Source organism: Polaromonas sp. P3_B4 (assembly GCF_056402835.1).
This window is the reverse complement of record NZ_JBFUGQ010000001.1, coordinates 3,324,537-3,545,938: the sequence shown is the minus strand read 5'-3', so window position 1 is coordinate 3,545,938 and position 221,402 is coordinate 3,324,537. Positions and strand designations below refer to the sequence as shown.

The following is a 221,402-nucleotide window of genomic DNA, read 5'->3' as shown; positions in this document are numbered from 1 at the left end:
AACATCGAAGAAGTTCGCAAGCCTGAAATTGATGCCAAGCTCATCGCTGACAGCATCACCCAGCAGCTTGAAAAACGCATCATGTTCCGCCGTGCGATGAAGCGCGCCATGCAAAATGCCATGCGTCTGGGTGCCCTGGGCATCAAGATCATGTCGTCCGGCCGCCTCAACGGCATTGAAATCGCTCGTTGCGAGTGGTACCGCGAAGGTCGCGTGCCCCTTCACACCCTGCGCGCCGACATCGACTACGGCACCTCCGAAGCCAAGACCACCTATGGTGTGATCGGCGTCAAGGTCTGGGTCTACAAGGGCGACACGCTGGGCCGCAACGATGCGCCAGGCGCCAAGATGGTGGAAACACCGGCCGACGAAGAACGCAAGCCGCGCGGCCCACGCCGTGATGCCCGTCCTGGCGATCGCCCTGGTTCCGACCGTCCTGCTCCACGCGGTGCCCGTGCACCACGCGGTGCGACCAACACCGCTCCGGTAGATGGAAGCGACAAGCCGGCTGAAGCTACTCCTGGTAGCGAAGCCCCGAAAACCACCGTTAAGCGCGTCCGTAAAGCCGCGCCAGCTGCAGCAGCTGACGGTGCCAAGACCGAGTAATCGGTCTATTAACGGAGAATCAAAATGCTGCAACCCGCTCGCAGAAAATACCGCAAAGAGCAAAAAGGCCGTAACACCGGCATCGCAACCCGGGGTTCCTCGGTTGCGTTCGGTGACTTCGGTCTTAAATGCACTGACCGTGGCCGTTTGACGGCCCGTCAAATTGAAGCCGCACGCCGTGCGATTTCCCGTCACGTCAAACGTGGCGGCCGTATCTGGATCCGTGTCTTCCCGGACAAGCCGATTTCCCAAAAGCCTGCTGAAGTGCGTATGGGTAACGGTAAAGGTAACCCAGAGTACTACGTGGCTGAAATCCAGCCCGGCAAGATCGTCTTTGAAATCGTTGGTGTGCCTGAAGAGCTGGCCCGCGAAGCGTTCCGCCTGGCATCCGCCAAGCTGCCGCTGCGCACCACCTTCGTCAGCCGCATGATCGGCCAGTAAGGGGAAATGACAATGACCAAATCTACTGAACTGCGCCAAAAAGACGTTGCCGGCCTGAAAACCGAAGTCAAAGAGCTGCAAAAAGCCCACTTTGGCCTGCGCATGCAAAAAGCCACGCAGCAACTGACCAACCTTTCCACGCTGCGTTCCACGCGTCGCAGCATCGCTCGCGCCAAGACTATCCTGGCCGAAACCATCGTCAAGCAAGGAGCCAAAAAATGACGGAAGCTAAAAAATCCCTCAAGCGCACCTTGATCGGCAAGGTGGTCAGCGACAAGCGCGCCAAGACTGTCACGGTTCTGGTTGAGCGTCGTGTGAAACATGAGCTGTACGGCAAGATCGTATCGCTGTCCAGCAAGTACCACGCCCATGACGAAAAAGGCGAGTACCACACGGGTGACGTGATCGAGATCACCGAAAGCCGCCCGATCTCCAAGACCAAGAACTGGGTTGTGACCCGTCTGGTTGAAAAGGCTGCGGTCGTTTAAGTCTTGAGTTCAACTTAGGCTGACTCCGGTCACGCTCAAAAAAACGGCTCACTTCGGTGGGCCGTTTTTGTTTGTGCTTTCTGCGATGCCGCTGGTGTGCCGCCGTCCCTCCGGGCTTTCGAAGTATGACCTTCACGTGCGCGCCGCCTTTTGCACAGTGAGCACACGCTTGCTGCCGCCGCACTACACTTCGGGGTTGATTTCCCCACTTCATTCACAACCCATCCATTCTTGAGGAGCACACCATGATCAAAGTAGGCGACACCCTTCCGGCCACCACGCTGATGGAATTTTCTGAAGTTGAAGGCAACGGCTGCAGCATTGGCCCCAATCCGGTCGACGTGGCCAAGGCCACCGCCGGCAAGACCATCGCCTTGTTCGCGCTTCCCGGTGCGTTCACGCCCACCTGTTCGGCCAAGCATGTGCCCGGCTACGTAGAGAAGTTCGCTGAACTGAAGGCCGCAGGTGTTGACGAGATCTGGTGCCTGAGCGTGAACGATGCGTTTGTCATGGGCGCCTGGGCACGCGACCAGAAGACCGGCGACAAGGTGCGCATGCTGGCCGATGGCAGTGCAGAGTTCGCCAAGGCCACGGGCCTGACGCTGGACCTGACGGCGCGCGGCATGGGCCTGCGCAGCAACCGCTACTCCATGCTGGTCAAGGATGGAAAGGTCGCCAGCCTGAATGTTGAAGGCCCAGGCAAGTTTGAAGTCAGTGATGCCGCCACGTTGCTGGCGCAAGCCAAAGGCTGATCACGCTGCCCCCCCGGCCCTTACGGGTCTGTCAAAGCCGCTGCCTCTTTGTCAGCGGCTTTTTTATTGTGCTCTGCTGGTGATGGCGGATTGACGTCGGCTAGTTAATTGCTATCAATAACATAGCTGCTTGCGCAAAGCCCCATTGGCCTGCAGCATGTTTTCCTACAAATCGACCTTGAGATAGTGCGCGCCCGGGATCGGGTTGTGATAGTAGGGCGGTATCTCGGAGAATCCCAGCTCGGCATACAGGGCGCGCGCCGATTCCATGTCGTCCAGCGTGTCCAGCAGCACCGAGGAATAGCCCGCCACGCGCGCAGCATCCAAAGTCGCCTCCGCCAGCTGCCGGCCCAGACCGAGACGGCGAAACGGCAGGCGTACATACAGCCGCTTCATTTCCCCGGCATTCGGGTAGTCGACCGAGTCCAGTGCACGCAGCGCGCAACAGCCGGCGATTTCGCCGTCGACCAGGGCCAGCAGCAGCGCACCCTCAGGGTCATCGTACTCACCGGGCAGCTCGGCCAGTTCGGCCTCAAAGTTCTGGAAGCACAGGTCAATGCCGAGCTGCTCCGCATATTCGCGAAAAATCAGCCGCGTGGCAGCCAGCTGCGCCGGCGTGTCGGGCGTGATGAACTGGATGGAGGGGCGTTGCACGGATCGGCAGGAAGAAGTCGACAACCAGTTTACCGTGATTTGCAACTGGAGAGCAGGCCCGGGACGCCCCGGCCGGAGGCATCAAAATGCAGCAGGCGCGGCCAGTGTAGACACCCAGTAAGCCACGCCACCGCAGATCGCCAGGATCAGCGCTGCAGCCAGGCGCGAGACCGTGTCGTCCCGCGATGGCGGAGCCGGCACCACCAGCTCCTTGTCACCGTGCAGCATGGCGCCGACCAGGTTGTGCTTGCGGGTCAGGTAATAAACGATGGCCGCGATGTGCAATACCACCAGGGCCAAAAGCACCCATTTGCCAATGTTCTTGTGGTAGTTGGTTGTCAGGCTGACGGTGGCGTTGGAGACGAAACGTGTCAGGGGGCCGGCAAAGGCAATTTCGTCGTCGCTCAGCAGGCCCGTGCCGACCTGGGCCACCAGAAATCCCAGCATGGCGAACACCGAACCCGCACCTATCGGGCTGTGGCCGACACCGTGTTCGGGCTTGCCCTGGCCTTTGAGGTAGTTGATGACGCTTTGGGGCGCATAGATGAACGCCCCAAAACGAGACCAGCGCCCACCCACCAGGCCCCAGACAACGCGAAACAGCAGCAGGGCGAGCACGGTATAGCCAAACCGGAAATGCCAGACCATGGCGTTGCCACCGATGGTGCCGGTAATGGCCAGCCCAAGCACACAAGCCACCAGCGCCCAGTGAAAAAACCGCGTGGGGAAATCCCAGACGCGCACCTTGTGAAGGTTTTTATTGGTGTACATGCTCACTCCTCGTTTTTGTGGTTGTTCTATGCAACGGTGCCCTTTATACGGCCTCGCTGCCACTTGGTGCTTTCCCGTAGCGCATAAGTTCCTGCGGAACTTATCTGGTCTGGCTAAACTCAGCCCTATGGCAACAGGCAAAGTGTGTTGCCATTGCCCCATCTTAAGAAAAAACCTACGAGGAAACCCATGAAAGCTTTTGCCTGTATCGCCGCAGCCGCCACATTGATGGCCATGGCTGCTCCGGCCTCCGCGCAGTTTGCCAAACCCGAAGATGCCATCAAATACCGCCAGAGCGCGTTGTTTGTCATGGGCCAGCACTTCGGGCGTGTCGGTGCCATGGCCAACGGCCGTGTTCCCTTCGACGCCAAGGTTGCAGCGGACAACGCAGAAATTGTGGCCGAGATGGCCAAGCTCCCGTGGGCCGCCTTTGGCCCCGGCACCGACAAGGGCGGCAACACCAAGGCCAAGCCTGAAATCTGGGCCGAACAAGCCAAGTTCAAGGAAGGCCATGAAAAGCTGGTCGCAGAGACCGCCAAGCTGGCCGCCGCGGCCAAGACCGGCAACCTTGATAACCTGAAGACCGCTTTCACGGCGACGGCTGGCAGTTGCAAGGCTTGCCACGACGCCTTCAGAAATCAGTAACACCCCCGTCCAGGCTCACTGCGTGTAGCCTGTTCCCCCCTCGAGGGGGCGGCGCCTGGGGCCGGCGAAGCCGGACCCTCGGCCCCCGCTTGAATGGAGACATCTCCGTCCCGGGGTTGGGCAACAAAAAAGCCGGTTCGTTTGAACCGGCTTTTCTTTTGGGGGAGCGAAACGCTTCAGGTCTCTTTGAGAAGCTTTTCAATCAGCTGGTGCAGCGCCGCAAAGTCGGGCTCGCCCACGTACTGTTTGACGATCTCGCCGCGCTTGTTGACCAGATAGGTTGTCGGCGTGAGCTGCACATCGCCCCATGCTTTGGCCACTGCGCCGGTGTTGTCGATGGCCACCTTGAAAGGTAGTTGGCGCGTCTGCGTGTAATTGACGACATAGCTGGGTGGGTCGTAGCTCATGGCCACGGCCAGCGTGTCGTAGCCTTGGGATTGGTATTTGTTGTAGGTCGAAATGACCTTCGGCATTTCTGCCACACAGGTCACGCAGCTGGTGGCCCAGAAATTGACCAGGGTGACCTTGCCTTTGAGGTCTGCGGTGGTTTTTTTGCTGCCGTCCAGCAACACAAAGGTCGACTCCGGCGCGGCCTCGGCGCCGCCACATCCCGGCAGGCAAGCAAGGGCCGCCACAGCCAAAATACCGGCCAGTGCCGTGCGGCATACTGTCAGGCGGGATGTCAATTTCATTGGAAGGACCTCATCATGCAACGTCGCAATTTTAACCAGGCCGGCGTCAGCGCGTTGGGCGCACTGATATTGGCCACCTACCACCAGGCCCACGCACTCTCGCTCGGGGACTTGTCGGGCATCAGCAATGCCGACGCCAGCGCCGGCCTGAAAACAGCCCTCGAAAAAGGTGCTGTCGCCGCCGTCGCCCTGCTGGGCAAGACAGATGGATTCCTCGGCAACCCAAAAGTTCGCATTCCCTTGCCCGGATATCTCGAAGATGCTTCGAAATTGCTAAAAAACTTCGGCCAGGGCAAGCGGATCGATGAACTGGTGACGTCCATCAACCGGGCCGCCGAAGCTGCCGTGCCCATGGGAAAGGACCTGCTGGTCAATGCGGTACGCACCATGAACGTGAATGACGCGAAAAACATCCTGACCGGCGGCGAAACCTCGGTGACCACTTTCTTCGCTGAAAAAACCCGCGCTCCGCTGGGCGTGAAGTTTCTGCCCGTGGTGACCAAGGCGACCGAAAAAGTCGGTCTGGCCAACAAGTACAACGAATTCGCCGGCAGGGCCGCCGGCTTTGGCCTGGTCAAGAAAGAAGACGCCAACATCCAGCAGTACGTGACCGGCAAATCGCTGGACGGTCTGTACCTGATCATCGGCGAGGAGGAAAAGAAGATCCGGCAAGACCCGGTAGGCACCGGCAGCGCCATCCTCAAAAAGGTCTTCGGATCCATGAAATAACGGTTCTGCTGAAATATTGCATCGGAAATTGGCTTCCAGCCCATATAGGGTGAGCGCAAGCAGCTATCAAAAAGTGAGCGTATCGAGGGCGGGGCAGCGGGGTCTGGTTCAGGACCCGAGACGGCGTTTTCATGGGTCGGGCGGCCCCGAAAAAACGCATTTGCTTACATGCGGTTGGCAAATATGACCACGCGGGAAATGCCTTAACAGCCTCGCCGATAAACGTGCTCTGATGAGGTTGCAGCGAACGGTCTGGAGCGGCTGCAGATACCGCGGATCACCGAAGGTATGTGAAGAATGCCGCTCAAGCCGCCAAGCTGGGTTATGCAGGCTTCGTCCCGTGGCTGGGGGCAACGGATGGACGCCGGCATGAAACGCCGCAACATCAGCAAATCCGGACAATTGCCGAAACATGGATTTATCATCAAGACGGACAGCCACCGCTTCCCGGTGGGTGGCAACCTTGCGGTTCACGCTTCGGGGTTGCGTCCGGTTCGGATTCGCGCTTCGTACTCCCGCACGAAACCCACGAGGTGAGCCATGAACGAGCACCCCGATCAATGCCCCAGAGGCGCCAGCCCAGACGCTTTTGCCGTCACGGCGTCGGCGGTCACGGGTGTGCGGCTGAAGCTGTTGCTGGCTGTGCTGACGTTCGCCTCCCATGCCGCCTTCGCGGCCCCCTTGCTCAATGAGCCCATCCAGCCAATCCCCCTCACACTGAAGCAGGACCCGGCCCGTGCCGAAATCGGGCGGCAGCTGTTTCACGATCCACGCCTGTCCGGAAACGGGCGCGTGTCCTGTTTCAGCTGCCATGATTTGAGCAAGGGCGGCGGTGACGGCCGTGACCGCTCCGTCGGGCTCAACGGCGGGCTGACTGGCGTCAATGCCCCAACGGTGTTCAATGCGGCGCTCAATTTCAGGCAATTCTGGAACGGCCGCGCCGAATCGCTGGAGTCCCAGGTAGACCATGTCATGCTGAACCCGATCGAGATGGGGTCGAAGTGGGAAGAAGTGGTTCGCAAGATAGCGGACGACGCGAAATACAAAAGCGCCTTTGCCGCGGCCTACAAAGACGGCGTGACCAAAGCCAATATCCAGAACGCCATCGCGACATTCGAGCGGACGCTGATCACACCCAACTCCCGCTTTGACAAATATCTGCGTGGGGACGCCAGCGCCATCACCGACGCGGAGAAGGTCGGCTACGCCAGGTTCAAGCAGTACGGGTGCGTCGCCTGCCACCAGGGCGTCAATGTAGGCGGCAACATGTTCCAGAAGTTCGGCGTCATGGGCGACTATTTCGCAAAGCGGGGCAACCCGACGGAAGCCGATCTTGGCCGGTACCTGGTCACGAAGGTGGAAAGTGACAAGCACGTCTTCAAGGTGCCGAGCCTGCGCAACATCGCGCTGACGGCGCCTTATTTTCACGATGCCTCGGCCAAGACGCTGGAAGATGCCGTCGATGTCATGTTCAGGTACCAGCTCGGACGCGTTGCCTCCAGGGAGGACAAGGAATCCATTGTCAGGTTCCTCAATACGCTCACCGGCGAACGGGACTTCAAACCGTGAAAAAAACGAATCAACTTGCCCTGGCGCCTATGGCGGCAATCACCGCCGTGCTGCTGTCCATCCTGGTGTTCCTGTATAGCAAAACCCAAAGCTTCGACGAGTCGCACTACTTTGAGGATATGGCTGTGATGCGCCACCTGAAGCAGCTGGACGCGCAATGGGAGCTGGATGTGCTGAAGTCCAGGATCGGGATCAACACGCACTACGATGCGCTGGCCGATAACCAGGGCGAGATGGCCCGGCTCATGGAACAACTCGAGTCGGGCACCCACGCCCACAAGCACGATGCATCCGGGCAGGTGGACAAGCTCGCGGCGCTGGAACGCGCCGTGCAGGACAAAGCCGCCCTGATCGAGCAATTCAAGTCGCACAACTCTGTGCTGCGAAACTCGCTGGCCTTTCTTCCCACCGCGGCGGAAGATGTCCAGCAGTCGCTCGGGCCCGGCCGCGGCGCCACAGAGCCGGCGCTCCGGCAGATTTCGTCTGGCGTCAGCAGGCTGCTGCTCGCGAGCATGCTGTACAGCCAGAGCCCGACCGACGAAAAGGGTGCCGAGATAGAAGAGGAACTGGGCCGGCTTGACGGCAAGCTGCGCCATACTCCGCCGGGCATTGCCGACAGGCTGGGGATCTTCCGCGCGCATGTCCAGACCATCCTGCGCGAACAAAAAACAGTCAATGAACTTCTCGCGGATATTTCCTCGGCACCGACCGCCAAGTTGCTCGATGCGGCCAACGATGCATCAACGATCGAGCAGCAGCGCGCGGGGGTGGAGGGCGAGCGCTACGGCCGCTACCTGCTAATTTTCTCGGCCGTGCTGGTGGTTCTGCTACTGTATGCAGCCCTTCACGTGTTTCGCAGCCATGCCGTGATCCGGCGCGTCAACACGGAACTCCAGGCGGCCAATGAGCACCTTGAACAGCGCGTGCAGGAACGGACGAAGGAGCTGCGCCAGGCGCAAAGCGAGCTGATGACCACTGCGCGCCAGGCGGGCATGGCCGAGATCGCCACCAATGTGCTGCACAACGTGGGCAACATCCTCAACAGCGTCAACGTCTCGGCCGACCTTATCGGCAGCACCTTGCACAAATCCAGGGTGCAGGGGCTTTCCCGGGGCATGCAGCTGATGAACGAGCACGCCGCAGACCTGGCCCATTTTCTGGTTCACGACGAGAAGGGCAAGATACTGCCTGGCTATTTGAATGGGATCTCCCAGACCCTGGTGCAGGAGCAGCAGGGCATGCTCAAGGAGCTGGAACTTCTCACCAGAAGCATCGACCACATCAAGGACGTCGTCGCCACGCAGCAATCGTACGCAGGCGGCGGCAGCATCGTTGAGCCGGTGCAGATCAGCGACCTGGTGGAGGACGCGCTGCGGATGAACGGTGTCTCACTGGCGCGCCACGGAGTCACTGTGGTGAAGGAGTTCGCGCAGGTGCCAGAAGCACTGCTGGACCGCTCACGGGTTCTGCAGATTCTCGTGAACCTGATCAGCAACGCCAAAAATGCCATGGCAGGCATGTCGCCCGGATCACACAAGATCACGCTGCGGGTGGAGCCTGTTGGCGACTCGACCTTGCGGGTCTCCGTCATGGATGTGGGAGAGGGAATACCGGCAGAAAACCTCACGCGGATCTTCTCGCACGGATTTACGACGCGCAAAACAGGCCACGGCTTTGGGTTGCACAGTTGCGCGCTGGCGGTCAGCCAGATGGGCGGGACACTTTCCGCTCATAGCGACGGACCGGGCCGGGGTGCCACCTTCACACTGGAGCTGCCAATGGATATCGCGCAGACCAAATCATGACGCAGCTACAGAATCAGCGCATCCTGCTGATCGACGACATGCCGTCGATCCATGGAGACTTTCGCAAAATCCTCGCGGCGAAACCGCCGGCGCGTGATCTGGACGCTGCCGAAACCGAGTTGTTTGGTGAGGCCACGCAGATTTCCTACGGTGATTTTGAACTGGACTCCGCTTATCAGGGCGCTGAAGGTGTTGCCAAGGTGGAGGAATCCATCCAGACCGGGCGGCCCTATGCCATGGCTTTTGTGGACATGCGCATGCCGCCGGGCTGGGATGGTGTGGAAACAATCGAGCGGCTTTGGCGTGTCGACCCGCATGTACAGATTGTGATCTGCACCGCGTATTCCGACCACCCTTGGGAAGATGTGCTGGCGCGGCTGGACGTGCAGGACCGTCTGCTGGTGCTGAAAAAGCCATTCGACATGATCGAAGTCAGCCAGCTCGCGAGAACACTGACCGCCAAATGGGAGCTGGCGCGGCGCGCGGCAGCACAGGTGAGCAGCCTGGAAGATACCGTGCAGGACCTCAGGGCAACCGAAGCGGCTTTGCGCCAGTCCAACAAGGAACTCGAAGCCTTCTCGTATTCGCTCGCGCATGACTTGCGCTCTCCCCTGAACTCGATTGACGGCTTCAGTCATTTGCTGCAAAAGGCCGTCAGCGGTGATGCGGCGGAACGCGCGAGGCATTACCTGAGCCGGATACGCGAGGGAGTCAGGCAAATGGGTGAGCTCACGGACGGCCTGCTCTTGTTGGCCCAGGTGTCCCGTACCAACCTGAAGGTCGAGACAGTCGACCTCTCGGCAATAGCCGAGCGCGTGCGCGGTGACTGCCAGAAACGCAATACCGCGCGGAATGTGAAAGTCCACATAACGCCCAACCTTGCCGCTGTGGGTGACTCCGCGTTGCTGTGCCAGGTAATGGAAAACCTTATTTCCAACGCATGGAAGTTCACCGCCCATGCCACTGTCCCCGAGATCTGGGTTGGGGCGCAGCACCCCGACAACGAAAGTACGGTCTATTTCGTCCGTGATAACGGTGCCGGGTTTGACATGACGTACGCAGACAAGCTGTTCGGTACCTTCCAGCGCCTGCATTCGCCGGGTGAGTTTGCAGGAATGGGAATCGGGCTGGCAAGCGCTCACCGGATCATTTCCCGTCACGGTGGTCGTATCTGGGCCGAAGGCGCGGTGGGGCAGGGCGCCACGTTCTTCTTCACCATACCATCGCCTGTGCGGCAACACTCGCCCGATGAAAGCCCGGCTGATGCGAAAAAACACAGGAGCCAGCCATGACTCAACTGCAGAACCGGCGCATTCTGCTGATCGACGACATGCCGTCCATCCACGAGGACTTCCGGAAAATTCTTGCGTCCAGGCCGGTTGCGCATGAGCTGGACGATGCCGAAGCCTTGTTGTTTGGCGACGCCGCACCGGTGTCCGATGATGGCTTTGAACTGGACTCGGCCTACCAGGGACGTGAAGGTCTGGACAAGGTCGAGGCATCCGTTCGTGCCGGGCGGCCTTATGCCATGGCCTTTGTGGACATGCGCATGCCGCCGGGCTGGGACGGTGTGGAGACCATCGAACGGCTCTGGCGTGTAGATCCACAGATACAGATCGTCATCTGCACTGCCTACTCCGACCACGCCTGGGAAGACGTGTTCGCGCGGCTGCAAGCCCGGGATCGGCTTTTGATTCTGAAAAAACCGTTTGATCCTGTTGAGGTCAGCCAGCTAGCAAGAATGCTGACCACTAAATGGGAGCTGGCGCAGCAGGCGGCAGCGCATGTGAGCGGCCTGGAGGAAGCCGTGCAGGAGCGCACCCGCGCCTTGCATGACAGCGAATCACAACTGCGCCAGATCACGGACAGTGTGCCCGCCTTGATTGCCTATATCGACGCCGAACAGCGCTTTCAGTTCCATAACCTTGCCTACGAAGAAGTTCTTGGCCTGAAGCACGGCCAGATCCACGGCAAGACCATGCGCGAACTGATGGGCGACGAGCTCCACGAAAAAGAGCGGGGCAAGATTGAAGAAGCGCTCGCCGGTTATGCGGCGCAATACGACCGCACGCAGGTCACGTCAGATGGCCAGCTGCGCGACTACGTCATGCAGTACTTTCCACGCTATGGCGAAAACGAGGACGAAGGCAAGGTCGTCGGCTTTTTCTCGCTGGGCACCGACGTGACCGAACTCAAGCGCATTGACCGCATGAAGAGTGAGTTCGTCTCTACCGTCAGTCATGAGTTGCGCACCCCGCTGACCTCCATTCGCGGCTCCCTGGGCTTGATCGCCGGCGGCGTGGCCGGGGAGCTGCCGGCCATGGCCAAAAACCTGGTCGGCATCGCCACCAACAATTGCGAACGGCTCATCAGGTTGATCAACGACATTCTTGACAGCGAAAAAATTGAATCCGGAAAAATGCGTTTTGACTTCCAGCAGATGGAACTGCAGCCTCTGCTGACGCAAGCCCTGACGGCCAACGAAGGCTTCGCAGGCCAGCACAACGTCAAGCTGGTTCTGGACGCACCGGCAGAAGCGGTAAGGGTCAGCGTCGACAGCGACAGGCTGACCCAGGTCATTACCAACCTGTTGTCCAACGCCGTGAAATTCGCGCCGGCCCAGTCCTGCGTGGAAGTCCGGCTGCTGTGCAAGAACGGCAGGGTCCGGGTGGAAGTCGCCGACAGCGGCCCCGGCATTCCCGAAGAGTTCCGAAAGCGCATCTTTCAGAAATTCTCGCAAGCCGACACATCGGACACCCGAAAAATGGGTGGTACGGGCCTGGGCCTGAACATCTCGCGCGCCATCGTGGAGCGGATGGGCGGCCAAATCGGGTTCACGACGGAAACCGGCGTCGGAACTGTTTTCTTCTTTGAGCTGCCCGAGGCGGTGCCGGCGCCGATTCAAACCAGCATCAGGTCCGGGGCAGCGACCAGGCCGCTCATCCTGGTCTGCGAAGACGATCCCGACATTGCCCGCCTGATCAACCTGATGCTTGATAAAGGCGGCTTTGACTCGGACATGGTGCACAGCGCAGGGCAGGCGCTGGAGCAAGTCATGCTGATGCCCTACGCTGCCATGACGGTCGACCTGAACCTGCCCGACCAGGACGGCATCAGCCTGATCCGGGCACTGCGCCGCGAAGAAGCAACGAAAGACCTGCCGATCGTGGTGGTCTCGGCCAACGCCGAAGAAGGCGAACTCGAATTCAACACCCAGCCGCTGGCGGTTTCAACATGGCTGGAAAAACCCATCGACGAGAACCTCCTGATCCTCAGTTTGCACCGTGCCATCGGCAACATGGCCGAAGGCCGGCCGCGCATTTTGCACGTCGAGGACGACCTCGATATCCAGCGCATTGCCGCGGCCATTGCCCAGGACTTTGCCACCTTTGAATTTGCCGCCACGCTGCGCGAAGCACGCGACCAGCTGGCGCGCCGCCGCTACGACCTGGTGCTGCTCGACCTGACGCTGAAGGACGGCTCGGGCTGGGGGCTGCTGGACACCATTGAAGCGCTGGACATCGTCCCGCCAGTGGTCGTGTTTTCCGCACACGATGTGGAGTCGAAGCAAAGCCAGCGCGCAGAAGCGGTGCTGGTCAAGGCACACACCTCCAACGAAGAACTGATTCGAACCCTGCAGCGGGTGCTTGATGAAAGCCTCTGGGGGACGGTCCATCCACCTCTAAGGATCTGATCCCCCTGTCCAAGCTCACTGCGTGTAGCTTGTTCTCCCCTCAAGGGGACGGCGCCTGGGGCCGGCGAAGCCGGACCCGCGGCCCCCGCTGGTGGAATACCCCCGTTAGTTACGCCATCGGACTCTTCAAGCCACGGGTGCCGCGGAACCGGCTTTGCCGGGCCGCAAGCACCGTCCCCTGCAAGGGGAAAAGGGCTACACGCAGTGAGCCCGATAGGGGTGTGCCAATTATTCGGCTTTGCCAGACCGCAGGCGGGCGGCCCCCGAGGGGCTGGAGCCCGCGGCTCCAAGCCTGCCTGCGCAGGCTTGGACGGGCGACAGAGGCGAAGCGTCTCGCGAGCCGCGGCCTGCAAGGCCTCGCGACCCACACGAAGTGGGGGAGCGTGGGGGCTCTACTTCTTCTGGCTGGCGCGGTAGACCTGCATCACCGTCGCGAAGTCGCGATCAAAGTTGATAGGCAGGAAGGTGTCGTTGCCGGGCAGCTGCTTTTTCAGTGTGGGCGAGAAGCTGTAGCTGAACGAGCATTTCTTCACGCGTGCCTGCAGTTCGGGCGAAACGTCCTTGCTCATGGTCCAGGTTTCCGTCATGAAGGGCGGGCTTTCCCAGATCGTGCGGATGCTCGAGCCCTTGACGTCGCCCTTGACGACCATGCGCTGGTACAAATCGCTGGCCACAGCTGCGGCCGGATAAAAGCCATGCATCACGCCCGTGACGGAGCGCTCGTGGCCGTTGGAGAACACGACTTCGTAGTCCTTGTCCGGCGTCAGGCCCAGCGCCGGGAAGAGCGCGCGCGGCGCGAGGTTGCCCGAGTTGGAGGTGGGTGTGGTGTGCGCGATTTTCTTGCCGATCAGGTCCTTCGGTTCCCTGTACGGGCTGTCGATGCGGGTGATCAGAATCAGTTTGTAGGAGTTGCGCACGCCGCTGGCCTTGTTGCCGGGAACGCCAAACGGCGCCGGCTGGCCGGCGGTGACCAACTGCGCAGCCAGGCCGGGGTTGACCTGTGCCAGCTGGACCTTGCCGGCCGAGATACCTTCAATCAGCTCTTTTTCACCGAGGATGTCGATGTTGCTGGTCTTGTCCATCGATTCGCCTTGCGCGTTTTGCAGGTCGATGTTTCCGCAGCGTGACAGGTGGCTGAAGTAGTCGCCCCACAAGGCCATGGTTTCGCTCTTGCCATAGGTCTTGGGCATGGCCACGACCATTTTTTCGCGTGGGCCGGAATATTTTTCGGGCGCGGGGGTAGCGGCCGCTGCTTTCGCCTTGCGTGCAGGCTTCGCCTCGTCGGTCTGGGCTGTTGCTGAACCCAGGGCGCAAGCGGCGCTGGCCAATATTGCGGCATGGCGCAGATAAAACTTCATGTTGATCACTCCAGTTGTCTATGAAACAGATACGTAGGAATGCTGTTTGTGTGCCCTTGGCCGCACAAACCGCGTTCCCAGCCCAATCAGTGTGCATGACGGCGCCTCAAAACGAACTTTTTGTTACATTCGAATGAATACCTTCGTGACATAAATCAGCGTATCTGCTTCAGAGGTTGTTGTTTTTTCATTGAAAAGACGGCCCTGGCAACCTCTAAGCGCCTGGGAGGCGGCGAATACCGCGCCCAAGGCGCGTGTGCTATGCGGCAGGGCGGCGGACGCCTCAAGCGGCGAGGGAGGCGTCGATTTTCCCGAGCAGCCATTGCAGCCCAGCCAGGTGCTGCTGGTCGTGGCTGCACAGGTAATGCACCAGGCTGCGCAGCGTCAGGGCACCGTAACCTTCGAATTCCGCCGTGCGGCCCAGTTGCCCGGGCGTGATGCCCGACAGCATGGCCATCGTCCGGGTGCGCGCCGCGCGAAACGCCGCGATGGCCTCTTGCGCATCAGCGGCCGCGTAGTTGCGTTCCTTTTCCAGTACATAGCCGTCCAGTGATTCCAGCACGGGGCTGGTTTCCGACAAGGTGCGCTGAAACCGCACGTGATAGCCGTCGGTCTCGATGTCCCTGATGTGGCAGACCTGCGCAATGGCCGTGAAGTGTTCGCTCGGAATGCCTTCCCACGACGGCGGCGTCCAAGCCTTGTGGCTTTCAGGAATTGCGTCGTAAAACTGCTCCAGCTGGTGCGGGAAATCCGCCATGGCTTGAAGCGTTGCGGGGTTCAGGGGCTGGGCTGGGCTCATCAGCCGGCCTTGCGCAGCGAAGGCCACAGCACCGCCTGCGCCACGATGACGTTCTCGCCATTGAAGGTCGCCGCCGGCGAGCCGTAAAGCTCGTAACCCAGCGCCAGCACCTCACTCACCCGGCGGCAAAAGCTCGCGTCGTCAGGGCCGGTAAGGAGCCTGTAGGTGGGAAGACCGTCGGGGGGCGTAGTGGCGGGTGATGTCATGGCGGCAAGCAGCTGATGAACGGAGGGCGATATTACCGTTTCCGCCCACCTGCTGCAGAACCCCGTGCTTCAGACCCGCCTTTCAGGCCTTGCTCAGGCCTTCACCATTCCCGGCAATGCCATCACACGCCCCGGCGCCGCCATCCCCGTAAACGCAAAGTCGACTTCCGGCACGCGCCCGCTCACGATGTCCGCAATCGCCGCGCCCGAGCCGCAGGCATGCGTCCAGCCCAGCGTGCCGTGGCCCGTGTTGAGGAAGACATTGGAGGCCTTGCTTTTGCCGATGTAAGGCACGTTGCTCGGCGTGGCCGGCCGCAGGCCTGTCCAGAACTGCGCGCCTTCGCCGTCCGTCATGTCGGGAAAGAGTTGTTTTACACGGCGCACGATGGCGTTGCAGCGCACCAGGTTCAGCTCGGTGTTGTAGCCATTAAGCTCGGCCGTGCCGGCAATGCGCAAGCGGTTGCCAAAGCGCGAGAACACCAGCTTGTACTCGTCATCCGTCAGGCTCACCTGGTACGACGCCGCCTCGTTGATCACGGGCAGCGTGACCGAGTAACCCTTGGCCGGATAGATACGCAGGCTTTGCCCCAGCACTTTGGCCCACTGCGCGCTGAAGGCGCCCAGGCACATCACGTACGCATCGGCTTTCAGCATCTCGACCTTGCCACCGGCCTCGCCGCTGCCCATCGCCACCTGCACGCCGTTCAGCTGCCCCTCTGCGGCATCCAGGCCCAGCACCGTGGTGTTGTACAAAAATTTCACACCGGCTTGCTCGCAGCGCGTGGCCAGCGCAGCGGTAAACGCGCGGGCGTCACCCGATTCATCGCTGGGCGTCATGCTGCCGCCCACGATGCTGCCGCGGCATTGTGCCAGCGCGGGCTCAATCGCCACACATTCGTCGGCCGTCTTCATGTCGAGTTCGCAGCCGTGCTCGCGCATGATGCGCGCGGGTTCCTGCGCCGCGTCGTACTCTGCCTGGCTGGTGTAGAAGTGCAGGATGCCTTTGGTCTGCGCGTTGTACAGCAGGCCCAGCTCGGCGCGCAGCTTTTGCAGCGCGCCGCGGCTGTACATGCCCAGGTTCACGATCTGCTTGATGTTTTGTGCCGTGCGCGCGGGCGTGCAGTTGCGCAAAAACTCCAGCCCCCACAGCCACTGGTTCACATCGGCGCGCAGCCTGAAGAGCAGCGGTGCGTCTTCACGCGCCAGCCATTGCAGCACTTTCAGCGGCGCGCCCGGGTTGGCCCAGGGCTCCGCGTGGCTCACCGATATTTGCCCGCCGTTGGCAAAGCTGGTTTCCATCGCGGCCGCGTTGCGGCGCTCCACCACCGTGACTTCATGGCCGCGTTGCGCCAAATACCAGGCCGTGGTGATCCCCGTGACACCCGCACCCAAAACCATGACTTTCATGGCGATTCCTTTTCATTCAAGCAGAACATTGCAGTAGCGCAAGCGCCGTGCCAGGGGTTGCTGTTGAATCGGAAGAATCGTGGCAACCGCCAAGCCATCACATGCTTGCGGCCGCTTCCACTGTCCTTGTTACCTGAGAGATTCAGCCGTTGCTTGGGGCTTCGGCTTTGCTCCTTCGGTGCGCTGCACCTTGCGTGCGGCGTCTCTCCAGACGGCTGTGTGTTCCGGGCAGTACGGGACCTGAGCGATTATGGAAGTTTGCGCCTTCGGTGGCTGCCTTTGGGGCAGCGCTCTCCTGCTTGAACGGGTTTGAATTTACCACCGAAGCCTGTTTTGCCAAGCGTGAATGCGGCGTTCAGTACAGGTCTAGCGGGTTGATTCAGCGGCTTAATAGTAGGAAGCAGGGAGGCTCAGCCTTCGCTGGCCGCCTGCACAAACGCGGCTTTGGCATCGGTATAGGCCTCGCGGTCACCCGGGTGCCTGGCCGCCAGTTCCGCCTTGAGCGCGGCATAGCGCGCCGCCAGCGCCGGGTCCGAACGCAGGGCGTCGCGAAAACGCAGGCGCTGCGCCCACACCTCGCCGCCGTGAACCACCAGGTGCAGATGATGCGTGCGCCGCCCTTCTGTCCAGCGCATCAGCCATTTACGGTCGGTCAGCGAGGCATTGAATTCAGCGGAGGTCGTGTAACCGTTGGCGCACAGCGGCGCCAGAAGCGCCTCGGCCGCCGCCATGGATTCCACACCGGCCAGCATGTCGATCACCGGTTTGGCCGCCAGGCCGGGCACGGCTGTGCTGCCGATGTGCTGGATGTCGATCAGGCGGGCCGGCAGCTGAGGGGAGAGCGCAAGCAGGCGGTCCCGCTCAGCCACAAACTGCTGGGGCCAGGCTGGGTTGTAGGCCTGCAAGACCACTTCCTCGTGGATAGCGGCAAGCAGCGATTCCTGGTCAGTCATGCGCGTGACGGCTGGCAGGTTGTTGTGCAGGGGCAAAAAACGCTGTGCGACACGCCAGAATCCTTTGCGGGGCTATTTTTGGGGCGGTTTTAAGCATGAAAAAGGCCATTTGCCCAATCAGTGATTGCGCGAGCAGCTATCAAAACAATAGCAACCAGAAATCCCCACGGCTGCGAATGGGGCGGTCTGCATTTCATTTACCTGAGCGCCAGCACAGCTTTGCGCGCCTGCGTCAGCCGCTCTTCCAGGTAGGCGCCATAAAAGTCGACAGACGCCAGGCCAACCAGCCGTTCCGCCAGGTCTTGCCCGGCCGGGCCCAGAAACAGCACCGTGGGGGTGAAACCGGCTTTCCATGCCGCGACTTGCGCGGCGGCTGTCGTCACCTGGCCGTCAAAGCCGGTCAGCGGTGTCGTGCGGTCGCTGATGTTGAGCTGCCAGGCGTGCAGGCTGCCGTCTCGTTGCCCTGGCAGCAGGTAGTTGCGCCGTACCAGCTCGCAGAATGGGCAGCCGGGCAGGCTGACCAGCAGCACCAGCGGCTCATTTTTAAGGGCGGCGATTCCAGCGGCAGCCGGCAAAGAGGCCGGCACAGGCAAGGCCGTGTCTTTGGCCAGCGCAAATTGGGGCACGGTCAGCCCGGCTGCCAGCACGGCAGTGAACTGGCGGCGGCCCACCGGGCTCATTCAGCGCTTTCCAGCAAAATCTTCGTCAGCGCAGCCGGTTCGCTGATCATCGGGTCATGGCCGGTCTTGATTTCCACCACGCGCGAATTCGGCAGCCATGCACCGTCCCAGAACTTTGCGTCCTTCACGCGCAGCCGGCTGGGTTCGATGGTGGCCAGGGCGGGCTGCGTGCAGCTGACAAAAGTCCGCGGCACGGCGGCTACGCGCTGCATGTCAAACTGCAGCGGTGCCTGGTAGGTGTTGCCGGGGTGCGGTGTCTGCCGGCGCTTCACCCATTCACGGTCAGCATCGTGCAGGCCGAACACCTCCGGGTCGGGCGCCGGAAAGCTGAAGCTGGGTGAAGCTTGCGCCGCCGCCATGCGCTGCTGCTGTGTGGCGCTGGCCTGCGTGCTGCTCCAGCTCTCGCCGGGCTTGGGCACCACCGCATCCACATACACCAGGTGCTTGATGCGGTCGGGCATGCGGTCAGTGACGGCCGTGCCGATCATGCCGGCATAGGAATGCACCGCGAGCGTCACCTCATGCAACTCTTCCGCCTCGATCAGGTTGATCACGTCGTTGATGTGCGTGTCGAGGTTGATCGTGGGTGAGAGCAAATGCGCGCGCTCGCCCAGGCCCGTCAGTGTCGGCGTGAAGACCTTGTGGTGGTCCAGCTGCAGCGCCTGCGCCACCCGCCGCCAGCACCAGCCGCCGTGCCACGCGCCGTGCACCAGAACAAAATTGTGTTTCATCGAGTCACCTCTTTGTGGAAGGTTGCTGCATCAAATGGTTTTGCCACTCTTCAGTTCAGATAGCTGGGCGTCTGAATAGTTCAGTACCTCGCGCAGCACTTCATCCGTATGCTGGCCCAGCAACGGCGGCGGCAAGTCGGTGCGCACCGGCGTGGCGCTCATGCGGATGGGGCTGGAGACCAGCTTCAAATCATCCTTCACCGGGTGCTTCCACTCCGTCACCATCTTGCGCGCCTCGATCTGCGGGTCAGCAAACACCTCTGCCAGGCTGTTGATGGCACCGCACGGCACTTTTGCCGCCTCCAGCGCACCCAGCCAGTCGGCTTTGCTGCGCGTTTTCATCACCGCTTCCAGAATCGGCACCAGCTGGCCCCGGTTCTGCACGCGGTTGCGGTTGGTGGCAAAAAGCGGGTTGGTCGCCAGCTCCGGAATGTTGGCCACCGCGCAGAACTTCGCATACTGCGAGTCATTGCCCACCGCGAGGATCAAGTGATCTTTGCTGCCATCCGCGGCCGGGGCCACTTCAAACACCTGGTAAGGCACGATGTTCTGGTGCGCATTGCCCGCCCGGCCCGGCGCCTTGCCGCTGACCAGATAGTTTGCGCCCAGGTTGGCCAGCATCGCCACTTGCGTATCCAGCAGCGCCATATCCACCTGCTGGCCCTCGCCGGTTTTCTCGGCATGGCGTAGTGCGGCCAGTATCGCCACCGTCGCATACATCCCCGTCATCAAATCCGCCACCGCCACACCCACTTTTTGAGGCCCACCCCCCAGATCGTCGCGCTCGCCGGTCACACTCATCAACCCGCCCATGCCCTGGATCGCATAGTCATACCCCGCACGGTCGGCATAAGGCCCGTTCTGCCCAAAGCCCGTGACCGAGCAATACACGAGGCGCGGGTTAATGGCCCTCAGCGACGCATAGTCCAGCCCATAGCGCGCCATGTCGCCTACCTTGAAGTTCTCCACAAACACATCGCAATGAGCCGCCAGCTCACGCACCAGCGCCTGGCCCGCAGGCTGCGCGATGTCGCAGGTCACCGAGCGCTTGTTGCGATTTGTGCCCAGGTAATAAGCCGCTTCGGTGTCGGCCCCCTGCGCATCTTTCAAAAACGGCGGGCCCCAGGTCCGTGTGTCATCACCCGTGCCGGGGCGTTCAATCTTGATGACATCCGCGCCCAGGTCAGCGAGCGTCTGGGTACACCAGGGGCCTGCGAGTACACGGGAGAGGTCGAGGATGCGGATGCCGGATAGGGAGTTCATGGGGGCATTTTGCCTTTAGCTTCGAGATGTCGGCTGAAAGGCTGGATCCTTGTAGTTACTAGCAAATTGATGGAAGTCCGGGTAAGCGAGTAGCCTAGCGGCATTAAAAGTCGACACACTTCTTTGATTGAGCGGTTGCGCGGCCTAAGTGACAACCTAGACTTTCCGGTAAATCAGAAAACGAGCTTGGAGCGGCACGCGCATGACGTCAACACGCGAATTCTTCAAGTCGGACTTTGCTTCGACACTATTTCCGCTTAAGACGAATTTGATCGTCATCGATACGCATGGGCAAGAAGTCTCAGACTACATCTATCAACGCGTCCTGAACGATAAAACCCCCGGAGACAATTTTCTGTCTCAACAGAAAGTTTATGCCACCAAGCCAAAAGGACATCTTCGGAGGACGGTCAAACTCGACCCCGTAGCCGAATACTTTATCTACGACATCGCGTTTCGAAATCGCGCGATATTCAGGCCTGAGGTGAGCGCAACGCGCCGGAGCTTCGGATATCGATTCAAGGATGGCGCTCACGTCCCTGTTCACGTGGCCTATAAAGAATACAAAGAGTGTCTGACTGAATGCACGAAGCAATACAAACACAATATTCAGTTTGATATCGCGTCCTATTTCAATAGCGTTTATCACCACGACATTTCGCACTGGTTTGCTTCGAAGAATGGCGTGTCCGAGGTTGACAATAATGCATTAGGAAAGTTCTTCCGAGAGATCAACTCCGGTCGCAGTGTTGATTTCCTGCCGCATGGCATCTACCCATGCAAGATGATAGGTAATGAGTTCCTGAAGTTCGTCGATCTTTCCGGATTGCTCAAGTCAGCTGTGTTCGTGCGCTTTATGGATGACTTCACTCTTTTCGACAACGACTCTTCTGTGCTTCGCCAAGACTTCGTCAGAATTCAGCAGCTTTTGGGTCAGTTCGCTCTCAATGTGAATCCCTCGAAAACCTACTACGACAACAAGGTCGGTAACGTTCAAGAAACTCTCTCCGCACTTCACACCTCGCTGATCGAAATTGTCAAGGAGAGAACGGCCGTTTATGCCGTGTCGGATGTTCAGTTCGTGGAGGTGGAGACAGAGGTTCAAGGAAACTTGGATGCGGAGCAAGTCAATGCCTTGCTGTTGTTACTGAAGGATGAGGCCATCGAAGAATCGGATGCGGACTTGATCCTCAGCTTCCTTCGACTGCACAGCGACAGCATCCTCGAGCAGTTACCGTTACTGTTGCGTAGGTTCCCCAACCTTATCAAACATATTCATTCAGCTTGTGCAACGGTCACAGACAAGAATGCACTGGCTCAGGTTCTTTTGGACTATGCGAACACTGAGACGTTCTTCGTGGAGTACCAGCTCTTTTGGCTGGCCGCAATTGTGGAAGACCACCTACTTGGGCACGGAGCTTATGGCGAGGTTTTGATGAAGCTTTATGAGCGAACGTCCGACTTCAAAATTGCTCGAGCAAAGATCCTCGAAATTCCTGAGCAGGGCTTCGGTTTGAAAGAGCTTCGCAGTGAGTATCTGAAGACTGGCCAATCTGACTGGCTATCTTGGGCGTCAGCGATGGGTACGAGAACTTTGAAGGCAGCGGAGCGAAACTACCTGCTGGACTACTTTTCAAAGGCTTCTCCTTTGAACTACCTCATGGCTTCATGCGTGAAGAAGTTATAGCAAACGTCAGGCATCTTCGAGTGATGAAGAAGACCATTCCCGCTTCAAGTCCTGACGTCTATGTCGCCGCCCTGTCGAGCTGGCAACGTGCCACGGTTGAGCAATTACGGGCCGCCGTCCTGGATAGCGCCGCACTGGACGAAGTTATCAAGTGGGGCCACCTGGTCTATTTGTCGAACGGTCCTGTCCTGCTGATCCGTGCTGAAGAAAACCGTGTGCTGTTCGGTTTCTGGCGAGGGCAGCGTCTTCGCGAGATGGATCCGCTGCTAAAACCCGGCGGCAAGTACGAAATGGCGACGAGAGAGTTTCACGAGGGTGATGAGGTTAATGTCGCCTTGTCGCGCCGCCTCGCCAAAGAGGCGGTGCGGCTCAACAAGACGCTCGGCGATCCGACGAAGCTGTAGTGATGCCTCAAACAGGGGTGGGTAAGCGAGCAGCTTGCGAGGCCAGAAAAAGCGACACACTCCTCTGATTGGGGGATGGTCTGAACCCCACGGAAGCCTAGAATTTCCGAACATGTACGGTGGAATTTGCGGGAATACGCTGAGATAGAACTGCCCATCTGTCAACGTCGGTTGTTTACGGAGGTTGGAAATGCGAACTCTTATCGTCGTATCTGTAGTTTTGTTATTGGCCGCTTGCGCTACAGCCTACCAACCGCAGGGTCTTTCTGGCGGATTCAATGAGACACAGTTAGATAAAAATGTCTTTCGCGTGTCGTTCAAGGGCAATGGATACACGAACGCTGATCGAGCTGAAGAAATGGCGCTGCTACGCAGCGCCGATTTGACACTCAAGCACGGGTTCACGCACTTTGTAATTGTTGACGGCAGGTCGCGTTCCGACTTTGGAACGTATACAACGCCGATACAGTCAACCACCACCGGAAGCGCTAGTGTCTACGGCAATACTGCTTACGGTCGCGCCACGACCACTACTACCGGGGGGCAGTCGTTTCTTATTACGAAGCCGAGCACTACTAATACGATCATGTGCTTCAACGGAAAGCCTGAAATCAATGGCCTCGTCTATGACGCGCAATTTGTCTATAACTCGTTGGCGCAGAAATATGACGTGACGCCCGGCAGCAAGTGAATGGTGCTACGACAGGCATCATCCCTCAGCGGACTTGCTAGCAGATTGCACTTTTCTAACTATTCATGCAGCCGATCAATGAGGAGAACGGGATGAGGAACCGACGGAAGCTTTTAATCAGCTTTTTTACCTTGCTCTTTTTGACGGATTCGCCCGCCCTGTCACAGACCCCTGGGCCTGACGACGCGCTGGAAGTGGTGGGTAGATTCACCGACATTTATGGCGAAGCGAAATTGCGCGAACGAGCACGTCAGGTCGCGCAGGAACATGCGGCAAGGGTTTTGAGAGGAAAACCGGATGGCAGTGGCGTCATCGTCCATGTGGACTACTACGACCTGCCTTCGCACCCCGATGCGGTGTTCAAGCCCAAGGATGTCATTGTTCATGTTGGCGGCGCAGGCACCGGCAAGACGTCTGCCATACGCGAGGACCTGAAGCCACGGGTTTATCCGGGCAGAACAGGGGAAAAAATCCAAATGGAGTCTGTTTATTTCGAAAAGAAACCAGCTGGCATCATCAAAAAGGAAATCGTGACAAAGGCGGAGGTCGATGCAGTCAGGTCGACGAAAAAGGAAACCGATACGAAGGAGCCGCCCAAGCAAAAGGAGCCGCCCAAGCAAAAGGAGCCACCCAAGGAAAAGGAGCCGCCCAAGCCCCCGCGGTGCAATCCCAAGTACGCACAGTGCGCCGAGCCCTGATTTTTCTGCCCGTCGTATTGGAGAAAGTCTGGCTGAAGTCTTCAATTCACGCGCCGATGCGAAACTTCCAGCGCCGACAGAATGACTGGCGAAGGTCAGGTCTGCCATATTGCAAACAGTAATCCGGGCTGTGAACTGGCCTCATGGGACATGACCCCTTTGGCTACTAGGTCGGTTGCTCGACGTCGGGCTGTTGGGCCAATCCGCAGCTTCAATATGTCTTGTACGGCAAGAACTTCCCCGACAACACCACATTGACCCGATCACCCTTGGGATCCGGCTGCCGCACGATGTCCATGCTGAAGTCAATCGCGCTCATGATGCCGTCGCCGAACTCTTCGTGGATCAGTTCCTTGATGGTGGTTCCGTAGACGCTGACGATTTCATACCAGCGGTAGATGAGTGGGTCGGTGGGCACGGGGGTGGGCAGTGAGCCCTTGTAGGGCACGACTTGCAGCCATTTCTGTTCTTCGGCTGTCAGGCCAAAAATCTTGCCAATCACTTTGGCTTGTTTGGCGTCAAAGGTCATCTGGCCCAGGCAGCCGGCGGTAACCCATTCCTTGCTGAGGCCTACCTTCTTGGCGACGGATTCCCAAGTGATGCCTTTGCTGACTTTGACGGTAATGATTTTTTCGGTGATGTCGTTGCGGTTCATGGTTTGCTCCTGTATGAGAGATGGGTGAAGTGAAAAGCGGGAATAGTCAATGCGCCTTGGCGCGTGTAACGAGAAAGTCGACGATGTGGTTGCGCAGCTCGTAGTAGCCGGGCAGGTGGTGCAGGCCGGCGCGGGTACGCTCGCGGGGCAGCGGGTTGATGACTTCTTCGGCGATGCGGCCCGGCGCGTAGACGCCCTCGTTGTCGGCACCGTTGCTCATCAGCAAGATCCGATCTGCCAGCAGGATGGCTTCGTCCACGTCGTGGGTGATCATGAAAACGGTTTGTTGCGTCTCGCGCACGATGGCCATGAGTTCGTCCTGGATGGTGCCGCGCGTCAGGGCATCGAGTGCGCCGAAGGGCTCGTCCAGCAGCAGCATCTTGGGCTGGATGGCAAAGGCGCGTGCGATGCCCACGCGTTGCTTCATGCCGCCTGAGAGCTGCGACGGTTTTTTGTCGATGGCGGGTGTCAGTCCCACCATGGCGACGAATTTCTCCACATGCGCATTGACTTGCGCCGAAGTCCAATCGGCCCAGCGTGACACCACCGCAAACGCGATGTTCTTGCGCACGGTGAGCCAGGGCATGAGTGCATGGCTTTGGAACACCACGCCGCGCTCCAGGCTGGGGCCGCCGATCTCGCGGTTTTCCATGAAGATGTGGCCGGCGGTGGCGATGTCCAGCCCGGCCAGCACATTGAGGATGGTGGTCTTGCCGCAGCCCGAGTGGCCGATGATGCAGACGAACTCACCCTTGCTGATGCTAAAAGACACATCGGCAAATACCGGCCGGGCGGGCGTAAAGGCCTTGCTCAGGCCTTCGATCTTGAGGAATCCCTGCTGCATGTTGTGTTCTTTCATTGGCGTGGCGACAGGGGCGCGCGCAGTAGGCTCACTCCACATAAGTGACGACCTTCTGCAGTTGAGCAAAAGCCAGGTCCAGCAGCATGCCGACGATGCCGATGACCAGGATGGCGAAGATCACGTTGGTGAGTGAGAGGTTGTTCCACTCGTTCCACACGAAGTAGCCGATTCCCGTGCCGCCCACCAGCATCTCGGCCGCCACAATCACCAGCCAGGCAATGCCCATGGAGATGCGCATGCCGGTCAGGATGGTGGGCGCCGCCGCCGGCAAAATCACCTGAAAGGCCTTGCGCAGGGGTCCGACTTCGAGCGTGCTGGCCACGTTGAGCCATTCGCGTTTGACTGAAGCCACGCCGAAAGCAGTGTTGATCAGCATGGGCCACACCGAGCAGATAAAGATCACAAAGATGCCCGAGATCGATGAGTCCTTGATGGTGTAGAGCGCCAGCGGCATCCACGCCAGCGGCGAGATGGGTTTGAGTACCTGGATGAAAGGGTCAAATGCCCGGCGCAGAAGTGGCGACATGCCGATCACAAAACCCAGCGGCACGGCGACCGCACACGCCAGCAAGAAGCCCAGGCCCACGCGCGCCAGCGAATGGCCGAGCTGGATCAGGATGCCCTTGTCGTTGGGGCCGTTGTCATACAGCGGGTTGGACACCTGCTTCCAGATGGCTGTGCCCATCTGGCCCAGCGTGGGGAAGCCGGTGGTCTTGGTACTGCCCGGGTCCTTGCCCATCATCTTCTGGTATTCGATCTGCTCGGCGCTCAGGCCCGCGGTGCTGGCCGCCGATGTACCGGCCGATGGCAGCGTGGCTACGTACCAGATGCCCAGAAAGGCGAAAAAGATAAGCAGCGAGACCAGACCTGCCTTGAGGTTCAGGGATTTCATGAAAGCTTGTTGATGCTGAAGCTTTTTACGTACTCGTCAGGCTTGGCCGGATCAAACTCCTTCCCCATCACCTTGAACTTCTTGTAAGCGCCTTCAGGCGGCTTGAATCCCGCCAGTGCCATCTGCTTTTTGGCATCCGTCAGCATGAAAACTTTCTCAGCGATCTGTTTGTAGTTAACCTCGCCCTTCACATAACCCCAGCGCTTCATCTGCGTGAGCATCCACACCGCCATGCTCTGCCACGGCACCGGGTCAAAGTTGGCGCGGTCCGGCACGTTGCGGATATTGCCCAGGCCATCGGCGAACTTGCCTGTCAACACCTGCTGCAGCACGGCCTCGGGCTGGTTGAGGTATTGCGTAGGCGCGATCACCTTGGCGATCAGGTCGCGGTCTTTCGGCTGGCTGGCCATGAAGGAGGCGCCCAGCACGGCGCGGTAGAGCGCGGCAAAGGTGTTGGGGTTCTTCTGGATGAACTCGTCGCTGACGCCAAAGGCGCAGCAAGGGTGGCCGTCCCAGATTTCCTTGGAGAGGATGTGGATGAAACCGACCTCGTCGTACACCGCGCGCTGGTTGAAAGGATCAGGGCCCAGGAAGCCGTCGATATTGCCGGCGCGCAGGTTGGCCACCATCTCGGGCGGCGGCACTACGCGCAGTTGTACATCGGTGTCGGGGTTCAGGCCGTTCTCTGCGAGGTAGTAGCGCAGCAAAAAGTTGTGCATGCTGTACTCGAACGGAATCGCGAACTTGAAGCCTTTCCAGTTCTTCGGGTCGCGGTTGTTCTTGTGCTTCACATGCAGCGTGATGGCCTGGCCATTGGTGTTCTGGATGCTGGCCACATTCATGTTGACCTGGTTGGAACCGAGGCCCATGGTCATTGCCAGCGGCATGGGTGACAGGAAGTGCGACGCGTCATGCTCTTTGTTGATCATCTTGTCGCGTATCAGCGCCCAGCCGGCGGTTTTGTTGAGCTGGACGTTCAGGCCTTCTTTTTTGTAAAAGCCCAGCGGGTCGGCCATGATGAGCGGGCTGGCGCAGGTGATGGCGATGAAGCCGATCTTCAGATCCTTCTTTTCCAGGGGCACGCGGTCTTGCGCCATGGCCTCCAGCGCGCCGAGCGGTAGCACCGAGGCAATCGCCGCGCGCGCCGTGTTGGCGCCCACCGCGCGCAGGAAGTTGCGGCGCACGCTGTCAACCGGGAACAGTGCCTTCACCAGGCTGGCTTCCATAAAGCTGTGCGAGAGCGCTTGCGGGCTGGCGGCAGACGCATCGGCGGCATGGTGATCGGCCGCGCTGTGGTCCCTGCCGCAGCTGCACTTGAGCATCAGGGGCTGGTCGGCGTCGTAGGGAGAAAAGAGGTCAGACATGGCGCGCACCTTTCTTTGGAAGATGCGGCTGTCTTGCAAGCGGCGGGCCAATTTTGGCCAATTGGGGCGAAAGCGCGGCAGTTGCCGCATTTCGCTGTGGATGCCATGACAGGGTGTAGGGCGTCCACTACAAAAACCGGCCCGCAAACAGCAACAACGGTGCCGCCATGCTGGTTTTGGCTGCGCGGGCCTGCGCGCAGGCAGATACGTCAGCTGGTTTCTTTCACCTTCAGCAGCGTTGCGCCGGGCTCACGGTGGCGCACCGGTTTTGTCACGCACCAAATTCGCGCAGGGCGCGGGCCCTGCCTCTACCTCTGCTGGCTCAGGCCGGAGACGAGATGTCGGCCAGTGACTGGCCCACATCCTCTTCGTCCTGGCCCTTGACCGCGATATCGCCGATGGAAATGATGCCGGCCAGGCGTTGCGAGCCGTCCAGCACCGGGAGACGGCGAATCTGGCGGGACGCCATGTCTGCAAGGACCGTGTCGAGGTCGTCAGTTTCACGTGCGGTATGTATGTCGGTGCTCATCACGGTAGACAGCGGCGTGCCGCCGTTCAGGCCCTCAGCGACGGCGCGCAGCACGATGTCGCGGTCGGTCACCATGCCGAGCAGCTTGTCGCCCTCGCACACAGGGATCACGCCCACATCGAGCTCGCGCATGGCTTTCGCGGCGTCGGCCACGGTATTGCCGGGGGCCATGGTTCGCACGTTGCGGGTCATCACGTCGGTGACGGTCGTCATAAAAATACTCCTTGGATGGGTGAGCGTGGGTCCGGGCTGGGCGGTATCGGAACGACATCGCCGTCTGCAGCCAGCATGCCCTGAGCGTGCGTGTTTTTTCCGGTCATGGGCACCCGAGCGGCCGTAGGACAAGGCCGTTTGACGTGTTGCGGTCAGCTGTCGGCGGGCGCCCTGCCATGGCGCTCGGCATACAGGGCCAGTTCCACGTCGTTTTTGGCGCCGGTTTTTTCCAGGATGCGCAAGCGGTAGGTGCTCACGGTGTTGGACGCAAGGCCCAGTTGCGTGCCGATCTCGCCCACGGACTTGCCGGCCGTGAGCAGGCGGAACACCTGGTGTTCACGGTGCGACAGGGCTTCGGCGCCGCTGCGTCCCCCGCTGCCGCCGACGGCGCTGGCCAGCGCTTCGGCCGTGGCGGCTGAAACGTACAGGCCACCGGCCGCCACCTTGCGCACCGCGGCAATCATGTCATCGGGATTGGCGCTTTTATTCAGGTAGCCCGCCGCCCCCAGCTTGATACAGCGCACGGCGTACTGCTTCTCAGGGTAGGTGCTGAGCATCAGCACAGGCAGGCGAGGCCAGTTTTTCTTGAGCGCCTGCAGCACATCCAGGCCATCGCGCTCGGGCAAGGCAATGTCCAGCAGCACAGCGCTCAGGCCTTTGTCTCCACCCAACGCGTCGACGCGCTGCAGTATGTCGGGGCCGGTCTCTGCTTCGGCTACCACTTCAATTTCGGGCGCGTCGGCCAGCACCTGCTTCAGGCCTTCACGCACGATGCGGTGGTCGTCGCCGATCAGGATTTTGAGGGTGCTCATAACTGGATCCGAAGGTTAAAGAGGGAGCCGTGGCCGACCTGGCTGGTGATCTCCAGGCTGCCGCCCAGGTGGCGCGCGCGCTCCCGCATGCCCATCACGCCATAAGCATTGGCCGCTTCAAAGGCGGCGGCTTCGGCGCCGCGGCCGTTGTCCTGCACGGCGATGCTGATGTCTTTGGCCGTGGCCCGTATGGTGATAGCTACACGACTGGCGGCTGCATGGCGGCCCACGTTGCTGAGCATTTCCTGGAAGATGCGAAAGATGGCAATCGCCGAGGGCTCGGGCAGGGGCGCGGCGTTTGCAACGTCCATCTGCCAGTCCAGGGCCAGCTCGGCCGACTGCACAAACTCATGCGCCTGCCAGTCGAGTGCGGCCCACAGGCCCTGGTGGTCCAGGATGCTGGGGCGCAGGTCGGTGATGATGCGGCCCACGTTGTCGACCGCGCTTTCAATCAGCCGCCCCATGTTCTGGCATTTGCTGCGCATGGTGTCACGCATGGCCTGCGCGTCGCCGGGTTCACGCTGCTGCTGTTCGCCCAGGCGTTTGTCGAGCCAGCCCACGTCCATCTTCAGCGCCACCAGCAGGCTGCCCAGCTCGTCATGTACCTCGCGCGCGATGCGCGTGCGTTCTTCCTCGCGCACAGTGTGGGTGTAGGCGGTGAGTTCGCGCAGGTGCTGCAGGGCCTCAGACAGCGCCTGGGTGCGTTCGCTGACGCGTTGCTCGAGCACCGCATGCGCCTGGCGCAGCGCGTCTTCGGCCTGGCGGCGCGCCGAGATGTCGACAAAGGTGACCACTGCGCCCTGCACCACGCCGCCTTCGACGATGGGGTGCGATGAGTATTCGACCGCAAACGCGCTGCCGTCCTTGCGCCAGAACAGCTCCGTGTCGATGCGGCAGGGCAGCGCCTTGCGAAAGGCGTTGAAGATGGGACACAGGTGCTCGGGGTAGTGCGCGCCGCCGGCATGCGAGTGGTGGGCCAGCTCGTGCATGTTGTGGCCCAGCACGTCGGCGGGGGCATAGCCCAGTTGCTCGGCGCCGGCACGGTTGATGAATGTGCAGCGGCCGTCCATGTCGATGCCGAAGATGCCCTCACCGGTGGACTCGAGCAGCTGTGACAGCTTGTCGCGCCAGACAGGCTGGTTGGCGCCGGGAAGGTGGGCGGGTGCGGGCATGGCGTAGTTCGGTTAACCGCCGTAGTCCGTAAATTCGGTAAACATCTTGTCAGGGCAACGCCCGCCTGAGGCGTTGCGCTCGTAGTAGTTCCAGCGGTAAGCCATTTCCGTGTTGTCCTGGCAAGCCACGCCCTTGTACAGCTTGCCGTAAGTGGCCCTTGCGCCTGAGGATGACCGGAAGCTGTCAAGACTTTCAACGACCAGCACACCATCTTTGGGATAAACCTTCAGCACGCCGAAAGACGCATTGCTCGGTATGTCGTAGTCCACATAGAGTTCGGTCCGCTCAGGATTCGGGCGCGCCTTCTCTACCAATATAAAAACCGCCTGTTGCTGCTCAACCAGCTCTTGCTGCGTCAGGTGGGTAAATGATTGGGACTGCATTTTTTTGCCGAATTTGAGCGCCGGGCCCAGTACCAGCAAAGGTTTTCGCTCACCCGTAGCGGCAGGGTTGAACCGGTGTTGAAGCGGCTTCTTAAACCTGTTGACGACAGCCGAGAAAATTTCATCGTCGCTAAAGTTTTGGTTCTGCAGCTCTAAAGCCCAGACAGGGCTTGCGGCACACAGCAGCAGCGCAGCCAGTAATCGGTGTGTTTTGAAATACATCGTCATGGAACGGTTGTGATGGTCGGACCGCATCATGGCATGGCAACGCCTGAATTCTTTCAATACTGGTTTTGTGTACATGCCCGCCATGAGCAAACATCGTGCCCAGCTTGGTGCATTGGCCGGGGTTGCATCAACCCAAAAATCGGTGCCGAAGCGGGCTGGCCGGAGGGGTTTGCCCCAAAACGGGTTGTTTTCTTGAATCCCTGTAAAGTCCAAGGCATGCTTACGATTTCCGGGGGCGCTGCGCGCCTCTCGCTGCGGCCGGTCGCCGCCTTTTTCCTGACAGTGCTGGTTTTGCTCGTAGCCTGTAGCCCCACGCTGAACTGGCGCGAAGTGCGGCCCGAGGGCACGCGCCTGGCGCTGCTTTTGCCCTGCAAGCCCGACAAAGCCGAAAAAGTGGTTCCACTGGGTGGCCCGGCAACTACCTTGCGCATGCTGGGTTGTGATGCCGGCGGCGCCACTTTTGCTGTGGCAGTGGCCGACCTCGGTGACGCGTCAAAAGCGGCGCCCGTGCTCGCACAGTGGCAAAGCCTCACGCTGGCCAACATGAAAGCCGGGCCTGTGCCGCAGGTGTCGCCACTCAAGTTACCCGGCGCTGCCGCCTTGCCACCGGCCTCGCTGGTCAAGGCTGAGGGGCAGGGCCCCGACGGCAAACCTGTGAGCGGGCAGGCCGCCTACTTTGTGCAAGGCTCGCAGGTGTTCCAGGTGGTGATGTATTCGCCGCGCGTTGCGCCCGAGGTGGCCGAGACATTTTTCTCCAGCCTCAAGTTTGAATAAAGTGGCTTGCCTTTCATGACCAGCGCAGAAGCTTCCTTGCCGACCTCCCCGAATACCGCTGCGCCGGCTGCCAGTTCCCACCCGGGCCGGTTGGATGCGAAAACCGGCGCCATTGTTTTCCTGGCTTTTGCCGCCGCGTATTTCTGCTCGGCGCTGGTGCGGGCCATCACCGCCACGCTGGCGCCTGTGCTCACGCAGGAGTTTTCGCTGCATGCGCGCGACCTCGGCCTGCTGGCAGGCGGTTATTTCCTGGGCTTTGCCGCCACCCAGCTGCCGCTGGGCACCTGGCTGGACCGCCATGGCCCCAAGCGCGTGATCCTGTGCTTTCTGGCGCTGTCGGTGCTGGGCTGCCTGGCCTTTTCGTTGAGCACCAGCTTTGCCTGGTTGCTGGCGTCGCGTGTGCTGGTGGGCATGGGCGTCAGCGCCTGCCTGATGGCACCGCTCACGGGTTACCGCCGCTGGTATGAGCCGGCCACGGTGCTGCGCGCCAATTCGTGGATGCTGATGACTGGTTCGCTCGGCATGCTGGCGTCTACCCTGCCGGTGCAGTGGCTGATGCCCTTGACGGGCTGGCGGCCCCTCTTCTGGATACTGGCCGCGATGATCTTGCTGTCGATGGCCGCGCTCGCCTGGGTTGTACCTACATGGCAGCTCAACAGAAAGCATGAAGGCCCAGAAGCCGCCGCACCGGCGGTGCCGGCCGAAGTCGGCTACGCGCCGATCTGGCGCAGCCGCTACTTCCGCAAGATGACGCCGCTGGCATTCTTCAATTACGGCGGACTGGTGGCGGTGCAGACCCTGTGGGCCGGCCCCTGGATGATCAGGGTCGCGGGCTATACGCCGCTGGAGGCGGCGACCGGCCTCTTCTATATCAACGCCTGCATGCTGGTGACCTTCTGGAGCTGGGGCATGGTGAACCCCTGGCTGTCGCGGCACGGCTGGGGCGCTACCCGCCTGATCACCTGGGGTGTGCCCTTCAGCCTCACGGTGCTGGCGGTCAATATCGCGGCCGGCACCTCCACCGGATGGCTGGGCTGGGCGCTGTTTTGCATGGGTTGCAGCGTCATGGGCCTGGCGCAGCCCGCGGTGGGCATGGCGTTCAAGGCCTCGCTCGCCGGCCGGGCGCTCTCGGCCTACAACCTCATGATTTTTGCCGGCGTGTTCACCGTGCAGTGGGGAATCGGCTTGCTGATCGACGTGTTTGCCGCCATGGGCCTGGCACGGGTGGCGAGCTTTCAGGCGGCGATGTCCGTGTTTTTGTGTTGTTGTATCGCCTCATATGGGTATTTCCTCAGTGTGAAAGCTGATAATTCACCGCAATGAACGGCATTTTCATCATCGCTCACGCTCCTTTGGCCTCTGCCCTGCGCCAATGCGTGTTGCATGTGTTTCCGGACAACGCAGCGGGTATTTCCGCGCTGGACGTGCAGCCCAACATGCCGCCCGAAGAAACCCTGGCCCAGGCGCGCATCATGCTGACGCAGCTCGGCACCTCGCATGCCTTGGTGCTGGTTGACGTGTTCGGCGCCACGCCCTGCAATGTGGCGCAAAAGCTGGTGGACGGCGTTCATTCCAAACTCATCACCGGCATCAACCTGCCCATGCTGCTGCGCACCGTGTCTTACCGTCACGAGTCGCTCGATGCGCTGGTAGCGCGCGCGCTGATCGGCGCCACGCAGGGCGTGATGCAGGTGGCCATCACCGCACCGCAAAATCAGGTACGCCGAAATCATGATAAAGACCAGCACGAGCATCAACAATAAGCTGGGCCTGCATGCCCGCGCCTCCGCCAAGCTCACCAAACTCGCCGGCAGCTTTGGCTGCGAGGTCTGGATGAGCAAGGGCGAGCGCCGCGTCAACGCCAAAAGCATCATGGGCGTGATGATGCTGGCCGCCGGCATGGGCAGCACCGTGGAGGTCGAGACCAACGGCAACGACGAGCAGGCCGCGATGGAGGCCATCCTCGCTTTGATCGCCGACAAGTTCGGCGAAGGGGAATGACCGATGCCCAAGCGGATTTCAAAGGCGGGCCAGGCGTTTCGCGCCAATGAACGGGGAATCCAGCTTCACGACGAAGGCGAGGATGACCGTGCCCTGGCCTGCTACCGCGAGGCCCTGAGCTTCAGGCCCGACTGGGCCACGCCCTGGTACAACATCGGCCTGCTGCACAAGTACCGGTGCGAATGGCGTGAATCCCTGGAAGCGAACCTGGAGGCCATCCGCCTGGACCCGTCCAGCCAGGGGGCCATCTGGAATGCCGGCATTGCCGCTACCGCCCTGGGCGAGTGGGCCCGTGCGCGCAGCGCCTGGAAGCAATACGGCATCGACATCGGCGACGGCGATGGGCCGGTCGATTACCCCATAGGCGCGACACCTGTTCGGGTGGCCGTCGACGGTGAGCCCGAAGTGATCTGGACCCGGCGTATCGATCCGGCCCGGGCCGTGATTGAAAGCGTACCCCTGGCGGCCTCGGGACGGCGGTACGGCGATTTGCTGCTGCATGACGGCGCACCCAACGGTTACCGAAAAATCGGCGACCTGGAGAAGGCTGTCTTTGACGAACTGCAGGTGCTCAAGGCCTCTGTCTATTCGACATTCGAAGTTGTTGTTGAAGATGCAACAAGCGCTGATCTGGATGACTTGTACGCGCGCTTTAAATCGGACAGTGTCGTCATGGAAAACTGGACGGAGACGCTCCACACCCTGTGCAAGGCCTGCTCTGAAGGCCGGCCATTTGCAGAGGGTGGTCACAATCATGATGAGCCGGCCCGCGATGACGGCTCATGGCGGCTAGGCATCGCGGCGCTGGAAGCCGGGCAGGCCCGGCGCGCGCTTGATGCGTGGCTGGTCGCGAAGCCGGGTGTGAAACTCTCGGGCTTCGAATGCGTCCTGGATGCAAGCACTGCGCAACACCATGGGAGCGCTGCATGACTTTTTCCGTCCACGGTCTCGCCGTTTCTCGCGGGATCGCGATCGGCCGCGCCGTGCTGGTGGCCTCCAGCCGCGCCGACGTGGCGCACTATTTCGTGGACGACGCCAAGACGGCAGACGAGATCACGCGGGTCAGGGTGTCGCGCAATGCGGTGATGGAAGAAATCACGCGCCTGCAGCAAGACCTGCCCAAAGACGCGCCGCACGAGCTGGCCGCGCTGCTCGACGTGCACCTGATGCTGCTGCAGGACGAGCAGCTGATCAGCGGCGTGAAGCACTGGATCGTCGACCGCCATTACAACGCCGAGTGGGCGTTGACCACGCAGTACGAAATCATTGCGCGCCAGTTCGACGACATGGAGGACGAGTACCTGCGCGAGCGCAAGGCCGACCTGGAACAGGTGGTCGAGCGCATCCTGCGCCACATGAAGGGCGTGGCCTCGCCGGTACAGCCCGCGGCCCAGGCCGGCGCCAGCCGCAAGCAGTCGCAGCAAGACCTGTTGCTGGACGACACCACCGACGTGCCGCTGGTGCTGATCGCGCATGACATTTCCCCGGCCGACATGCTGCAGTTCAAGCAGAGCCTCTTTGCCGGCTTTGCCACCGATGTGGGCGGCAAGACCTCGCACACCGCCATCGTGGCGCGCAGCATGGACATCCCGGCGGTGGTCGGGGCGCGCAGCGCCAGCCAGCTGATCAAGCAGGACGACTGGGTCATCATCGACGGCGAGGCCGGGGTGTTGATCGTCGACCCGTCGCCCATCATCCTGGCCGAATACGGCTTCAAGCAGCGCCAGGGCGAGCTGGAACGCCAGCGCCTGAACCGGCTCAAGCACACGGCGGCGCTGACCATCGACGGGCAGAAAGTCGATCTGCTGGCCAATATTGAAATGCCCGAAGACACGGTGGGCGCGGTGGCTGCCGGCGCCGTCGGCGTCGGGCTGTTTCGCAGTGAATTCCTTTTTATGGGCCGCAGCGGCAAGCTGCCTGACGAGGAAGAGCAATACCAGGCCTACCGCAAGGCGATTGAAGGCATGCACGGCCTGCCCGTCACCATCCGCACCGTGGACATCGGCTCCGACAAGCAACTGGATCGCCACAAGGCGCAGGACACCCACCTCAACCCGGCGCTGGGCCTGCGCGCGATTCGCTGGAGCCTGGCTGATCCGCCGATGTTTTTGACGCAGCTGCGCGCCATCCTGCGTGCGGCCGCCCATGGCAAGGTCAACCTGCTGGTGCCCATGCTGGCGCATGGCAGTGAAATCCGCCAGACCATGGCGCTGATCGACCGGGCGCGCGCGTTGCTCGACAACAAGGGCGTTCCGTACGGGCCGGTGCGGCTGGGCGCGATGATCGAAATCCCGGCCGCGGCGCTGACGCTCAAGCTCTTCCTGAAGTACTTCGACTTCCTGTCCATCGGTACCAACGACCTGATCCAGTACACGCTGGCCATCGACCGCGCCGACGAGGCGGTGTCTCACCTGTACAACCCCTGCCACCCGGCCGTGCTGCGCCTGATCGCCGACACCATCAACGAATGCAACGCGCAGGGCAAGGGTGTCAGCGTTTGCGGCGAGATGGCCGGCGACGTCACCATGACGCGGCTGTTGCTGGGCATGGGCCTGCGCAGCTTTTCCATGCACCCGTCGCAGATCCTGGCGGTGAAGCAGCAAATCCTGCGCGCCGATGCCGCCAAGCTGCAGCCCTGGGCCGAACAGGTGCTGGCCTGCGAAGAGCCGGCGACGATGCTGCAAGGTTGATGGCCGTCAGGCTGCTATTGCTATTAAAAACATAGCTGCTCGCGCACATCCTGATTGGGCTGGAGCCCGAAAACGTTGCTAAATCTTGCCCATCTGCCCATTCAGGGCGGCTGAAACAAAGCGAAACACGCCGCAACCGCGCTGCAAACCGCCCAGGGCCCCCCGCGGGCACCATGAGGAACCTTCACTTCTTCTTTGAGGCTCCTCATGAAACATCGCGTTAAAAAAATCCTGCTCGGCCTTTTCGGCGGGGCGCTCATCGTCGGCAGCCTGGGTGCGTGCTCGCACGGCGGCCACGGCTGGCACGGCGACGCCGGCTCCCCTGAGGCGCGCGCCCGCATGGTCGAAAAAATCGGCTCGCGCCTGGACCTGGACGCTGCGCAAAAGCAAAAACTCGCCGTGCTGGCCGACAAGCTGCAGGCACAGCGCGCGGCCCTGCGCGGCAGCAGTGAGCCACGGGAAGCCGTTCGCGGCCTCTTTGCCGGCAACAAGCTGGACCAGGCCGGCGCCAAAAAGCTGATCGAGGAAAAAACCGCCGCGATTCAGTCCGGCAGCCCGGAAGTGATCGCCGCAGCGGCGGACTTCTTTGACAACCTCAAACCTGAGCAACAGCAAAAAGTGCGCGACTTCATGGAGCGCGGCCGCCGCTGGGGTTACCGTGGCTGAGGCACTGTTCTTCCCGGCAGGCCGAACGGCGGCAACCGCTGTGCGCCGCATCGCCAAGGTGGCTGCCCCGGGCAGCGCCAACGGCGGCGTACGCCTGCTGCTGCGTGCCGAAGGGCTGGTGGTGGTGGCCGCCGCTGCGGCGGCCTACGCCCAGTTCGGCGCGGGGTGGGGCTGGTTTGCGGCGCTATTTCTGGTGCCCGACCTCTCTTTTCTGGCCTACCTGGCCGGGCCGCGTGTGGGGGCTGCTGCCTATAACGCCATGCATTCCTACCTGGGCGCCGTCGGCCTGCTGGCGGCTGGCGTTTTGGGCGCTGCACCCATGCTGGTGGCGGCTGGGTTGGTCTGGTGCGCGCATATCGGCTTTGACCGCCTGCTGGGTTACGGGCTCAAGTACGGTGCGGGGTTCGGGCACACCCATCTGGGGCGCATCGGGCCCAAAGATCCGTGGTGAATAGCGCCTTTCTCCGCTTCAAAGGAGCCCGATGTTGAAATCGCTAACTTGCAGCATGTTCGTTGCTTTGGCGTCGATCGCCGGCGTGGTGGACGCCACTGAACCTTCCGGCGGAGCCGGCTTTCGTCTGATTCAGCTTCCCGATCCTGTCACGCAGCAACCGATGCAGGCGGCGGTGTTCTATCCGGCAGCGCCCACGTCTGAAACAACCAGGATGGGGGCTGTCGCTGTGTCTGCCGTGAAGGATGCGGCGCCGATAGGTGCGCGCCATCCTATGGTGCTGCTCTCGCATGGCAATGGTGCCGGCCGGTTCAGTCACCACGATACAGCGACATTCCTCGCGCGTCATGGCTACGTGGTGGCCGCAATCGAGCATCCGGGCGACAATTTTCGCGACAGCAGCGGGGTCGGCACCGATCGGGTGCTGATTGGAAGAGCGCTGCAACTGTCCGCACTGCTGGATTTCCTGTTGCAGGCTCCGGCCTCTGCGGGCCTGATCGATTCCCGGCGGGTGGGCGTTGCGGGTTTTTCGGCAGGCGGCTATTCGGCCCTCTTGCTGATGGGCGCCAAACCGAAGTTCGAGCTGCTCAGTGCCTATTGCAAAGCCTTGCCGACAAGTGTTCTATGTGCCGGTGGCGGAAAGGTTTCCCTGTCGTCGCCCCCGTTGATCGCGAAGACTGACGACCGCATCCGCGCCGCGTTCGTCATGAGCCCGCCGGGAGCCTTCTTTGACCGCGAAAGCCTGTCGCAGGTCTCGAGGCCGGTGAATCTGTACGCGGCCGGCGCCGATTCCGTGCTCCCGGCCAGGGAGAACGCGATCAAAGTGAAGGAACTGCTCCCCTCATTGGCCCGATACACGGAGATCCCCGTGGCCGACCACTTCGTGTTTCTCGCGCCGTGCACGTCGGAGATGCGCGGCGTCGCACCCGCTCTGTGTACGGATCCACAAGGCGTCAATCGGGCTGCTGTGCATGACAATGTGAACCGCGATGCATTGATGTTTTTTCAGGAGCAACTCCAGGTCGATGCGAGTTTTCTGAAGCGAATGTAGCCAATCCTATGCCCCATATCCTGCTGATCGACGACGACGAGCACCTGGCTGCGCCGCTGGCCGCCTACTTTGCCCGCTTTGACTTTGTGCTCGAAAGCGCGCTGCGCCCCGGCGAAGGCCTGGCCATGCTGCGCGCCGGCGCGTATGACGCAGCCATCCTGGACGTCATGCTGCCCGAGATGGACGGCTTTGCGCTGTGCCGCGAGATCCGCAAGGAAAGCGACATCCCCATCGTGATGCTGACGGCCCGCGGCGACGTGATGGACCGCGTGGTCGGGCTGGAGCTGGGCGCCGACGACTACCTGCCCAAGCCTTTTGAGCCGCGCGAGCTGGTGGCGCGCCTGCAGACCATTTTGCGGCGCCAGCGCAGCGCACCGGCTGCGGCCACCCAGCGCCATGTGTTCCAGGGGCTGGTGATCGACGTTGAAACGCGCGAGGTGCTGCGCCTGGGCGAAAAGGTCGAGCTGACGGGCACCGAGTTTGAATTGCTGGCCCTGCTGGCGGCCGAGCCCGGCAAGGTGTTCAACCGCGACGACATCCTCAACCGCCTGCGCGGCCATGAGGCCGAGCTGTACACGCGCGCCGTCGACATCGTGGTGAGCCGGCTGCGCAAAAAACTGGAGCCGCTGGACTGCATCAAGACCTTGCGCAACGCGGGCTATGCCCTTGCCGCCGGCAAAGTGGGTGTGCCATGAGGCGCTGGAAAACGCGCCGGGACTGCCGGGCCCGCGAGCGCTCACGCCCCGAGCGCTGGCGCCACCGCTGGAAGCATTCGCTGCGGCTGCGGCTGATTACCGTGTTCCTGCTGCTGGCGCTGGCCATGGGCGCGGTGTTCATGAGCGGCATGCAGCGGGCGTTTTCAACGGGTTGGCGCGACGCGGCCAAGCCGCTGATCAGCGACTACATGGACCGGCTGGTGGCTGACCTGGGTTCACCACCCGATGTGGGACGTGCCCAGGCGCTGGCCGCGCGGCTGCCGATTTCCATCCGCATCGAAGGGCCGCAGGTCAACTGGCAGTCGCATCCCGACAGGCCCGACCGCAAGGTGTTTGACGCCCGCGCCAAAGACTGGCTGAGCCGGACCACGGCCGACGGCCACCGCGTGATTTTTGGCCCGGGCACCGCGCCCTGGCAGACGGCGCCACACGGGGTGTTTGGCTGGATCACGCTTGCGCTGCTGTTGGGCTTGCTCGTGGGCGCCTATGCCTATGTGCGGCGCCTGCTGCGCCCGCTGGACGACATCCGCGCAGGCGCCGAGCGCTTTGGCCGCGGCGAGTTCGCAACGCCAATTCCCCTGCGCCGCCGCGACGAACTCGGCGACCTGGCCGGGCGCATCAACACCATGGCGCACGATATTGAAGGCATGCTGAACGCCAAACGCGCCTTGCTGCTGGCGCTGAGCCATGAGCTCCGTTCCCCGCTCACACGCGCCAGGCTCAACGCCGAACTGCTACCCACCACGCCGGAAGGCACCGGAGCCGGCGAACGCGAGCGCGAGGCGCTGCTGCGCGACCTGGGCGAAATGCGCGACCTGATCAGCGACCTGCTCGAAAGCGAGCGCCTGGCCAGCCCGCACGCCGCGCTGCAGCGCGAACCGGTGGACCTGGCGGCGCTGGTGCGCGAAACAGCCACCGAGGTGCCGGGGGCATCAGAGATGGTGCTGGACCTGGCGACAGGCCTGGCACCGCTGGCGCTGGACCGCATGCGCGTGCGCCTGCTGGTGCGCAACCTGATGGACAACGCACTGCGTTACAGCAGCGGCGCCGGGAGGCCGCCGCAGGTGTCGCTGCAGCCGGCGGGCGGCGGCGTGATGCTGGAAGTACGCGACTTCGGCCCGGGCGTGGACGCCGCGCAACTGGCACATTTGACCGAGCCCTTTTACCGGACCGACGGCGCGCGCCAGCGCGCAACGGGCGGTGTGGGACTGGGCATGTATTTGTGCCGGCTGGTGGCCGAAGCACATGGCGCCGAGCTGCAGGTGCGCAATGCGGAGCCGGGCCTGGCCGTGTGCGTGCTGTGGTCTGCTATTGAATCAGGAGCTGCTCGCGCCCGTTCTTAAAGGGCTGCGGGCCTATTTGGCTCTTGTTCCCAGCAGCGCAGCGCCGATGATCATCACCGCCGCCAGGGCGATGCTCCAGCTCAGCGCGCGGCCGCTCACCCCCATCAGCAGCGCAGTCGAGCCCAGCGGCGTGAGGTAGCTGAGGATGCCGATCTGCTGCGCGTCGCCCAGCTTCAGGGCCTTGTCCCAGAGAAAGAACGCCGCGCCCAGCGGCCCTGCGCCCAGCACCGCCAGCAATAGCCAGTCTTGCACCGACAGCGTGGCGGCAGGCTCCAGCGCCCAATGGCACAGCAGCGAGAGCACGCCTGAGACCAGGCCGAAGAGGCCGATGGCTGCGGTAGGAAAGGCCGGCACCCGTTTTGTCAGCAGCGAGTAGCTGGCCCAGATAAAGGCCGAGGCGAGCGCCGGGAGATAGCCCCATGACCAGCCGCCGGAGGAAGATCCGTCGGCCCCTGTGCCCAGAATGGCGATGGCCGCGCCAGAAAAGCCCAGCAGGCCTGCGACCACATGCACGGTGCGTAACTGCACCCCAGGCAGAAACAGCGGCGCCAGCACCACCATGAAGAGTGGCCAGAGATAGTTCACCAGGTTGGCCTCTACCGCCGGCGCATACCGCAGCGCGATGAAAAGCAGGAAGTGATAGCCGAAGAGGCCATACACGCCGAGCGCCAGCGTGGCGGTGGGAATCTTCCATTGCGTGCGGTCACGCAGCACAAAAGGCAGGGCCAGCAGGCTGCCGGTCAGCAGCGCAACGCCGGTGAGCAGAAAGGGCGGAACGTGTTTGAGCGAGACCCCGAGCGAGGCAAGCAGGGTCCAGAGGGCGATGGCGCCCAGTGCGTACAGATTGGCTGGCATGGCGGCAAGCATAGGGGGCCGCACCGGGCGCGTCGTCGCAGGGCAACGCTTTGTTGTCGTGCAACGACGGTTTCAGGGATTCAGGCGTATGTCCTACGCGCAGACCAACATCCGGTAACGAGCTTCACGTGCGAGGGGCGCCGCAGACACCTTGCCCGTACGGACTTCAGTTGCAATGGCATGGCAGATTTCTCCGAAATCGCATGAAACCCAAGGAGACTCACCATGAAAAAGCTTTCCATCCTCTTGCTGGCGCTGGCCGGCATGGCCGCCCTGTCGGGTTGCGTGGCTTACCCGGTAGCCTATGACAACGGACCGCAATACCGTGTCGTGCCCGCCCCCGCGCCAGGTTATGGCCCTGGCTATGGCCGGGGTGACCGCGATGGCGACGGTGTGCGCAACCGCTACGACCGCCGGCCGAACGACCCGAGCCGCTATTGAAAATCCGTAAAGGTCAGGCGCTGCCCGGCCCGGCGCGCCGCATCGCGGCCGTCAGGGCTGAGGGCGACTGGTAGCCGCAGTGCAGCGCGGTGTCGGCCACGCTCATGCCGCGGCCGCGCAGCTGCACGGCCAGTGCCAGGCGTTGCCGGCGCAGCCACTGCATCACGCTGAGGCCGGTCTCGCGCCGGCAGCGCGCGGCAAACTGCGTCGGGCTTAAAAACACCTGCGCGGCCAGCTCCGCGACGCTCAATGGTTCGTGCAGGCGCTGCTGTGTCCAGGTGGCCAGCTGTTCCCAGTGGATGGGCCGCGCATAGCGCAAGGGCGTTGATGCGGGTGTTGTGGGTTGCCAGGCTTCCAGCAACAGCGCCGGGCCATGGTGTTGGGCAAGGCCACCGGGTTGCTGCAGTGCTTCGGCCAGGTAATGGGCCAGCGCCAACGCTTGCCCGGTTTTGGCGGGGTCCGCTGCGCAGCGGGCCCAATCAGGTTGTGCGGTGTCCAGCACCAGGCAGCGGCTGCCGTCACGTGATTCGAAGTCATGCCGGTCGCCGGGTGTGATCACGCAGCCCTGGCCGGCCGCGATGCGCCGCCCGCGGCCGCGCACCTCCAGTTCCAGCACACCGCTCAGACCCAGCAGTACCTGGAAGTGGTCATGCGCATGGCTGCCGTGCGACGCGCCGTAGTGGCGCAGCGACAGGGAGCCTTGCGGCAGGGTCATGTTGCGGGAATTAAAGAGCAGCGATGGCCGCGTCGGCCTTGTCGGCCACACCCGCGGCATGGGCCTGCTGGTCGGCGTGGTAGCTGCTGCGCACCATGGCGCCCACGGCGGCGTGGGTAAAGCCCATTTTGTAGGCTTCTTCTTCAAACATCTTGAAGGTGTCGGGGTGCACATAGCGGCGCACCGGCAGATGGCTGGTGGAGGGCGCCAGGTACTGGCCGATGGTCAGCATGTCGATGTTGTGCGCGCGCATGTCGCGCATGACCTGCAGAATTTCTTCGTCGGTCTCGCCCAGGCCCACCATGATGCCGCTCTTGGTCGGCACATCGGGGTGCAAGGCCTTGAACTTCTTGAGCAGGTTCAGGCTGAAGTTGTAGTCGCTGCCGGGGCGCGCTTCTTTATAAAGGCGCGGCGCGGTTTCGAGGTTGTGGTTCATCACGTCGGGCGGTGCGGCCTTCAGGATCTCGAGCGCGCGGTCGTCGCGGCCGCGGAAGTCGGGCACCAAAATTTCAATGGTGGTGGCGGGCGAGAGCTCGCGGATCTTCTGGATGCATTCCACAAAGTGGCCGCTACCGCCGTCGCGCAGGTCGTCGCGGTCCACGCTGGTGATCACCACGTATTTGAGCTTGAGCGCCGCGATGGTTTTCGCCAGATTCAGCGGCTCGCTCACGTCCAGTGGATCCGGTCGGCCGTGGCCGACGTCGCAAAACGGGCAGCGGCGCGTGCACTTGTCGCCCATGATCATGAAAGTGGCCGTGCCCTTGCCGAAGCATTCGCCGATGTTGGGGCAGCTGGCTTCTTCGCACACCGTGTTGAGCTTGTTCTCGCGCAGGATCTGCTTGATCTCGTAAAAGCGCGTGGTCGGGCTGCCGGCCTTGACGCGGATCCAGTCGGGCTTCTTGAGCATTTCGCCCTGCACCACCTTGACGGGGATGCGCGACAGCTTGGCCGCGGCCTTTTGCTTGGCCAGCGGGTTGTAGCCTTCCACGGTCTGGACGTCGCGGACCACGGGGTTGGCCGTGGCTTGGAGGGGGTCAGGTGTGCTCATGAATTGGTGTTTCGTGTTGGCGGCAGGTGGTTTTGCACTTCAGGGAGCTTCAAGGCGCCAGGTAGGTGACGAGCTTGCGGCCCAGCACATCCGCGGCTTCCTGCCAGCTTGCCGATACCCCGATTGTAGAAAGGTCTGTGGTTTTGAGCCCCACATACCCGCAGGGGTTGATCCGGGAGAAGGGTTCCAGGTCCATCGCCACATTGAGCGCGACCCCGTGGTAGGTGCAATTCCGGCTGACTTTGATGCCCAGGGCGGCGATCTTCCCAAGGCCGCGAAAAGGGTCCATCGGGTTCACCGGGCCGGTCAGGGCCGCGTGGGAAGCCGGGTCGTCCAGCCGCACATAAATGCCGGGCGAACCCGTTACGCGGTGCCCGGTCACGCCGAAATGCGCCAGGGTCTTGATGACGGATTCCTCAATGCGGTAAACGTATTCCTTGACGTAGTAGCCGGCACGCTTCAGGTCGATGAGCGGGTAGGCCACCACCTGGCCGGGGCCGTGGTAAGTCACCTGGCCGCCGCGGTTGGTCTGCACCACCGGGATGCTGCCGGGGTTCAAAACATGGTCGCTTTTGCCCGCCAACCCCTGGGTATAGACCGGCGGGTGCTCACAAATCCATAGCTGGTCGCGCTCGTCCTGATTGGGCTGCAGCCCGTTTTCGCTTGAAACCCCGGCGCTGCGCGCCGCCGTGAAGGCCTGCATGGCTTCGTAGGTGGACAGGTAATCAACCCGACCTAGTGTGCGTGTTTCGGCCTGCATGTGCGGCGGCTTTCCCGTTGGGTCGTGACTACAACACGACCTTGACCATCGGATGCGTCGACAGCGTGCGGTAAAGCTCGTCGAGCTGCTCGCGGCTGGTGGCTGTGACGGTGATGGTGACGCCCAGGTATTTGCCGCCCTTGCTTTCGCGCAGCTCGATGGTGGAGGCGTCGAAGGCCGGGTCGAACTGGTGCGCGATGGACGTGATGGCCGCCACCATGCCGTCGACCTTTTCACCCATCACCTTGATCGGGAACTGCGAGGGATATTCGATCAGCGATTCCTGGCGCGAGGGCTCCGTTCCGGGAACTCCGATGATTTTGGGGATGCTGGGGGAAGTCGTCATGGCAATGGGTCCTTTCAGGCCACTTTGGCACGCTGGTATTGAGCGTACAGCTTTGCATAAATGGGGCCAGGTTTGCCTTTTTCCACTCCGTGGCCGACCGCCTGGCCGTCCAGCAGGGTGATGGGCAGAACCTCCTTGGTGGCCGACGAAAGCAGCAGCTCGTCCGCTGCCAGCACTTCGGCGCGGGTGATGCGGCGCAGCTCAAAAGGAATGCCCGCCGCGCGGCACATCTCTTCGATCAGGCCAAAGCGGATGCCTTCAAGGACCAGGTTGTCCCTGGGCGGCCCCGAGACTTTGCCGTCCTTGACGATCCAGACGTTGCTGGAAGCGGCTTCGCTCAGGTAGTCGCCGCGGAACATCACGGTTTCGACCGCGCCGGCGTCGACGCTGATCTGGCGCGAAAACACCGCGCCCAGCAGGCTGGTGCTTTTGATGTGGGCCTTTTCCCAGCGGAAGTCGTCGGCGGTGACGCAGGCCACACCTTTTTCGCGTGCCTGGTCGCTGGGCAGCTTCATCGGGTTGCACATCACAAAGACGGTGGGTGTCAGGCCCGGCAGCATGGGATGGTCGCGCATGGCCACGCCGCGGGTGATCTGGATGTACACCAGTTGATTGCCTTTTTCGGCTGGGGCGCCCGTGGATTGTGCGCAAGCAGCTATCAATTTAAGAGCAATATCCAGCCACTCGGCACGAGTCAGCGGGTTGGTGATGCGCAGCTCGGTGAGGCTGCGTTCCAGCCGCGCCATGTGCTGCTCAAAACGAAACGGCTTGCCTGCATACGCCGGCACCACTTCATAAATACCGTCGCCGAAGATGAAGCCACGGTCCATCACGCTGATCTTGGCGTCTTTGAGCGGGGTGAATTCGCCGTTGAGGTAGCAGGGGGTGTCGGGAAGGGGGCTGGCGGGAAGCGTGGTCATGGGTCTGTTTGAAAAGGAAATGAAAGTGCGTCGGAATGGCTGCTGGTGGACGGCCTGTACCGGATTGTCTAACGTCTGGCCGTTTGCCGGCGGCGGCGTTTGAACCAGATGCGAACGCGCCAGCCCAGCTTGACCAGCAGATAGCCGGTAATCGAGCCCAGCACGGCAAAGATGCCCATGCCCAGGATGGCAGGCCCGCCGAAGGAGGCTGCCCACGCCACGATGCCTGCGCCTTCCGAGATGCGGATGGGCGGCGGCGCGTCCAGCAGCAGATCGCCCACCTGATAGGCCAGCCAGAGCCAGAAGCCCACGGTGAAAGGGTTGGTAATGAAGGTGATGCCGGCGGCCACCGGAATATTGGCGCGCCACCAGACGCTGTGGGCGGCGGCCGCCACGGTTTGTGCAAATGGCAGGGCAAAGGCCCAGAATATGCCGATGGCCACACCGCGCGCCACGGCCTCGTGCTGCAGTCGCCACAGCTGGGGATCCAGCAGGCGGTGGGCCACCGGTTTGAGCCACCGGTTTTGCGCCAGGACTTCACGTGTCGGCACGGATGCTTTCAGCCGGTCCGTCCAGTGCCGGTGTTGCGGCGCCTTCCTTTTAGGGGCGCTCATGGCAGGCGGTTTTCAAGATGGCCGGTTTGCTCCGGCATCAGGCAACAAAGATCACGGCGGCGATCGCCAGCGCGCCCAGCACCAGGTTGACCATGGCCAGGGTGGCGATTTGCCCGACACGGCGTCCGCCTTCAGGCCAGTCGGATGCGCTGACAGCGAGCTTCAGGCGCCGGAAAGGGCCGAAATACAGATGCCCGAACAGCGCGAACATCAAGAGGCCGACGCCGAACATCAGGTGCCAGCCCAGGGGGGCGGTTTTCATGCCCGCGGCCAGCAGCATGGCCAGGCCTGTCACCAGCAGGACGCCGATGGTGCCCCAGACCAGAGCGAAAAATCGCTGCATGACCTTTGCGATGAGCGGTAGGCGTTGGGGTGGCGCCAGCTGTTCGGCGACGGCAGGCCGCAAGGCGAACAGCATGAATACCACCCCGCCCAGCCAGGCAATGGCGGCGGCAATGTGCAGGAATTTCATCAGGGCGGGCATGGCTTCTTTCGGTGGGTGGAAGGTGATGGATGCGGGGCTTGGGCCATCGTGGAGCATCACGTGCAACTACGTAGGAGGGTCGGCGCGCCGCAGTCGCCGGACAATTGTGAACCACCCGCTGCGAGCCGCACCCAAATGATGCGAATCGCCCCTAATTCATATTCAGGCCGGGGGTTTTGTCGGATACGCAGGGGTTTCTACGTATAATCAAGGGCTTTGCTGATAACGGCCCTGTAACTTTTCCGTAATTTGTGACGACCAAAATGGCAAATTCGGCAAAGTCAGCGACAAACCCGGGAAATCCGGGTGCGACAGGGCGTAGTGTCACGGAAGAGATGGAGACTGGCGATGAGGGTTTCAAGCCCTTGACGCGTGAAGAGGCCCAAAAGCTTCGTGAAGCGGACCCCTCGGTTTCCCCTTGGGTGGTATTGGCAGGGCAAAGTGTGGTGGGTCTTGTGGTGGCGCTGGCCGCCTGGGGATTGACCGGAAGGCAAAGTGCAGGCTGGTCCGCCCTTTATGGTGCGCTGGCGGTGGTCATCCCGGGTGCGTTGTTTGCGCGCGGCCTGACCAGCAAGATGTCTTCAATGAATCCGGGCGCTGCGGTGGCTGGATTTTTTTTGTGGGAAATGGTCAAGATTGGCCTGACGGTAGCGATGTTGTTCGCTGCTCCCCGAATGGTTTCGGATTTGAGCTGGCCGGCAATGCTGGTTGGCCTTGTAGTGACAATGAAGGTGGTCTGGCTGGTGCTTTGGTTCCAGTCCCGGCCGAAAAAGTTGGCGTAATCCATTTTCAAGAGTTGAAAAGAGTTCGTAAATGGCTGAATCTTCCGGAAACGCTTTGACCGCTGGTGAGTACATTGGTCACCACCTGGTCCATCTGCAAAACCACAAACAGACTGGCATCGTCGACTTTTCCGTTGTCAATTTCGACACGATTTTCTGGGCCATCACCCTGGGTGTGATCGGTATGTTCGTGATGTGGCGTGTGGCCAAAAGCGTGCACGCCGGCGTTCCCGGCCGCCTGCAGGCGGCTGTTGAAATCCTGCTCGAAATGGTGGACAGCCAAGCCAAGGGCATCGTTAAAAACGCCGAATCGCGCAAGGCCGTCGGCCCACTGGCGCTCACCGTATTCATCTGGATTTTCCTGATGAACTCCATGGACTTCCTGCCTGTCGACCTGTTCCACACAATTTTTGCTGTGACCGGCCTCGATCACAGCATTCACAACTTCCGCGTGGTTCCCACGGCCGACCTCTCGGCCACGCTGGGCATGTCCTGCGGCGTGCTGCTGGTTTGCCTGTACTACAACGTCAAGATCAAGGGTTTTGGCGGCTGGGTGCATGAGCTGTTCTCGGCCCCGTTCGGCGACAAATGGTTTTTGTATCCCGTCAACTTCCTGATGCAGATGATCGAATTTGCCGCCAAGACCGTATCTCACGGCCTCCGGCTTTTCGGCAACATGTACGCGGGCGAACTGCTGTTCATGCTGATCGCGCTGATGGGTGCAGTGGGCTTCGGCTCTGCGACCGGTGTATTCCTCTTCATCGGCCATGTGCTCGCGGGCACGGGCTGGGCAATCTTCCACATCCTGATCGTTGCGCTGCAGGCGTTTATTTTCATGATGTTGACGCTGGTCTATGTGGGGCAGGCCCACGACCATCACTGATTCTCACGAATCAGTTTCCCCTGGTTTTCTGGTTTCCGCTTTCTTTTTTTTATTTTTGTTAGTTAGTTAAATCCATAGGAGCATTAAATGGAACACGTACTCGGTTTTGTCGCTTTGGCCGCTGGCCTGATCATTGGCCTGGGCGCTGTCGGCGCATGTATCGGCATCGGCATCATGGGTAGCAAATACCTCGAAGCCGCTGCACGCCAGCCAGAGCTGATGAACGAACTGCAGACCAAGATGTTCCTGCTGGCCGGTCTGATCGATGCCGCTTTCCTGATCGGCGTGGGTATTGCCATGCTGTTCGCATTTGCCAACCCGTTTGTGTTGAAGTAAATCGCACGCCTTTCTAGACAACCTACAGAGGTGCCGCTGTGAGTATTAACTCCACATTCTTTGCGCAGCTCGTCGTGTTTGCGATTCTGGTGCTGTTCACGATGAAATTCGTGTGGCCACCGATTGCAGCTGCGCTCGACGAACGCGCCCGGAAGATCGCCGACGGCCTTGCCGCTGCCGATAAAGCCAAGTCTGAACTTTCCGTTGCCAACAAGCGCGTGGAAGAAGAACTGGCCAAATCGCGCAACGAATCGGCAGTGCGCCTGGCGGAAGCCGAGCGCCGCGCCCAGGCCCTGATTGAAGAGGCTAAGGCCCGCGCAACCGAAGAAGGCAGCAAGATCATTGCCGCCGCCAAGGTTGAGGCCGAGCAGCAAACCGTCAAGGCCCGCGAGACCCTGCGTGAGCAGGTCGCCGCACTGGCCGTCAAGGGTGCAGAGCAGATTCTGCGCAAGGAAGTCAATGCCGGTGTGCATGCTGACTTGCTGGGTCGCCTGAAGACCGAACTTTAAGCGAGCGTAAAACATGGCCGAACTAGCCACCATTGCCCGTCCCTACGCTGAAGCGTTGTTCAAGGCCTCTGGTTCCGACCTGGGCGGTACTGCCGTCTGGCTCGATGAGCTTGCAGCCATTGCCGCCAACGTGCAGTTGCAGCAATTTGCGGGCAACCCCAGCGTGACGGTAAACCAGACGTTTGACGTAGTTTCCGGGGTGGCCAAAACGAAGCTGCCGGAAGCCGCCAAGAACTTCCTGCGGACCGTGATCGAGAACGGCCGCATCAGCGTCCTGCCGGAAATCGCCGCACAGTTTCGCGCACTGAAAAATGCGCAAAGTGGTTCTTCGGATGCCACCGTTTACAGCGCATTCCCGCTGGAAGGCGCTGCGCTGGCCGATTTGGCAACAACGCTGGAAAAGCGGTTTGGCCGCAAGCTCAACCTTTCGGTCGAGCTTGAGCCGGCGCTGATCGGTGGCGTACGTGTCGTGGTGGGTGACGAGGTGTTGGACACCTCGGTCAAAGCCCGTTTAGAGCAAATGAAAGTGGCGCTGATTTCCTGAGCTTGCGCTCAGGCGCGCCCCGGTTTTTAGCCAACAACATAGAAAGAAGGAAAGAGTCATGCAACTCAATCCCGCAGAAATTTCTGAACTGATCAAGAGCCGCATCGAAGGCCTGACAGCCAGTGCCGATGTCCGCAACCAGGGCACCGTGGTGTCCGTGACCGACGGTATCGTCCGCATCCACGGCCTGTCCGACGTGATGCAAGGCGAAATGCTGGAGTTCCCCGCAACCGCCGACGGCACGCCTACTTATGGCCTGGCGCTGAATCTGGAGCGCGACTCTGTCGGCTCCGTGATTCTGGGCGAGTACGAGCACATCGCCGAAGGCGACACCGTGAAGTGCACGGGCCGTATTCTGGAAGTGCCTGTGGGTCCTGAGCTGCTTGGCCGTGTGGTCAACGCACTGGGCCAGCCGATTGACGGCAAAGGCCCGATCAATGCCAAACTCACCGACGTGATTGAAAAGGTTGCGCCCGGCGTGATCGCCCGTAAATCCGTTGACCAGCCCCTGCAGACCGGCCTGAAGTCCATTGACTCCATGGTGCCCGTCGGCCGCGGCCAGCGCGAACTGATCATCGGTGACCGCCAGACCGGCAAGACCGCTGTGGCCATCGACGCCATCATCAACCAGAAGGGCAAGGGCGTTTCCTGCGTCTACGTCGCCATCGGCCAGAAGGCCTCGTCGATCAAGAACGTGGTGCGCTCGCTCGAGCAAGCCGGCGCGATGGAATACACCATCGTCGTGGCAGCTTCGGCTTCCGAATCCGCCGCCATGCAATATGTGAGCGCCTACTCTGGCTGCACCATGGGCGAATACTTCCGCGACCGCGGCGAAGACGCGCTGATCGTGTATGACGATTTGTCCAAGCAGGCCGTGGCTTACCGCCAGGTCTCGTTGCTGCTGCGCCGTCCACCAGGACGCGAAGCCTATCCCGGCGACGTGTTCTATCTGCACAGCCGCCTGCTCGAGCGCGCAGCACGCGTGAACGAAAAGTACGTTGAAGACTTCACCAAGGGTGCCGTCAAGGGCAAGACCGGTTCACTGACCGCGCTGCCGATCATCGAAACGCAGGCCGGCGACGTGTCCGCTTTCGTGCCAACCAACGTGATCTCGATCACCGACGGCCAGATCTTCCTGGAAACCAGCCTGTTCAATGCCGGTATTCGTCCCGCCATTAACGCCGGTATCTCGGTGTCCCGCGTCGGCGGCGCTGCCCAGACCAAGCTGATCAAGAACCTGTCCGGCGGTATCCGTACCGACCTGGCCCAGTACCGTGAACTGGCTGCCTTCGCGCAGTTTGCTTCCGATCTGGACGAAGCCACCCGCAAACAGCTGGACCGCGGTGCCCGCGTGACCGAACTGCTCAAGCAAGCCCAGTACTCGCCTTTGTCCATCTCCAACATGGCCGCCACGCTGTTCGCAGTGAACAAGGGCTTCATGGACGACATCGAAGTCAAGAAGGTCCTGGCTTTCGAACACGGCCTGCACGCCTTCCTGAAGGACAAGAACGCGGCCCTGATGGCCAAGCTCGAAGCCAACAAGGCCATGGACAAGGATGCTGAGGCTGAACTGAACGCGGCTGTGGCCGAGTTCAAGAAGTCGTTTGCCTGATCTCGCCTGACGCATCGTCAAGCAAGTAATTAAGCAACCCTCAGGAACCCCTTAGGAATCCATATGGCAGCAGGCAAGGAAATACGCGGCAAGATCAAATCGGTGGAAAACACCAAGAAGATCACCAAGGCCATGGAGATGGTGGCCGCCTCCAAGATGCGCAAGGCGCAGGAGCGGATGCGCGCTGCCCGTCCTTACAGCGACAAGATCCGCAACATCACGGCCAACCTGAGTCAGGCCAACCCCGAATACACCCATGCGTTCATGGAGTCCAACGACGCCAAGGCCACCGGGTTCATCGTGGTGACGACTGACAAGGGCTTGTGCGGCGGCATGAACACCAACGTGCTGCGCGCCGTGACCTCAAAGCTCAAGGAAGTGCAGGCCGCCGGCCATGATGCGAAGGCTGTGGCCATCGGCAACAAGGGCCTTGGTTTTCTGAACCGGGTCGGCGCCAAGGTGGTGTCGCACGCGACGCAGCTCGGCGACAAGCCTCACCTGGAAAAGCTGATCGGCCCCGTCAAGGTGCTGCTCGACGCGTACAGCGAAGGCAAGATCAACTCGGTGTACCTGTGCTACACCAAGTTCATCAATACCATGCGCCAGGAACCGGTGGTCGAGCAGCTGCTGCCTTTGACGGCAGCACACCTGCAGGCCGATAAAGACCAGCACGGCTGGGACTACATCTACGAACCCGATGCGCAGACCGTGATCGACGATTTGCTGATCCGCTATGTGGAAGCGCTGGTGTACCAGGCAGTTGCCGAGAACATGGCGTCCGAGCAGTCTGCCCGCATGGTGGCCATGAAGGCCGCCACCGACAACGCCGGCAGCGTGATCGGCGAACTCAAGCTGGTGTACAACAAAACGCGTCAAGCGGCGATCACGAAAGAACTTTCGGAAATCGTTGCCGGTGCTGCAGCGGTCTGATAGTGGTTTAGGCCGCCACACCCGATTTAAAGATTTAAAGAAACGAAAGAGGATTCAATCATGGCTCAAGCTCAAGGCAAGATTGTTCAGTGTATTGGTGCGGTGGTTGACGTGGAATTCGCGCGCGACCAGATGCCCAAGATCTATGACGCGTTGAAAATGGAAGGCTCCGCGCTGACGCTGGAAGTCCAGCAGCAGCTGGGCGACGGCATCGTGCGTACCATCGCGCTGGGCACGTCCGACGGCCTGCGCCGCGGCAACATGGTGTACAACACCGGCGCCAACATCACGGTTCCCGTGGGCAAAGCCACGCTGGGCCGCATCATGGACGTGCTGGGCGCGCCCATCGACGAGCGCGGCCCGGTCGACCAGACGCTGACCGCCCCCATCCATCGCAAGGCGCCTGCCTACGACGAACTGTCGCCATCGCAGGAACTGCTGGAAACCGGCATCAAGGTGATCGACCTGGTTTGCCCGTTCGCCAAGGGCGGCAAGGTGGGCCTGTTCGGCGGCGCCGGCGTCGGCAAGACCGTGAACATGATGGAACTCATCAACAACATCGCCAAGGCGCACTCGGGTCTGTCCGTGTTTGCCGGTGTGGGTGAACGTACCCGCGAAGGCAATGACTTCTACCACGAGATGGCCGACTCCGGCGTCGTGAACCTCGAGAACCTCGGCGAATCCAAAGTGGCCATGGTCTACGGCCAGATGAACGAGCCCCCAGGAAACCGTCTGCGCGTGGCGTTGACCGGCCTGACAATCGCCGAATCCTTCCGTGACGAAGGCCGCGACGTGCTGTTCTTCGTGGACAACATCTACCGCTACACGCTGGCCGGTACCGAAGTGTCCGCACTGCTGGGCCGTATGCCTTCTGCCGTGGGTTACCAGCCTACGCTGGCCGAAGAAATGGGCCGCCTGCAAGAGCGTATTACCTCCACCAAGGTCGGCTCCATCACATCCATCCAGGCCGTTTACGTTCCTGCCGATGACTTGACCGACCCATCGCCTGCCACGACCTTTGCCCACCTGGATTCCACCGTGGTGCTTTCGCGTGACATCGCTTCGCTGGGTATCTATCCTGCGGTTGACCCGCTCGACTCGACCAGCCGTCAGCTGGATCCGAACGTCGTGGGCGAAGACCACTACGCCACGGCCCGCGCCGTGCAGGGCACGCTGCAGCGCTACAAGGAACTGCGCGACATCATTGCAATTCTGGGCATGGACGAGCTGGCCCCTGAAGACAAGCTGGCCGTGGCCCGCGCCCGCAAGATCCAGCGTTTCCTGTCGCAGCCTTTCCACGTTGCTGAAGTGTTCACCGGCTCTCCCGGCAAGTACGTCAGCCTGGCTGAAACCATTCGCGGCTTCAAGATGATTGTGGCCGGCGAGTGCGATCACCTGCCGGAACAGGCGTTCTACATGGTCGGCACAATTGACGAAGCCTTCGAGAAGGCGAAGAAGGTTTAAGGGCTCAGGCCCTGCAACTTTTTTCCATTAAGGAGCGTTTATGTCAACCACCATTCACGTCGACGTGGTCTCCGCGGAAGAGTCCATCTTCTCCGGTGAAGCGCACTTTGTCGCTTTGCCCGGCGAGGCCGGCGAGCTGGGCATTTACCCGCGCCACACCCCGCTGATCACCCGCATCAAGCCGGGCGCCGTGCGCATCGAAAAGGCTGACGGCAGCGAAGAATTCGTGTTCGTGGCCGGCGGCTTGCTTGAAGTGCAACCGAACTGTGTCACCGTGCTGTCCGACACCGCGATTCGCGGAAAGGACCTGGATGAAGCCAAGGCGATGGAAGCCAAGGCTGCCGCTGAAGAAGCGTTGAAAAACGCAAAAAGCGATATCGATATTGCCATGGCCCAGTCCGAGCTCGCCGTCATGGCCGCCCAGATTGCCGCTTTGCGCAAATACCGCCAGAAAAAGTAAGATTCCATGCTTCAGGAAAAACCGGCCAAAAAGGGCCGGTTTTTTTCTGGGCGCTTCGATTTGGAGAAATTCGAATCAGTTTGGTCGCTCATGCAGTTGGCGAAGCGCTCACAGTCATTCCTGAAAATGACGAAGATGGTTGTTTTGTGCTCCCTCTGCGTAGCGGGCCAACTGGCCAGCCACCCGAGTCCTTCATTGAAGCCTTTACGGATGTCTACCTTGGGGCGGCCGATATCCGCACGCGTACGCCGGGCGAACGGCTGATCCGCTAGACGCCGACCATCCGTGGGTCGAGGACGGAGGGCGCGGCGGTTGTTTTATCGAGAAGGTAGTGCAATCGGCCCGCAGCGAGCAGAAGCGGACGTCGATGAAGTAGCTTCCCGCAGTCATGAGTGGCTGCGGCGCGACGTTCCCATTGCACCATGCGGAAACCGGGCGTGCTTCCGCTATTTGAGCGAAAAAAGGCCTCCAGCCCATACAGGGTGAGCGCAAGCAGCTATCAAATAGGGAGCGTTTTCCGAAAAAACGCTTGGGCTGAGCCAGCAAGGTAACAACTGGACACGCTAAATGACAGCCATGGCCCGGGCTGCTCCCTTATCGTTGTGACGGGTTCAAGCCAGCAACGAGGTGCGAAATGGACAGTCTTTTAGACAGCCTGATATGGGGAGAAGAAGCGTCGCCGGAGCGTCGGGCCAGGCGTGCGCGCAAGGCCTGGCTGACGCGGGTTGTGCTCGCGGCAGTCGCCCTTTTTGTGTTGGTCGTGGTTCTGGCGCCCTGACGCGCCGTTATCGGCGCCAGGCCTGCGATACCTGCCAACCGGCTATTGCAGCCAGGGCGCGTCGGGCAGTTCGTTGGGGTTGTTGGGTGCGTCGCCCTGCGCGCCATCGATGGCAAAGTGTGCCATCAGCAGTGCTGAGGTTTCTTCCAGTGCCTGTGTCAGTCCGTCCTCGTACCGGTTCTCCCTGAACGCCTGGGCCATGCGCGCCACCATGGCCTGCCAATGCGCCTGATCCACGTGGCGCGCCACGCCGCGGTCCGCCACGATTTCAATGGCGTGCTCGGCTAACAGCAAATAGATCAACACGCCGTTGTTGTGTTCGGTGTCCCATACCCGCAACTTGCCGAACATCGTGAGGGCGCGCTGGCGCGTCAGCCGTGCGATGGTGTTTTCCTTGTTCATCCGCCACAGATAGCTGATGGGCAACGAAGCCTCCACGCATATCCGTATTTCGCCGCTGTGCCGCCGCTCGCTGGCCGCCACCCGGCTGGCCAGCTGGTTGAGCATGTCGGGTGCAATCGCGCGCTGGGCATCGGAGGCGTCCAGCCAGAGGTGCTTGAGGATGGTCTTGAGTTTATTGGGCATGTGCCTACCAGTCGCCTGATGCGCCGCCGCCGCCGAAATCACCGCCACCGCCGCTGCTGAACCCGCCGCCACTGCTGCTGCCTCCGCCCCAGCTCCCTCCGCTGCTGCCGCCGCCAAAGCCGCCGGTGTTCCATCCACCCGAAGAGCGGCCGCCCCGGCCCAGGGCACCCAGGCTGGTCACCAGCGCGAACACCATACCCGCCACAGTCGCCAGGCCGGCCACAATCAGGCTGCTGGTGAACACCCAGGCCAGTACGCCGACGGCACCGCCGGTGGCGATGGAGCCCAGCTTGCGCCCCAAGACGCCGGCGGCCAGGCGCCCGCCAATCGGCACGGCAAAGAACAGGAACACCGCGAGGTCGGTCCACTCGAAGCCGCTGTCAGCCATGCCCGAAGCACTTTTCTGCTCAGGCGCCGGGAGGTTTTCGCCGCTGATCAGCGCCATGATCTGGTCGGCCGCGGCATTCAGCCCACCGGCAAAGTCACCCTGTTTGAAGCGCGGGGTGATGGCGGTGTCTATCACCTGGCGCGCCGCGAGGTCCGGAATGGCGCCTTCCAGCGCCTTGGTGGTCTCGATACGGACCTTGCGATCATTCTTGGCCACAACCAGCAACAGCCCATCGCCTACGCTCTTGCGCCCGATCTTCCAGGTGTCGCCCACACGCTGGGCATAAGCGGCGATGTCCTCGGGTTGGGTGCTGGGCACGATGAGCACCACCACTTGTGCCCCGCGGCTTTGTTCGAACGCAGCGAGTTTGGCTTCCAGTGCCGCGCGCTGCGTAGCGTCCAGCGTACCGGTGCTATCCATGACGTGCGCCGTGAGGGCCGGCACCGGCTGCACGCCTTGCGCCCAGGCCGCAAGGGGCAGCCACACGGCCAGCAACAAGCCCGCCATCCAGCGTAGGTTGCGGCCCGATGTCCAACCCGCTAGTTGCTGCACGGCAAGTTTCGCAAAGACTTATTTCTTGGTGAAGTCCACCACAGGAGGCGCGGAAATCTGCGCCTCGTTGGTCACGGTGAAGTTCGGCTTGACGTTGTAGCTGAAGACCATGGCCGTCAGGTTGCTCGGGAAGCTGCGTGCCAGCACGTTGTATTCCTGGACCGCCTGGATATAACGGTTGCGCGCTACGGTGATGCGGTTCTCGGTGCCTTCCAGCTGCACGCGCAGGTCGCGAAAGCCCTGGTTGGCCTTGAGGTCGGGGTAACGTTCACTGACCACCATCAGGCGGCTCAGCGCACTGCCGAGTTCGCCCTGCGCCGCCTGGAATTTCTTGAAGGCTGCCGGATCGTTCAGGGTTTCCGGTGTCACCTGGATGGAGGTGGCCTTGGCGCGTGCTTCAATCACCTTGGTCAGGGTGTCCTGTTCAAAAGCGGCTTCGCCCTTGACCGTGGCCACAATGTTGGGCACCAGGTCGGCACGGCGCTGGTACTGGTTCAGCACTTCAGACCAAGCCGATTTGGTTTGTTCGTCGAGGCGCTGAAAGTCGTTGTAGCCGCAACCCGTGAGGAGCAGGCCCAGCATGCTGACAAGGAACAGGTTTAAAAAGCGGGATTTCATGGCGATGTCTTTCGAAAATGCAAGCTGCAACACTAACATAGTCGAATGTCGATGAGGCCTCATTCCCCCGTGTCCGTACAGGCATTGCAAGCTCTGCAGGCCAACCTGCGCCCCTTGGCGGCGGCAGCCCCGAAACCGCGTCTGATGATTGCCGGCGCGACCGGCGTGCTGGGCAATGAAGTGTTGCGCCGCCTTGTCGGCAGCGGCCGTTATGCACACACCGAGGTGCTGGCTACTGAAACCATGACCACCGGGATGGCCGGCGTGGGGATTGTGCTGGCAGGTGATGCTTCAGCGATCGACGCGTGGCCCGCGCGGCCTCAGCTTGTTCATACCGGCCTGGTCATGTTTGAGCCGCCACGGCTTTTTTATGGGCGTGAGCGCACACTGTGGACGCCCGTGCCGGGACAACTACCGGTGCTGGCCCGCTGGTTGAAACGCTGTGGCGCACAGACACTGGTTGTGGTGGTGCCCCACGCTTCGGGGCGTTTACCCGATGCCCTCAAGCGCGGACTGGCCGACCTCGATGAGCAAGCCGTGGCTTCGCTGGGTTTTGAACGCGTGTTGTTGGTGCGCTCGGCGCGCAAGACCGAAGGTATTGCGGGCGCCAATTTTTTCGAGAAGACGGCGTCATGGATGCTGTCAACCCTCAAGTTCATGATTCCCGCAGCCGAGCAGCCGGTGCGTCCTGCCAAGCTGGCAGAATTTATCGACGCCGCGCTGCAGGTTTTGCCGCCGGGCACCCATGTGGCCGCTCCTGAACTGCTTTGGCAGGCTAACCAGAGCGGTGGAAACGGCCGGCGCGCCGGGCCGCAAGACAACAGCATGCAAGGTGTCGTACGCTCGTGGCTTGCTGCAAGGCTCAATCCCGAGCAGAATTCACCACCCAACGCCAAGCCGGACTGACGCCTTCCCATGCCCAAACCCAAAGTCCCGCCCGCCAGCAGCGGCAACGCCGATGACATCGAGGCGGCTTTCTATGAGGCGCTGCAAAGCGGCGACATCGAAAAGCTCATGGCCTGCTGGGGCGATGACGACGACATCGTCTGTGTGCACCCGGGTGGCGCCCGGCTGGTGGGCCCGGCGGCCATACGCGCCACTTTCGACGCCATGTTTGCCAATGGCACCATCAATGCCCAGGCCATCAAGGTGCGAAAGGTCGAGACCATGAGCGCCTGCGTGCACAGCGTGCTGGAACGCATCGAAGTGCTGACCGATGAAGGGCCGCGGCATGCTTACGTGATTGCCACCAATGTGTATCACAAGGGTGCGCAAGGCTGGCGCATGGTGGCCCACCATGCCAGTCCCGGCACGCCGCGAGAAATGCAGGAAGTGTCGGAAACACCGACCGTCCTGCACTGAAGGGCCTGCGATGAAATACGCAGCACCCTGGTGGCTGCCGGGCGGCAATTTGCAAACCATCTGGGCTGCGCTGCGGTCACGCCGCTACCTGGGCCCGCCGCCCGTGTTTCGCCGGGAGCGCTGGGATACCCCTGACAACGATTTTGTCGACGTTGACTGGATGCTCGATGGAAATGAGCCTTCGTCGGGGCTTCCGGAGATTTCTCCGGCGGGAAGCGAATCCATCGAGGTGAGACGCAAGGACGCGCGCAAGGAAGTGCCACTCCTGGTGGTATTTCATGGGCTTGAGGGGTCATCTGCCAGCCACTACGCCGAAGCGCTTGCCGATGTGGCCCGCGAGCGCGGCTGGGGCTGCGCCATTCCACACTTCCGGGGGTGTTCCGGTGAATTGAACCTGGCGCCGCGGGCCTATCACTCAGGAGATTTTGCAGAGATCGACTGGATACTGCGGCGTTTTGCGCAGGCCCATCCCGGGCCGGTCGTTGCCGTGGGCATTTCATTGGGCGGCAATGCGTTGATGCGCTGGGCCGGCGAGCTCGGCGCAGAGGCCCGCCAGGTGGTTAGCGGCATTGCGTCCGTCTGTTCGCCGCTGGACCTGACGGCCAGTGGCTGGGCCATTGGCCGAGGGTTCAACCGGCAGGTCTACACCCGCATGTTCCTGAGAACCATGGTGCCGAAGGCGCTGAAAAAACTGGAGCAGCACCCAGGCCTTTTTGACCGCGACCGATTACTGGCCGCGCGCGACTTGTACGCTTTCGACAATGTATTCACTGCGCCTGTCCATGGGTTCAAGGATGCGGATGACTACTGGCTGCGTGCATCTGCCAAGCCGCATTTGCGCAGCATTGCCGTGCCGGCGCTGGCCCTGAACGCGTTGAACGATCCCTTTGTGCCGGCCGGCAGCCTGCCGCAAGCCGCAGAGGCCGGCAGCCATGTCACGCTTTGGCAGCCGGCACAGGGCGGTCATGTTGGATTTCCTTCTCCGCCATTTCCCGGCCATGTGCGTGCCATGCCGGAAGCGGTCACCGGTTTCCTGGCTGCACATCTCTAATGCTTACCCATAACCCTGCCCGCATCGCACCTGCCGTGTGCAGCGCAAAATAGCGGCATGGATGACATCGTCAGGCAGGCCATTGCCAAATGGCCCAATGTTCCCGACTGCTACGGCTGGCTGGGACTGGACGCACGCGGTAACTGGTACATGCGTGATGAGAGGGCCCAGGCTGCCGGGCCTTTTGGCGGCGCGCCTGGCCTGGATGCCGCGCGCCATGCGGCCAGCAAGGGCTCGCTGCTCAAGCATGACAAGCTGATCGATTTCATTCAGCGGAATTATGAAAGCGATGCTGCTGGCCAGTGGTTCTTCCAGAATGGGCCGCAGCGCGTGTATGTGGAGCTCGAAGCGACGCCGCTGATCTGGCGTGTCGCCCCCGCGCCTATGTTTGAGGTCACGGCCCATTCCGGTCAAACGGCGCGGCCGCAGCGCTGCATCGTGGACGGATCCGGCAGGGTCTACCTGGAAACCGACTTGGGGTTTGGCCTCGTTCATACCCAGGACATGACGCATGCGGCTGACGCGATAGAGCAGGGCCTGTGGGTGCCCGAGGAGGTCCTGGCCAGCGATTTGTCGCGCCGGTTCGGCTATGTGCGAAGCCCGCAGTTGCTACAAAAAAAGTAGCTGCTTGCGCCCGTCATGCTTGGGCTCCAACCCATTTTCCTTTGAATTTCTCATCAAGATTCCATTAAAAAAGCCGGTCATTGACCGGCTTTTTTTGGGCTGGATTTCCTTGCTGTGTTTACTTGGACGCATTGACCATGTACTGCACCACGGCCTTGATTTCGCCATCGGGGGCAGCCGAGCCGCCCTTGGGTGGCATGGCACCCTTGCCTTTGACAACGCTGGCCGTCAGAGCCTCGACACCTGCGGAAATCCGGGGAGCCCATGCGGCCTTGTCGCCCAGCTTGGGTGCATTGGCAACGCCGGCCACGTGGCAGGCCGCACAGACCTGGCCATACAGCGCGGGTGCGGCGCCACCGGCAGCAGCCGGCGTTGCACCGGCGGCCGGCGCTGCCGTCTTGTTGGCTGCAGCGAGTGCGGCGACCACATCTGCCGACGGTGCGGCGGCGGCTGCTGCTGCGGGTGCCGTAGCGGCAGCAGCAGCCGGGGCGGCTGGCTCTGCAAACTTGCCGCCTGCGGCAGCCGTCATGTAAACCACTGCACGGCCAATTTCGACGTCTTCAAAATCACCGCCGCCTTGGGCGCCCATGGCACCCTTGCCCTTCAGGGCGGAGTGCCAGAGCGCGTCAAAACCGGTCTTGATACGGGCTGCCCAGGCACCCGTATCGCCAAACTTCGGCGCACCGGCTGCGCCAGTGCCATGGCAAGCGACGCACTGTGCTTTGTAGACTTCTTCGCCCGATTTGAGGGGGCGGTTGGCATCACGGATTTCAACCGCACCGATCTTCTGGATGCGCTGCGCAACCGCCTTGGCGCCTTCGTCCGCACCCGCAGCTGGCTTGTTGGCCGAAGCGACGTAATACACCAGGCCGATGATGGCGAAAACAGGAACGACAAAAGAGAAAAAAACCGCGGCCAGCAGTTGCTGGGGGGTCTTGATGGGGCCAGTATGGGCTTCTTCGTGGGCCGTGGTGTGGTCGTTTGCGCTCATGGCGTCCTCAAAAAACTAAGAATCGGGGGGCTATCGCGTGGTGATATGGCGCTCTTGGGCAGCGCTTGCTCAGCAACCTCACATTATAACTGGGGGCTTGCAGAGGCCGGGGAGCGCCGTGGCCGGCTGGTAGAATCGCAGGCGTTGCGCGGCATGAATCGCCCGCACAGTGCAAATTGCCCTGATTTCGCGCCCCTCGGCCGCAATCCGGCGCAAACCGTTTCCAGCGTTGCGGCTGTAGCTCAGTGGATAGAGTATTGGCCTCCGAAGCCAAGGGTCGTGGGTTCGATCCCCGCCAGCCGCACCAATCATGGTTTTTCTTGTCTGCCGTTGTCGCGCAGGCACGCCGCAGCGTTTCAAAGCCCAACTTCACTGAAATTCGTCACGGTGAAGCGACTGGCGGGTTTTACTATTCTAGGCAGCCGAAGCAAGTGATGCGATCAATTCCCTGAGCCATTGCTGCACCTGATGTGCATCGTTCCGTCGATGCCAGATGAGGTCGAAGACAACTTCTGGCAGCGCAACAGGCGGCGGAAACAAGACCAGCTTGCGCAGAGCCGGGGAATTGAGGGCCACGCGCTTCATTACCGTCGCCGTGGTATCTGTCTGGGCCACCACCGCGGGCGCGGCAAACATCTGCGGAAGCGTCAGTGCGAGGGTGCGGCGTTTTCCCAGCCTGGCCAGCGCCTCGTCAACCAGGCCGTGGCGATCACCCTCCGGTGACACGAGTACATGAGGCAGCGCAAGAAATGCCTTCAGACCCATGCTTCGCTTCACTGCCGGGTTGTCGCGGCGAACGATGGTCACGAACTCGTCTCTCAGAACAGGCCGTGTCAATATCCGGCTCTCTGCATGGGTCGGCGGGACGCCAACTGCCGCATCAATCGTTCCTGCGTCCAGCATGTCGACCGCACTATCCCGATTGTTAATCGCGTGCACGCTCAGCGATATTCCCGGCGCCGCGCGCGCCAGCTCCCTGACAAGTGCGGGCAGCAGTACGAAAGCCGGATAGTCGGACAGCCCAAGGTTGAATACCAGAGATGCCTGCTCGGGCTCGAAGCCCGGTTCTTGCACGAGAGCTGTCTTGATTTGCCGCAGTGCTTGCGACACGGGCCCCACGATTTCCCTGGCACGCGCTGTCGGCAGAAGTCCTTCTGCGCTGCGCAGGAACAGCGGGTCGCCAAACAACGTTCGCAGACGTGACAGCGCGGCACTCATGGCAGGTTGGCTCACGCCTACCCGCGCGGCTGCGCGGGTCACATTGCACTCGTCCATCAGCGCGTCAAACGCCACGAGCAGATTCAGATCAATGCCATGAAAATCCATGAATCAAATATAACTGTATATGAGTCATTTGTTGGACGGATTTTCATCGGCCGACCAGAATCGACCTTCTTCCACTTCAACCACCGAAAGCCGGACAAATGACCGACACCACACAAATGATGGCTGAGCGCCGCGCCGTCGAAACCTTGTATCGCGCATTCAACGACAAGAACCCTGACCTGCTGGACAGCGCTGTGACTGCCGACTGGGATGACATTCCGCTGGCGCCCGGGCAAGGCCCGGGACCCGAGGGTTTGAAACCGATCATCCGCAGCTTCATCGGAGCCCTGCCGGACGTTCATATTGCCATTCACGACTTGATTCAGGTACCCGGGCGTATCGGTGTACGGGCTGAGATAACGGGTACCCATCTGGGGCCACTCTTCGGCATTGCGGCAACCGGAAAAAAGGTCAGCATCCGCATCCACGAGTTCCACGAATTCCATGAGACGCGTATCCAGCGAACCTGGCACCTGGAAGACTGGTTTGGCGTTTTCCTGCAACTTGGAAGCTTCCCTCCACTCGGCGATTAACGGGGAAAGTATTTGATGAAAGCACTTCGCATCCACGCATTCGGCGGCGCCAGCCGGGCGGATATTGAACACGCCGTCCTGGGCACACCGGGTGACGGTCAGGCCCTGGTTCGCGTCGAGGCGGCGAGCGTGAACCCGCTGGATCTGAAAATCCTTGGCGGGTCCATGCAGCCTGTCTTTCCTGTCACTTTGCCCTATACGTTAGGTACTGACCTCGCCGGTGTGATTGAAGCCGCGGGTCCAAAGGTTGGCCGGTTCAAGCCTGGTGACCGCGTCGTGGGGAGGCTCGCGCCGACGGCGGGGGGTGCCTTCGCACAGTCTGCCCTGCTGTCTGCAAGCGCGTTGTGCCTGGTTCCTGCAGAGATGAGCTACGAGCAGGCCGCAGCGTTGCCGACGGCAGCAGGTACGGCCTGGCTGGCACTGTTTGGGGCTGGAAAGTTAAGGGCGGGGCAGCGCGTGCTGATTCACGCGGCAGCCGGTGGCGTGGGCAGCTTCGCCGTCCAGTTCGCAAGGCAGGCAGGTGCGCACGTCTTAGCCACGGCTTCTGCAAAGAACCACACACTGGTCAAAGAATTGGGTGCGGACGAAGTCATCGATTACCGCCGTGATGACTTTGCAGAGCGTTGGCGAGACCTGAACCTGGTCATCGACACGATTGGTGGGGAGACCCTCGAGCGGTCGTGGCGAGCGACAAGGCCGGGCGGGACGGTGGTGTCGATCGTCGATCACACGATACAGCCGCGTGGAGATATCCACGGCGTCTTCGCATTCTTCAGCGGGGATGCTGCGGCATTGACGCTGATTCTCAAGCGCTTCGACGACAAACGGCTCCAGGTGATCCTCGACACAATCCATCCGCTGGATGACGCCCGCGCGGCGCTTGAGCAGGTGGCCGGCGGTCATGCGCGCGGCAAGGTCATCATCCGCACGTCGCGCTGATCCGCGAGGCAATGGCGCCTTGGGACCTTCCGTCAAAAACGCACGCTCAGCGGCTAACCCCTTAGAGCGCACGGGGTTAGCGCCAGACCGCATTCCAGCAGTGGAGTCGAGATACGTCCACGCCGAATTTGCGTGGAACCGATGCCTACCCGGTATCAATCCAGTGGCCAACGTCCATTACGTGTCGCGCTGATCCTCGCTGCTGGATTCTTGCTCATAAGATACTTTTAAAGTATCGATGTACCAGAATCAAGATATTTTACAGGTAGCGGTTGTCTTCCTAGAATCGCCAACAACACCGTAAGTTGCAAGTTATTACAACTGATCTTTCCGGTGGATCTCCTAAAAAAGGCCGTGAAGGGAAACGCTGGATTTGTGATCCATTTGTAGTGCGTACGCCGGGAGCGCCCGGCATTCGAGCACAACGCGTCAAGCCTTTCGATGTCTGCATTTTTGACAAAGCGAGATACAGGTATGACACGTGCTCGAAACAGGTGGTTACAACTGGTGGTGGCAATGGGCTTGGCTTTCTTTGGCGCGCGTCTTTTCGCTGCAGCTGATAAAGCCGCCGGCGAACCGCCCAGGGAGCAGGTAATTGACCTGGAAGCCGCGGGCACCGCTTATCCCTTTGCGGTCTATTCCAACATTGACTTGCGCCAGCCGGACGCCGGGATCAAGCGTGCGGTCATTTTTGTACATGGCGTGCAGCGCGATGCCGACCGTTATTTTGGCGTGGGCCTGGGCTTGCTGGAAGCCGCGCGGCTGGACGCATCAAGCACGTTGCTGCTGGTGCCCCACTTCCTGACGGCATCAGACACTTCGCCTGACGGCAATATCCCGCTTTGGCGCGGTGGCAACTGGATGCAGTGCCAGCCCTCCCGGGGCAAGGAGGCTATCAATTCCTGCGGCGTGCTGGACGATATCGCCCGCTACCTGAGCGCGGGCAAGCGTTTTCCCGTACTTAAGGAAATCGTTTTCATCGGCCACTCGGCCGGTGGGCAGCTAATGCAGCGCTATGCCGTGCTCAACAACAGCGAGGAGGGGTTGCGCAAGTCGGGCATCCGCGTGCGGTATGTGGTCTCCAGCCCGTCTTCCTATTTGTACCTGGATGACAGCCGTCCGGAGGGTGGGAGCTTCAAGCCTGTGAACAGCATCCTCTGCCCCGGTTACAACAACTTCCGCTACGGCCTGGGCAACATGGTTCCCTATGGGCAGGGCTTGGACGGCGAACAGTTGTTCAAGCGCTATGCGGCGCGCGAGGTCCTCTACCTGGTGGGCGCGCAGGACAACGACCCAGCCTACGAGTCACTCGACAAATCCTGCGGGGCCGCCATGCAGGGCACGGACCGGCTGAATCGGCACAGGAATTACATGCGCTACGAACAGTTTTTAGCCCAGAAATGGCAGACACCCGTGACGCGTGCGGTCATGGTGGTGCCGGACGCGGGCCACGAAGCGGCCGAAATTTTTGAGTCCCGCGATGTTGCTGCAAAAATTTTCCATGCCGCCGGCAACTAGCGAATAGCCGGGACAAACAGAGACAAGCCGAACGAGCACAACAAGAAAAAAGAAGAAGCACAGAGACGCGCGGATACAACACCAAGACAGAAGACGAAAACCATGATGGAACCCTCACGCCTTGCCGCACCACGGCGAAAAATCCTCGCATCGCAGATCTGCGCAATGCTGGCCGCCGCACCTTTTGCCGTCCATGCACAGACGCCGCCCAGCGCCGGTACTCTTTTCGACGCGAACCGGCAACAGCTCTCGCCGACGGAAAATGCCGGCCCGCCGGCGGCAGTGCAGCGTCCTGCGCGCATCGAAAAAGAGGTGGAAGGCAGTGATGAGGGCCAGAGCCCCCCCGCCGGTGGGACGGGCATACAGGTCACGGGTTTTGTACTGAGCGGCAACCGGTCTCTGCCGGCATCCGAGCTGCAAGCCCAACTGCAGGAGTTTGTCGGCCGCGAGCTGGACTTCGCCGGACTGGGCAAAGCCGCCGCCAAAATCACGGCCTACTATCGCACCCGGGGCTACCTGGTAGCGCGCGCCTACCTCCCCGCACAGGAAATACAAGGCGGTGTGGTTGCCCTCGGCATCCGTGAAGGCGTCATCGGCCGGGTGGTGGCCGAGCCCGATGCCAACGTGCGCCTGGACCCGGACCTGATAGGCCGACATCTCGCGGGACTACAGCCGGGCGAGGTGATCCAGGAAAGCGACCTCGAAAACACGCTGCTGCGGCTCTCTGACATCGCCGGTGTGACGGTCAAGGCGGTGTTGCGGCCTTCGGCAGAACCGGGCGCCACCGACATCATCGTCAAGGTCAGCGAGATGGGGGCGATCACCTCGCGCGTGAGCATCGACAACGGTGGCAGCTATTACACCGGTGCCAATCGCCTGTCCGCCAACCTGAGCCTCAACGACGCACTGGGCATGGGCGAAAGCTTCAGCCTGAATACGCAGCAAACTTTTGAAGGCCTGCGCATTGCAGGCGTTGGTTATGTGCAGCCCCTCGGCACGACAGGGCTGTCGGTAGGCGCGAACTTTGCGGGTCTGCAATACAACATTGGCAAAAACCTCAAGGAAGTAGAGGCCAGAGGTGAAGCCCGCGTGAGCACGCTGTTTCTCAACGCGGCGTTGCTGCGCAGCCGGCGCGCCAACATGAATCTGTCGCTGGCGACGGAATACCGGCATTTCCAGGACACGACTGGCGGCACGACCGTCGAAAAGTCTGCCAACCTGATGAGTGCGGGCCTGTCTGGCGACTGGCGTGACGACTGGACAGGCGCGTCGGCGAACAACAGCTGGAACGCGCGTTTGGGTATGGGTTATCTGAAAAAAGAAACGCCCAACGACGCAGCACTGGACCGTTTCACGGCCAATGCGGCAGGCGACTACAAAAAGCTCAACCTGTCGTTCAGCCGCCTGCAGCAGCTTGGCGGCGGCTACTCTCTGCTGGGCTCGGTCACCGCGCAGTACGCCGACAAGAACCTGGACGCGTCAGAGAAAATGAGCCTGGGCGGATCCGGCGGCGTGCGCGCGTACCCTGCCGGCGAAGCCGCGGGCGACCAGGGCATGCTGGCGCGTCTGGAACTGCGCAAGACCCTGGGTGTTGTCGGCAACTCCGTCGTGGAAGGTGCGCTGTTCGCCGATGCGGGGCGCGTGACCATTAACAAGAAGCCGTGGGACAACAGCGAAAACCGCGCGAGCCGCTACGGCTATGGCGTGGGCCTGAACGTCTACAACAAGGACCTGGTGTTCAATGCCAGCATCGCGGTGTCGCCCGGCGTCAATCCAGTCAGCGAACCAAAAAGCGCGCGTCGCCTGTGGCTATCGGTGTCGGGTTCACCCCAGGCCTTCACGGGCCTGGCCTCCAGCAGCGGCAGCCGGGGCGAGGATTTCGAGGAGGCGGAAGACGGCATGCGGCTGTACGGCTCACTGGGCATCATCCCCGAATACGTGAGCCGCTCAGGCGCGACGCCTGCGGCGCCCGCCGACCAGAGCAAGCTGGCCACGCCCAATGGGCGCAACATGTCGGGCTTCTGGCGTGCGCGCGACAATGTGTCGTATGTGGGCGCGCGTGGCGGCATCCCCATTTATGAACAGTGGAAGGCGCTGTGGCAGCTGGAGCTGGGCCTGTCGCTGAGCGCGGGCGCGGCCGGAGACGACGCGACCCCGAACTGGACACACAGGCAAGAGCTGCGTAATACCGGCGTGGCTGTCGCCCATCCAGACGCTGGCACCGCGATGTACGGCAACTGGGACATGCCGCTCAAGGAAAGCACCTCTTCCTTCGACCCCTTCGGGGCGACCACCAGTGCGGCGCACTACAACATCATCGGGTCACCGGGCTTCGCCACCAGCATCACTAAAAACTCCGGCCCGGTGGGCACGGCGGCGGTGGAAAACAACGACGATGCCGCTTTCAACCGCCGCCAGGCCGGCGTGTTCGGCTACTGGACGCCCAAGATGGGCGGCTTCCAGCTCAAGCTGGCTTATTCGAACAACGGCATGAAGGCCGCGCCGGACGTTGATACAGGCTACCTCTACGGCGGCAGCCTGTCGTATGAGAACGGCAGATTCTCTGCTGTGGTTGCGGCTGAGCAGCATGTGAATTATTTCGGCATAGCCAGCCTGGGCCGCAACGCGCGCGGGGTAGGTACCAATACCCACGTCACGCAAGGCACTTCGTCCAATGACTACAGCGTGCGCTACGGCGTGGCCTACGATTTTGGCGATACCAAGGTTTCGCTGATCGCCGACGAACTGAGCTATGCCGAGTCCGGTGTCATCAACACCAGCGTCACTTCAAGCGACCTCGCCAGCTACCGCCGCCGCGCCTACATGGTCGGCGTCTCACACAAGATAGGTGCCTGGCAGTTGCGCGCCAGCCATGCCAAAGCCTTCGCAGGCGACTGCGCCATGATTTCCGGCAATGGCGTGAACTGTTCGACGGAAGGTATGGGTGCGACCTCCCAGGCCATCGGTTTCTCCTATGCCTGGAGCAAGCAGCTCAGGATTTTCGGGCAGTACGTGCTGCTGCGCAACCAACCGCTGGCCAATTACAACTACGCCGTTGCCGGCGTGTTCGGCAGTGCAGGCGCAGGCACCACGATCCGCGCGATCGGTTTCGGTATCAACTACACGTTCTGAGGGGCTCGCATGACATACCACTCTTCCCCGGTTTCCCCACGTAAAAGCCGCCCGACGCTGACACCGCTGAGTGCAGCCATGCTGTCAGCGCTTTGCGCCATTTACCCGGTACGGGGATATGCGCTGGACGCCAGCGCCTTACCTACCAATGGTCAGGTCACAGCTGGCAGCGGCAGCATCAGCCAGAGCGGCAACGTCATGAACGTGGTACAGGGCAGCGACCGGATGGTCGCTACCTGGAACACTTTCAACATCGGTAGCGCGGCCAAAGTCAATTTCGCGCAGCCCTCGGCCTCGTCGGTGGCCCTCAACCGCGTCACATCCAGCGATGCCTCGCAGATCATGGGCCAGCTCAATGCCAACGGGCAGGTCTACCTGATCAATCCCTCGGGCATCCTGTTCGGCCAGGGTTCAGCTGTCAATGTCGGCGGCCTGGTGGCCAGCTCACTGAACATCTCGGACGGCAACTTCATGGCCGGCAACAATCGGTTTGAAGCCGGCAGCGCGGGCGGCGCCGTGATCAATGAGGGCAGCATCGTGGCGGCTGACGGCGGGTACGTGGCGCTGCTGGGTGCGCAGGTGCGCAATGTGGGCAGCATCACTGCCCGTCTGGGCAGCGTGATGCTGGGCGCCGGCAAGAATATCACGTTGGACTTCAACGGTGACGGCCTGATCAATATGCAGGTGAGTGACCCTTCGCTGGGCGCCAGTGTGGTGAACCAGGGGCTGCTCAAGGCCAACGGTGGCCTGGTCGTCATGTCGGCCCGCTCCGGCGACGCGCTGATGTCCAATGTGGTCAACAACGAAGGCGTGATCGAGGCGACCAGCCTGCAGCGCCGAAACGGCACGGTCCTGCTTGACGGCGGGGAGGCAGGCATTGTCGCCTTGAGCGGCCGTGTCGACGTCTCCGGCCGCGATGCCGGTGAAACCGGCGGCAGTTTCAAGGCTTTGGGCCAGTACGTCGGTGTGTTCGACGGCGCCCGAATCGATGCTTCCGGCGATGCCGGTGGCGGCACGGTACTGGTCGGCGGCAACTACCAGGGCAGTGGTACCGAGCGCCAGGCCGTCGGAACCTATATGGGGGAGGGCGCCCGCATTCACGCTGACGCGCTCAACAGCGGCGACGGCGGCAAAGTCATCCTGTGGTCCACCGACAGCACGCAGTTTCACGGCGGCATCACGGTGCTGGGCGGCGGGCAGACCGGCAGCGGCGGCCTGGTCGAGACCTCTGGCCACCACCTGGATGCAACGGGTTCGGTGAATATCAGTGCGGCCTCCGGCAAGGGCGGCACCTGGCTGATCGACCCCTACAACATCAACATCACGAGCGCGGCAAGCTCCGGCGCGACCGGGAGCTCGCCCTTCACCTCGAGCGGTGCAGCCAATTCCACCCTGAATTCGGGCGTACTCAACGCTTCGCTGTCCGAAGGCGCCAACGTGATAGTCCAAACCTCTGCCGCCGGCGGCACCGCGGGCGACATCAATGTGCTGGACAACGTCAAGGGTGTGGGCAATGCCTCGCTGACCCTGCAGGCGCACCGCAACATCATCATCGGCAGCGGCCGCGTCATTTCCAACGGCACCGGCAAAAGCCTCAATGTCTCGCTGGTCTCCAACTACGGCGACACCGGCAACGGCTCGGTGGCATTGACCGGCAGCACCATCACCACCAACGGCGGGGCCATCACCATCAGCGGCGGCAGCAATCCGCTGACCGGCTATGCCGCCACTAACCAGAGCGGCGCCTCGGGCGTGGCACTGAATGGCGCTTCGCTGAGCACCAGCGGCGGCAACATCACGATACGCGGCGCCTCCACCTCGACAAGCGCCACCACCAGTGCGGTGAATATATCCGGCGCCTCCACGCTCAATGCCGGTGGCGGCAACATCTCCATCCTGGCCAATGTCGCCAGCGCCAGTGCGACCGGCGACGCCTTTGTGCTCACCGGCGGCAGCAACGTGCTCACCAGCGGCGCCGGTTCCATCACGGTGGAAAGCATCAACCTGGGCAGCGGCAATGGCACGCGCATCTTCAGCACCAACAACACCCTGGCCGCCAGCGGCTCGGGCAATCTGACGATCAGCGGCAATGCCAGCTCGGGCTTCGGTGTGCTGATCTGCTCGACGGCCAGCACCTCCACGCAAAAACTCAGCGTGGGCAGCGGCAACCTGACCATCCAGGCCAATGCCAACGGCTTTGCCGGTGCCGGCCGCGGCGTTTACCTCGCGGCCTCCGGCAACGGCGCCGTGGTGCTCAATGCCACGGCGGGCGGCGCCATCACGCTGGGCGGCAGCAGCACCGGCAGCTACGGCACGGTGCTCAACTCGACGGGTTCCGGCTCTTCCATCAGCATCTTCTCCGACGGCAACATCACGGTGGCCGGCAACACCTCGGGCGGCACCACGCCGGCGCTGGGCCTGCTGAGCTCGGGCAGCGGCACCAGCGCGGCCACCGCCTCGCAGGTCAACATCAACAGCACGGCCGGCGCGCTCAAGCTGCTGGCCAACAACAGCGTGGTCAACCCCACCACCGGTTCTTTCAAGGCCGTGTCGCTGGACGCCAGCGGCGCCTACGCCAGCATCAACCTGGGCACGCAGTCGGGTGCGCTGACGCTGGACGGCACCAGTTATTCGGGGCGCGGCGTAGACATCGCGCCTTCCGGCGCCAACGCGGCGATCAACATCAGCACCGGCAGCGGCGCCATTGCCGTCAACGGCAACAGCACCAGCAGCTTCGGCGGCTACGGCATCTTCCTGAACTCCACCGGCAATTCGAACGGCGTCAACGTCAGCACCGTGAGCGGCAACATCACGCTGCGCGGCGACTCCATAGGCACCTCGGACGCCATCGCCCTGGGCGGCAGCGCCACCAGCACCAACTCGGTCAACAACATCGCCTCGCAGGGCGGCAACATCACGCTGGTCGGCAACTTCCACTCGCCCAACGTCGGCGAACTCGACCACGGCATCGCCATCCAGAACGTCGCCAACCGCATCCAGACCACGGGCGCGGGCAATGTGACGCTGGTCGGCAACGCCGCCGACCAGGGCAACGGGGTCAGCATCTACGGCGGAGGAAAGGCCCTGGTCAGCGTCGAGAACGGTGCGCTCGCAATCACCGGGAGCAGCGTTTACGGTGACGGGGTAGGCGTGCTGACCGGCAACAACGTCATACGCGCCACTGGCAGCGGTTCGGTGAGCGTGGCCGGCAGTTCCACTTATGGCAGCGGCGTCGCCATTTACCCGTCGACGGCGACCAGTTCCGCCGCCATTTCCACGGTGTCGGGCAAACTCTCGATCACGGGCAACAGCAGCGCGGCGTCTGCGGCGCCGGCAGTTCTCCTGCGCACTGCGGCCTCGGGCGCCGCCAACGGCATCAGCATCACATCGGGCAGCGGCGACATCGACATCCAGGCGACGACCGCCGGCTCCGGCGAGGGCCTCTCTATCGTCGGCAGCAGCGCCAATGCCTTCAATACCGTCAGTACGGGTGGTAACGGAAATCTTCGCGTATCGGGCTCCGGCGGCAGCTATGGTGTGCGCATAGACGGCGGCACCAACAAGCTGCAGGTGGAAAACGGCGTCTTGCTCATTAGCGCCAGTGCGCCGAGTGGGCAGCCCTTCAGCCAGTCTTCGGACGCCACGACGATCACCGCCACCGGATCCGGTGTCGTGCTGCGTAATCTCGGCGGCAAGATGAGCAACAGCCTGACCAGCGCCGATTCGGCCGCCGCGACCGCCGCGCTGCAGTCGGATATGGCCGGTAGCGACTGGATGGCGCCCCTTGTCGGCGATACTGCATCCCCATCCTCCAGCGGCGGAGCGGACAGGCTCACTATTTCCGTGGTGTCGTCCAATGCCAATCTCAATGCATCCGCCGCAGGCAAAGAAGATGCAACGCCTTGAACCTGCGTCCGCCGCGGCGTTCACTGGCTCCATAATGCCGCGCCGCGCCGGGCGGCTGGTTCTGCTGTTGCTGGTATCGCTGTCCGCTGTGGCTGTCGCCGCAGACAAGAAAACCGGGCAAGCCGAGCACGACAACTTCCATTTCCTCGGCGAGATGAACAAGGCCTCAACCGTGATGGTGGTCGAGACAAAAATCGTCCCGCCTGAGCTTGGGAAAAAAATCGCGCGGGCTGTTGAACAAGTGATCAGGGAAGGCAACCAGTCGGGTGCCAAGCGCCCGGGTGACTATTTGCAGTATGAGCCGTTGATCCTGGCGTTGGCCGGCCCCGACGGTTCGCGCATGCATTCAGGCCGTAGCCGCCAGGACATCCTGTCCACCACGCGGCGCCTGATCCAGCGCGAGCGTGCGCTAGTTCTAATGGACGCGATGATCCAATCGAAAGCGCAACTACTGGCTGTGGCCGAGAAGAACCTGGACACCATCGTGCCGGCCTATACCAACGGCGTGCAGGCCCAGCCCACTACTTACGCGCACTACCTGCTGGCCTTCGCCTCGGTCTTCGGGCGCGACAGCGCGCGACTGAAGGAGGCTTATGCGCGCCTCAATATGAGCCCGCTGGGCGCGGGCGCGCTCGGTACCTCGAGTTTTCCGGTCAACCGCCAGCGCTTGGCGGAGCTGCTGGGTTTTGACGGCGTGGTGGAAAACTCCTACGACGCGGCCCAGCTCGGCGCGCTCGACCAGGGCGTGGAATTGGTGGGCCTGTGCAGCAACGCGGCGCTGATGATAGGCCTGCTGGCGCAGGATATGCACACCCAGTACCACCAGACCGCTCCCTGGATCACCATCCAGGAGGGGCGGCTCACCGGCACGAGCAGCATCATGCCGCAAAAGCGCAATCCTTATGCCCTCAACGTGCTGCGGCTGCAGGCCAGCGAGGTGGTGGGCGGCGCCTTCACCTACCAACTGGAGGCGCACAACGTCACGCCCGGCATGCCCGACTACAAGCGCGACCAGGTCGACAAAACCCTGGACCTCACGGCCAATGCCTTCGTGAAGCTGGCTGACCTGATGAACCACCTCGTCATCGATCGCAACCGCGCGCTGCAGGAAGTTGACGCCGATTACTCCACCACCACCGAGCTGGCCGACATCCTGCAGCGCGACGCCGACGTTCCCTTCCGGGTCGGCCACCATTTCGCCTCGGACCTGGTCAACTACGGCCGCGCCAACAAGCTCAAGCCCGCCGAGATTCCCTTCGACGTCGCCAGGCAGTTGTATGCAGAGGCGGTGAAGGCCTTTGATTTCCCACGGGCGGAATTTCCGCTGACGCAGGAGCGCTTCCGTACGTCGCTGACCGCGCAGAACATGCTGGCCTCCAGCAAGGGCCTGGGCGGTCCGCAGCGCACGGAGACCGTCAGGATGCTGGCGGCCGAGAAGAGCCGGTTAGAGCAGGACTCCGCCTGGCTCAAGGCGCAGCAGGACAAGCTCGCGCGTGCCCAGTACAACCTGGACCGCACCTTTTCCGGGCTGGTCCAGTGAGTTTCACGGCGGTAGCGGCGATACTGGCGCTGTCGGCCTGACGGGGCCATCGACAAGGGCACCATGGCTGACGATATTTTTTCGCTGGAGAATTTCGAATACCTGTGCTACTCCCGCCAGCAGGAGCCGGCTGCGCGAGAGCTGGTCAAGCTGCTGCTGCTCATAGACAGGAACTACGGCAACCTGGACGGCAACTTCGCGCTCAGCCTGTCGGCCGCCATAGGTGCGCAGGAGCGTGACGCGCACGGCCTGACCCGCCTCACCAGCGCCATCTCGGCCCTGTTTTCCGACCCGACCTTCCATGTCTCGCCCGGCGGCTTCGGCCAGCTCATCAACTTCCAGCGCTGGTTGTCGGCGCTGTTTGCCGCCAGCGCCTTTGTCCATTGCGACCATATCCTGAGGTCGCTCAATTTCCTGGGCTCCGGCGCACCGGAGTTCCACGTGAGCGAACGGGATCTCGTGAAGTTCTGCATCCTGTATTCCCCCGAATCGGAAATCCCGCTGGACGTGGAATTGCTGTGGCGGCAGAACAAAAAGCTGGCCGCCGCGCTGTTCACGGCCCTGCTGTCGCCGCGCTTTCTCGGCTCGCCAGCTGCGCATTCCAAGCGCGAGGCGCTGCTCGCCTGGCTCCCCGCCCACCTCGAGGAAATCGAAAGCCTGGACATCCTGCCGGTAGGCATCCTGCACGACGTGTACATGCACTGCAGCTACGCCGACCTGCCCGACCGCCACGAGATCAAGCGCCCCATCAACCGGCTGGTTCGCAAGAAGCTCGAGGCGCTGGGCCTGGGGCGCGTTGCGCCCGCGCTCGCCGCGCAAAGTGCGGACAAGCCCATCATGCTGGTACTGCTCGAGTGGTTCTCCGGTGGGCATTCGATTTACCGCACGCATTCCAGGACTTTGGAGGCCGCTCGCCGGCATTTTCGCCTGGTGGCCATTGCTTACCCCGGCAACATCGACGAACTGGGCCGGGCGGTGTTTGATGAGGTGATTGATTTCGCCGCGCCCAATGACATGATCGCCTGCCTGCGCCAGCTGCACGCGCTGGCCGGCTCCCTCAGGCCCGCCGTGTTTTACATGCCCAGCGTCGGCATGTTTCCCATCACCATGTTCGCGGCCAATCAGCGCCTGGCACCCGTGCAGGTGGCAGCGCTGGGCCATCCCGCCACCACGCATTCCGACCGTATCGATTACATCAGCGTGGAAGACGATTTTGTCGGCGATCCCGCCTGCTTCAGCGAAACCCTGCTGCGTCTGCCGAAAGACGGGCAGCCCTACCGCCCGTCCGCCATCGAAGTCTCGCTGGCACGGCCGCAGCGGCAGGACTCGGCGGTCGTCAACATCGCCGTGGCCGCGACCACCATGAAGATCAATCCGAAATTCCTGGTGACCTGCCAGAAAATACGCGCGGGCTCACGCAAGCAGATACGGTTTCATTTCCTGATTGGACAGGCAACCGGCCTGATCTATCCGCAAGTGCGAAGGGTGATACGCCGCTATCTGCCGGACGCGGAAATCTACGCGCACCAGCCCTACCCGGACTACCTGGCTATCTTCAGCCGCTGCGACATGTTCCTGAGCCCCTTTCCCTTCGGCAACACCAATGGCATTACCGATGCCGTGACGGTCGGTTTGCCCGGCGTGTGCAAGACAGGGCCGGAAGTGTTTGAACACATCGACGAAGGGCTGTTCCGCCGGCTGGGCCTGCCGGACTGGGCCATCGCCGACAGCGTGGAGGGCTACATTGCCGCCGCCGTTCGCATGGCTGACAACTACCCGGAACGGGCTGCACTGTACCGGCAGCTGGAGCGGCCCGAGTGCCTGAATACCTTGTTCGAAGGCCGTGCGGAATGCCTGGGCGAACGCCTGTATCAGATCTGGTCGGCGACGGCGGACGAGGAGGAGGCCTTGCCCGACAGGGCCTGATGCATCGCTTGGCGGTCCAGGGCTTTTTCCCAGGCGCACACGACGACGCAGGCCACGCAGTTGCCGAGCATGTTGGTGAGGGAGCGGCATTTCATCAACCGCTCTATGCTCAGCAACAGGACAATGCCCGCGATCGGTATGAGGTTCTGGCTGGCCAACGTCGCGGTCAGGGCCACAAAGGCCGAACCGGCGACGCTGGCGGCGCTCTTGGATGTCAGCATCGCGATGCCCAGCAGTGACAGCAGTGACCAGAAACCCAGCTCGACATGCGCCACCTGCGCCAGGAAGATCGCCGCCATGGCGATATAGATGTTGCTGCCGTTCAGGTTGAAACTAAAACCGGTCGGCAGCATCAAGCGCGCCACCGGTTTGGCGCAGCCCATTTTTTCCATTTTTCCGACCAGACTCGGCAAGGCGGCTATTGACGAAGTGGTGAAGAAGACCAGCAGCAGCTCTTCTTTGACATAGGCGACCAGGCGGAAGATGTTGCAACCGGCGGCGCGCGCGAGAAGGCCCATCACCACGAAGACAAACAGGATGCTGACGAGATAAATCGCGGCGAGAAAATGCAGCAGTGGCAACACCGAGGACATCCCGTAACGGCCAATCATGAAGGCGACTGCACCGAATGCAGCCAGTGGGGCCAGCTTCAGGACCATGCCGACCATGCCGAGCCATACTTGCTGCACCGCTTCGATGAGCTCCAGCAGCTTGTGCCCGCGTTCACCCGCGCGCGCCAGTGCAATGCCCGACAGCAGCGCCAGCAGCAGGATCTGCAGGTTGTTGTTGCCGGTGAAGGCGCTGGCAAATGTCGGGGGGATGATGTTGAGCAAAAAGTCGGTTGTGCTTTCCGCGGCCTTTGCAGGCGCAGCGCGCTGTGCGACGTCAGCCGCAAAATCTGGCGCGAAACCCTTGCCGGGCGTCAGCAACAAGGCGCCCAACATGCCCGCCAGCAGCGAGATCAAGGTCATGGCCTCGAAGTAGATGATGGCCTTGACACCCACCTTTGTGGCCTGCAGCCGGTTGCGCATGCTGGCGATACCGGACACCACCAGGCAAAAGATCAGCACGCCGATCAGCATGCTGATCAGGCGCAGAAAGCCGTCGCTGAGGGGTTTCATCATCGCGCCGACTGAGGGAAAAAAATTCCCCAGCAGGATGCCGGCGGCAAAGGCGAGAGCCATTTGCGCAATGGGATGGCAAAGCGTTCTTCTGATTTTGATCATCGATCACCCAGTCTACGGGCGGCTTGGCCGCCACGGCGCGGGGGCCGCGCCATACGGTTGTTTTTTGCGGATGGACGGCGAGTATCAAGACGCGAAGGTGTCACGCATCGTCGCGGGCATATACATAAAATCCGAAAATACGATCCCCGATACCTAAAAAAGATGGGCTGACACCATGGAGCTGAGACATCTGCGCTACTTCCTGATGGTTGCCGAGGAGCAGCATTTCACGCGCGCCGCCGAGCGGTTGAATATGCAGCAGCCGCCCTTGAGCCACCAGATCCGGCTGCTGGAAGAGGAGCTGGGCTTCGAATTGTTCCGCCGCCACCCCAAAGGCGCGGCGCTGACGGCCGGTGGCGCGGTGTTTTTGCAGGAAGCCCAGGCCATCCTGCGCGGCGTCGAGCAGGGCGCGGCACGCGCCGCGCGCGCCGCACAGGGCTTTGAAGGCACGCTGGCCATAGGCTTTACCAGCTCTGCCGCGGCTCATCCTTTGATTCCGGGGATCATCCGGGCCTATCGCGGCGCCTATCCCGATGTGCACCTGGACCTCAGGGAAGCCAATGCGGCGGAATTAACCGAGGGCATAGACAGGGGCAAGGTCAATATCGCGATTCTGCGTACGCCCGTCAGCCATCCGCGCGGTGTGAGTTTTTTTTCCTTGCTCGAAGAAGAGATGCTGCTGATTCTGCCGGTGGGCCATGCGCTGGTGGCGGGCGCCGCCAAGGGCAAGATGCCGGTCATTGATCTGAAATCCCTGGCTGATGAGCAGTTCATTCTGGTGCGCAGACACGGCGCACCAGGCATGTATTCGGATCTGATCGAAGCCTGTGAACAGGCGGGCTTCACGCTCAGGATCGCCTCGGAGGTGGAGCGCATGCTGACCAATATCAGCCTGGTCGCGGCGGGCGCGGGCGTTTCCGTGGTTCCCGCATCCATGAAGGATTTTCACCGTGAGAGCGTGGTGTACTGCCGTATCACCAATGCCAGGCCCGCGCTGGTGGCGCCTATCACGCTGGTGAGCCGGGAAGACAGCAACTCGCCGGCCGAAAAGAATTTCCTGGATCTGGCCAAAATATTTGCGCGGCAGCACAAAGCCTGAGTGCGTGCGGGTACATGGACACCAAACATCTCGGCCCCCAGGCGGGCTCAGTACAAAATGAGTCGGCGAGTTTGCTTGGGGCCTAGTCCAATCCGTTGAATCCCGGCTTCGAGCCGTTGCCCTGCACCATGGGTACCAGAAACAATGACAGCGGCAGTCCGGGCGTCCTCAGTGGGTGCGGCATGATGCAACAATCCGTGATTCGGCCCGCGTAGTGACGATCAGTTGGGCACAACTTTAAAGCAGAGGCCACGGTGCCACACACGGGGAACATTCTGGCCGGGATGGAGTCCCAAGTCTTGTGATCAATTCAATTTCAGGCAGGAGTAACCGTGAGGGTATTTAAATTTGTTTCCGGTCTTGTTGTCGCGGCGCTGTGTGCCGCCGGCTGCGCGTTGACAGCGATAAAGCCCGGCATGACCCGTGAGAACGTCATCGCGCTTCGCGGAACGCCGTCCCGGGTGGTGCCGCTGGATGCGGGAACCCGGCTGCAGTATTCGGGCCAGCCGCTTGGTCAGTTCGCCACGATGGTAGATCTGGATGCCGCCGGCAGGGTCATCGGCGTCCGCGAGGTTCTGACGCCAGCAGAGTTCTCAAGAGTCCAGCCGGGCAAGTGGACGCGCTCGGATATGGAACGCGAATTTGGCCGGCCGGCAAAGATTGACCGTGTAGCGTCATGGTCCGGCGACATCATGACTTACCGCTGGCGAGACAGCGATCAACCCATGTTTTTCTGGGCTTACCTGGACGGCAACAACGTGGTGCAGCGCATCGGGCAAGGCATGGAATTTCCCATGCGAGTCAATGATCGCTGATGGGCGTATTGCACGCTAGTCGGGTGTTGCGGAGCGGCCGATATCCGGCCACCGGTGATGCAGATACACCCAGGCAACCAACCCGATGCACATCATCCCGAGCGAGACTGCCGCCAATGCCCGGGTGGAGTGCATTGCGAGCGGGGCGATGACACCGGCAACAATGCCGTTGGCGGTTGAGCCCACGAAGGCCTGAAGGGAAGAAGCCATGCCGCGCCGTTCAGGATAAAGGTCCAGCACCAGCAGCGTGACGACCGGCACCATCAGCGCCCAGCCGAATGCAAACACTGCGATCGGAAAGAGGGACCACGAAGCATGCGGGGCGAACAGCATGTTGGCAATCAGGTTAAGCACCGAGGTGACCAGCATGATGACAAAGCCGTGCCGTATTTGCTGCTTGGGGGCAATCTTTCCTGCCAGGCGGCCGCTCAGCCACGCGCCGGACATGATGCCGGAGATTGTCAGGATGAAAAACCAGAAAAATTCGGTAGGCTGCAGTGCCAGGTGTTCCCCCAAAAAAGCGGGCGCTGACAGTACATACAAAAACATGCCGTTGAATGGCACGCCGCTGGCCAGCGCCAGCAATAAAAAGCGGGGACTGGAACCCAACTGCCAGTAGCCCCGCATCAGGTGCCTGACTTCAAACGGCTGGCGTTCCAGCGGCGGAAGTGTCTCGGGCAAGAACCGGAAGTTGGTAGCCCACAGGATCACACCCACTCCCGTCAGAAACCAGAAGATGCTGTGCCAGCCCAGATGCACAAAAAGCCAGCCGCCGACAATGGGCGCCAGGGCTGGGGCCACTCCGAAATAGATGGTGACCTGGCTCATGACCTGTTGGGCCTGAGCCGGCGGGTACATGTCGCGTATGACGGCGCGCGACACCACAATGCCCGCACCTGTCGACAAGCCCTGCATGGCCCGGAAAAAAACCAGTTGCCCGATGCTTTGCGACAGCGCGCAACCGGCCGACGCCAGAGTGAATAGCGCGATTCCCCACAACACCACCGGCCTGCGGCCAAAACTGTCGGCCAGCGCGCCGTGAAACAGGTTCATGAAAGCAAAACCGAACAGGTAGGCCGACAGCGTCTGCTGCATTTCTACCGGTGATGCTCCCAGCGACTGCGCCATGCCGGAAAAGGCGGGAATGTAGGTGTCGATGGAAAACGGCCCGAGCATCCCGAGCACAGCCAACAAGGCGGCAAGCGTCCAGCGTGGGGCGCGCCAGAGTTCGTCGGCGTTGGGGTTCATTCTTTTTTCAGCTTGAGTGCGGTGTCATAGAGCTCGTTGCGCCCCACGCCGGTGATTTCTGCCGCGACTTTTACAGCAGTCTTGAGCGGCAACTCCGCCAGCAACAACTGCAACACCCGTGTGCCATCTTCAGGGTTATCCGCAGCGGCGCAAGGATGCAGCACCAGTGCAAATTCACCGCGCGTACGCTGGGCGCCAGCAGCCAGCCAGCCGGAAAAATCCTGCGCCGGCACGGTCGCAATTTCCTCGAATTGCTTGGTCAGCTCACGGCCAACGGTGACCAGGCGGGCTTGCAGCACCGCCAGTGCTTTCGCAAGCGCCTCGATGCGGTGCGGCGCTTCCAGAATCACGATGGCCCGGGTATCGGTTTGCAGCTGCTGGATGGCCTGGTCGCGTTCACCGGCCTTGCTCGGCAGAAAACCGGCGAATACGAACCCGGTGTCACCGCCCGGGCTGCTCAGCCCGGCCACGCTGAGCACCGCGGTGACGCTGCTGGCACCCGGCAGGGGCATGATGGCCAGGCCAGCGGCACGAACGGCGGCGACCAGGCGGGCGCCGGGATCGCTCACGGCCGGCGTGCCGGCGTCGCTGATATAGGCCACGCGCTCACCCCGCTGCAGGCGTTCGATCACCAGGCCTGCGGCCTCTGCTTCATTGTGTTCGTGCACCGCCAGCAGGGGCTTGTCGATGCCGTACTGCCGTAGCAGGGGCTGCGAATGCCGTTTGTCTTCGCAGGCTATGGCGTCTACCAGTTGCAGTACTTGCAGGGCGCGCAGGCTGATATCGGCCAGGTTCCCGATCGGGGTCGCCACCACATAGAGCGCGCTTTCCGGATAATGCTGCATGCCTGCTGCGGCGCGTGCCGCATTCAGTGCCAGGTCGAAGGAAGCGTTCAATGTGGTTTTCCAGAAAACAGGTTGCCGGGACGGCGTCAAAAGCGACGGCCCTTCAGGCCCCAGCCTCGCCTGGGCAGGTTACCACCAAGTCGAGGGGTGATGCTGCGGAAGCTGCCGCGCGCGCCTACCTTGCCAAGGCCGGACTGGTATTGGTCGACACCAATTATCGGACGCCGGGCCGCGGTGGCGGCGAGATCGACCTGGTCATGCGCGCACCCGACGGTACCTTGGTGTTTGTGGAAGTGCGCCAGCGCACCGGCGTCTCGCACGGCGGCGCCGGCGCCAGCATCAGCCCCGCCAAGCAGCAGCGAATCATCTTTGCCGCGAGGCACTATCTCATGCGTTTCGGCAGCCCACCGCCTTGTCGATTCGACGTGGTCCTGGTCAACGGGCCGCAGGATGACGGGGCGGCTCCTGACATTGAATGGCTGCCCGGAGCTTTCGACGCGTCCTGAGCGCCGGGAATGGATGGCGGAATTTGTAACCATCCATTGCCAGCCTGCGCAAACCCCTCCGGGGCCGGCGGCGCAGTCCGACCCGCTATCATTGACCCCATGCTTGAACAACGTATCGAACAGCAGTTCATTGACAGCGCCGACCTGAAATACCAGGCGGCACAGGTCCTGTCCAAACCGATTGCGGCCGCAGTGCAGGCCATCCTGGCCAGCGTCACCAGTGGCGGCAAAGTCCTGGCCTGCGGCAATGGTGGCTCGGCAGCGGATGCCCAGCACTTCGCTGCGGAGTTTGTGGGGCGCTATGAGCGTGAGCGGCCCGAGTTGGGTGCGATTGCGCTGACGACCGACAGCTCCATCCTCACCGCCATTGCCAACGACTACGACTTCACGGTCATCTTCTCGAAGCAGGTGCGTGCCCTGGGCGGCGCCGGCGACGTATTGCTGGCCATCAGCACCAGCGGCAATTCGGCCAATGTGCTGGCCGCCATCGAAGCCGCCCATGAGCGCGAGATGACCGTGGTGGCGCTGACGGGGCGCGGGGGCGGCAAGATGACCCATGCCCTGCGCGAAACCGATGTGCATATCTGCGTGCCGCATGAGCGGACCGCGCGTATCCAGGAAGTGCACCTTCTTGTCCTCCATTGCATTTGCGATGGTGTGGACACCCAGTTACTTGGCGATCAGGAGACCTCTGTATGACATATGCCCCGTTGAAACGACTCGCTCTGGCCATTGGTACGTCGGTATTGCTTGGCAGCGCCCTGACAGCCTGCTTTCCTTTGGTGGTGGGCGGCATGGCCGGCGGTGCGCTTGTTGCCACCGATCGCCGTACGTCGGGTGCGCAGCTGGAAGACGAAGGCATTGAATTGCGCGCGCTGAGCCGGATTCGCAGCAATGTGGGTGATCGTGTTCACGTCAACCTGACCAGCTACAACCGGCAGGTCTTGCTGACGGGGGAAGTCCCCAATGCCCAGGACAAGCAACTCGTCGAACAGATCGTTTCGCGTGTGGAGAATGTGAACTCGGTGGTCAATGAGCTTGCCATCATGGGCAGTTCCACTCTGACGCAGCGCTCGTCCGACACCCTCGTCACTGGCCGTGTCAAGGCGATGCTGATTGACGCACGTGACCTGTCGTTGAACGCCTTCAAGGTGGTGACCGAACGTGGTACGACCTACCTGATGGGGCGCGTTACACAGCGAGAAGCGGATCGTGCCACAGACGTGGTTCGTTCCACTCCGGGTGTGCAAAAAGTCATCCGCATGTTTGAAATCATCAGCGAGGAAGAGCTGGCACGCATGCTGCCGTCAAAACCCGTAGAGCCGCCCGCCGGCGCCAAACCCGCCGGGAGTTGAAGTTAGGGGCTGGCAGTGCTGGCCTCGCCAGCACTGTCGTTCTGCTTTTCGTCCGCTTTTGTCGGGTTCGGCCCAGTCTTTATTTCAGGCGCTTGATCAGGCTCGATGTGTCCCAGCGCTGGCCGCCCATGGCCTGCACGTCGGCATAAAACTGGTCGACCAGGGCCGTCACGGGCAGGCGCGCACCATTGCGCTTGGCTTCGTCCAGTACCAGGCCCAGATCCTTGCGCATCCAGTCCACGGCAAACCCGAAGTCAAACTTGTCGGCCACCATGGTTTTGCCGCGGTTGTCGAGCTGCCAGCTTTGCGCTGCGCCTTTGCCAATCACGTCCAGGACCTGGTTCACATCCAGACCGGCCTTCTGGCCAAACGCCACCGCTTCGCTCAGGCCCTGTACCAGGCCGGCAATGCAAATCTGGTTGACCATCTTGGTAAGTTGCCCCGCGCCGCTTGGGCCCATCAGCGTGAAGGCTTTTGAAAAAGCCATGCCCACTGGTTTCGCGGCATCAAATGCTGCGGTGTCTCCGCCGCACATCACTGTAAGCGCGCCATTTTGCGCACCTGCCTGGCCACCCGAGACGGGCGCATCTATGAAGTGCAAGCCGATCTTGGAGGCCGCCGCGGAGAGTTCACGCGCCACATCGGCCGAGGCCGTGGTGTGGTCCACGAAGATGGCGCCCGGTTTCATGCCGGCCAGCGCTCCATCGTTACCCAGTACCACGCTGCGCAGGTCGGCATCGTTGCCCACGCAACAGAAAATGACGTCTGCACCTGCAGCCGCCTCGCGCGGCGTGGCGGCTGCACGGCCCTTGAACTCGCTCGTCCAGGAGGCAGCCTTGGCGGCGCTGCGGTTGTAGACCGTGACGTCATGGCCCGCCAGCGCCAGGTGCCCGGCCATCGGGAAGCCCATGACACCGAGGCCCAGGAAGGCGACAGTACGTGAATCGGAAGTTTCGTAGGTTTTGGGGTGAATTGATGACACAGTTAAATCTCTTGAGGCCCGTCGGGCAAGGGGGTTTGGGTAGCAATGATTATGGCTTGATTGCGCGCTTTGCCCCGTGAACCTCCCTGTTTTCCCATGAAGGAGCAGCTTCACATTCATGACGCATCTCAGCGCGTTGGGGGGTATGCAAAACAGACTGTCCTGCCCCATTTATTAACTGAATTGCATCATGCCGTTTCCAAAAGACCAGTTCTCACGCGACGTCTCAACCAGATTGATGATGACGTCGGCCGCACTAAAGCTGCAATTCGACGAGATTTGTTTTCCGATTTCCCAGAAGAGCGCCTTCTTCATGTCCGGCGATCGACCGGGGGCACAAAATATTTGAATAAAAACCACGTGGGCGGAGTGCGTGACCCCAAGGAATTCTTCGGAGCAAATGAGTTGGCGCGGTGTATGACGCGTGAGCGTCTGGAAGCGATCCGGCTCCGGCACATTGAACGTGTCTACCAGGGCTTGGTGCACAAGGCTCGACACGGCCGAAAGCTCTTCGTCCGGCGTGGTGTCAGGAAGGTCAATTCGTACGAGAGGCATGAAGTTTCCTTTTGGATTAATCGGTTGGTGCGCTGTGCGGGCGACGGAGGTGAATGTGGGCAGTGGTCAGTTCCCGCGCTTGCCTAGCCTGCGGCAGCTCCAATGGCCATTCCCAGGTCGGCGTTGGTATAGGCTTTGCCGGCAATTCCCCAGGCACCCTCCACCGCATAGGTCACGTTGACAAAGGTGCGCTCTCTCGGGTGTTTTCCCGCCTTGAGTTCGTCAATGATGTCTGTTGCCGCCTTGACGAAGTTGTCTTTCACCGACTGATCGGGGAAGGTGACAGAAGGGACCTTAACCTCTATGACCGCAAGCGACTGGGGTTTGCCGCCGGCATAGCTGTGCTCTTCAGGGTAAATGTCGACATGCCCGATGACTGCGGGAGTCATGAAGGTGTTTCCGCTGAGGCCGTGTACCTGCAGCAAGGCGTCTGCAACTCTGGAGAAAACCTCGCGCTCGCCGGCCGGCGTTAAAAGTCCCTGCGATAGCTGGATGGAGATGGGCATAAAAATCCTTTGAAGAGCGACGGCACAACATGTCCGCGCGAAGTGAACTGTGCCCATGACGGCGCCCGCTGGAAATCCCCCCGAATGCATAATGCTTGTGTCAAATCTGCACAAGCATGAAAAACCTCAGCCTTGACGACTTCTCGCTGTTTGCGCAGCTTGCATCTGCCCAGTCGCTCTCGACAGTAGCGAGGGAACGCAACGTTGCGGCCAGCCATATGTCGCGGTCGCTCGCGCGCATGGAGGCTCAATGCGGCCTGCGGCTGATGCACCGGACCACTCACAGCCTCTCTCTCACTGACGAAGGTGAGGTCTTCCTTGAATACGCCCAGCGCATCCTTGCCGAACACAGGCAATTGCAAAACAGCTTCGCCAGCCGAAGCCGCTCAGTGGTGGGAACGGTCCGTTTGAGCATCAGCCAGATTCTTGCTGAATATGTACTGATTCCCCGGCTGGGCAAGCTGCGGGCCTTGCACCCGGAATTGAAGCTGGACCTGCATCTGGATGATCGCCTTGTCAGCATGGCCGATGAGGCGATGGATATCGTCGTGAGGGCGGGTGTTGCACCTGCGCAGACTGCCATTGCCCGTAATCTTGGAAGCCATGGGCGTGCTTTGTACGCCTCACCTGTGTATCTCAAGAAGCATGGCGTTCCGCGTGCGCCGGCAGATCTTCAATTGCACAGCCTGATATCAAATACCACTTCGATTACCCACAATCAATGGACCTTCGAAGAAAACGCGGTCGTCACCCCACTCACGGTGCAGGGGCAGTTGCGCGTCAATAGCAGCGCTGCGGTGGTTTCACTTGCCTTGGCGGGAGCCGGCATTGCCCGGATCAACGACGTTATCGGCCGCGAGCTGGTGGCGCAAGGCCGGTTAAAGCCGGTGCTGGCCCGGCACACGGTGAGCGATGTCTATTCTATTGATGCGGTGATTCTGGCCGAACGCCATCGGGCTCCCAAAATCCGGGCCACTATCGATTACCTTCAGGTCTGCTTCGCGGCCTTTAGCCCTTCGAACTCAGCCCTTGGCCGGAACGACGCCGGCAGTTCAGCGGCTTAGACGATAGCGAAGTTTTCCGTGCCTGCAGCCAGGTCGACGGACTTGGCACGCTGCGAGTTGAGCTTGATCTGCAGGCGCAGGTCGTTCACCGAGTCGGCGTTGCGCAAGGCGTCTTCGTAGGTGATGAAGTGGCTCTCGAAGGCGTCGTACAGCGCCTGGTCGAAAGTCTGCATGCCCAGGTTGCGGCTCTTTTTCATGATCTCCTTGATTTCGGAGACTTCGCCCTTGAAGATCAGATCGGAGATCAGCGGCGAGTTGAGCATGACCTCCACCGCCGCAAAACGGCCCTTGCCGTCCTGCTTGGGCACCAGCCGCTGTGAAATCATGGCCTTCAGGTTGAGTGAGAGGTCCATCAGCAACTGGGTGCGGCGCTCTTCGGGGAAAAAGTTGATCACGCGGTCCAGCGCCTGGTTGGCGCTGTTGGCATGCAGGGTGGCCAGGCACAGGTGGCCGGTTTCCGCGAACGCGATGGCGTGTTCCATGGTTTCGCGATCGCGGATCTCGCCCATCAGGATCACGTCGGGCGCCTGGCGCAGCGTGTTTTTCAGGGCCGCTTCCCAGCTGTCGGTGTCCAGGCCCACTTCACGTTGCGTGATCACGCAGTTCTTGTGCGCATGGACAAATTCCACCGGGTCTTCAATCGTGATGATGTGGCCGAACGACTGTTCGTTGCGCCAGTCGACCATGGCCGCCAGCGTGGTGGATTTACCCGAACCGGTAGAGCCCACCAAAATGGTCAGGCCGCGCTTGCTCATCACCACTTCCTTGAGCACCTGGGGCACACCCAGCCCGTCGATGGTGGGCAGCACGGCGGGAATCGTCCGCATTACCATGCCGACCTTGCCCTGCTGGATGAAAGCATTGACGCGAAAGCGCCCCACGCCGGGCGGCGAGATGGCGAAATTGCATTCCTTGGTGCGTTCGAATTCGGCGGCCTGCTTGTCGTTCATGATGGAACGGGCAAGGGCGAGCGTGTGGCCGGCGTTCAGCGGCTGCGGCGACACCTTGGTCACCTTGCCGTCGACTTTCATGGCCGGTGGGAAGTCGCCTGTGATGAACAGGTCACTGCCATTACGGCTGACCATGAGTTTCAGCAGATCATTGATGAATTTACTGGCCTGGTCGCGTTCCATTTGCGACTCCTTTCAAACAAACTCTGTCGTTGCCGGAAACTCGGCAGGATCGGTGACGGTGGTTCTCTCTTCAATCAAGCAGGGGCCGCGGAACCGGCTTTGCCGGGCCGCAGGCGCAGCGGCCCCATACGTAAGGAAAGGGGCAGCGCGCCGTAGGCTCGAAGTGACAAGCGTGGGGGCCATAGCTTCTAGCCGGGGAAGTTTTCCGGGATTTTTGCCTTGCCGCGGGCTTCGGCAGCAGAAATCACATTGCGCTTCACCAGTTCGGTCAGGTTCTGGTCGAGCGTCTGCATGCCCACACTGTTGCCGGTCTGGATGGATGAATACATCTGGGCGACCTTGGCCTCGCGGATCAAATTGCGGATGGCGCTGGTGCCCAGCATGATTTCGTGTGCAGCCACGCGGCCCGCACCGTCTTTGGTTTTGCACAACGTTTGCGAGATCACGGCCTGCAATGACTCGGACAGCATGGAGCGGATCATTTCCTTTTCCTCGGCCGGAAACACGTCGATGATCCGGTCAATGGTTTTCGCGGCGCTGGAAGTATGCAGCGTGCCGAAGACCAGGTGGCCCGTTTCGGCGGCCGACATAGCCAGCCGGATGGTTTCCAGGTCACGCATTTCACCCACCAGGATGGCGTCCGGATCTTCCCGCAGGGCCGACTTCAGCGCGGCGTTAAAGCTCAGGGTGTGTGGGCCAACCTCACGCTGGTTGATCAGGCATTTTTTGGATTCGTGCACGAATTCGATCGGGTCTTCCACCGTCAGGATGTGGCCGTACTCGTTTTCGTTCAGGTAGTTGACCATGGCGGCCAGTGTGGTCGATTTGCCCGAGCCGGTGGGGCCGGTGACCAGCACCATGCCCCGCGGTTTCATGGCCAGGTCGCCAAAAATCTTGGGGGCGTTGAGCTGTTCCAGTGTCAGGATTTTGGATGGAATGGTCCGCAGCACCGCACCGGCGCCGCGATTCTGGTTGAAGGCATTGACGCGAAAGCGCGCCAGTCCGTCGATTTCGAACGAGAAGTCGACCTCCAGGAACTCTTCGTAGGTTTTGCGCTGGGTGTCGTTCATGATGTCATACACCATGGAATGCACCTGCTTGTGGTCCAGCGGATCGATGTTGATGCGCCGCACGTCGCCGTGAACCCGGATCATGGGCGGCAAGCCTGCCGACAAATGCAAGTCAGACGCCTTGTTCTTGACGCTAAAAGCCAGCAACTGCGTGATATCCATCCCGGGACCCTTTGAAAATGGTTTTCAAACTAAGTTTACAGTTCGATTATGACCACGATTGTGCGCAATCTCCAGCTTGTCCGTGACCGGATAACCACGGCCTGCGTAGCTGCCGGGCGCAATCCGGCGAGCGTACGGCTGCTGGCGGTCTCCAAAACCTTCGGTGCGGACGCCGTGATCGACGCAGCGTCGGACGGGCAGCGCGCCTTCGGCGAGAACTACATCACCGAGGGCGTGGAGAAAATTGTCGCCCTCCGCGCCTGGCAAGGCGCTCAGGCACAGGGCACTCCGATTGCGCTGGAGTGGCATTGCATCGGCCCGGTTCAGAGCAACAAGACCCGTCTCGTGGCTGAGCATTTTGACTGGGTGCAGTCGGTCGATCGCCTAAAAATCGCCCAGCGGCTGAGCGAGCAGCGGCCGCCCGGTTTGCCGCCGCTCCAGATCTGCCTGCAGGTCAACGTGGATGACGGCGCCAACAAGTCGGGCGTGGCGCCTGAGGATGTCCTGGCGCTGGCGCAGGCGGTTGTGCAGCTGCCGAACCTCACCTTGCGCGGCTTGATGGCAATACCGGAGCCTGCTATCGATTTTGTAGCTGCTTGCGCTGTCCACGCGCGGACAAAAGCCATTTTTGACGAAATCAATGCTTCAGGTGCGTTGCCTGCACCCATGGATACGCTGTCAATGGGCATGACCGCCGACCTGGAGGCGGCGATCCATTCGGGCAGCACCATGGTGCGCGTAGGCACTGCGATCTTCGGCAAGAGATAGGCCCCCACGGTCGCTCACTTCGTGTAGCTCCCTGCCCCCCGAGGGGGCCGCTGCGCCTGAGGCCCGGCAAAGCCGGTTCCTCGGCCCCTGCTGGTGAAGAGATCTCCCTCGGTTATTTCTTCGGTGGAGTGATCGGCTTGATCGTGCCGCAATCAGCCGACAGCCATTTGCCTGCAGCATCCATGGTCATCTTCTCGGGCTTGCCTTTGACGGTGGTCGTGGTGTTCATCTTCATGGTGTAGGCGGTGTCGCCGTTGAAGGTCATCACACCTTCGCCGCTGGAGGGCGGTTGGGTGCACACATAAGAAATCTTGATGGTGTTGCCGCTGCGCGGCGACTGGGTGGTTTTGCAGTCGCCTTGCTGCTGCTGGGGCATTTCGTTGCGCTCGGCCATTTCCTTGGTGATGCACATCTTCATGCTCATGCCACCGCCGGCGCCGGGCCCCATGGACATGCCCTGTTTGCCCATCATGTCCTGCATCTGCTTGCGCTGCTCGGGCGACATGCTGGCCAGCTGCTTTTCCATGTTGGCCATGGCTTTTTCCATCTCGCCGGAGCTTGATTGCATCTTGCTCGTCATTTCCCACAGGCCTGGTTTGGTGGTCTGCGCAGAAACCCCGGCGGACAGGGCCAGCGTGACAACAGCAAGGGCGGCTGGAAAGGGGGTAGAAAGCTTCATGGGTGTTCCTGGTGAATGGCAAACAGGGGATGAGCCCGCATTATTGCCAGCATGGGCCGTTTTGCAAGCTCGGGTGCCGTCAGCGCATGAATTTTCCGCCGCGCCCGATGATGGTGAGGTCGGTGAAGCGGGAGCCCTCGTGATTTTGGGGGCCGTAATTCACGGTGAAGCCACCCATGTTGTAGTCCCGCATGGACTCCAGCGCCGTCACCAGGCTCTCACGGGTCAGGTTCTTGCCGGCGGCCCGGCGCAAGCCCTCGGTAAAAACCTTGGCCACCAGAAAGCCTTCCATGCTGGAGAAGTCAAAGTCCTTGTGGCCACCCTCTGCCATGCGTTGCTGGTATTCACGCACGATGGCCGATGAGGGTGTGTAAGGGAAGGGCATCACCTGCGAAATCGTCACGCCCGCCCCGGTGTCGCCCAACTCTTCAGCGAGCGCCTTCGAGCCGACAAAACTCACGTTGAAAAACTGGCCGCCGTAGGCCTTGGCCCGTGCCTGCCGGATCAGCGCGGCGCAGGACCTATAGGCGCTGATCTGGATCACGGCCTCGGGCGTGACCTTGAGTATTTCTGCCAGCGGTGCGGCAACATCCACGCTGTTGCGCTCAACCGTGACGCTGGCAGCCGGCTTGAGGTTGCGCCGGGTCAGCGCCCGCATCACGCCTTCCAGCCCGGCCTTGCCGTAAGAGTCGTTCTGGTAGAAGACCGCGATTTTGGTGATGCCGACGGTGCTCAGGTGCTGCACGATGCGCTCGGTCTCGTCAAAGTAACTGGCGCGCACGTGGAACAGGTTCCGGTTGAAAGGCTCGCGCAGGCCCTGCGCGCCGGTGAACGGCCCCACCAGCGGGATGCCTGCCGCATTGATGGCCGGCACCGCAGCCAGGGTGGTGGGTGTGCCGACCGAACCGATCAGCGCGAACACCTTGTCTTCTTCGATCAGGGCCTTGACCGCGGCAGCGGCCTTTTCAGGTTCATAACCGTCGTCCCGCGAAACCAGTTTGAGGGTGCGGCCGTTGATGCCGCCGGCGGCGTTGACGGCATTGAAGTGCGCCAATATGCCCAGTTGCATGCGCTTGCCCAGCTCGGCGGCGGGGCCGGTCTGGGCGGCGAATTGCCCGACGCGTATTTCGGTATCCGTCACGCCGATTTCCGCCGACTGCGCCGCTGCGGCGACAAGCACCCCCACCAACACGCCCAAACGCCACCATGGCTTGTTTTTCATCAGGGTCCTCCGTTTTTTTCGTGGTGATGGTTTTTTCACCATCTGCATATGCAACTTCTTGCATATGTGCACTGCAAGGTAGTCCAATGCGCACGGCTTGGCAACGCGGTTAGTCCGGGTGCGGCTGGATTTGAGCGGGAATCCGTGAGAAAAGTGCCGCTAACGCGGCCTTTTCAGGCGGGCAGCAGATGCCCGGCCTAGACCCCCAGCGCCAGCCGGGTGGTATTTTTCACCTCTTCCATCACCGCGTAAGTGCGGGTTTCGCGCACACCCGGCAGCTGCCACAGCACGGTGCCGGCAAAAGAGCGGTAGGCCACCATGTCGGCCATGCGGGTTTTGAGCAGGTAGTCAAAGCCGCCGGCCACCATGTGGCATTCGGAAATTTCAGGGTGAACCTGCACCGCCGCCTTGAAGGCTTCAAACACATTGGGCGTGGTGCGGTCCAGCAGCACTTCGACAAACACCATCATGCCGGCGCCCAGCTTGAGGGGGTTGAGCAGGGCTTCGTAACCCAGGATGTAGCCGTCCCGGCTCAAACGCTGCACGCGGGCCAGCACGGCCGTGGGCGACAGAGCCACGCTCTCGGCGAGCTTGAGGTTGGAAATCCGGCCGTCCTGCTGCAGGACATTCAGGATTTTCAGGTCAATGCGGTCAATTTCGGGTGAGGCTTCAAACATGCGTAGTGAATTATTCGGTGAAATTCGTAAATTTAGCGGGAAATTCAGCAACATTCAACAGAACATCATCGTATTGACTGAATAACCGCCATTTACCGTGAAAACCTCCATGAATCACTTGAAACCTGCATCTCCGCGCCTGCCCTTCCCGTACCGCCCCGAAGCCGACATCGTGGCCGCGCACCTGCAGCGCCTGGCCGGGGCGCTCGACTGGGCGGCGGCGGCGCACTCCGCCCAGCCCTGGGTGCAAGCCGTGCGTGACAACCCGCCGCCGTTCTGGGCCATGGAAAGCCTGCTCAAGGAATACCCGATCTCCAGCGCGGAGGGCTTGGCCCTGATGCGGCTGGCCGAAGCTTTGCTGCGTGTGCCGGACGCCGAAACCGCGATTGCCCTGACGGCTGACCAGCTCGGCCGCGCTGATTTCGACAGCGCTGGCGATGGAGTGATGGCACGGCTGTCGGCCTCGGCCATCGCCATGTCCAAGAAATTCCTGCCGGAAGGCGGCCAACCCCACATCATGAGCAAGCTGGGCGCGCGCACGGTGGTGGCGGCGACCTTGCGTGCCGTGCAACTGCTCGGCCGGCAGTTTGTGCTCGGGCAAACCATTGCCGATGCGATGGCCGAGGCCGATGACAGCCGCAAAAAAATTCCCAACCTGCGTTTCAGCTACGACATGCTGGGCGAGGGTGCGCGTACCGATGCCGACGCGTTGCGCTATCTCGCCAGTTACACGGGCGCTATCAAATCAATAGCTGCTGGCGCTCGTCCGGTGGGCGCTACCGAGCAAAACGACGGTATATCCATCAAGCTCAGCGCGCTGCACCCGCGCTACGAAGATGCCCAGCGCGAACGCGTGATGGCCGAGCTGGTGCCGCGCGTCTGGGGGCTGTGCGAGCTGTCAGCCCGGGCCAATATCAACCTCACCATCGACGCCGAAGAGGTCGACAGGCTGGAGCTGTCGCTGGATGTGTTTGAGGCTTTGGCCGCGCTGGTGGCCCAGCACCACCCTCAGTGGCAGGGCTTTGGCCTGGCCATGCAGGCCTACCAGACCCGCGCTCTGGAGCTGATCGAGCACATCGCTGCCATTGCCCGCAAATACCGGCTGCGCCTGATGTGCCGGCTGGTTAAAGGAGCCTACTGGGATTCGGAAATCAAGCGCGCACAGGAGATGGGCCTGCCGCACTACCCGGTGTTCACGCACAAGCACCACACCGATGTGTCGTACCTCGCCTGCGCGCAGGCCCTGCTGGCCGCGCCGGATGCGATCTACCCGCAGTTTGCCGGCCACAACGCGGCGACTATCGCGGCGATTTTGCAGATGGCATCCCGCAACGCAGTTCCCTTCGAGCTGCAGCGTCTGCACGGCATGGGTGAGGGCGTGTTCCGCGAGGTGCTGAAGAACCCGCTGATCAGCTGCCGCGTGTACGCGCCCGTGGGCGCCCACCGCGACCTGCTGGCTTACCTGGTGCGCCGCCTGCTGGAGAACGGCGCCAACTCGTCCTTTGTGCACCAGCTGGCCGACGAGTCGGTCGGCATGGGCGAGCTGCTGACCTCACCGATGCGGCTGGAGCCCGAATCGTCGCTGTCGCTGCCACCCGCGCTGTACGGCCGGGGCCGACCCAACAGCCTGGGGCTGGACCTCACGGTCGAGAGCATGCGCGCACCGCTGCTGGCCGCGTTGGCCACCACGCCGGTGCCCGTCGTGCCAGAGTTTGATGTCAAATCGGCCACCAGGGCAATAGTGACGGGCGCAAGCAGCTATCAAAAATGGAGCAAAGTGCCCGTTGCCGAGCGTGCCGCCATCCTGCGCCGTGCCGCCGCCGCGATGGAGCAGCAGATGCCGAAGTTCTGCGCATTGCTGGTGAAAGAGGCTTTCAAGACCTGGGGCGATGCGGTGTCTGAAGTGCGCGAGGCGGTGGACTTCCTGCGCTACTACGCCAATGAGGCCGAGCGCATCATGCAGCCAGTCGCGCTGCCTGGCCCCACCGGTGAAACCAACGAGCTGCGCCTGTCGGCACGAGGCGTCTGGGTCTGCATCAGCCCCTGGAATTTCCCCCTGGCCATCTTCACCGGCCAGGTCGCGGCAGCGCTGGCCACCGGCAACGCCGTGATGGCCAAACCCGCCGAGCAAACGCCCGGCGTGGCCTGGGAGGCGGTGAAGTTGCTGCACCAGGCCGGCGTGCCCGAAGGGGCGCTGCAACTGGCGCACGGCGCCGGCGAAACCGTGGGCGCAGCGCTGGTGGCGGCACCGCAGGTGGCCGGCGTGGTGTTCACCGGCTCCACCCAGGTTGCCAAGATCATCAACCGTGCGCTGGCTGCCAAAGACGGCCCCATCGTCCCGCTGATCGCCGAGACCGGCGGCATCAACGCCATGCTGGTGGACAGCACGGCCCTGCCCGAGCAGGTGGCCGACGCGGTGGTGCAGAGCGCGTTCCGCTCTGCCGGCCAGCGTTGCTCGGCGCTGCGCCTGCTGTGCGTGCATGAAGGCATCGCCGACCACGTGATCGAGATGATCAAGGGCGCCGCGCAGGAGCTTGTCGTGGGCGAGACGGCTGACCTGGCAACGGACGTCGGTCCGGTGATTGACCGCGAAGCCTTTGACAACATCCAGAAGCATCTTCAGCGCCTGGGTTCAACGTCAAAAGTGCTTGTAAGCCATAAGAGACGGGCGCAAGCAGCTCCTGATTCGATAGCAAATGTCATTCCCCCCGCAGCCTTTGAGGTGCGCAGCCTGGCCGAAGTGAAAGACGAAATCTTCGGCCCCGTACTGCAGATCGTGCGCTGGGGCAGTGGCGAGCTGGCCACGCCGGAGGCCGTGATCGAGCAGATCAACGCGCTGGGCTACGGTCTCACACTCGGTATCCAGACCCGCATCGACTCGCGCGCACAGGCACTCGCGGCCAGCGCCCACGTCGGCAATATTTATGTGAACCGCAACATGATCGGTGCGGTGGTCGGGGTGCAACCCTTTGGTGGTGAAGGTCTGTCCGGCACGGGTCCCAAAGCGGGTGGACCGCATTACCTGTATCGCTTTTGTGCTGAGCAGGCTGTGACGGTGAATACGACGGCGGCGGGAGGGAATGCGGCGCTCCTGGCTGGAGGGGCTTGACGGCGGGTCGCTGTTTGTTCCGACGGGGGAGGTTCTTTGCTGAGGGTGGTTGGCCGGGGTCGCCCGGCAGGCGACTCACTTTTCTTTGCTTCGCCAAAGAAAAGTAAGCAAAAGAAAGGCGACCCTGGTTCCTGCGTCCCTTCGCTTCGCTGCGGGCAACCTGCGGTGCTCGGTCCAGCCGGGGTCAAAAACAACTCGCTTCGCTCAAACAAGTTTTTGCCCTGATCCGTCTGGACCTCCGCTCCTCGGCGCATACACAAGGGGGTGGGAGAGGAATACCGAACACCTGAAGAAACAAGGACACGCCATGGCGTGTCCTTGTTGGTATTGGAGTTGGTATTTGTCTTCAGTCCCCGCTCCCGATTGCCCCTTCTGTCTGCGCCGAGGAGCGCAGGGTCAGGCGGATCAGGGATCGCGATTGTCTGAGCGAAGTGCAACGTAGCGAGTTCGAGCGAGACCCCGCCTGAACCGAGCACCGCAGGTTGCCCCGGAGCGCAGCGCAGGGGACGCAGACAGCAGGGTCGCCTTTTCTTTGGTGACTTTCTTTTGGCGAAGCAAAAGAAAGTTACTTGCATGCCGGGCAACCCCCGGCCAGCAACACTCAGCAAAGGGCTCGGCCACAACATCACCAACGCTCGATCAGGCGAGGGGCCGCCCCGCACAAACCTCCCGAACACAACCCCGCAGCCACCGATGCCCCGGATCCGCATCCAGCCGCGGATGCCAGAGCAACGACACCGTGATCTCCGGCGTGGAGACCGGCAGCGCAAAACTGTGCATTCCGGCGCGCAGGTTTCCGGTGTGCCGTTCAGGAACCGTGGCGATCAGGTCGGAAGCCCGGGCCAGTGCCAGTGCCGCCGCAAAACCACCGACGATGGTAGCGATTTCCCTTTCGAGCCCGAACGGGTGCAAGGCTTCATCCACCGGCCCCTTGCCCTGGCCCCGCCGCGAGACGTCGATATGCCTGCCGGCGGCGTAGCGGGCGGGCGTGACCTCGCCCTCGCCCAGCGGGTGTCCCATTCGTACGACGCCGATGAACCGGTCCCGGAACAAGGCCTGCACGCGCAGCTCCGGTGCCGCCGTCTTTCCCACAACGCCTGTTTCCAGGTCGACGGTCCCGTCGCGAAGCGGCGTGCTGTCCTTGTCGAGCTTCTGTACGAAGCACAGCCGCACGCCGGGTGCTTCATCCGCAACGCGTGCAATAAGCTCCGGCCCGAAGTTCTCCACAAAACCTTCGCGAGTGCGCAGCGTGAACGTGCGGACCAGCTGTTTGAGCTTGAGTTTTTTGGCGGGGCGCAGCACCGCTTCTGCGTCTTGCACAAGCTGGCTGACGCGCTCACGGAGTTCGACGGCCCGCGGCGTGGGAACAAGACCGCGCCCAGCCCTGACCAGCAGCGGGTCGCCGGTCGTTTCGCGCAATCGGGCCAGCGCCCGGCTCATCGCTGACGGGCTCAGCCGCAGGCGCCGGGCTGCGCCCGCCACGCTGCCTTCCGCGAGCAGCACATCCAGGGTGACAAGAAGGTTGAAATCGGGCGCAGCCATGCATCGACCATAGCGCAATTTGGCCATGACATGGCGTTAAACGCACTCATAAAGTGCAAATGGTGCGTCTTCCGCCATGCCAGGTAAAAAACTACGCTCCCGGAGAGCTCCATTTCGGGGAGCCACAACCCCTTTACCGCTTGCCCACTGGACTACCTTGACCACTCCCCTTGCACCCACCCGCCCATCAACAAACGCCAACGCGGAACCGGCGCCGTCTGTCCGATGGGTACTGGCCAGTCTTTCGCTGTCCATGCTGCTGTCCTCGCTCGGCACCAGCATCGCCAACGTGGGTTTGCCGGCGCTGGCTCAGGCGTTCAACGCCTCTTTTCAGGAAGTGCAATGGGTGGTCCTAGCTTACCTGCTGTCCATCACCGCCCTGATCGTCAGTGCCGGACGGCTGGGGGACCTGATGGGCCGAAGGCGCTTGCTGCTGGCCGGCATCTTCCTGTTCTCGCTGGCCTCGGTCCTGTGCGGTGTCGCGCCCACGCTCTGGCTGCTGGTTGCCGCCCGGGCGGTGCAAGGCCTGGGGGCGGCAGTGATGATGGCGCTCACCATGGCGTTTGTCGGCGAGGCGGTTCCGAAGGCCAGAACCGGCAGTGCCATGGGGTTGCTCGGCACCATGTCCGCGGTCGGCACCGCGCTGGGTCCATCGCTGGGCGGTGTCCTGATTGCTGTATCGGGCTGGCAGGCCCTATTCTTCATCAACGTACCGTTGGGCATCCTGACTTTTTTCCTGGCGCGTCGCTACTTGCCTGCTGACCGCAAGGAAGGGAAGAAGGAGCGCCCCCATTTTGATCACCTGGGCACACTGCTGCTGGCCCTGACGCTCGCAGCCTACGCCTTGGCCATGACAACGGGGCGCGGTCATTTCGGTCCGCTCAACATGGCGCTGCTGCTGGCGGCTGTTATCGGCGTCGGCTTTTTCGTGCTCGTCGAGTCGGAAGCGAAATCCCCTCTGGTCCGGCTCACGACGTTCCGCGCTCCAGGCTTGAGTGCAAGCCTCGGCATGAACGCGCTCGTTGCGACCGTGATGATGGCGACGCTTGTCATTGGCCCGTTTTACCTGTCCCGTGCCCTCGGCCTCAACGCCGCGCTGGTCGGCATCGTCATGTCGATAGGCCCCGTCATTTCCGCATTGAGCGGCGTTCCGGCTGGCCGCATGGTGGACCGCCTGGGGGCGCCGTTCATGGCCATCATCGGACTCATCGCCGTGGCTACCGGCGCAGCGGCGCTGGCCGCGCTTCCGGCGATGTTCGGTGTCGCGGGCTACGTGGCCGCCATCTTCATCCTGACCCCGGGATATCAGCTGTTCCAGGCCGCCAACAACACAGCGGTCATGACGGACATTCCTGCGGACCAGCGGGGTGTCATTTCCGGCATGCTCAACCTGTCGCGCAATCTGGGCCTCATGACCGGTGCCTCCGCGATGGGGACCGTGTTCGCGTTTGCCTCGGCGGCGGACATCACCACCGCGGGTGCCGGGGCTGTTGCCACCGGAATGCAGGTCACGTTCGCGGTTGCAACGGTGCTGGTTGTCATCGCAATCGCCATCGCTGTCGGGGGCCGCTCGCGCGTAAAACCCAGGCTCAGCCGGTAACTTTCTCTTCCTTCGTCACCAGCCAGATTCCATAACAAACCAGCAACAAGGCCAGGCCGTTTTTCCACTCCAGGAAGCGCTCATCCAGAAACACCGCCGACAGCAGTGTCCCAAAAATCGGTATCATGAAATTGAACACGGTGATCATGCTGACCCGGTTGTACTTCAGCAAAATCGTCCACAGCGAAAACGCGGCCGACGACAGCACCACCAGATACACCATCAGGAAAGTGGACTTGAGCGTGAAGCCCGACAGCGTTCCGCCGGTGGCAACACCGATCAGCAGCAGGGCCAGGCCGCCTATGGCCAGTTGCCAGCCCGTCAGCACCACCGAATCCACGCGCTGCGACACCTTCTTGCCGTAAATGCTGGCGGCCGACAGCACAAAGGCGGCGATCACCACAAAGCCTTCACCGAGCAGCGTGAAATCGAAGGCCAGCAGGCCTTCGCTGAAGTTCACCACCATCACGCCGGCGAAGCCCACCACACAACCCAGCACCTTGTTGAAGCTGAGACGGTCATTCTTGTAGATGTAATGCGCCAGCAGCACGCTGAAGAAGGTGCCCGTTGCATTCATGATCGAGCTCTTCACGCCGGTGGCGTACGCCAGGCCGATGTAGAAGAACACATATTGCAGGCTGGTCTGCGTGAGTCCCACCACCGTCACCTGGCCGAAGGTGCGGCGGCCCAGCTGAAACACCGGCTTTTTGCTGAGGGCCGCGAACACCAGCAGCACCAGGCCGGCAAAAATAAAGCGCCAGCCCGCAAACACCAGCTTGGAGGGAATGTCGTTGGCCGCAATATGAAACAGCGCATAGCCGTTCTTGATGGCCGGGTAGGCGCTGCCCCAGAGCAGGCAGCACAGTGAGGCCAGGAGAAAAACCACTTTGCGCCGGGTGAAAAAGGTGGAGCTGTTCAAACCGGGATCCCGTGAAAAGAAGGCCGCGTCCGGGCGCGGCAGGCACCCGGACGTGGCAGGGAAACTCAGAGCAGGCGCGCCAGGTACCGTCCGGTATGGCTGGCCGCATTGGCAGCGATGTCCTCCGGTGTGCCGACACCCACCACCGTGCCGCCGCCGGCACCACCCTCCGGTCCCATGTCGATCAGCCAGTCGGCCGTCTTGATGACGTCCAGGTTGTGTTCGATCACCACAATCGTGTTGCCCGCATCGCGCAGCTGGTGCAGCACCTTGAGCAGCAGGTCGATGTCGGCAAAGTGCAGGCCGGTCGTCGGTTCATCGAGGATGTACAGCGTGCGGCCGGTGTCGCGTTTGCTCAATTCCAGCGCGAGCTTCACGCGCTGCGCCTCGCCGCCTGAGAGCGTGGTCGCGGCCTGGCCCAGCTTGATGTAGGAAAGGCCCACGTCGAGCAGGGTGTGCAGTTTGCGCGCAATGGTGGGCACGGCCTTGAAGAACTCGGCGGCCACCTCGACGGTCAGGTCCAGGATCTGTGCGATGTTCTTGCCCTTGTACTGCACTTCCAGTGTTTCGCGGTTGTAGCGCATGCCTTTGCAGACATCGCAGGGCACATACACGTCGGGCAGGAAGTGCATTTCGACCTTCACCACGCCGTCACCCTGGCAAGCTTCGCAGCGGCCGCCGGCCACGTTGAAGCTGAACCTTCCGGCGCCGTAGCCGCGTTCGCGCGCCGTGTTCATCTCGGCCATCAGCTCGCGGATCGGCGTGAAAAGGCCGGTGTAGGTGGCCGGGTTGCTGCGCGGCGTGCGGCCAATGGGCGACTGGTCAACGTTGATGACCTTGTCGAAATGCTCGATGCCTTCAATGGCTTCGTGCGGCGCAGGCTCTTCATGGGCTCGGTACAGCGTGCGCGCCACGGCGGCATACAGCGTGTCGTTGACCAGCGTCGATTTGCCCGACCCCGATACGCCGGTCACGCAGGTGAGCAGGCCCACCGGGAATTCGACGCTCACGCCTTTGAGGTTGTGGCCGGTGGCGTTGATGACGCGCAAGGCCTGCATGTCGCCCAGCGTGGCCTGGTGCACGGCCTCGCGCGCTGCGCGGCGTTCGGCGGCCGGACTTTGCGGAAAGCGCGAGGCTTTCTTTTTCTCTGCAGCTTCTACAGCTTTGACCGTCGGCAGCCAGGGTGTGCGGCGTTTGGGCACCGCGATCTTCAGCGTTTGCGCCAGGTACTGGCCCGTGAGCGAGTCGGGGTTATTCTTGACTTCGTCAAATGTGCCTTGCGCCATCACGCGCCCGCCGTGGATGCCGGCGCCCGGTCCCATGTCGATCACATGGTCGGCCGCGCGGATCATGTCTTCGTCGTGCTCGACCACCAGCACGCTGTTGCCGATGTCGCGCAAATGCTTGAGCGTGCCGATCAGGCGGTCGTTGTCGCGCTGGTGCAGGCCGATGCTGGGTTCGTCGAGCACATACATCACGCCGGTCAGGCCCGAACCGATCTGCGAGGCCAGGCGTATGCGCTGGGACTCGCCACCCGACAGTGTCTCGGCGCTGCGGTCCAGGCTGAGGTAATTGAGCCCCACGTCGTTGAGGAACTTCAGGCGCAGGCCGATCTCGCGCACTACCTTGGCCGCAATTTCGGCCTTGGCACCCTGCATCTTCAGCGCGTTGAAATACTCGAAACTCTCGCGCAACGTTGAGTGGCTGATTTCATAGATCGCCTTGCGCCCAGGCTTGCTGCCATCGGGCACCGATGCGTCAACGCCGTCTTCAGGCGCGCTCACCAGGTACACGTGGCGCGCCTCGGTACGCAGGCGCGTGCCTTCGCAGTCAGGGCAGGGCTGCACGCTGCGATAGCGGGACAGTTCTTCGCGCACGGCGGCGGAATCGGTTTCGCGGTAACGACGCTCGAAGTTGGTGATGACGCCTTCGAAGGGATGCTTCTTGGCGATCTTCTTGCCGGCAAAGTTGCCCGAATCCATCACATAGCTGAACTTGATTTCTTCCTCGCCCGAGCCATACAGGACAACCTGCCGCACGGTGTCGGGCAGGTTCTCAAAGGCAGCGTCGATGTCGAATTTGTAGTGCTTTGCCAGGCTTTCCAGCATCGAGAAGTAGTAGCCATTGCGCCGGTCCCAGCCCTTGACGGCGCCGCTGGCCAGGCTCAGCGACGGGAAGGCCACCACGCGTGCCGGGTCGAAAAATTCCATATGACCCAGGCCGTCACAGGTGGGGCAGGCGCCGACGGGCGAGTTGAAAGAGAAGAGCCGCGGCTCCATTTCGCTCAGTGAATAGTCGCAGACAGGGCAGGAAAACTTCGCGCTGAAGAGGTGCTCTTTGCCGGTGTCCATTTCCATGGCAATCGCTTTGCCGTCGGCCAGGCGCAGTGCGGCCTCAAAGCTTTCGGCCAGGCGTTGCTGCAGGTCTGCGCGCACCTTGATGCGGTCAATCACCACATCGATGTTGTGTTTTTCGGTTTTCTTGAGCTTGGGCAGGTCGTCAAGCTCATAGGCCGTGCCGTCGACGCGAAAGCGCACATAGCCTTGCGACTGCATCTCGGCAAATACGTCCACAAATTCGCCCTTGCGGTCGCGCGCCACCGGCGCCAGGATCATCAGCTTGGTGTCTTCGGGCAGCGCCAGCACCGTGTCGACCATTTCGCTGACGCTTTGGGCCTGCAGCGGCAGGTCATGGTTAGGGCAATAGGGCGTGCCGGCCCGCGCAAACAGCAGGCGCAGGTAATCGTGAATTTCAGTCACCGTACCCACGGTGGAGCGCGGGTTGTGCGAGGTGGCTTTCTGCTCGATGGAGATCGCGGGCGACAGGCCTTCGATCATGTCTACGTCGGGCTTGTCCATGAGCTGCAGGAACTGCCGCGCATAGGTGGAGAGGCTCTCAACGTAGCGGCGCTGGCCTTCGGCGTACAGCGTGTCAAAGGCGAGAGACGACTTGCCCGAACCGCTCAAGCCGGTAATCACCACCAGCTGGTTGCGCGGAATGTCGAGATCGATATTTTTAAGGTTGTGCGTGCGCGCGCCGCGGATGCTGATCCGCTGGGCCGCGAGCACTTTGGCAAGGTATTTGCTGTCGTCAGGAGAGTTCAAGATGTGGCAGCCGCAAAACTCTCCATCATAGACCGAAGCACCGTTTCAAGCACAATAGCCGGTTGGGCAAGCCACGGGCTGCCGTGGGCTTGCCGCTCCCAGTCGGTCAATCCCGGGTTATTGCCCCGTTTTGGAGCTTTTCTAGCTATTTTTTGGCCGCTTTTGCCCTTTTAATCCCCTTGACTGCGCCTACAGCCCCCATGTCGTTTCCCATGACCGCTACCGAGCGGCGCGCCAGCGTTTCGCTGGCTTCGATCTTTGCGCTTCGCATGCTCGGCCTCTTTTTGGTGCTGCCGGTGTTTGCGCTGGAGGCGGCCAAATACCCGGGGGGCGATGACCCGGCCCGGATTGGCCTGGCCATGGGTATTTACGGCCTGACGCAGGGCATCCTGCAAATTCCTTTTGGGATCGCTTCGGACTGGTGGGGGCGCAAGCGTGTCATCGTTTCCGGCCTGGTCATTTTTGCGCTGGGCAGCCTGATCGCCGCCTGGGCGCCCGACCTGAACTGGCTGATCGCCGGCCGGTCGTTGCAGGGGGCGGGTGCCATTTCGGCTGCCGTTACGGCGCTGCTGGCCGATTCCACCCGCGACGAAGTGCGTACCAAGGCCATGGCGCTGGTGGGCGGCAGCATTGCCCTGATGTTTGCGCTTTCGCTGTTGGCCGCGCCTCTGCTCGCCGGCGCTATCGGCCTGCACGGGCTGTTTGCCCTGACTGGCGCACTGGCACTGGGCGGCATTGCCGTGGTCGTCTGGTGGGTGCCACCCGAACCGGTGGAGCACGTCAATCGGCCGCGCGGCAGCGTGGTGGAGGTGCTAAAGGACACCGCGCTGCTGCGGCTGAATTTCGGCGTGTTCGTGCTGCATGCCGTGCAGCTGGCCATGTGGGTGGCGATTCCGGCTTTGCTGGTGAATGCCGGGCTCGACAAGGCCGCGCATTGGCAGGTCTACCTGCCGGCGGTGCTGGCCTCTTTTGGGGTGATGGGGGCTACGCTGTTTCCGCTGGAAAAACGGGGCTACCTGCGCGCCGTGTTCCTGGGGGCTGTCGGCCTGGTCCTGCTGGTTCAGCTGGGCTTGCTCTGGGTGGCGTCGTCTACCTCGGCGCCGGCCAGCCTGGGCATTCTGGCCGTGCTGCTGTTCCTGTTTTTTTGCGGCTTCAACGTCCTGGAAGCCACCCAGCCCAGCCTGGCCTCCCGGGTGGCGCCAGCCCATGCCCGCGGCGCGGCGCTGGGGGTGTACAACACCTTGCAGTCGCTCGGTTTTTTTGCCGGCGGCGCGGTGGGCGGCTGGATCACCAAGGTGCACGGTGCCCAGGGGCTTTTTCTGTTGTGCGGCGGCCTGATGCTGGCCTGGCTGCTGGTGGCCTGGCCCATGCGGGCGCCCGGCCGGCACGGGGCCGCGGCTGTTACAGACGGCCATGGCACCGCATCGGGCCAGCCAGTTAAACTCTAAGTTAGATCAGGAGAACACCCCATGGCATCCGTCAATAAAGTTATCGTCGTCGGCAATCTGGGCCGGGACCCCGAAATGCGCAGCTTCCCCAGCGGTGACCAGGTCGCCAACGTCACCATTGCCACCACTGACAAGTGGAAGGACAAGCAGACGGGTGAAATGAAGGAGGCCACCGAATGGCACCGCGTGGTGTTCAACGGCCGTCTTGCTGAAATCGTCGGCCAGTACCTGCGCAAAGGCTCGCAGGTCTATGTCGAAGGCAGCCTGCGCACGCGCAAGTGGACCGACAAGGACGGCCAGGAAAAGTACACCACCGAAATCCGTGCCGACCAGATGCAGATGCTCGGCAGCCGTCAGGGCATGGGCGGCCCCGGCGGTGATGACGGTGGCGGTTATGAAGCGCCGCGCCAGTCCGCACCTGCTGCACGCCCGCCGGCCGCCGCACCGCGGCCAGCTCCGGCAGCCAAGGCCGCCAGCGGCTTTGACGACATGGACGACGATATCCCGTTCTAAATACAAACAGTCTTTGTCGATGGAGGCCCACTGTTCGAGAGGAGAGTGGGCTTTTTGTTTGCAGGTGCCCGGATGATCAGCTCATCGCCTGACGGACAAGCAGCGTGTCTGTGAATTGCTCAAAGGCCACGACCTTCCCGCCCCGCAGGTGCCAGACATGGGCCACACGGGCCTGCATGTCCTTTCCCGTGGCGCGGTAAGTGCCGTGGTAGCTTCCCACCCCGAGGATGTGGTCACCACCGTCGACGAGGCTTTGCAGTTCGAAGCGATAACCGATCCAATCCCTGCCCAGCACGGCAAAGACGTTGTCGACAACCGCTTGCGGCCCGACCCAGGTGCCCGCGCAAGGAAAGCCCGCCATCTCGGTCCAGCGTACCTGGGGCGAGACATGGGCCATCATCTCGCCGATGTTTCCCTGGGCCGAGGCCGCGTAGTGGGCACGGACGATGTCGATGTTCGACATCATGACTTCAACCCCACTTCATCTCGCCCTTGGCGACTTTGGCACCGATTTGCAGCGCCACGCCCATGCCGGCGTTCGGGTAGCGCCGGGTCATGGCCGCGATGAGGGCGCCGCTGTCGGCTGACTTGGCCAGCACTTCCTCGAAAGCCACGAGGTAGTCGCGGGTGTATTGGATCGCGCTTGCGTCCACCGCCGCCGTGACCGCCATGTGGCCGGGGACCACCACGGCGGGTTTGCGCGCAGCCATGGCATCAAGCGTCTTCACCCAAGCCGCACGGGCCTCGGCGCCCTGCGTGTCGGCGGTCCACACGTGAACACCGGAGAACAGCAGCACGCCGCCGAAGATGGCGTTCAGCGAAGGCACCCAGATGTAGCGGCGGTTGGCCAAGCCATCCGCATCGACGATTTCAATGGCATGGCCTTCCAGGGTGAGGCTGCGGCCGTCGAAGGCCTGGGGCATCACGATGTCCGCCAGCGCCTGTGGGCCGTTTTCCTTGAGTTGGGGGCCCCAGGTTGCCAGTTTCTTTTCCACGTTGCCCTTGATGGCCGCGATCGTGGCCGGTGCCGCGATCACCTTGGCGTCGGGAAACGCCGCCTTGATAGGCGCCAGGCTGAAGTAGTAGTCGGGATCGCTCTGGCTGATGTAGATGGTCGTGAGCTTTTTGCCGGTGGCCTTGATGGCCTCGGCCAATGCCTTGCCGTCTGGAAGCGTAAAGCCCCCGTCGATGAGGACAGCCTCGCGTTCGCCGGAGATCAGCACCGGGGCGCGGAAGAATCCGTGTTCGCCGGCGGGGAAATGTTTCCAGGTCAGTTGGGTATTTGCAGCCATAGCGCTTTTCACTCCTAAGATGGCCGTCGCGACAGCCGCGCCGGCTACAGTTTTGATTGCTTCTCTTCGTGTTGTCATGGTTTTTCCTTCTTCTTGAACAGTTAACTGAAATGGGTTGCGGGGGTGGAGGCGGTGCCGGGCTCAAGCAGCCTCGAGCTCGCCTGCCAGCGCGCGCGGGTTGGAATAAAAATCGGCGTTATTCAAGACCCAGCGCTGCGCGCCGGATTCAGCAACCAGGGTGGGCACGCCCTGCGCGCCGAACTCCCGCATCAAGGCCTGTGCGCGGTCCATGCGGGCCCGGTTGGCGACGAGAAGATCCTCTTCGGGTTGCTCCACCATTGCGGCGGCCTGCTCGAGGCCGAGCCCGCGCAGAACGCCGGCCAGCGTTTCCAGTGAGGTCGTGTCCTTGCCATCCACGTAGCGCGCATTCTGGATCGCCTTGAGGGCTTCCAGTTCCCGGCTCGGCGCCGTCAATGACACGGCGGTCAGTGCCACCGTGGCGGGGCCGCTGTCAAACAAGCGCTGGCGATCACCGAGAACCTGCTCGCGGTACTGCCCGGTGAAGCGCTGCCCCGTCAGGCGCTCGATGCGCTGGTCGTTGGACCAGGCATAGGCGGCGAAGTCACTGTTCATGGGCCGTGCGCCCTCGCCGGCGAACAGCCCGGTCGGCAGCAGTTCGATGCGGACAGCGGGAGTTTCAGCCAATGCCGAGAGCGCCGGCATGGCGCCGTAGCACCAGCCACATAGCGGGTCGAACAGGTAATAAAGGGTTTTGGTCATGGTTTCTTTGGAGTTCTTTGCTCACTGGTTGTGATCGTAGGCACGATCCATTGACTGTTAAAGACATCTCTGATAAACACAATGTATGTTTAAAGCAAACAATCAAGATGAAGGTGGCCTCGGCGGGCTGGGAAACCTGAGGCGCCTGGCCTACTTCGCGGCTGTGGTGGAAACCGGCTCCTTCACCGCGGCTGCGGATCGCCTGGGGATCACCAAGGCGGTGGTCAGCCAGCAGGTTGCGCGGCTGGAGCGCGAATTCCGCACGTCGCTCCTTGTGCGCACCACACGCAAGGTGCAGCCCACCGAACTGGGGCAAGCCTTCTACCTGCGTTGCGCGCTGATCCTGCGCGAGGCCGGGGATGCCTTCGACGACCTGGCCGAAACCTCAGCGGAGCCGTCCGGCATGCTGCGGCTGACCGCCCCCTTCGACTATGGTGTCGGCGTGGTGGTGCCGGCTATCGCCGCCTTTACCCGGCGCTACCCTGCGTGCAAGGTCGATGCCGTCCTCACCGACCAGACGCTGGACCTCATGTCGGGCAACATCGAACTGGCGATACGTGTCGGTTGGCTTGCTGAAACCAGCCTGCAGGCGCGAAAAATCGGTTCTTTCCGGCAACTGCTCGTGGCGTCGCCGGCCATGACGCTGCAAGTGGCGCGGCTTACCGCCCCGCAAGACATCGCCGGCCTGCCTTTCATCGCCAACACCGCTCTTCGCGACCACCTGACATGGAATTTCTCGCTCAACGAGGGTGAGCGCCAGACCGTTAGCGTGCAGGCCTCGATTTTTCTCGACGCCACGCTTGCCGTGCGCGAAGCCGTGTTCCAGGGCGCGGGGCTTTCGGTGCTGCCGGACTATGCGGTAGCGGGTGATCTTGCGGCCGGCCGTCTCATCCAGGTCCTGCCGCAGTGGCATCTGCCTTCCGGCGGTATCCATGCCGTGTTTCCGGCCGCGCGCTTTCGTCCCGCGAAGGTCCGTGCCTTTGTCGAATTGCTGGCAGACAGAGAACAACAACGGCAGGCCGTCAGCGCGTCAAATGGAAGCTGACGCCCAGCCTGGCGCTTGGTCGACATGGCGACGATATTCCGCTCCGAGGACTGCTATTATTTTGATAGCTACTCGCGCACACTTGTTGTGCCCTGCAGCTATGTTTCGTTTAAGCCTGCGCTGAAGGCGCGTCGCGGACGACCAGGACGGGCACCGGCGCCAGCCTCAGGATCTGCTCGGCGCCACTGCCCAGCAGCACCCGTCCCAGGCCGCGCCGGCCGTGGGAGCCGACCACGATGAGATCGGCATTCCAGAGCTTGGCCGCCTCGGCCACCGACTCTCCCAGGCGTTTGCCCGGTTCATCGCAAAGCAACTGGCTTGCAGTGACTCCGGCCGACCCGGCGATGGCCGTCGCATCCGTCAGGACTTTGGCGCCGCTTTCGCGCATCATGCCGACCAGATCGGCCGACCAGGTGCCATAGGGGTCGACTCCACCCAGGTAAGCCGCCTCATTGAAGGCGTGCAGCAGCCGTACGCTGGCGCTGGTTTCCCGCGCCATCGCCAGGCCGGCGACAAGGGCCTTGTTGGAGGTGTCGCTGCCGTCCACGGGAATCAGGATTCGCTTGAACATGGTGAATGCCTCATGTGAGTTGAAACGTTATCCATGGTGGCGATTTTGGGGAGCAGCATGTTGATGCGGATCAAATGTGGACAGATTCGCGACGGTCGGAAGGGCTTCCGGGCGCAGGTCAATCGATTTGCTGCGTTTCACGCATTGGCCGTAATAACCGGGTCTTGGCCCGTGGTGTCCCCGTGGGGGCTGACCTCTGTACCGGCACGGCCCGCCAGCATCTCCTCGATCTGGGCCAGCGAGCCTATCAAAGCCTTCTTGCCGGTCTTGAGCACAAAGCCGGTGGCAGCCTGTACCTTAGGGCCCATGGAGCCTGCGGGGAAGCTATGGCCCAGCAATTCCTGTGGCCTGATCTTGCCGATGGCGTGCTGTGCGGGCGTTCCCCAGCCCAGGTAGACGGCATCCACGTCGGTGGCGATCACCAGGCAGTCGGCCCCCAGTTCCCGCGCGAGCAGGGCGCCCGTCAGGTCCTTATCGATCACGGCATCGATGCCTTGAAGAGAATGCCCGCCGGCGGTGCGCACCACCGGGATGCCGCCACCCCCCGCGGCGATCACCACTGCCTCATGCTGCAGCAGCCAGCTGATCGGGTCCATGCCCAGCACACGCGTAGGGAGAGGCGAAGCCACGACGCGCCTGAAGCCTGCACCGTCCGGCGCGACATGCCAGTGCATGGCTTGCGCAAGCCGTTCGGCTTCCTCCTTCGTGTAAACAGGTCCTATAGGTTTGGTGGGCTTCCCGAAAGCCGGATCGGCGGGGTCGACTTCCACACGCGTAAGCAGGGTGACCACGGGGCGGCCGGGTGGAAGGTGGTTGGCAAGTTCCTGCTCCAGCAGGTAACCGATCATGCCTTCGGTTTGCGCACCCAATACGTCAAGCGGATAGGGCGCCACTGCCGCGTAGGCCGAGTTCTGCAGCGCCAGCAGGCCTATCTGGGGCCCGTTGCCGTGAGTCACCACCAACTCATGACGAAGCGCGACGCGGGCCAGTTGGGCCGCCACGCTCCGGATGTTTTCCAGCAGGTTCTGCGCGCTGAGCGACTGGCCCCGGCGCAGCAAGGCATTGCCGCCCAGCGCAATCACCAGCTTCATGCGAGCGTGGCCACAAGCACGGCCTTGATGGTGTGCATGCGGTTTTCCGCCTGCGTGAACACGATGGATGCATCGGACTCGAAGACCTCGTCGGTCACCTCTATTTCGCTGAGGCCGTAGCGTTCGTGGATCTGGCGCCCTACCTCGGTGTCCAGGTTGTGGAAAGCCGGCAGGCAATGCATGAAGCGGGTTCGCGGCTTGCCGGTAGCCTTCATCAAGGCGCTGTTGACCTGGAAGGGCAGCAACTGCTCAATCCTGAGCTTCCAGGTGTCGTCGGGCTCACCCATGGACACCCAGACGTCGGTGTAGAGAAAGTCAGCGTCCTTGACAGCCTCGGCCGGATCGTTGCTGAGGGTGATGCGCGCGCCTGTTGTCCTGGCCAGCTCGCGCATTTCGCTCACCAGCCCGGGCGGTGGCATCAGCGCGGCGGGTGCGGCGATGCGCACGTCCATGCCCATCTGCGTGCCGCCCACCAGCAGCGAGCAGCCCATGTTGAAGCGGGCGTCGCCCAGGTAGCAAAAAGACAGTTCATGCAGCGGCTTTTCGCCGAACTCCTGCATGGTCAGCAGGTCGGCCAGCACCTGGGTCGGGTGCGACTCATCTGTGAGCCCGTTCCAGACTGGGACGTGCGAGAAGCGCGCGATTTCTTCCACCACCGTCTGGTGAAAGCCGCGGTACTCGATGCCGTCGTACAGCCGCCCCAGCACCCGCGCCGTGTCCTTGAGAGACTCCTTGTGCCCCAGCTGTGAGCTGACCGGGTCGATGTAGGTCACGTGGCCGCCCTGGTCGTGCACCGCGACTTCGAAGGCGCAACGCGTTCGGGTGGAAGCTTTCTCGAAAATCAGCGCGATGTTTTTGCCCTTGAGGCGCGCGAGCTCATTGCCCGCGTATTTCGAGCGCTTGAGCTCGGCGGCCAGGTCCAGCAGGAAGCGGATGTCCCGCGGGGAAAAATCCTTGAGGTCCAGAAGACTGCGGTTGTGAAGGTTGAAGCTCATGGGTAGCCGTCTTTCGTGGATGCCTCAATGGCGGGTCAGGCAGCGTCACGCTCAATCGGACAGGACATGCAGTGGCTGCCGCCGCGGCCCCGGCCCAGCTCCCCGCTGGGGATTGTGATGACCTCGACACCGGCCTTGCGCAGAAGGGTGTTGGTGTGGGTGTTGCGGTTGTAGGCCATGACAACGCCGGGCGACAGTGCCAGCACGTTGTTGCCGTCGTCCCACTGTTCGCGCTCGGCTTCATAGGCATTGCCGCCGGTGGCGACAACGCGCAGCTTTGCAATACCCAGCGCCTGGGCGAGCACGTCAAGAAAGGGGCCGGTTTCTGCCCTGACATCCAGCGCGCCGGCTTCGTTGCCGGGTCTGAGGCTGAACACGCGTATGGCCTGCACGATCTCGGGAAACACCGTCACCAGGTCGCGGTCGCAAAAAGTCAGCACCGTGTCCAGGTGCATGGCCCCGCGCGACTTGGGCAGCTGGGCGGCCAGCACCCGGGTCGCGGCGCCGCGGGCAAACAGGCTGCGCGCCAGCTGGCTCACGGCCTGCGGCGAGGTCCGCTCGCCCATGCCGATCAGCACCAGGCCCTGGCCCAGAGGCATGATATCGCCGCCTTCGAGCGAGGCCTGCGCGTGCGGCTGGCCCGGATCACCCCACCACTCGGCGACCTTGCCGGCAAACGCAGGGTGAAAACGGTAGACGGCCGCCATGAGCAGGGTTTCCTGCCGGCGTGCGGGCCAGTACATGGCGCCCAGCACCACACCGTCGCCTATCCAGCAACTGCTGTCGCGCGTGAAGAGGGTATTGGGAAGGGCGGGCAATAACAGGTCGGAGGCGCTCGCGCACGCGGCCGTAAGACCCGGCAACTTGAAGGGCAGGTCCACCGGCGTCAGCCCGCCAATCAGGAACTCGGCCAGGCGGGCCGGCGGCAGTTCTTGCAGCCAGGGTCGCAGCACGGCGGCGGCTTCCAGGTCGATGCCGGTCAGCTTGCGGTCCAGCAGCCAGTCGCGCACCGCTGGGTCGCTGACTGTGACTGCGAGAAGGTCGTGCAATTCCAGCACTTCCACGCCTTGCTCCGTCATGGCGCTGGTGAACGCGTAATGGTCGTTTTTTGCCTGCGCGACCCACATCACATCGTCGAACAGCATGCTTTGGCAGTTCGCGGGCGTCAGGCGCATATGCGCCAGGCCCGGCCTGCAGACCAGTACCTTGCGCAGCCGGCCCGTCTCTGAATGAACGCCGGCCATCACAGGCTCAACTGACCGGTGGCGAGCATCCAGCCGGCCACCGCTGCGAGCGCGAGCACGGCTGCGAGCATGGCTTTCTCGCCAGCGGTAAAGGGCTGTTTGTTGCCCTGCCGTTTGGCGATGAAATACAGGGCCGCGCCGGGGGCGTAGAGCAGAGCGCTCAGCAGGAGGTATTTGGCGCCGGCGGCATACAGCAGCCACAGGCAGTACACCGACGCGAGCGCGGCCACCGGCAGGTCCAGCGACCCGCCGGCGGTGCCTTCCCTCGTTGGGCCCTCACCGCGCAGCAGCACCTTCAGGCCGTAAAGCGCGCTGAACAGGTAGGGCAGCAAAATCATCGCGGTCGACAGCGAGATCAGGGCCAGGTAGGAAGCCTTGGAGACCAGCGTGACGATGAGGAAGATCTGAACCATGGCGCTGCTCAGCCACAGGGCATTGGCCGGCACGCCCTTGCCGCTTTGGCGGCCCAGCCATTCGGGCATCACGCCGCTGTTGGCCGGTGTGAAGAGCGACTCCGCAGCGAGCAATGTCCAGGCCAGGAAGCCACCGCCGACGGAAACGATGAGGCCGACATAAATCAGCACAGCGCCCCAGGTGCCCACGGCTTTCTCAAGCACGCTGGCCATGGAGGGATTCTTCAATCCGGCAAGTTCGGGCTGCGTGAAGATGCCCAGGGACAGCAACGAGACGGCCATCAACAGTGCCAGGCAGATCAGAAAACCAATCACCGTGGCCTTGCCGACGTCCTTGCGCTGCCGCGCGCGCGCCGAATAGACACTGGCGCCTTCGATGCCGATGAACACCCACACCGTCACCAGCATGGTGCTCTTGACCTGGTCAAGTACGGAGCCGAGTTTGGCGCTGCCCCAGAAGTCCAGGCTGAAGGTGGGCGCCTGGAAAGCGGCGGCGGCCAGCACAATGAACAGCAGCAACGGAATGACTTTGGCGACTGTGACAATCGCATTGACCCAGGCAGCGGTGTTGATGCCGCGCAGCACCAGCGCGTGCACGATCCACAGGACTATCGACGCTCCGGCCACGGCCGCGGGCGTGTTGCCTTCGCCGAAAGCTGGAAAGAAATAACCGAGCGCACCGAAGGCGGCCACCAGGTAGCCGACGTTGCCGATCCAGGCGCTGATCCAGTACCCCCAGGCGGAGTTAAAGCCGATGTACTCGCCTGACAGCGCGCGGGCATAGGCATAGACGCCGTTGTCCAGTTCGGGCTTGCGCAGGGCCAGCATCTGGTAGACGCGCGCCAGCACCAGCATGCCCACGCCCGTGACCAGCCAGCCGATCAGGATGGCACCCGCGCCGGCGCCCGCCGCCATGTTTTGCGGCAGGCCGAAAATGCCGCTGCCGATGATGGAGCCCGTCACCAGCGCGACCAGCAGCCCCAGGCCCAAACCGCCCTGCGCCTGGCGTGTGGTGGGAATAGCCCGCGGCGGCGACACGGGGGAGCGGGTATTTGACAGTGTGTTCATGGCAGGCCTTCCGTAAAAGATGATCGGCTACTTGACCAGCAGCACCGGCACGTCAACGTCCGCCACTACCCGCTGGGCAACGCTGCCGAGCAGGGCGCGGCCCAGCAAACCATGGCCATGGGTGCCCATGACCAGCATGTGTACCTTTTCACGTTTCACCGCCTGCGCGATTTGTGTGGCCGGTGTGCCGGCGACCCAGGAGGCCCGGAAAGTGATGTCATGGCGTTTGAGAAAGCGTTCTATAGGCTCCAGCACTTTCTGGGCTTCGTCGCGGTGGTAGGCATGTACCGTGGCGGCGCCCACCATGGACTTGACGCGTGGAGGAACAGCGATCTGTACATTGAGCACGATCAACTCCGCGTCGGGCCCCATCAGGGTTTCGTGCGTGACCAGAAAGGCGAGGGCTTTTTTTGTGAACTTGCTGCCGTCAACGGCCAGAAGGACTTTCATGGTTGTCTCCGGAAAATGGAAAAAAATGAGACGGCGCGCGCTCAGCGCAGGACAAGGACGGGGATGCTGCTGTGCGTGAGCACCTGCTGGGTCTCGCTTCCGAGCAGGATGCGAGAGAGGCCCTTGCGGCCGTGCGAGGCCATGACGATGAGGTCGCACTTGTTCTTTTTGGCTGCGGCCAGGATGGCGGTGGCTACGAGGTCGGACTTGGCGATCACGGATTTGGCCTGGACGCCCGCAGCCTCGGCGGCCTTTTGCGCCGCGTCGGCAATGGCCTGACCCTTGCCGGTCCATTCCTTTTCAATGCGCCCGACTTCCTGCGGCGAAATTGTGGCGCCGCCCTCAAAGTAGCTCATGGGATAGCGCGGCACGACGTTGAGCGCCACGAGTCCGGCATCCAAAGACACGGCAAGGGCGATGGCGTCCTTGACCGCTTTTCTGGAAAGCGTCGAACCGTCGGTGGCAACAAGAATGCGCTTGTACATGGTGGGTTCTCCTGTGTTGATTCGTTTGCAGTCTAGGAGCGCCGCGGCGGCCCGGTCTTGATTCATGTCAAGGGCGCGGCAGATGACGTCGGCCCTCCACTGTGGCGCTTCCGGTGAGATCTTTCGATGTGCGCAAAACCGCATCGGCCGGGAAGCTATCCGAAGCAGCTTCAGGGCGCGGCGGAAATCCTCTGCGGCGGCCCGGGCAAGACGAGTCCGACGGGAGCGGTGCGCGGATACCGGTAAATCGTGTCATTCAGGTAGCCTGCCACTTCCACGATATCCGCCTCGTCCCATTGCAGCCCGGTGTTGCCTTGCCAGAGGCGAACCTGCACTTTCAGGCTCTCCCAGTCATGGGCGCGCCGGTTGTTGCGCCAGTGCATCTCCGAGGTGTGGCAAGCAATGCAGTGCGTCGTGTACAACAACTCCCCGCGGGTTTGTACGGGCATCGTCTGGCCATGCGCCGACAGGCCGGCGAACCCGATGGCGGCCAGCACAAGATACCGGCCGGGAAATGCTTTGGTGGAGGGTGATGGCATGGGGTGACTGTGCGCGCAGTATCGGGTGCCGTCTGTTCGCCAGCAGACTTAGACCACGGCCCCAAACAGCGCGCCCACACCCGCGGTAATGCCCATGGCCAGCGCACCCCAGAAAGTCACGCGCCATGCGCCGGGCAGGATCCCCGCGCCGCCCGCGTGGGCGGCCATCGCGCCCAGAAAGGCCAAAAATGCCAGGGAGGTTCCCGACACCCACCAGATCAGTGTGGCGCCGGGCGCCATCGCGGTAACGACCAACGGCAAAAGGGCGCCACATGCAAAGCTGGCCGCCGACGCGAGCGCGGCCTGTATGGGCCGGGCGGCCATGCTGTCGTGAATTCCCAACTCGTCGCGCGCGTGTGAACCCAGGGCGTCATGAGCCATGAGCTGCTCCGCAACCTGCCGCGCAAGCGCATCGTCCAGCCCGCGCGCGATGTAGATGGCGGTCAGTTCGCGGTGTTCGGCCACGGGGTCTTTTTCAAGTTCGGCCCGCTCCCGGGCCAGGTCGGCCTTCTCGGTATCGGACTGCGAGTGCACCGACACGTATTCGCCCGCGGCCATCGACATCGCGCCGGCCACCAGGGCTGCCACGCCCGTCATCAGCACATTGCCGTGTGTGGCGCTGGCGGCGGCCACTCCCACTATCAGGCTGGCGGTCGATACGATGCCGTCATTGGCACCCAGAACGGCAGCGCGAAGCCATCCGATGCGTGAAGTCCTGTGCCATTCAATATGTCTCATGCACTCATCCTTCGTTTAGGGGGTAGTTTGAATCAGCGGCGGCCGGGAAGCATGCGAGCCAGCGTGTTGTCACGCAGCCGGTAGTGGTGATACAAGGCCGCCAATGCATGCAAGCCCACCAGGAAATACCCCGCTGTCGCTCCCGCTTCGTGGACTTCCTTGATCCAGCCCGCCGCATCTTTGCTCTCGGCCATCAGCGCGGGCAGTTGCAGCCCAAAAAAAGGAATGGGCTGACCACGGGCGCTGAGTATCAGCCATCCCGCCAGGGGCATCCCTATCATGAGCAGATAAAGCCCCGCCTGCACCAGCCAGGCCAGGCGGCTTTGCCACAGCGGCGGTGCCGGGGCTACGGGTGGGGCGCGATGCCGGAGATTGACCGCCAGGCGAAGCCAGGCCAGCACAAAGACGGACAGGCCCAGCATGTAGTGCCAGGCCCTCAGCCCGTTGCGCATGTCGCTGCCCTTGGGAAAGGCGTCACTGAGCTCCATGCAGAGGTAGACCGCCGCCAGCAAGACAAGCATGAACCAGTGCAAGCCGATGGAGAGCGCACCGTAGCGGTTTTCCGGGTGGGGTTTTGACATCATGGTGTTTCTCCGGCGTCGTCAGGGTGAAGTCTTCACTGCGGGCCGCCGGCCGCGGCGGTTCGCGTTTGCGCATGTCTGCGCCATGCCCGGCTGGCCAGTTTGCGCAATTCGGCGTGCCACAGGACCGTGCTGGCCATGGCGGCGCACAGCAGCCATTGTTCAAACGTAAGGGGCACCGTGCCGAAAGCGTAGTTCAGAAACTCCAGGTTGACCACCGCGATCTGCAGGCCCAACGACAAGCCCAGCGCGGCCCATAGCCATGGGTTGGAGAAAAGGCCGCGAAACGCGGAGGCGGATTCCGAGCGCGCGTTGAAGGCATTGAACAGGTGCGCCAGCACCAGCACGGTGAAGCCGGCGGTGCGGGCGACGGCCAGGTCCTGGTTGCCCTCGATCAGCCCGCCAGGCAACAACATGTCCATGGTCAGGAGCGTCACCACCGCGATGACGGCGCCGGTCTGCAATATCCCCGACCACATGCGGCCATCGATCACGCGCTCATCGCGGGTGCGGGGCTTTCGCGCCATGACGTCGCCGACCGCGGGGTCTATGCCCATGGCCAGCGCCGGCCAGGAGTCGGTGATGAGGTTGAGCCAGAGGATCTGTGTGGCCAGCAGGGGCAGTACCACCGCAACGCCGGGGGCTTGAAGCCCGATGACGCCGGCACCCACCACACCCAGGAACACCGTCAACACCTCCCCCATGTTGGAGGACAGCAGGTAGCGCAGGAATTTCCGGATGTTGTCAAAAATGCCGCGCCCTTCGCGCACCGCCTCCACGATGGTGGCGAAGTTGTCGTCGGCCAGGATCATCCGGGCGGCCTGCCGTGTCACTTCGGTGCCGGTCAGGCCCATCGCGATGCCGATGTCCGCGGACTTCAATGCGGGGGCATCGTTCACGCCGTCGCCTGTCATGGCCACCACCTGGCCGTCGGCCTGCAGCGCATCCACGATGCGCTGCTTGTGCGCCGGCGCGACACGCGCATACACCGACGTCTGGCGAACCGCGGCGGCAAATTCCGCATCCTCCAGACTGTCCATCTCAATGCCGGTCAGCGCGGGCGATTGCGCGCCGCGGATTCCGAGGTCCGCGGCAATGCGCAGCGCCGTGCGCGGGTGGTCGCCCGTGATCATGATGACGCGGATGCCGGCACGCTGGGCCTGGCGTATCGCCACGGCCGCTTCCTCGCGCGGCGGATCCATCAGGCCGGCCGTGCCGACGTAGACCAAGTCTTCTTCCAGTGATGTGGATGCCGGGTCTTCACCGGCGTGCAGTGGACGGAAGGCAACGGCCAGTGTGCGCAAGGCCGCGTCCGAGAGGGTGTCGACGTTGCGGAGCAGGGCGGCCTTGCGGGCGGCATCCATCATCACGGTTGCCGCGCCCACCTTCACATGGGTGCAGCGCTCGATCAGCACGTCCGGCGCGCCTTTGCTGATGAGCATGGCGGCGCCACCTTGGTCATGGTCACGCTCAATCACCGACATCATTTTCCGGTCCGACGTGAACGGAATCTCCCTGATGCGGTCATAGCGGCCGGCGCGTGCCTGGAGTGAAGGGTCGAGCTTGCGCGCGGCGACCAGGAAAGCCGCCTCCGTGGCATCGCCCTGAATCCGCCAGATGCCGGCGGAGTCCTGCCGCAGGCCGGCATTGCCCGCCAGGCTGCCGCCCAGCAGCGCAAACGCCACCTCTTCCCGCAGCGGCCCGGCGGCGAGTTCGCCGCCGGCCTGCTCGACGCGGCCCTCAGGTACATAGCCCACGCCCGTCACCTCCACCATGCCGGATGCCGTTGCAATGCGCGTCAGGGTCATTTCCGCGCGCGTCAGTGTGCCTGTCTTGTCCGTGCAAATGACGGAGGCGCAGCCCAGTGTTTCCACGGACGACAGGTTTTTGATGATCGCCTTGTGCCTGGCCATGCGCTGCACCCCCATGGCCAGCACCACCGACAGGATGGCGGGCAGGCCTTCCGGAACCGCCGCCACCGCCAGCGCCACGCCGAGAAGCAGCACAGCGATGACGTCGCCGGCCGTGCGCAGTTCTGACAGCATCAGGATGGTGGCCACCACCACGGTGGCAATAATGAGCACCGCGATGCCGAGCATCCGGCCCAGCCGGCTTACTTCCCGCGTCAAAGGGGTAGGCGCTTGCGACGTCGCCTCGAGCATGGCGGCAATGGCGCCCATTTCGGTGTTCATGCCGGTAGCCGTGACTACCGCGCGGCCCGTGCCCTGGGTGATGGCCGTGCCCCTGAAGACCATGTTCACGCGGTCGCCCAGCGCGGCCGGGGCCCGCAACGAAGCGGTGCTTTTCAGCACGGCGAAGCTTTCCCCGGTCAGCGAGGCCTCGTGGACACGCAGGGCGGTGGCGGCCGCCAGCCGCGCGTCGGCGCCCACCACGTCCCCCTCATTCAGGACCAGCAGGTCGCCCCGCACCAGCGACGCCAGCGCCACTTTTTGCACGCGGCCGTCCCTCATCAGCGAAGAACTCGCCTGCGTGAGTTTGGCCAGGGCCACCACCGCGCCGCGCGCCTTGGCCTGCTGAACGTAGCCCAGCGCGGCATTGAGCAGGACGACGACGGCAATCACCAGCGCGTCAATCGGCCAGCCTTGCCGCCCGTCCATGGCCCATGCGAGCAGCGAAATGGCAATGGCCGCTAGCAGTAAATAGATCAGGGGGTCCTGGAACTGCGAGAGAATGCGCCGCCACGCACTCACGGGCGGCGCGGCGTTGAGGGTATTGGGCCCTTGCGCGCCAAGCCGCCGTGACGCCTCGCCGGAAGAAAGGCCGCGCAGCAGGTCCGCGCCCGTGCTCGCGGCGACGTCCTCGATCTCGCGCACCGACGGGTCGCAGGGTGTTTCGGGCTGCGGGCTTTCTTCAGCGGCGCGGGGAATTTTCATCGTTGTCTTTTTTTATCCGGTTTTGCCCAGGCGGCGGCAAACGGCAAGCCAGCCTGGAGGCTGCACTCGGCAGGTGCCAGTCTGGCGGCTGCGGAAGGTCCGCCGCTTGTCCTGGATCAAGGCGATGCCACTTCGGCAAACCCTGCATTGCTGTTATCGCAAACATCCGCCTATCGGACTGTTCGATAACGTACAGAGAGGCGCCGCACCCGCCCAGGCTTGATCCATATCAAGGGCGCGGCATGCCGTGCCGGCTACCCTTGCGTCATGCAAACCGCCATCGCCCCGGCTTCCGCCGGTCTCTTGCCGCCCGCCGCCGCATGGGCCGTGCTCGACGAGTCGGCCGAATGGGAGGGCTTTAGCCGGCCGGTCGCGGGGCGCGAGGGCTGGTGGGAGTCGTACCTGGCGCTGGAGGGCATGCACTGCGCGGCCTGTGCGCTCACGGTCGAGGAGGTTTTGCGCAAGCTGCCCGGCGTGGATACGGTCCAGGTCAACGGCGTGACTGCCACGGCGCGGCTTCAGTGGCATCCGCAGACCACGCAGCCTTCTTATTGGATTGCGGCATTGCACCAGGCCGGTTACGGCGCCTTGCCGGCAGGCGACCTGCTGCTGGCCGGCCGCAGGGTGCAGGCTCAGCGGGTGATGTTGTGGCGCTGGCTGGTGGCGGGTTTTTGCATGATGCAGGTCATGATGTACGCGGCACCGGCCTATCTGGCGCCGGCGGGCGAGATCACGCCCGACATCCAGGCGCTGCTGGGCTGGGCCTCCTGGGTGCTGACCCTGCCGGTGCTGCTGTTTTCCTGCTGGCCGTTTTTTGCGGCGGCGCTGCGCGATGTGCGCAACCTGCGCATCGGCATGGACGTGCCGGTGGCGCTGGGCGTGCTGATCGCCTTCGGTGCCAGCACGGCCGCGACCTTTGACCCGGCGGGCCCCTGGGGTGACCATGCCTCGTACGACTCGGTGCCCATGTTCGTTTTTTTTCTGCTGTCGGGCCGACTGCTGGAGCAGCGCCTGCGCGACCGCACCGCCGGTGCGCTGGAGGCGCTGATGCGGCGCCTTCCGGACAGCGTGGAGCGGCGGGAAGCCGATGGCAGTTTCCGCGCGGTGGCCGTGCGCCGCCTTGTCGCCGGCGACTTGATTCGGGTGCTGCCTGGTCAGGCTTTCCCCGCTGATGGGGCCGTTGAGGGCGGTGAGAGCCGGGTCGACCAGTCGCTGCTCACCGGCGAATCCAAACCCCTGCTGCGGCGGGTGGGCGATGGTGTCATTGCCGGCAGCCACAACCTCACGGGTGTGCTGCAGGTGCGCGTGCTGCGCGTCGGGCCGGAAACCCGGTACGCCGAAATCGTGGCCCTGATGGAGCAGGCCTCAGTCGAAAAGCCAGGCCTGGTGCAACTGGTGGACCGCGTCGCCAGTCCCTTCCTGGTGGCCGTGCTGCTGGCGAGCGCCGCCGCAGCCGTGTGGTGGTGGCCTTTTGGTCAGGCGCATGCGCTGGCGGTCGCGGTCGCGGTGCTCATCGTGACCTGCCCTTGCGCCTTGTCGCTGGCCACGCCGGCGGCCATGCTGGCCGGCGCGGGCGCACTGGCCCGGCGCGGCGTGCTGGTGCGCAAATTGCAGGCGCTGGAAAGCTGCGCTGCCATCGACACCGTGATCTTCGACAAGACCGGCACGTTGACAGAAGACCGCATGCAAGTCGTGATGGCCCATACGCCTGCCGGTGTGAACCGCGACGAGGCGTGTGACTGGGCGGGGGCGCTGGCCAGGCACTCGCTGCATCCGGTCTCGCGCGCCATCGCCGCCCGCTTTCCCGCAGCGGACTGGGTGGCCAGCGAAGTGGAGGAGGTTACCGGACGGGGCCTGCGCGGCAAGGTGGCCCGGTTGGACGGCAGTGAGCCGCATTACCTCAACCTGGGGGCGGCCTTTTTTTGCGGCGTGCCTGTGCCGGGCCGCGATGTGCCGGTGTTGCAGGCCCATCTGTCCGATGGCGAGCACTACCTCGCGGGTTTCGAGCTTGACGAAGCGATGCGGCCAGACGCGGCCCAGGCCGTGGACGCGTTGCTCAAGCTCGGTGTCCGCGTGCAGCTGCTTTCGGGCGATACGGGCCAGGCTGTCGCCCACCTGGCGCGCCGGGCAGGCATTGAGTGGTGCTTTGGCGAATGTACGCCTGAGGTCAAACTGGAACATGTGCGCCGCCTTCAGCGCGAGGGCCATCGCGTCATGATGGTGGGTGACGGCATGAACGACGGGCCGGTACTGGCCGTGGCTGATGCGTCCATGGCCATGGGTCAGGCCGTGCCGGTGGCTCAGGCAAGGTCGGATTTCATCATGACCGGCAACCGGCTGCTCACGGTGCCAGCCCTTGTCGCGCAGGCGCGGCGCACCCGGGCGGTCGTGCGCCAGAACCTGTTGTGGGCAGCGGTTTACAACGCGACCTGCGTACCGCTGGCGGTTTTTGGCTATATGCCCACATGGCTGGCCGGCTTCGGCATGGCGGCCAGCTCGCTGCTGGTGGTGGCCAACTCGGCCAGGCTGGCGCGCACCCCGCCGGAGAACTAGATGGATATCCTGTTCCTCTTGATCCCACTCTCAGTCGTGCTGGCCTTGCTGATCATCGGCGCACTGGGCTGGGCGGTATGGCGAGGTCAGTTCGAGGCGCTTGAGCAGGAAGCCGAGCGCATTCTGCACACTGATTGACCTGCATCAAATGGCGCGACCCGTGCCGCATCGACACTTTGAAGCATCAAGACAAAAGGTGCTTCATGAACGAAGAAACGACACGAGGGATCGCCTATCACGACAAGGTGGTTCGCCAGTTTTCACTGGCAGCTGTGCTCTGGGGTGTGGTCGGCATGGCTGTGGGCCTTTTCATCGCCGCGCAGCTGGCATGGCCTGAACTGAACTTCGGCATTCCCTGGCTGAGCTACGGCCGGCTCAGGCCGCTGCACACCAATGCGGTCATCTTCGCCTTCGGCGGCTGCGCATTGATCGGCAGCAGCTACTACGTGGTCCAGCGCACCAGCAGCGTGCCGCTGTTTGCACCGCGGCTGGCAGCCTTTACCTTCTGGGGCTGGCAACTGGTCATCCTGGGCGCCGCGATCAGCCTGCCGCTGGGTTACACCACCGGCAAGGAGTACGCCGAACTCGAATGGCCCATCGACATCCTGATCACCCTGGTCTGGGTGTCCTATGCCATCGTCTTTTTCGGCACGCTGGGAATCCGCAAGGTCCGGCACATCTACGTGGCCAACTGGTTCTACGGCGCCTTCATTCTTGCGGTGGCGGTGCTGCATGTGGTCAACAGCGCGGAGATTCCGGCCGGCTGGATGAAATCCTATTCCGCTTATGCGGGTGTGCAGGACGCGATGGTGCAGTGGTGGTACGGCCACAACGCCGTGGGTTTCTTCCTCACCGCGGGCTTCCTGGGCATGATGTATTACTTCATCCCCAAGCAGGCGGAGCGGCCGGTCTACAGCTACCGCCTGTCCATCGTCCACTTCTGGGCGCTGATCTTCACCTATATGTGGGCGGGTCCGCACCACCTGCACTACACGGCCTTGCCCGACTGGACGCAGTCAGTGGGTATGGTGTTTTCGCTGATCCTGCTGGCGCCCAGTTGGGGCGGGATGATCAACGGCGTGATGACCCTGTCGGGCGCCTGGCACAAGCTGCGCGAAGACCCCATCCTGCGCTTTTTGATCGTGTCGTTGTCGTTCTATGGCATGAGCACCTTCGAGGGCCCGCTGATGTCCATCAAGACCGTCAATGCGCTGTCGCACTACACGGATTGGACCGTGGGCCACGTGCATTCGGGTGCCCTGGGCTGGGTGGGCCTGATTTCCATGGGCACGCTGTATTACATGATTCCCCGCCTGTTCGGGCAAAAGCAGATGTATTCGGTGCGCGCCATCGAGGTGCATTTCTGGACGGCCACCGTGGGCATCGTGCTCTACATCGCCGCCATGTGGATCGCCGGCGTGATGCAGGGTCTGATGTGGCGCGCCATCAACGCCGACGGAACCCTGACCTACACCTTCGTCGAATCGGTGAAGGCCACCTATCCCTTCTACGTGGTGCGTTTCTTTGGCGGGCTTTTGTACCTTGGCGGCATGGTACTGATGGCCTGGAACGTCTGCATGACGGTGGCCAAGGGCCGCCCCGTCCGGGTGCCGGTGCCGGCGCTGGCTCACGCATAACAAGAGAAGAAAGCACATCCCATGAAAGACGAAACCCCCTCTGCGGCCGGCTTCTCGCACGAGAAGATCGAAACCAACAACTTCCTGATGATCATCCTGATCCTGCTGGTGATCGCCGTGGGCGGCCTGGTGGAAATCGTGCCGCTGTTCTTCCAGAAGTCGACCACCGCACCGCTTGAAGGCGTGAAGCCTTATGGTGCGTTGCAGCTGGCCGGCCGCGACATCTACCTGCGCGAGGGTTGCTACAACTGCCACTCGCAGATGATCCGACCGTTTCGCGCGGAGACGTTGCGCTACGGGCACTACTCGGTGGCCGGCGAATTTGTCTACGACCATCCCTTCCAGTGGGGCAGCAAGCGCACGGGTCCCGACCTGCACCGCGTAGGTGGCAAATACACCGACGAATGGCACCGTATCCACCTGAACAATCCGCGCGACCTGGTCCCTGAATCCAACATGCCGGCCTATAGCTGGCTGGAGAAGAAGCCCGTCGACCCCGCCGACATGGCGCCCCGCATGACAGCACTGCGCAGGGTGGGGGTGCCTTACACCGACGCCGAAATCGCCGAGGCCGCTGGTGTGGTGAAGGGCAAGACGGAAATGGATGCCCTGGTGGCCTATCTGCAAGTTATGGGCAAGGCCCTGAAGTAAAGGAGAGCGACATGGACGTCAACACGCTGCGCATCATCGCTACCCTGCTGTGTTTTGCCACCTTCGTCGGTCTGCTGGTGTGGGCCTATTCCAGCCGTAACCGCACGCGGTTTGAAGAGGACGCAAAGATCCCCTTCCTGCAGGACTAGGGGGTAGCGCCATGCAAGACCTCTTCACCGGTTTTTTATTCACTGCACAACACATCGGGTGTGAGCCATGAGCGATTTCACAGACAACTTCTGGTCCTGGTATGTGGCCGCGCTGACCTTGATCGGCATCCTCGGTGCCCTGGTCCTGCTGTGGGCGACGGCCCGCAAAAAAATACCCCAGAACAGCGACAACACGACGGGCCACGTCTGGGATGAAGACCTGCGCGAGTCCAACAACCCGATGCCGCGCTGGTGGATGTGGCTGTTCGTGATCAGCGTGATCTATTCCTTGCTCTACCTGGTCGCTTACCCGGGCCTTGGTGCTTACCCGGGCGAAATGGGCTGGAGCACGCGTGGCGAATACAACACCGCGATGGACAACGCAGACAAGGAGCTTGCACCGCTGTACGCCGGCTTCACCGCCAAAAGCGCGGACGAGCTCGCCGGCGACGCCAATGTCATGGCGGTGGGCGAGCGCCTCTTCATGAACAACTGCGCCCAGTGCCACGGCTCGGACGCGCGCGGCAGCAAGGGCTTTCCCAACCTCGCCGACACCGACTGGCTGCACGGCGGCTCAACCGAAAAAATCAGGGAGACCCTGACCGTGGGCCGCAAGGGCCAGATGCCGCCCATGGCAGCCGCTGTCGGTACAGCGGATGATGTCAAGAACGTGGCGAATTACGTCCTTAGCCTGTCCGGTGGTCCCCACGATTCACTGCGCGCGCAGCTCGGCAAATCCAAATTCACCGCCTGCGCGGCCTGCCACGGCATGGACGGCAAGGGCAATACCGCGATAGGCGCGCCCAACCTGGCCGACGACATCTGGCTGCACGGCTGGGGAGAGCAGGCCATCGTCGACATTGTGAACAAAGGCAAAACCAACGAAATGCCTGCGCAGGCCGGCAAGCTCACGGAAGCGCAGATCCATGTGTTGACAGCTTACATCTGGGGGCTCTCCAACAAAGCCGCTGCGGCAAAACTTTGAGGCGACAGTGACCCAGCTGCCTTTGCGAAAAATCATTCCCATCGTGCCAGCGGCAGAGCCGGCAGGGGAGTCGCTGTACGAGGCGCAAAAGAAAATCTACCCGCGTTCCGTGAGCGGGCTGTTTGCGCGCTGGCGCTGGGCATTCGTCATCTTGACGCAGCTGTTTTTCTACGGCTTGCCGTGGCTGCAGTGGGGGCAGCGCCAGGCGGTGCTGTTCGACCTGGAGGCGCGGCGCTTTTATCTCTTCGGTTATGTGCTGTACCCGCAGGACTTCATCTACCTGACCGGCCTGCTGGTCGCCAGCGCTTTGTCGCTGTTCCTGTTCACGGCGGTTGCGGGCCGGCTTTGGTGCGGCTTTGCCTGCCCGCAGACGGTGTACACCGAAATCTTCCTCTGGATAGAGCGCAAGGTGGAGGGCGACCGCACGGCCAGGTTGCGGCTGGACGGCGCCCCGTTCTCGCTGGAAAAACTGGTCAAGAAGTGGTTCAAGCACATCCTCTGGATAGGTGTGGCGATGTGGACCGGCTTTACCTTTGTCGCTTATTTCGTGCCGGCCCGCGAGCTGATCCTGCAGTTCTTGCAGACCAAAATGGGCGGCTGGGAAATCTTCTGGGTCTTGTTCTACGGTTTCGCCACTTACGGCAATGCCGGCTTCCTGCGTGAGCAGGTGTGCAAATACATGTGCCCCTATGCGCGCTTCCAGAGCGCGATGTTTGACAAAGACACGTTGATTGTGAGTTACGACCCCGCGCGGGGTGAACCGCGCGGCGCCAGGTCGCGCCATGCCGACGCCGCGGCATTGTCCCTGGGCGCCTGTGTCGATTGCACCCTGTGCGTGCAGGTTTGCCCGACAGGCATAGACATCCGCGAGGGCCTGCAGTATGAGTGCATAGGCTGCGCGGCATGCGTGGATGTGTGTGATGGTGTGATGGACAAAATGGGTTATACGCGGGGTCTGATCCGCTTCACCACCCAGAACGCGCTCGCCGGAAAATGGGGTGCTTCACGCATGCTGCGGCAGGTGCTGCGCCCGCGCGTGCTGGTCTATACGGCGCTGCTCGGCGTACTGTGCCTGACACTTCTCTGGAGCCTGGTGGCGCGCATGCCGTTGAAGGTCGACGTCGTGCGGGACCGTGCCGCGCTTTCGCGCATCGTGGCGGGCGGGCGGCTGGAAAATGTTTACCGGCTGCAGATCATGAACGCCACCGAGCAGCCGCAGCGCTACACGATTGCGGCCGCCGGACTGGAGAGCCTGACGGTCGCCTCTGAGGCTGAAGTCAGCGTGGGCCCCACCGAATCCCGCTGGGTCGCGGTGCGGCTGCAGATTCCCTACGGCTCGGCGTCGGCCGGCTCGCACGCCATCGTGTTCCGTGTCGGCGATGAAAGCGGGCGTGCCCACGTCGAAGAAAAATCCGTGTTCCTTGTTCCGCGATGAATCGCGATGAAAGGCCCCTCATGAATTCCATTCCCACCCAAGCCACTCCATGGTGGAAGCACGGCCATGTCTGGCTGGTGATTTCCGGGCCCGCCGCAGTGGTCGTGGCAGGCGTGGTGACAGCCTTCCTGGCCGTCAAGTATCCGGATGCCGTGATAGGCGGACAGGAGCCGGCGCGGGCCTCGCGCACCAATGCGCTGCATCAACCCAGGGCACTGGCGCCGGCCCTGGAGGGGCGCAATCACGCGGCCACACCCGACAAAACGGCTCGTCCCTGATCGCCTGCAACGCAAAGAGGAGACCCCATGATTTCAGCCAACAAGATACTGGGCATCGCCTGGCCGGCCTTTCTGTCGGCCTGCCTGCTGGAACTGCTGCTCTTCGGACTGTTCGACCCTGAGGAAATGCTGCGTTACGGGCAACCCGCGGGGCTGTCCCGGCTGGCACTGCAGACCGCCGCCTTTTTTGTGTTCTGGCTTGCCTGCGCGGCCTCCAGCGCCTTGACGGTGCTGCTGATGGGGCCTGTGCCGGCTTCCGCAGAAAGGGCCGGGCGGTAAGATCGGGTTCCACTCCCGAAGCTGCCCCATGTCCCTGTTCCCCCACGTCGGTGACGCGGTGCCCAAGCGCCGGCGCTCCATGGCCATCGCACTGGCCGTGATGGCAACCCTGACGCTGCTGGCCGCCGTCCATCTGGCGTCCAGCCCACAATCGCTGCCGGGCCTGCCGCTGGTTGCAGCGCTGGCCGCCGCCACATGCGGCATTGCCTGGCTGCTGGCCGGGCGTGACGCGGCGCGAGACCGTATCGGCAAGCAAGCGCTGGAGGGCGCGGACGCGAGGCTGGCCGGTCTGCTGGATTCGGCCATGGACGCCATCATCACTGTGGACAGCAAGCAGAACGTGCTCTTGTACAACAAGGCGGCCGAGAAGATATTCGGCTGGCCCACGCGCGAGATGCTGGGCCAGCCGCTCACACGGTTGATTCCACAGCGGCACCAGGGGGCACACGGCGAGCAGGTTCGGCGTTTCGGTCAGACCGGCACAACCTCCAGGCGCATGGGAGATGGCACGGTGCTGTATGGGCGGAGGTCCAGCGGCGAGGAGTTTCCGCTGGAAGCTTCCATCTCGCAGCTCGATACCGCGCATGGCAAGCTTTACACCGTGATCCTGCGCGACGTGACTGAGCGGGTCCGCGCGAGCGAGGAACTGAGCGCCTTCGCCTCGGCGGCCCACGCCATCCGTGAAAGCGAAAAAACACGGATCGCGCGCGAGCTGCACGACGAACTCGCGCAGTCATTGACGGCGATCAAGATGGACGCCACCTGGATTCGGGAAGCCTTGCCCCCGGATGCAGGTGCCGTGCGGGCCAAACTGGACGACATGCTCGGCTTGCTGGACACCACGGTGGCCGCCACGCGCCGCATCGCGTCAGATTTGCGGCCGTTGCTGCTGGACGACCTGGGCCTGGTGCCGGCCATCCAGTGGCTCACCCATAATTTCACCCAGCGTCACGGCGTGGTGTGCAAGCTGTCGCTGGACGAGGAGGTTGAGCTGGCCGAACCGTATGCCACGGCGGTGTTCCGCATTGTGCAAGAGTCGCTCGTGAACGTGGCAAAGCACGCGAGTGCGTCGCAAGTCGATGTACGCATAGCGAGGACTGATGCGGCCGTGGTCCTCGACGTGAGCGATGACGGTGCCGGGTTCGCGCCGGACGCCCCGCGCAAGCCCGGCTCGCTGGGCCTGATGGGTCTGCGCGAGCGGGCCCGCCTGCTGCAGGGGACGGTGGACATAGACACCGCGCCTGGCCAGGGAACTCGTATACGGGTCAGCATCCCGGTGCCCGAAACAGGAGACATCACGTGATCAGGATTGTGATTGCCGACGACCATTCCATCGTGCGGGAGGGGCTCAAGCGTATCGTGTCCTCCATCGAGGACATGGAGGTCGCCGGCGAGGCCGGCAACGGGACGGAAGTCATGCAGCGCGTGCGCGAGCTGGCCTTCGACGTGCTGGTGCTGGACCTCTCCATGCCGGGGCGCAGCGGCATGGAGCTCATCAAGCTGATTCGCGGCGAAAAGCCGCAGCTGCGCATCCTGGTCCTGAGCATGCACCAGGAGCTGCAGTACGCCGTGCGCGCCATCAAGAACGGCGCCAGCGGCTACCTGACCAAAGAGAGCGCGCCGGACCAGCTGGAGCAGGCCATACGCAAGGTGGCTTCAGGCGGCGCCTTCATCAGCGCCGAAGTGGCCGAGCAACTCGCGCTGGGTGCGATGCCCGGCAGCCAGGCAGTGCCGCATGAAAGCCTTTCGAATCGCGAGTTTGAAGTGTTGCAATTGCTGGTGGCCGGCGTTTCCCTGACGGACATCGGGACGAAGCTGAACCTGTCGGTCAAGACCGTCAGCACCCACAAGACCAACCTCATGCAGAAAATGGGCTTGCAAAACCAGAGCGAGTTGATCCGTTATGCGCTCAAGCATGGACTGACCGAGCCACTGGACCCCTGAGGCCCACCGGTCTGCTGCGGAAAGCGGCCTTGTGTTGACAACGATCAACACAGCCTCGGGCGCCTCTCCCTACAGTCAGGGTATCCAAACTCTGCACCGGAGGTGTTCCATGAGCAATGAACTCAAACAACTGCTGGTCCATGCCGACGCCTCGCCGCAATTCGCGCAACGCCTTGAATTTTCCTGCCGGCTTGCCGCGCAGTACGGCGCCGGCATCACGGCGCTTTATGCCTCGCCTTCGGCCTCCGAGGCGCTTCCCGTTGCCTCCGGCATGGGGACCGGCCTGGCCGTGAGGCGGGAGAACGTACAGGACACCGAACTGGCGCGGGCGCGCTCGGTGTTCGAACAGATCCGGCCTGCGGGGCTGCCGGCCGCATGGGCTGAAGTCCATGAATTTCCGCTGCTATCGGCCTTTGCCGGGCAGGCGCTCTATGCCGACCTGCTGGTGCTGGGCCAGCACGGCCCGGGCGAGGGTTGGTCCACGCTGATGCCGGCGGATTTTCCGGAGGCTGTGATTGCCCTGAGCGGGCGGCCGGCACTGGTGCTGCCCTACACGTCGGCAAAACCGGGTTTGCCGGGCAATGTGGTGATCGCCTGGAAGCCCACCCGCGGAGCCGCACGCGCGGTGACCGCGGCCCTCCCCATCCTGCGCAACGCAAACTCGGTGCATATCCTGAGCTGGGGCGTTGATGCCGTGGCGGCTACGGGCGCAGGTCCGAATATCGTCTCTTACCTGAAGGCCCACGGTGTCCAGGCCAGCTGGCACCGGGAAAATGTGGAAGGCGCGGAACCCGGGAACCTGGGCGACCTGCTGCTGTCGCGCGCATTCGATCTGCAGGCGGACTTGCTGGTGATGGGCTGCTATGGCCGCGCCCGCGCCTATGAATGGGTATTGGGCGGCGCATCCCGGACCGTGCTTAAAAGCATGACGCTACCCGTGTTGATGGCGCATTAAGCGGGCGCGCTGGTCGGTACAGGCTCGGAAATTTCCGAGTCTGGATCGGAGCGCCGGTGCCGGCGAACCAGCCTTATCCGAGCCGGCCTTTCAGCAAAAGACGATGTCCCTGCCGCGCCGCCTGCGCGACAGTAAGGGCATGCAACACACCGCTTCACCCACCCGGGTCTTTCTGGCCGACGACTCCGCGCTGAGCCGCCGCAGCGTTGCCGAAATGCTTACCGCCCGGGGCGTGGTGGTCGCGGGCCAGGCCGATACGCCGGAGTCTGCGGTCTCGGGCATCCTGGCGACGCAGCCCGATGTGGTGGTGCTTGACGTGCAATTCGAGAAGGGCACGGGCATGCAGGTGCTGCAGTCCATCCTCAAAACCACGCAAGACATTCCTTTCATCATCCTCAGCAACCATGCCGAGGCCGCCTACCGTGCGCGCTACCTGGCTGCGGGCGCTGCCTGTTTTCTCGATAAACACGCCGAGTTTTACCAACTCGGGGACACCGTGGCAATGCTTGCGCAGCCGCGGCGTGTGGATCAGTCCGTTTCTTCCTCCCAATCCAAGGAGTCATCATGCCCATAGCCTGTTCATCCGCCAGCGGCACTTCATCCGTCAGCGGCATTTCATCCGCCGCTATCCTGCCACTGAAGACTCACTGCTCGAACTGCAACCTGCGCGACCTCTGCCTGCCCTGCGGCATGAAGCCCGCCGATGTGGATGGACTGGACGATCTCCACTTCAGCCGGACGAAGGTCAAGGCGGGGCAGACGCTCTACCACGAGGGCCAAGCTTTCCGCAACATTTATGCGGTGCGTATCGGCACCTTCAAATCCAGCCTGACGCTGGCAGATGGCCGTGAGCAGGTCAGCGGCTTCCAGATGGCCGGTGAACTGATGGGCCTGGACGGTATTGCCAACGGCGCGTATGCCAGCAACTCCACTGCACTCGAAGACACTGAAGTCTGCACCATTCCCTACGACCAGATCAGCGGCCTGGCTGCGACCAGTGCCGACATGCAGCAGGCCGTCAGCCGGCTGATGAGCCGGGAAATCGTCAAGGAGCACAGCCTGATGATGCTGTTGGGCAGCATGAATGCCGAAGAGCGGCTGGCTGCCTTCCTGCTCAACCTGTCACAGCGGCTCAAGTTGCGTGGCTACTCAGCCAGCGAATTCCACTTGCGCATGTCGCGCGCCGAAATCGGCAGCTACCTGGGCATGAAGCTGGAGACCGTGAGCCGCACCTTTTCCGCCTTCCTGCAGCAGGGCATCCTGGAAGTCGACAAACGCCACATCCGCATCCTCGACCACGCGGCCCTCAAACACGTCTTCGATACCCGGGTTCACTGAACGACCATCGACTGGGTGGCCGGGGTACCGGAAAAATCCGTCCATTGCCGCCGCTCGAAGTCATAAAGCTTGCAGCGGCGCGCCGTATCGAAGTACCAGTGCCAGGAAAAAGGCTGTACGACGATGTGGCCAGGCAGCCTGGCCTCCAGCATGGCCTGCGCCTGTTTCAGGCGGTACAGCGGCACGCCCATGTCTACGTGATGGGCCGTGTGCTCCATGATGTGGTGCAGCGCCGCGCCGAAAAACGAGTTGAAGGTCAGGTGCACGGTGGTGGAGACAAAGGGGTTGGCGTCCGACCAGCTTTTTTTGTTGTCATACCAGGCGATCTGGGTGTGCGTGTGGTGCACGTAGACCACAAAACCTATCAGGCCGTTCCACACTAACAGCGGCAGGAAAAAGCCAGCGGCCAAAAGCCAGAGCGCCGACTGACCGGTAGACCCTGCCGCGATCACAAGGCCTGCGATCCAGGCTGCGGCAGCGGCAGTGACCAGCAAGCTGTCCGCGACAAAAATGCCGCGCCGCGTAGGCATCACGGCTTTGGACGGGAAGTAAAGCCGCTTCCACCAGATTTCCACGAGGTAGTAGAGCCAGGGCGCCCAGCCGCTGCGGTAGGCGCGCTCCAGCCACTGTTTCCAGACGGGCATGCTTTCATAGGCCTCAAGGGTCGCGGGCTGCCATACGAAATCAAAGCCGCTGAGGTTGGTGTAGCCGTGGTGCACGATGTTGTGCCCGACATCCCACAGGCTGTAGGGCGTGAGCGAGGGCAAAAAAAGCAGGCGGCCCAGCCAGCGGTTGAGTTTGCGGTGTGGGGTGAAGCTCTGGTGGCACGCGTCGTGGCCGAGGATAAACAGCCTCGCGATCATGAAGCCGGCCAAGAGGGCCATGAGCACCTGGAGGGCAGGGTGGCCCGCGAGCACTGCCCCGGCCATGCATGCAGCGAACAGGGCAAAGTCCATCAGGGCCAGCGCCAACGCGAGGCCGGTGTTTTTGGTCGAGACAGGAAGAAGCCAGGAACGCAGGACTTTTCGGTGCGGAAGGACGGTGGCTTGGTTTTCTTGGATTGCTTGTGAGAGGGACATGAGATGAAGGGTTGGCAGCCGGGGCCGTTGACCCAAGGCAATGGGGAAGCCGCCAGCTTACGGCGCGCCCTTCGCGGCGATTTGACGCAGGTCAAGGACGGGGCAAACGCGTCCGGCGGCCGCACCTTGCGCCCTCGTTGATCCACATCAACGCAGCCGGGGCGGAGAGGCGGCACAGTGGAGGCCTCACATTCCTGAACCATCCCATGCCCGCTGTTCTACCCCAGGCCCTTCGCCAGTTCGACATCTCCGGCCCGCGCTACACGTCCTTTCCGACGGCGGACCGTTTTGTCGAGGCCTTTACCGCCGTCGATCACGGCCGCGCGCTGGACGACAGGCGCGCGCGGGCCGAGACCTCGGCGGCACCGCTATCGCTGTATGTGCACATCCCCTTTTGCGAATCGCTGTGCTACTACTGCGCCTGCAACAAGATCATCACCAAGCAGCACAGCCGTGCCACCGCCTACCTGGGCTATCTTGAGCGCGAAGTGGCCCTGTACACGGCGCGCCTGGGGCAGGGACAGCCTGTCAGCCAGCTGCACCTGGGTGGGGGCACGCCGACTTTTTTGTCCGACGCGGAACTCGCACAGCTCATGGACATGCTCAGACGCAACTTCGACATCGCGGCCGGTGCGGAAATGGCCATCGAGGTAGACCCACGCACCGTGGACAACACGCGCCTGGCCGCGCTGGCGGCCCTGGGCTTTAACCGCCTGAGTTTCGGCGTGCAGGATTTCGATGCCGACGTGCAAAAAGCCGTGCACCGCGTCCAGCCCGCCGAACAGGTGTTCGCGCTGGTTGCGCAGGCGCGCGTGCTCGGGTTTGAATCCATCAATGTGGACCTGATCTACGGCCTGCCGCGGCAGACGCAGACGTCTTTCGCGCGCACCATACGCCAGGTCGAGGAACTCAGGCCGGACCGCATTGCCCTCTATGCCTATGCCCATTTGCCGGAGCGCTTCAAGCCGCAGCGGCACATCCCGCCGGCGCTGCTGCCCGCGGCCGAGGACAAGGCCGCCATGCTGGCCGAAGCGATGCAGCGTTTGCAGGGCGCGGGTTACCGCTACATCGGCATGGACCACTTCGCGCTTGAGAACGATGCGCTGGCCGTGGCCAGCCGCGAGGGCCGGCTGCACCGCAACTTCCAGGGCTACAGCACCCAGCCCGACCGCGACCTGGTGGGCCTGGGCGTATCGGCCATTGGCGCGGTCGGCGCCACCTACAGCCAGAATGCCAAAACCCTGGAGGAATACTGCGACTTGCTTGACCAGGGGCGCTTCCCGGTCACGCGCGGCCTGGCACTGAGCCGGGACGACCTGGCGCGCCGCGCGGTGATCATGGCCATCATGTGCCAGGGCCAGGTGTGGTTCGAATCGATAGAGCTCGCCTGGATGCTGGATTTCAAGACCTACTTTGCGGCGGAACTGGAGCGCTTGCGCGAACTGGAGGATGCCGGGCTTGTGCTGCTTTCCAGCACCGGCATCGAGGTGACGGCCGAAGGCCGGTTCGTGTTGCGCGCGGTCGCCATGGTGTTTGACCGCTACCTGCAGTCCGACCTCAACCGCAGTCGTTTCTCGCGCATTATTTGATCGCAGCGCTGCCCATGTCTTACGCCCTCGCCACGACGGCCCTGCTGATGGGCCTTGCCGGAGGACCTCATTGCGCTGTGATGTGCGGCGCGGCCTGTGGCGGCCTGCGGCGCGTGGGCCCGCAGCGGCAGGCGCATTCACCGCTGGTCTTTCAGGCCGGGCGGCTTGTCGGCTATTCAAGTGCGGGCGCGGCGGCAGCGATGGCAGTGCAAAGTTTTGCGTGGATGACAGAACAGGCCGCCGTGGTCAAGCCGCTCTGGGTGCTGTTCCATCTGGCCGTGCTGGGTTGGGGAATGATGCTGATGGTGAAGGCCAGCCAGCCGGCCTGGGCCGACCGCGCAGGCCGCTCCGCGTGGTCCAGGGTGGGTGCCGTGGCCGCATCACGGGGCGGGATGTTCTCGGTGGGCGCGTTATGGGCCTTTATGCCCTGCAGCCTGCTTTATTCGGCGCTGCTGGTGGCGTCCCTGAGTGGCGGGCCGTTGCAAGGCGCGCTGGCCATGGCGGCTTTTGCCGTGGGCAGTGGCGTCTCCCTGCTGCTGGCGCCGCAACTACTGGCCGGGCTGCGGCGCGCCGGCAACGGCCTGGGCGGTCAACTGGGTGTGCGTCTGGCCGGGGGGGTGCTGATGCTGGCCGCGGTGTTCGGCTTGTGGAGCGACATGACGCATCGCATCGCGCAGTGGTGCGGCCTGGCCTGAGGCTGTCCTTGCCGCTGGCTTGTGAATTGCATCAGGTGAGAGAGACCGACTCCAGGTAACAGGGCAGGTGGCATGGCCAGTGCAGTTCGCGTTCGATGCGCTGGCGCATGGCATCGGCTGCGGCCGGCTCGCCGTGGGTGATGAAAGTCTGCTTCGGTACCGACTTGAAGCCGCGCAGCCAACCCATGATTTCGGCGGCATCCGAATGGGCCGACAGGTCGTCCAGCATCGCCACTTCGGCGCGCACCGGCACGTCCTGGCCGTGGATACGCACGGTAGGCGCGCCGCCGGAGATGAGTGCGCCGCGCGTGCCGCCGGGCTGGAAGCCGGCAAACACGATGGTGTTGCGCTTGTCGGGCGCGAAGGCTTTGAGATGGTGGACCACACGTCCGCCGGTAGCCATGCCGCTGGCGGCAATGATGACCATGGGGCCGTGCCTGGCATTGAGCAGGCGCGACTCCTCCGGCGACTCGACGATGTGGGCGGTATGCGCCATGGCCTCGCACTCCGCGGGTGTTAGCCGCAGCTCGGCCTTGTGTTTCAGGTACACCTGCGTGGCATTGGCCGCCATGGGACTGTTGAGGTAGATCGGCAGGTTGCGTTGTATGACACCTTGCGCCTTGAGCACCTGAACGCAGTGCAGCAGGCTTTGCGCGCGCCCCACCGCAAAAGCCGGGATCACCACCACCCCGCCGCGCGCGGCTGTGCGGTTGATTACCTGGCCCAGCGCCGATAGGGGGTCAGAGTCCTTGTGCAGGCGGTCGCCGTAGGTGGACTCCACCACCAGATAATCGGCGCCGTCCATCCGTGTAGGCGGCTTGAGCACCAGGTCGTTGGGGCGGCCTATGTCCCCGGAAAACAGGATGGAGCGCGAGCCGTTGTCCAGTTGCACGAACGACGAGCCCACCATGTGGCCGGAAGGAGTCAGGCTGGCGTTCAGGCTCGGTGCCGGGTGCCAGTTTTTTCCGCTGGGTACCGGGTGCAGCAGCTTGATGCAGCGTAGCGCATCCTCGCGTGTGTACAGCGGCAGCGCCGGTGCGTGCTTCGAAAAGCCGTGGCGATTGGCGTATTCGGCTTCTTCTTCCTGCAGGTGGCCAGCGTCGGGCAGCAGGATGCGGCACAGGTCGGCCGTGGCCGGGGTGCAGAACACCTTGCCCTTGAAGCCCTGGCGCGCCAGCAGTGGCAGGTAGCCGCTATGGTCAATGTGGGCGTGCGTCAGGATCACGGCGTCAATGGAGGCCGGGGCCACAGGTAGCGCGGACCAGTTGCGCAGGCGCAATTGCTTGTAGCCCTGGAACAGCCCGCAGTCGACCAGCACCGTGGACTCCCCGTACCGGATCAGGTATTTGGAACCTGTCACGGTATCTGTGGCACCGAGGAATTGAATCTTCATGCCAGCAGCTTAGATAAAAATGGTGTGCGGGTGTTTGATGTAGCGCAATAGCCTGCACGCTGCAATGCATCGGGAAACCCGGGTCGATGCCGGCTGATGCGAACTCATTTGCTATGGATTTAATAGCTGCTTGCGCTCATCCAGTAATGATTTGAGGCTGTTTTTCTTCCAGAAGGGACGGCCTGACTCCTGCGCCCCGCTGCCTTCGAGTGTGACGAATACAGCACGGCGGTCGCAGGTCTCGCCCTGGCCGCGCGCGCGTCTTGCGCTCGCCGCGGCGCTGAGCGCCAGCGCCGCGAAGCCGCGGGCGGCCACAAAGGCCAGGAAGGCCGTGCCGCCAAGAGGCCGGGCGAGCAAGGCGCTGATGAGGCCCGGGCGGCAGGGCTCCCAGTGCAGCGTCACGCCCTGCGCGGTTCCTGCGGGCTCAATCACCGCGTTCTCATCGGCGCCTAGGCGCACGCGCTGGCCGGCCTCAATGAAATGATCGCCGGAATCATTGTGGCGCGTCAGCCAGAGCCGGCCCCGCAGCACTGTCAATTCACCGCCGCGCCGGGGCAGGCGCAGCGCTTGTCCCGGCGCCAGGCGCCGGGTTCCACCGTGAAATACGGCGCCGTTGGATGTCGCATTCATCATCGACCTCTTGAGGTGTTGCCGCGCCGTCGCCGGGTTCAGAGCCCGGCAAGGGCGTGCAGCGCGGGGTTGTCGATCTGGCCGGCAAGCAGCTTCGCCGCCGCCGCGCTCGCGCCGTCGCCGAGCGCCGCGCGGTGCAGGCAGGCGTGCACCGTCAGTTCGCGCATGCCGCTACGCGCAGCGAGGTCCTGCATTTCGTTGATCCAGGCCGAGGCCTGGGGCATGGCTTGTGCCACAGCGACATCACACAGCGCGTCGAGGGCATATGCCTTGGCCCACAGGTAGGCGTCAGGAAGGCGTACGCAGCGCGTCAGTGCGTCAGCAAGTATTTCAACGGCGCGCTGCGGTTCCCCGCGCGCCATCGCCACACGCCCCAGGCCCCGGCCGGCAATGCCTTCCCAGCACGGGTCACCGAGCTGGCAACCGAGGGCGAAGGCATGCTCGAATCGGCTCGCGGCGGCATCCACGTCGCCGCGCAGCAGGTCGATTTCGGCCCGCAGCGATTGCGGCCACGGCACAAAGGCGGTCCAGCCTTGCCGGGCCAGTGCCACCGAGCGGTCCAGGGCGTCGGCGGCCGCCTCGGGTTCGTCGTGCAGCAGTAGCGCGCGGCCCAGCATGGACAGCGCGTAGGCAAGTTGCCGGCTGTCGCCGACGGCCGCAGCCAGCGCCTCAGCTTCGCGCAGCTGGCTGATGGCGGCCGTGTAATGCGCAGTGTCGCTGAGCGCAGCGCCGTACACGGTGGCGATGCGCGCCTGCTCCGCGTGGTCGCCGGCTGCCAGCGGCGTCGCGCGTTGCAGCCAGGCGAGCGTGCGTTCATAGCGGCCGCGCAGGAATTCGACGTAGCCGAGTTCGCGGCACGCGGCGGCGGCGAGTGCCGGCGAAGCCTCGTGGCCGACCTCCAGTGCTTCGTGAAGCGCAGTGGCGCCTTCTTCGTCGCGTCCGCGGGCGGCATGCACCAGCGCACCGCCCAGGGCCACGCGGGCGCGCGCACGCAGTGCCGCGTCGCCGGTGGCATCGGCTTCCACGATCGCGCGGCGCAGGCATTGCAGGCCGGCATCGAGCGCGCCGGCGCTGATCGCCGCCTCCCCGGCTTCCAGCTGGGCCAGCGCCGCGGCGCGCCCGGTGGCGGGCCGCGCGGTGGGCGCTGCGGTGAGCGTGCGCAGGGCCGCGTCCAGCGTGGCGCCGGGTTGCACGCCGAGTTCGCGCTGGAACAATTCGCGGCAGGCTGCGGCCTGGCGCGCCGCACCCACGCCGTCGCCCGCGGCCGCGAGGCTGCGCACCAGCAAAGCCTGGTAGTTCTCGTCAAGCGGGTTGTGCCGTACCAGCCGGCCGGCCAGTGTGGCTGCTTCTGTCATGGCGCCCGCGGCCATGCGAGCCAGTGCGGCTTCGCGCAGCACGGCTTCGGCGGCGGCCTGCAGATGGCGCCGCTCCGTGGCGAGCCAGACCTCGAAGGCCGGGCTGCCTGAAAAATTCATGCCTTCCAGCAACTCGTGATCCAGGCCGGGCACGCACAGGGCTTGCGCCCAGCTGCCCGACAGCACGGCGCTGAGGTCGACGTAGGTGGCAGGCTCCAGCAAAAGTGCCAGCAGATCGCCGCGCAACTCTGCGGTGCCGAGCAGGCGCCGCAGCTCACTGAGGTTCCAGCGCAGGGCGGCCAGCGGGTCTTCTGCGTCTTCGAACAGCAAGCCCGCCAGATGTTTGCGGCTGACCGGTGCATCACTGCGGACCAGGTAGGCAAGCAGGCCCCAGACCTTGTGCCCGCGCGGCGCCGGCACAGGGCTGCCGCCTCGCTCTATGCGCGGCGGACCAAGCAGGTAGATGGCAAGCCCCGGAGACGGCGGATTGTCGGGGGCTTGCGGATTCACCGGCAGACCTCAGGCTTCAGCGGTGGTGGGGTCGATGACCGTGGTGATCTGCGCGACGGAGTTCGCCGGGAAACCGCCGCGGCGCGCATGTTCCCTCACGAGCTCCTCATTGGCCGCGCGGTAGATGCAGTACATCTTGCCGCCTGTCACATAGCTTTGCACCCACTGCACATCAGGCCCCAGTTCCTGCAGCACACCGCAGGATTTCTGGGAGATGGATTGCAGCTCGGCGGGCTTCAGGGCCCCGAGTCCGGGGATGACACGTTCGATCACGAATTTGGGCATAACAGGCTCCGTTAAGTTGGTGGAGACCCGAAGATAGGCAGTGTACGTGTGAGCCAGCGTGTGAGGAAATCGCCGGGAAAGGATGTCGGCCTAGTCCATATGTGCCTGTTTGCTTACAAGTTGGGCGGCTCAGGCGGTGCCATTCGTGGATAGCATCGGAGTGTCCGCCGCGCTCTTGGCTTCTGTCCGGCTGCGGCGGCCCGTTCAGGTAGCTTCACACAAAAAACCAATGATGAACCACTCGTCCTCGCCACGCAGCCTCTTTCTGGCGTCTACCCTTTTTTTGGGCGGCCTGTGCGCCATGTCGCCGGCCCTGGCGGGCGGCAACACCGAACCACTGACCGACATCCTTTCTTCGCCCGGCAGCGCGGGCCTGGGCCTGGTGACGCGCATTGAACGTTCGCCCTACAAGGATGCAGGCACACGTTACGACCTGCTGCCGCTTTACCTGTATGAGGGCGAGCGGCTTTTCCTGCATGCCAACCGGGGCGGCATCAAGCTGCTCAACGGCACCGAGCGGCGGCTGGACCTTTTTGTGGAGCAGCGCCTGGAGGGCTTCCCGACCGAGCGCCTGCCCGCCAGCCTGGCCGGCATGTCGCCGCGCGACTCGGGCCTGGACCTGGGCCTGGCCTACCGCTGGCGCCAGCCCTGGGGAACGCTGCAGGCCGAGCTGGTGCATGACATCAGCAACACCTACAAGGGCAATGAGTTCCGCCTGGGCTACACCTACGACTGGCGCTCGGGCCCCTGGATGCTGCGGCCCAGCCTGACCGTGGGGGTGCGCGACGCCAGGCTCAACAACTATTACTACGGCGTGCAGGCCAGTGAGGCAACGGCCGGGCGGCCTGCTTATGCGCCGGGCTCGGGCGTGCAGACCTCGATTGGCCTCTACGGCTCTTATGACCTCACCGAGCGCTGGCGCCTGCTGGCCGGTGTGTCGGCCACCTTGCTGGACAACAAGACAAAGAACAGCCCCATTGTGCAAAAGAGCGTGCTGCCTGCCGTGTATATCGGCGCGGCCTATGACTTTGGCGGCCACAAGCGTGAGTGGGCAGAAGACGGCTCGCCCACCTACTTCAAGCTGCTGTACGGCAAGTCAACCGAAGATGGCTGCCATCTGGCCAAGATCATCACGGCGCAGTGCCTGTCGACGGCGAAGGTCAATTCGACCAGCATTACCGGCATCCAGGTCGGCAAGCCCTTCCTGAACAACGTGAACGGCTGGCCGCTCGACTTCATCGGCTATGTGGGCCTCACGCACCACAACGAGCGGGGCCTGCAGGCCAATGGCGTGCAACTGGACCTGTTCATGAAGGCCGTCTACTCGGGCTTCCCATGGAGCGACCGGGTCAAGACGCGGCTCGGTCTGGGCGTGGGCGTGTCCATGGCACAGCGGGCTCCCTACATTGAGTCCTCCAGCCTGGCGGCCAACGGCAAGTCGGCTTCCCGCATGCTCAATTACCTGGATCCGACCATCGACGTGAGCCTGGGCGACCTGATCGGCTACCGGCCGCTCAAGGACACCTTTATAGGCTTTGGTGTGTCGCACCGCTCCGGCATTTTTGGCTCGTCGCGCCTGCTGGGCAATGTCAACGGCGGCTCCAACTACATCTACACCTACGTTGAAACCGCGCTTTGAGTCGTATTTGCTATTGATTTAATAGCTGCTTGCGCAAGTCCATAAAGGCTTGCGGCCTGATTTGAATGAAAATCAGGCGTAGGCTGCCCGGACCGGCACAGCCGGCTGGTTCTGCACATTGCTGGCAGCAATCACGCCGCCACCCAGGCAGACATCGCCCTGGTAGAGCACAGCCGACTGGCCCGGCGTCACCGCCCACTGGGCATCGGCAAACACCAGTTCGCAGGCCGCGCCGGTAGCGCTGCGCAGTTTGCAGGGTGCGTCGGCCTGCCGGTAGCGTGTCTTGGCCGCCATGACACCGGGCGTCGGTGCATGTCCCGCCACCCAGCTGCAGTCCTGTGCCTGGAGCACCGTGGATTGCAGCCAGTGGTGATCATGGCCCTGAACCACCCATAGCGTGTTCGTTTCAAGGTCCTTGCGTGCCACAAACCAGGGTTCGTGCTCGCCCACGCCGCGCAACCCGCGTGCCTGCACGGCCTTGAGCTCGGCTCCCTTGGCCTTCACGCCGCCTATGCCCAGGCCCTGACGCTGTCCCAATGTATAGAAGGACAGGCCCACATGCTCGCCGAGCACGCGGCCCTTGTCGTTCTTGATGGGGCCTGGCTCTTTGGCGATGTAGCGATTCAAGAATTCGCGGAAAGGCCTCTCGCCGATAAAACAGATGCCAGTGGAGTCTTTTTTCTTCGCGTTGGGCAGGCCGATCTCGTCGGCAATGCGCCGGACTTCGGTCTTGCGCAACTCACCCACCGGGAACAGCGTTTTGGAGAGCTGTGCCTGGTTGAGCCGGTGCAAAAAATAGCTTTGGTCTTTGGCTGGATCAAGGCCCTTGAGCAGTTCGTGCAGGCCGGTGGCTTCGTTGTGGCGAACCCTGGCGTAATGCCCGGTCGCGATTTTTTCGGCGCCCAGGCGCATGGCATGGTCCAGAAATGCCTTGAACTTGATTTCGGCGTTGCACAGGATGTCGGGGTTGGGCGTGCGGCCGGCCTGGTATTCGCGCAGGAACTCGGCGAAGACGCGGTCCTTGTAGTCGGCTGCGAAGTTGACGTGCTCGATCTCGATGCCGATCACGTCGGCCACGGCGGCGGCGTCGACAAAATCAATGTTGGACGAGCAGAACTCGCTGTCGTCGTCATCTTCCCAGTTCTTCATGAAGATGCCGATAACCTCGTGGCCCTGCTGTTTGAGCAGGTGCGCCGTCACCGCGGAGTCCACGCCTCCGCTCAGGCCGACGACGATCCGTTTCCGCTTGCCGTCGTGGCTGTATGTGTTGATTTGCGGGTTGCCCATGGCTCTATTGTAAAAAGATGAAAGCGTTTGCGCCTGTCTGGGCTTTTCGGCCCTGTTGGCCGTGCGGCCGGCGGCACAATGGAATGCCCTTTCTTGCAGGAGCTGCCACTTTGCAACGACGTCAATTTCTTTCCCGCACCGGGCAGGCCGTCACGGCCGCCGGCATCGCCACCGGGCTGCCATGGCTTTCGTCACTGGCCCAGGCCGCGGGCCTCAAACCCGTGGGCAAGGCCCAAGCCTTCGACTACGCGATGCTCAAGGGCCAGGCGCGCGACCTGGCCGCCAAACCTTACCGGCCCCGGTCGACGACGTTGCCGTCCGGCATTTCGGACTTGAACTGGGACCAGCACCAGGCCATACGCTTTCGGGACGACCATGCCTTGTGGGGCGATGACAAGCTGCGCTTCGTGGCGAAGTTTTTCCACCTCGGCCTGTACTTCAAGACGCCGGTGCGCATGCACGAAGTGAGCAATGGCCAGGCGCAGGAGCTGGCCTATGACCCGGCCATGTTTGATTATGGGAAAAGCGGCGTGCGGGGCGACAAGCTTCCCGCCGATCTCGGTTTTGCCGGCTTCCGGCTGAATTTCCACACCGATCCGGTGCGTGACGTGGCGGCCTTCCTTGGCGCAAGCTACTTTCGCGCGGTGGGCGGCGAATGGCAGTACGGCCAGTCGGCGCGGGGCCTGGCCATCGACACGGCGCAAACTTTCCCGGAAGAGTTTCCGGATTTCATCGGTTACTGGCTCGAAAAGCCGGACCCGAAAGCGGCCTCGCTGACCGTCTACGCCCTGCTGGACTCGCCGAGCGTCAGCGGCGCCTACCGCTTTGTGATCACGCCGGGCGACACGCAGGTCATGGACCTGGACGTGGCGCTGTATCCGCGCAAAACCATTGACCGCATGGGCATCGCGCCGTGCACCAGCATGTTCCAGACCGGCGAAAACGACAAACGCATGGGCTGGGACTGGCGCGGCGAAATCCACGACACCGACGGCCTGGCCATGCACAGCGGCACGGGCGAATGGCTGTGGCGTCCACTGACCAATCCGGCGCAATTGCAGTTCAACGCCTTTCAGGACGACAACCCGCGCGGTTTTGGCCTGATGCAGCGCGATCGCAACTTTGACCACTACCAGGACGACGGCGTGTTCTATGAAAAACGCCCGAGCCTGTGGGTTGAGCCCAAGGCGGGCTGGGGTGCGGGCGCGATACAGCTGGTGGAAATTCCGACCGCGGACGAAACCTTTGACAACATCGTGGCCTTCTGGAACCCCAGGGACAAGCCGCAGGCAGGGCAGGAGTTGCTGTTTTCCTACCGGCTGCACTGGGGGGGCGAACCGCCCGCCGCGCAAGGGCCGCTGGCGCGCTGTGTGGCCACACGTACCGGCCTCGGCGGCGTGGTCGGGCAAAAGCGCACCGCCTACACGCGGCGTTTTGCCGTCGATTTTGCGGGCGGCGACTTTGCCTTGCTGAACCGCGGGGCCCAGGTCAAAGCCGTGATCACCGCTTCGCGCGGCACGATTGAATTGACGTCGGCCCGGCCGCTGGACGCCATCAAGGGGTGGCGTGCCATGTTCGACCTGCGCCCCGATGGCGACAGCACGGCACCCATCAACCTGCGCATGCATTTGCAGGTCGACGGCCAGTCATTGACGGAGACCTGGTTGTACCAGTGGACGCCGCCGCCGGTGGCGCAACGAATTCTTTATTGAGGATTGCGCTGGCTGTCAGCGGGAAAGCGTTCCCGTTGGCGCCGCCAAATCGTGCATGGCTCGCGGCGCTTCCTACTTCTGGCTCAGCGGTGCATGCACGCTGGCATCCGTGGTCACCAGATCAAGCGGGAAGCGCCTGCCTGCCAGGTAATCTTCCATGCAGGTCAACAAGAGGGGGCTTCGGTGCATGTGAGCGCTCGCTCTTATTTCGTCGGCCGTCAGCCAGACCGTGCGCACAATGCCTTCATCCAGCGCTTGGCCTGCCACGTGCTCGCCCAGTTCGCCGCAGAACGCAAAGCGCAGGTAGGTGATGTCTTCGGATTCTTCCTGCCCGATGAGGGCCCGCTCAAAGCGGGAGAGATAGACCCCCACAATGGCAGTGGGCGTGAAATGGAAGGCGGTTTCTTCCAGTGTTTCGCGCACACAACCCTCAAAGGGACTTTCACCGGGATCCAGGTGGCCGGCGGGGTTGTTGAGCTTCAGGCCGTCCCGCGTTTCCTCTTCGACCAGCAGGAACCTGGAGACACCGTCGATCTTTTTTTCAATCACCGCAGCGACCGTGACGCTGGGTTTCCATCGTTTAATCATGCGCCGGATTATCCGTGGCCTTGATGACCGGGATCCTGACCGGCCGGCCAGGTGTGTTTGCTAGCCGAAAATCCGGCAGCGAAACTCTCGCGCAAATGTGCCACAAGGCATTGCACCGCCTTGGGCACTTGCTGCGACCAGGGCCTGAGGGCGTAAATGCGCTCGCCGAAAAATCCCTGCACCTGCCACTCAGGCAGCACCTGCACGAGCGGCGATGGCGCCGCGCTGCCACCCGCGGGTGCACTGAAATCCGGCAGCAGGCCGATGCCCAGGCCCGCCACCAGCGCTTCGCGCAGCACTTCGCTGTTGTTGGCCTTCAGTGTGCCCGTGATGTTCACGCCAACCTGCTCGCGGGATTTGCGCTTGCCGCTGCGCACGAAGGTCCAGCTGGCGGTGTTGTGGTTGCCCAGGTAAAGCAGGCAATCGTGCGCGGCCAGGTCTGACGGCTGCGCAGGCACGCCGCGGCGCGCCAGGTAGTCGGGGCTGGCCAGCAGGATGGAGCGCGTTTCGCACAACACCCAGGCCACATGGGTGTCGGGCGGCGCATTCGTGTGTCGTATCGCCAGGTCGAAGCCTTCATTGGCAAGGTTGACAAAGCGGTCGGTGAGTTCCAGTTCGATATGGATCTCGGGATAGCGCTTGAGGAAGGCCGCAACGCAGGGCGCCAGGTGTTGACGCCCCAGAGCGACCGGCGCTGTCACACGGATCAGCCCGCGCGGGGTTTCGACCAGGTCCTTGACGGCGGAATAGCTTTCGCTGATGCGGTTAAACGCCGGCTGCATGTCGTTCACCAATTGCTGGCCGGCCTCCGTCAGGCCTACGGAGCGCGTGGTGCGCCGCACCAGCGTCACGCCGGCGGCGCGCTCCAGCTCACTGATGCGCATGCTGGCCGAGGCCTTGGACATCCCGAGGCGGCGCGCCGCTTCGGTAAAGCTGCGTGTAGCCGCCAGGATGGTCAGCAGGTGAAGATCGGCGACAAGGGGCGATAGCTGGTCGGAAGACATGGAGGTCGAGAGGCCTATTGTTCAAAAATATGAACAATGTAATCACAAAACGGGGCATTATCAATTCGGCTGCGCAGCCCTAGACTGCGGTGAACCCCCAACGGCCAGTCCGGTGCCGCCACCTTTCAAGGATTGCAAAATGTCTTTATCCCCTGCTGCCTCCGCTTCACAAGCCACTATCGGCCACTACTTGAATGGCCGTGTGGCCGCGCCGTCTTCCGGGCGTAGCCAGGAAGTCTTCAACCCTGCAACGGGCGCGGTGTCGGGTTATGTCGCGCTTGCCAGCGGAACGGAGGTCGATGCGGCCGTGGCGTCAGCCCAGGCCGCCTTTCCCGCCTGGGCCGACACGCCGCCACTGCGCCGCGCGCGCGTGCTGTTCAAGTTCCTGGAACTGCTCAACCTGAACAAGGACAAGCTGGCCCACATGATCACCGCCGAGCACGGCAAGGTGTTCACCGACGCCCAAGGCGAGGTCTCGCGCGGCATCGACATTGTTGAATTCGCCTGCGGCATTCCGCAGCTGCTCAAGGGCGACTTCACCGACCAGGTTTCCACCGGCATCGACAACTGGACGCTGCGCCAGCCGCTGGGTGTGGTGGCCGGCATCACGCCCTTCAATTTTCCGGTGATGGTGCCGATGTGGATGTTCCCGGTGGCGATTGCCGCCGGCAACTGCTTTGTGCTCAAGCCCAGTCCCATCGACCCCAGCCCCAGCCTTTTCATGGCCGACCTGCTCAAGCAAGCCGGCTTGCCCGACGGCGTCTTCAACGTGGTGCAGGGCGATAAAGAGGCGGTCGACGCCCTGCTGGTGCACCCGGACGTGAAGGCCGTGTCCTTTGTTGGCTCCACACCGATCGCGAACTACATCTACGAAACCGGCGCACGCCACGGCAAGCGCGTGCAGGCACTGGGCGGCGCGAAGAACCACATGGTGGTCATGCCCGACGCCGACCTGGAGCAGGCGGTGGACGCATTGATCGGCGCGGGCTACGGCTCGGCCGGCGAACGCTGCATGGCGATCTCTGTGGCTGTGCTGGTGGGCAATGTGGCCGAAAAACTCATTCCCATGCTGGAAGCGCGCGCCAAAACACTGGTGATCAAAAACGGTGTGGAGCTTGACGCTGAAATGGGCCCCATCGTCACATCGGCCGCGCACCAGCGCATTACCGGCTACATCGAGACGGGCGTGAAAGAAGGCGCCAAGCTGCTGGTGGACGGCCGCACCTTCACGGGCGCCAAGGCCGGCCCGGGCTGCGGCAAGGGCTTCTGGATGGGTGGCACGCTGTTTGACCATGTCACGCCCGACATGCGCATCTATAAAGAAGAGATTTTTGGCCCGGTGCTGGGCTGCGTGCGCGTGAAGGACTTCGCCGAAGCGGTGAACCTGATCAATGCCCATGAATTCGGCAACGGCGTGAGCTGCTTCACCCGGGACGGCCACGTGGCCCGCGAATTCAGCCGCCGCATCCAGGTCGGCATGGTCGGCATCAACGTGCCGATCCCGGTGCCCATGGCCTGGCATGGCTTTGGTGGCTGGAAAAAAAGCCTCTTCGGCGACATGCACGCCTATGGCGAAGAGGGCGTACGTTTCTATACCAAACAAAAGTCCATCATGCAGCGCTGGCCAGAGAGCATCGGCAAGGGCGCCGAATTCGTGATGCCGACAGCCAAATAGAAATAGCACGCCAGCCATCAAGGCAAACCGGCCCCAACCGCCATGTATTGGCAGGCGGGGCTTTTTTTATTGCGTGGCTTGACTCGGGTCAAAAACTGTAGACTGCCCTGACAAAAAATTGCAGAAATCTCATGTAAGCTTCATGACAGGTACAAAAAAGCGGATACGCAGACAAAGACACCGAGACAGATCGCGCGCAAGCTCGCCTGCGGGCTGACGTCAATCAAACCAACACCAACGTACTGAGGAGAGACCCATGCTCATTGGGGTACCCGCCGAAATCACGGCCGGAGAAACACGCGTCGCCATCACGCCCGAAACGGCCAAAAAGCTCAAGGCACAAGGGCACACCGTCCGTGTGCAGTCCGGCGCCGGGGTGGCCGCCAGCGTTCCCGATGAGGCCTACACGGCGGTCGGCGCGGAGATCACCGACGCGGCGGGCGCTTACGGCGCTGATATCGTGCTCAAGGTCCGCTGCCCGCTGGACAGCGAAATGCCGCTGGCCAAAGCCGGTGGTGTGCTGGTCGGCATGCTCAACCCCTTTGATGCCGCCGGCCTGCAGCGCCTGGCTACTGCCAAGCTGACGTCCTTCGCGCTGGAGGCCGCGCCGCGCACCAGCCGCGCGCAAAGCATGGACGTGCTCTCGTCGCAAGCCAACATCGCCGGCTACAAGGCCGTGATGATGGCCGCGGCCGAATACCAGCGCTTCTTCCCCATGTTGATGACGGCGGCCGGCACGGTCAAGGCCGCCCGCGTGGTGATTCTGGGCGTCGGCGTAGCCGGCCTTCAGGCCATTGCCACCGCCAAGCGCCTGGGCGCGGTGATTGAAGCCAGCGACGTGCGTCCCAGTGTCAAAGAGCAGGTCGAATCCCTGGGCGGCAAGTTCATCGATGTGCCTTATGAAACCGACGAAGAGCGCGAAGCTGCTGTCGGTGTGGGTGGCTACGCCAAGCCCATGCCGCCAAGCTGGCTCGAACGCCAAAAGGCCGAAGTCGCCAAGCGCGTCGCGCAAGCCGACGTGGTCATCACCACCGCGCTGATCCCGGGCCGCCCTGCGCCCGTGCTGGTCACCGAAGACATGGTCAAGGCCATGAAACCCGGCAGCGTGATCGTCGACCTGGCCGCACCGCAAGGCGGCAACTGCCCGCTGACCGAGCCCGGCAAAACGGTCGTCAAGCACGGCGTGACGCTGATCGGCCAGACCAATGTGCCGGCCCTCGTCGCCGCCGACGCCAGCGCACTCTACGCACGCAACCTGCTCGACTTCCTCAAGCTCATCATCACCAAGGAAGGCACGCTCAATGTCGACCTGGAAGATGACATCGTCGCCGCCTGCCTGATGACGCAGGGCGGCGAGGTCAAGAAGAAGTAACCCATTCGGGACCCATCGGATCAATTGGATTTAATCGGCCAGCCGGGTTCAAGCCGGCGCGGCCCTCACGGAGAAGACCATGGATGCAGTGTCACCCACCATCATCAACCTGATTATTTTTGTACTGGCCATCTACGTGGGTTACCACGTGGTGTGGACTGTCACGCCGGCCCTGCACACGCCGCTGATGGCGGTGACCAATGCGATTTCGGCCATCGTGATCGTGGGCGCCATGCTCGCGGCCGCGCTGACCGAAACGCCGCTGGGCAAAACCATGGGCGTGCTGGCCGTGGCGCTGGCGGCCGTCAACATCTTCGGCGGCTTTCTGGTGACGCGCCGGATGCTGGAGATGTTCCGCAAGAAAGAAAAGAAAGTAGCCGCGCCCGCTGAAGGAGCCGCCAAATGAGCATGAATCTCGTCACGCTGCTGTACCTGGTGGCCTCCGTCTGCTTTATTCAGGCGCTCAAGGGCCTGTCACACCCCACCAGCTCGATCCGCGGCAATCTGTTCGGCATGGTCGGCATGGCCATTGCCATGCTGACGACAGCTGCGCTCATCGTTGAAATTTCAGGCGGCAAAGCCCTGGGCATGGGTTACGTTCTGTTGGGTCTGGTGGTCGGCGGGGGCTATGGTGCCTGGCGCGCCAAGACGGTCGAAATGACCAAGATGCCCGAGCTGGTGGCCTTCTTCCACAGCATGATCGGTTTGGCTGCGGTCTTTATCGCCGTGGCCGCCGTGGCCGAGCCCTACGCTTTCGGCATCGCGCCCAAAGGCAGCCCCATCCCCACCGGCAACCGGCTGGAGCTGTTCCTCGGTGCGGCCATTGGCGCCATCACCTTCAGCGGCTCGGTGATCGCCTTCGGCAAGTTGTCGGGCACCTACAAGTTCCGCCTGTTCCAGGGCGCACCGGTGCAGTTTGCCGGCCAGCACAAGCTGAACCTGGTGCTGGGCCTCATTACCATCGGCCTGGGGCTGGTATTCATGTTCACGGGCAGCTGGCCAGCGTTTTTCGCGATGCTGGCGCTGAGCTTCGTTATGGGCGTGCTGATCATCATCCCTATCGGCGGCGCCGACATGCCGGTCGTGGTGTCCATGCTCAATAGCTACTCGGGCTGGGCGGCGGCCGGTATCGGTTTTTCGCTCAACAACTCCATGCTGATCATTGCCGGCTCGCTGGTCGGCTCGTCGGGCGCCATCCTTTCGTACATCATGTGCAAGGCGATGAACCGCTCCTTCTTCAACGTGATTTTGGGCGGCTTCGGCGGTGAGGCCGGCACGGCCGCCACCGGCGCCAAAGAGCAGCGCCCCGTCAAGTCGGGCTCTGCCGACGACGCTGCCTTCATCCTGGGCAATGCAGAGACCGTGATCATCGTGCCGGGCTACGGCCTGGCCGTGGCGCGCGCTCAGCACTCGGTCAAAGAGCTGGCGCAAAAGCTCATCGACAGGGGCGTCAACGTCAAGTACGCGATTCACCCCGTGGCGGGCCGCATGCCCGGCCACATGAACGTCTTGCTGGCCGAGGCCGAAGTGCCTTATGACCAGGTACATGAAATGGAAGACATCAACGCCGAGTTCGGCCAGGCCGACGTCGCCATCATCCTGGGCGCCAACGACGTGGTGAACCCTGCAGCGCACGTCAAGGGCAGCGCCATCTACGGCATGCCCATCCTGGAGGCCTACAAGGCCAAGACGGTCATTGTCAACAAGCGCTCCATGGCGGCTGGCTACGCGGGCCTGGACAACGAACTCTTCTACATGGACAAGACCATGATGGTGTTCGGAGACGCCAAAAAGGTGATCGAAGATATGGGCAAGGCCATCGAGTGATCGCGGGCTGCCGGGTTTTCCCGCGGCGGCGAGCCGCGGGCGCACCCCGATTTAGAGAGGCTTCCCTCCTTATTTCCCGGGCTTCCTAGGGAAAACGCAATAGCCACGAAGAGGGCACGCCATGAGAATCCATGGCAGTAAGCAATACGTAATGGAGAAGACAAACATGAATGCAGCGACCCTTGACCGCCCATGGCTCAAAGCCTATCCGCCGGGCGTTCCTACCGATATCGACGCGTCCCAGTACCCGTCGCTGGTCGCATTGATGGAGGAAAGCTTCAAGAAACACGGCAGCCGCGTCGCCTACAGCTTCATGGGCAAGGACGTGACCTTCGGCCAGACCGACAGCCTGTCGCTCGCCTTCGGTGCCTACCTGCAAAGCCTGGGCCTGGCCAAAGGCGACCGCATTGCCATCATGATGCCCAACGTGCCGCAGTATCCGGTAGCCGTGGCGGCCATCCTGCGCGCCGGCTATGTGGTGGTCAATGTGAACCCGCTGTACACGCCGCGCGAACTGGAGCATCAGCTCAAGGACTCCGGTTCGAAGGCGATTGTCATCATCGAAAACTTCGCCAACACGCTCGAGCAGTGCATTGCCGCCACGCCCGTCAAGCACGTGGTGTTGTGCGCCATGGGCGACCAGCTGGGCATGCTCAAGGGCGCACTCGTCAACTATGTGGTGCGCAACGTCAAGAAGATGGTGCCGGCCTTCAACCTGCCCGGCGCCGTGCGTTTTAACGACGCTGTGGCGCGGGGCACGCGCCTGACGCTCAAGCGGCCCGACATCAAACCCGACGACGTGGCCGTACTGCAATACACCGGCGGCACCACCGGTGTTTCCAAAGGCGCCGTGCTGCTGCACCGCAACGTGATCGCCAATGTGCTGCAGTCCGAAGCCTGGAACAGCCCGGCCATGGCGGCCCTGCCGGCCGGCGAGCAGCTCACGTATGTCTGCGCGCTACCGCTGTACCACATCTTCGCATTCACCGTGAACATGATGCTGGGCATGCGTACCGGAAGCAAAAACATCCTGATCCCCAATCCGCGTGACCTGACGGCTGTGCTTAAAGAGCTCTCCAGGCACAAGATCAACAGCTTCCCAGCGGTCAACACGCTCTTCAACGGCCTGGCCAACCACCCGGACTTCAACACGGTTGACTGGTCGCACCTGAAGATTTCGCTGGGCGGCGGCATGGCGGTCACGGGTGCGGTCGCCAAACTGTGGCTTGAAAAAACCGGCTGCCCGGTCTGCGAAGGTTACGGCCTGTCCGAGACATCACCCTCGGCTAGCTGCAATCCGACCAACAGCAAAGCCTTCACCGGCACCATCGGCGTGCCGATTCCCGGTACTTATTTCAAACTCCTTGATGACGACGGCAACGAAGTGCCACCCGGCCAGCCCGGTGAAATCGCTATCAAGGGGCCGCAGGTCATGGCCGGCTACTGGCAACGCCCCGATGAAACCGCCAAGGTCATGACGCCCGACGGCTACTTCAAGTCCGGCGACATTGGAGTCCTTGATGAAAACGGCTTCTTCAAGATTGTCGACCGCAAGAAAGACATGATTCTGGTGAGCGGCTTCAACGTCTACCCGAACGAGATTGAAGACGTGGTCTCCAAGCTCGACGGTGTGATGGAATGCGCCTGTGTGGGCGTTGCCGACGAAAAATCCGGCGAAGCTGTGAAGCTGGTCATTGTCAAAAAGAACCCCGACCTGACAGAAGCGCAAGTGCGCGAATATTGCAAAACCAACCTGACCGGCTATAAACAGCCCAAGGTGGTGGAGTTCCGCACCGACCTGCCCAAGACGCCGGTCGGCAAGATACTGCGCCGCGAACTGCGCGACAAGAAATAAACGGCAAGTTTCAGAGCTCGCCGCGCTTGCGCGGCAGGTTTTCTAGAGGGCGGCGCAAGCTGCCCTTTTTTCTGCGTCCCCGGTGTTGAAAGCGCGGGCAAAATCAGGCCATGACTTCCGCTGACACCTTCCCCCGCGCACCCACCGCCATCCTCAGCGCCCTTGCTGAAGAGCAGTCCGGCCTGATTGACCTGCTGGAAAACGCGCGGCAGGTGAAGCGCGCTGGCCGTGAGTTCTGGCTTGGTGCCCTGCACGGCCACCCGGTCGTGCTGGTGCTCGCGCGTATCGGCAAAGTGGCGGCTACCACCACGGCGGTGGCGCTGATCGAGCACTTCAAGGCCGGCCGCATTGTTTTCACCGGTGTAGCCGGTGGGCTGGGCGAAAGCGTGAATGTGGGCGATGTGGTGGTGGCCGACAGTTTTGTGCAGCATGACATGGACGCCTCACCGCTGTTTCCCCGCTATGAGGTGCCGCTGTACGGCAAGACGGTTTTTGAAAGCAACGCGGCTTTGACGTCGTTATTGCACGCGGCGGCGCTGGCTGCCGGTACGGTGCCGGCGTATCCGTCTGCGCGCGTCCACCGCGGGCTGATGATCAGCGGCGACCGTTTTGTCTGCAGCGCGCAGGAAGCTGCCGGTATCCGTGCGGCGCTGATTGCAGCAGGCCACACGCCGCTGGCGGTCGAGATGGAGGGTGCGGCCGTGGCACAGGTCTGCCATGACTACGGCGTGGCGTTTGCGTCGGTGAGAACGATTTCCGACCGCGCCGACAACACCGCGCACGCGGACTTTCCGGCATTTGTGGCGGAAGTGGCCAGCGTCTACGCGCGCGCCATTGTTGAAAAGTTGCTGCCGACGATTTCTGCCTGAGCGATTGCTATCTATTTAATAGCTGCTCGCGCTCGTATTTATTGGGTTACAGGCCGATTTGATGCAAAATTCAGCGCCCAAAACGATCCAGAACGCGGCAGACGACCTTATTGCAGCCAACCACGCTTCCTGAAGTACCACATGGGCACCACCGCGCTGGCAATCATCAGTCCCAGTGCATATGGGTAGCCATATGCCCATTCCAGTTCGGGGAAGTAGCCCTTGAAGTTCATGCCGTACACGCTGGCGATCAGCGTGGGCGGCAGCAGGGCGACGCTGGCCACCGAGAAGATCTTGATGATCTTGTTCTGGTTGATGTTGATGAAGCCGACCGTGGCATCCATCAGGAAGTTGATCTTGTCGAAGAGGAAAGCGGTGTGTGAATCGAGCGAGTCGATGTCGCGCAAAATCTGCCGCGCTTCCTCGAACTGCTCGGCGTTGAGCATCTTGCTGCGCATCATGAAACTGACAGCGCGGCGCGTGTCCATCATGTTGCGGCGAATGCGGCCGTTCAGGTCTTCGTGGCGGGCAATGGCGCCCAGCACTTCGCCGGCCAGGGCGTCGGTCACGTCGCCCGACAACACCTGCGCGCTAACTTTTTCGAGCTCGACATAAACGCCTTCCAGCGTGTCGGCGGAATACTCGGCGTCGGCGTCAAACAGCTTGAGCAGCACCTCCTTGGCATCCTCGATCAGCCCCGGGGCGCGGCGCGCGCGCATCCGCAGCAGGCGAAACACCGGCACGTCTTCGTCGTGGATGGAAAACAGCACACCCTTGCTCTTGAGGTCGTCGTTGACCAGGTTCAGGATGAAAGCCACCCGCACGGTGCGCGGTTCTTCGTCGTCGGCAATCAGGAAGTCGGAGCGGATGTGCAGCTCGCCGTTGTCTTCCTCGTAGAAGCGCGCGGACTCTTCAATGTCCTCGTCCATCGCGTCTTCCGGAATGGACAACCCGTAGTACTGCTTGATCCAGCGTTTTTCTTCGAGGGTGGGAGACTCCAGATCCACCCAGATGGGCTGGAATTTGGAGAGTTCTTCCAGGGATTCGATTTCTTCCTGGAAAAGCCGGCCGTTGGCCAGCGTGAAAATATTGAGCATGACTGACTGCCTATCGGTTCAGGGGCCGGCACAAGGCGAACGCTCAGGCCTTGCGCGAAAGCGCGGTAAAAGGGCGGTGGGATATGGCATCGCTTTCAACCCCCCTTTTCAACGTGAGCCTTTGCAAGCCTGGCGTCAGTCTGCGGTGTTGAAAGCTAGCAACTAGGACTGCTTTCCAAGGATTTCTCCGTAATGAATAAGCGGCGATTATGGCATTTCACACCTGGTTTATCCACCGCTTGCGCTACATAAAAAACTCGATGAGCTCGCTCTTTCGCGCGTAAGCGTCCTGTTCGCCCAGCGCCATCAGCGCCTTGACAAACCCCGGTTCGAAAAGCAGGTAGCTGGCCAGTGCGGCGCCTCCCGGACTGCCTTTGGCGCCCAGCGCACCCAGGCCAGCCAGCGCGTTGTAGGTTCCCCGCGGTAATTCGCCGGCGTGGGCTTGTGCCAGTGCGTCGAGCGACTGTGACGGTGCAATCGCCAACACGTCGACGGGCCGGTAGGGCATGACAGCCGCGATTTCGCGCGGCATCTGCCGCACGGTTTTGCTCACGCGCTGAGCCTGCTCCACGTCGGCCTGCAGCGTGTCCTGAAACACACTGGCCATGGCATGGCCGGCAATGGCGCCCAGCGTGGGCCGGCCGCTCACGTTCGGCCCGTTGCTGCCGACGAAACCGGCGCGCTCGGGTTGCCCCACGCCGATCACCAGCACCTTGCTGGCCCCAAGGTGCAAGGCGGGTGAGAGCGGGGAGCTCTGGCGCATGGAACCATCGCCAAAGAACTCGCGGTGGCCGTCCACCCAGAGCGGCGTGGAGGGGAACAGGAAGGGAATGGCGCTGGAAGCCATCAGGTGTTCGATGGTGACGGGCTGGAACTCTGCACGCCGCCCTGGCCGGCTCCAGAGATCGGCGTGGCGGCCGGCAGCCATCTGGCAGAACGTCCAGTGCACGCCGCTGCTGTAGCTGGAGGCCGTGATGGCCAGCGCGTGAAGGGTTTTATCCTGCAGCGCCTGCTCGATATGGCCCAGCGAAATGGCATGGTGCAAGGTGTCGACCAGCGGTGTGTTGTCCAGCAGGGATTGTTGCGCCCGCACCTGCTGCGACAAAAACAGCGCCGCCGCAATGCGGCTTGAGCGGATCCACGCGGGAACCTTGAGCTGGTAAACCTGCGATGAGCGCAATGTGGTCCAGAAATTGGCCAATCGGCCGAACGCCTGCAAGCCTTCACCCGCATGGCTTGCCAGGAAGGCCGCGTTCAACGCACCGGCTGACGTGCCCACCAGGATTTTGAACGGGAATTTCGGGTCAGCCGCACCGCCCTGCACGCTGAGCATGGTTGACAGGGCGTGAAGCACTCCCGCCTGGTAGGCCGTGCGTGCGCCGCCGCCCATGAGGACAAGGGCATTTTGCGCCTCGTCAGGGCGGGTTAACGCAGAAGAAATGATGGTCTCAAGCGACATGGCCGGGCCGGGTATGCGGCGGACGTGGTGAAAGCAGGCGGGGCATGAGCTTGATCGGCTGGTGTTATGGTTTTTTCGCCATGGGGCGCTGTTTCAGTCTTTGCCATTGCCTCATTGATGGGGCCGGGCCGGCTGCGGGCAATTGTGTCAGCATGATGCCGCCGCGAAAGACTTCCTGCAAGTCCGCTGGCTTGACCGCTACACGGTTTGACTTGGTAAAAATCCAGAAGAATCAAAGGCCTTCAGGCGCTGTCAGGGCGGCACGCCAGCACGCAGCGCATGCAGTGAAATGGGGTCAAGGAGTTTTTCATAAGGTTTCATTATTTATTGCGGCGCAAGGTTGCAATTGCGGGGTATCGGGCGCATAGTGAATCCAAGAGAGTGTCCCCGTCCGCTGCCTCGCCTTCATGGGCCCGGCAGTGTTTTCAACCCAGCTCCAACCTTGGAAAAAGGAGTCTCTTTATGAACTTGACGATCAGCGGCCACCATCTTGAAGTTACCCCCGCGCTACGCGGTTATGTGACAAGCAAGCTGGATCGGATTACCCGGCATTTCGACCAGGTAGTAGACGTAAAAGTCCTGTTGACAGTGGACAACATGAAAGAAAAGGAAAGACGCCAGCGGGCCGAATGCAATGTGCATGTCAAGGGCCGCGACCTGTTTGCCGAGAGCTCCCACGCTGATCTTTACGCCGCAGTTGATGAATTGACAGACAAGCTGGACCGTCAGGTTGGGCGTTACAAAACCAGAACCCAGGATCACCACCACGTTGCTGCCAAGCGCCAGGCCTGAAGGTCTTTTCGGGCTGTCCCTTTTTCAGGGTGTGCGGCTTCTCCCGAAGGGCCGCATGTCACCGATGGCGTGCAGGCGGAAAACCTGCATCGCACGTTTTCTGTCGCGGCGAATCTGCAGGGCATCTGCAGGCGCGCCAAACCAGACGCCGAAGCCGCTTGTGGCGCCAAGCGGCTTTTTAATGCCTTTTTTGCGGTCAACCCGCTGCAAAGTGCATAATTCGGCGACTAAAAGATTGTTATGAACCGTCTTTCGCAAATTTTGCCCCCCTCCCAGGTTCTGGTCAGCGTTGAAGCAACCAGCAAGAAACGCGCTTTCGAGGAAGCCGGTCTGCTGTTTGAAAACCAACATGGCCTGAACCGCGCATTGATCACGGACAGCCTGTTCGCCCGCGAACGCCTGGGCTCCACCGGGCTCGGCCATGGCGTGGCGATTCCGCATGGCCGGATCAAGGGCCTCAAGGCCCCCATGGCGGCCGTTTTCCTGTTGCAGGCGCCTATTGGCTTCGATGCGCCGGACGAACAGGCCGTGGCACTGCTGATTTTTCTGCTGGTTCCCGAGGCAGCCACTCAAAAGCACCTCGAAATTCTTTCGGAAATTGCCGAATTGCTCAGCGACAGCTCCTTGCGCGAGCAACTCAAGACCAGCACCGATGCCGCTGCGCTGCACAACCTGATTGCTTCCTGGCACTCCGTCCACGAAGTCAGTTCTTAGATGTGGTGTTGCACGGTTGCACGCTGTCCGGCCCGGCAGGGTCTTGAACAGGAAAAGTACAAGGCCGCATGAAGCCCACCGTTGTCAGCGCTGACGTTTTATTTGAAGACCACCGCGCCGCCCTGAAATGGGAATGGGTTGCCGGCCTCGGGGCCTCCGAGCGGCGTTTTGACGAAGTGGCCGTGCGGGCTGCACGCTCCGGTGCTGACCTGGTCGGTTACCTCAACTACATTCATCCCTACCGCGTGCAGATCCTGGGCGAACGCGAGGTTGCTTACCTCACGAATGCCAGCCCCGAAGACTGCGCCCGGCGCATTTCCCGCATCATCACGCTGGAGCCGCCGGTGCTGATCGTCGCCGACGGCCAGACTGCGCCGGACACGCTGCTGTCCATGTGCGAACGCGCCCAGTTGCCGATGTTCGCTACGCCCGAGTCGGCTGCTTTCGTGATTGACGTGCTCAGGGCCTACCTGTCCAAGCATTTTGCCGACCGCACTTCCATGCATGGCGTGTTCATGGACATCCTGGGCCTGGGCGTCATGATCACCGGTGAATCCGGACTGGGTAAAAGCGAACTGGGGCTGGAACTGATTTCGCGCGGACACGGCCTGGTGGCCGACGATGCGGTAGACCTGTACCGGATCAACCAGACCACGATTGAAGGACGCTGCCCGGAACTGCTGCAAAACCTGCTGGAAGTACGCGGCATCGGCCTGCTCGACATCAAGGCCATTTTTGGCGAGACGGCGGTGCGCCGCAAGATGCGCCTGAAAATGATCGTGCACCTGGTGCGCCGCGAGACGCTGGAGCGCGATTACGAACGCATTCCGTATGAGCCGCTGACGCAGGACGTGCTGGGCATCCCGGTGCGCAAGGTCATCATCCAGGTGGAAGCCGGCCGTAATATCGCCGTGCTGGTCGAGGCCGCCGTGCGCAATGCGATCCTGCAGCTGCGCGGCATCAATACCTACCAGGATTTCGTGGAGCGGCACCGCCGCGCCATGGAACAGGATGACTAGGGCCCCCACGGTCGCTCACTGCGTGTAGCTCCCTGCCCCCCGAGGGGGCCGCTGCGCCTGCGGCCCGGCAAAGCCGGTTCCGCGGCCCCTGCTGGAACAGAATCCTCGCGACCTCGGACCGCTCGCTACGGTTTCTTCACACCTTCTACGCGGTGGATTTCTAGATTGCTATCAAATTAGTAGCTGCTTGCGCAAGTGAGCAAAGGGTTTCAGGCCCTTTTTTCTCAAAACTCAGGCGTGATGATGCCGTACCGGCGCGCCGTTGCGGTTGGGGCACTTGTCCTTGGTGCAGTTGGCGTAGATCGACAGCGAATGGTCGGCGATGGTGAAGCCTTTGGCTTTGGCGACGGCATTCTGGCGTTTTTCAATCTCGGCGTCGTAAAACTCCTCGACTTTGCCGCAATCGAGGCAGACCAGGTGGTCATGGTGCTGGCCTTCGTTGATCTCATAGACCGCTTTGCCTGATTCGAAATTGCTGCGGTTCAGCAGTCCGGCCTGCTCGAACTGGGTCAGCACCCGGTAGACCGTGGCCAGGCCGATGTCCGAGCGGTCTTCCAGCAGCACCCGGAACACATCTTCGGCTGTCATGTGGCGCTGTTTGCCCGCCTGGAAGATCTCCAGGATTTTCAGGCGTGGCAGGGTTGCCTTGAGGCCGGTGTTTTTCAGTTCGTCGATGTTGCTCATGGGAAAACTCTCTGGGTGAAACCGCTGTGTAAAGCGGTGGTGCGACCCTTCTGGGCAGGTGCCGGCCGGGGGCCCCCAGCCGCTACAATGAACGATCATATCGCTACACCCCCTCACTATGTCAGCCATGCCTGCAAATCATCGTTACAGCGCCAAAACCGCTTTCCTGCTCCTGGCCTGCACGGTGCTGGCGTCCTGCAGCAGCCTGAGCAACATGAGCAGCAGTTCGATCAACCCGGTCAACTGGGTCACGCCCTACAAGGTGGACGTCATTCAGGGCAATTTTGTCTCCAGGGAGCAGGTTGAGCTGCTTCGCCCCGGCATGACGCGTGAACAGGTCAAGGCCATCATGGGAACGCCCCTGATGGCCAGCCTGTTTCATGGCGACCGCTGGGACTACGTCTTTACGCTGAAGCGCCAGGGCGTGGAGCCCCAGTCGTACAAATACACCGTGTTTTTCAAGGGTGACCAGCTGGAGCGCTTTGAAGGCGACGCCATGCCGAGCGAAACTGAATTCATTGCCAAACTGGGCAACCGACGCAAACTGGGCGATGTGCCCGTGCTGGAAGCCACCGAAGAGCAGCTCACCAAGGCTTCCACAAAGGTCAAAGCCAATCCGGCGGCAGCCACTTCGGCGCCCACCAGTACGCCGGCGGGCTCTCCGTCTGCCTCCTATCCGCCGCTCGAAAGCCCGAAACAGTGAGCGGGGCCGGCTCAATCCAGGCGACCCAGGCCAGACGGCACCGGGTCGCGGTGGCGGGCGCCAGCGGCCGCATGGGCCAGATGCTGATTGAGGCCGTCGGCGCCAGTGCCGACTGCCAGCTGACCGGTGCGCTTGATGTGGCTTCCAGTCCCGCCATCGGCAGCGATGCCGCCGCCTTTTCGGGACGCATGAGCGGCGTCCTGATCAATGCCGATCTTCGGCAGGGCCTGAAAGATTCCGGCGTGCTGATTGATTTCACGCGTCCCGAAGGCACGCTGGCCCATCTGGCGGCTTGCCGCGAGCTGGGTGTCAAGCTGGTGATCGGCACCACCGGTTTTTCCGATGCGCAGAAAACCGAAATAGCCGCGGCGGCCAAAGACATCGCCATCGTCATGGCTCCGAACATGAGCGTAGGCGTCAACGTCACGCTCAAGCTGCTCGAGATGGCGGCTCAGGCCCTGTCTACCGGCTATGACATCGAAATCGTCGAGGCGCACCACCGCCACAAGGTGGATGCCCCATCCGGCACCGCACTCAAGATGGGTGAAGTGATTGCCGGTGCGCTGGGTCGCGACCTCAAGGATTGCGCCGTCTATGCCCGCGAAGGCGTGACGGGCGAGCGCGACCCGTCGACCATCGGTTTTGCGGCCGTGCGTGGCGGCGACGTGGTGGGTGACCACACCGTGATGTTTTTGGGCACCGGCGAGCGTATCGAAATTTCCCACAAGTCATCCAGCAGGGCCAACTATGCCCAGGGCAGCTTGCGTGCCGCGCGCTTCCTCGATTCGCACGCCACCGGCCTTTTTGACATGTTTGACGTACTGGGCCTGAAAAAATGAATGCGGTGCCGGCCACGGCAGTTTCGGAGGTTTTAACCTGATGGACTTCTTCAGCCTGATGACCCAGGGCGGCATCGTCAGCCAGCTGGTGGCGGCCTTGTTGCTGGCCATGTCGGTCGCGAGTTGGGTCGTGATCCTGTGGAAGGCCTGGCTGCTTCAGCGTGCCGCCAAAGACGTGGCACGCAGTACCGCTGCTTTCTGGCAGTCGACCTCTGTAGAACAAGCCCGGGAGAAAGTTGCCGCCTTCGACCGCGAGGCGCTGGTGTTGCCTCTCATTGTTGCCACGGACATCCAGGCCGGCGGTACGCTGGCGTCGGCGGGCGACAAGTCCCAGCAACTCACCCGCGTGTTGCGCGACGCCCTTCATGACATCCTGGACAAGCTGCAGTTCGGTCAGGTGCTGCTGGCTACCGTCGGTTCTACGGCTCCCTTTGTGGGGCTGCTGGGTACGGTCTGGGGCATCTACCACGCACTTGTCGGCATCGCTTCAGCCGGCCAGATCACCATCGACAAAGTCTCCGGCCCCGTCGGCGAAGCGCTCATCATGACGGCGGCAGGCCTGGCGGTAGCGATTCCAGCCGTGCTGGCGTACAACATTTTCGGCCGTCGCGTCGGCCGTATCGAGGCCGACCTCGAAGGCTTTGCACGCGATTTGCGCGAACTGTTTTTATCAACAGCGTCATCAAAATGAAAAGCACATTTTTTCGACGGGCCGCCCCTGGAAAAAATGGCCCCAAAATTTGGGGAAAGGGGCAGCGTACCGCCGCAGGCCCACGAAGTGAAAAGCGTGGGGGCTCATGAGTTTCGGCCGCCTCGAACGTACCCAGGGCCCGCAGCCCATGAGTGACATCAACGTCACGCCGCTGGTCGACGTGATGCTGGTGCTGGTGGTCATTTTCATCATTACAGCTCCGCTGCTGGCCAGCACCATCCGGCTCGACCTGCCAAAAACCGAGGCGGCCAAGCCGGCAGATGCGCCGAAATTCGTCACGCTGGTGGTCGACAGGGCCGGCCAGGCTTTCCTGAATGACAAGCCCTTGGGCCTGGATGAACTTGCCCGCCGGTTGGCGGAAACTGCCGGCCAGAATCCCGACACCGAAGTGCAGTTGCGCGCGGACGAAGCCGTGCCTTACGGGAAAGTCGTGGAAGTCATGGGCGTGGCGCAAAAAGCCGGGCTCAACCGCATCGGCTTTGTGGCAGATCCTGTTCCGTCCGCGGCTGCCGGCCCTGCGGCGGCCCGGTAACCTGCGCAGAGCCGCCCAGCATCTAAAATCGGGGATCGCCCTTTGGCCGCGTGGCCCCGTATGGCGGGGCCGGAGCCTTTCACGGCCTCCATTTTGTTATCCCGTTTTCGCCTTTCCGGTTCTCCATGCAAGACAAATACAACCACCTCGACGTTGAGCGCGACGCTCAAGCCCACTGGACCGCAGCCGACGCCTACCGCGTGACGGAAGACGCCAGCCGCAAGAAGTACTACGCCTGCTCCATGCTGCCCTACCCCAGCGGCAAGCTGCACATGGGCCACGTGCGCAACTACACCATCAACGACATGCTCACGCGCCACCTGCGCATGAAGGGCTACAACGTCTTGATGCCCATGGGCTGGGACGCCTTCGGCCTGCCGGCCGAAAACGCCGCCATGAAGAACGGCGTGCCGCCGGCGCAGTGGACCTACGACAACATCGCCTACATGAAAAAGCAGATGCAGGCGATGGGGCTGGCCATCGACTGGAGCCGCGAAGTTGCCACCTGCGACGCGAGCTACTACAAGTGGAACCAGTGGCTCTTTCTGAAGATGTTGGAAAAAGGCATTGCCTACCGCAAGACCCAGGTCGTGAACTGGGACCCGGTCGACCAGACTGTGCTGGCCAATGAGCAGGTGATCGACGGCAAGGGCTGGCGCACCGGCGCCGTGGTGGAAAAGCGCGAGATCCCGGGCTACTACCTCAAGATCACCCAGTACGCCGACGAACTGCTCGACAGCGTCAGCAACAAATTGCCCGGCTGGCCCGAGCGCGTCAAGCTGATGCAGGAAAACTGGATCGGCAAGAGCGAAGGCGTGCGCTTTGCGTTCACGCACGACATCCAGGACGCCTTCGGCAAGCTGATCGGCGAGGGGAAGATGTATGTCTTCACCACGCGCGCCGACACCATCATGGGCGTGACCTTCTGCGCCGTGGCGCCGGAGCACCCGCTGGCGCAGCACGCCGCCGTGTCCAATCCAAAAATCGCCGCCTTCATTGAAGAATGCAAGGCCGGCGGCACGACCGAAGCCGAGCTGGCCACGCAAGAGAAAAAAGGCGCGCCCACCGGCCTCTTCGTCACGCATCCGCTCACTGGCGACAAGGTGGAAGTCTGGGTCGGCAACTACGTGCTCATGAGCTACGGCGACGGCGCCGTGATGGGCGTGCCCGCACATGACGAGCGCGATTTCGAGTTCGCCAAAAAATACAAACTGCCGATCAAGCAGGTGGTCGACGTCAAGGGCCAGGCCTACAGCCTGGACGCCTGGGCCGACTGGTATGGCGACAAGCAGCTGGGCGTGACCATCAATTCCGGCAAATACGACGGACTCCATTTCAAAGCTGCGGTAGACGCCGTGGCCGCCGACCTGGCGGCCAAAGGCCTGGGCGAGAAGAAAACCACCTGGCGCCTGCGCGACTGGGGCGTGAGCCGCCAGCGCTATTGGGGCACGCCCATTCCCATCATCCACTGCGAAGAGCACGGCGCCGTGCCGGTGCCTGAAAAAGACCTGCCCGTGGTCTTGCCGCAAGACTGCGTGCCCGACGGCTCGGGCAACCCACTGCACAAGCACGCGGGCTTTCATGCCGGCGTGGTCTGCCCCGTCTGCGGCAAGCCCGGCCGCCGCGAGACCGACACCATGGACACCTTTGTCGACTCGTCCTGGTACTTCATGCGCTACTGCGACCCGAAGAACGGCGACAAGATGGTGGCCGAAGGCGCCAACTACTGGATGCCGATGGACCAGTACATCGGCGGTATCGAGCACGCCATCCTGCATTTGCTTTACGCCCGTTTCTGGACCAAGGTGATGCGTGACCTGGGCCTGGTGAAGGTCGACGAGCCTTTCACCAAGCTGCTCACGCAGGGCATGGTGCTCAACGAGGCCTTCTCGCGCGTGACCACCGGCAAGCAGTATTTCTGGGCGCACGAGCTCGATATCGTGCGCGACGAGCACGCCAAGGTGATCTCCGCCACTTCCAGGGCCGACGGCTTGCCGGTGCCTTACGAGGGCTGGACCACGATGTCCAAGTCCAAGAACAACGGCGTCGACCCGCAGGACCTGATCGAAAAGTACGGCGCGGACACCGCCCGGCTCTACACCATGTTCACCGCGCCGCCCGACACCACGCTGGAGTGGAACGATGCGGCGCTCGAAGGCTCCTACCGCTTCCTGCGCCGTGTCTGGAACTTCGGCGTCAAGCTCCATGCTATGAATTCAGGAGCTGAGGGCGCAGAGCCATCGGGTGCTACAGCCTCTTTTGACAAGGAAACCAAAGCGCTGCGCCTGGAAATTCACACAGTGCTCAAACAGATTGACTACGACTACCAGCGCATGCAGTACAACACGGTGGTGTCGGGCAACATGAAGTTGCTGAACGCGATGGAGGACTTTAAAGGTGCCTCGTCTGCAGGTGCAAACGCTGCGCTGCGCGAAGGCTTCAGCATCCTGCTGCGCTGCCTCTACCCGGCCACGCCGCATCTGGCGCATGCGCTCTGGTCACAGCTCGGCTACGCGGCGCGGCACGGTGAACTGCTCGACGCCCCCTGGCCCGAAGTTGACGCAGCCGCTCTTCAGCAGGACGAGATCGAGCTGGTGTTGCAGATCAACGGCAAGCTGCGCGGTTCCGTCACCGTTCCCGCCGGTGCCGACAAGGCTGCGATTGAAGCGGCTGCGCTGGCATCCGAGGCATTCGTCAAACAGGCCGCAGGTGCGCCCGCCAAGAAGGTGATCGTGGTGCCAGGCCGGCTGGTCAACATCGTCATCTGAGTCATTTGAGACCGCATCAACCCAAAGAAGGCAGCCCATGCAGCGTCGCACATTCTTTTTCCTGTCGGCTTCTGTTGCCGCCCTGAGCCTGAGCGGATGCGGCTTCGCGCTGCGCAAGGCCCCCACCTTTGCCTTCACCACACTCTATTCGGGCCTGGCTGAAACCTCACCGCTGGGCGTGGAACTCAGGCGTTCGCTGCAGGCGACCCGCAAAGTGGAGGTGATCACGGATGGCCGCAGGATCAATGAGGCACAAGTCGTCCTCGATGCACTGGGCGATCAGCGCGAAAAAGTTATCCTGAGCCGCAATGCTTCGGGCCAGGTACGCGAGTTTCAGCTGCGCCTGCGTTTTCGCTTCAAGCTGCGTACCCTGGCCGGCAAGGAACTCATCCCCGACACTGAAATCATGCAGCAGCGCGACATCAGCTTCAATGAGTCCGCGGTATTGGCAAAGGAGGCCGAAGAAGCCCTGCTGTACCGCGATATGCAAAGCGATGTCGTCCAGCAGATCATGCGCCGCCTGGCGGCGGTGACGGAACTCTAAAGCCCCTAACCCATCAGGCCCGCATCAGCGTACTTTTGCCAAATAAACTCTCGATGAGATCCACAGCCACTTCGGCCGTGCCGTTGCGCACATCCAGCGCCGGGTTGAGCTCCATCACGTCGAGTGAGCCGAGCAGGCCTGTGTCGGCAATCATTTCCATGCAGAGCTGCGCCTCCCGGTAGGTGGGGCCGCCTTTGATGGCGGTGTCCACACCTGGTGCGATCGACGGGTCGAGGAAGTCCACGTCAAAGCTCACATGCAGGTGGGTATGGGCGTCCATGCCCGAGAGCGCTTTTTCCATGGTGTGGCGCATGCCCATCTCGTCGATGTAGCGCATGTCGAACACCTCCAGGCCCTCTTGCCGCACAAAGCGCTTTTCGCCCTCGTCCACACTGCGGATGCCGATTTGCCGTATCGCCTTGGCGCTCATGGCAGGCACCGAGCCGCCGATGCTGGTGAGCGCTGCCGGGCCGTGGCCGCACAGCACCGCCACCGGCATGCCGTGCACATTGCCGGTGGGCGTGAGCGCGTTGGTGTTGAAGTCGGTGTGTGCGTCCAGCCAGAGCACGCGCAAGGTCTTGCCGGTATCGCGGCAGTGGCGCGCCACCGCGCTGATCGAGCCAATCCCCAGGCAGTGGTCGCCGCCCAGCAGGATGGGCAGGTGGCCGTCCGCCAGGCTTTGGTACATCGCTTCGTGCACCGCCTTGTTCCAGGCGACCACCTCGTCCAGGTGCCGGTAGCCCTCCTCGGGCGGCAGCCATGGGTTGGTGGGGCCGGCCAGGTTGCCGGTGTCGAACACTTCGAGCCCGCGCCCGTGCAGCGCTTCGCGGATGCCCGCCACGCGCAAGGCTTCGGGGCCCATGGAGGCGCCGCGGCTGCCCGCGCCGATGTCGGTGGGAGCGCCAATCAGGTCAACAGACTTGGTCATCAACGTGCCATTTCAGGGATGGGGGAAATGCGGGGCGCCTTGACGGTCGGCGCTGTGGCAGATGCCAGCAGGCCGAACAGGTTTTTGGGGTCGTCAAGATGAGGCACCAGGTCGATCTGGCGGCGGTTGGCGGCGTCGGCCAGTTGCAGCTTGTGCAGATAGCGCAGGGCGGAATAGTCCTCCAGCGCAAAACCGACCGAATCAAAAATGGTGACTTCTTCCGGCGACGCGCGGCCTTGGGCAGTGCCCTTGAGCACATCGGCAAATTCCGCCACCTTGAAGTCTTCCGGCATTTGCTGGATCTCACCCTCAATGCGCGACTGAGGTTCAAACTCGACCACCACACGCGCATCTTTGCGCAGCAGGATGTCGGCGTGCAGCTCGGTCTTGCCCGGGCAGTCACCGCCCACGGCGTTCAGGTGCATGCCGGGCCGGATCATCTCCGGCGTCAGGATGACGGCGTTGCGTTTGTCGGCAGTGATGGTGGTCACGATGTCGGCTCCTTGCACGGCTTGGTCGGCGGACTGGCAAATCGTCACGCTCAGGCCCTGCAGCCCCATCGCATGCAGGTTACGGGCCAGTTTATCGCTGGCGGCCGCGTCAATGTCAAACAGGCGCATCTCGCGTATACCCAGCATGTGGTGAAAGGCGATCGCCTGGAAGTCGCTTTGCGCGCCGTTGCCGATGATCGCCATCACGCGGCTCCCGGGCCGGGCCATCCACTTGGCGGCCAGTGCCGACATGGCTGCCGTGCGCAATGCGGTGGTGATGGTGAGCTCTGACAGCAGCAAGGGGTAGCCGGTGTCCACATCAGCCAGTACGCCGAAGGCGGTCACAGTCAGCAAACCCAGTTCGGTGTTTTTGGGATGGCCGTTGACGTATTTGAAGGAGTACTGGTGCCCGTCGCTGGTGGGCATGAGCTCAATCACACCGTCGGGGGAGTGGATGGCGTGGCGCGCCGACTTGTCAAAGTCGTTCCAGCGCCGGTAGTCGTGCTCTATTTCGCCGGCCAGGCCTTCAATAAAGGCGGCGGCGCCGCGCTGGCGCACGATTTTCTGAATGCTTTCAATGCCAATGTAGTCAACCATCATGGGGCTCCCGGTCTTGTGTTGTTTTCCATTGTCCGCAGGGGCTGTGCCAAATAAAAGTCAGTAAGTTGATCAAATTAATGGCTTAGTTGAGCAAATCAACAGACTAAATTGGCGATTCGACAATAAAATGACGCCATGGACGACACCGACCGCCAACTCCTTTCCCTGTTGCGGGACGACGCCCGAGCCTCGGTCGCCTCCATCGCCAAGGTTTTGCGCGTCTCGCGCGGCACGGTGCAAAACCGGCTGGCCAAATTGGAGGCCGACGGCACCATCACCGGCTACACCGTCCGCCTCAAACCCCAGGCCGAGGGCCACCGCATCCGCGCCTTCATGACCGTGGCCGTCGAAGGCAACCGCACGGACGCGGTGCTGGCCGCCCTGCGCGGCGATCCGGCCGTGAGCGCCCTGCACACCACCAACGGCCGCTGGGACATGGTGGCCGAGTTGCAGGCCGACACCCTGGAGGCCTTTGACCGAGTGCTGAGCCGTATCCGCCTGCTCGAAGGCATTGCCAACACCGAGACCAGCCTGCTACTGTCGACCACCAAGCTTTAAACTCCCCTCATGAATCTGGCCCCCGCCCAACTCCAGGAACACCTCAAGCGCGGCTTGAAAAGCCTGTACACCCTGCACGGCGACGAGCCCCTCCTGGTGCAGGAGTTCGCCGACGCGCTGCGCGCTTCGGCACGCGAGCAGGGCTACACCGAGCGCACGGTGCACACCGTGGCCGGTGCGCATTTCGACTGGAGCGAGGTGCTGGCCAGCGGCGGTTCGCTCAGCCTTTTTGCCGACAAGCAGATCGTCGAGATCCGCATCCCCAGCGGCAAACCCGGCAAAGATGGCTCCGTCGCGCTGCAGCAGATCGCCGAACGCGCGCAGGGCGACGACTCCACGCTCACCTTGGTCATGCTGCCGCGGCTGGACAGCATGACGGCCAAGGGCGCTTGGTTCGGCGCGCTCGAAAGCTTCGGCGTCACCGTCAAATTCGACCCGATAGACCGCCGCAGCCTGCCGCAGTGGATCGCCCAGCGCCTGCAGCAACAAGGCCAGCGCGTGGCCGCCGGCGAAGAAGGCCAGCGCACGCTGCAGTTTTTTGCCGACCGGGTGGAAGGCAACCTGCTGGCCGCGCACCAGGAGATCCAGAAGCTGGGACTGCTGTACCCGGCCCAACCCGACAGCGCCCTGAGCTTTGAGCAGGTGGAAAACGCCGTGCTCAATGTGGCGCGCTACGACGTGTTCAAGCTCTCCGAGGCCGTGCTGGGCGGCCAGTCCGTGCGTGTGGCGCGCATGCTCGACGGCCTGCAGTCCGAGGGGGAGTCCGAAGTGCTGGTGCACTGGGCGCTCAGCGAAGACATTCGCAGCATGAAGCGCGTGAAAGACGCTATCCAAGCAGGGCGCCCCATGCCGATGGCGCTGCGCGAAAACCGCGTCTGGGGCGTCAAGGAAAAGTTGTTTGAACGCGTGCTGCCGCAAATCGGCGACACCACGTTGTCAAATCTGCTGCACGCTGCACACAAGGTTGACGGCATTGTCAAAGGCCTAAAGCAACCCGACTGGCCTGCAGATGGCTGGCAGGCGTTGCACCGGCTGGCCGGTATGGTGTGTGAGCAATGCGCCATGCAGGGGCAGGGCCGCCCCAGGCAGGCATAGTCCCCGCGCACCCAGGCGCGCGTTGAGAAGCCTAAAATGGTGCGATGAACGCGCCTGACTCCCACAAAGCCCTTTCTTCTTCCAGCGACCTCGCCGGCGATGTCCCTGGTCTGATGGAAGCGCTCGGATCCAAGGCAAAAGTGGCTTCAGCCCAGGTAGCACGCGCGCAAGCAGCTATAAAAAACAGAGCACTCCTGAATCTGGCCGCCCTGCTGCGTCAGAACCTGGCGGCGCTGGAAGCCGCCAACCAGCGCGATATCGAGCGCGCCACGGCCTCTGGCCTGGCCGGGCCCATGCTGGACCGCCTCAAGCTCACCCCCAAAATCATCGAGACCGTGGCGGTTGGCTGCGAGCAATTGGCTGTGATGCCCGACGTGATTGGCGACATCATCGGCATGAAGGAGCAGCCCAGCGGGATTCGCGTGGGGCAGATGCGCGTACCGATTGGCGTGTTCGGCATGATTTACGAGAGCCGTCCCAATGTGACGATTGAAGCCGCGTCACTGGCGATCAAGAGCGGCAACGCCTGTATTTTGCGCGGCGGCTCCGAAGCGATTGAATCGAACAAGGCGCTGGCTGCGCTGGTGCAGCAGGCGCTGGTGGCCGCCGGCCTGCCCGCCGATGCCGTGCAGCTGGTGCCCACCACTGACCGCGAAGCCGTGGGCCATTTGATCGCCATGCCGCAGTATGTGGACGTGATCATCCCGCGCGGCGGCAAAGGTTTGATCGAGCGCATCAGCCGCGATGCCAAGGTGCCGGTCATCAAGCATCTGGACGGCAACTGCCATGTGTATGTCGACGACCCTTGCGACATCGAGATGGCGGTGAAAGTGGCCGACAACGCCAAAACCCAAAAATACAGCCCCTGCAATGCCAGCGAAGGTTTGCTGGTCGCGCGCGGCGTGGCGGCGCAGTTTCTGCCCAAAATCGGCGCCATCTACGCCGCCAAGGGCGTTGAAATGCGCTGCGATGCCGAATCGCAGGCCATTCTGGCTAGCATTAAAGGCGCCAACCTCAAAGCTGCCACTGAGCAGGACTGGTACGAGGAGTACCTCGCGCCCATCATCAGCATCAAGGTGGTGGCGGGCATTGATGAAGCAATCGCCCACATCAACCAGTACTCCAGCCACCACACCGACGCTATTCTCACGCGCGACCACATCAATGCCCAGCGCTTTTTGCGCGAGGTGGATTCGGCCAGCGTCATGGTGAATGCGAGCACCCGCTTCGCCGATGGATTCGAGTTTGGGCTGGGTGCCGAAATTGGCATCAGCACCGACAAATTCCATGCGCGCGGGCCGGTCGGGATTGAGGGGCTCACTTCCCTTAAGTACGTGGTACTGGGGCAGGGCGAAGTCAGGACCTGATTCGTTAACCTGACAAATAGGAATCTGTATTCATGATACTTACGCGCCGCCCATTGCCGTTTGTACTGGCAGCGTCTCACCACGGGATGATGATCGTCAATCGCAATGATTACCAGGATACCCCTGAAGGCAGGTACGGTGTCGGCCACCAGGTGCTTGAATATGCCTCCTTTGATCCTGCTGAAGTTGATGACGTGCTTCAGTTGCTGGACATGCGACACGAATTCTTCGGGGATGGTCTCGTAGCGATCGATGGGGGAGCCAATATTGGCGTGCACACCCTCGAATGGGCCCGGCACATGCAGGGATGGGGCAAAGTAGTTGCATTCGAAGCGCAGGAGCGGGTGTTTTATGCACTCGCCGGAAATATCGCCCTGAACAACTGCTTTAACGCCAACGCCCATTACGCGGCTTTAGGATCGCAGGAAGGCAGCATCACTGTGCCTATGCTGGATTACAGCCAGCCTTCCAGTTTTGGGTCACTTGAACTTCGCAAGAAGAGCCAGAACGAGTTCATCGGCCAGGACATAGATTATTCCGAAGCTGCTGGCAAAAAAGTACGGATGATGACTATTGACGGCCTTGACTTGCCACGCCTTGACTTCATCAAGCTTGACATTGAAGGCATGGAGATCGAAGCGTTGACGGGGGCACTGCAGGCCTTGCAAAAGCACAAACCCATGATGGTGATCGAAGTCATCAAGACCAATCGCTCGGACTTGACGCAACTTCTGGAGCGTTATGGCTACACGACCCGCCCCATGGGCGTCAACATCATCGCGCTCCATTTGACAGATCCCGCCTTGGCCCGTCTGGATTCGACCTCCTGACCTGGGTGGATTTTTCTGTTTTGAAGGTTCCAGTCACGCCTTGTAACCCGCCGGCCCGTCCCAATATCCCTAGAATCCGGTCAGATATAACCGAACACGGGCCTGCCGGGTTCAGGTCTTAAAAGCGAAAATCGACCCTTGGCGAGGACAATTTTTGACGATTTTGCAGGCCCATCTCTGCACATGGGTCAAGAAAGCGGCGAAAAAAATACCGCTGCAGCTGATTTGCAGACGACGACTTTTGAGCCCCGGCAGACTATTGACAACAACATCCCGCAGCAGAAAGTGGCCGCATGGTTCCGCACCTCATCACCGCCCTGAACGGCCCTATCAACGAACTCGAACAACGGGTCCTGGACTCCACGCCGGCGATTGAGCGCTGGTTCCGGCTGGAGTGGATGGAGCACACGCCGCCGTTTTACAGCTCGGTCGACATCCGCAACGCCGGCTTCAAGCTCGCCCCGGTTGACACCAACCTCTACCCCGGCGGCTGGAACAACCTGACGCCCGAAATGCTGCCGCTGGCGGTGCAGGCCGCCATGGCCGCGATCGAAAAAATCTGCCCCGAGGCGCGCAACCTGCTGGTCGTGCCCGAGAACCACACGCGCAACAGCTTTTACCTGTCCAACGTGCTGCAGCTCAAGCGCATTTTTCACCAGGCCGGCCTCAATGTGCGTTTCGGCTCGCTGAGCTCCGACATCAAGGAGCCCACCACGCTGAACCTGCCGACCGGAGAGACCATCACGATCGAGCCGCTGATCCGGACCGACCGCCGCTTGGGCCTGAAAGACTTCGACCCCTGCACCATTTTGCTGAACAATGACCTGTCGGCCGGCATCCCCGGCATCCTGGAAGACCTCAACGAGCAGTACCTGTTGCCGCCGCTGCATGCCGGCTGGTCGGTGCGCCGCAAGTCGCGGCACTTCAAGGCCTACGAAGAAGTTTCCAAGCGTTTCGGCAAGCTGCTGGGCATAGACCCCTGGCTTATCAACCCCATGTACGCCCAGTGCGGTGAAGTCAACTTTGCCGAAGAAACCGGCATGGACTGCCTGACCACCAACGTCGATGCGCTGCTCACCAAAATCAAGCGCAAGTACAAGGAATACGGCATCAACGAAAAGCCTTTTGTCGTCGTCAAGGCGGACAACGGCACCTACGGCATGGGCATCATGACGGTGCGCGACGTGAAAGACCTGGACGCGCTGAACCGCAAGACGAAAAACAAGATGAGCACGACAAAAGACGGCCAGCCGCTGTCCGAAGTGATCATCCAGGAAGGCGTGCTGACCAACGAGCGCGTCAACGACGCCGTGGCCGAGCCCGTGGTCTACATGATGGACCGCTACGTGGTGGGCGGCTTTTACCGCGTGCATGCGGAGCGCGGTGTGGACGAAAACCTCAATGCGCCCGGCGCCAGCTTTGTGCCGCTGGCCTTTGCCGACAGCGGCCGCCTGCCGCAGCCCGGCGAGAAGCCCGGCTCCAGCAGCCCCAACCGCTTCTATATGTATGGCGTGATCGCCCGACTGGCGATGCTTGCTGCGAGTTATGAACTCGAAGCCACCGACCCGGACGCCGAGGTTTACGACTAACACCCCTATCGTTCTCACTTCGCTACGCTTTGTGTAGTGCCGTTTCCCCTTGCAGGGGACGCCGCAAGGCATCCGGCAAAGCCGGCCTGCCCGCGGCCGCTTTCGAAAGTCAGGGAGCTTATGTGTCCGCGGCGGCTCGAATTAGGAGTCTTTTAGGCGTCTGGCCCAAGCAGGCCGTGCGCAAGCAGCTATTAAAAAAGTAGCGCCCAGAATTCACCTGCCTGCGCTGGCTTCCCCGGCATCGGCGGGGCCGGTTTGTTACAAGTTGTTGCGGTGCAACAAAATCGGGATTAGTTGGATTTAGGGGTGTTCGCCGACTTGCAAGCAGGGCACCCGGGCGCAAAATAGCGTTCCCAAAGGTAACCATTCCCGCCGCTTTGGACCCGCTTGAACGGGCCGAGTGCAAAGACGGGAAGTTTTTGTGTCCAGTAAAAAATCATCACTCGCGGCGCTCACCCTGGGCGCCATTGGTGTCGTCTACGGCGACATCGGAACCAGCGTCCTGTATGCCGTCAAGGAAGTTTTCGGTTCCGGGCATGTTCCCTTTACCCCAGACAACGTCTACGGCATCCTGTCCATCTTCTTCTGGACGCTGACCGTCATTGTCTCGATCAAGTATGTGGCGCTGGTGCTGCGCGCCGACAACAACGGCGAAGGCGGCCTGATCGCCATGCTGGCGCTGGCCTCCACCGCGGTGAAAGACAAGCCCCAGCTGCGCAAGACCTTGCTGATCGTTGGCATCTTCGGCACTTCCCTGTTTTATGGCGATGGCGTCATCACGCCGGCGATTTCGGTGCTGTCGGCCGTCGAAGGCCTGGAAGTCGTCTCGCCTGCCTTCAAGCAGGGCGTGATCCCTATCACCCTGGTCATTTTGTTTGCCCTTTTTGCGGTGCAAAAGCACGGCACGGCGGGCATAGGCAAATTTTTCGGCCCCATCACGCTGATCTGGTTTGCCGTGCTGGCGTTGCTGGGCATTTCGCAGATCGTGACCCATCCCGAAATCCTGGTGGCAGTCAGCCCGCACTACGCGGTGATGTTCATGTGGGCCAACCCCGGTACCACCTTCATCATTCTGGGCGCCGTCGTGCTGTGCGTAACCGGCGCCGAGGCGCTTTACGCCGACCTTGGCCACTTCGGCAAAAAACCGATTCGCCTGGCGTGGTTTTCCGTGGTCATGCCTTCGCTGGTGCTCAATTACTTCGGCCAGGGCGCGCTGCTCATCGGCAACCCTGCCGCAGTGAAGAACCCGTTTTTCCTGATGGCGCCCGAGTGGGCGCTGCTGCCGCTGGTGGGCCTGGCCACCATGGCTACCGTGATCGCCTCGCAGGCGCTGATCACCGGCGCCTTCAGCGTGACCAAGCAGGCCATCCAGATGGGCTACCTGCCGCGCCTCAATATCCAGCACACCAGCGTGCGCGACACCGGCCAGATCTACATGCCCTTCGTCAACTGGGGCCTCTTCATCACCATCGTGCTCGCGGTGGTGATGTTTCGCTCGTCCAGCAACCTGGCGGCCGCGTACGGCATTGCGGTATGCACCGACATGCTGATCACCACCATCCTGACTTTCTACGTGATCCGCTACGGCTGGAAGTACCCACTGAGTTTGTGCATTGCGGCGACCGGTGTCTTCTTTGTCGTCGACTTCGCGTTCTTCGCCTCCAACCTCATGAAACTGTTCGCCGGCGGCTGGTTCCCGCTGGTGATTGGGGGTGCGGTCTTCACGCTGATGATTACCTGGAAGGAAGGCCGCCACCTGCTCAATGAAAAGCTGCGAGCCGATGCGATCGATTTACCGAGCTTCCTGGACGCCGTCTTCGTCAGCCCGCCGGCCCGTGTCGAAGGCACCGCCGTATTCCTGACAGCCGAGCCTGGCAGTGTGCCCAACGCGCTGCTGCACAACCTCAAGCACAACAAGGTGCTGCATGAGCAGAATCTGTTCGTGACGGTGCGCAACCATGAGATCCCCTGGATCGGCATGAACAAGCGCCTGGAGATCGAATCACTGGGTCACGACTGCTGGCAGGTCAACGTGCACTACGGCTTCAAGAACGACCTGGACCTGCCCAAGGCCCTGCAGCAGATCAAGGGCCGGGGCTGCGAGCTGGAGTCGATGACGACCAGCTATTTCCTCTCGCGCGACACGGTGATCCCGACCATCGGCAGCGGCATGGCACCCTGGCGCGAGAAACTGTTTGCTCAGATGCACCACAACGCCAGCGGTGCGGCAGACTTCCTGAACCTGCCAAACAACTCGGTGGTGGAACTGGGCAGCAAGATCGAGATCTGAGGGTTTCTGGCCGCTCCGGCTTTGCCAGAGGACTCGTTTTAAATATCTGGCACGCGTATTCCTGCCTGCGTTGAATTGTTGATGCCAATCCATAGCTGCTCGCGCCTGGCCGTATGGGCAAGCCGCATAAAGCATGCTGGTGAAATTGTTAGAGCTTCATGCGCGGAGCTACGTGCCCTTGCCGCGCATGATGGCAGCGGATACATCCGGGGTTGTTTCGGCATAGCGCCTGAACTCCATGGTGTAGGTAGCCCGGCCCTGCGTGAGTGAGCGCAAGGTGGTCGAGTAGCCGAACATTTCCGACAGCGGCACCTCGGCGCGCACCAGCTTGCCGCCGCCGCCCGCAATGTCTTCCATGCCCTGCACCATGCCGCGCCGCGATGAGAGGTCGCCCATCACATTGCCCATGAAGTCTTCGGGCATTTCAACCTCGACCGCCATCACGGGCTCCAGCAGCACCGGCTTGGCACGGCGCATGGCTTCCTTGAAGGCGAGCGAACCGGCCATGCGAAACGCGTTCTCGTTCGAATCGACATCATGGTAGGAGCCAAACACCAGCGTGGCCTTCACATCGACCACCGGGTAGCCCGCAAGCACGCCGGCCTTGAGTGTTTCCACAATGCCCTTGTTGACCGCCGGAATGTATTCACGTGGAATTACGCCGCCCTTGATGGCATCGACGAACTCAAAGCCCTTGCCAGAAGGCTGCGGCTCCAGGTTGAGTACCGCGTGTCCGTACTGCCCGCGACCGCCCGACTGCTTGATGAACTTGCCTTCAACATCGTTCACCGCCTGCCGGATCGTTTCACGGTAGGCCACCTGCGGTTTGCCCACATTGGCCTCTACGCTGAACTCGCGCTTCATGCGGTCGACCAATATCTCCAGGTGCAATTCCCCCATGCCCGAGATGATGGTCTGGCCCGACTCTTCGTCGGTGTGTACACGAAACGAAGGGTCCTCCTGCGCCAAGCGGTGCAGCGCAATACCCATTTTTTCCTGGTCCGCCTGGGTCTTGGGTTCAACGGCCTGTGAAATCACAGGCTCGGGGAAGACCATCTTTTCCAGGATGATGACGTGGGCCGGGTCGCACAGCGTGTCGCCGGTGGTTGCTTCTTTCAGGCCCACGGCGGCGGCGATGTCGCCGGCGTACACCTCCTTGACCTCGTTGCGCTCATTGGCATGCATCTGCAAAATGCGGCCCAGGCGCTCGCGCTTGCCCTTGACGGGGTTGTAGACCGTGTCTCCGGCTTTGACCACACCGGAGTACACACGAAAGAAAATCAGCTGCCCGACATAGGGGTCGGTCATGATTTTGAAAGCCAGCGCCGAGAAGGGTTCATCGTCTTTCGGGTGGCGTTCCGCTTCCCCGTCGTCTTCGGTGTGACCCAGGATGGCCGGCACGTCCACCGGCGAAGGCAGGTAGTCGATCACCGCGTCCAGCATCGCCTGCACGCCCTTGTTCTTGAAGGCGCTACCGCAGAGCATGGGCACGATCTCGTTGGCCACTGTGCGCTGGCGCAGCCCCTGTTTGATCTCGTCTTCGCTCAACGGCTCGCCCGCGAGGTACTTGTTGAGCAACTCGTCATTGGCTTCAGCGGCCGCCTCAATCATCTTGGTGCGCCACTCGTTGGCGGTCTCCACCAGGTCTGCCGGAATGTCGCCATACTCGAAATGCAGGCCCTGGCTGGTGTCGTCCCAGATGATGGCCTTCATCTTGACGAGGTCTACCACGCCTTGAAAATGGTCTTCCGCGCCCACCGGAATCTGCACCGGCACAGCCACGCCTTTGAGACGCTCGCTGATCTGGCGTTGCACGCGAAAAAAATCGGCACCGACCCGGTCCATCTTGTTGACGAATGCCAGGCGCGGCACCTTGTATTTGTTGGCCTGGCGCCAGACGGTTTCTGACTGCGGCTGCACGCCGCCCACGGCGTCATATACCATCACCGCGCCGTCGAGCACACGCATGGAGCGCTCCACCTCGATGGTGAAGTCCACGTGGCCGGGCGTGTCGATGATGTTGATGCGGTGCTCGGGGTAGTTGCCGGCCATGCCTTTCCAGAAGGCGGTGGTCGCTGCCGAGGTGATGGTGATGCCGCGCTCCTGCTCCTGCTCCATCCAGTCCATGGTGGCCGTACCTTCATGGACTTCGCCGATCTTGTAGTTCACACCTGTGTAGAACAGGATGCGTTCGGTCGTGGTGGTCTTGCCGGCATCGATGTGCGCGCTGATGCCAATGTTGCGATAACGCTCGATAGGGGTGTGGCGGGGCATGGCGAACTCCTTTTTTGCCGGTCCGCGCTTGTTGGATTTGTTTGCACGGCCAGTTCACCAGTTTGCGCCAAAGCGCCGGTCTTTGCTCGGTTTTCCCCGAGCACCCACGTCGGGTGTGGGCCCTGGCGTCAGGCCGCTTGCAGCATTTCGGCCATGAAGGCAGGCAGAGGCCTGCCGTCCGACAACAGGTATTTCGCCATGGGGATCACCGCGCTCTGCACCGAAGGCCGCGCACTCATCCTGTCGCGCCATGCCAGCAGCAACGGCGTAGCCGGTGTAAGGGGCGCGCCCAGGCGTTCGCCAAACAGCATCGCCATGTACAGCGCGATATCGGCAAACGAGAAGCTCTCCATCACGAACTCCCGCCCTTGCAGGAGATTTTCAAGCCGCGTGTAGAAGGCCCGCGCACCATCAATTGCGGCTACCGCTTGCGGATCGTCCAGGCTGTGCTGCAGGCCCATGAGCCGGATGATGTGAGGAAAGTAAACCTCGTCCGACATGTGCTCCATCTGGCGGGCGCGGGCGCGGGCGGCGATGCCGGCCGGCCACAGCGCGGGCTGGGGCTGCAGGTCTTCAAGGTATTCCAGGATCTGCGTCGAGTCAAACAGCTCCAGGTCGCCGTTGATCAGTACGGGCACCTGTTTTTTCGGGTTGATTCGCACGACCTCCGGATGCTTGGGTGAGTAGCCCTCGGTCTGCGAGAAGGGCACCATGACGATATTGAGCGGTATGCCTTTTTCAAACGCGGCGATCTGCACCTTGGCGCCGAACATGCTGAGGCGGGCTGAATAGAGACGAATTGCGGGCGTTTTGTCTGTAAAGGTGTGCGGCATGGGTGGGTGAGTTTCGTGGTGATGGGCGTTTGTTCAATGACTATGACGTGGAGGGCGGCGGCTCACGGTCAAACAAGCCGGGCGCGCCGCCGATTTCCGCGCCTTCAATCAGCAGCATGCGCAACTTGGTCGAGACGCCACCCGGCGCTGAGAAGCCGCCCGACTGCGCGCCTGCGGCCAGCACGCGGTGGCAAGGCACGATGATGGGAAACGGGTTATGCCCCAACGCCTGACCCACGGCACGCGCCGAGCCGGGTTCGCCAAGCTCGGTGGCGATATCGCCGTATGTGCATGTTTTGCCCGGAAGGACTTCCTGTGCAATCGCATAAACCCGGCGGTGAAACGGGGGAATGCGGCGCAGATCCAGTATGCAGAACCGCAAATCGCGGGCGTCACCTGCCAGCAGGGCTGTCATGGCGTCTATGGCCAGCTGCATGTCCTGTGGTGGCGTGGCGGGCGCGAGCGGCGCAAACTCTCCCCGCAGACGGGACAACATGCGGCGCTCCGATGTTTCGGGCAAGCGCACGGCTGCAATGCCGTGTGCGTTCCATACCAGCGCGCACTGCCCAACAGCAGTGTCAAAAAGCGCGAATGTGTGGAGTTCATTGTCAGCGGCCATGGTGCCCGACATGCTACACGCGACCGGTATCCGAGGTTTGAGGCATTTCGACATTGGAAGATCGGCGCTGCCACTGCGTCAAAAAAATCCATCGCATGTACCGAAACGAAGTGAGCGAATCTCCAGCGCCAATTGGATGGAGTTTTCCTCATGTGTTGCTGGCCGGACGTAGGCGCACGTAAGGTCTGTTGTTCTTGCCGCATCGTCAATGCAAACTGGTGAATGTAAGAATTAATTTCGTTACCTATCTTGCACACCACTGAAGCTTTTAATTTTCTGCAGACGTACCATGCGTTCTTTTTGAAGGAACTCACAATGGCAACACCGTTCTTTGGCAAGCGAGAAAACGAGACACCAACGGGCTTGCGTCATGGCCCGGGAAATGGTTATGGGACCACGGGCACGTCCAGTGCTTCCGGCGCGCTGCAGTCGGGTGCATCGTCCTCAAATGTGAACCAGCAAAACACCGCCAAGGCGGTCAATGAAGCGCCTGCGAGCACGGGAAAAGAAGGCGGCAGCAAGTTGACGGTCGGCCCCAATATCAAACTGAAGGGCGTGGAGATCACGGACTGCGATACGCTGGTGGTCGAAGGCCTGGTGGAAGCCACCATGGATTCGCGAGTGATCCAGATTGCCGAGCAGGGTGCGTTCAAGGGCTCCGCAGAAATCGACGTGGCGGAAATCCGTGGGGAATTCAACGGCAACCTTACAGTGCGGCAGAAACTGGTGATTTACTCGACCGGGAAAGTCACGGGCATCATCCGCTACGGCAAGCTGGTGATTGAAGAAGGCGGCCAGCTCTCAGGCGAGATCCTGTTCGGTGCGCTGGCTGCGGCCAAGCCGGCGAGTGCGGTCAAACCAGGTTTGCAGGCGGTGTAGGAGACTTAAAGCAAAAACAGGGCGCGTTTCTAACGCGCCACCGAAACCTCCACATCACTTTCCTGCTGCTCGCGGCAGGAAAGTGATGCGGGGTTTTCGTGTTCGCCGTTCTGGCTACTGCCACCGGAACGCCAGCGGTACCAGCGCGGACGCCAGAACCACCTGCAGGCCCAGCGCCAACCCGGCGGAGCGCCCGCGTCGGCATTGACCTGCAAGGCCCGCGCGGCGCCCAGCCCGTGAGATGCCGTGCCCAGCGCAAAACCACGCGGCCCAGCCTGCAGCGTCAACGGGAATTCGCAAGGCGTCAAACAGGTATTTGCCGCTGAGCGCACCCACGAGGCCAGTAACCACGGCAAACACAGCCGCCAGCGCAGGGATTCCGCCGATCTTTTCCGCAATACCCATGGCGACTGGTGCGGTGACAGATTTGGGCGCAAGCGACAGGGTAACTTCGACGGGCAAGCCTGCGGCCCATCCCTGCAACAATGCCGATCCGCTGGCCGCAGCACCACCGGCTACGGCCGCAAGCAGCAGCCGACCCCGGCGCAGTTCTTCGCGCCGCAACCATAGTGGCCATGCCAGTGCCACCACCGCAGGGCCGAGCAGGAAATGGATGAACTGGGCGCCCGCAAAAAAATAGGTGGGGTAAGGCACGCCGGTGGCCAGCAGGGCACCGGCCAGGCAGACGACCGTCCAGGTGCAGCATCAGCACGGTCACGAGCAAACCCGCCGAAGTGGACGCCACCACGACCAGCAGCATGCGTGCGCCGTACTGGCTGACCAGTGACGGACGGGTCATCATCCCGACGTCGACGGGTACAAAGAGTAACGAAAGGTGCGAGAGCAAGAAGTCTGCGCACACTGCCACAGGGCTGCGCACCGTGTCTGACTGGAGGCCCGGCAGAAGCAAAACCACGCCAATCACAGGGCCCGAAAACGGCAGGGAAAACCGCGGGAAAGAAGTTCCCCTGCGGACTGAAAAACGAGTAACCAGGCCAAATTCCGCGATGCTGTCATGACATGATTTCCACGGCAGGTGGGTGCACTCTCGATGCGAGGGCAACGCCGGGAATTGCTGGGATGGTCATGGCAATACCCATCTGGAAAGTTTAAGGGCTGGAAAAAAGATCTCCTTGCGGCCACTCCCGCACCGCATTCGCCGCGCCCCACAGTGCCTGGTCGATGTCTTTGAAGAATGCGCGGCGCCCGGATGGGTCCGGCCTGGAATTGAAGGCTACCACCCATGCATAGCCTTGCCGGGTCCGAAGTGCCAGGGTCTGCAGGCCCGGCTGGCTGCCCGTGTGCCACCAGTTATCACCTTTGTCACTCCTGACGACGTGGATGCCTGCCGCATAAAAGCTGCGCGGATTGCCATCTTTTTCCAGCATCGGCTCGCTGCGCATGGTTTGCAACGATTCCTCATTCAGAAGCCGTTTCCCCCGTGCGCCGTCGATCGCCAGGAAAAACTTCAGCACATCTGTTGGCGTTGCAATCCAGGCGCCCAGCGCGTCCATGTTTTCGACGGAGTAGGAGCCCGTAAGGGCTGGGCACATTCGCGTTCGTAACACCCGGTGCGCCGCGCTGCAGCGGCTCTCCGGGATACGCGTAGTACTTCGTCTCGCCCTGCCGGCTCTCGGTGCTGCTTGCGGCCTGAAAGCCTTTGCCGGTGGACGGCATCAGAAACTCCCGGCTGCTGAAGGTACGGTAGGACTCGCCGGTGACGACTTCCACAACCCTTCCGAGCATGCAGTAGCCGGTATTGGAATAGGCGAAGCGCTCGCCGGGCGCGAAATCCAGCTTGTCCTGAACGGAATCCCGGATGATCGCATCGCAGCTGACGGGTGCCACGCCTTGCCGGCGGGCAACGGCTCCGAGCCGGGGCTGAAAAAACGGATCACCAGAGCGCTCCCGATCGAATCCGCCTGAATGCTGAAGCAGGTGCCGGATGCTGATGTCCTTGACGCGCGGGTCGGCGGGGGAGGAGGGTGCTATTCCGGCTTTTTCGAAAAGGGGCAGCACCGGGTCGTCCAGCTTCAGCTTTCCGTCCTCCGCCAGCTTGAGCACCATGACTGCTGTCAAGGTCTTGTTGATGCTTCCCATGCGGAACAGGGTTTGCGGCGTCATGGCTTCCTGCTTGTCCCTGTCGGCATAGCCGTAACCTTTGGCAAGGAGCAGCTTGCCGTCCTTGGCCACGACCAGGCTGGCGCCCGGGACATCGTATTTCTTCATGACTTCCAGCATGGCCTTGTCGAAGGGCTCGAGGTGGGGCAGTGACTGCCCCACCTCGAGGCACCAGCCCCACGGCGAAACGAACGCCAGCAAGGCGCCTGCCAGGCCACGGGAGACCTGGCGGCGCATGGTGGAAAAACCGATGGACAGCGTCGTATGCATTTTTTGGGCCGTGGGTTGCCCGCGCAGTCTATGAGGTTTTCATGCCGCTGCGTCTTTCGCCTAAAAGCGCGGCAAATCGGGGTGCTTGATCTGCCCGCCCCGTACCAGCATTTTTCCGTATTCGGCGCAGCGGTTCAGCGTCGGGATCACCTTGCCCGGGTTGAGCAGGCCTTTGCTGTCGAACGCGCGTTTGACACCGAACATCTGCTCGTTTTCCTCGGCGGAGAACTGCACGCACATGGAGTTGAGCTTTTCCACGCCCACGCCGTGTTCGCCCGTCACGGTACCGCCCATCGCGACACTGGTTTCCAGGATGTCTGCGCCGAAGAGTTCACAGCGGTGCAATTGGTCGGGATCATTGGCATCAAACAAAATCAGCGGGTGCAGATTCCCGTCGCCCGCGTGGAACACATTGGCGCAGCGCAACTGGTATTTCTTTTCCATCTCTGCGATAGCCAGCAGGATGTCGGCCAGGCGCTTACGCGGGATGGTGGAGTCCATGCACATGTAGTCGGGGCTGATGCGTCCCGATGCGGGGAAGGCGTTTTTGCGGCCACTCCAGAAGCGCAGGCGTTCAGCCTCGTCCTGGCTCACCGCAATGGCCGTGGCGCCACAGCGGCGCAGCACGTCGGTCATGCGGCCGATTTCTTCTTCAACTTCCTCCGGCGTGCCGTCGCTTTCGCACAGCAAGATGGCTTCGGCGGTGAGGTCGTAGCCGGCGTGCACAAAGTCTTCCACTGCGGCCGTCATCGGCTTGTCCATCATCTCAAGGCCGGCGGGAATGATGCCCGCCGCAATTACGGCGGCTACGGCATCGCCGGCTTTGCGCAGGTCGTCAAAGCTGGCCATGATGCAACGCGCCAGCTGAGGCCTGGGTATCAGTTTCACCGTCACCTCTGTGGTCACGGCCAGCATGCCTTCGCTTCCGATGATGACGCTCAGCAGGTCATAGCCTGCTCCATCGAGTGCATCACTGCCGAATTCAACTTCCTCTCCTTCAATGGTGAAGCCTCTGACCTTGAGCACGTTGTGTACCGTCAGCCCGTACTTGAGGCAATGCACGCCACCCGAGTTCTCGGCCACGTTGCCGCCTATGGTGCAGGCTATTTGGCTGGAAGGGTCGGGCGCGTAATAAAGGCCCAGCGGCGCGGCCGCTTCGGAAATGGCGAGGTTGCGCACGCCGCCCTGCACCACGGCCGTGCGGCTGATGGCGTCGAGTTTGAGAATCTTGTTGAACTTGGCCAGCGATAGCGTGACGCCCAGCTTGTGCGGCATGGCGCCGCCGGAAAGCCCGGTGCCGGCGCCGCGCGCGACCACCGGCACTTCCAGCGCATGGCAGCTCTTGAGCACGGCCTGCACCTGGTCATAGGTCTCGGGCAAAGCCACAACCAGCGGCCGCTGGCGGTAGGCGGTCAGGCCGTCGCACTCGTAAGGTGTGGTGTCTTCGTTGTTCCACAGCAGGGCATGAGCCGGCAACACCGCCCGCAGCGCTCGCACGACCTGCGACTGCCGTTCCGAGCGTTCAAGCTGGCTTTGCTGTTTGAGCGAGGCGGGGGCGTTCATGGTCTGTCTGGCTCCGGGGTTGAAACCAGACTGTAGGGCAAGCGGCGGCGGCCGGGTTGAAGAAATTTAATGCCGGGTGTGAAATGCCGGCCGCCAGAATCCGCTCAAAACGGGAAGAGCTTCAAGACTTCGTTCCCGGAGCCTTGCCGGCGCCGGGCGTGTCGTAAAACTTGACCTTGCCGGTCTTCACGTCGTACATGGCCCCCACGATCAGGATTTCTCCCTTTTGCTCCATCTCGCGCAGGATGGGGCTCTTCTCGCGAATCGTTTCCACTGTGAGATGCACATTGCTCTCCGCCACCATCTCGACAAAGGCATAGTTCTTGGACGTGCGATCCTTGATGTCGGCGGACACCAGGTTCGCGGCTGGCTTGATCTTGCCGATGAGTCCCGTCAGGTTGCCCAATTGGGCGTCGTCGCAAGCACCCTTGATGGCACCGCAGCTGGTGTGACCCATCACCACCAGCAGTTTGGCGCCCATGACTTTGTGTGCGAATTCCAGGCTACCCAGGATGTCTTCGTTGACGATGTTGCCTGCCACGCGTGCGTTGAAAAGGTCACCTATGCCCTGGTCAAACACAATCTCGGCCGGTGCGCGCGAATCAATGCACGACACTATGCTGGCCAGTGGGAACTGGCCGTCCGCGGTGGCCTTCACTTCCTTGAGGTAGTTTTGGTGGCGCGGCTTGCCGGAAACGAAACGCGTATTGCCGGCCTTGAAGCGCGACAGGATTTGCACGGGCGTCACAGCGGCCTGGCACTCCTTGGCGTCCTGGATGGGACAGAAGGTGCCGGGCTTGACGGCCTTGGCCGCGGCCGCCTTACCCTCGGCATGAACCGCAGGCGACAGGGCGAGCATGGAGAGCAGGACGCCGGCCACGCCGACGGCCAATTGATTTTTCCTCATAAGATTTTCCCTCGTTGAACGGGTTGGTTTTTTTGGCTATGTGCAGCCGGCCGGGCCCTCCCCCGGTGTCACGGCCAGCCCATCATAAGCATGAGCCGGTACGGACGCAAAACCACTTATCGGACGGCGTCAGGACCTGTTAGTGCTATTTGTTTACGCAGGATGCGCTGCATGTCAAAGGCCTTGAGCAAGGCACAAAACTCAGGGGCCCCGTCAAGGCTTTGCAACGCCGAGCGGCGGCCTTCTCATTAACAGGCCTTGGGGCCCTAACCCAGGCTTTTGCGCAGCCAGTCGGCAAAAGCCGCGCATTCCCAGCGGTCCATGGTGCCGGTGCGCCAGCACAGGTAATGTGCGTGCGGGCTGGGAATATTACCGGCGAACACTTCGTTGCTGCCCAGCCGCACCAGCGAGCCGTTTTCCAGCCAGGGCGCGCCCAGCTTGAGACGTATCAACGCGATGCCCATGCCGGCCGCGGCGGCATCGCACATCAGGCCGATGTCGTTGAACTGGGAGCCGTCGGTGGGTTCGGGCCAATCAAGTTTGTGGGCGGCAAACCACGTGCGCCATGGCTCCAGCGGCGAGCGCAACAGGCTTTCGCCTTCGAGATCTTCAGCCGCCTCAAAGGGGCCGTGTTCGCGCACAAAAGCCGGTGAGGCGAGCGGCGCGACTTCGTCCTTGCTGAGGCAGACGTGCTCCAGGTCCGCATAGCGGCCGGTGCCGAAGCGCACGATGAGGTCGGCATCCTCGGCCACCACGTCCAGCAGGGGGATGGACACCTGCAGCGTCAGGTCGATTTCAGGATAGGCATCGGTGAACTGGCGCAGGCGTGGAATCAGGATGGAGCGTGCGAACGTGGGCGTGACCGCCAGCCGTAACTTGCGCTTGCCGGGGGCGGCGCTTTGCCCGGCAGCGCCGGGAAATTTCTGCAGTGTGGCCAGGCCTTCGCGCACATGCGCCAGGTATTCGCTGCCTTCGGTGGTCAATGAAAAATCGGCACGGCCAAACAGCTTGGTGCCGATGATCTGCTCCAGCTGCTTGACGCGGTGGCTGACCGCACTGGGCGTGACGCAGAGTTCTTCGGCCGCCTGGGTCACGCTACGCAGCCGCGCCAGCGCTTCAAAGGTCAGCAGGCACTGAATGGGTGGGATTCGGGCAGGAGTAGCCATGTCTACTAGTGAACGCTACGCGTCGTTTGCGACGCTTCTTTGCAAGCAGGAGCCGCGGAACCGGCTTTGCCGGGCCGCAGGCGCAGCGGCCCCCGAGGGGGGCAGGAAGCTACACGCAGTGAGCGACCGTGGGGGCTCATGGCTATTTAAAGATGACAGTCTTGTGGCCGTTCAAAAGCACACGATGTTCACTGTGCCACTTGACGGCGCGTGCAAGTACCCGGCTTTCGGTGTCCTTGCCGCGGGCGGTCAGGTGTTCGACGGTGTCCTTGTGATCAACCCGGGTCACATCCTGTTCGATGATCGGGCCTTCATCAAGGTCTGCCGTAACGTAATGCGCCGTCGCGCCTATCACCTTCACACCGCGTTCATGTGCCTGGTAATACGGTCTGGCGCCCTTGAAGCTCGGAAGCATGCTGTGGTGGATATTGATGGCACGCCCCGAGAGTGATCCGCACATCTCGTTGCTGAGTACCTGCATGTAGCGCGCCAGCACGACCAGTTCGGCACCCTCTGCCTCGATGATTTCAAGTTGCTTTGCTTCGACCTGCGCCTTGGTGGCCGCCGTCACCGGGATGTGGTGGAAAGGAACGTTGTAGCTTGCCGCCAGCTGGTAAAAATCGCGGTGGTTGCTGATGATGGCGCGCACATCCAGCGGCACCATGCCGGACTTCCAGCGAAACAGCAGGTCGTTGAGGCAATGGCCGTCGCGGCTGACCATGATCACGGTACGCATGGCAGCTTCTGTCGAGTGAAGTTTCCACTTCATGCTGAAAGGTGAGGCGAATGCTTCGAGCTGCACCTTCAGTTCTTCCTGGGTCAGCTGGTCGCAGGCAAACTGAACCCGCATGAAGAAGAGTCCGGTGTCGTGGTCGTTGTACTGCGCAGCTTCCTCAATATTGCCGCCGTTCTGCAACAGGAAGCCAGAGACCGCGTGAACAATGCCCATACGGTCCGGGCAGGACAGGGTAAGGATATAAGCGTGATTCATAGGGGGTGAATTGTCGCAGGTGAAGACTGTGTCTGCCCGGCCGGCGGGCAATTGACGGTGCAGGGCGGCGGCAAGAGTGCCAGAATGCAAGATCAAGCGCTGCTATCCCAGCTTCACTCCTTTCGACGCAGGAAAGAAATCACCATGGCCTACCAGAATTTCAACATGGAGCACCAGTGGCTCCCGTTCACGCCCAACCGCAGCTTCAAAAAAGACCCGCGCGTGTTTGTGGCCGCAGACGGCATGCATTTCACGACGCACGACGGGCGCCAGGTGATCGACGGTATTTCCAGCCTGTGGTGCGTGGGCGCCGGCCACAATCGCAAGCCCATCAACGACGCCATAAAGAAGCAGCTCGATACGCTGGACTACGCGACCGCTTTCCAGGCCAGCAACGACCAGGCCTTCAAGGCCGCCGAGATCATCGCAGGCATGGCGCCCGGCGACCTCAACAAGGTGCTGTTTTGCAATTCGGGCTCAGAAGCCGCGGACACGTCGTTGAAGGTCGCGCTGGCTTACCACCGTGCGCGGGGCGAAGGCCACCGTAATGTATTCATCGGCCGTGAAAAGGGCTACCACGGCGTTGGTTTCGGCGGCATGAGCGTGGGCGGCATTCCGGCCAATCGCAAGGTATATGGCGCCGCGTTGCTGCCTCGCGTGGACCACATGCGTTTCATCCATGACCCGGTCAACCACGCCTACATCAACGGTACTGAGCCCGTATGGCAGGAAGACCTGCTGCTGGAGCTGGAAAATCGCATCCTGCCGCTGCACGACCCGAGCAACGTGGCTGCCGTCATCGTCGAGCCGGTATCAGGAAGCGCCGGATGGTACCTGCCGCCCAAGGGCTACCTGAAACGCCTGCGCGAAATTTGCGACAAGCACGGCATCCTGCTGATTTTTGATGAAGTTATCACGGGTTTCGGCCGCCTGGGCACCGGTTTCGGGGCGGACTATTACGGTGTGGTGCCCGACATGCTCAATTTCGCCAAATGCGTGACCAACGGTGTCATCCCGCTGGGCGGTGTGATCTGCTCCGACCGCATCTATGACGGCATGATGAATGCCAATGCCGGTGCGCCCGAGCATGCCGTGGAGTTCTTTCACGGCTATACCTACTCCGGCCACCCGGTCGCTTGCGCGGCCGCAATCGCGACGCTGGAGCTGTTCAAGGAAGAACAGTTGTATGAACGTGCCGGCCAGATGGGCAAGGTATTGGGCGACGCGATGCACAGCGGCCTGAAGGGCCTGCCCAATGTGATCGGTATTCGCAGCCTGGGGCTGGCCGGCGCGGTCGAGCTGGCGCCGGTGGCGGGTGTGCCGGGCAAGCGCGCCTATGACATCTTCATGGACTGCTTCCACAACGGTGTGCTGGTGAGGCCGGCGGCTGACAACGTCGTGGTCTGCCCACCCTACATCGTCGAAAAAGAACATATCGACCGCATCGTCAATGTGGTTGCCGACGCCATCCGCAAAAACGCTTGATTCACCGATGGAGGAGCCTCAAAAGGCTCTTCAGGGTTTGGGTACCAGCTGCTTCTGCAGGCCCGCGCAATAGTCGGTCTCCGGGAGCGGGGCCGTTGCCCACACCGCATCGAAAGCGTCTGCCCTCTCGGCATTCGCAGGGTTCCCGGCAAGCAGGCGCACTACTTTGGCTTTTATGTCCGTCGGCAGATGCAGCGGTACGCCCAATTGCCGGTTCGCATGGCCGCTTCCGGCCAGCAGCAGCACTGTCTTGCCGGGCAGCACGGCCTGCCCCAGGGTGTTGGCCATGGTGATGTCCTTGGCAATCTGGATACGTGTCATGGGCGTGATCTGGCTCTCGGGCAACAGGTTGCAGTGGCCGAGACGGATCAACTGCTGTTGGGCTTTGAGGGCGGGGCCTGGCAAGCGGGCGTCAAGCCGGCTGTCAGCCATGCTGTCTGGCATCTGCACCCGGGGCAGATTGGCGCCCATCACGGGGACACCGGCGCGCACCGCGGTCATCACGGCAGGACCGTAGGCTGTCCAGGGCCAGCCCTTGTCGTTCCAGTTGAGCGCATTGCGGGCCTGCTGCTCGGTGGCACTGGGCCTGAGCGCGGAAGTGCTTGCACCCGTGTCGGCCATCTCAAGGGCTACGGCAGCCAGCACCCCTTTGGCCGCCAGGGCGGCGACCACCTGTTGTTCGATTGTCTGGTGCTCAACGGCATCGTGCTGCTCCCCGAGGATCAGGACGTCGGCAGGGAGCAGCGCCTCCAGCCGGGTGGATGTTTGTGCGGCTTCGCTGCCCTGCGCCTGCAGAATGGGTGCTTCAGGCCGGCCCGCGCAACCGCCCGCCAAAGCCATCGTGGCAGTGCAGACAAGGCATGCCAAAGCACGAGGGGTGAAGAAATGGCGCATCGGTGGATACTACCGCTTCCAGCGGCTTCTGTTCCGCGCCGTTACGCTCTGCCATGCCTTCCTTGCCCCACCGCGCCGCCCAGTCCCCGCCCGTGCGTGTCGTCCTGACCTTGTTGCTGGCCTGGGGTGCCGCTTCTTTGTGTATTGCGCTGCGCACGCCTTTGCCCTGGATGATCGGCCCCTTGCTGGCGACGGCGGTGGTCTCCATGCTGGGCGGACCCACGGCCAGCTGGACGCCGCTGCGCAACGTCGGGCAATGGATCATCGGTTGTGCATTGGGGTTGTACTTCACGCCGCAGGTGGTGGCGTTGCTGGGGGGCCTGTGGTGGGCGATTGCGCTGAACATTGTGTGGGCACTGGCACTGGGCCTTGTTTTTGGGGCATGGCTCTACCGTGTGCATCACGGCCCGGGTCGCCTGCATGTTGCTGGCCTGTCACGCATCACCACCTATTTCGCGGCGCCTATCGGTGCCGCATCGGAAATGACGCTGATGGCAGAGCGCCACGGTGCGCAAACCGATCTGGTGGCGTCGGCGCACAGCCTGCGGGTGTTGCTGGTCACATTGGTCATTCCTTTCGGATTTCAATGGGCGGGGCTGCATGGGTTGGACGCTACTTTGCCGGGTGCGCGCGTGGTTCAACTGCCGGGCCTTGTCCTGCTGGCCTTGTTGACGGGTGCCGGTTGTTGGGTCATGCTGAAACTCGATCGCACCAACCCCTGGTTTATCGGTGCGCTACTGGTGTCGCTGCTGCTCACGGCCTGCGGCGTCACGCTGTCGGCCTTGCCGCAAGGCATGACCAATGCAGCGCAGCTGGTCATCGGCATCAGCCTGGGCGTGCGGTTCACCCGCAGGTTTGTGCACGTGGCGCCGCGCTGGCTGGGTTCGGTGGCGCTGGCGACGGTGGGAATGATTGGGTTGTGCGCCGCTTTTGCATGGGGGCTGGCTCAGTTTGCCGATCTTCACTGGGCCACCTTGCTGTTGGGCACCTCACCCGGCGGTATCGCCGAGATGGCCATTACGGCCAAAGTGCTGCAACTGGGTGTGCCAGTGGTCACGGCATTTCATGTCACCAGGCTGGCCGCCGTGCTGGTGCTGGCCGAGCCTATGTACCGTTGGTTTTACCAAGCCGAGTCATAAGCTCGCCCCGTCCAGGCTCACTGCGTGTAGCCCGTTCCCCCTTCCAGGGGCGGCGCCTGCGGTCTGGCAAAGCCAGTCCCGCAGCACCCACTGGTCGTTCTTGCAGAATTCTTTAAGCCAGAAGTGAGCGACTGCGGGGCTTAATGAAGTGAAATTGGGGTGTTGGCCAGCCCGCTGTAGCCTTCCAGCGTGTCTTCGATTTCTTCTTGCGTGGGGGTGTTTTGCGCCCAGGCGCTCAAGCGCTGCTGGAACATTTCAGCCCAGGATCCATCCAGATAGACCTCTTTGCCCGAACGTTTGTCGACGATTTCGAAGCCATGCCGGGCCAGTTGCGGAACGGCCGGGACAGGCGCGGATTCTTCCGGCGCATTGGCGTGAATCTGCATGACAGCAAAAGATTCCGAGTCGTAAAGCATTTGCATGGTGTAGGTCCTTTAGCTTCAGATAGCAACGATGAGGCCAAGTTCAAGGGCTCGGGGGGTTAAGTGCGAAAGCATGCGGTAAAGGCGCGTAGTGCGTGTAAAACCGCACATAAAACGGGCACCTCCGTGCGGCATAACAACGCCGGTTGGTTGAACTCAGCTCTTGGTGATCGCGCTGAGCTGCTGGTCAATGAAATCCCCGTTCTGCTGGGTGATCCTGCTGCGAACGGGAAGATACCCCAGTGACGGGGCATACCATAGTTCCACTTTCTGATCGAACTCACGCCGGGGCTGACGAGTGAGTTTGAGCGTATTCAGCTCGCCATAGGGAAGTGCCATTTTCTCTTCGCCTTCCACCCGGAAAGTCCAGGTGTCTGCATCCCGCGGTCCCACGGTGTAAATCGAAATGGTGGAGCCCGCCGGAAAGCCGGTGGGGTTGCCCGCGAGCATGGCAGCCAGCTGGATGAAGACGCTGACCCGGTCCTGCGCACCCTTGATCCAGGGGGCCGCCGGCGTATTGGCGCTGAAGATGATCTGCCCCTTGTCTGCTTCAAAATGCGCGGCCACTTCGCTTCTTGATTTGTCCGAAAAACGGGTCGGCGCCAGGCCTTCCGGACCCACCTGCCCGGTGCTTGCCATGCTGCGTGAGCCCAGAAACAGTGCGCTGACGCGCATGGAGGCGCTGTAGTTGTTGCCTGAATAGCGCCATCCCAGTTCTGCGTCTGCGTGGTAGTTCAGGCCTTTTGCGCTGCCGGTCATTTTGTATTCCAGTCGCGCGCTTTCCGGCAAGACCACCGCCGTCACCGCCGACTGGCCTGGTTCGGCTATCGCGGGGGCGCTGGCAGCCGCAATTGTGGGCGTCGCCTGCGCGGGCAGGCTTTCCGGATTTTTTGCCTCGGGTGCGCTGGATGTCATCACCTCGGAAGAGGGCGTTGCTATTAAATCAGTAGCAGGTTGCGCTGGATTTTCCTGGGCTTCAACGGGTTTCTTCCTAAAAATCCTGGGTTTTGGAGGCGGCGTGGAGGGCGCGGGTGCCAGCGCTGTCGGTGCAGGAGACGGTGCGATGCTGCGCGTTGCGAAGGCCGGGCTGCGAGGGGAGGTGGCAGTTTGCTCGGGGCCGAATCGTACCGGCGACGACTTCAGCATCAGCGTGTGGACAGCCAGCACCCCTGCAGCCAGCGCTGCAAGCACACGCCAGCGAGGCGCCGAAGGATAGCGGTCGGTGGACGTGGTCACGCCTGTGTGAATCCAAGATCACCGGAAAGTTGCCGGGCGGCGGCGGCCAGCGGCCGTGCCACCGCGCCGTCCCAGTCCGGATCAAACGTTGCAAGCGAACCCAGCGCCACAATGCCGAGCGCGAGGTGGCCGTCGGCATCGAACACCGGCGCACAGAAGCCGGCTACGCCGGGCAGCAGGGTATTGACTGCCCGCGCCATGCCGCGGCGGCGGATATCTTCCAGCAAGGCATTCAGCTCGGCCATGGTGGCGGGAACATCTTTTCGCGCCAGCTTCTGGTTGCGTGTCAGTTCAGCCCTGACCAGCAGCGCCAGCCGCCCCTGTGGTTTGGCTTTAGCCTTGGGCCGGCTGGAAGACAAAAATGCGGCAAAGCACAAGCCCGTGGCGGACGACAGCAGCGGCATGACATCGCCCAGCCGCAGATTAACCGTCACAGACTGCGGCGATTCTTCCCAGTGGACGAGGGTCGGTCCCTGGTTGCCCCAGACCGCCAGTGCCAGGGTCTGGCCGGTTTGCACCATCAGGCGCGGCATGAGCTGGCGGGCCAGCTTCACGCTGTCCAATCTCGAAAGGGCAGCGAGTCCTAACTTGAGCGCAGCCGGGCCGAGGTCGTATCGGGCGGTTGCCTCGTCCTGGACGACCAGTGCCAGCCGCTGAAAACTGACGAGATAACGGTGCGCCTTGGCCGCGCTCATGCCCGCTGCGGCTGCCAGGTCGCGAAGCATCAGCGGGCCGGGTGAGGTAGAGAGTGCCTCCAGTAAGCTGAAGCCAACCTCGACCGACTGGATACCCGCGCGTTGCGGCGGCAGGCTGCTGCGTGCTGTGGCGGGTGTGCCTGGGCTTGCTTTCATGGCTTGTCTAGAATTTCGGGTTAGCCGTCGGTCAATGAATGCAGGGATCGTAACGCGAGGGGGCGCAATGTCGGCCGGTCGCCAGCCACGGCACAATTGACCCTTCGGTAACACCGACAGCCACCAATCAGGATATTGATGAAACTTGCCACTTACAAAGACTCTTCACGCGACGGCCAGCTGGTCGTGGTGTCGCGCGATCTTTCAACAGCCCATTATGCGACGGGCATCGCGGGCAAATTGCAGCAGGTGCTGGACGACTGGAACTTCATGTCGCCGCAGTTGCAGGACTTGTACGAAGCATTGAACCAAGGCAAGGCACGGCACGCTTTCCCGTTTGAGCCGTCGCGCTGCATGGCGCCATTACCGCGCGCCTACCAGTGGGCAGACGGCTCGGCCTACATCAACCATGTGGAACTGGTGCGCAAGGCGCGCAACGCCGAAGTGCCGGAAAGTTTTTACACCAACCCGCTGATGTACCAGGGCGGCAGCGACGATTTCATTGGGCCCTGCGACGATGTGGTGGTGGCGAGCGAGGAGTTCGGCATTGACTTCGAGGCCGAGATCGCCGTGATCACCGGCGATGTGCCCATGCGCGCCACCCCCGAGCAGGCGCTGGAAGGCGTGCGCCTGCTGATGCTGGCCAACGACGTGTCCTTGCGCAACCTGATTCCCGATGAGCTGGCCAAGGGCTTCGGTTTCTTCCAGAGCAAACCGGCAACCGCTTTCAGCCCGGTTGCCGTTACGCTGGACGAAGTCGGCGACGCCTGGGACAAGGGCCGCCTGCACATGACGCTGCAAAGCACCTGGAACGGCCGCAAGGTCGGTATGTGCGAAGCCGGCCCCGAGATGACATTCAGTTTCGGCCAGCTGATTGCCCATATCTGCAAGACCCGCAACGTCCGTGCCGGCAGCATCATCGGTTCAGGCACCGTCAGCAACAAGGACTGGAGCCACGGCTACAGCTGCATCGCCGAAAAGCGCGCGATCGAAACCATCGAGGATGGCAAGCCCAAAACCGAGTTCATGAAATTCGGCGACACCATTCGCATTGAAGCCAAAGGCAAAGACGGGCAATCGGTGTTTGGCGCGATTGACCAGAAGGTTGTAGCCTTGGTCTGAGCTGCGCAAAGGGGCCTTCCCTGCCAGCATGAGCCGCGGAACCGGCTTTGCCGGGCCGCAGGCGGGCGGCCCCCTCGGGGAGCGTGGGGGCTCTATTTTTTTATCTGGAATACGCTTTTCTTGAGCCGTCTTCAAAGACGGCATCGTCGCGCAGCAGCTTGCCGTCATCGTCCCAGGCCTTTTCGCGCGTGATGCGGCCGCGCTCGTCGTAGCTCGATTCGGCTACCAGCCTGCCGGCTTCGTTAAAACGCTGATGCGTACCCTGGGGCAGTTGCCGGTAGCGGTTGGAGGCTGTGTAGCGGCCGGTGGCGGCGATTTTTCCGCTGTCGAAGAAGTCGGTAGTCTGCAGCCAGGCGGTGTCGCCTTCACCACCGTACTCGGTTTTGCTGCGCGGCTGGCCGTTCAGGTAGTAAGTCTGGTCGCTGACCGGCTTGCCGGCCGACCAGCGCCTGTCGCGCGTCAGCGCGCCGCTGTCGGCGAACTCCTGCTCGCGTTCCTTGAACGAGGTTTTTGACGGGTTGGCTTCCAGCAGCCACTGGACTTCGCGGCGTTTCACGCCGGCATTGTTGAAATAGCGTTCAGTGCGAATGTTGCCCGATACTTCATCCAGGTAATCTGGTTTTCCACCGTCACCCAGCGTTTCATGGCGAATTCGTTTACCGGCCAGGTAACTGCTGCTGCCGTTCAATATCCCCTTGCCGCTGAACAGTTCGACCTTCGAGGTACCCCCCGAAAAACCGCACCAGCGGGCATCGTCTGCCGCCGGCGCGAGCAATGGCTTGTCGCCGCAACGCAAAGCCTGCAACTGGCCGCGGTCATTAAATTCGGCATACGCCTGCTCTACGCTACCGCCTGCGCGTGGCCCGTAAAACACGATGCGCCGCAATTGTCCATTGGTGTGAAAGCTGCGCGCCAGGCCGGCCTCGGTGCCGTTTTCGTAGACGGAGTCGCGCAGCACCTGGCCGTCCGGTGCGAATTCGCGCGCGCGGCCATGGCGGTTGCCACGCTCGTTTTCGCTGTATTCCCGCTGCAGTTTGCCGTTCTGGTAGTAGCGCATCAAGCCCATGAACTTGCCGCCCTGCAGCTCCTGCTCGCGCACCAGCTGTCCGGAGTCGCGGTCCTTGCAGCGCATGATGCCGGTCTTGCCGGCGGTGGTGCCGCCGTGGTTTGGGTTGACGCTTTCGCCGCTGACTTCACAATCCTGCACGGCATGCACCGAGGCTGAGGCCAGCGCGCAGGCACAAAGAAGGGCCAGGCGCTGCGCGGCGTTCTTCATGACGTGGCTCCGGTCTGGGTGATGAACAGCCGTATACCGCGCAGGAACATTTCAACTGAAATGGCCACAAGGATCAGGCCCATCAGGCGCTCGAAAGCCATCATGACGCGGTCGCCCGCCACCCGCTGGATCCGCTCGGACAGCACCAGCACCACGGCGCACACCGCCATGGTCACGCACAGCGCCGCGATCCATTCGAGCCGCCGTGCCGGCGCCTGGGACACCAGCAGCATGACCGTGGCCAGCGCCGAAGGGCCGGCCAGTGCGGGAATCGCCAGCGGCACAATCAGCGGCTCGCCCTGCAGCGGCGCGGCCTCGGGCTGGTCCGACGGGAAAATCATGCGCAGCGCGATCAGGAACATGACCACCGCGCCGGCAATCTGCAGCGACAAATCGCTGAGGTTCATCAGGCGCAGGAAGCCGTCGCCGACAAACATGAAGGCCAGCAGCAGCAAAAACGCGATCAGCACCTCACGCAGGATGACGCGCATGCGCCGCTCCGGCGCCACACCCTTCAGGGCATTGACAAAAATCGGAATGTTGCCGAACGGATCGGTGATCAGCAGCAGCAGCACCGTGGCGGAAGCAAAGGTATAGGCCATATATATCTCAGGCCGGGTTGGCCGAGTAAAGGGCTTCAAGTGATTGGAAACCCTTGATTTCGATGGGGTTGCCGAAGGGGTCGCAGAAAAACATGGTCCATTGCTCGCCGGCTTCGCCGGCAAAGCGCACTTGCGGCTCCAGCACAAACTTCATGCGGGCCGCCTGCAGGCGCTGCGCCAGGGCCTGCCAGTCGGCCAGGGCAAGCACCAGGCCGAAATGCGGCATGGGAACGAGCTTGTCGCCGACATGGCCGGTGCGCTCCGTCTTGAACGGTTCGCCCAGGTGGAGCGACAGCTGGTGGCCGAAAAAGTCGTAGTCGACCCAGGTAGGGGCCGAGCGGCCTTCCGCGCATCCCAGGATCCCGCCATAAAACTGGCGGGCCACGTTGAGGTCTCTGACATTGAAGGCAAAGTGAAAGAGGCTTTTCATGGTGCAAGCTTATCAGGGCATTGTCCGAAAGAGACGCTTTTGCAGCCTGGCCGGCAACAGGCATGGCGCCAGGCCTGCCGATGAATGCTATGAAATAGATAGCTGCTTGCGCTTGTCAATAAAGGTCTGTGGGTGTTTTTTGCTTGAATCCGTATCGAGACCGGTTCGACCCTGGTGTTTGCCTGGTGAAAACACAAAAAGCGGTTGACGCGCTGCTGCGGCGTTGCACAATGAAGGCGTGCGCTGGATCATCCAGCCGCCCGATGCAAATCGTGCACAACCTGCCAGGAGACATTCATGAGTGACGCGGACAACCCTTCTTTCCCCGGTTTCGGCAAGCTGGTGCCCGGTTTTGACTTTTTGCAGAACCTGGCCAAACAGGCGGCAGGCAGCGCCACACAAAGCATTCCGCAGTTGCCCAACCTCGGCAACTGGGTAGCGCCCACGCTGAATGTTGAAGAGCTCGACAAGCGCATCGATGAACTCAAGGCCGTCCAGTTCTGGCTCGACCAGAACGCCACAGCGCTCAAGGCGACCATCCAGGCGCTGGAGGTGCAGAAAATGACGCTGGCTACCCTCAAAGGCATGAACTTCAACATGGGCGACGTGGCCAATGCCTTCAAGCTCAAGGTGGCCGACAGCGTGGCCGGTGGCGTGCAGCGTGTGGCCGACAAGGCCCGCACGTTTTCGGGGCTGGAGGTTCCGCCAACGAGCTTTGGCGCAGACAAGCCGGCCGCAAAATCCAAGCCACCCGCCGCGGCCAAGGCCGGCGCGCAGCCGGCCGGCGTGGTGGACCCGATGCAGTGGTGGGGCGCGCTGACCCAGCAGTTCCAGACGATTGCGGCAGATGCCATGAAGGACGCCGCCAAAAAAACGGCCATGGACACCACCAAAAGCCTGGCGACCGGCCTTGCCAAGGACGCGATGAAGACCGCCACCGGCATGGCAACGGGCATGGCCCGCAACATGGCGGAGTCCGCCGGTAAAACCGTGGCGGGCGGCGCACGCGCGGCCATGAACACGGCCCTGCGCAGCAGCCAGGCCTGGCCTACACCGGCCGCCGGCAAAACTGCCGCCAAAACGAAACCCAAGGCCAAGGCGCCAGCGCGCAAGGCTGCAACTAAAACCGCACGCAAAACTACGCGTTGATACAGGCTGACTTTTCACTGAATTTCACCAGGACCCCATGAAGCTTTTCCCCTACGGCCACGCCACCCATCCGCAATGGCAGATGGCGGCAGGCCTTGTGCTGGCGCAACTGCGCGCCTACCTCGCATTGCCCGGCTACGCCAAATCGCCCACGCTGGCGCTGCTCTACATCACCGATCACTATGCGGCACATGCGCAGGACATTCTTGACCACCTGAGCGCCGAATTGCCCGACATCACCGACTGGAGCGGCACGGTGGGTGTGGGTATCGCCTCCAACAACGTCGAGTACTTTGACGAGCCGGCGCTCACCGTCATGCTCTGCGAGCTTCCGCACGACCAGTACCGTGTGTTCTCCGGGGTGTCGCCCTTGCCCCCGGCCAGCCAGGGAAGGTTCAAGGCGCATACGGCGCTGGTGCATGCGGACGCCGGAACGCCCGACGTTGCCGAACTGATCGACGAAATGGCACAGCGCACCGGCAGCGGCTATGTGTTTGGCGGCCTGGCCTCCAGCCGCTCCAGTACGGTGCAGTTTGCCCTTAGCGGGCATGGCAATGTCAAGGGGCAGGGCGCGGCCGGCGGTGTCTTCACCGGGGGGCTCAGCGGTGTGGCTTTTGGCCAGGGCGCGGCACTGATGTCGCGCATTACCCAAGGGTGCCGGCCCGTGTCTGCGCATCATGAAATCACGGCCTGCGAGTCCAATGTGGTGACGGAGCTCGATGGCCAGCCGGCACTGGAGGTGATGCTGGCGGACCTGGACGTGTCGCTTGATGAGCCGCGGGAGGCCCTGGCCAAAGTGCGGACCACGCTGGTCGGCCTGAGCCGCCCGGCAGACGTTCCCCATGACGGCGCCGGCCGGCACGGCCAGTTTGGCGCAGAGGTACTGGTACGCCACCTGATCGGGCTGGATCCGGCGCGCAAGGGTATTGCCATTGCGGAGGTGCCCGTCGTGGGCATGAAGCTGGCTTTCTGCGAACGCAACATGGAAGCCGCGCGCGCCGACCTGGTGCGTGTGTGCGCCGAGATTCGTGAAGAGCTGGAACCGGAAGAAGTTACGCTGGAAGTTGCGAGCGCCTTGAGCGCGTCAGAGGCCGAATCCGCGCCGCACGCGGCCCGGCGCATAGCCGGCGCGGTGTATGTCAGTTGCTCCGGCCGTGGAGGCCCGCACTTCGGTGCGCCCAGTGCCGAACTGCAGATCGTGCGGCGGGCCCTGGGCGATGTGCCGCTGGTTGGCTTTTTCGCCGGCGGTGAGATCGCCCGGCACCACCTTTACGGCTACACCGGTGTGCTGACGGTGTTTACGTCGCCTGGATAGGCTTACCCCTATCGGACGCTCACTGCGTGTAGCGCCTTTTCCCCTTCCAGGGGACGGGCTCCTTGCGGCCGGCAAAGCCGGACCGCGGCCCCCGCTTGCTCGACGGTAAGGGACTTACGAAACCTGGGCTTCAAGCAGCTCCACCGGATCGCCGTAACGCGCCGCCAGTGCCACCACTGACGGGTCGCGCAGCGCGCACAAAAAACCGTCCTTGATCAGGGTCTGATTACCTGCAGTCACGGTGCCGTCCAGCGTGATGAGGTCCATGTGCACCGGCGGCTCTTCCCAGTCAGGCATGACGCGGCGTATGTAGTCGCTGGGTTGTGCCAGGTCGATGCCGAAGTGCAGCGCGCCGGGCGCGTTCGAGCCGGCTGGGTACACCGTGTGGCGCGGTGCCTTGGGGTTGAAACCGCAGCCGCCGCCTTCGATCATTCGGCCGCCGACCAGCATCTCGCGCAGGATCACCGCTTCTTCTGAAATTCCATCGACCGAGGAAATCGTGTCGCCTTCAAAATGCACGGCGATTTTTTCCTCAAACGGTTTGGCAAAACCGACCGCCCATTGCGGGTAAAGCACGCCCGCCATGGGCACCACGGCCTTGAAATCATTTTTGACCGAGTTGTGATCCCACAGATTGGGGCCGTGTGTCGGCAGGTAGTGCACATAACAGCCGTCTTCCTCGGCTGTCATCTGGCCGCGCCAGCGGTTGGTGGCCAGCTGGCTGGCGCGCATCGCCTGCGTGAAGCTGATGCGGAAGTCGCTGCCGCGAGAGTCGGTGAAGCGCAAGTCGAAATCGCCTTCGGTCGGGTAACGGCTGGCCGTTTGGCGGATGATCTCGCCGATGAGGTCGACCGGAAAGCGCGCCTGCGGCGTGTGCAGCAGGTCCAGGTTGCGAAAGTAGGTGATCTTGACCCAGCGCTGGCCGGCGCGGCGCAGGTTGATGCACAAAGGGTCGAGGATGGAGCAGAACCAGGTAGACACCACAAAAGTGGCCTTCTTCAGCATGGCGTGCACTTCTTCAGGTACGGCGGTCACTTGCGTGTTCGGCTCCATATAAACGCGCGCCTCGGCGCCGCGCGATTTGGCAATACCGATCACGGCGTCGATCACACGCGGGTCCAGCAGAGGGTCGGCCAGCATCAGGACCCGGTCCCCGGGGCGTATCGCCATCACGCGCGAGAAGTTGTCCAGCGCCTGGAAGAAGTATTTGGTGTCGGTCAGATTTGCAGCGACCGGGATGGGCAGGCCAACGTAGGTGGAGGTGGGGTTCATCGTGCTTCTGATGGAAATTGCATGCATAAATCAGTCTTGCAGGCTGCAATTCGCTGAATATTATCAGTAAACTCCGAATTTTCTTAGCCAACTAATATAATTGCGTGCAATAGGCTCGGGCGGCGACCTGAACTGAATACCAGCAGGCCCTGCGGAACCGGCTTTGCCGGGCCGCAGGGGGCCGCCCCCTTGAGGGGGGAAGGGCTACACGAAGTGAGTCCCGGACGGGGGTGTTCGTCGTAAATTAGCGAAGGCCTCGAACTCCCAGCTCCGCATGGCCAGCAGCAAGGTGAATCCTTCGCGGTCCTTGTCGCCCAGCTTCTGGTCGGTCTGGTGCTGTTGGGCAAAGTCCTGCGCCACCCGCTGCATGCGCTCAAGGAACGAAGGCGCCAGGCCGCGGCTGATGGAGCCGTGCACCAGCAACAGGCCTTCGCCGTTGCCGTCAAATCCACCGGAAAAATAGTCAAGCAGGGCGTTTTCGCGGAAGTAGTCCATGACCGGCCCGTGCGGTCGCCAGCGGAAGGTCTTGGCGAGCTTGAGCCGGTAGCGGTTCAGCGGCTTGAGCTCGATGATGCCGATACGGTCCAGTTGCGCAAGGTATTTGATGCACTCGGCTTCGGTCAGCCGGTAACTGGTGGTGATTTGCTCCAGCGTCCATTGCGACAGCACACAGATGGCGGCCAGCAACAGCTTCTTGTCGGCCACCACGGCTTTTTCCTGTGCTTCGGTCAGCTCCGCCAGCAGCGGCTGGGTGTCGGCGATGCGCCTGGCCAGGTCGGCAAAGTCCAGCTTGAGCGCGCGGCAGATCGCGTCGATACGCGAGAGGGGCATATCGCCCCTGGCCAGCATGCGCTTGACGCTTGACTCGGCCATGCCAAGTTTGACGGCCAGGTCGGCGTACGTCATGCGCGCAGCCTTGAGCTCTTTTTTGAGGACGGTGACAAGATCTGCGGTAGTGCTCATGAGTATCGATTATCGGTACTTTAAGGCTGAACGGTGAGAACTGGTTCTAATTTCGGTGCTTTTTTCGGGACATGGCCTGCACAGTGCGGCTTCATTCACACAGGAGCTGCCCCATGCCAATCAGCCTAAAAACCGCCCACCGCCGTGTTGTGCCACCGCCTTCCTGGTTCGCACAGATGAAGGTATCGGGCTGGAACGCACCGGCCTGCCGCCGCGAATCCGCGCTCGCCGGCGTGTTGCTTGCGATGCTGGCGGCGGCATTGCTGGGGCCGTCGGTGGCGCAGCCTTTGCACTATCACGACTTCGCCGACCAACGAGCCTGGGGATGGTTGCCGCATGCGATGGACGTCCTCAGCAACCTGCCGTTCGTGCTGTGGGGCATGGCGGGTGCCTGGGCCCTTGTGCGTGCCGTGAAGGCGCGGGCTGTCAGCGCCGCAGCCGCAGGTTTCGCAGGGCTGTTCTTTTCCGGCTTGGCCCTCACCTCCGTGGTTTCTGCGGCCTACCATCTGCAGCCGGGAGATGCCGGGCTGGTCTGGGATCGCGGCGGCATGGTGTTTGCCTTCGCCGGCCTGCTCGGGCTTGGCACCATGCAGGCCGTCAGCACCCGTGCCGGTATGGCGGTTGCTGCAATGGTCCTCGTTCTCGGACCGTTGTCCGTGCACCTGTGGTCGCAGACGGGCAATGTGCTGCCCTGGGCCGTTTTGCAACTCGGTGGCATGTTGCTGATTGTCGGCGTCGCCTGTTTGCGGCCCACGCTGGCAGGGCGGGTGTTGCCCATCCGCTGGATGCTGGTGGTGGCCATTTATGCGCTGGCCAAGCTGCTCGAGCTGGGTGACCACGCGGTGTTCGAATGGACGGGTCAGCTGGTTTCGGGCCACACCCTGAAGCACGTGGTGGCCAGTTGTGCTGCCTGGCCCGTCGTTGCGGCGCTTCTGGACGCCCGGAAATTCAAGGCAGAATCCACAGCAGCATTCAAAAACAGAGCAGGCAGGCCATCTCGCCACAGCTTGCCGCACAACAACTGAAAAGAGGAGTCAAGCATGCCTGTTGATATGGCCGCCGCGGTGTCGCCACCCCCCGTTCACGAGCATCCGAACCAGTTCGCGCTCCTCAAGCAGCGCCGCTTCGCCCCTTTCTTCTGGACGCAGTTTTCAGGCGCGGCCAACGACAACCTTTTCAAGTTTGCCTTCACCGTGATGGTGACCTACCAGCTCAGCGTGAGCTGGCTGCCTCCCGCGCTGGCGGGGCTGGCCATCGGAGCATTGTTCATCTTGCCGTTTTTGCTGTTCTCTGCTACCAGCGGGCAGCTCACGGACAAGTTCGAGAAGACGCGCGTGATCCGTTTTGTCAAAAACCTGGAAGTGGTGATCATGCTGATCGCTGCGGTCGGCTTCATGAGCAGCAACGCCAATGTCCAGGTGCCCGTGCTTTTGGGGTGCACGTTTTTGATGGGGCTGCATTCCACGATATTCGGCCCGGTCAAATTTGCCTATCTGCCGCAGGCGCTCAACGAGCGCGAGCTGACCGGCGGCAACGGCATGGTTGAGATGGGCACCTTTGTGGCCATTTTGTTGGGCCAGGTGGTGGGTGGGCTGATGGTGGCCGTACCCCAGGTCGGGCCGGACTATGTGGCCATTGCATGCATCGGCCTCGCACTGGTTGGCCGGCTTGTCTCGCAGTTCATTCCGCTGACGCCTGCGACTGACCCGGGCCTGAAAATCAACTGGAACCCGGTGACAGAAACCTGGCGCAACCTCAAGCTTGCCAACGGCAACCTGGTGGTGTTCCGCTCCATGCTGGGTATCAGCTGGATGTGGTTTTTTGGCGCGGTATTCCTGAGCCAGTTTCCGAGTTTTGCCAAAGAGGTGCTGCACGGCAATGAACAGGTGGCGTCTTTGCTGCTGGTCGTTTTCTCCATCGGCATCGCGACCGGATCGCTGCTCTGTGAGGTGCTCAGCAAACGCCACGTCGAGATAGGGCTGGTTCCTGTGGGAGCCATCGGCATGAGCGTGTTTGCGGTTGACCTTTACTTCGCCTCGCGCGGCTTGCCGTCAGCGCCCGTCATGACCTTGGGCGCCTTCATGTCGCAGCCTGCGCATTGGCGCGTAATGATCGACCTGGCCTTGCTCAGCCTCTTTGCCGGCCTTTACAGCGTGCCGATGTACGCGCTGATCCAGTTGCGCAGCCAGTCCACGCACCGGGCGCGCATCATCGCGGCCAACAACATTCTCAATGCGCTGTTCATGATCGTCAGCGCCATCCTGGCCGGCGCCCTGCTCAAGGCCGGGTTCAGCATTCCGCAAATATTCCTGTTCGTTGGACTGGCCAATGCAGTGGTGGCGTTCTACATTTTCATGCTGGTGCCCGAGTACCTGCTGCGTTTTATCGCACTGATTGCTTCGCGCCTGGTCTACCGCTTCAAGATCACCGGTGACGACAACATCCCTGCCGCCGGCGCCGCCGTGCTGACCTGCAACCACGTCAGCTTTGTCGACCCGGTGCTGCTGATGGCCGCCAGCCCGCGCCCCATCTACTTTGTGATGGACCACCGCATCTTCAAAATGCCGGTTCTGGGCTGGCTGTTCCGGCTGGCCAAGGCGATCCCGATTGCACCGCGGACGGAAGACCCGGCGTTGTACGAGGCGGCTTTCGAAGCCGCCGCCAAGGTGCTGCGTGACGGCGATTTGCTCGCAATATTTCCCGAGGGCGGTATTACAAAAAATGGCGAACTGCAGGAGTTCAAAGGCGGCGTCATGAAGATTCTGGAGAATGCCCGGCGTGATGGTGTGCAGGTCAATGTGGTGCCGATGGCGCTGACCGACTTATGGGGTTCATTTTTCAGCCGCGCCGAAAAAGGAGTCGCCATGACCAGACCCTTTCGGCGCGGGCTCTTCAACCGGGTGGGCCTGAATGTAGGCATGCCAATTGCTGCGGACAAAGTGGAGCCTTCGGATCTGAGGGCGAAGGTGGAACAACTTCTGGGACAGGACAAGACATGACTGCGCTTCAATTTTTTAAAGCTGGCGGCAGGATTTCTCGCGGTGGCTTCTGGCTGCATGGCCTCATCGCGTGGGCGGTTTTGTACCTGGCCTGGGCAGCCGCAGGGCCGGCCCCTTCGGTGGTGCTGGCCTGGCTCATCAATGGTCCGGTACTGGCGGCGCTGATATTGCTCTGCATCCGGCGCCTGCATGACCGTAATCGTTCGGGCTGGTGGCTGCTGCTGGTCCTGGTGCCGGTGGCCGGTGCGTTGTGGCTGGCGTGGCAACTGGCCTTCAGGCGCGGCCTGCCGCAAGACAATCGCTGGGGCCCCGACCCGTTGGCGCCGCGCGGCGACTATCTGGTGGTGCGGTAGAGGATGACGCGGGACCACAACATGCACAACAACACTTTGATCGTGAACGATGTGACCGGCCTCAACCCGGTTGCCGTCTGGGCCATCAGCAAACCCAAAACCGTGGAAGAGGTGTGCGATGCCGTGCGCCGTACCGATGGCCCGCTGTCGGTGGGCGGTGGGCATTTCAGCATGGGCGGGCAGACTGCCAGCCCCGGCAGCCTGCACCTGGACATGCGTGAACTCAACCAGATCATCCGCTTTTCGCCGATGGAGAAAACCATACGCGTGCAGGCTGGCATTCGCTGGTGCGACATCCAGCGCTTTGTCGATCCGCACGACCTTGCTGTGAAAATCATGCAGACCTATGCCAATTTCACGGTAGGTGGCGCACTCAGTGTGAACTGCCATGGCCGCTACATGGGCCTGGGTGCAGTGGTGATGTCGGTGCGGGAGATCCGGGTGGTGCTGGCCGACGGTAGCGTGCAGGATGCTTCGCCTTCCGTCAATGCGGAACTCTTTTACGCTGTGATCGGCGGCTATGGCGGTGTGGCCGTGATCGTTGAGGCCGAACTGGACCTGGCGGACAACACCAAGGTCAAGCGGCTGGCCCGCAAGATGAGCGCGGCCGAATACATCAGCCACTTCAAGGCCAAGGTCAGGTATTTCCAGGACGCGGTCTTTCACAATGCCGACCTGTACCCGCCGCATTACCGCAAGGTGCGCTCCGTCACCTGGGCGCGCACTGACGAAGCCACCACCGAGCCAAGACGTTTGCAGCAAGGCGGCGAAACCTACTCTGTGAACCGCTACTTTGTATGGGCCGTGACCGAGACCCCCTTGGGTAAATGGCGGCGCGAATACCTGATCGACCCCCTCCTCTATTTTTTCCGCAAGGTGCACTGGCGCAACTTCGAGGCGGGTTACGACGTGGCGGAGCTTGAGCCGGCTTCGCGCAAGTACACGACCTATGTGCTGCAGGAATACTTCATTCCGGTGGAGCGGTTTGACGACTTCGTGCCGATCATGGCGGAAATCCTGCAGCGCTATCGCGTCAATGCGCTTAACGTGTCGGTGCGGCATGCGCGGCCCGACCCCGGCACCCTGCTGGCCTGGGCCCGGGGTGAGACCTTTGCGTTTGTCCTCTATTACAAGCAGCGCACCCGGGACAACGCCATCAACCGCGTGTCGGTCTGGACGCGCGAGCTGATTGATGCGGCCATCAGTGTCGGCGGCAGCTACTACCTGCCCTACCAGCCGCATGCAACGCCGGAGCAGTTCCACGCCGCCTATCCGCGGGCCAAAGAGCTGTTCGCCCTGAAACGCAAGCTCGATCCGCAGTTCCGCTTGCGCAATGTGCTCTGGGACAAATACTACGCCCCCACATTGAACCCCACGCTGAACGATTCCAACACCTGAACGACAGGACCTGCCATGACCACCACCTCACCCGTCTCGGAATTTCGCGCCGTTTTCAGCGTCACCCGCTGGCACGACGGTTTTTACAAGTTCCTGCAGAATATCTACCGCCTTTATCCTGAGGACCGGTTTCACACACTGATCAAGAACACCTCGGCCGAACTCGACAACGATGAAGCCATTTACCGCAGGCTCCAGCGTGAACTGCCGAAGATCAAGCCCTTCATGGCGGACCTGACGCTGGCGTTGCCGGCACTCTTCAAGCAGAAGAAGGAAATGGCCGACCAGACCCAGCGGCTGCTGGGCGACAAAAAGCAGATTGACGGTTATGTCGAGATCGGCTCCACCGGCCGCTATATCAGCGAGCTGAAAAAGCGCATCAAGGTGACTGGCCTCGTCACCCTGGTGAATGATGTGGCGCCCACCAACTCGCCGGTGGACATCGCAGAGCGCGGCGGCCTGTTCAAGATCGGCAGCTTTGTGCCGATGAACGACTATGACCCGCTGCCGGCGAGCATTCCCGATGCCAGCGTGGACCTGGTGACCTGCTATATCGGCCTGCACCACTGCCCGCTGGACAAGCTGGATGCCTATGTTGCCTCCATCGTGCGTGTGCTCAAGCCGGGCGGCATGTTCATCCTGCGCGACCATGACGTCACCACGCCCGAGATGTTCACGTTTGTCTCGCTGGTGCACACCGTCTTCAATGCCGGCCTGAACGGCGCATGGGAAACCAACCAGCGAGAGCTGCGCTACTTCCGTCCCGTCGCCGAGTGGGTGGCTTACCTTGGCGAACGTGGACTGAAGGACAGCGGCAAGCGCGAGCTGCAGGCGCACGATCCTTCCGACAACGTGCTGCTGGCGTTCACAAAATCCGGCGAGGCTGTCGCGTGATGCGCTGGCTGCGCAATCTCACAGTTGCGGGCGCCTTCGCCGCGCTTGTCGGAATGGCGCCGGCCGCCGGCCCTGCGCCGGTGGCGGGGTCCGAGCATGTGCGCGGCGTCGAGCAGACGCTGCTGACTTATCCCGAGTGGTTCCTGGTATTCAGCCCCTATGAGTACGGCGAGTTCATAGGTGCCAGTGCGCCCAGCCGCTTTCCTTTTTATGGCCACATCGGCCAGTTCTGGGAAAGCTACAAAGCCGTCTTTGACGAGACGAGCCGCCGCGGGCTCGACCTCAACCCCGGCTATCACCTGATGATCATGGTGATAGGCACCAGCACGACGGTGGAATATGCGCTCAAGTCGGCCTATGAGACGCTCGTCGGACGGCTCGCCGAATCACTGGCCGGCCGGCCCACGCCCGAGGACAGGCATGCGGCCAGCGTTGCGCAGGACTATGTGCGGTTTATCCGCGTAGAGCCCTGGTACCTGTATGACTTCGACAAGGCGCTGGCAGGCCTTTGGCGCGATGTGCCTCTCACCGGGCCGGACATGGTCCGCAAGTGGGAACGCCGTTTTGCCCTCACGACCGAATACCTGGTCAAGGCGGGTTATGCCCGGCTGATCAAGTTGGGTACGCAGACGATCTACGATGCGCCCTTGCCGGTCACTGCCGTGGTGGCAAAGCCTGTGCCGCGGGCCGACGCCGCGCTGCCGGAACTCAAAGTGCTCTCACCGAAGCCCGACGGTTCGGCCCTGGTCACCATCCCCCGCTATGAGGCATTCATGCGCTATGCCCAGGCATTGGCGGTGCAAGGCGTCAATTTCAGCGAGATCGCAGGCAATGATTCATTCATCCTGGTCAGCGTGTTGGCGCCAGGCACCTGGGAGCCCACCAGCCCCGCCACGCCACTGCTGAGGCAACCCATCCTCACCCGGCCCGGCATCCAGCGGGTGGTGTTGACGGTGCCCGTCAAACACCTGGCCGAGTCGTTGCGCCAGTGGCAAGCCGGCAATCTGCAGGTGGAGCACATTTTTGACTATTAAGCGGCGAGAGCAGAAGCCAGGGCGCACCTGGCTTATTTACCCGTGGCGCGTACTCATGGCGCTGGTGGCCTGCCTGTTGCTGGTCGTGGTTTTTTCCTGGGCCCGCATGCTGTGGGTTGAGGACCACAGCCCGCGTGAGGCGGCACCCAGGGAAGGGCGCTGGCTGCATGCGCATGACGTGGACCTGTATGTGCAGGAATTCGGCGACCCGGCCGCGCCGCCCCTGGTACTGACCCACGGCACCGGCGCATGGAGCGGCACCTGGGACCAGAACGTGAAGGCCATGGCGGCCGCCGGCTATCGCGTCATTGCGGTGGACCTGCCGCCCTTCGGCTTCAGCACGCGGCCTGCTGCGCGCGACTACAGTCGCAACGCACAGGCGCGCCGCATCATCGGCTTGATTGATGCGCTGAAGCTTGGCCCGGTGACACTGCTGGGCCACTCCTATGGCGGCGGGCCCGCGGCCGAAGCCGCCATGCTGCAACCCGACCGCGTGCGCCATCTCATCCTGGTCGACGCGGCAATCGGCCTGATGGAATATCCCGCACCAGCGAAAAGCGGTGGCGTGGCGGCGAGCCTCTTTGGCATTCGCCCGCTGCGCACGGCACTGATTGCCACGGTGGGCACTCAGCCCTTGTTCAGCGAATTCTGGTTGCGCCAGTTCGTGGCTCGCAAGGAGGTCGTCACGCCTTCGCGCACGGCAATTTATCGGCAGCCTTTCGTGCTGGACGGCTTCACCGCCAGCCTGGGCGACTGGGCCGCGCAATTTGCCGGCGAGAGCGGCAAGTCCTTGAGCGAGAAACCTGAAGGTTTCCGCGAGCTGCCCATGCCGCTGACCTTGGTCTGGGGGCAAGAGGACACGATCACGCCGCTGTCCCAGGCCGAAACCCTGCAGCGCCTGGTCGCCGGATCAAGACTGCTGGTATTGCCTGGCGTCGGTCATATTCCGCAAATTGAGGATCCAGCCTTGTTCAATATGCGCATGACCGAGGCGCTAAGACATCCTTGAACCGGTTCCTTGGATAAGTATCAAAATTCGATACTCTTCGATCATTGCTGAGGATCTGTATCGTTACTCGCGTGATTTTGCAGCGTTGGCCCGCACAGTAGCGGCACCTCAACAACCGCAAGGTTTTTATGCAGACGCTGATACACCGTGACTCCAAACCCTGGCAGGTTCAGGTGTGGGCCTCGTTCGTGATTGCAGTTTTCCTTTGCGCTGTGGGCTTGTCCTGGCTGCCCGGCAAGGACCTGGACCGCGCTTTCATGATCATGGGGTATTTCTTCTGCCTGTCGGCCGCTTTCGTGCTGGCCAAGTATGTGCGTGACCAGGAGCAAAGCCGGGCCGAAGGCCGGCTGACGGACACCCCGATGTTCAAGCTGGTGGTGTGGGGTGGCTTCTTCCTGGCGATGTCGCTGACGGGCTGGGGTTTGTGGCGCATGGAGATCAATGAAACCTACAAGGCTTTCCTGGGCGTGAGCTGGCTCTACCTGATCACCTGCAGCTTTACCCTGGCCAAAACCCTGCGCGACCGGCACGAAGCCGACTTGAGCGAAGCCCGTATGGGCCGCGGGCCCCGCGGTCACGCGGCCAGCGACTAAGTAACAACACCTCTGCTTCTGGAACGCATCATGAAAAAGTCATTTGCTACATATTTAATAGCTGTTTGCGCAATATTGGCGGGTGCTACGGCATCTTTTAATGCGCAAGCCCAATCGGAGGCTTCCGCTCTCAGTGCCGTCTCGGCACTGCCGGTAGCCTCCGTCGTAGTCACGGCCAGCGCCGCGGTGGGTGCAGTCGTCGCTGTGCCTGTGGTTTTGTCTACGGCCGGTACGGTGCTGGTGGTCAAAACGGTGGAGAGCACGGCAAGGGGAACGGTGTACGTGCTGGAGCGCGCCTCCGACGGTGCCCGCGCCAGCATCGAGGTGGTCGGCCGGGGCGTTGCCGGCGTTTCCATGGTCGTCGGCACCGCCGTGGTGGTCAGTGTGGTAAGTGCCGGGGTGGTGCTGTCGGCGGCCGGAGAGGCCATTGCCTTTATTCCCAATGCGCTAGGCCGCGCGTTGCTGCACAACGAGCGGTTGACCCAATAAGGCGGAGTACCCCATGAAAATCACTCGAGTCTTCCTGCCGTTGTTGCTGGCGGCTTTTTTCCTGGGCGCCACCCCAACTGTCCATGCCGGGCGTTCCTGCGAAGCGCGCAAGACCAACCCTCAGACCGTTGAGCGCGGCATGACACTGGCCGAGAAGACGCTGGCGTCGCTCAATGCCAGCGGCGAGAAGGTGGTGGTGCTGGCGCGGGCAGGCCAAGACCTGGGCAAGTACGGCATTCGCTATTCGCATCTGGGCCTGGCCTATCAGCTGCCCGACGGTCAGGGCGGCATAACCTGGCGCGTGGTGCACAAGCTCAACACCTGCGGCACCGGCGACTCAGCGGTGTATCGGCAGGGACTGGGCGAGTTTTTCCTGGACGACCCGTGGCGTTACGAAGCCGCCTGGGTGGCGCCTGCGCCGGAAGTCCAGGCACGCCTCCTGGCGCTGCTGCAAGACCCGGGCCGGTTGACAGCCATGCACCACAAGCCTTACAGCATCGTGAGCTACGTGTGGGGCCGCAAGTACCAGCAGTCCAACCAATGGGCGATTGAAACCGTGGCCGCCGCGATGGAACCCGGGGTGACCACACGTGAGAAGGCTCAGGCCTGGCTGCAATTCAAGGGCTACGAGCCCACCACGCTCAAGCTGGGCCCTTTGACCCGCCTGGGCGGGCGCGTGACCGCGGCGAATATCGCGTTTGACGACCATCCCAACGACAAACGGTTTTCTGACCGCATTGAGACCGTCACGGTGGATTCGGTGTTTGACTGGCTGCAACGCGCACAAATGACGGTGCCCGGCAAGCCCGTGACCGTCATCAAACTGTGAAAACCTGTTTTCCAGAAAACGGAGATAACCATGGCCAACACTTTGCGATTGACGGAAAAATGGATGCACCGCGGCCTCTGGCTGGTGGCTTTGGTGTTTGCCGGTTTCCTGATCGGTTTGGGTGGCACGGTGGTCGGCGATTTGCCGAAAGTCGAGAAGCAGCTCTCGGTCGACGACTACATGGACGCCACGGCCAGCAATGCGCTGCGCGGCACCATCAAAACGGCCGAGCGGGCCGAGCGTGACGCGCAAACCGCGCTGGAGCAAGCCCAGCTTAAACGCCGGGCAGCCCAGGCGGATTCGGCCGCAGCGCGTGAAACCTTCGACAACTGGCTGTCTACACGGCGTGCCACGCAACTGGCTGAACAGGACACCGAGTTGCTGTCGCGTACGCGGGCGCTGGACGGGCTGAAAGACCGTGAACGCGCGGCGGGCGTCGCCGTAGAAGCTCAGCAGCAGGCGGCACTGGATGCCCGGCAGGGTGCGACGCGCGAACGCCGCAAGCTGGCGGAGATGGAAGAGGCTGCCCAGGTGCAACTCAACGCCGAATACCGGCGTGTGGAACTGCGCGTCTTTCTGTATCGCCTGGCCCTGACTCTCCCGTTGCTGGTGGCGGCCGGCTGGCTGTTTGCGAAAAAGCGCGAGACGACTTACTGGCCCTTTGTGTGGGGTTTTATCTTCTTTGCTGTGTTTGCCTTCTTCGTCGAGCTGGTGCCTTACCTGCCTAGCTACGGTGGTTATGTGCGTTATATCGTGGGCATTGTCGTCACGGCGCTGGTGGGCCGGCAGGCCATTGTTTCGCTGAACCGATACCTGGAAAAGCAGAAGCTGATCGAGCAGCTGCCGAACGTGCAACGCCGCGAGGAACTGAGCTACGACACGGCACTGACAAGGCTTTCCAAAGGCGTGTGTCCGGGCTGTGAGCGGGTGGTGGATCTGAAAAATCCGGTGATTGACTTCTGTCCGCACTGCGGCATTGGCCTGTTCGACCATTGTGCGAAGTGCTCCACGCGCAAGAGCGCGTTCGCCAGGTTCTGCCATTCCTGCGGTGCCAGCTAATGCGCTTTGACCCATCGCGCAGGAGGGCGCTATCGGCAATCGCGGGTGGTGCTGCGCTGACGCAACTGAATGCCGAGGCGAAATGCCCGGTCGATCCGTTGAGTGTGTGCAATGTCACGCATCTGAGTTCTGTGACGGTGGCCGGGATCGCGGAAATTCGTGGGACCGATGATGTCCGGCAGGCTTTAAAAAAATGGCAAGGCCGCGTGAGTGTCGGCGGCGGCAGATTCAGCATGGGTGGACAAACCGCAATTCAAGGCGGACTGCAACTGGATATGCGCTCCATGAATGCAGTGGTGAAATTCGACCCTGCCAAACGAACCGCCAGAGTCCAGGCCGGTATGCGGTGGCGCGACTTGCAAACAATCATCGACCCGCAGGGGCTGGCGGTCCAGACCATGCAGAGCTACGCCAGTTTCACGGTGGGAGGTTCGGTGTCGGTGAATTGCCATGGGCGTTATGTCGGGCACGGGCCTGTGAGCCGTTCCGTCAGGGCCCTGCAGATCGTTTTGCCTGACGGTGAGGTGGTTGAAGCCAGCAGGCAAATCAATTCAGAACTTTTTCATGCCGCCATTGGCGGATATGGAGGGGTTGGCGTCGTCACGGAGATTGAACTCAATCTCGATGAAAACTTTCGCATAGAAAGATCAACGAACCGCATTTCCATTGAAGACTATCCGGGCTGGTTCCGCGAGAAGATCCAGTCTGACCCGAACGTGCTGTTGCACAACGCCGATTTATTCCCGGACCGGTTTGGCTATCCGCATTGCGTCACGTGGTCACGCACCGACAAGCCCTTGACCATCCAGGAGCGGCTGACGCCGCCGGGTCGCCCCTACACGAAAGAGAAATTTTTCTTCTGGGCCATGACGGAGTTGCCTGGCGGAGCTTTGCTCCGGGGAAAAGCCGCTACTTCCATCGAAGATACCCCGGCCGTGGTGTGGCGCAATTATGAAGCCAGCCTTGACGTTGCGCAGCTGGAGCCAGCGAGCCGGGATTTTTCCACTTATGTTTTGCAAGAGTATTTTGTTCCGGAGCGCCACTTCACGAGCTTCGCGCGAAAGATGGCAGACATCTTGCAAACGATTCCTACGGGAACGGTGAATGTTTCAATACGCCACTCGCCGCCTGATCATGCGGTACTGATGGCTTGGGCGCGGCAAGATGTATTTTCTTTCGTGATTTACTATAAGCAGGGCATGTCGGTCTATGCGCAGCGACACGCTGCGCAATGGACTCGCTCAATGATCGATCTGGCCTTGGCACATGAAGGTACCTACTACCTGCCGTATCAGCTGCACGCGACAAAGGAACAATTTCTTCGTGCTTACCCTCAGGCGCCAAGGTTCAACAAGTTGCGTGAGCATATTGGCGCGTCGCGGTTCACGAATGCTTTGTGGTCGCAGTACCAGATCTGATGTGAAGCCGTTCCCGAAAGGCCGACAGAAGCCGCAGGTTCCTCGACTCAGGCCATCGGCCGCCCAAAAAATGGGTAACCCGGGTCGTTGTAGCCGTGGCTGGACGCGTGGCCGGGCACGACCAGATCATCAATAAAGGTTTCGTCGTCCTTGTCCAGCACAAGTTCCACCGCACCATACACATCCTCCAGGTGCGACAGGGTGCGCGGGCCGACGATGACCGAACTGATCAGTGGATTGGCCAGCACCCAGGCTGCGGCGAACTGGCCGGGCACTTGTCCCCGGGCTTCGCAGCGCGCCTTGATCTTCTGCGCGATAACGAGTGACTCTTCGCGGAATTCGGTCTCAAGGATGCGCTTGTCGCCGCTGCCCGCGCGCGTGCCTTCGGCCGGCGGCTGGCCTGGCGGGTACTTGCCGGTCAGCACGCCGCGCGCCAGCGGGCTGTAAGGCACCACTCCCATGCCGTAGTGGCCGCAGGCCGGCAGGATTTCAACCTCCGGGCCGCGGTTGAGCAGGTTGTAGTACGGCTGGCACACCACGGGTTGCGGCACGCCCAGCGCTTTGCACAGGTGCACCACCTCGGCAATGCGCCATCCCCTGAAATTGGACAGGCCGAAGCTGCGGATCTTGCCCACGCGGATCAGGTCGCCCAGCGCACGCACCGCCTCCTCCAGGTTGGCGTCATGGTAGTCACGATGCAGGTAAAGAATGTCCAGGTAGTCGGTTTGCAACCTGGCCAGGATGGCCTCCGTTTCCTGCACCAGCCAGCGGCGGGAGTAGTGGCCTTCATTGATGGCCTCACTGACAGGGTTGCCCAGCTTGCTGGCCAACACCCAGTGGTTCCGCTGGCCCGCGAGCAGCTTGCCCAGGTCTTTTTCGGACTGGCCCTGGTTGTAGACATCGGCCGTGTCGATGAAGTTGAGCCCGTGCTCGCGCGCCGACGCCACGATGCGGCCTGCTTCTTCAAACGGCGTCTGCTTGCCGAACATCATGGTGCCCAGGCACAGGACGGAGACTTTGAGGTTGCTGTTTCCAAGGCGGCGGTATTGCATGGTCATCTTTGCAAAAAAAGTGGGCAGGATCGCTGATGGTGCCTGAGCCTGAATCTTTGCGCTGCACGTCGGCTATTTAGTGACTGCGGCCCCCGCCATGAAGACCTGCTGTCTATATGTCGGTTTTCGGTGAGGTATCTTTATTTGATGCTAATAGTACTAATTTAATGATCTTGTATCTTTAAACGAAACTTTTAGGGCATTCCGCTCCACACTGCCTCTACAAGCATGTGCTTGGGCCTTCGGGTTATTTATGAAGATCGATTCCTCCCTGTTCTCCCTGTCACGCCTGACGCGTCGCACGGCTTTGGCCGCTGCGGTGTTGGGTGCCACTGCCCTGACGGGCTGCTACGTCGTGCCGGTCCAACCCGGCCATCCGCCGGTTTCCTCCACGGTGTATGTCACACCGGCCATGCCGGCAAGCACGACCTTTGCGGCGCGGCTGTACCCGGCGAACGACACCGCCCAGGCCTACGGCATGGTGGGCGCGGTGGTGACCAATGACATGAACGGGCGCGGCACCTTCACCACCAACATCAACGGTGAAAGCTTTAACGGGGAAGCTACGCGCATCGCAGGCTCTTCAACGCGCGAAGGGGTGGCCAACGGCTCCGGCAGCCGGGGCAGCTATATCAGTTGCCGCTACCAGATGAACTCGTCAACGATGGGGACGGGGCAGTGCAAGCTCTCCAACGGCGCGCAGTTCACGATGCACATCGGCGGTTGAATCAACTGAAATGGCCGTCGCCATAACTACCAACAGCGGCGCCGGTTACTGCTGCATCTGCTCGACAGCGACGATCTGGGGCGCTGCCTTGAGGTGCCCCACATACCGCAGCGGCTTGTGAATCATGATGGAGGGCACATCGCCCTCCCGCATGTGCAGCAGGTCGCCGGGGTTGATCAGCCGGGGGTCGGCGTCGGTCAGCGGCAGGCCGGCGCTGCGGTAGGCCTCCAGGATGAATTGCGAACAGAAGAACTGGTCATTGCGACCCAGCCCCAGCTGCACGGCTGCGATGCCGCGAATACAGAAGTCGCGCACCATGGAAGGTACCAGCGGCAGCTCGCACATGCGGCGCTCCAGCGCGAAAGGCGCCTGCAGCATCACGCCGACATAGTTGTATTTCTTGCCTTCATGGCTGGCAGCGAAGGTGTTGATCTTGATGGCCTGTTCGGCGGTGAGGTCGGGATGGCGAAACGCCACCACCGTCGCCTCATCATTGAGCAGCGCGTCCACGCTGCGCACGCGGATACCCGAGCCCACGGCTTCAGCGATCTGCCGGTTGCCCATATATATCGCAGCATGGCTGACCGGCGATAGCGTGATCAGGCGAATGCCCACCGAGTTGATGCCGTTTTCAGCGGTGAGGATGATGTCGCCCGGTAGCAGGACGTCGGGCCTGATCAGCTCTCCACCATTGCCCGGGTTCAGGGCCATGTTCTGAAAACCCAGCATAGGCGCACCCGTCTCCGCATGCGGCTTGATGGCCGTGGCGCAGCCGCCAAGCGCAAGGAGCAAGCTGCCCAGGACAGTCACCAGGGACAGCAGTCGGGCCATCGTGGCCTGCGGTGAGGTTTTCGGCATGCGCAGGGCTCCAGTCAAATACGGGGTTGGAATGAACAAAACAAGCAGCGGGCGCTCAGGGCGCGGCGCGCTCGACCAGGTATTCTCGGGCGTACCAGAAGGTTTCGGGCGACTTGAACGCGCCCAGCGTGCCTTCTTTTTCGTCCTGCCGTGAGCGCAGGTCCCAGCGCTGGTCGATGATGCGGCAACCGTCGCAGGGCTTTTGCCCGGCACGGCGCTGCACCAGGGCGTAGCGCGTGTTCTTGAACAGGGCATCCACGTCCTCGTAGTCCACCGGTTGCGCGGCAAAGTAGGGAACGATTTTGGCACCCGGAATGATGAACTCGTAGCGCTCAAAGTGCCCGTTGAAGTTGCTCGGCACCGACACGGACTGGCCTTTGAGCAATGCGTCGGTCTCGGGTCGGAAGTGGCCCATGTCGCCATTGAAGGGCAAGGTCACCCATGCGAGCGCAAAGAGTACGGCGAAGCTGCTCAGCGCAGCGACCGGGCGCGTCAGCTCACGTCTGATCATGCCCGCAATGCAGGCCACGGCCAGAGCCCCAATAAAGAGCCAGTAGAGCGATGAGTACAGTCCGGCATTCTGTGTGGCCCGCACACCGCCAAAGCCGATCAGTCCCATGGCCAGCGCGCCGCCCAGGCAGATCAGCAAAGTCAGGCTGAACCAGATGCGCGAGATGCGCTCCCAGTACAACGCGATCACTACGGCCAGCGCCGGCATGGCGGGGATCAGGTAGCGGGTGGAGCGCTGGGTGGGCACCATGAACACCAGCGCAAAGGCCAGCATCCAGAGCCACATGGCTTTTTCTGCATCGCTGATGGTCTTGCCAGTGCCCTTGCGCTGCCGCCAGGCGCGCCACGCCGCCACAAAGCAGCCCACGGCGACGGGTAGCAGGAAAAGGGCGTTGGAGAAGTAACCCGTCAATATCGTCAACACGCCGCTGCTGCCGCTGAACGCGATGGCGAAGTAGCCCTTGGACGAGTTCATCTTGCCGGCGTTTTCGCCGACGACGAACTCGCGCCAGACTTCTCCTGGTTGCGGGTCGATGGCAAACCACAATCCGAAGATTGCAAGTGCCAGCACGCAGATGGCTGTGACCTTGATGCCGTCGGCGACGATGCCGGGCCGGGAAATTGCCCAAGGGGCTTTTTGCGCACCCAGCATCTGGTAACACAAGGCCAGGCCGAACCCGACCGGCACCACCATGACAAATGATTTGTAGAGGCAGCCTATGCCGATGGCCAGGCCGGCGAGCAATGGAAATTTCCAGCGAGAGGCCAGCAACTTTGCCGGCGCCCAGGCAACGGCAAACAACACGCCAAACAGCCAGAAAGTTTCGGGTGCACTGGTGAGGTAGGGCCTGCCATAGCGGTAGGTGCTGAAGAACGACAGGTACACGATGGTCGCGATGGCGCCCATCGTCAGGGCATGGCGGCTGCTATCGGTTGAAGCGGCATGGCTGACCGGCTCTTCAGCGACAGTGCCGGTATCCGTGTTGCGAACGATCTTCCAGGTCAGCAGCCCGACCATGAGCGAAATTGCCCACGTATAGACCACACTCGGCAGGCGCAGGTTGAGGAGCGTCCAGTGCCCGCCCCATCCGCCGGCGACCATCGCCTGCCAAAACAGCACGGGTGGCTTGGTGTTGCGCATGAAATCGTAGGAGCTGACCAGCGGAAGCCACTTGCCGGTCGCAGCCGTCAGGCGCGCGATATGGGCATAGACCAACTCATCGCCATTTCGCGGAATGTGGTCACCGGCAAGGCCAAACAGGTAAGCCAGCGCGACCAGCAGCGCCAGCGCTATCCAGATGCGGTGAGCCGGGACGCGGTTTTTCAGGGACTCAAGACTTGTCATGGATATCGGTGGATGGCGGCGCAGCGCCATCGGCATCAGGGGCCACGATTTTCGCGCGCCGGCGGCGAAATGTCATGCGGTCATTGGCCACAAAATTACACACGCTGGACAAGACAATCGCCAGCACATTGGCCAGCAGATAGTGCATGTACAGCGCCAGCCATTTGGTCAGTAGAGACTGCAGCACGATGGCCAGGCCAGCCGCCATCACGTACTTTGAAAAAAGGAAAAGTGCCGAGTGGTGCACCTCATGCTTGCGGTCGCGCCAGGTCAGCCGCCGGTTCCAGTAAAAGTTGCTGATGGTGGCGACCGTGATGGCCAGCGCGATGGAGTAGTTCAGCCGTGAATGGAAGTCGGCAATGTGGCTGAACAGGAATTCCTGGGCAACATACAGCACGGCGACATTCACCACCGTGCCGCTGGCGCCCACCACGCCGAACTTGATGAAGCGCCAGCGCGCCATGGGTTGCAGGCGCTCAGGCAGGCGGCTGACAAGAGCCTCTGCTATGGATCGGAGTGTTGTCATCGGAATGAGGTCAGGGCGTTGCCAGGCACTCGCGCGCCTTGGCCAGTACGGCTTCGGGCGCAATGACCTTGAGGCACTGGTTGTCGCCGTCGCAATAGGACGAGCGGTGGTTATAGGCAGTGAGGCAAGGCGAGCATGGCCACTGGCTGTAAAAGGAATGGCACTGCGGTGTAAGCGGCGCATACAGGCCCGGGGTCTCGGGGCCAAACAGCATCAGTGTCCAGATAGGCGTGAGCGCCGCGAACTGCCCGGGCCCGCCGTCGTTGGTGACCAGCAGGCTTGCCACATGAAAGAGCGCCAGCAGTTCGGAAATGGATCGCGTATAGCCAGTCAGGTCAATCACGGGGCTGCCCGGGAAGGCAGCCTGCACATTGGCCACCAGCTGCTGCGCCAGTGCCTGGTCGTCTTTCAGGCCGATCACGGCCACGGCGCAGCCGTCGGCCACCAGGCCTTCACACAAGGCGGTGTAGGAAGCCAATGGCCAGGCGCGTATCGGCAAGATGCCGCCGCCCGGATAGACCAGCACGAGAGGCTTGCCGGCAATCGCGGGAAAGTCCTGAGCCAATCGCGTCCGGATGCCTGGCACCAGCGCCGCATCCAGCTGTACGTGCGGCGGTGGTTTTCCGGTGCCTGCCGCGGCCAGATTCGCGGGCAGTTTGGACTTGGGAACGGCCGTGGAATCAATCGCGCGCGCCAGCGTCAGAAACTGCGCGCTGATGTGCTGGTAGGGGTTGTAGGGAACGGGTCGGTTGATGTGCGAACCGCGGTACAGGCCTTCCTGCGTGTGGCGGTGAAAGCCCACGCGGATGCGCGCGCCGCTGGCATACGACAGCAGGCTGCTGATCCGCGAGAACAGCTCGCAGTCAATCGCCACGTCAACATTCGCGCGCCGCAGCTCGCCAATCGCCTTCCACAGGCTGGACAGCAGGCCGCCCAGCGACTTGTCGTCCACCGTGTGCACGTTGGCCGGGTCCACCACCTGCATGAGGTCGAGGATTTCGCGGTTCTTGCCGAAGAGCAGGGCATGCAGCGGCGCGTCGGGATACCGCTGCTTCAGGCGTGCGAACATGTCGTGGGCCAACACCAGGCTGCCCATCTCCGACAGCAAAATGACCACGATGGCACGCGGCGCGGGATCGGCGCCGGAGCGGAATTGCCGCAGTACGGCATCGACGCCCGATATTGCTGCGCACAGCGGTATGCCGACCCAGCGGTCAATCCAGCGTTGCAGGTTGATGTTCATCGTTTAAACGCCACGCTGCCTGTCGGCGTGGAACTGCGCGGTGAATTCACCAAAACGGCCGGCGTCCAGTGCGTCGCGGACTTCCTGCATCAGGTTCAGGTAGTAATGCAGATTGTGGATGCTCGACAGCATGGGGCCCAGCATCTCGCCGCAGCGGTCCAGGTGGTGCATATAGGCACGCGAGAAGTTCTTGCAGGTGTAGCAGCCGCAGGTCGCGTCGACCGGCTGGTCTTCGGTCTTGTAGCGCGCATTGCGGATCTTCAGGTCACCGAAACGCGTGAACATGTGGCCGTTGCGCGCATTGCGGGTCGGCATGACGCAGTCGAACATATCGACGCCGGCGGCCACGCCCTCGACCAGGTCTTCAGGCGTGCCCACGCCCATCAGGTAGCGCGGTTTGTTCGTCGGCAGGCGATGCGGCGTGTGCGCCATGATGCGCTGCATTTCTTCCTTGGGTTCGCCCACACTCACGCCGCCTATGGCGTAACCGGGCAGATCCAGCTCGACCAGGGCATCGAGCGATTCCTGGCGCAGGTTTTCAAACATGCCGCCCTGCACGATGCCGAAGAGTGCGTTGGGGTTCTCCAGTTTTTTGAATTCGGCAATGCAGCGGCCGGCCCAGCGCAGGCTCAGCTCCATCGAGCTGCGCGCTTCGCTTTCGGTGGTGATGTGGCCCTTGGTGTCGTAAGGCGTGCATTCGTCGAATTGCATCACGATGTCGCTGTTAAGCACCGTCTGGATCTGCATCGAGATCTCGGGGGTCAAAAACAGCTTGTCGCCGTTCACGGGCGAGGCGAACTTCACACCTTCCTCGGAAATCTTGCGCATCTCGCCCAGCGACCAGACCTGGAAGCCGCCGCTGTCGGTCAGGATGGGCTTGTTCCAGCTTTCAAACTTGTGCAGGCCGCCGAACTGCTGCATCACGTCCAGGCCGGGCCGCATCCAGAGATGGAAGGTGTTGCCCAGGATGATTTGCGCGCCCATGTCGTGCAGCGACTGCGGCATCACGCCCTTGACCGTGCCATAGGTGCCGACCGGCATGAAGATGGGGGTTTGCACCACACCGTGGTTGAGCGTCAGTTTGCCGCGCCGGGCGTAGGAGCCGAGGTAGGCGCCGGCCCCTTCGCCGGCCGGGGCGTCGGTCTTCAGAACTTCAAATTCGAGCATCTTGGGATTGTCGCAGGTGTATAGGGGTGTATCAGGCGCCTGCCAGAGGGGTTTTACGGGCCAGCAGCATGGCATCGCCATAGCTGAAAAAGCGGTATCGCCCGGCAATCGCATGCCGGTACAGCGCCATGATGTGTTCGTAGCCCGAAAACGCGCTGACCAGCATCATCAGCGTGCTTTTGGGCAGGTGAAAGTTGGTCAGCAGCAGGTCAACCACGGCAAATTCAAAGCCCGGGGTGATGAAGATGTTGGTGTCGTTGCAGTCGGGGCCGAATTTGGCGTGCGACTCCAGCGCCCGGACAGTGGTGGTGCCCACGGCCACCACGCGGCCACCACGCGCCTTGCACGCGGCAATGGCTTGCTGCGTGGCCAAAGGGACCTCAAAACGCTCGAAATGCATGGTGTGGTCTGCAATGTTTTCGGCCTTGACGGGCTGGAAGGTGCCGGCACCCACATGCAGCGTCACGCTCGCGCGCTGGATGCCGCGCGCTTCGAGTTGCGCCAATATGGCTTCATCGAAGTGCAGTGCCGCGGTGGGCGCGGCCACGGCGCCCGGGTTTTTGGCAAACACCGTCTGGTAGCGCTGCTCGTCGTCCGCGGAGTCGGTATGGGTAATGTAGGGCGGCAGCGGTACGTGGCCATGCTGCGCCATCAGCGCATAGGGGTCACTGCTCAGGCGGAAACGATACAGAGGCCCGCTTTCCTCGGGCCAGCGGCCCAGCAGCGTGGCGGTGAAGCCACCGTCCATTTGCAGCACCGCGCCCGGCAGGGGTTTTTTGCTGACCTTCATGTGGGCGGCGACTTCATGGCCGGCATCCGCATGGGGCGACAGCACGCGTTCGATCAGTAGTTCCAGTTTGCCTCCGCTGGCTTTCTGGCCGAAGAGCCGGGCTTTGACGACTTTGGTGTCGTTGAACACCAGCAGGTCGCCCGGCAGCAACAGGCCGGGGAGTTCGGTGAACCGTCGGTCCACTGGCAGGTCTTCACGCCCGTCAAGCAGGCGCGAGCCGCTGCGCTGGGCGGCAGGGTGTTGGGCAATGAGTTCTTCGGGCAGCGTGAAATCAAAATCGCTGAGGGTGAAATGGGGCTTCATAAACCTAGAAACCGCAGTTGGATGCGCCCGAGTGTGCCGCCCGCGCTGCGCCAGGCAAGGCGCGACAACGCTGTGGGCTGTTGCCCACAAGGCGGAGCAACGCCGCATGGTGCTGTGCGGGTGGCGCAATCGGGTGCATAGCGTTGTTATGCACAAGCTGAGTGCCAGCGAAGGGAGGGGTGACGGTATTCAAGCGGATTCTGAGAGGTTTGCAAGCGGTCAACTGCGGTTGCTAGGTTGACGGCACAATTGTCCCATGTCGCCTCCTGGTGCCTCCGTCCGAAAAACTGTCCCGCCTGAGACTGCAGTCGGGGACAACGCTGTGCTCCGCCCGCAGGTTGAGAAAGCCCCGCCCAAATCCCCTGCGCAAAAAGCCCTGGAGAAGCTGGGCCTGCGCCGCGACATCGATCTGGCCTTGCACCTGCCCCTGCGCTACGAGGATGAAACCCGCATCGTGCGGCTGGCGGACGCGCGGGACGGCGATCTGGTGCAAATCGAAGGCCAGGTGACGCACAGCGAGATCGCCTTTCGCCCGCGCCGACAGCTGCGGGTGACGGTAGACGACGGCAGCGACACCTGCGTGCTGCGCTTCATCAATTTTTACCCGGCTCACCAGAAAACGCTGAGCACAGGCGCCCATGTTCGGGTGCGGGGTGAAATCCGCGGCGGCTTTCTCAGCCGTGAAATGATCCACCCCAGCTTCAGGCTGGCCGGCGGTGAGCTGCCCGGCGCGCTGACGCCGGTGTATCCCACCGTGGCCGGACTGCCGCAAACCTACCTGCGAAAAGCCGTGCTCAGCGGCCTGGCGCGGGCTGATCTCCGCGAGACCTTTCCGCCTGAAGTTTTAGGTGAAAACAGGCTGCAGCCCTTATGGAACCTGCGCGAGGCGCTACAGTTTTTGCATCACCCCACGCCAGATGTCTCGCTGGCCACGCTGGAAGACCGCAGCCACCCGGCCTGGCAGCGGCTCAAGGCCGAAGAGCTGCTGGCCCAGCAGCTGTCGCAGCTGCAGGCCAGGCGCATACGCGCAGCCATGCGCGCACCTTCGCTGGTGGGCCCGCCCATGCGCGGCACGCAGTGCACGCTGCATGACCAGTTGCTGGAGCGCCTGCCTTTCCGGTTGACCGCCGCCCAGCAGCGCGTGTGCAACGAGATTGAAGCGGACCTGAAAAAAAACATCCCCATGCACCGCCTGTTACAGGGCGACGTGGGCGCCGGCAAAACGGTGGTGGCGGCGCTGGCTGCGGCACGCTGCATGGATGCGGGCTGGCAATGCGCGCTGATGGCGCCTACGGAAATCCTGGCCGAGCAGCACTTCAGCAAGCTGATCGGCTGGCTGGAGCCGCTGGGCATCAAGACCGCCTGGTTGACCGGCAGCCAGAAAACAAAAGAGCGGCGCGAGATGCTGGCGCTGATCGAGAGCGGGGAGGCCGGTCTGGTCATAGGCACACACGCTGTGATCCAGGACAAGGTGAAGTTCAAAAACCTGGCGCTCGCCATCATTGACGAGCAGCACC

At 62.2% G+C, this 221,402-nt stretch carries 218 protein-coding genes, 1 tRNA gene, 2 pseudogenes and 1 riboswitch (2 of these 222 cut by a window edge); of the genes and pseudogenes, 121 read left to right on the top strand and 100 right to left on the bottom strand.

All coding sequences use genetic code 11. The annotated features are described in order from the left end of the window. The 5 genes from rpsC to AC1DVV_RS16855 form a co-directional block, all read left to right on the top strand. Positions 1-606 carry the 3' portion of a 30S ribosomal protein S3 gene (rpsC, locus tag AC1DVV_RS16875; RefSeq protein ID WP_457281636.1) on the top strand. 303 nt of this gene lie to the left of the window's left edge, so 606 of the gene's 909 nt are visible here — the last part of the coding sequence; its start codon lies off the left edge, out of view; its stop codon occupies positions 604-606. A gap of 24 nt (positions 607-630) precedes the next feature. Continuing rightward, positions 631-1,047 (top strand): 50S ribosomal protein L16, encoded by a 417-nt coding sequence (rplP, locus tag AC1DVV_RS16870; RefSeq protein WP_122954483.1) that lies wholly within the window; start codon positions 631-633, stop codon positions 1,045-1,047. A gap of 12 nt (positions 1,048-1,059) precedes the next feature. Beyond that, positions 1,060-1,269 (top strand): 50S ribosomal protein L29, encoded by a 210-nt coding sequence (rpmC, locus tag AC1DVV_RS16865; RefSeq protein WP_431098894.1) that lies wholly within the window; start codon positions 1,060-1,062, stop codon positions 1,267-1,269. Continuing rightward, positions 1,266-1,535 carry a 30S ribosomal protein S17 gene (rpsQ, locus tag AC1DVV_RS16860; protein ID WP_457281635.1) on the top strand — a complete coding sequence of 90 codons (270 nt, stop codon included), beginning with the start codon at positions 1,266-1,268 and terminating at the stop codon, positions 1,533-1,535. The genes rpmC and rpsQ overlap by 4 nt, the downstream gene beginning before the upstream one ends. Before the next feature lie 245 nt (positions 1,536-1,780). Next, on the top strand, positions 1,781-2,287 hold the full coding sequence (locus tag AC1DVV_RS16855; RefSeq protein ID WP_457281634.1) for a peroxiredoxin: 507 nt from the start codon (positions 1,781-1,783) through the stop codon (positions 2,285-2,287). A gap of 165 nt (positions 2,288-2,452) precedes the next feature. On the opposite strand, the gene AC1DVV_RS16850 is transcribed toward AC1DVV_RS16855, so the two are convergent. Both AC1DVV_RS16850 and AC1DVV_RS16845 read right to left on the bottom strand, forming a co-directional pair. Then, entirely contained in the window at positions 2,453-2,941 is a 489-nt protein-coding gene (locus AC1DVV_RS16850; protein ID WP_457281633.1) for a GNAT family N-acetyltransferase, read from the bottom strand. A gap of 81 nt (positions 2,942-3,022) precedes the next feature. Then, positions 3,023-3,712 (bottom strand): cytochrome b/b6 domain-containing protein, encoded by a 690-nt coding sequence (locus AC1DVV_RS16845; RefSeq protein WP_457281632.1) that lies wholly within the window; start codon positions 3,710-3,712, stop codon positions 3,023-3,025. Between the two features lie 189 nt (positions 3,713-3,901). Between AC1DVV_RS16845 and AC1DVV_RS16840 the strand changes: the two genes are divergently transcribed. Continuing rightward, a complete protein-coding gene (locus tag AC1DVV_RS16840) occupies positions 3,902-4,357 on the top strand; it encodes a c-type cytochrome (RefSeq protein ID WP_457281631.1) in 456 nt (151 codons plus the stop codon). A 176-nt stretch (positions 4,358-4,533) separates the two neighbouring features. Here AC1DVV_RS16840 and AC1DVV_RS16835 read toward each other — a convergent pair whose 3' ends face one another. Then, complete coding sequence (locus AC1DVV_RS16835; RefSeq protein WP_457281630.1) at positions 4,534-5,049, bottom strand: TlpA disulfide reductase family protein; 516 nt, start codon at positions 5,047-5,049, stop codon at positions 4,534-4,536. 15 nt (positions 5,050-5,064) lie between these two features. Between AC1DVV_RS16835 and AC1DVV_RS16830 the strand changes: the two genes are divergently transcribed. The 5 genes from AC1DVV_RS16830 to AC1DVV_RS16810 all read left to right on the top strand — a co-directional run bounded on the left by AC1DVV_RS16830 (position 5,065) and on the right by AC1DVV_RS16810 (position 12,846). Then, positions 5,065-5,778, top strand: coding sequence for a DUF4197 domain-containing protein (locus AC1DVV_RS16830; RefSeq protein ID WP_457281629.1), 714 nt, complete (start codon positions 5,065-5,067; stop codon positions 5,776-5,778). A gap of 540 nt (positions 5,779-6,318) precedes the next feature. Further along, entirely contained in the window at positions 6,319-7,347 is a 1,029-nt protein-coding gene (locus AC1DVV_RS16825) for a cytochrome-c peroxidase (RefSeq protein WP_477702065.1), read from the top strand. After that, positions 7,344-9,152 (top strand): DAHL domain-containing protein, encoded by a 1,809-nt coding sequence (locus tag AC1DVV_RS16820; protein WP_477702066.1) that lies wholly within the window; start codon positions 7,344-7,346, stop codon positions 9,150-9,152. The genes AC1DVV_RS16825 and AC1DVV_RS16820 overlap by 4 nt, the downstream gene beginning before the upstream one ends. Continuing rightward, complete coding sequence (locus AC1DVV_RS16815) at positions 9,149-10,444, top strand: sensor histidine kinase (protein ID WP_477702067.1); 1,296 nt, start codon at positions 9,149-9,151, stop codon at positions 10,442-10,444. Before AC1DVV_RS16820 ends, AC1DVV_RS16815 begins: the two co-directional genes overlap by 4 nt. Then, positions 10,441-12,846, top strand: a complete 2,406-nt coding sequence (locus AC1DVV_RS16810) for a response regulator (RefSeq protein ID WP_477702068.1) — start codon at positions 10,441-10,443, stop codon at positions 12,844-12,846. The genes AC1DVV_RS16815 and AC1DVV_RS16810 overlap by 4 nt, the downstream gene beginning before the upstream one ends. Positions 12,847-13,238: 392 nt before the next feature. Here the strand turns inward: AC1DVV_RS16810 and phnD are convergent, their stop codons facing one another. The 8 genes from phnD to AC1DVV_RS16770 all read right to left on the bottom strand — a co-directional run bounded on the left by phnD (position 13,239) and on the right by AC1DVV_RS16770 (position 20,243). After that, positions 13,239-14,204 carry a phosphate/phosphite/phosphonate ABC transporter substrate-binding protein gene (phnD, locus tag AC1DVV_RS16805; protein ID WP_477689451.1) on the bottom strand — a complete coding sequence of 322 codons (966 nt, stop codon included), beginning with the start codon at positions 14,202-14,204 and terminating at the stop codon, positions 13,239-13,241. Between the two features lie 283 nt (positions 14,205-14,487). Further along, positions 14,488-15,003: a DinB family protein gene (locus AC1DVV_RS16800; RefSeq protein ID WP_477689452.1), complete on the bottom strand. Its 516-nt coding sequence runs from the start codon at positions 15,001-15,003 to the stop codon at positions 14,488-14,490. Further along, positions 15,003-15,209 carry a DUF1737 domain-containing protein gene (locus tag AC1DVV_RS16795; RefSeq protein ID WP_477689453.1) on the bottom strand — a complete coding sequence of 69 codons (207 nt, stop codon included), beginning with the start codon at positions 15,207-15,209 and terminating at the stop codon, positions 15,003-15,005. Before AC1DVV_RS16795 ends, AC1DVV_RS16800 begins: the two co-directional genes overlap by 1 nt. Before the next feature lie 93 nt (positions 15,210-15,302). Next, on the bottom strand, positions 15,303-16,616 hold the full coding sequence (locus AC1DVV_RS16790) for a D-amino acid dehydrogenase (protein WP_477689454.1): 1,314 nt from the start codon (positions 16,614-16,616) through the stop codon (positions 15,303-15,305). A 219-nt stretch (positions 16,617-16,835) separates the two neighbouring features. Further along, positions 16,836-16,924, bottom strand: a riboswitch (glycine riboswitch). 102 nt (positions 16,925-17,026) lie between these two features. Beyond that, positions 17,027-17,569 carry a GrpB family protein gene (locus tag AC1DVV_RS16785; protein ID WP_477702069.1) on the bottom strand — a complete coding sequence of 181 codons (543 nt, stop codon included), beginning with the start codon at positions 17,567-17,569 and terminating at the stop codon, positions 17,027-17,029. A gap of 197 nt (positions 17,570-17,766) precedes the next feature. Further along, on the bottom strand, positions 17,767-18,249 hold the full coding sequence (locus AC1DVV_RS16780) for a thioredoxin domain-containing protein (protein WP_477702070.1): 483 nt from the start codon (positions 18,247-18,249) through the stop codon (positions 17,767-17,769). After that, positions 18,246-18,980 (bottom strand): alpha/beta fold hydrolase, encoded by a 735-nt coding sequence (locus AC1DVV_RS16775; protein ID WP_477702071.1) that lies wholly within the window; start codon positions 18,978-18,980, stop codon positions 18,246-18,248. Before AC1DVV_RS16775 ends, AC1DVV_RS16780 begins: the two co-directional genes overlap by 4 nt. A 30-nt stretch (positions 18,981-19,010) precedes the next feature. Then, positions 19,011-20,243, bottom strand: a complete 1,233-nt coding sequence (locus AC1DVV_RS16770) for a CaiB/BaiF CoA transferase family protein (protein WP_477702072.1) — start codon at positions 20,241-20,243, stop codon at positions 19,011-19,013. A 202-nt stretch (positions 20,244-20,445) separates the two neighbouring features. Between AC1DVV_RS16770 and drt5 the strand changes: the two genes are divergently transcribed. The 4 genes from drt5 to AC1DVV_RS16750 all read left to right on the top strand — a co-directional run bounded on the left by drt5 (position 20,446) and on the right by AC1DVV_RS16750 (position 23,723). Continuing rightward, a complete protein-coding gene (gene drt5 / locus AC1DVV_RS16765) occupies positions 20,446-21,930 on the top strand; it encodes an antiviral reverse transcriptase Drt5 (RefSeq protein WP_477707217.1) in 1,485 nt (494 codons plus the stop codon). A 23-nt stretch (positions 21,931-21,953) separates the two neighbouring features. Beyond that, on the top strand, positions 21,954-22,334 hold the full coding sequence (locus AC1DVV_RS16760) for a DUF1801 domain-containing protein (RefSeq protein WP_477702886.1): 381 nt from the start codon (positions 21,954-21,956) through the stop codon (positions 22,332-22,334). 190 nt (positions 22,335-22,524) lie between these two features. After that, positions 22,525-23,025, top strand: coding sequence for a CC0125/CC1285 family lipoprotein (locus AC1DVV_RS16755; protein ID WP_477702885.1), 501 nt, complete (start codon positions 22,525-22,527; stop codon positions 23,023-23,025). Between the two features lie 65 nt (positions 23,026-23,090). Then, positions 23,091-23,723, top strand: coding sequence for a hypothetical protein (locus AC1DVV_RS16750; protein WP_477707216.1), 633 nt, complete (start codon positions 23,091-23,093; stop codon positions 23,721-23,723). Between the two features lie 211 nt (positions 23,724-23,934). Here AC1DVV_RS16750 and cynS read toward each other — a convergent pair whose 3' ends face one another. The 8 genes from cynS to AC1DVV_RS16710 all read right to left on the bottom strand — a co-directional run bounded on the left by cynS (position 23,935) and on the right by AC1DVV_RS16710 (position 31,047). Beyond that, complete coding sequence (gene cynS, locus AC1DVV_RS16745; protein ID WP_477648254.1) at positions 23,935-24,378, bottom strand: cyanase; 444 nt, start codon at positions 24,376-24,378, stop codon at positions 23,935-23,937. A 46-nt stretch (positions 24,379-24,424) separates the two neighbouring features. Continuing rightward, entirely contained in the window at positions 24,425-25,222 is a 798-nt protein-coding gene (locus tag AC1DVV_RS16740) for an ABC transporter ATP-binding protein (protein WP_477707215.1), read from the bottom strand. A 46-nt stretch (positions 25,223-25,268) separates the two neighbouring features. Further along, positions 25,269-26,132 carry a nitrate ABC transporter permease gene (ntrB, locus tag AC1DVV_RS16735; RefSeq protein ID WP_477701505.1) on the bottom strand — a complete coding sequence of 288 codons (864 nt, stop codon included), beginning with the start codon at positions 26,130-26,132 and terminating at the stop codon, positions 25,269-25,271. Next, positions 26,129-27,496 (bottom strand): CmpA/NrtA family ABC transporter substrate-binding protein, encoded by a 1,368-nt coding sequence (locus AC1DVV_RS16730; protein ID WP_477701506.1) that lies wholly within the window; start codon positions 27,494-27,496, stop codon positions 26,129-26,131. The genes ntrB and AC1DVV_RS16730 overlap by 4 nt, the downstream gene beginning before the upstream one ends. 322 nt (positions 27,497-27,818) lie before the next feature. Further along, a complete protein-coding gene (locus tag AC1DVV_RS16725) occupies positions 27,819-28,238 on the bottom strand; it encodes a CBS domain-containing protein (RefSeq protein WP_477667612.1) in 420 nt (139 codons plus the stop codon). Positions 28,239-28,390: 152 nt separating this feature from the next. Further along, positions 28,391-29,050, bottom strand: a complete 660-nt coding sequence (locus tag AC1DVV_RS16720; protein WP_477667613.1) for a response regulator transcription factor — start codon at positions 29,048-29,050, stop codon at positions 28,391-28,393. Then, a complete protein-coding gene (locus tag AC1DVV_RS16715) occupies positions 29,047-30,222 on the bottom strand; it encodes a sensor histidine kinase (protein ID WP_477701507.1) in 1,176 nt (391 codons plus the stop codon). The genes AC1DVV_RS16720 and AC1DVV_RS16715 overlap by 4 nt, the downstream gene beginning before the upstream one ends. 12 nt (positions 30,223-30,234) lie before the next feature. Beyond that, positions 30,235-31,047: a hypothetical protein gene (locus tag AC1DVV_RS16710; protein WP_477701508.1), complete on the bottom strand. Its 813-nt coding sequence runs from the start codon at positions 31,045-31,047 to the stop codon at positions 30,235-30,237. Between the two features lie 3 nt (positions 31,048-31,050). Here AC1DVV_RS16710 and AC1DVV_RS16705 point away from each other — a divergent pair, with 3 nt between their 5' ends. The 11 genes from AC1DVV_RS16705 (at position 31,051) to AC1DVV_RS16655 (ending at position 40,526) form a co-directional block, all read left to right on the top strand. Continuing rightward, positions 31,051-31,608: a hypothetical protein gene (locus AC1DVV_RS16705; RefSeq protein WP_477701509.1), complete on the top strand. Its 558-nt coding sequence runs from the start codon at positions 31,051-31,053 to the stop codon at positions 31,606-31,608. 15 nt (positions 31,609-31,623) lie between these two features. Beyond that, the gene (locus AC1DVV_RS16700) at positions 31,624-32,931 is read left to right on the top strand and encodes an MFS transporter (protein ID WP_477689472.1); all 1,308 of its coding nucleotides are present in this window, start codon (positions 31,624-31,626) and stop codon (positions 32,929-32,931) included. Next, complete coding sequence (locus tag AC1DVV_RS16695) at positions 32,928-33,371, top strand: PTS sugar transporter subunit IIA (protein ID WP_457281604.1); 444 nt, start codon at positions 32,928-32,930, stop codon at positions 33,369-33,371. Before AC1DVV_RS16700 ends, AC1DVV_RS16695 begins: the two co-directional genes overlap by 4 nt. Continuing rightward, on the top strand, positions 33,340-33,609 hold the full coding sequence (locus tag AC1DVV_RS16690) for an HPr family phosphocarrier protein (RefSeq protein ID WP_477689473.1): 270 nt from the start codon (positions 33,340-33,342) through the stop codon (positions 33,607-33,609). Before AC1DVV_RS16695 ends, AC1DVV_RS16690 begins: the two co-directional genes overlap by 32 nt. A gap of 3 nt (positions 33,610-33,612) precedes the next feature. Continuing rightward, a complete protein-coding gene (locus AC1DVV_RS16685) occupies positions 33,613-34,539 on the top strand; it encodes a tetratricopeptide repeat protein (protein WP_457281602.1) in 927 nt (308 codons plus the stop codon). Continuing rightward, positions 34,536-36,299 (top strand): phosphoenolpyruvate--protein phosphotransferase, encoded by a 1,764-nt coding sequence (ptsP, locus tag AC1DVV_RS16680; protein ID WP_457281601.1) that lies wholly within the window; start codon positions 34,536-34,538, stop codon positions 36,297-36,299. Before AC1DVV_RS16685 ends, ptsP begins: the two co-directional genes overlap by 4 nt. Before the next feature lie 207 nt (positions 36,300-36,506). Beyond that, positions 36,507-36,965: a Spy/CpxP family protein refolding chaperone gene (locus AC1DVV_RS16675; protein WP_457281600.1), complete on the top strand. Its 459-nt coding sequence runs from the start codon at positions 36,507-36,509 to the stop codon at positions 36,963-36,965. Then, entirely contained in the window at positions 36,958-37,416 is a 459-nt protein-coding gene (locus AC1DVV_RS16670) for a DUF4260 domain-containing protein (RefSeq protein ID WP_457281599.1), read from the top strand. The genes AC1DVV_RS16675 and AC1DVV_RS16670 overlap by 8 nt, the downstream gene beginning before the upstream one ends. Positions 37,417-37,447: 31 nt before the next feature. Beyond that, positions 37,448-38,467 (top strand): alpha/beta hydrolase family protein, encoded by a 1,020-nt coding sequence (locus AC1DVV_RS16665; RefSeq protein WP_477707214.1) that lies wholly within the window; start codon positions 37,448-37,450, stop codon positions 38,465-38,467. Positions 38,468-38,475: 8 nt separating this feature from the next. After that, positions 38,476-39,162, top strand: coding sequence for a response regulator transcription factor (locus tag AC1DVV_RS16660; protein ID WP_457281597.1), 687 nt, complete (start codon positions 38,476-38,478; stop codon positions 39,160-39,162). Next, positions 39,159-40,526, top strand: coding sequence for a sensor histidine kinase (locus tag AC1DVV_RS16655; RefSeq protein WP_477701512.1), 1,368 nt, complete (start codon positions 39,159-39,161; stop codon positions 40,524-40,526). Before AC1DVV_RS16660 ends, AC1DVV_RS16655 begins: the two co-directional genes overlap by 4 nt. 12 nt (positions 40,527-40,538) lie before the next feature. Here the strand turns inward: AC1DVV_RS16655 and AC1DVV_RS16650 are convergent, their stop codons facing one another. After that, a complete protein-coding gene (locus AC1DVV_RS16650) occupies positions 40,539-41,381 on the bottom strand; it encodes a DMT family transporter (protein ID WP_477701513.1) in 843 nt (280 codons plus the stop codon). A gap of 225 nt (positions 41,382-41,606) precedes the next feature. Here AC1DVV_RS16650 and AC1DVV_RS16645 point away from each other — a divergent pair, with 225 nt between their 5' ends. Continuing rightward, on the top strand, positions 41,607-41,822 hold the full coding sequence (locus AC1DVV_RS16645; protein WP_457281594.1) for a hypothetical protein: 216 nt from the start codon (positions 41,607-41,609) through the stop codon (positions 41,820-41,822). Positions 41,823-41,835: 13 nt separating this feature from the next. Here AC1DVV_RS16645 and AC1DVV_RS16640 read toward each other — a convergent pair whose 3' ends face one another. From AC1DVV_RS16640 to AC1DVV_RS16610, 7 genes are all read right to left on the bottom strand, one after another. Continuing rightward, complete coding sequence (locus AC1DVV_RS16640; protein ID WP_477701514.1) at positions 41,836-42,537, bottom strand: helix-turn-helix domain-containing protein; 702 nt, start codon at positions 42,535-42,537, stop codon at positions 41,836-41,838. 10 nt (positions 42,538-42,547) lie between these two features. Next, the gene (lipA, locus tag AC1DVV_RS16635) at positions 42,548-43,585 is read right to left on the bottom strand and encodes a lipoyl synthase (protein ID WP_457281592.1); all 1,038 of its coding nucleotides are present in this window, start codon (positions 43,583-43,585) and stop codon (positions 42,548-42,550) included. Positions 43,586-43,634: 49 nt separating this feature from the next. Then, entirely contained in the window at positions 43,635-44,345 is a 711-nt protein-coding gene (gene lipB / locus AC1DVV_RS16630) for a lipoyl(octanoyl) transferase LipB (protein WP_477667626.1), read from the bottom strand. A 28-nt stretch (positions 44,346-44,373) separates the two neighbouring features. Continuing rightward, a complete protein-coding gene (locus AC1DVV_RS16625; protein WP_457281590.1) occupies positions 44,374-44,691 on the bottom strand; it encodes an HP0495 family protein in 318 nt (105 codons plus the stop codon). A gap of 14 nt (positions 44,692-44,705) precedes the next feature. Beyond that, positions 44,706-45,611, bottom strand: a complete 906-nt coding sequence (locus AC1DVV_RS16620) for a D-amino acid aminotransferase (protein WP_477701515.1) — start codon at positions 45,609-45,611, stop codon at positions 44,706-44,708. A gap of 68 nt (positions 45,612-45,679) precedes the next feature. Next, complete coding sequence (locus AC1DVV_RS16615; protein WP_457281588.1) at positions 45,680-46,225, bottom strand: DUF2062 domain-containing protein; 546 nt, start codon at positions 46,223-46,225, stop codon at positions 45,680-45,682. A gap of 37 nt (positions 46,226-46,262) precedes the next feature. Continuing rightward, positions 46,263-46,709: a DUF4149 domain-containing protein gene (locus tag AC1DVV_RS16610; protein WP_477689481.1), complete on the bottom strand. Its 447-nt coding sequence runs from the start codon at positions 46,707-46,709 to the stop codon at positions 46,263-46,265. Between the two features lie 263 nt (positions 46,710-46,972). Here AC1DVV_RS16610 and AC1DVV_RS16605 point away from each other — a divergent pair, with 263 nt between their 5' ends. From AC1DVV_RS16605 to AC1DVV_RS16560, 10 genes are all read left to right on the top strand, one after another. Continuing rightward, positions 46,973-47,491: an ATP synthase subunit I gene (locus AC1DVV_RS16605; protein ID WP_457281663.1), complete on the top strand. Its 519-nt coding sequence runs from the start codon at positions 46,973-46,975 to the stop codon at positions 47,489-47,491. 31 nt (positions 47,492-47,522) lie between these two features. After that, the gene (gene atpB / locus AC1DVV_RS16600) at positions 47,523-48,374 is read left to right on the top strand and encodes a F0F1 ATP synthase subunit A (protein WP_457281586.1); all 852 of its coding nucleotides are present in this window, start codon (positions 47,523-47,525) and stop codon (positions 48,372-48,374) included. Between the two features lie 87 nt (positions 48,375-48,461). Next, positions 48,462-48,710, top strand: coding sequence for a F0F1 ATP synthase subunit C (gene atpE / locus AC1DVV_RS16595; protein WP_293400282.1), 249 nt, complete (start codon positions 48,462-48,464; stop codon positions 48,708-48,710). Between the two features lie 38 nt (positions 48,711-48,748). Further along, positions 48,749-49,219 carry a F0F1 ATP synthase subunit B gene (locus AC1DVV_RS16590; protein WP_457281585.1) on the top strand — a complete coding sequence of 157 codons (471 nt, stop codon included), beginning with the start codon at positions 48,749-48,751 and terminating at the stop codon, positions 49,217-49,219. A 13-nt stretch (positions 49,220-49,232) separates the two neighbouring features. After that, entirely contained in the window at positions 49,233-49,763 is a 531-nt protein-coding gene (locus AC1DVV_RS16585; protein ID WP_477667628.1) for a F0F1 ATP synthase subunit delta, read from the top strand. 58 nt (positions 49,764-49,821) lie between these two features. Further along, positions 49,822-51,375, top strand: a complete 1,554-nt coding sequence (gene atpA / locus AC1DVV_RS16580; protein WP_457281583.1) for a F0F1 ATP synthase subunit alpha — start codon at positions 49,822-49,824, stop codon at positions 51,373-51,375. 63 nt (positions 51,376-51,438) lie between these two features. Then, positions 51,439-52,305: a F0F1 ATP synthase subunit gamma gene (gene atpG, locus AC1DVV_RS16575; RefSeq protein WP_457281582.1), complete on the top strand. Its 867-nt coding sequence runs from the start codon at positions 51,439-51,441 to the stop codon at positions 52,303-52,305. A 60-nt stretch (positions 52,306-52,365) separates the two neighbouring features. Continuing rightward, positions 52,366-53,769: a F0F1 ATP synthase subunit beta gene (atpD, locus tag AC1DVV_RS16570; protein ID WP_293400292.1), complete on the top strand. Its 1,404-nt coding sequence runs from the start codon at positions 52,366-52,368 to the stop codon at positions 53,767-53,769. A 40-nt stretch (positions 53,770-53,809) separates the two neighbouring features. Further along, the gene (locus AC1DVV_RS16565) at positions 53,810-54,229 is read left to right on the top strand and encodes a F0F1 ATP synthase subunit epsilon (RefSeq protein WP_477648282.1); all 420 of its coding nucleotides are present in this window, start codon (positions 53,810-53,812) and stop codon (positions 54,227-54,229) included. A 634-nt stretch (positions 54,230-54,863) separates the two neighbouring features. Beyond that, complete coding sequence (locus AC1DVV_RS16560) at positions 54,864-55,007, top strand: hypothetical protein (protein ID WP_457281580.1); 144 nt, start codon at positions 54,864-54,866, stop codon at positions 55,005-55,007. A 42-nt stretch (positions 55,008-55,049) separates the two neighbouring features. Here AC1DVV_RS16560 and AC1DVV_RS16555 read toward each other — a convergent pair whose 3' ends face one another. From AC1DVV_RS16555 to AC1DVV_RS16545, 3 genes are all read right to left on the bottom strand, one after another. Further along, positions 55,050-55,592: a TPM domain-containing protein gene (locus tag AC1DVV_RS16555; protein WP_477701516.1), complete on the bottom strand. Its 543-nt coding sequence runs from the start codon at positions 55,590-55,592 to the stop codon at positions 55,050-55,052. A gap of 4 nt (positions 55,593-55,596) precedes the next feature. Beyond that, positions 55,597-56,487, bottom strand: a complete 891-nt coding sequence (locus AC1DVV_RS16550) for a TPM domain-containing protein (RefSeq protein ID WP_477667642.1) — start codon at positions 56,485-56,487, stop codon at positions 55,597-55,599. A gap of 63 nt (positions 56,488-56,550) precedes the next feature. Next, a complete protein-coding gene (locus AC1DVV_RS16545) occupies positions 56,551-57,150 on the bottom strand; it encodes a LemA family protein (protein WP_457281578.1) in 600 nt (199 codons plus the stop codon). 51 nt (positions 57,151-57,201) lie between these two features. Between AC1DVV_RS16545 and AC1DVV_RS16540 the strand changes: the two genes are divergently transcribed. From AC1DVV_RS16540 to AC1DVV_RS16525, 4 genes are read left to right on the top strand one after another with little or no spacing between them, the layout of a single operon-like run. Continuing rightward, positions 57,202-58,056 carry a hypothetical protein gene (locus AC1DVV_RS16540; RefSeq protein ID WP_477667629.1) on the top strand — a complete coding sequence of 285 codons (855 nt, stop codon included), beginning with the start codon at positions 57,202-57,204 and terminating at the stop codon, positions 58,054-58,056. 9 nt (positions 58,057-58,065) lie between these two features. Next, positions 58,066-58,512: a YybH family protein gene (locus tag AC1DVV_RS16535; RefSeq protein WP_457281576.1), complete on the top strand. Its 447-nt coding sequence runs from the start codon at positions 58,066-58,068 to the stop codon at positions 58,510-58,512. Positions 58,513-58,522: 10 nt separating this feature from the next. After that, positions 58,523-59,563, top strand: coding sequence for a YheT family hydrolase (locus AC1DVV_RS16530; protein ID WP_457281575.1), 1,041 nt, complete (start codon positions 58,523-58,525; stop codon positions 59,561-59,563). Positions 59,564-59,620: 57 nt separating this feature from the next. Beyond that, entirely contained in the window at positions 59,621-60,187 is a 567-nt protein-coding gene (locus AC1DVV_RS16525) for a DUF2946 family protein (protein WP_477701517.1), read from the top strand. 118 nt (positions 60,188-60,305) lie between these two features. Here AC1DVV_RS16525 and AC1DVV_RS16520 read toward each other — a convergent pair whose 3' ends face one another. Then, positions 60,306-61,178, bottom strand: a complete 873-nt coding sequence (locus tag AC1DVV_RS16520) for a c-type cytochrome (protein WP_477701518.1) — start codon at positions 61,176-61,178, stop codon at positions 60,306-60,308. Positions 61,179-61,409: 231 nt separating this feature from the next. On the opposite strand from AC1DVV_RS16520, the gene AC1DVV_RS16515 reads away from it, so the two are divergent. Continuing rightward, a tRNA-Arg gene (locus tag AC1DVV_RS16515) sits at positions 61,410-61,485 on the top strand. Between the two features lie 107 nt (positions 61,486-61,592). On the opposite strand, the gene AC1DVV_RS16510 is transcribed toward AC1DVV_RS16515, so the two are convergent. Further along, entirely contained in the window at positions 61,593-62,504 is a 912-nt protein-coding gene (locus AC1DVV_RS16510) for a LysR family transcriptional regulator (protein ID WP_457281572.1), read from the bottom strand. 98 nt (positions 62,505-62,602) lie between these two features. Between AC1DVV_RS16510 and AC1DVV_RS16505 the strand changes: the two genes are divergently transcribed. The 7 genes from AC1DVV_RS16505 to AC1DVV_RS16475 all read left to right on the top strand — a co-directional run bounded on the left by AC1DVV_RS16505 (position 62,603) and on the right by AC1DVV_RS16475 (position 75,998). Next, positions 62,603-63,037 (top strand): ester cyclase, encoded by a 435-nt coding sequence (locus AC1DVV_RS16505; protein ID WP_477667632.1) that lies wholly within the window; start codon positions 62,603-62,605, stop codon positions 63,035-63,037. Between the two features lie 15 nt (positions 63,038-63,052). Further along, positions 63,053-63,976 (top strand): NADP-dependent oxidoreductase, encoded by a 924-nt coding sequence (locus AC1DVV_RS16500; protein ID WP_477701519.1) that lies wholly within the window; start codon positions 63,053-63,055, stop codon positions 63,974-63,976. Between the two features lie 474 nt (positions 63,977-64,450). Then, positions 64,451-65,494, top strand: coding sequence for an alpha/beta fold hydrolase (locus AC1DVV_RS16495; RefSeq protein WP_457281569.1), 1,044 nt, complete (start codon positions 64,451-64,453; stop codon positions 65,492-65,494). 102 nt (positions 65,495-65,596) lie between these two features. Next, positions 65,597-68,626, top strand: a complete 3,030-nt coding sequence (locus AC1DVV_RS16490; RefSeq protein WP_457281568.1) for a ShlB/FhaC/HecB family hemolysin secretion/activation protein — start codon at positions 65,597-65,599, stop codon at positions 68,624-68,626. Between the two features lie 9 nt (positions 68,627-68,635). Continuing rightward, positions 68,636-72,532 carry a beta strand repeat-containing protein gene (locus AC1DVV_RS16485; protein WP_457281567.1) on the top strand — a complete coding sequence of 1,299 codons (3,897 nt, stop codon included), beginning with the start codon at positions 68,636-68,638 and terminating at the stop codon, positions 72,530-72,532. Continuing rightward, positions 72,519-74,072, top strand: a complete 1,554-nt coding sequence (locus tag AC1DVV_RS16480; protein WP_457281566.1) for an argininosuccinate lyase — start codon at positions 72,519-72,521, stop codon at positions 74,070-74,072. The genes AC1DVV_RS16485 and AC1DVV_RS16480 overlap by 14 nt, the downstream gene beginning before the upstream one ends. A 63-nt stretch (positions 74,073-74,135) precedes the next feature. Continuing rightward, positions 74,136-75,998 carry a peptide transporter gene (locus AC1DVV_RS16475; protein WP_457281565.1) on the top strand — a complete coding sequence of 621 codons (1,863 nt, stop codon included), beginning with the start codon at positions 74,136-74,138 and terminating at the stop codon, positions 75,996-75,998. On the opposite strand, the gene AC1DVV_RS16470 is transcribed toward AC1DVV_RS16475, so the two are convergent. Next, on the bottom strand, positions 75,944-77,182 hold the full coding sequence (locus tag AC1DVV_RS16470) for a cation:dicarboxylate symporter family transporter (RefSeq protein ID WP_457281564.1): 1,239 nt from the start codon (positions 77,180-77,182) through the stop codon (positions 75,944-75,946). The two genes, AC1DVV_RS16475 and AC1DVV_RS16470, sit on opposite strands and share 55 nt — an antisense overlap. A 217-nt stretch (positions 77,183-77,399) precedes the next feature. Here AC1DVV_RS16470 and AC1DVV_RS16465 point away from each other — a divergent pair, with 217 nt between their 5' ends. Beyond that, positions 77,400-78,323 (top strand): LysR substrate-binding domain-containing protein, encoded by a 924-nt coding sequence (locus AC1DVV_RS16465; RefSeq protein ID WP_457281563.1) that lies wholly within the window; start codon positions 77,400-77,402, stop codon positions 78,321-78,323. A gap of 416 nt (positions 78,324-78,739) precedes the next feature. After that, positions 78,740-79,138, top strand: a complete 399-nt coding sequence (locus AC1DVV_RS16460) for a hypothetical protein (protein ID WP_457306447.1) — start codon at positions 78,740-78,742, stop codon at positions 79,136-79,138. A gap of 15 nt (positions 79,139-79,153) precedes the next feature. Here AC1DVV_RS16460 and AC1DVV_RS16455 read toward each other — a convergent pair whose 3' ends face one another. Then, on the bottom strand, positions 79,154-80,386 hold the full coding sequence (locus AC1DVV_RS16455) for a multidrug effflux MFS transporter (RefSeq protein WP_457281561.1): 1,233 nt from the start codon (positions 80,384-80,386) through the stop codon (positions 79,154-79,156). After that, positions 80,383-81,231 (bottom strand): 16S rRNA (cytidine(1402)-2'-O)-methyltransferase, encoded by an 849-nt coding sequence (gene rsmI, locus AC1DVV_RS16450; protein WP_457281661.1) that lies wholly within the window; start codon positions 81,229-81,231, stop codon positions 80,383-80,385. The genes AC1DVV_RS16455 and rsmI overlap by 4 nt, the downstream gene beginning before the upstream one ends. A 50-nt stretch (positions 81,232-81,281) precedes the next feature. Here rsmI and AC1DVV_RS16445 point away from each other — a divergent pair, with 50 nt between their 5' ends. From AC1DVV_RS16445 to AC1DVV_RS16435, 3 genes are all read left to right on the top strand, one after another. After that, on the top strand, positions 81,282-81,737 hold the full coding sequence (locus AC1DVV_RS16445; RefSeq protein ID WP_457281560.1) for a YraN family protein: 456 nt from the start codon (positions 81,282-81,284) through the stop codon (positions 81,735-81,737). A 99-nt stretch (positions 81,738-81,836) separates the two neighbouring features. Continuing rightward, complete coding sequence (locus tag AC1DVV_RS16440; protein ID WP_431098788.1) at positions 81,837-82,436, top strand: phosphoheptose isomerase; 600 nt, start codon at positions 81,837-81,839, stop codon at positions 82,434-82,436. After that, positions 82,433-83,092, top strand: coding sequence for a BON domain-containing protein (locus AC1DVV_RS16435; RefSeq protein WP_457281559.1), 660 nt, complete (start codon positions 82,433-82,435; stop codon positions 83,090-83,092). Before AC1DVV_RS16440 ends, AC1DVV_RS16435 begins: the two co-directional genes overlap by 4 nt. Before the next feature lie 79 nt (positions 83,093-83,171). Here AC1DVV_RS16435 and AC1DVV_RS16430 read toward each other — a convergent pair whose 3' ends face one another. The 3 genes from AC1DVV_RS16430 to AC1DVV_RS16420 form a co-directional block, all read right to left on the bottom strand. Next, positions 83,172-84,074, bottom strand: coding sequence for an NAD(P)-dependent oxidoreductase (locus AC1DVV_RS16430; protein ID WP_457281558.1), 903 nt, complete (start codon positions 84,072-84,074; stop codon positions 83,172-83,174). 174 nt (positions 84,075-84,248) lie between these two features. After that, positions 84,249-84,629, bottom strand: coding sequence for a tautomerase family protein (locus AC1DVV_RS16425; RefSeq protein ID WP_457281557.1), 381 nt, complete (start codon positions 84,627-84,629; stop codon positions 84,249-84,251). Between the two features lie 83 nt (positions 84,630-84,712). After that, positions 84,713-85,135 (bottom strand): 4-oxalocrotonate tautomerase, encoded by a 423-nt coding sequence (locus AC1DVV_RS16420; protein ID WP_457281556.1) that lies wholly within the window; start codon positions 85,133-85,135, stop codon positions 84,713-84,715. Positions 85,136-85,251: 116 nt separating this feature from the next. Here AC1DVV_RS16420 and AC1DVV_RS16415 point away from each other — a divergent pair, with 116 nt between their 5' ends. Continuing rightward, on the top strand, positions 85,252-86,199 hold the full coding sequence (locus tag AC1DVV_RS16415; protein ID WP_457281555.1) for a LysR family transcriptional regulator: 948 nt from the start codon (positions 85,252-85,254) through the stop codon (positions 86,197-86,199). On the opposite strand, the gene AC1DVV_RS16410 is transcribed toward AC1DVV_RS16415, so the two are convergent. Together AC1DVV_RS16410 and AC1DVV_RS16405 are read right to left on the bottom strand one after the other, a co-directional pair. After that, positions 86,196-87,332: a PilT/PilU family type 4a pilus ATPase gene (locus AC1DVV_RS16410; protein ID WP_457281554.1), complete on the bottom strand. Its 1,137-nt coding sequence runs from the start codon at positions 87,330-87,332 to the stop codon at positions 86,196-86,198. The two genes, AC1DVV_RS16415 and AC1DVV_RS16410, sit on opposite strands and share 4 nt — an antisense overlap. Positions 87,333-87,520: 188 nt before the next feature. Next, positions 87,521-88,564 (bottom strand): type IV pilus twitching motility protein PilT, encoded by a 1,044-nt coding sequence (locus tag AC1DVV_RS16405; RefSeq protein WP_457281553.1) that lies wholly within the window; start codon positions 88,562-88,564, stop codon positions 87,521-87,523. A gap of 48 nt (positions 88,565-88,612) precedes the next feature. On the opposite strand from AC1DVV_RS16405, the gene AC1DVV_RS16400 reads away from it, so the two are divergent. Then, positions 88,613-89,332, top strand: a complete 720-nt coding sequence (locus AC1DVV_RS16400; RefSeq protein ID WP_457281552.1) for a YggS family pyridoxal phosphate-dependent enzyme — start codon at positions 88,613-88,615, stop codon at positions 89,330-89,332. Positions 89,333-89,444: 112 nt separating this feature from the next. Here the strand turns inward: AC1DVV_RS16400 and AC1DVV_RS16395 are convergent, their stop codons facing one another. From AC1DVV_RS16395 to AC1DVV_RS16385, 3 genes are all read right to left on the bottom strand, one after another. Next, positions 89,445-90,011 carry a DUF3617 domain-containing protein gene (locus AC1DVV_RS16395; RefSeq protein WP_457281551.1) on the bottom strand — a complete coding sequence of 189 codons (567 nt, stop codon included), beginning with the start codon at positions 90,009-90,011 and terminating at the stop codon, positions 89,445-89,447. A 79-nt stretch (positions 90,012-90,090) separates the two neighbouring features. Then, entirely contained in the window at positions 90,091-91,233 is a 1,143-nt protein-coding gene (locus AC1DVV_RS16390; protein ID WP_457281550.1) for an ABC transporter substrate-binding protein, read from the bottom strand. A 197-nt stretch (positions 91,234-91,430) separates the two neighbouring features. Then, positions 91,431-91,910, bottom strand: coding sequence for an Lrp/AsnC ligand binding domain-containing protein (locus tag AC1DVV_RS16385; RefSeq protein WP_457281549.1), 480 nt, complete (start codon positions 91,908-91,910; stop codon positions 91,431-91,433). Between the two features lie 109 nt (positions 91,911-92,019). Between AC1DVV_RS16385 and AC1DVV_RS16380 the strand changes: the two genes are divergently transcribed. Continuing rightward, positions 92,020-95,019 carry an L-glutamate gamma-semialdehyde dehydrogenase gene (locus AC1DVV_RS16380; protein WP_457281548.1) on the top strand — a complete coding sequence of 1,000 codons (3,000 nt, stop codon included), beginning with the start codon at positions 92,020-92,022 and terminating at the stop codon, positions 95,017-95,019. A gap of 639 nt (positions 95,020-95,658) precedes the next feature. Here AC1DVV_RS16380 and AC1DVV_RS16375 read toward each other — a convergent pair. After that, positions 95,659-96,561: a LysR family transcriptional regulator gene (locus tag AC1DVV_RS16375; RefSeq protein ID WP_457281660.1), complete on the bottom strand. Its 903-nt coding sequence runs from the start codon at positions 96,559-96,561 to the stop codon at positions 95,659-95,661. A 157-nt stretch (positions 96,562-96,718) separates the two neighbouring features. On the opposite strand from AC1DVV_RS16375, the gene AC1DVV_RS16370 reads away from it, so the two are divergent. Beyond that, positions 96,719-98,161, top strand: coding sequence for an MFS transporter (locus AC1DVV_RS16370; protein ID WP_457281547.1), 1,443 nt, complete (start codon positions 96,719-96,721; stop codon positions 98,159-98,161). On the opposite strand, the gene AC1DVV_RS16365 is transcribed toward AC1DVV_RS16370, so the two are convergent. Next, complete coding sequence (locus AC1DVV_RS16365; RefSeq protein ID WP_477701525.1) at positions 98,151-99,080, bottom strand: DMT family transporter; 930 nt, start codon at positions 99,078-99,080, stop codon at positions 98,151-98,153. The two genes, AC1DVV_RS16370 and AC1DVV_RS16365, sit on opposite strands and share 11 nt — an antisense overlap. 65 nt (positions 99,081-99,145) lie before the next feature. Continuing rightward, on the bottom strand, positions 99,146-102,184 hold the full coding sequence (gene uvrA / locus AC1DVV_RS16360) for an excinuclease ABC subunit UvrA (protein ID WP_477707213.1): 3,039 nt from the start codon (positions 102,182-102,184) through the stop codon (positions 99,146-99,148). Between the two features lie 212 nt (positions 102,185-102,396). Between uvrA and AC1DVV_RS16355 the strand changes: the two genes are divergently transcribed. Further along, the gene (locus AC1DVV_RS16355) at positions 102,397-103,632 is read left to right on the top strand and encodes an MFS transporter (protein ID WP_477666756.1); all 1,236 of its coding nucleotides are present in this window, start codon (positions 102,397-102,399) and stop codon (positions 103,630-103,632) included. Positions 103,633-103,653: 21 nt separating this feature from the next. After that, positions 103,654-104,145, top strand: a complete 492-nt coding sequence (gene ssb / locus AC1DVV_RS16350; RefSeq protein WP_457281543.1) for a single-stranded DNA-binding protein — start codon at positions 103,654-103,656, stop codon at positions 104,143-104,145. 76 nt (positions 104,146-104,221) lie between these two features. Here the strand turns inward: ssb and AC1DVV_RS16345 are convergent, their stop codons facing one another. The 3 genes from AC1DVV_RS16345 to AC1DVV_RS16335 all read right to left on the bottom strand — a co-directional run bounded on the left by AC1DVV_RS16345 (position 104,222) and on the right by AC1DVV_RS16335 (position 106,217). Beyond that, positions 104,222-104,611 carry a nuclear transport factor 2 family protein gene (locus tag AC1DVV_RS16345; RefSeq protein ID WP_477666406.1) on the bottom strand — a complete coding sequence of 130 codons (390 nt, stop codon included), beginning with the start codon at positions 104,609-104,611 and terminating at the stop codon, positions 104,222-104,224. Between the two features lie 4 nt (positions 104,612-104,615). Continuing rightward, positions 104,616-105,515, bottom strand: a complete 900-nt coding sequence (locus tag AC1DVV_RS16340) for an MBL fold metallo-hydrolase (RefSeq protein ID WP_477701527.1) — start codon at positions 105,513-105,515, stop codon at positions 104,616-104,618. 63 nt (positions 105,516-105,578) lie between these two features. Beyond that, on the bottom strand, positions 105,579-106,217 hold the full coding sequence (locus AC1DVV_RS16335; protein ID WP_477689498.1) for a DsbA family protein: 639 nt from the start codon (positions 106,215-106,217) through the stop codon (positions 105,579-105,581). An 85-nt stretch (positions 106,218-106,302) separates the two neighbouring features. Here AC1DVV_RS16335 and AC1DVV_RS16330 point away from each other — a divergent pair, with 85 nt between their 5' ends. After that, positions 106,303-107,262 carry a LysR family transcriptional regulator gene (locus AC1DVV_RS16330; RefSeq protein WP_477689499.1) on the top strand — a complete coding sequence of 320 codons (960 nt, stop codon included), beginning with the start codon at positions 106,303-106,305 and terminating at the stop codon, positions 107,260-107,262. A 109-nt stretch (positions 107,263-107,371) separates the two neighbouring features. Here the strand turns inward: AC1DVV_RS16330 and AC1DVV_RS16325 are convergent, their stop codons facing one another. The 11 genes from AC1DVV_RS16325 to AC1DVV_RS16275 form a co-directional block, all read right to left on the bottom strand. Beyond that, positions 107,372-107,833 carry a universal stress protein gene (locus AC1DVV_RS16325; protein ID WP_457281538.1) on the bottom strand — a complete coding sequence of 154 codons (462 nt, stop codon included), beginning with the start codon at positions 107,831-107,833 and terminating at the stop codon, positions 107,372-107,374. Between the two features lie 137 nt (positions 107,834-107,970). After that, entirely contained in the window at positions 107,971-108,924 is a 954-nt protein-coding gene (gene arcC, locus AC1DVV_RS16320; RefSeq protein WP_477689500.1) for a carbamate kinase, read from the bottom strand. Next, a complete protein-coding gene (argF, locus tag AC1DVV_RS16315) occupies positions 108,921-109,919 on the bottom strand; it encodes an ornithine carbamoyltransferase (protein WP_477687010.1) in 999 nt (332 codons plus the stop codon). Before argF ends, arcC begins: the two co-directional genes overlap by 4 nt. 35 nt (positions 109,920-109,954) lie before the next feature. Beyond that, a complete protein-coding gene (locus AC1DVV_RS16310) occupies positions 109,955-111,163 on the bottom strand; it encodes an arginine deiminase (protein ID WP_477666413.1) in 1,209 nt (402 codons plus the stop codon). Continuing rightward, on the bottom strand, positions 111,163-112,644 hold the full coding sequence (arcD, locus tag AC1DVV_RS16305; RefSeq protein WP_477689501.1) for an arginine-ornithine antiporter: 1,482 nt from the start codon (positions 112,642-112,644) through the stop codon (positions 111,163-111,165). The genes AC1DVV_RS16310 and arcD overlap by 1 nt, the downstream gene beginning before the upstream one ends. 27 nt (positions 112,645-112,671) lie before the next feature. Further along, the gene (locus tag AC1DVV_RS16300) at positions 112,672-113,094 is read right to left on the bottom strand and encodes a universal stress protein (protein ID WP_457281533.1); all 423 of its coding nucleotides are present in this window, start codon (positions 113,092-113,094) and stop codon (positions 112,672-112,674) included. A gap of 41 nt (positions 113,095-113,135) precedes the next feature. Continuing rightward, positions 113,136-113,579, bottom strand: coding sequence for a universal stress protein (locus AC1DVV_RS16295; RefSeq protein ID WP_477687014.1), 444 nt, complete (start codon positions 113,577-113,579; stop codon positions 113,136-113,138). 170 nt (positions 113,580-113,749) lie between these two features. Beyond that, positions 113,750-114,118 (bottom strand): cytochrome C, encoded by a 369-nt coding sequence (locus AC1DVV_RS16290; protein WP_457281531.1) that lies wholly within the window; start codon positions 114,116-114,118, stop codon positions 113,750-113,752. A gap of 48 nt (positions 114,119-114,166) precedes the next feature. Next, positions 114,167-114,856, bottom strand: a complete 690-nt coding sequence (locus AC1DVV_RS16285; protein ID WP_477689503.1) for a VIT1/CCC1 transporter family protein — start codon at positions 114,854-114,856, stop codon at positions 114,167-114,169. Positions 114,857-114,888: 32 nt separating this feature from the next. Next, positions 114,889-115,437, bottom strand: coding sequence for a cytochrome b (locus AC1DVV_RS16280; protein ID WP_457281659.1), 549 nt, complete (start codon positions 115,435-115,437; stop codon positions 114,889-114,891). Between the two features lie 35 nt (positions 115,438-115,472). Further along, positions 115,473-118,331, bottom strand: coding sequence for a cation-translocating P-type ATPase (locus AC1DVV_RS16275; protein WP_477701529.1), 2,859 nt, complete (start codon positions 118,329-118,331; stop codon positions 115,473-115,475). A gap of 267 nt (positions 118,332-118,598) precedes the next feature. On the opposite strand from AC1DVV_RS16275, the gene AC1DVV_RS16270 reads away from it, so the two are divergent. The 14 genes from AC1DVV_RS16270 (at position 118,599) to AC1DVV_RS16205 (ending at position 130,535) form a co-directional block, all read left to right on the top strand. Next, positions 118,599-120,884 carry a heavy metal translocating P-type ATPase gene (locus AC1DVV_RS16270; RefSeq protein WP_477701530.1) on the top strand — a complete coding sequence of 762 codons (2,286 nt, stop codon included), beginning with the start codon at positions 118,599-118,601 and terminating at the stop codon, positions 120,882-120,884. Continuing rightward, entirely contained in the window at positions 120,885-121,022 is a 138-nt protein-coding gene (gene ccoS / locus AC1DVV_RS16265; RefSeq protein WP_431095040.1) for a cbb3-type cytochrome oxidase assembly protein CcoS, read from the top strand. It abuts the gene before it with no gap. Positions 121,023-121,087: 65 nt separating this feature from the next. Beyond that, positions 121,088-122,521: a cytochrome-c oxidase, cbb3-type subunit I gene (gene ccoN / locus AC1DVV_RS16260; protein WP_457281527.1), complete on the top strand. Its 1,434-nt coding sequence runs from the start codon at positions 121,088-121,090 to the stop codon at positions 122,519-122,521. A 21-nt stretch (positions 122,522-122,542) separates the two neighbouring features. Next, positions 122,543-123,172, top strand: a complete 630-nt coding sequence (ccoO, locus tag AC1DVV_RS16255) for a cytochrome-c oxidase, cbb3-type subunit II (protein WP_457281526.1) — start codon at positions 122,543-122,545, stop codon at positions 123,170-123,172. Between the two features lie 11 nt (positions 123,173-123,183). Next, positions 123,184-123,321 (top strand): cbb3-type cytochrome oxidase subunit 3, encoded by a 138-nt coding sequence (locus AC1DVV_RS16250; protein WP_457281525.1) that lies wholly within the window; start codon positions 123,184-123,186, stop codon positions 123,319-123,321. A gap of 67 nt (positions 123,322-123,388) precedes the next feature. Then, positions 123,389-124,306: a cytochrome-c oxidase, cbb3-type subunit III gene (gene ccoP / locus AC1DVV_RS16245; protein ID WP_477701531.1), complete on the top strand. Its 918-nt coding sequence runs from the start codon at positions 123,389-123,391 to the stop codon at positions 124,304-124,306. 7 nt (positions 124,307-124,313) lie between these two features. After that, the gene (ccoG, locus tag AC1DVV_RS16240; RefSeq protein ID WP_477666419.1) at positions 124,314-125,741 is read left to right on the top strand and encodes a cytochrome c oxidase accessory protein CcoG; all 1,428 of its coding nucleotides are present in this window, start codon (positions 124,314-124,316) and stop codon (positions 125,739-125,741) included. Between the two features lie 20 nt (positions 125,742-125,761). After that, positions 125,762-126,019, top strand: a complete 258-nt coding sequence (locus AC1DVV_RS16235) for a nitrogen fixation protein FixH (protein WP_477666420.1) — start codon at positions 125,762-125,764, stop codon at positions 126,017-126,019. A gap of 27 nt (positions 126,020-126,046) precedes the next feature. Further along, positions 126,047-126,298 (top strand): hypothetical protein, encoded by a 252-nt coding sequence (locus AC1DVV_RS16230; RefSeq protein WP_457281521.1) that lies wholly within the window; start codon positions 126,047-126,049, stop codon positions 126,296-126,298. Positions 126,299-126,326: 28 nt separating this feature from the next. Further along, positions 126,327-127,601 carry a PAS domain-containing sensor histidine kinase gene (locus AC1DVV_RS16225; RefSeq protein ID WP_477666421.1) on the top strand — a complete coding sequence of 425 codons (1,275 nt, stop codon included), beginning with the start codon at positions 126,327-126,329 and terminating at the stop codon, positions 127,599-127,601. Beyond that, on the top strand, positions 127,598-128,242 hold the full coding sequence (locus tag AC1DVV_RS16220) for a response regulator (RefSeq protein WP_477666422.1): 645 nt from the start codon (positions 127,598-127,600) through the stop codon (positions 128,240-128,242). Before AC1DVV_RS16225 ends, AC1DVV_RS16220 begins: the two co-directional genes overlap by 4 nt. 109 nt (positions 128,243-128,351) lie before the next feature. Further along, entirely contained in the window at positions 128,352-129,197 is an 846-nt protein-coding gene (locus AC1DVV_RS16215) for a universal stress protein (RefSeq protein ID WP_477666423.1), read from the top strand. Between the two features lie 103 nt (positions 129,198-129,300). Next, a complete protein-coding gene (locus tag AC1DVV_RS16210) occupies positions 129,301-129,771 on the top strand; it encodes a response regulator (protein WP_477666424.1) in 471 nt (156 codons plus the stop codon). After that, complete coding sequence (locus tag AC1DVV_RS16205; protein WP_477701532.1) at positions 129,762-130,535, top strand: helix-turn-helix domain-containing protein; 774 nt, start codon at positions 129,762-129,764, stop codon at positions 130,533-130,535. The genes AC1DVV_RS16210 and AC1DVV_RS16205 overlap by 10 nt, the downstream gene beginning before the upstream one ends. On the opposite strand, the gene AC1DVV_RS16200 is transcribed toward AC1DVV_RS16205, so the two are convergent. After that, positions 130,529-131,614 (bottom strand): fatty acid desaturase, encoded by a 1,086-nt coding sequence (locus AC1DVV_RS16200; RefSeq protein ID WP_477689506.1) that lies wholly within the window; start codon positions 131,612-131,614, stop codon positions 130,529-130,531. The two genes, AC1DVV_RS16205 and AC1DVV_RS16200, sit on opposite strands and share 7 nt — an antisense overlap. Before the next feature lie 206 nt (positions 131,615-131,820). Here AC1DVV_RS16200 and hemN point away from each other — a divergent pair, with 206 nt between their 5' ends. Together hemN and AC1DVV_RS16190 are read left to right on the top strand one after the other, a co-directional pair. Then, positions 131,821-133,203: an oxygen-independent coproporphyrinogen III oxidase gene (gene hemN / locus AC1DVV_RS16195; RefSeq protein WP_477666427.1), complete on the top strand. Its 1,383-nt coding sequence runs from the start codon at positions 131,821-131,823 to the stop codon at positions 133,201-133,203. 14 nt (positions 133,204-133,217) lie between these two features. Beyond that, the gene (locus AC1DVV_RS16190) at positions 133,218-133,898 is read left to right on the top strand and encodes a sulfite exporter TauE/SafE family protein (RefSeq protein WP_457281513.1); all 681 of its coding nucleotides are present in this window, start codon (positions 133,218-133,220) and stop codon (positions 133,896-133,898) included. 31 nt (positions 133,899-133,929) lie between these two features. On the opposite strand, the gene AC1DVV_RS16185 is transcribed toward AC1DVV_RS16190, so the two are convergent. The 4 genes from AC1DVV_RS16185 to AC1DVV_RS16170 form a co-directional block, all read right to left on the bottom strand. Next, positions 133,930-135,291 (bottom strand): MBL fold metallo-hydrolase RNA specificity domain-containing protein, encoded by a 1,362-nt coding sequence (locus tag AC1DVV_RS16185; protein ID WP_477666428.1) that lies wholly within the window; start codon positions 135,289-135,291, stop codon positions 133,930-133,932. 111 nt (positions 135,292-135,402) lie between these two features. After that, complete coding sequence (locus AC1DVV_RS16180) at positions 135,403-135,921, bottom strand: DUF2917 domain-containing protein (protein WP_477701533.1); 519 nt, start codon at positions 135,919-135,921, stop codon at positions 135,403-135,405. Positions 135,922-135,959: 38 nt separating this feature from the next. Beyond that, positions 135,960-137,786, bottom strand: coding sequence for an AfsR/SARP family transcriptional regulator (locus AC1DVV_RS16175; RefSeq protein WP_477701534.1), 1,827 nt, complete (start codon positions 137,784-137,786; stop codon positions 135,960-135,962). Between the two features lie 9 nt (positions 137,787-137,795). Next, the gene (locus tag AC1DVV_RS16170) at positions 137,796-138,071 is read right to left on the bottom strand and encodes a DUF4242 domain-containing protein (RefSeq protein ID WP_457281509.1); all 276 of its coding nucleotides are present in this window, start codon (positions 138,069-138,071) and stop codon (positions 137,796-137,798) included. Between the two features lie 232 nt (positions 138,072-138,303). Between AC1DVV_RS16170 and AC1DVV_RS16165 the strand changes: the two genes are divergently transcribed. Then, a complete protein-coding gene (locus AC1DVV_RS16165; protein ID WP_477666431.1) occupies positions 138,304-139,710 on the top strand; it encodes a MipA/OmpV family protein in 1,407 nt (468 codons plus the stop codon). Positions 139,711-139,782: 72 nt separating this feature from the next. Here the strand turns inward: AC1DVV_RS16165 and mnmA are convergent, their stop codons facing one another. Further along, a complete protein-coding gene (gene mnmA / locus AC1DVV_RS16160) occupies positions 139,783-140,997 on the bottom strand; it encodes a tRNA 2-thiouridine(34) synthase MnmA (RefSeq protein WP_477666432.1) in 1,215 nt (404 codons plus the stop codon). 110 nt (positions 140,998-141,107) lie between these two features. Here mnmA and AC1DVV_RS16155 point away from each other — a divergent pair, with 110 nt between their 5' ends. Then, positions 141,108-142,709 (top strand): OpgD/OpgG family glucan biosynthesis protein, encoded by a 1,602-nt coding sequence (locus AC1DVV_RS16155; RefSeq protein ID WP_477666433.1) that lies wholly within the window; start codon positions 141,108-141,110, stop codon positions 142,707-142,709. Positions 142,710-142,781: 72 nt separating this feature from the next. On the opposite strand, the gene AC1DVV_RS16150 is transcribed toward AC1DVV_RS16155, so the two are convergent. Continuing rightward, complete coding sequence (locus AC1DVV_RS16150) at positions 142,782-143,297, bottom strand: NUDIX hydrolase (RefSeq protein WP_457281505.1); 516 nt, start codon at positions 143,295-143,297, stop codon at positions 142,782-142,784. Positions 143,298-143,305: 8 nt separating this feature from the next. Further along, on the bottom strand, positions 143,306-144,301 hold the full coding sequence (locus tag AC1DVV_RS16145) for a LysR family transcriptional regulator (protein ID WP_477666434.1): 996 nt from the start codon (positions 144,299-144,301) through the stop codon (positions 143,306-143,308). Positions 144,302-144,440: 139 nt separating this feature from the next. On the opposite strand from AC1DVV_RS16145, the gene AC1DVV_RS16140 reads away from it, so the two are divergent. The 6 genes from AC1DVV_RS16140 (at position 144,441) to AC1DVV_RS16115 (ending at position 151,899) form a co-directional block, all read left to right on the top strand. Continuing rightward, positions 144,441-145,976 (top strand): CoA-acylating methylmalonate-semialdehyde dehydrogenase, encoded by a 1,536-nt coding sequence (locus tag AC1DVV_RS16140; RefSeq protein WP_457281503.1) that lies wholly within the window; start codon positions 144,441-144,443, stop codon positions 145,974-145,976. Positions 145,977-146,232: 256 nt separating this feature from the next. Further along, positions 146,233-147,348: a Re/Si-specific NAD(P)(+) transhydrogenase subunit alpha gene (locus AC1DVV_RS16135; RefSeq protein WP_477666436.1), complete on the top strand. Its 1,116-nt coding sequence runs from the start codon at positions 146,233-146,235 to the stop codon at positions 147,346-147,348. Positions 147,349-147,427: 79 nt separating this feature from the next. Continuing rightward, a complete protein-coding gene (locus AC1DVV_RS16130) occupies positions 147,428-147,754 on the top strand; it encodes an NAD(P) transhydrogenase subunit alpha part 2 (RefSeq protein ID WP_011485418.1) in 327 nt (108 codons plus the stop codon). Next, positions 147,751-149,175: an NAD(P)(+) transhydrogenase (Re/Si-specific) subunit beta gene (locus AC1DVV_RS16125; protein ID WP_477666437.1), complete on the top strand. Its 1,425-nt coding sequence runs from the start codon at positions 147,751-147,753 to the stop codon at positions 149,173-149,175. Before AC1DVV_RS16130 ends, AC1DVV_RS16125 begins: the two co-directional genes overlap by 4 nt. 166 nt (positions 149,176-149,341) lie before the next feature. Beyond that, entirely contained in the window at positions 149,342-151,030 is a 1,689-nt protein-coding gene (locus tag AC1DVV_RS16120; protein WP_457281500.1) for a long-chain-fatty-acid--CoA ligase, read from the top strand. A 110-nt stretch (positions 151,031-151,140) separates the two neighbouring features. Further along, positions 151,141-151,899, top strand: coding sequence for a 5'-methylthioadenosine/adenosylhomocysteine nucleosidase (locus AC1DVV_RS16115; RefSeq protein WP_477707212.1), 759 nt, complete (start codon positions 151,141-151,143; stop codon positions 151,897-151,899). A gap of 107 nt (positions 151,900-152,006) precedes the next feature. On the opposite strand, the gene corA is transcribed toward AC1DVV_RS16115, so the two are convergent. After that, entirely contained in the window at positions 152,007-152,996 is a 990-nt protein-coding gene (gene corA / locus AC1DVV_RS16110; RefSeq protein ID WP_457281498.1) for a magnesium/cobalt transporter CorA, read from the bottom strand. 244 nt (positions 152,997-153,240) lie between these two features. Continuing rightward, positions 153,241-154,455, bottom strand: a complete 1,215-nt coding sequence (locus tag AC1DVV_RS16105; RefSeq protein WP_457281497.1) for a patatin-like phospholipase family protein — start codon at positions 154,453-154,455, stop codon at positions 153,241-153,243. A gap of 462 nt (positions 154,456-154,917) precedes the next feature. Between AC1DVV_RS16105 and hpf the strand changes: the two genes are divergently transcribed. Further along, positions 154,918-155,247, top strand: coding sequence for a ribosome hibernation-promoting factor, HPF/YfiA family (gene hpf, locus AC1DVV_RS16100; protein WP_007872838.1), 330 nt, complete (start codon positions 154,918-154,920; stop codon positions 155,245-155,247). Between the two features lie 24 nt (positions 155,248-155,271). Here the strand turns inward: hpf and AC1DVV_RS16095 are convergent, their stop codons facing one another. After that, positions 155,272-155,598 carry a hypothetical protein gene (locus AC1DVV_RS16095; protein ID WP_457281665.1) on the bottom strand — a complete coding sequence of 109 codons (327 nt, stop codon included), beginning with the start codon at positions 155,596-155,598 and terminating at the stop codon, positions 155,272-155,274. On the opposite strand from AC1DVV_RS16095, the gene AC1DVV_RS16090 reads away from it, so the two are divergent. Both AC1DVV_RS16090 and hprK read left to right on the top strand, forming a co-directional pair. Then, complete coding sequence (locus tag AC1DVV_RS16090) at positions 155,488-155,961, top strand: PTS sugar transporter subunit IIA (RefSeq protein WP_457281496.1); 474 nt, start codon at positions 155,488-155,490, stop codon at positions 155,959-155,961. The two genes, AC1DVV_RS16095 and AC1DVV_RS16090, sit on opposite strands and share 111 nt — an antisense overlap. 68 nt (positions 155,962-156,029) lie before the next feature. Next, positions 156,030-156,980: an HPr(Ser) kinase/phosphatase gene (hprK, locus tag AC1DVV_RS16085; protein WP_457281495.1), complete on the top strand. Its 951-nt coding sequence runs from the start codon at positions 156,030-156,032 to the stop codon at positions 156,978-156,980. 231 nt (positions 156,981-157,211) lie between these two features. Here hprK and fur read toward each other — a convergent pair whose 3' ends face one another. Then, complete coding sequence (gene fur, locus AC1DVV_RS16080; RefSeq protein WP_457281494.1) at positions 157,212-157,664, bottom strand: ferric iron uptake transcriptional regulator; 453 nt, start codon at positions 157,662-157,664, stop codon at positions 157,212-157,214. A 127-nt stretch (positions 157,665-157,791) separates the two neighbouring features. Between fur and AC1DVV_RS16075 the strand changes: the two genes are divergently transcribed. The 6 genes from AC1DVV_RS16075 (at position 157,792) to AC1DVV_RS16050 (ending at position 163,762) form a co-directional block, all read left to right on the top strand. Next, a complete protein-coding gene (locus tag AC1DVV_RS16075; RefSeq protein ID WP_457281493.1) occupies positions 157,792-158,367 on the top strand; it encodes an outer membrane protein assembly factor BamE in 576 nt (191 codons plus the stop codon). Then, entirely contained in the window at positions 158,364-159,206 is an 843-nt protein-coding gene (gene dapB, locus AC1DVV_RS16070; RefSeq protein ID WP_477666439.1) for a 4-hydroxy-tetrahydrodipicolinate reductase, read from the top strand. Before AC1DVV_RS16075 ends, dapB begins: the two co-directional genes overlap by 4 nt. A gap of 40 nt (positions 159,207-159,246) precedes the next feature. Further along, positions 159,247-159,897 carry a MotA/TolQ/ExbB proton channel family protein gene (locus AC1DVV_RS16065; RefSeq protein ID WP_457281491.1) on the top strand — a complete coding sequence of 217 codons (651 nt, stop codon included), beginning with the start codon at positions 159,247-159,249 and terminating at the stop codon, positions 159,895-159,897. A 106-nt stretch (positions 159,898-160,003) separates the two neighbouring features. After that, positions 160,004-160,450: an ExbD/TolR family protein gene (locus AC1DVV_RS16060; protein WP_457281490.1), complete on the top strand. Its 447-nt coding sequence runs from the start codon at positions 160,004-160,006 to the stop codon at positions 160,448-160,450. Between the two features lie 125 nt (positions 160,451-160,575). Next, complete coding sequence (gene leuS, locus AC1DVV_RS16055; RefSeq protein ID WP_457281489.1) at positions 160,576-163,218, top strand: leucine--tRNA ligase; 2,643 nt, start codon at positions 160,576-160,578, stop codon at positions 163,216-163,218. 37 nt (positions 163,219-163,255) lie between these two features. Continuing rightward, on the top strand, positions 163,256-163,762 hold the full coding sequence (locus tag AC1DVV_RS16050; protein WP_457281488.1) for an LPS-assembly lipoprotein LptE: 507 nt from the start codon (positions 163,256-163,258) through the stop codon (positions 163,760-163,762). 13 nt (positions 163,763-163,775) lie between these two features. Here AC1DVV_RS16050 and rocF read toward each other — a convergent pair whose 3' ends face one another. Beyond that, entirely contained in the window at positions 163,776-164,690 is a 915-nt protein-coding gene (gene rocF / locus AC1DVV_RS16045) for an arginase (protein ID WP_457281487.1), read from the bottom strand. Continuing rightward, entirely contained in the window at positions 164,690-165,778 is a 1,089-nt protein-coding gene (locus tag AC1DVV_RS16040) for an ornithine cyclodeaminase (RefSeq protein ID WP_457281658.1), read from the bottom strand. Before AC1DVV_RS16040 ends, rocF begins: the two co-directional genes overlap by 1 nt. A 138-nt stretch (positions 165,779-165,916) precedes the next feature. On the opposite strand from AC1DVV_RS16040, the gene AC1DVV_RS16035 reads away from it, so the two are divergent. From AC1DVV_RS16035 to AC1DVV_RS16005, 7 genes are all read left to right on the top strand, one after another. Further along, positions 165,917-166,339 (top strand): Lrp/AsnC family transcriptional regulator, encoded by a 423-nt coding sequence (locus AC1DVV_RS16035; protein ID WP_457281486.1) that lies wholly within the window; start codon positions 165,917-165,919, stop codon positions 166,337-166,339. A gap of 9 nt (positions 166,340-166,348) precedes the next feature. Continuing rightward, positions 166,349-167,434, top strand: coding sequence for a DNA polymerase III subunit delta (gene holA, locus AC1DVV_RS16030; RefSeq protein ID WP_477689514.1), 1,086 nt, complete (start codon positions 166,349-166,351; stop codon positions 167,432-167,434). A 44-nt stretch (positions 167,435-167,478) separates the two neighbouring features. Continuing rightward, positions 167,479-168,801: a glutamate-5-semialdehyde dehydrogenase gene (locus tag AC1DVV_RS16025; protein WP_477689515.1), complete on the top strand. Its 1,323-nt coding sequence runs from the start codon at positions 167,479-167,481 to the stop codon at positions 168,799-168,801. Between the two features lie 86 nt (positions 168,802-168,887). Continuing rightward, on the top strand, positions 168,888-169,631 hold the full coding sequence (locus tag AC1DVV_RS16020; RefSeq protein WP_457281483.1) for an FkbM family methyltransferase: 744 nt from the start codon (positions 168,888-168,890) through the stop codon (positions 169,629-169,631). Positions 169,632-169,769: 138 nt separating this feature from the next. Then, positions 169,770-169,952, top strand: coding sequence for a hypothetical protein (locus AC1DVV_RS16015; protein WP_477689516.1), 183 nt, complete (start codon positions 169,770-169,772; stop codon positions 169,950-169,952). Next, positions 169,925-171,220, top strand: coding sequence for a glutamate--cysteine ligase (gene gshA / locus AC1DVV_RS16010; RefSeq protein ID WP_457281482.1), 1,296 nt, complete (start codon positions 169,925-169,927; stop codon positions 171,218-171,220). The genes AC1DVV_RS16015 and gshA overlap by 28 nt, the downstream gene beginning before the upstream one ends. A gap of 421 nt (positions 171,221-171,641) precedes the next feature. Next, positions 171,642-173,510 (top strand): potassium transporter Kup, encoded by a 1,869-nt coding sequence (locus tag AC1DVV_RS16005; protein ID WP_457281481.1) that lies wholly within the window; start codon positions 171,642-171,644, stop codon positions 173,508-173,510. Between the two features lie 168 nt (positions 173,511-173,678). On the opposite strand, the gene fusA is transcribed toward AC1DVV_RS16005, so the two are convergent. The 3 genes from fusA to AC1DVV_RS15990 all read right to left on the bottom strand — a co-directional run bounded on the left by fusA (position 173,679) and on the right by AC1DVV_RS15990 (position 177,236). Further along, positions 173,679-175,784, bottom strand: coding sequence for an elongation factor G (gene fusA, locus AC1DVV_RS16000; protein WP_457281480.1), 2,106 nt, complete (start codon positions 175,782-175,784; stop codon positions 173,679-173,681). A gap of 128 nt (positions 175,785-175,912) precedes the next feature. Beyond that, entirely contained in the window at positions 175,913-176,617 is a 705-nt protein-coding gene (locus tag AC1DVV_RS15995; protein WP_457281479.1) for a glutathione S-transferase family protein, read from the bottom strand. Positions 176,618-176,657: 40 nt separating this feature from the next. Continuing rightward, positions 176,658-177,236: a methylated-DNA--[protein]-cysteine S-methyltransferase gene (locus tag AC1DVV_RS15990; RefSeq protein WP_457281478.1), complete on the bottom strand. Its 579-nt coding sequence runs from the start codon at positions 177,234-177,236 to the stop codon at positions 176,658-176,660. A gap of 315 nt (positions 177,237-177,551) precedes the next feature. Between AC1DVV_RS15990 and AC1DVV_RS15985 the strand changes: the two genes are divergently transcribed. Continuing rightward, positions 177,552-178,115: a bactofilin family protein gene (locus tag AC1DVV_RS15985; protein ID WP_457281477.1), complete on the top strand. Its 564-nt coding sequence runs from the start codon at positions 177,552-177,554 to the stop codon at positions 178,113-178,115. A gap of 114 nt (positions 178,116-178,229) precedes the next feature. Here the strand turns inward: AC1DVV_RS15985 and AC1DVV_RS15980 are convergent, their stop codons facing one another. The 7 genes and pseudogenes from AC1DVV_RS15980 to purU all read right to left on the bottom strand — a co-directional run bounded on the left by AC1DVV_RS15980 (position 178,230) and on the right by purU (position 185,133). After that, positions 178,230-178,769, bottom strand: a complete 540-nt coding sequence (locus AC1DVV_RS15980; protein ID WP_477701536.1) for an LrgB family protein — start codon at positions 178,767-178,769, stop codon at positions 178,230-178,232. Positions 178,770-178,809: 40 nt separating this feature from the next. Beyond that, positions 178,810-179,132 (bottom strand): annotated as a pseudogene (locus tag AC1DVV_RS15975) (CidA/LrgA family protein); the annotation flags it as partial. 92 nt (positions 179,133-179,224) lie between these two features. Continuing rightward, a pseudogene (locus AC1DVV_RS15970) lies at positions 179,225-180,344 on the bottom strand (serine hydrolase domain-containing protein). Between the two features lie 222 nt (positions 180,345-180,566). Continuing rightward, positions 180,567-182,069 (bottom strand): FAD-linked oxidase C-terminal domain-containing protein, encoded by a 1,503-nt coding sequence (locus AC1DVV_RS15965; RefSeq protein WP_477666443.1) that lies wholly within the window; start codon positions 182,067-182,069, stop codon positions 180,567-180,569. Between the two features lie 121 nt (positions 182,070-182,190). Further along, positions 182,191-182,976 carry a carbonic anhydrase family protein gene (locus AC1DVV_RS15960; RefSeq protein WP_457281473.1) on the bottom strand — a complete coding sequence of 262 codons (786 nt, stop codon included), beginning with the start codon at positions 182,974-182,976 and terminating at the stop codon, positions 182,191-182,193. Positions 182,977-183,242: 266 nt separating this feature from the next. Beyond that, complete coding sequence (locus AC1DVV_RS15955; RefSeq protein ID WP_457281472.1) at positions 183,243-184,142, bottom strand: LysR substrate-binding domain-containing protein; 900 nt, start codon at positions 184,140-184,142, stop codon at positions 183,243-183,245. 142 nt (positions 184,143-184,284) lie between these two features. Beyond that, positions 184,285-185,133: a formyltetrahydrofolate deformylase gene (purU, locus tag AC1DVV_RS15950; RefSeq protein ID WP_477701537.1), complete on the bottom strand. Its 849-nt coding sequence runs from the start codon at positions 185,131-185,133 to the stop codon at positions 184,285-184,287. 144 nt (positions 185,134-185,277) lie between these two features. On the opposite strand from purU, the gene aptA reads away from it, so the two are divergent. Continuing rightward, entirely contained in the window at positions 185,278-186,618 is a 1,341-nt protein-coding gene (gene aptA, locus AC1DVV_RS15945; protein ID WP_457281470.1) for an omega-aminotransferase AptA, read from the top strand. 30 nt (positions 186,619-186,648) lie between these two features. On the opposite strand, the gene AC1DVV_RS15940 is transcribed toward aptA, so the two are convergent. After that, positions 186,649-187,458, bottom strand: a complete 810-nt coding sequence (locus tag AC1DVV_RS15940) for a ChaN family lipoprotein (protein ID WP_477707211.1) — start codon at positions 187,456-187,458, stop codon at positions 186,649-186,651. Positions 187,459-187,565: 107 nt separating this feature from the next. On the opposite strand from AC1DVV_RS15940, the gene AC1DVV_RS15935 reads away from it, so the two are divergent. Then, on the top strand, positions 187,566-188,651 hold the full coding sequence (locus AC1DVV_RS15935; RefSeq protein WP_477701538.1) for an AbrB family transcriptional regulator: 1,086 nt from the start codon (positions 187,566-187,568) through the stop codon (positions 188,649-188,651). Positions 188,652-188,791: 140 nt separating this feature from the next. Here AC1DVV_RS15935 and AC1DVV_RS15930 read toward each other — a convergent pair whose 3' ends face one another. The 3 genes from AC1DVV_RS15930 to AC1DVV_RS15920 all read right to left on the bottom strand — a co-directional run bounded on the left by AC1DVV_RS15930 (position 188,792) and on the right by AC1DVV_RS15920 (position 191,118). After that, positions 188,792-189,073, bottom strand: coding sequence for a BTH_I0359 family protein (locus tag AC1DVV_RS15930; protein ID WP_457281467.1), 282 nt, complete (start codon positions 189,071-189,073; stop codon positions 188,792-188,794). 156 nt (positions 189,074-189,229) lie between these two features. Then, on the bottom strand, positions 189,230-190,309 hold the full coding sequence (locus tag AC1DVV_RS15925) for a DUF3108 domain-containing protein (RefSeq protein ID WP_477666447.1): 1,080 nt from the start codon (positions 190,307-190,309) through the stop codon (positions 189,230-189,232). Then, complete coding sequence (locus tag AC1DVV_RS15920; protein WP_477689653.1) at positions 190,306-191,118, bottom strand: IclR family transcriptional regulator; 813 nt, start codon at positions 191,116-191,118, stop codon at positions 190,306-190,308. The genes AC1DVV_RS15925 and AC1DVV_RS15920 overlap by 4 nt, the downstream gene beginning before the upstream one ends. Positions 191,119-191,298: 180 nt before the next feature. Here AC1DVV_RS15920 and AC1DVV_RS15915 point away from each other — a divergent pair, with 180 nt between their 5' ends. Then, on the top strand, positions 191,299-192,282 hold the full coding sequence (locus AC1DVV_RS15915) for a fumarylacetoacetate hydrolase family protein (protein WP_477689524.1): 984 nt from the start codon (positions 191,299-191,301) through the stop codon (positions 192,280-192,282). Between the two features lie 100 nt (positions 192,283-192,382). Here the strand turns inward: AC1DVV_RS15915 and AC1DVV_RS15910 are convergent, their stop codons facing one another. Genes AC1DVV_RS15910 through AC1DVV_RS15900 form a run of 3 tightly spaced genes read right to left on the bottom strand, consistent with a single transcriptional unit; the run spans position 192,383 to position 194,590 of the window. Continuing rightward, complete coding sequence (locus AC1DVV_RS15910) at positions 192,383-193,558, bottom strand: toxin-antitoxin system YwqK family antitoxin (RefSeq protein ID WP_457281464.1); 1,176 nt, start codon at positions 193,556-193,558, stop codon at positions 192,383-192,385. Further along, positions 193,555-194,160 carry a MarC family protein gene (locus AC1DVV_RS15905; RefSeq protein ID WP_457281463.1) on the bottom strand — a complete coding sequence of 202 codons (606 nt, stop codon included), beginning with the start codon at positions 194,158-194,160 and terminating at the stop codon, positions 193,555-193,557. Before AC1DVV_RS15905 ends, AC1DVV_RS15910 begins: the two co-directional genes overlap by 4 nt. 7 nt (positions 194,161-194,167) lie before the next feature. Then, positions 194,168-194,590, bottom strand: coding sequence for a VOC family protein (locus AC1DVV_RS15900; RefSeq protein ID WP_477701539.1), 423 nt, complete (start codon positions 194,588-194,590; stop codon positions 194,168-194,170). Positions 194,591-194,887: 297 nt separating this feature from the next. Between AC1DVV_RS15900 and AC1DVV_RS15895 the strand changes: the two genes are divergently transcribed. Both AC1DVV_RS15895 and AC1DVV_RS15890 read left to right on the top strand, forming a co-directional pair. After that, the gene (locus AC1DVV_RS15895; RefSeq protein ID WP_457281461.1) at positions 194,888-195,739 is read left to right on the top strand and encodes a PhaM family polyhydroxyalkanoate granule multifunctional regulatory protein; all 852 of its coding nucleotides are present in this window, start codon (positions 194,888-194,890) and stop codon (positions 195,737-195,739) included. A 37-nt stretch (positions 195,740-195,776) separates the two neighbouring features. After that, positions 195,777-197,054 (top strand): FIST signal transduction protein, encoded by a 1,278-nt coding sequence (locus AC1DVV_RS15890; protein WP_457281460.1) that lies wholly within the window; start codon positions 195,777-195,779, stop codon positions 197,052-197,054. Positions 197,055-197,168: 114 nt separating this feature from the next. Here AC1DVV_RS15890 and AC1DVV_RS15885 read toward each other — a convergent pair whose 3' ends face one another. Beyond that, positions 197,169-198,326 carry a hypothetical protein gene (locus AC1DVV_RS15885; protein ID WP_477701540.1) on the bottom strand — a complete coding sequence of 386 codons (1,158 nt, stop codon included), beginning with the start codon at positions 198,324-198,326 and terminating at the stop codon, positions 197,169-197,171. A 204-nt stretch (positions 198,327-198,530) separates the two neighbouring features. Then, positions 198,531-199,289 (bottom strand): helix-turn-helix domain-containing protein, encoded by a 759-nt coding sequence (locus AC1DVV_RS15880; RefSeq protein ID WP_477701541.1) that lies wholly within the window; start codon positions 199,287-199,289, stop codon positions 198,531-198,533. Positions 199,290-199,402: 113 nt separating this feature from the next. Between AC1DVV_RS15880 and AC1DVV_RS15875 the strand changes: the two genes are divergently transcribed. From AC1DVV_RS15875 to AC1DVV_RS15820, 12 genes are all read left to right on the top strand, one after another. After that, the gene (locus AC1DVV_RS15875) at positions 199,403-200,314 is read left to right on the top strand and encodes a hypothetical protein (protein ID WP_457281457.1); all 912 of its coding nucleotides are present in this window, start codon (positions 199,403-199,405) and stop codon (positions 200,312-200,314) included. Between the two features lie 15 nt (positions 200,315-200,329). Beyond that, entirely contained in the window at positions 200,330-202,288 is a 1,959-nt protein-coding gene (locus tag AC1DVV_RS15870) for an MFS transporter (RefSeq protein ID WP_457281456.1), read from the top strand. Then, positions 202,285-202,641 (top strand): DUF805 domain-containing protein, encoded by a 357-nt coding sequence (locus AC1DVV_RS15865; RefSeq protein ID WP_457281455.1) that lies wholly within the window; start codon positions 202,285-202,287, stop codon positions 202,639-202,641. The genes AC1DVV_RS15870 and AC1DVV_RS15865 overlap by 4 nt, the downstream gene beginning before the upstream one ends. A gap of 21 nt (positions 202,642-202,662) precedes the next feature. After that, positions 202,663-204,039 carry an FAD-binding oxidoreductase gene (locus AC1DVV_RS15860; RefSeq protein WP_457281454.1) on the top strand — a complete coding sequence of 459 codons (1,377 nt, stop codon included), beginning with the start codon at positions 202,663-202,665 and terminating at the stop codon, positions 204,037-204,039. 15 nt (positions 204,040-204,054) lie between these two features. Next, positions 204,055-204,933 (top strand): methyltransferase domain-containing protein, encoded by an 879-nt coding sequence (locus AC1DVV_RS15855; protein WP_477666448.1) that lies wholly within the window; start codon positions 204,055-204,057, stop codon positions 204,931-204,933. Then, positions 204,933-205,967 (top strand): hypothetical protein, encoded by a 1,035-nt coding sequence (locus AC1DVV_RS15850; RefSeq protein ID WP_477666449.1) that lies wholly within the window; start codon positions 204,933-204,935, stop codon positions 205,965-205,967. The genes AC1DVV_RS15855 and AC1DVV_RS15850 overlap by 1 nt, the downstream gene beginning before the upstream one ends. Continuing rightward, positions 205,957-206,976, top strand: a complete 1,020-nt coding sequence (locus AC1DVV_RS15845; protein WP_457281451.1) for an alpha/beta fold hydrolase — start codon at positions 205,957-205,959, stop codon at positions 206,974-206,976. Before AC1DVV_RS15850 ends, AC1DVV_RS15845 begins: the two co-directional genes overlap by 11 nt. 128 nt (positions 206,977-207,104) lie before the next feature. Beyond that, complete coding sequence (locus tag AC1DVV_RS15840) at positions 207,105-207,569, top strand: YiaA/YiaB family inner membrane protein (RefSeq protein WP_457281450.1); 465 nt, start codon at positions 207,105-207,107, stop codon at positions 207,567-207,569. 30 nt (positions 207,570-207,599) lie between these two features. Then, positions 207,600-208,058, top strand: coding sequence for a hypothetical protein (locus tag AC1DVV_RS15835; protein WP_477689529.1), 459 nt, complete (start codon positions 207,600-207,602; stop codon positions 208,056-208,058). 13 nt (positions 208,059-208,071) lie between these two features. Then, positions 208,072-208,887 (top strand): DUF2145 domain-containing protein, encoded by an 816-nt coding sequence (locus AC1DVV_RS15830; RefSeq protein ID WP_477689530.1) that lies wholly within the window; start codon positions 208,072-208,074, stop codon positions 208,885-208,887. Between the two features lie 30 nt (positions 208,888-208,917). Next, positions 208,918-209,946 carry a serine endopeptidase gene (locus AC1DVV_RS15825; protein WP_457281447.1) on the top strand — a complete coding sequence of 343 codons (1,029 nt, stop codon included), beginning with the start codon at positions 208,918-208,920 and terminating at the stop codon, positions 209,944-209,946. Continuing rightward, on the top strand, positions 209,946-211,364 hold the full coding sequence (locus tag AC1DVV_RS15820; RefSeq protein WP_477701545.1) for an FAD-binding oxidoreductase: 1,419 nt from the start codon (positions 209,946-209,948) through the stop codon (positions 211,362-211,364). Before AC1DVV_RS15825 ends, AC1DVV_RS15820 begins: the two co-directional genes overlap by 1 nt. Before the next feature lie 47 nt (positions 211,365-211,411). Here the strand turns inward: AC1DVV_RS15820 and AC1DVV_RS15815 are convergent, their stop codons facing one another. Then, on the bottom strand, positions 211,412-212,416 hold the full coding sequence (locus tag AC1DVV_RS15815; protein ID WP_457281445.1) for an aldo/keto reductase: 1,005 nt from the start codon (positions 212,414-212,416) through the stop codon (positions 211,412-211,414). 253 nt (positions 212,417-212,669) lie between these two features. Between AC1DVV_RS15815 and AC1DVV_RS15810 the strand changes: the two genes are divergently transcribed. Beyond that, a complete protein-coding gene (locus AC1DVV_RS15810) occupies positions 212,670-213,143 on the top strand; it encodes a hypothetical protein (protein ID WP_457281444.1) in 474 nt (157 codons plus the stop codon). Between the two features lie 45 nt (positions 213,144-213,188). Here AC1DVV_RS15810 and AC1DVV_RS15805 read toward each other — a convergent pair whose 3' ends face one another. From AC1DVV_RS15805 to queA, 6 genes are read right to left on the bottom strand one after another with little or no spacing between them, the layout of a single operon-like run. Next, positions 213,189-214,001, bottom strand: coding sequence for a YiiX/YebB-like N1pC/P60 family cysteine hydrolase (locus AC1DVV_RS15805; RefSeq protein ID WP_457281443.1), 813 nt, complete (start codon positions 213,999-214,001; stop codon positions 213,189-213,191). Positions 214,002-214,056: 55 nt separating this feature from the next. Continuing rightward, positions 214,057-215,856, bottom strand: a complete 1,800-nt coding sequence (locus AC1DVV_RS15800) for an ArnT family glycosyltransferase (RefSeq protein WP_477701546.1) — start codon at positions 215,854-215,856, stop codon at positions 214,057-214,059. Beyond that, positions 215,843-216,382 carry a GtrA family protein gene (locus AC1DVV_RS15795; protein WP_457281441.1) on the bottom strand — a complete coding sequence of 180 codons (540 nt, stop codon included), beginning with the start codon at positions 216,380-216,382 and terminating at the stop codon, positions 215,843-215,845. The genes AC1DVV_RS15800 and AC1DVV_RS15795 overlap by 14 nt, the downstream gene beginning before the upstream one ends. Before the next feature lie 10 nt (positions 216,383-216,392). Next, a complete protein-coding gene (locus AC1DVV_RS15790) occupies positions 216,393-217,625 on the bottom strand; it encodes a glycosyltransferase family 9 protein (protein WP_457281440.1) in 1,233 nt (410 codons plus the stop codon). A 3-nt stretch (positions 217,626-217,628) separates the two neighbouring features. Next, entirely contained in the window at positions 217,629-218,792 is a 1,164-nt protein-coding gene (gene tgt / locus AC1DVV_RS15785; protein WP_457281439.1) for a tRNA guanosine(34) transglycosylase Tgt, read from the bottom strand. A 31-nt stretch (positions 218,793-218,823) separates the two neighbouring features. Next, entirely contained in the window at positions 218,824-219,885 is a 1,062-nt protein-coding gene (gene queA / locus AC1DVV_RS15780) for a tRNA preQ1(34) S-adenosylmethionine ribosyltransferase-isomerase QueA (protein ID WP_457281438.1), read from the bottom strand. 256 nt (positions 219,886-220,141) lie between these two features. Here queA and recG point away from each other — a divergent pair, with 256 nt between their 5' ends. Next, positions 220,142-221,402, top strand: the 5' portion of a protein-coding gene (gene recG / locus AC1DVV_RS15775) for an ATP-dependent DNA helicase RecG (protein ID WP_457281437.1). It continues 890 nt past the right edge of the window; 1,261 of the gene's 2,151 nt are visible here — the first part of the coding sequence; the start codon lies at positions 220,142-220,144; the stop codon falls past the right edge of the window.

Excerpts from the sequence above, each read along its gene's own strand:
- hprK (WP_457281495.1), top strand. The coding sequence starts at position 156,030 with ATGAAGCCCACCGTTGTCAGCGCTGACGTTTTATTTGAAGACCACCGC.
- lipB (WP_477667626.1), bottom strand. The coding sequence starts at position 44,345 with ATGCAGGCCGAAACACGCACACTAGGTCGGGTTGATTACCTGTCCACC.
- AC1DVV_RS16560 (WP_457281580.1), top strand. The coding sequence starts at position 54,864 with ATGGACAGTCTTTTAGACAGCCTGATATGGGGAGAAGAAGCGTCGCCG.
- ccoN (WP_457281527.1), top strand. The coding sequence starts at position 121,088 with ATGAACGAAGAAACGACACGAGGGATCGCCTATCACGACAAGGTGGTT.
- AC1DVV_RS15805 (WP_457281443.1), bottom strand. The coding sequence starts at position 214,001 with ATGCCGAAAACCTCACCGCAGGCCACGATGGCCCGACTGCTGTCCCTG.
- rsmI (WP_457281661.1), bottom strand. The coding sequence starts at position 81,231 with ATGCAGCATTATCCGGAAAGCGCGCTCTATGTGGTGGCGACCCCGATC.
- AC1DVV_RS16400 (WP_457281552.1), top strand. The coding sequence starts at position 88,613 with ATGACCACGATTGTGCGCAATCTCCAGCTTGTCCGTGACCGGATAACC.
- AC1DVV_RS16505 (WP_477667632.1), top strand. The coding sequence starts at position 62,603 with ATGACCGACACCACACAAATGATGGCTGAGCGCCGCGCCGTCGAAACC.
- AC1DVV_RS16510 (WP_457281572.1), bottom strand. The coding sequence starts at position 62,504 with ATGGATTTTCATGGCATTGATCTGAATCTGCTCGTGGCGTTTGACGCG.
- atpG (WP_457281582.1), top strand. The coding sequence starts at position 51,439 with ATGGCAGCAGGCAAGGAAATACGCGGCAAGATCAAATCGGTGGAAAAC.
- AC1DVV_RS16855 (WP_457281634.1), top strand. The coding sequence starts at position 1,781 with ATGATCAAAGTAGGCGACACCCTTCCGGCCACCACGCTGATGGAATTT.
- AC1DVV_RS16040 (WP_457281658.1), bottom strand. The coding sequence starts at position 165,778 with ATGGTTGACTACATTGGCATTGAAAGCATTCAGAAAATCGTGCGCCAG.
- AC1DVV_RS15875 (WP_457281457.1), top strand. The coding sequence starts at position 199,403 with ATGCCAATCAGCCTAAAAACCGCCCACCGCCGTGTTGTGCCACCGCCT.
- AC1DVV_RS16620 (WP_477701515.1), bottom strand. The coding sequence starts at position 45,611 with ATGACCACGCTTCCCGCCAGCCCCCTTCCCGACACCCCCTGCTACCTC.
- cynS (WP_477648254.1), bottom strand. The coding sequence starts at position 24,378 with ATGAACCGCAACGACATCACCGAAAAAATCATTACCGTCAAAGTCAGC.
- aptA (WP_457281470.1), top strand. The coding sequence starts at position 185,278 with ATGGCCTACCAGAATTTCAACATGGAGCACCAGTGGCTCCCGTTCACG.
- AC1DVV_RS16830 (WP_457281629.1), top strand. The coding sequence starts at position 5,065 with ATGCAACGTCGCAATTTTAACCAGGCCGGCGTCAGCGCGTTGGGCGCA.
- AC1DVV_RS16470 (WP_457281564.1), bottom strand. The coding sequence starts at position 77,182 with ATGGCTCTCGCCTTTGCCGCCGGCATCCTGCTGGGGAATTTTTTTCCC.
- AC1DVV_RS16270 (WP_477701530.1), top strand. The coding sequence starts at position 118,599 with ATGCAAACCGCCATCGCCCCGGCTTCCGCCGGTCTCTTGCCGCCCGCC.
- AC1DVV_RS16185 (WP_477666428.1), bottom strand. The coding sequence starts at position 135,291 with ATGAAGATTCAATTCCTCGGTGCCACAGATACCGTGACAGGTTCCAAA.
- AC1DVV_RS15940 (WP_477707211.1), bottom strand. The coding sequence starts at position 187,458 with ATGGCTTTGGCGGGCGGTTGCGCGGGCCGGCCTGAAGCACCCATTCTG.
- mnmA (WP_477666432.1), bottom strand. The coding sequence starts at position 140,997 with ATGGGCAACCCGCAAATCAACACATACAGCCACGACGGCAAGCGGAAA.
- AC1DVV_RS16170 (WP_457281509.1), bottom strand. The coding sequence starts at position 138,071 with ATGCCCAAATTCGTGATCGAACGTGTCATCCCCGGACTCGGGGCCCTG.
- rpsQ (WP_457281635.1), top strand. The coding sequence starts at position 1,266 with ATGACGGAAGCTAAAAAATCCCTCAAGCGCACCTTGATCGGCAAGGTG.
- ccoO (WP_457281526.1), top strand. The coding sequence starts at position 122,543 with ATGAAAGACGAAACCCCCTCTGCGGCCGGCTTCTCGCACGAGAAGATC.
- AC1DVV_RS16200 (WP_477689506.1), bottom strand. The coding sequence starts at position 131,614 with ATGTCCCTCTCACAAGCAATCCAAGAAAACCAAGCCACCGTCCTTCCG.
- AC1DVV_RS16090 (WP_457281496.1), top strand. The coding sequence starts at position 155,488 with ATGAACCGTCTTTCGCAAATTTTGCCCCCCTCCCAGGTTCTGGTCAGC.
- AC1DVV_RS15985 (WP_457281477.1), top strand. The coding sequence starts at position 177,552 with ATGGCAACACCGTTCTTTGGCAAGCGAGAAAACGAGACACCAACGGGC.
- AC1DVV_RS16645 (WP_457281594.1), top strand. The coding sequence starts at position 41,607 with ATGAAAAAGCTTTCCATCCTCTTGCTGGCGCTGGCCGGCATGGCCGCC.
- AC1DVV_RS16440 (WP_431098788.1), top strand. The coding sequence starts at position 81,837 with ATGCTTGAACAACGTATCGAACAGCAGTTCATTGACAGCGCCGACCTG.
- AC1DVV_RS16545 (WP_457281578.1), bottom strand. The coding sequence starts at position 57,150 with ATGAAATCCCGCTTTTTAAACCTGTTCCTTGTCAGCATGCTGGGCCTG.
- AC1DVV_RS16815 (WP_477702067.1), top strand. The coding sequence starts at position 9,149 with ATGACGCAGCTACAGAATCAGCGCATCCTGCTGATCGACGACATGCCG.
- AC1DVV_RS16780 (WP_477702070.1), bottom strand. The coding sequence starts at position 18,249 with ATGAGCCCGGTGGGCCGCCGCCAGTTCACTGCCGTGCTGGCAGCCGGG.
- AC1DVV_RS16065 (WP_457281491.1), top strand. The coding sequence starts at position 159,247 with ATGGACTTCTTCAGCCTGATGACCCAGGGCGGCATCGTCAGCCAGCTG.
- AC1DVV_RS16845 (WP_457281632.1), bottom strand. The coding sequence starts at position 3,712 with ATGTACACCAATAAAAACCTTCACAAGGTGCGCGTCTGGGATTTCCCC.
- AC1DVV_RS16060 (WP_457281490.1), top strand. The coding sequence starts at position 160,004 with ATGAGTTTCGGCCGCCTCGAACGTACCCAGGGCCCGCAGCCCATGAGT.
- AC1DVV_RS15895 (WP_457281461.1), top strand. The coding sequence starts at position 194,888 with ATGAGTGACGCGGACAACCCTTCTTTCCCCGGTTTCGGCAAGCTGGTG.
- AC1DVV_RS16535 (WP_457281576.1), top strand. The coding sequence starts at position 58,066 with ATGCCCAAACCCAAAGTCCCGCCCGCCAGCAGCGGCAACGCCGATGAC.
- AC1DVV_RS15905 (WP_457281463.1), bottom strand. The coding sequence starts at position 194,160 with ATGGCCTATACCTTTGCTTCCGCCACGGTGCTGCTGCTGCTGATCACC.
- AC1DVV_RS15855 (WP_477666448.1), top strand. The coding sequence starts at position 204,055 with ATGACCACCACCTCACCCGTCTCGGAATTTCGCGCCGTTTTCAGCGTC.
- AC1DVV_RS16775 (WP_477702071.1), bottom strand. The coding sequence starts at position 18,980 with ATGAAACACAATTTTGTTCTGGTGCACGGCGCGTGGCACGGCGGCTGG.
- AC1DVV_RS16075 (WP_457281493.1), top strand. The coding sequence starts at position 157,792 with ATGCCTGCAAATCATCGTTACAGCGCCAAAACCGCTTTCCTGCTCCTG.
- rocF (WP_457281487.1), bottom strand. The coding sequence starts at position 164,690 with ATGACCAAGTCTGTTGACCTGATTGGCGCTCCCACCGACATCGGCGCG.
- AC1DVV_RS16230 (WP_457281521.1), top strand. The coding sequence starts at position 126,047 with ATGATTTCAGCCAACAAGATACTGGGCATCGCCTGGCCGGCCTTTCTG.
- AC1DVV_RS16525 (WP_477701517.1), top strand. The coding sequence starts at position 59,621 with ATGGATGACATCGTCAGGCAGGCCATTGCCAAATGGCCCAATGTTCCC.
- AC1DVV_RS15965 (WP_477666443.1), bottom strand. The coding sequence starts at position 182,069 with ATGAACGCCCCCGCCTCGCTCAAACAGCAAAGCCAGCTTGAACGCTCG.
- drt5 (WP_477707217.1), top strand. The coding sequence starts at position 20,446 with ATGACGTCAACACGCGAATTCTTCAAGTCGGACTTTGCTTCGACACTA.
- AC1DVV_RS16770 (WP_477702072.1), bottom strand. The coding sequence starts at position 20,243 with ATGAACTCCCTATCCGGCATCCGCATCCTCGACCTCTCCCGTGTACTC.
- AC1DVV_RS16385 (WP_457281549.1), bottom strand. The coding sequence starts at position 91,910 with ATGTTTGAAGCCTCACCCGAAATTGACCGCATTGACCTGAAAATCCTG.
- AC1DVV_RS16705 (WP_477701509.1), top strand. The coding sequence starts at position 31,051 with ATGCTTACGATTTCCGGGGGCGCTGCGCGCCTCTCGCTGCGGCCGGTC.
- AC1DVV_RS16650 (WP_477701513.1), bottom strand. The coding sequence starts at position 41,381 with ATGCCAGCCAATCTGTACGCACTGGGCGCCATCGCCCTCTGGACCCTG.
- AC1DVV_RS16115 (WP_477707212.1), top strand. The coding sequence starts at position 151,141 with ATGACTTCCGCTGACACCTTCCCCCGCGCACCCACCGCCATCCTCAGC.
- AC1DVV_RS16420 (WP_457281556.1), bottom strand. The coding sequence starts at position 85,135 with ATGCCCATCTCCATCCAGCTATCGCAGGGACTTTTAACGCCGGCCGGC.
- AC1DVV_RS16840 (WP_457281631.1), top strand. The coding sequence starts at position 3,902 with ATGAAAGCTTTTGCCTGTATCGCCGCAGCCGCCACATTGATGGCCATG.
- AC1DVV_RS16250 (WP_457281525.1), top strand. The coding sequence starts at position 123,184 with ATGGACGTCAACACGCTGCGCATCATCGCTACCCTGCTGTGTTTTGCC.
- tgt (WP_457281439.1), bottom strand. The coding sequence starts at position 218,792 with ATGCTCGAATTTGAAGTTCTGAAGACCGACGCCCCGGCCGGCGAAGGG.
- AC1DVV_RS15795 (WP_457281441.1), bottom strand. The coding sequence starts at position 216,382 with ATGACAACACTCCGATCCATAGCAGAGGCTCTTGTCAGCCGCCTGCCT.
- AC1DVV_RS16340 (WP_477701527.1), bottom strand. The coding sequence starts at position 105,515 with ATGACAACACGAAGAGAAGCAATCAAAACTGTAGCCGGCGCGGCTGTC.
- AC1DVV_RS16135 (WP_477666436.1), top strand. The coding sequence starts at position 146,233 with ATGCTCATTGGGGTACCCGCCGAAATCACGGCCGGAGAAACACGCGTC.
- AC1DVV_RS16130 (WP_011485418.1), top strand. The coding sequence starts at position 147,428 with ATGGATGCAGTGTCACCCACCATCATCAACCTGATTATTTTTGTACTG.
- hemN (WP_477666427.1), top strand. The coding sequence starts at position 131,821 with ATGCCCGCTGTTCTACCCCAGGCCCTTCGCCAGTTCGACATCTCCGGC.
- AC1DVV_RS16435 (WP_457281559.1), top strand. The coding sequence starts at position 82,433 with ATGACATATGCCCCGTTGAAACGACTCGCTCTGGCCATTGGTACGTCG.
- AC1DVV_RS16485 (WP_457281567.1), top strand. The coding sequence starts at position 68,636 with ATGACATACCACTCTTCCCCGGTTTCCCCACGTAAAAGCCGCCCGACG.
- AC1DVV_RS16300 (WP_457281533.1), bottom strand. The coding sequence starts at position 113,094 with ATGAAAGTCCTTCTGGCCGTTGACGGCAGCAAGTTCACAAAAAAAGCC.
- arcD (WP_477689501.1), bottom strand. The coding sequence starts at position 112,644 with ATGAACACACTGTCAAATACCCGCTCCCCCGTGTCGCCGCCGCGGGCT.
- AC1DVV_RS16785 (WP_477702069.1), bottom strand. The coding sequence starts at position 17,569 with ATGACTGACCAGGAATCGCTGCTTGCCGCTATCCACGAGGAAGTGGTC.
- ccoS (WP_431095040.1), top strand. The coding sequence starts at position 120,885 with ATGGATATCCTGTTCCTCTTGATCCCACTCTCAGTCGTGCTGGCCTTG.
- AC1DVV_RS15910 (WP_457281464.1), bottom strand. The coding sequence starts at position 193,558 with ATGAAGAACGCCGCGCAGCGCCTGGCCCTTCTTTGTGCCTGCGCGCTG.
- AC1DVV_RS16020 (WP_457281483.1), top strand. The coding sequence starts at position 168,888 with ATGATGATCGTCAATCGCAATGATTACCAGGATACCCCTGAAGGCAGG.
- ntrB (WP_477701505.1), bottom strand. The coding sequence starts at position 26,132 with ATGAAATCCCTGAACCTCAAGGCAGGTCTGGTCTCGCTGCTTATCTTT.
- fur (WP_457281494.1), bottom strand. The coding sequence starts at position 157,664 with ATGAGCAACATCGACGAACTGAAAAACACCGGCCTCAAGGCAACCCTG.
- AC1DVV_RS15835 (WP_477689529.1), top strand. The coding sequence starts at position 207,600 with ATGAAAAAGTCATTTGCTACATATTTAATAGCTGTTTGCGCAATATTG.
- AC1DVV_RS16460 (WP_457306447.1), top strand. The coding sequence starts at position 78,740 with ATGACCCGTGAGAACGTCATCGCGCTTCGCGGAACGCCGTCCCGGGTG.
- AC1DVV_RS15995 (WP_457281479.1), bottom strand. The coding sequence starts at position 176,617 with ATGCCGCACACCTTTACAGACAAAACGCCCGCAATTCGTCTCTATTCA.
- AC1DVV_RS16035 (WP_457281486.1), top strand. The coding sequence starts at position 165,917 with ATGGACGACACCGACCGCCAACTCCTTTCCCTGTTGCGGGACGACGCC.
- AC1DVV_RS15935 (WP_477701538.1), top strand. The coding sequence starts at position 187,566 with ATGCCTTCCTTGCCCCACCGCGCCGCCCAGTCCCCGCCCGTGCGTGTC.
- AC1DVV_RS16410 (WP_457281554.1), bottom strand. The coding sequence starts at position 87,332 with ATGGAACGCGACCAGGCCAGTAAATTCATCAATGATCTGCTGAAACTC.
- AC1DVV_RS16325 (WP_457281538.1), bottom strand. The coding sequence starts at position 107,833 with ATGTTCAAGCGAATCCTGATTCCCGTGGACGGCAGCGACACCTCCAAC.
- AC1DVV_RS16295 (WP_477687014.1), bottom strand. The coding sequence starts at position 113,579 with ATGTACAAGCGCATTCTTGTTGCCACCGACGGTTCGACGCTTTCCAGA.
- argF (WP_477687010.1), bottom strand. The coding sequence starts at position 109,919 with ATGAGCTTCAACCTTCACAACCGCAGTCTTCTGGACCTCAAGGATTTT.
- AC1DVV_RS16165 (WP_477666431.1), top strand. The coding sequence starts at position 138,304 with ATGAACCACTCGTCCTCGCCACGCAGCCTCTTTCTGGCGTCTACCCTT.
- AC1DVV_RS16190 (WP_457281513.1), top strand. The coding sequence starts at position 133,218 with ATGTCTTACGCCCTCGCCACGACGGCCCTGCTGATGGGCCTTGCCGGA.
- AC1DVV_RS16585 (WP_477667628.1), top strand. The coding sequence starts at position 49,233 with ATGGCCGAACTAGCCACCATTGCCCGTCCCTACGCTGAAGCGTTGTTC.
- AC1DVV_RS15800 (WP_477701546.1), bottom strand. The coding sequence starts at position 215,856 with ATGACAAGTCTTGAGTCCCTGAAAAACCGCGTCCCGGCTCACCGCATC.
- AC1DVV_RS16150 (WP_457281505.1), bottom strand. The coding sequence starts at position 143,297 with ATGATTAAACGATGGAAACCCAGCGTCACGGTCGCTGCGGTGATTGAA.
- AC1DVV_RS15810 (WP_457281444.1), top strand. The coding sequence starts at position 212,670 with ATGAAGATCGATTCCTCCCTGTTCTCCCTGTCACGCCTGACGCGTCGC.
- AC1DVV_RS15840 (WP_457281450.1), top strand. The coding sequence starts at position 207,105 with ATGCAGACGCTGATACACCGTGACTCCAAACCCTGGCAGGTTCAGGTG.
- AC1DVV_RS16660 (WP_457281597.1), top strand. The coding sequence starts at position 38,476 with ATGCCCCATATCCTGCTGATCGACGACGACGAGCACCTGGCTGCGCCG.
- AC1DVV_RS16125 (WP_477666437.1), top strand. The coding sequence starts at position 147,751 with ATGAGCATGAATCTCGTCACGCTGCTGTACCTGGTGGCCTCCGTCTGC.
- ptsP (WP_457281601.1), top strand. The coding sequence starts at position 34,536 with ATGACTTTTTCCGTCCACGGTCTCGCCGTTTCTCGCGGGATCGCGATC.
- gshA (WP_457281482.1), top strand. The coding sequence starts at position 169,925 with ATGGTTCCGCACCTCATCACCGCCCTGAACGGCCCTATCAACGAACTC.
- AC1DVV_RS15790 (WP_457281440.1), bottom strand. The coding sequence starts at position 217,625 with ATGAACATCAACCTGCAACGCTGGATTGACCGCTGGGTCGGCATACCG.
- AC1DVV_RS15825 (WP_457281447.1), top strand. The coding sequence starts at position 208,918 with ATGGCCAACACTTTGCGATTGACGGAAAAATGGATGCACCGCGGCCTC.
- atpE (WP_293400282.1), top strand. The coding sequence starts at position 48,462 with ATGGAACACGTACTCGGTTTTGTCGCTTTGGCCGCTGGCCTGATCATT.
- AC1DVV_RS16530 (WP_457281575.1), top strand. The coding sequence starts at position 58,523 with ATGAAATACGCAGCACCCTGGTGGCTGCCGGGCGGCAATTTGCAAACC.
- AC1DVV_RS16725 (WP_477667612.1), bottom strand. The coding sequence starts at position 28,238 with ATGACGACCGTCACCGACGTGATGACCCGCAACGTGCGAACCATGGCC.
- AC1DVV_RS16615 (WP_457281588.1), bottom strand. The coding sequence starts at position 46,225 with ATGAGCGCCCCTAAAAGGAAGGCGCCGCAACACCGGCACTGGACGGAC.
- AC1DVV_RS16540 (WP_477667629.1), top strand. The coding sequence starts at position 57,202 with ATGAGGCCTCATTCCCCCGTGTCCGTACAGGCATTGCAAGCTCTGCAG.
- AC1DVV_RS16610 (WP_477689481.1), bottom strand. The coding sequence starts at position 46,709 with ATGCCCGCCCTGATGAAATTCCTGCACATTGCCGCCGCCATTGCCTGG.
- AC1DVV_RS16210 (WP_477666424.1), top strand. The coding sequence starts at position 129,301 with ATGTCCCTGCCGCGCCGCCTGCGCGACAGTAAGGGCATGCAACACACC.
- AC1DVV_RS16825 (WP_477702065.1), top strand. The coding sequence starts at position 6,319 with ATGAACGAGCACCCCGATCAATGCCCCAGAGGCGCCAGCCCAGACGCT.
- AC1DVV_RS16625 (WP_457281590.1), bottom strand. The coding sequence starts at position 44,691 with ATGACGACTTCCCCCAGCATCCCCAAAATCATCGGAGTTCCCGGAACG.
- AC1DVV_RS16720 (WP_477667613.1), bottom strand. The coding sequence starts at position 29,050 with ATGAGCACCCTCAAAATCCTGATCGGCGACGACCACCGCATCGTGCGT.
- AC1DVV_RS16640 (WP_477701514.1), bottom strand. The coding sequence starts at position 42,537 with ATGACCCTGCCGCAAGGCTCCCTGTCGCTGCGCCACTACGGCGCGTCG.
- AC1DVV_RS16145 (WP_477666434.1), bottom strand. The coding sequence starts at position 144,301 with ATGTCTTCCGACCAGCTATCGCCCCTTGTCGCCGATCTTCACCTGCTG.
- AC1DVV_RS16750 (WP_477707216.1), top strand. The coding sequence starts at position 23,091 with ATGCAGCCGATCAATGAGGAGAACGGGATGAGGAACCGACGGAAGCTT.
- AC1DVV_RS16455 (WP_457281561.1), bottom strand. The coding sequence starts at position 80,386 with ATGAACCCCAACGCCGACGAACTCTGGCGCGCCCCACGCTGGACGCTT.
- arcC (WP_477689500.1), bottom strand. The coding sequence starts at position 108,924 with ATGAAGCTGGTGATTGCGCTGGGCGGCAATGCCTTGCTGCGCCGGGGC.
- AC1DVV_RS16550 (WP_477667642.1), bottom strand. The coding sequence starts at position 56,487 with ATGGCGGGCTTGTTGCTGGCCGTGTGGCTGCCCCTTGCGGCCTGGGCG.
- AC1DVV_RS15860 (WP_457281454.1), top strand. The coding sequence starts at position 202,663 with ATGCACAACAACACTTTGATCGTGAACGATGTGACCGGCCTCAACCCG.
- AC1DVV_RS15830 (WP_477689530.1), top strand. The coding sequence starts at position 208,072 with ATGAAAATCACTCGAGTCTTCCTGCCGTTGTTGCTGGCGGCTTTTTTC.
- AC1DVV_RS16050 (WP_457281488.1), top strand. The coding sequence starts at position 163,256 with ATGCAGCGTCGCACATTCTTTTTCCTGTCGGCTTCTGTTGCCGCCCTG.
- AC1DVV_RS16490 (WP_457281568.1), top strand. The coding sequence starts at position 65,597 with ATGATGGAACCCTCACGCCTTGCCGCACCACGGCGAAAAATCCTCGCA.
- AC1DVV_RS16120 (WP_457281500.1), top strand. The coding sequence starts at position 149,342 with ATGAATGCAGCGACCCTTGACCGCCCATGGCTCAAAGCCTATCCGCCG.
- AC1DVV_RS16760 (WP_477702886.1), top strand. The coding sequence starts at position 21,954 with ATGAAGAAGACCATTCCCGCTTCAAGTCCTGACGTCTATGTCGCCGCC.
- hpf (WP_007872838.1), top strand. The coding sequence starts at position 154,918 with ATGAACTTGACGATCAGCGGCCACCATCTTGAAGTTACCCCCGCGCTA.
- AC1DVV_RS16520 (WP_477701518.1), bottom strand. The coding sequence starts at position 61,178 with ATGAGCGCAAACGACCACACCACGGCCCACGAAGAAGCCCATACTGGC.
- AC1DVV_RS16275 (WP_477701529.1), bottom strand. The coding sequence starts at position 118,331 with ATGAAAATTCCCCGCGCCGCTGAAGAAAGCCCGCAGCCCGAAACACCC.
- ccoP (WP_477701531.1), top strand. The coding sequence starts at position 123,389 with ATGAGCGATTTCACAGACAACTTCTGGTCCTGGTATGTGGCCGCGCTG.
- AC1DVV_RS15870 (WP_457281456.1), top strand. The coding sequence starts at position 200,330 with ATGCCTGTTGATATGGCCGCCGCGGTGTCGCCACCCCCCGTTCACGAG.
- AC1DVV_RS16445 (WP_457281560.1), top strand. The coding sequence starts at position 81,282 with ATGTGGTTTTCCAGAAAACAGGTTGCCGGGACGGCGTCAAAAGCGACG.
- AC1DVV_RS16310 (WP_477666413.1), bottom strand. The coding sequence starts at position 111,163 with ATGGCCGGCGTTCATTCAGAGACGGGCCGGCTGCGCAAGGTACTGGTC.
- lipA (WP_457281592.1), bottom strand. The coding sequence starts at position 43,585 with ATGAGCACACCTGACCCCCTCCAAGCCACGGCCAACCCCGTGGTCCGC.
- AC1DVV_RS16285 (WP_477689503.1), bottom strand. The coding sequence starts at position 114,856 with ATGAGACATATTGAATGGCACAGGACTTCACGCATCGGATGGCTTCGC.
- atpD (WP_293400292.1), top strand. The coding sequence starts at position 52,366 with ATGGCTCAAGCTCAAGGCAAGATTGTTCAGTGTATTGGTGCGGTGGTT.
- AC1DVV_RS16355 (WP_477666756.1), top strand. The coding sequence starts at position 102,397 with ATGACCGCTACCGAGCGGCGCGCCAGCGTTTCGCTGGCTTCGATCTTT.
- leuS (WP_457281489.1), top strand. The coding sequence starts at position 160,576 with ATGCAAGACAAATACAACCACCTCGACGTTGAGCGCGACGCTCAAGCC.
- AC1DVV_RS16690 (WP_477689473.1), top strand. The coding sequence starts at position 33,340 with ATGATAAAGACCAGCACGAGCATCAACAATAAGCTGGGCCTGCATGCC.
- AC1DVV_RS16605 (WP_457281663.1), top strand. The coding sequence starts at position 46,973 with ATGGCAAATTCGGCAAAGTCAGCGACAAACCCGGGAAATCCGGGTGCG.
- AC1DVV_RS16555 (WP_477701516.1), bottom strand. The coding sequence starts at position 55,592 with ATGCCCAATAAACTCAAGACCATCCTCAAGCACCTCTGGCTGGACGCC.
- AC1DVV_RS16755 (WP_477702885.1), top strand. The coding sequence starts at position 22,525 with ATGCGAACTCTTATCGTCGTATCTGTAGTTTTGTTATTGGCCGCTTGC.
- AC1DVV_RS16205 (WP_477701532.1), top strand. The coding sequence starts at position 129,762 with ATGCCCATAGCCTGTTCATCCGCCAGCGGCACTTCATCCGTCAGCGGC.
- queA (WP_457281438.1), bottom strand. The coding sequence starts at position 219,885 with ATGAAGCCCCATTTCACCCTCAGCGATTTTGATTTCACGCTGCCCGAA.
- atpB (WP_457281586.1), top strand. The coding sequence starts at position 47,523 with ATGGCTGAATCTTCCGGAAACGCTTTGACCGCTGGTGAGTACATTGGT.
- AC1DVV_RS16695 (WP_457281604.1), top strand. The coding sequence starts at position 32,928 with ATGAACGGCATTTTCATCATCGCTCACGCTCCTTTGGCCTCTGCCCTG.
- AC1DVV_RS15890 (WP_457281460.1), top strand. The coding sequence starts at position 195,777 with ATGAAGCTTTTCCCCTACGGCCACGCCACCCATCCGCAATGGCAGATG.
- AC1DVV_RS15915 (WP_477689524.1), top strand. The coding sequence starts at position 191,299 with ATGAAACTTGCCACTTACAAAGACTCTTCACGCGACGGCCAGCTGGTC.
- AC1DVV_RS16235 (WP_477666420.1), top strand. The coding sequence starts at position 125,762 with ATGAATTCCATTCCCACCCAAGCCACTCCATGGTGGAAGCACGGCCAT.
- AC1DVV_RS16105 (WP_457281497.1), bottom strand. The coding sequence starts at position 154,455 with ATGTCGCTTGAGACCATCATTTCTTCTGCGTTAACCCGCCCTGACGAG.
- AC1DVV_RS16225 (WP_477666421.1), top strand. The coding sequence starts at position 126,327 with ATGTCCCTGTTCCCCCACGTCGGTGACGCGGTGCCCAAGCGCCGGCGC.
- corA (WP_457281498.1), bottom strand. The coding sequence starts at position 152,996 with ATGCTCAATATTTTCACGCTGGCCAACGGCCGGCTTTTCCAGGAAGAA.
- AC1DVV_RS16140 (WP_457281503.1), top strand. The coding sequence starts at position 144,441 with ATGTCTTTATCCCCTGCTGCCTCCGCTTCACAAGCCACTATCGGCCAC.
- holA (WP_477689514.1), top strand. The coding sequence starts at position 166,349 with ATGAATCTGGCCCCCGCCCAACTCCAGGAACACCTCAAGCGCGGCTTG.
- purU (WP_477701537.1), bottom strand. The coding sequence starts at position 185,133 with ATGAATCACGCTTATATCCTTACCCTGTCCTGCCCGGACCGTATGGGC.
- AC1DVV_RS16180 (WP_477701533.1), bottom strand. The coding sequence starts at position 135,921 with ATGAATGCGACATCCAACGGCGCCGTATTTCACGGTGGAACCCGGCGC.
- AC1DVV_RS15820 (WP_477701545.1), top strand. The coding sequence starts at position 209,946 with ATGCGCTTTGACCCATCGCGCAGGAGGGCGCTATCGGCAATCGCGGGT.
- AC1DVV_RS16025 (WP_477689515.1), top strand. The coding sequence starts at position 167,479 with ATGAACGCGCCTGACTCCCACAAAGCCCTTTCTTCTTCCAGCGACCTC.
- AC1DVV_RS16280 (WP_457281659.1), bottom strand. The coding sequence starts at position 115,437 with ATGTCAAAACCCCACCCGGAAAACCGCTACGGTGCGCTCTCCATCGGC.
- rpmC (WP_431098894.1), top strand. The coding sequence starts at position 1,060 with ATGACCAAATCTACTGAACTGCGCCAAAAAGACGTTGCCGGCCTGAAA.
- AC1DVV_RS16330 (WP_477689499.1), top strand. The coding sequence starts at position 106,303 with ATGTTTAAAGCAAACAATCAAGATGAAGGTGGCCTCGGCGGGCTGGGA.
- AC1DVV_RS16665 (WP_477707214.1), top strand. The coding sequence starts at position 37,448 with ATGTTGAAATCGCTAACTTGCAGCATGTTCGTTGCTTTGGCGTCGATC.
- AC1DVV_RS16495 (WP_457281569.1), top strand. The coding sequence starts at position 64,451 with ATGACACGTGCTCGAAACAGGTGGTTACAACTGGTGGTGGCAATGGGC.
- AC1DVV_RS16790 (WP_477689454.1), bottom strand. The coding sequence starts at position 16,616 with ATGAAAGTCATGGTTTTGGGTGCGGGTGTCACGGGGATCACCACGGCC.
- AC1DVV_RS15960 (WP_457281473.1), bottom strand. The coding sequence starts at position 182,976 with ATGAGGAAAAATCAATTGGCCGTCGGCGTGGCCGGCGTCCTGCTCTCC.
- ssb (WP_457281543.1), top strand. The coding sequence starts at position 103,654 with ATGGCATCCGTCAATAAAGTTATCGTCGTCGGCAATCTGGGCCGGGAC.
- AC1DVV_RS16380 (WP_457281548.1), top strand. The coding sequence starts at position 92,020 with ATGAATCACTTGAAACCTGCATCTCCGCGCCTGCCCTTCCCGTACCGC.
- AC1DVV_RS15815 (WP_457281445.1), bottom strand. The coding sequence starts at position 212,416 with ATGCAATACCGCCGCCTTGGAAACAGCAACCTCAAAGTCTCCGTCCTG.
- AC1DVV_RS16655 (WP_477701512.1), top strand. The coding sequence starts at position 39,159 with ATGAGGCGCTGGAAAACGCGCCGGGACTGCCGGGCCCGCGAGCGCTCA.
- rplP (WP_122954483.1), top strand. The coding sequence starts at position 631 with ATGCTGCAACCCGCTCGCAGAAAATACCGCAAAGAGCAAAAAGGCCGT.
- AC1DVV_RS16500 (WP_477701519.1), top strand. The coding sequence starts at position 63,053 with ATGAAAGCACTTCGCATCCACGCATTCGGCGGCGCCAGCCGGGCGGAT.
- AC1DVV_RS16415 (WP_457281555.1), top strand. The coding sequence starts at position 85,252 with ATGAAAAACCTCAGCCTTGACGACTTCTCGCTGTTTGCGCAGCTTGCA.
- AC1DVV_RS15850 (WP_477666449.1), top strand. The coding sequence starts at position 204,933 with ATGCGCTGGCTGCGCAATCTCACAGTTGCGGGCGCCTTCGCCGCGCTT.
- AC1DVV_RS15900 (WP_477701539.1), bottom strand. The coding sequence starts at position 194,590 with ATGAAAAGCCTCTTTCACTTTGCCTTCAATGTCAGAGACCTCAACGTG.
- AC1DVV_RS16405 (WP_457281553.1), bottom strand. The coding sequence starts at position 88,564 with ATGGATATCACGCAGTTGCTGGCTTTTAGCGTCAAGAACAAGGCGTCT.
- AC1DVV_RS16475 (WP_457281565.1), top strand. The coding sequence starts at position 74,136 with ATGGCTGACGATATTTTTTCGCTGGAGAATTTCGAATACCTGTGCTAC.
- phnD (WP_477689451.1), bottom strand. The coding sequence starts at position 14,204 with ATGAAGTTTTATCTGCGCCATGCCGCAATATTGGCCAGCGCCGCTTGC.
- AC1DVV_RS15885 (WP_477701540.1), bottom strand. The coding sequence starts at position 198,326 with ATGAACCCCACCTCCACCTACGTTGGCCTGCCCATCCCGGTCGCTGCA.
- AC1DVV_RS16810 (WP_477702068.1), top strand. The coding sequence starts at position 10,441 with ATGACTCAACTGCAGAACCGGCGCATTCTGCTGATCGACGACATGCCG.
- AC1DVV_RS16425 (WP_457281557.1), bottom strand. The coding sequence starts at position 84,629 with ATGCCTCTCGTACGAATTGACCTTCCTGACACCACGCCGGACGAAGAG.
- AC1DVV_RS16480 (WP_457281566.1), top strand. The coding sequence starts at position 72,519 with ATGCAACGCCTTGAACCTGCGTCCGCCGCGGCGTTCACTGGCTCCATA.
- AC1DVV_RS15955 (WP_457281472.1), bottom strand. The coding sequence starts at position 184,142 with ATGGCTACTCCTGCCCGAATCCCACCCATTCAGTGCCTGCTGACCTTT.
- AC1DVV_RS16335 (WP_477689498.1), bottom strand. The coding sequence starts at position 106,217 with ATGACCAAAACCCTTTATTACCTGTTCGACCCGCTATGTGGCTGGTGC.
- AC1DVV_RS16675 (WP_457281600.1), top strand. The coding sequence starts at position 36,507 with ATGAAACATCGCGTTAAAAAAATCCTGCTCGGCCTTTTCGGCGGGGCG.
- AC1DVV_RS16290 (WP_457281531.1), bottom strand. The coding sequence starts at position 114,118 with ATGCCATCACCCTCCACCAAAGCATTTCCCGGCCGGTATCTTGTGCTG.
- AC1DVV_RS16730 (WP_477701506.1), bottom strand. The coding sequence starts at position 27,496 with ATGTCTGACCTCTTTTCTCCCTACGACGCCGACCAGCCCCTGATGCTC.
- AC1DVV_RS16740 (WP_477707215.1), bottom strand. The coding sequence starts at position 25,222 with ATGCAGCAGGGATTCCTCAAGATCGAAGGCCTGAGCAAGGCCTTTACG.
- AC1DVV_RS16390 (WP_457281550.1), bottom strand. The coding sequence starts at position 91,233 with ATGAAAAACAAGCCATGGTGGCGTTTGGGCGTGTTGGTGGGGGTGCTT.
- AC1DVV_RS16375 (WP_457281660.1), bottom strand. The coding sequence starts at position 96,561 with ATGGCTGCGCCCGATTTCAACCTTCTTGTCACCCTGGATGTGCTGCTC.
- AC1DVV_RS15865 (WP_457281455.1), top strand. The coding sequence starts at position 202,285 with ATGACTGCGCTTCAATTTTTTAAAGCTGGCGGCAGGATTTCTCGCGGT.
- AC1DVV_RS16395 (WP_457281551.1), bottom strand. The coding sequence starts at position 90,011 with ATGAAGCTTTCTACCCCCTTTCCAGCCGCCCTTGCTGTTGTCACGCTG.
- AC1DVV_RS16565 (WP_477648282.1), top strand. The coding sequence starts at position 53,810 with ATGTCAACCACCATTCACGTCGACGTGGTCTCCGCGGAAGAGTCCATC.
- AC1DVV_RS15880 (WP_477701541.1), bottom strand. The coding sequence starts at position 199,289 with ATGAGCACTACCGCAGATCTTGTCACCGTCCTCAAAAAAGAGCTCAAG.
- AC1DVV_RS16700 (WP_477689472.1), top strand. The coding sequence starts at position 31,624 with ATGACCAGCGCAGAAGCTTCCTTGCCGACCTCCCCGAATACCGCTGCG.
- AC1DVV_RS16095 (WP_457281665.1), bottom strand. The coding sequence starts at position 155,598 with ATGTTGGTTTTCAAACAGCAGACCGGCTTCCTCGAAAGCGCGTTTCTT.
- AC1DVV_RS15990 (WP_457281478.1), bottom strand. The coding sequence starts at position 177,236 with ATGGCCGCTGACAATGAACTCCACACATTCGCGCTTTTTGACACTGCT.
- AC1DVV_RS16215 (WP_477666423.1), top strand. The coding sequence starts at position 128,352 with ATGAGCAATGAACTCAAACAACTGCTGGTCCATGCCGACGCCTCGCCG.
- AC1DVV_RS16835 (WP_457281630.1), bottom strand. The coding sequence starts at position 5,049 with ATGAAATTGACATCCCGCCTGACAGTATGCCGCACGGCACTGGCCGGT.
- AC1DVV_RS16345 (WP_477666406.1), bottom strand. The coding sequence starts at position 104,611 with ATGATGTCGAACATCGACATCGTCCGTGCCCACTACGCGGCCTCGGCC.
- atpA (WP_457281583.1), top strand. The coding sequence starts at position 49,822 with ATGCAACTCAATCCCGCAGAAATTTCTGAACTGATCAAGAGCCGCATC.
- AC1DVV_RS15930 (WP_457281467.1), bottom strand. The coding sequence starts at position 189,073 with ATGCAAATGCTTTACGACTCGGAATCTTTTGCTGTCATGCAGATTCAC.
- AC1DVV_RS16465 (WP_457281563.1), top strand. The coding sequence starts at position 77,400 with ATGGAGCTGAGACATCTGCGCTACTTCCTGATGGTTGCCGAGGAGCAG.
- AC1DVV_RS16685 (WP_457281602.1), top strand. The coding sequence starts at position 33,613 with ATGCCCAAGCGGATTTCAAAGGCGGGCCAGGCGTTTCGCGCCAATGAA.
- fusA (WP_457281480.1), bottom strand. The coding sequence starts at position 175,784 with ATGCCCCGCCACACCCCTATCGAGCGTTATCGCAACATTGGCATCAGC.
- AC1DVV_RS16795 (WP_477689453.1), bottom strand. The coding sequence starts at position 15,209 with ATGACATCACCCGCCACTACGCCCCCCGACGGTCTTCCCACCTACAGG.
- AC1DVV_RS16715 (WP_477701507.1), bottom strand. The coding sequence starts at position 30,222 with ATGCCCGCACCCGCCCACCTTCCCGGCGCCAACCAGCCTGTCTGGCGC.
- AC1DVV_RS16800 (WP_477689452.1), bottom strand. The coding sequence starts at position 15,003 with ATGAGCCCAGCCCAGCCCCTGAACCCCGCAACGCTTCAAGCCATGGCG.